Annotated in this window: 184 protein-coding genes, 1 tRNA gene and 1 riboswitch (1 of these 186 only partly in view); of the genes, 92 read left to right on the top strand and 93 right to left on the bottom strand. The window is 60.9% G+C overall.

What is annotated here, in order from left to right; translation table 11 throughout:
• From DDIC_RS02730 to DDIC_RS02745, 4 genes are all read left to right on the top strand, one after another.
• Positions 1-683: the 3' portion of a glycosyltransferase family 4 protein gene (locus tag DDIC_RS02730; RefSeq protein ID WP_136399029.1), read on the top strand. 664 nt of this gene lie to the left of the window's left edge; only the last 683 of its 1347 coding nucleotides appear in the window; its start codon lies beyond the left edge, outside the window; its stop codon occupies positions 681-683.
• Positions 683-1939, top strand: coding sequence for a glycoside hydrolase family 57 protein (locus tag DDIC_RS02735; protein WP_136399030.1), 1257 nt, complete (start codon positions 683-685; stop codon positions 1937-1939). Before DDIC_RS02730 ends, DDIC_RS02735 begins: the two co-directional genes overlap by 1 nt.
• 28 nt (positions 1940-1967) lie before the next feature.
• Positions 1968-6224 carry an alpha-glucan family phosphorylase gene (gene glgP / locus DDIC_RS02740; RefSeq protein ID WP_136399031.1) on the top strand — a complete coding sequence of 1419 codons (4257 nt, stop codon included), beginning with the start codon at positions 1968-1970 and terminating at the stop codon, positions 6222-6224.
• Positions 6225-6624: 400 nt separating this feature from the next.
• Positions 6625-7668: a serine hydrolase domain-containing protein gene (locus tag DDIC_RS02745; protein ID WP_168732456.1), complete on the top strand. Its 1044-nt coding sequence runs from the start codon at positions 6625-6627 to the stop codon at positions 7666-7668.
• A 96-nt stretch (positions 7669-7764) separates the two neighbouring features.
• Here the strand turns inward: DDIC_RS02745 and DDIC_RS02750 are convergent, their stop codons facing one another.
• From DDIC_RS02750 to DDIC_RS02760, 3 genes are all read right to left on the bottom strand, one after another.
• Positions 7765-10008 (bottom strand): sensor domain-containing diguanylate cyclase, encoded by a 2244-nt coding sequence (locus DDIC_RS02750; protein WP_136399033.1) that lies wholly within the window; start codon positions 10006-10008, stop codon positions 7765-7767.
• A 553-nt stretch (positions 10009-10561) separates the two neighbouring features.
• Positions 10562-11233: an adenylate kinase gene (locus DDIC_RS02755; protein WP_136399034.1), complete on the bottom strand. Its 672-nt coding sequence runs from the start codon at positions 11231-11233 to the stop codon at positions 10562-10564.
• Positions 11234-11364: 131 nt separating this feature from the next.
• The gene (locus DDIC_RS02760; protein WP_136399035.1) at positions 11365-14793 is read right to left on the bottom strand and encodes an AsmA family protein; all 3429 of its coding nucleotides are present in this window, start codon (positions 14791-14793) and stop codon (positions 11365-11367) included.
• Positions 14794-14936: 143 nt separating this feature from the next.
• Here DDIC_RS02760 and DDIC_RS02765 point away from each other — a divergent pair, with 143 nt between their 5' ends.
• Positions 14937-15989, top strand: coding sequence for a glycosyltransferase (locus DDIC_RS02765; protein WP_136399036.1), 1053 nt, complete (start codon positions 14937-14939; stop codon positions 15987-15989).
• Positions 15990-16077: 88 nt separating this feature from the next.
• Here the strand turns inward: DDIC_RS02765 and DDIC_RS02770 are convergent, their stop codons facing one another.
• Entirely contained in the window at positions 16078-16410 is a 333-nt protein-coding gene (locus tag DDIC_RS02770) for a hypothetical protein (RefSeq protein ID WP_136399037.1), read from the bottom strand.
• An 83-nt stretch (positions 16411-16493) separates the two neighbouring features.
• Between DDIC_RS02770 and DDIC_RS02775 the strand changes: the two genes are divergently transcribed.
• The 4 genes from DDIC_RS02775 (at position 16494) to DDIC_RS02790 (ending at position 21157) form a co-directional block, all read left to right on the top strand.
• Positions 16494-17975, top strand: coding sequence for a radical SAM protein (locus DDIC_RS02775; protein ID WP_136399038.1), 1482 nt, complete (start codon positions 16494-16496; stop codon positions 17973-17975).
• Positions 17976-18262: 287 nt separating this feature from the next.
• Positions 18263-18709, top strand: coding sequence for a flavodoxin (locus DDIC_RS02780; RefSeq protein ID WP_136399039.1), 447 nt, complete (start codon positions 18263-18265; stop codon positions 18707-18709).
• Positions 18710-18860: 151 nt separating this feature from the next.
• Positions 18861-19847: a UDP-glucose 4-epimerase GalE gene (galE, locus tag DDIC_RS02785; protein WP_136399040.1), complete on the top strand. Its 987-nt coding sequence runs from the start codon at positions 18861-18863 to the stop codon at positions 19845-19847.
• 281 nt (positions 19848-20128) lie between these two features.
• The gene (locus DDIC_RS02790; protein WP_136399041.1) at positions 20129-21157 is read left to right on the top strand and encodes a bifunctional methionine sulfoxide reductase B/A protein; all 1029 of its coding nucleotides are present in this window, start codon (positions 20129-20131) and stop codon (positions 21155-21157) included.
• Between the two features lie 113 nt (positions 21158-21270).
• Here the strand turns inward: DDIC_RS02790 and ald are convergent, their stop codons facing one another.
• Both ald and DDIC_RS02800 read right to left on the bottom strand, forming a co-directional pair.
• Positions 21271-22389 carry an alanine dehydrogenase gene (ald, locus tag DDIC_RS02795; protein ID WP_136399042.1) on the bottom strand — a complete coding sequence of 373 codons (1119 nt, stop codon included), beginning with the start codon at positions 22387-22389 and terminating at the stop codon, positions 21271-21273.
• A 180-nt stretch (positions 22390-22569) separates the two neighbouring features.
• Positions 22570-23643: a BMP family lipoprotein gene (locus DDIC_RS02800; protein WP_136399043.1), complete on the bottom strand. Its 1074-nt coding sequence runs from the start codon at positions 23641-23643 to the stop codon at positions 22570-22572.
• Between the two features lie 410 nt (positions 23644-24053).
• Here DDIC_RS02800 and DDIC_RS02805 point away from each other — a divergent pair, with 410 nt between their 5' ends.
• Positions 24054-25445, top strand: coding sequence for a radical SAM protein (locus DDIC_RS02805; protein WP_136399044.1), 1392 nt, complete (start codon positions 24054-24056; stop codon positions 25443-25445).
• A gap of 113 nt (positions 25446-25558) precedes the next feature.
• On the opposite strand, the gene DDIC_RS02810 is transcribed toward DDIC_RS02805, so the two are convergent.
• The gene (locus DDIC_RS02810) at positions 25559-27031 is read right to left on the bottom strand and encodes a sodium:proton antiporter (RefSeq protein WP_136399045.1); all 1473 of its coding nucleotides are present in this window, start codon (positions 27029-27031) and stop codon (positions 25559-25561) included.
• 182 nt (positions 27032-27213) lie between these two features.
• Here DDIC_RS02810 and DDIC_RS02815 point away from each other — a divergent pair, with 182 nt between their 5' ends.
• Together DDIC_RS02815 and DDIC_RS02820 are read left to right on the top strand one after the other, a co-directional pair.
• Complete coding sequence (locus DDIC_RS02815) at positions 27214-27804, top strand: TrmH family RNA methyltransferase (RefSeq protein WP_136399046.1); 591 nt, start codon at positions 27214-27216, stop codon at positions 27802-27804.
• Positions 27805-27915: 111 nt separating this feature from the next.
• Positions 27916-28812 carry a DMT family transporter gene (locus DDIC_RS02820; RefSeq protein ID WP_136399047.1) on the top strand — a complete coding sequence of 299 codons (897 nt, stop codon included), beginning with the start codon at positions 27916-27918 and terminating at the stop codon, positions 28810-28812.
• Between the two features lie 154 nt (positions 28813-28966).
• On the opposite strand, the gene DDIC_RS02825 is transcribed toward DDIC_RS02820, so the two are convergent.
• Complete coding sequence (locus DDIC_RS02825) at positions 28967-29578, bottom strand: hypothetical protein (protein ID WP_136399048.1); 612 nt, start codon at positions 29576-29578, stop codon at positions 28967-28969.
• A 234-nt stretch (positions 29579-29812) separates the two neighbouring features.
• Here DDIC_RS02825 and uvrA point away from each other — a divergent pair, with 234 nt between their 5' ends.
• The 3 genes from uvrA to DDIC_RS02840 all read left to right on the top strand — a co-directional run bounded on the left by uvrA (position 29813) and on the right by DDIC_RS02840 (position 34618).
• On the top strand, positions 29813-32791 hold the full coding sequence (gene uvrA / locus DDIC_RS02830) for an excinuclease ABC subunit UvrA (protein WP_136399049.1): 2979 nt from the start codon (positions 29813-29815) through the stop codon (positions 32789-32791).
• Positions 32792-32954: 163 nt separating this feature from the next.
• On the top strand, positions 32955-33428 hold the full coding sequence (locus tag DDIC_RS02835) for a MarR family transcriptional regulator (RefSeq protein WP_136399050.1): 474 nt from the start codon (positions 32955-32957) through the stop codon (positions 33426-33428).
• A 17-nt stretch (positions 33429-33445) separates the two neighbouring features.
• On the top strand, positions 33446-34618 hold the full coding sequence (locus DDIC_RS02840; RefSeq protein WP_136399051.1) for an MFS transporter: 1173 nt from the start codon (positions 33446-33448) through the stop codon (positions 34616-34618).
• Between the two features lie 167 nt (positions 34619-34785).
• Here DDIC_RS02840 and DDIC_RS02845 read toward each other — a convergent pair whose 3' ends face one another.
• Complete coding sequence (locus DDIC_RS02845; protein ID WP_136399052.1) at positions 34786-34998, bottom strand: FeoB-associated Cys-rich membrane protein; 213 nt, start codon at positions 34996-34998, stop codon at positions 34786-34788.
• A gap of 301 nt (positions 34999-35299) precedes the next feature.
• On the bottom strand, positions 35300-35761 hold the full coding sequence (locus tag DDIC_RS02850; RefSeq protein ID WP_136399053.1) for a Fur family transcriptional regulator: 462 nt from the start codon (positions 35759-35761) through the stop codon (positions 35300-35302).
• Between the two features lie 328 nt (positions 35762-36089).
• Between DDIC_RS02850 and ahpC the strand changes: the two genes are divergently transcribed.
• Positions 36090-36656, top strand: coding sequence for an alkyl hydroperoxide reductase subunit C (gene ahpC / locus DDIC_RS02855; RefSeq protein WP_136399054.1), 567 nt, complete (start codon positions 36090-36092; stop codon positions 36654-36656).
• 161 nt (positions 36657-36817) lie between these two features.
• On the opposite strand, the gene DDIC_RS02860 is transcribed toward ahpC, so the two are convergent.
• Complete coding sequence (locus DDIC_RS02860; RefSeq protein ID WP_136399055.1) at positions 36818-38029, bottom strand: iron-containing alcohol dehydrogenase; 1212 nt, start codon at positions 38027-38029, stop codon at positions 36818-36820.
• Positions 38030-38601: 572 nt separating this feature from the next.
• Positions 38602-39882 carry a phosphomethylpyrimidine synthase ThiC gene (thiC, locus tag DDIC_RS02865; RefSeq protein WP_136399056.1) on the bottom strand — a complete coding sequence of 427 codons (1281 nt, stop codon included), beginning with the start codon at positions 39880-39882 and terminating at the stop codon, positions 38602-38604.
• Between the two features lie 59 nt (positions 39883-39941).
• Positions 39942-40057: riboswitch (TPP riboswitch) on the bottom strand.
• Positions 40058-40141: 84 nt separating this feature from the next.
• On the opposite strand from thiC, the gene DDIC_RS02870 reads away from it, so the two are divergent.
• Together DDIC_RS02870 and DDIC_RS02875 are read left to right on the top strand one after the other, a co-directional pair.
• Positions 40142-41506, top strand: a complete 1365-nt coding sequence (locus DDIC_RS02870) for a TrkH family potassium uptake protein (RefSeq protein WP_136399057.1) — start codon at positions 40142-40144, stop codon at positions 41504-41506.
• A 26-nt stretch (positions 41507-41532) separates the two neighbouring features.
• Positions 41533-42192 carry a potassium channel family protein gene (locus DDIC_RS02875; protein ID WP_136399058.1) on the top strand — a complete coding sequence of 220 codons (660 nt, stop codon included), beginning with the start codon at positions 41533-41535 and terminating at the stop codon, positions 42190-42192.
• Positions 42193-42373: 181 nt separating this feature from the next.
• Here DDIC_RS02875 and DDIC_RS02880 read toward each other — a convergent pair whose 3' ends face one another.
• Positions 42374-43408, bottom strand: a complete 1035-nt coding sequence (locus DDIC_RS02880) for a M48 family metallopeptidase (RefSeq protein ID WP_136399059.1) — start codon at positions 43406-43408, stop codon at positions 42374-42376.
• 186 nt (positions 43409-43594) lie between these two features.
• Between DDIC_RS02880 and DDIC_RS02885 the strand changes: the two genes are divergently transcribed.
• From DDIC_RS02885 to DDIC_RS02915, 7 genes are all read left to right on the top strand, one after another.
• Positions 43595-44095, top strand: coding sequence for a FlxA-like family protein (locus DDIC_RS02885; RefSeq protein ID WP_168732457.1), 501 nt, complete (start codon positions 43595-43597; stop codon positions 44093-44095).
• 117 nt (positions 44096-44212) lie between these two features.
• A complete protein-coding gene (gene rbr / locus DDIC_RS02890; RefSeq protein WP_136399061.1) occupies positions 44213-44788 on the top strand; it encodes a rubrerythrin in 576 nt (191 codons plus the stop codon).
• Positions 44789-45301: 513 nt separating this feature from the next.
• Complete coding sequence (locus DDIC_RS02895; protein WP_432612326.1) at positions 45302-46693, top strand: TolC family outer membrane protein; 1392 nt, start codon at positions 45302-45304, stop codon at positions 46691-46693.
• Positions 46694-46948: 255 nt separating this feature from the next.
• Complete coding sequence (locus DDIC_RS02900; protein WP_211088888.1) at positions 46949-49300, top strand: type I secretion system permease/ATPase; 2352 nt, start codon at positions 46949-46951, stop codon at positions 49298-49300.
• Positions 49301-49381: 81 nt separating this feature from the next.
• Positions 49382-51427, top strand: a complete 2046-nt coding sequence (locus tag DDIC_RS02905; RefSeq protein WP_247647527.1) for an HlyD family type I secretion periplasmic adaptor subunit — start codon at positions 49382-49384, stop codon at positions 51425-51427.
• A 76-nt stretch (positions 51428-51503) separates the two neighbouring features.
• Entirely contained in the window at positions 51504-53645 is a 2142-nt protein-coding gene (locus tag DDIC_RS02910) for an HD domain-containing phosphohydrolase (RefSeq protein ID WP_136399063.1), read from the top strand.
• Positions 53646-53663: 18 nt separating this feature from the next.
• Positions 53664-54938, top strand: a complete 1275-nt coding sequence (locus DDIC_RS02915) for a glycosyltransferase (RefSeq protein ID WP_136399064.1) — start codon at positions 53664-53666, stop codon at positions 54936-54938.
• A gap of 59 nt (positions 54939-54997) precedes the next feature.
• Here the strand turns inward: DDIC_RS02915 and DDIC_RS02920 are convergent, their stop codons facing one another.
• Both DDIC_RS02920 and DDIC_RS02925 read right to left on the bottom strand, forming a co-directional pair.
• On the bottom strand, positions 54998-56548 hold the full coding sequence (locus tag DDIC_RS02920; protein WP_168732458.1) for a putative bifunctional diguanylate cyclase/phosphodiesterase: 1551 nt from the start codon (positions 56546-56548) through the stop codon (positions 54998-55000).
• Positions 56549-56935: 387 nt separating this feature from the next.
• Positions 56936-58042, bottom strand: a complete 1107-nt coding sequence (locus tag DDIC_RS02925) for a pyridoxal-phosphate-dependent aminotransferase family protein (protein WP_136399066.1) — start codon at positions 58040-58042, stop codon at positions 56936-56938.
• A gap of 278 nt (positions 58043-58320) precedes the next feature.
• Between DDIC_RS02925 and DDIC_RS02930 the strand changes: the two genes are divergently transcribed.
• The 5 genes from DDIC_RS02930 to DDIC_RS02950 all read left to right on the top strand — a co-directional run bounded on the left by DDIC_RS02930 (position 58321) and on the right by DDIC_RS02950 (position 65425).
• The gene (locus DDIC_RS02930) at positions 58321-59310 is read left to right on the top strand and encodes an ABC transporter substrate-binding protein (protein WP_136399067.1); all 990 of its coding nucleotides are present in this window, start codon (positions 58321-58323) and stop codon (positions 59308-59310) included.
• A 139-nt stretch (positions 59311-59449) separates the two neighbouring features.
• Positions 59450-60505 (top strand): ABC transporter ATP-binding protein, encoded by a 1056-nt coding sequence (locus tag DDIC_RS02935; protein WP_136399068.1) that lies wholly within the window; start codon positions 59450-59452, stop codon positions 60503-60505.
• A 129-nt stretch (positions 60506-60634) separates the two neighbouring features.
• A complete protein-coding gene (locus DDIC_RS02940) occupies positions 60635-62326 on the top strand; it encodes an ABC transporter permease (RefSeq protein WP_136399069.1) in 1692 nt (563 codons plus the stop codon).
• 2 nt (positions 62327-62328) lie between these two features.
• Positions 62329-63390, top strand: coding sequence for an ABC transporter ATP-binding protein (locus DDIC_RS02945; RefSeq protein WP_247647528.1), 1062 nt, complete (start codon positions 62329-62331; stop codon positions 63388-63390).
• A 466-nt stretch (positions 63391-63856) separates the two neighbouring features.
• Entirely contained in the window at positions 63857-65425 is a 1569-nt protein-coding gene (locus DDIC_RS02950) for an outer membrane homotrimeric porin (RefSeq protein WP_168732459.1), read from the top strand.
• Between the two features lie 772 nt (positions 65426-66197).
• On the opposite strand, the gene hcp is transcribed toward DDIC_RS02950, so the two are convergent.
• The 5 genes from hcp to DDIC_RS02975 all read right to left on the bottom strand — a co-directional run bounded on the left by hcp (position 66198) and on the right by DDIC_RS02975 (position 71494).
• Entirely contained in the window at positions 66198-67823 is a 1626-nt protein-coding gene (hcp, locus tag DDIC_RS02955; protein WP_211088908.1) for a hydroxylamine reductase, read from the bottom strand.
• 62 nt (positions 67824-67885) lie between these two features.
• On the bottom strand, positions 67886-68236 hold the full coding sequence (locus DDIC_RS02960; protein ID WP_136399071.1) for a cupin domain-containing protein: 351 nt from the start codon (positions 68234-68236) through the stop codon (positions 67886-67888).
• Positions 68237-68390: 154 nt separating this feature from the next.
• Positions 68391-69080, bottom strand: a complete 690-nt coding sequence (locus DDIC_RS02965; protein WP_136399072.1) for a Crp/Fnr family transcriptional regulator — start codon at positions 69078-69080, stop codon at positions 68391-68393.
• 139 nt (positions 69081-69219) lie between these two features.
• The gene (locus DDIC_RS02970) at positions 69220-70824 is read right to left on the bottom strand and encodes a polysaccharide biosynthesis/export family protein (protein WP_247647529.1); all 1605 of its coding nucleotides are present in this window, start codon (positions 70822-70824) and stop codon (positions 69220-69222) included.
• A gap of 283 nt (positions 70825-71107) precedes the next feature.
• The gene (locus DDIC_RS02975) at positions 71108-71494 is read right to left on the bottom strand and encodes a DVU3141 family protein (protein ID WP_136399073.1); all 387 of its coding nucleotides are present in this window, start codon (positions 71492-71494) and stop codon (positions 71108-71110) included.
• 291 nt (positions 71495-71785) lie between these two features.
• On the opposite strand from DDIC_RS02975, the gene DDIC_RS02980 reads away from it, so the two are divergent.
• The 10 genes from DDIC_RS02980 (at position 71786) to DDIC_RS03025 (ending at position 84442) form a co-directional block, all read left to right on the top strand.
• Positions 71786-72811, top strand: coding sequence for a molybdopterin-binding protein (locus DDIC_RS02980; protein ID WP_348769738.1), 1026 nt, complete (start codon positions 71786-71788; stop codon positions 72809-72811).
• Between the two features lie 80 nt (positions 72812-72891).
• Positions 72892-75615, top strand: a complete 2724-nt coding sequence (locus tag DDIC_RS02985) for a molybdopterin-dependent aldehyde oxidoreductase (RefSeq protein WP_136399075.1) — start codon at positions 72892-72894, stop codon at positions 75613-75615.
• A 253-nt stretch (positions 75616-75868) separates the two neighbouring features.
• Positions 75869-78451 carry a pyridine nucleotide-disulfide oxidoreductase/dicluster-binding protein gene (locus DDIC_RS02990; protein WP_247647530.1) on the top strand — a complete coding sequence of 861 codons (2583 nt, stop codon included), beginning with the start codon at positions 75869-75871 and terminating at the stop codon, positions 78449-78451.
• Positions 78448-78663, top strand: a complete 216-nt coding sequence (locus DDIC_RS02995; protein WP_136399076.1) for a DVU_1557 family redox protein — start codon at positions 78448-78450, stop codon at positions 78661-78663. Before DDIC_RS02990 ends, DDIC_RS02995 begins: the two co-directional genes overlap by 4 nt.
• The gene (gene trsM / locus DDIC_RS03000) at positions 78660-79475 is read left to right on the top strand and encodes a DVU_1556 family methyltransferase (protein ID WP_136399077.1); all 816 of its coding nucleotides are present in this window, start codon (positions 78660-78662) and stop codon (positions 79473-79475) included. Before DDIC_RS02995 ends, trsM begins: the two co-directional genes overlap by 4 nt.
• Positions 79472-79936: a DVU_1555 family C-GCAxxG-C-C protein gene (locus tag DDIC_RS03005; protein ID WP_136399078.1), complete on the top strand. Its 465-nt coding sequence runs from the start codon at positions 79472-79474 to the stop codon at positions 79934-79936. Before trsM ends, DDIC_RS03005 begins: the two co-directional genes overlap by 4 nt.
• Complete coding sequence (gene trsS, locus DDIC_RS03010) at positions 79933-81384, top strand: radical SAM (seleno)protein TrsS (protein WP_136399079.1); 1452 nt, start codon at positions 79933-79935, stop codon at positions 81382-81384. Before DDIC_RS03005 ends, trsS begins: the two co-directional genes overlap by 4 nt.
• 2 nt (positions 81385-81386) lie before the next feature.
• Positions 81387-82565: a DVU_1553 family AMP-dependent CoA ligase gene (locus tag DDIC_RS03015; RefSeq protein ID WP_136399080.1), complete on the top strand. Its 1179-nt coding sequence runs from the start codon at positions 81387-81389 to the stop codon at positions 82563-82565.
• A gap of 72 nt (positions 82566-82637) precedes the next feature.
• On the top strand, positions 82638-83870 hold the full coding sequence (locus DDIC_RS03020; protein ID WP_136399081.1) for a DVU_1551 family NTP transferase: 1233 nt from the start codon (positions 82638-82640) through the stop codon (positions 83868-83870).
• Positions 83867-84442, top strand: coding sequence for a histidine phosphatase family protein (locus tag DDIC_RS03025; RefSeq protein WP_136399082.1), 576 nt, complete (start codon positions 83867-83869; stop codon positions 84440-84442). Before DDIC_RS03020 ends, DDIC_RS03025 begins: the two co-directional genes overlap by 4 nt.
• A 54-nt stretch (positions 84443-84496) precedes the next feature.
• Here the strand turns inward: DDIC_RS03025 and DDIC_RS03030 are convergent, their stop codons facing one another.
• From DDIC_RS03030 to guaB, 10 genes are all read right to left on the bottom strand, one after another.
• On the bottom strand, positions 84497-85036 hold the full coding sequence (locus DDIC_RS03030; protein WP_136399083.1) for a hypothetical protein: 540 nt from the start codon (positions 85034-85036) through the stop codon (positions 84497-84499).
• Between the two features lie 29 nt (positions 85037-85065).
• Entirely contained in the window at positions 85066-85404 is a 339-nt protein-coding gene (locus DDIC_RS03035; protein ID WP_136399084.1) for an SMR family transporter, read from the bottom strand.
• Positions 85404-85889: a DMT family transporter gene (locus tag DDIC_RS03040; protein ID WP_136399085.1), complete on the bottom strand. Its 486-nt coding sequence runs from the start codon at positions 85887-85889 to the stop codon at positions 85404-85406. The genes DDIC_RS03035 and DDIC_RS03040 overlap by 1 nt, the downstream gene beginning before the upstream one ends.
• Before the next feature lie 435 nt (positions 85890-86324).
• Positions 86325-87056, bottom strand: coding sequence for a 1-(5-phosphoribosyl)-5-[(5-phosphoribosylamino)methylideneamino]imidazole-4-carboxamide isomerase (gene hisA, locus DDIC_RS03045; RefSeq protein ID WP_136399086.1), 732 nt, complete (start codon positions 87054-87056; stop codon positions 86325-86327).
• The gene (locus DDIC_RS03050) at positions 87053-87712 is read right to left on the bottom strand and encodes a hypothetical protein (RefSeq protein WP_136399087.1); all 660 of its coding nucleotides are present in this window, start codon (positions 87710-87712) and stop codon (positions 87053-87055) included. Before DDIC_RS03050 ends, hisA begins: the two co-directional genes overlap by 4 nt.
• Entirely contained in the window at positions 87712-88311 is a 600-nt protein-coding gene (locus tag DDIC_RS03055; RefSeq protein ID WP_136399088.1) for an imidazoleglycerol-phosphate dehydratase, read from the bottom strand. Before DDIC_RS03055 ends, DDIC_RS03050 begins: the two co-directional genes overlap by 1 nt.
• Positions 88308-89120, bottom strand: coding sequence for a twin-arginine translocase subunit TatC (gene tatC / locus DDIC_RS03060; RefSeq protein WP_136400996.1), 813 nt, complete (start codon positions 89118-89120; stop codon positions 88308-88310). Before tatC ends, DDIC_RS03055 begins: the two co-directional genes overlap by 4 nt.
• A 419-nt stretch (positions 89121-89539) precedes the next feature.
• Complete coding sequence (tatB, locus tag DDIC_RS03065; RefSeq protein WP_136399089.1) at positions 89540-90235, bottom strand: Sec-independent protein translocase protein TatB; 696 nt, start codon at positions 90233-90235, stop codon at positions 89540-89542.
• 9 nt (positions 90236-90244) lie between these two features.
• Complete coding sequence (gene guaA / locus DDIC_RS03070; RefSeq protein WP_136399090.1) at positions 90245-91780, bottom strand: glutamine-hydrolyzing GMP synthase; 1536 nt, start codon at positions 91778-91780, stop codon at positions 90245-90247.
• 291 nt (positions 91781-92071) lie between these two features.
• Positions 92072-93529, bottom strand: a complete 1458-nt coding sequence (gene guaB / locus DDIC_RS03075; RefSeq protein ID WP_136399091.1) for an IMP dehydrogenase — start codon at positions 93527-93529, stop codon at positions 92072-92074.
• 573 nt (positions 93530-94102) lie between these two features.
• Between guaB and ffh the strand changes: the two genes are divergently transcribed.
• From ffh to mutM, 5 genes are all read left to right on the top strand, one after another.
• Positions 94103-95647 (top strand): signal recognition particle protein, encoded by a 1545-nt coding sequence (ffh, locus tag DDIC_RS03080; RefSeq protein WP_136399092.1) that lies wholly within the window; start codon positions 94103-94105, stop codon positions 95645-95647.
• A 124-nt stretch (positions 95648-95771) separates the two neighbouring features.
• Positions 95772-96011, top strand: coding sequence for a 30S ribosomal protein S16 (rpsP, locus tag DDIC_RS03085; RefSeq protein WP_136399093.1), 240 nt, complete (start codon positions 95772-95774; stop codon positions 96009-96011).
• 218 nt (positions 96012-96229) lie between these two features.
• Positions 96230-96460, top strand: coding sequence for a KH domain-containing protein (locus DDIC_RS03090; protein WP_136399094.1), 231 nt, complete (start codon positions 96230-96232; stop codon positions 96458-96460).
• A 125-nt stretch (positions 96461-96585) separates the two neighbouring features.
• Positions 96586-97116 (top strand): ribosome maturation factor RimM, encoded by a 531-nt coding sequence (gene rimM / locus DDIC_RS03095; RefSeq protein ID WP_247647532.1) that lies wholly within the window; start codon positions 96586-96588, stop codon positions 97114-97116.
• Between the two features lie 257 nt (positions 97117-97373).
• Positions 97374-98234 carry a bifunctional DNA-formamidopyrimidine glycosylase/DNA-(apurinic or apyrimidinic site) lyase gene (gene mutM / locus DDIC_RS03100; RefSeq protein WP_136399095.1) on the top strand — a complete coding sequence of 287 codons (861 nt, stop codon included), beginning with the start codon at positions 97374-97376 and terminating at the stop codon, positions 98232-98234.
• A 63-nt stretch (positions 98235-98297) separates the two neighbouring features.
• Here mutM and pbpC read toward each other — a convergent pair whose 3' ends face one another.
• From pbpC to DDIC_RS03125, 5 genes are all read right to left on the bottom strand, one after another.
• Positions 98298-100619, bottom strand: a complete 2322-nt coding sequence (pbpC, locus tag DDIC_RS03105) for a penicillin-binding protein 1C (RefSeq protein ID WP_247647533.1) — start codon at positions 100617-100619, stop codon at positions 98298-98300.
• Positions 100620-100668: 49 nt separating this feature from the next.
• On the bottom strand, positions 100669-106410 hold the full coding sequence (locus DDIC_RS03110) for an alpha-2-macroglobulin family protein (RefSeq protein WP_136399097.1): 5742 nt from the start codon (positions 106408-106410) through the stop codon (positions 100669-100671).
• A gap of 309 nt (positions 106411-106719) precedes the next feature.
• Positions 106720-107640, bottom strand: coding sequence for a hypothetical protein (locus DDIC_RS03115; RefSeq protein WP_136399098.1), 921 nt, complete (start codon positions 107638-107640; stop codon positions 106720-106722).
• Between the two features lie 167 nt (positions 107641-107807).
• Positions 107808-109988: a polyphosphate kinase 1 gene (ppk1, locus tag DDIC_RS03120; RefSeq protein WP_211088889.1), complete on the bottom strand. Its 2181-nt coding sequence runs from the start codon at positions 109986-109988 to the stop codon at positions 107808-107810.
• Between the two features lie 273 nt (positions 109989-110261).
• Positions 110262-112352 carry a methyl-accepting chemotaxis protein gene (locus DDIC_RS03125; RefSeq protein ID WP_136399099.1) on the bottom strand — a complete coding sequence of 697 codons (2091 nt, stop codon included), beginning with the start codon at positions 112350-112352 and terminating at the stop codon, positions 110262-110264.
• 392 nt (positions 112353-112744) lie between these two features.
• On the opposite strand from DDIC_RS03125, the gene DDIC_RS03130 reads away from it, so the two are divergent.
• The 4 genes from DDIC_RS03130 to DDIC_RS03145 all read left to right on the top strand — a co-directional run bounded on the left by DDIC_RS03130 (position 112745) and on the right by DDIC_RS03145 (position 116673).
• Positions 112745-114010, top strand: a complete 1266-nt coding sequence (locus DDIC_RS03130; protein ID WP_136399100.1) for an Nramp family divalent metal transporter — start codon at positions 112745-112747, stop codon at positions 114008-114010.
• A gap of 173 nt (positions 114011-114183) precedes the next feature.
• On the top strand, positions 114184-115200 hold the full coding sequence (locus DDIC_RS03135; protein WP_136399101.1) for an ABC transporter substrate-binding protein: 1017 nt from the start codon (positions 114184-114186) through the stop codon (positions 115198-115200).
• Complete coding sequence (locus DDIC_RS03140) at positions 115188-115889, top strand: GTP-binding protein (RefSeq protein WP_136399102.1); 702 nt, start codon at positions 115188-115190, stop codon at positions 115887-115889. Before DDIC_RS03135 ends, DDIC_RS03140 begins: the two co-directional genes overlap by 13 nt.
• Positions 115879-116673, top strand: a complete 795-nt coding sequence (locus DDIC_RS03145) for an ATP-binding cassette domain-containing protein (protein WP_136399103.1) — start codon at positions 115879-115881, stop codon at positions 116671-116673. Before DDIC_RS03140 ends, DDIC_RS03145 begins: the two co-directional genes overlap by 11 nt.
• A gap of 120 nt (positions 116674-116793) precedes the next feature.
• Here the strand turns inward: DDIC_RS03145 and DDIC_RS03150 are convergent, their stop codons facing one another.
• The 11 genes from DDIC_RS03150 to nadC all read right to left on the bottom strand — a co-directional run bounded on the left by DDIC_RS03150 (position 116794) and on the right by nadC (position 128681).
• A complete protein-coding gene (locus DDIC_RS03150; RefSeq protein ID WP_136399104.1) occupies positions 116794-116985 on the bottom strand; it encodes a hypothetical protein in 192 nt (63 codons plus the stop codon).
• Between the two features lie 83 nt (positions 116986-117068).
• Positions 117069-118073 (bottom strand): hydrogenase expression/formation protein HypE, encoded by a 1005-nt coding sequence (gene hypE, locus DDIC_RS03155; protein WP_136399105.1) that lies wholly within the window; start codon positions 118071-118073, stop codon positions 117069-117071.
• Complete coding sequence (gene hypD, locus DDIC_RS03160; protein WP_136399106.1) at positions 118073-119164, bottom strand: hydrogenase formation protein HypD; 1092 nt, start codon at positions 119162-119164, stop codon at positions 118073-118075. Before hypD ends, hypE begins: the two co-directional genes overlap by 1 nt.
• A 201-nt stretch (positions 119165-119365) precedes the next feature.
• A complete protein-coding gene (gene argC / locus DDIC_RS03165; RefSeq protein ID WP_136399107.1) occupies positions 119366-120421 on the bottom strand; it encodes an N-acetyl-gamma-glutamyl-phosphate reductase in 1056 nt (351 codons plus the stop codon).
• Positions 120422-120518: 97 nt separating this feature from the next.
• Positions 120519-120833 carry a DUF1844 domain-containing protein gene (locus DDIC_RS03170; protein ID WP_136399108.1) on the bottom strand — a complete coding sequence of 105 codons (315 nt, stop codon included), beginning with the start codon at positions 120831-120833 and terminating at the stop codon, positions 120519-120521.
• Positions 120834-120943: 110 nt separating this feature from the next.
• Positions 120944-122128, bottom strand: a complete 1185-nt coding sequence (locus DDIC_RS03175) for a pyridoxal-phosphate-dependent aminotransferase family protein (RefSeq protein WP_136399109.1) — start codon at positions 122126-122128, stop codon at positions 120944-120946.
• 15 nt (positions 122129-122143) lie between these two features.
• Entirely contained in the window at positions 122144-123325 is a 1182-nt protein-coding gene (locus DDIC_RS03180) for a class I SAM-dependent rRNA methyltransferase (RefSeq protein ID WP_136399110.1), read from the bottom strand.
• Between the two features lie 3 nt (positions 123326-123328).
• The gene (locus DDIC_RS03185; protein ID WP_136399111.1) at positions 123329-124879 is read right to left on the bottom strand and encodes a hypothetical protein; all 1551 of its coding nucleotides are present in this window, start codon (positions 124877-124879) and stop codon (positions 123329-123331) included.
• A gap of 115 nt (positions 124880-124994) precedes the next feature.
• Positions 124995-126593 (bottom strand): L-aspartate oxidase, encoded by a 1599-nt coding sequence (gene nadB, locus DDIC_RS03190; RefSeq protein ID WP_136399112.1) that lies wholly within the window; start codon positions 126591-126593, stop codon positions 124995-124997.
• Between the two features lie 10 nt (positions 126594-126603).
• Positions 126604-127650: a quinolinate synthase NadA gene (nadA, locus tag DDIC_RS03195; RefSeq protein ID WP_136399113.1), complete on the bottom strand. Its 1047-nt coding sequence runs from the start codon at positions 127648-127650 to the stop codon at positions 126604-126606.
• A gap of 146 nt (positions 127651-127796) precedes the next feature.
• A complete protein-coding gene (gene nadC / locus DDIC_RS03200) occupies positions 127797-128681 on the bottom strand; it encodes a carboxylating nicotinate-nucleotide diphosphorylase (protein WP_136399114.1) in 885 nt (294 codons plus the stop codon).
• A gap of 410 nt (positions 128682-129091) precedes the next feature.
• On the opposite strand from nadC, the gene mgtE reads away from it, so the two are divergent.
• Together mgtE and DDIC_RS03210 are read left to right on the top strand one after the other, a co-directional pair.
• Positions 129092-130552 (top strand): magnesium transporter, encoded by a 1461-nt coding sequence (gene mgtE, locus DDIC_RS03205; protein ID WP_247647534.1) that lies wholly within the window; start codon positions 129092-129094, stop codon positions 130550-130552.
• A gap of 100 nt (positions 130553-130652) precedes the next feature.
• Positions 130653-131339, top strand: coding sequence for a response regulator (locus tag DDIC_RS03210; RefSeq protein ID WP_136399115.1), 687 nt, complete (start codon positions 130653-130655; stop codon positions 131337-131339).
• A gap of 133 nt (positions 131340-131472) precedes the next feature.
• Here the strand turns inward: DDIC_RS03210 and DDIC_RS03215 are convergent, their stop codons facing one another.
• Positions 131473-131928, bottom strand: coding sequence for a hypothetical protein (locus DDIC_RS03215; RefSeq protein ID WP_136399116.1), 456 nt, complete (start codon positions 131926-131928; stop codon positions 131473-131475).
• Between the two features lie 1544 nt (positions 131929-133472).
• Between DDIC_RS03215 and DDIC_RS03220 the strand changes: the two genes are divergently transcribed.
• Together DDIC_RS03220 and DDIC_RS03225 are read left to right on the top strand one after the other, a co-directional pair.
• Positions 133473-134405 carry a sulfite exporter TauE/SafE family protein gene (locus DDIC_RS03220; protein ID WP_432612327.1) on the top strand — a complete coding sequence of 311 codons (933 nt, stop codon included), beginning with the start codon at positions 133473-133475 and terminating at the stop codon, positions 134403-134405.
• 36 nt (positions 134406-134441) lie between these two features.
• Positions 134442-134870: a DUF1634 domain-containing protein gene (locus DDIC_RS03225; protein ID WP_136399117.1), complete on the top strand. Its 429-nt coding sequence runs from the start codon at positions 134442-134444 to the stop codon at positions 134868-134870.
• Here the strand turns inward: DDIC_RS03225 and DDIC_RS14035 are convergent.
• Positions 134867-134995 (bottom strand): hypothetical protein, encoded by a 129-nt coding sequence (locus DDIC_RS14035; protein ID WP_282097277.1) that lies wholly within the window; start codon positions 134993-134995, stop codon positions 134867-134869. The two genes, DDIC_RS03225 and DDIC_RS14035, sit on opposite strands and share 4 nt — an antisense overlap.
• On the opposite strand from DDIC_RS14035, the gene DDIC_RS03230 reads away from it, so the two are divergent.
• The 5 genes from DDIC_RS03230 to DDIC_RS03250 all read left to right on the top strand — a co-directional run bounded on the left by DDIC_RS03230 (position 134963) and on the right by DDIC_RS03250 (position 139634).
• Positions 134963-136723, top strand: a complete 1761-nt coding sequence (locus DDIC_RS03230; protein WP_136401001.1) for a sensor histidine kinase — start codon at positions 134963-134965, stop codon at positions 136721-136723. The two genes, DDIC_RS14035 and DDIC_RS03230, sit on opposite strands and share 33 nt — an antisense overlap.
• Before the next feature lies 1 nt (position 136724).
• Positions 136725-137120, top strand: coding sequence for a response regulator (locus tag DDIC_RS03235; protein ID WP_136399118.1), 396 nt, complete (start codon positions 136725-136727; stop codon positions 137118-137120).
• The gene (locus DDIC_RS03240) at positions 137117-137782 is read left to right on the top strand and encodes a sensor histidine kinase (protein WP_136399119.1); all 666 of its coding nucleotides are present in this window, start codon (positions 137117-137119) and stop codon (positions 137780-137782) included. Before DDIC_RS03235 ends, DDIC_RS03240 begins: the two co-directional genes overlap by 4 nt.
• A 39-nt stretch (positions 137783-137821) precedes the next feature.
• On the top strand, positions 137822-138295 hold the full coding sequence (locus DDIC_RS03245; RefSeq protein ID WP_136399120.1) for a response regulator: 474 nt from the start codon (positions 137822-137824) through the stop codon (positions 138293-138295).
• Between the two features lie 109 nt (positions 138296-138404).
• The gene (locus tag DDIC_RS03250) at positions 138405-139634 is read left to right on the top strand and encodes a hybrid sensor histidine kinase/response regulator (protein ID WP_136399121.1); all 1230 of its coding nucleotides are present in this window, start codon (positions 138405-138407) and stop codon (positions 139632-139634) included.
• Between the two features lie 198 nt (positions 139635-139832).
• On the opposite strand, the gene DDIC_RS03255 is transcribed toward DDIC_RS03250, so the two are convergent.
• The 9 genes from DDIC_RS03255 to DDIC_RS03295 all read right to left on the bottom strand — a co-directional run bounded on the left by DDIC_RS03255 (position 139833) and on the right by DDIC_RS03295 (position 149921).
• Positions 139833-140228 carry a PaaI family thioesterase gene (locus DDIC_RS03255; protein ID WP_136399122.1) on the bottom strand — a complete coding sequence of 132 codons (396 nt, stop codon included), beginning with the start codon at positions 140226-140228 and terminating at the stop codon, positions 139833-139835.
• Between the two features lie 82 nt (positions 140229-140310).
• Positions 140311-141240 (bottom strand): Tim44 domain-containing protein, encoded by a 930-nt coding sequence (locus DDIC_RS03260; protein ID WP_136399123.1) that lies wholly within the window; start codon positions 141238-141240, stop codon positions 140311-140313.
• Positions 141241-141454: 214 nt separating this feature from the next.
• On the bottom strand, positions 141455-142210 hold the full coding sequence (locus DDIC_RS03265; protein ID WP_136399124.1) for a 4Fe-4S dicluster domain-containing protein: 756 nt from the start codon (positions 142208-142210) through the stop codon (positions 141455-141457).
• Between the two features lie 9 nt (positions 142211-142219).
• Positions 142220-143767 carry an NADH-quinone oxidoreductase subunit C gene (locus DDIC_RS03270; RefSeq protein WP_136399125.1) on the bottom strand — a complete coding sequence of 516 codons (1548 nt, stop codon included), beginning with the start codon at positions 143765-143767 and terminating at the stop codon, positions 142220-142222.
• A 52-nt stretch (positions 143768-143819) separates the two neighbouring features.
• The gene (locus DDIC_RS03275; protein WP_136399126.1) at positions 143820-145316 is read right to left on the bottom strand and encodes a proton-conducting transporter membrane subunit; all 1497 of its coding nucleotides are present in this window, start codon (positions 145314-145316) and stop codon (positions 143820-143822) included.
• A 9-nt stretch (positions 145317-145325) separates the two neighbouring features.
• Positions 145326-145949: a hydrogenase-4 component E gene (locus tag DDIC_RS03280; RefSeq protein ID WP_136399127.1), complete on the bottom strand. Its 624-nt coding sequence runs from the start codon at positions 145947-145949 to the stop codon at positions 145326-145328.
• Positions 145950-145951: 2 nt separating this feature from the next.
• Positions 145952-146893: a respiratory chain complex I subunit 1 family protein gene (locus tag DDIC_RS03285; protein ID WP_136399128.1), complete on the bottom strand. Its 942-nt coding sequence runs from the start codon at positions 146891-146893 to the stop codon at positions 145952-145954.
• Positions 146890-148950 (bottom strand): proton-conducting transporter membrane subunit, encoded by a 2061-nt coding sequence (locus tag DDIC_RS03290; RefSeq protein WP_136399129.1) that lies wholly within the window; start codon positions 148948-148950, stop codon positions 146890-146892. Before DDIC_RS03290 ends, DDIC_RS03285 begins: the two co-directional genes overlap by 4 nt.
• Positions 148951-148964: 14 nt before the next feature.
• Positions 148965-149921 (bottom strand): UDP-glucuronic acid decarboxylase family protein, encoded by a 957-nt coding sequence (locus DDIC_RS03295; protein WP_136399130.1) that lies wholly within the window; start codon positions 149919-149921, stop codon positions 148965-148967.
• Between the two features lie 174 nt (positions 149922-150095).
• Between DDIC_RS03295 and DDIC_RS03300 the strand changes: the two genes are divergently transcribed.
• The 5 genes from DDIC_RS03300 to gcvPB all read left to right on the top strand — a co-directional run bounded on the left by DDIC_RS03300 (position 150096) and on the right by gcvPB (position 155833).
• Entirely contained in the window at positions 150096-150929 is an 834-nt protein-coding gene (locus DDIC_RS03300; protein WP_136399131.1) for a TatD family hydrolase, read from the top strand.
• A 237-nt stretch (positions 150930-151166) separates the two neighbouring features.
• On the top strand, positions 151167-152249 hold the full coding sequence (gene gcvT, locus DDIC_RS03305) for a glycine cleavage system aminomethyltransferase GcvT (protein ID WP_136399132.1): 1083 nt from the start codon (positions 151167-151169) through the stop codon (positions 152247-152249).
• 89 nt (positions 152250-152338) lie between these two features.
• Positions 152339-152725: a glycine cleavage system protein GcvH gene (gcvH, locus tag DDIC_RS03310; RefSeq protein ID WP_136399133.1), complete on the top strand. Its 387-nt coding sequence runs from the start codon at positions 152339-152341 to the stop codon at positions 152723-152725.
• A gap of 331 nt (positions 152726-153056) precedes the next feature.
• Positions 153057-154388, top strand: coding sequence for an aminomethyl-transferring glycine dehydrogenase subunit GcvPA (gene gcvPA, locus DDIC_RS03315; protein ID WP_136399134.1), 1332 nt, complete (start codon positions 153057-153059; stop codon positions 154386-154388).
• Positions 154385-155833, top strand: coding sequence for an aminomethyl-transferring glycine dehydrogenase subunit GcvPB (gene gcvPB, locus DDIC_RS03320; protein WP_136399135.1), 1449 nt, complete (start codon positions 154385-154387; stop codon positions 155831-155833). Before gcvPA ends, gcvPB begins: the two co-directional genes overlap by 4 nt.
• A gap of 474 nt (positions 155834-156307) precedes the next feature.
• Here the strand turns inward: gcvPB and DDIC_RS03325 are convergent, their stop codons facing one another.
• The 6 genes from DDIC_RS03325 to DDIC_RS03350 all read right to left on the bottom strand — a co-directional run bounded on the left by DDIC_RS03325 (position 156308) and on the right by DDIC_RS03350 (position 161828).
• Positions 156308-157459 (bottom strand): tRNA-specific 2-thiouridylase, encoded by a 1152-nt coding sequence (locus DDIC_RS03325; RefSeq protein ID WP_136399136.1) that lies wholly within the window; start codon positions 157457-157459, stop codon positions 156308-156310.
• Positions 157460-157587: 128 nt separating this feature from the next.
• Entirely contained in the window at positions 157588-158334 is a 747-nt protein-coding gene (locus DDIC_RS03330; RefSeq protein ID WP_136399137.1) for an amino acid ABC transporter ATP-binding protein, read from the bottom strand.
• Complete coding sequence (locus tag DDIC_RS03335) at positions 158321-159121, bottom strand: amino acid ABC transporter permease (protein ID WP_136399138.1); 801 nt, start codon at positions 159119-159121, stop codon at positions 158321-158323. Before DDIC_RS03335 ends, DDIC_RS03330 begins: the two co-directional genes overlap by 14 nt.
• A gap of 185 nt (positions 159122-159306) precedes the next feature.
• A complete protein-coding gene (locus tag DDIC_RS03340) occupies positions 159307-160050 on the bottom strand; it encodes a basic amino acid ABC transporter substrate-binding protein (RefSeq protein ID WP_136399139.1) in 744 nt (247 codons plus the stop codon).
• Between the two features lie 69 nt (positions 160051-160119).
• Positions 160120-160857: a basic amino acid ABC transporter substrate-binding protein gene (locus DDIC_RS03345; protein WP_136399140.1), complete on the bottom strand. Its 738-nt coding sequence runs from the start codon at positions 160855-160857 to the stop codon at positions 160120-160122.
• 245 nt (positions 160858-161102) lie between these two features.
• Positions 161103-161828: an NYN domain-containing protein gene (locus DDIC_RS03350; protein WP_136399141.1), complete on the bottom strand. Its 726-nt coding sequence runs from the start codon at positions 161826-161828 to the stop codon at positions 161103-161105.
• Between the two features lie 146 nt (positions 161829-161974).
• Between DDIC_RS03350 and DDIC_RS03355 the strand changes: the two genes are divergently transcribed.
• A complete protein-coding gene (locus DDIC_RS03355) occupies positions 161975-163327 on the top strand; it encodes an O-antigen ligase family protein (protein WP_247647537.1) in 1353 nt (450 codons plus the stop codon).
• A 79-nt stretch (positions 163328-163406) separates the two neighbouring features.
• On the opposite strand, the gene thyX is transcribed toward DDIC_RS03355, so the two are convergent.
• A complete protein-coding gene (thyX, locus tag DDIC_RS03360; RefSeq protein ID WP_136399143.1) occupies positions 163407-164201 on the bottom strand; it encodes an FAD-dependent thymidylate synthase in 795 nt (264 codons plus the stop codon).
• Between the two features lie 234 nt (positions 164202-164435).
• Between thyX and trpB the strand changes: the two genes are divergently transcribed.
• Positions 164436-165647, top strand: coding sequence for a tryptophan synthase subunit beta (gene trpB / locus DDIC_RS03365; RefSeq protein WP_136399144.1), 1212 nt, complete (start codon positions 164436-164438; stop codon positions 165645-165647).
• Positions 165648-165835: 188 nt separating this feature from the next.
• Positions 165836-167719 carry an excinuclease ABC subunit UvrC gene (uvrC, locus tag DDIC_RS03370; RefSeq protein ID WP_136399145.1) on the top strand — a complete coding sequence of 628 codons (1884 nt, stop codon included), beginning with the start codon at positions 165836-165838 and terminating at the stop codon, positions 167717-167719.
• 96 nt (positions 167720-167815) lie between these two features.
• Here the strand turns inward: uvrC and DDIC_RS03375 are convergent, their stop codons facing one another.
• Together DDIC_RS03375 and DDIC_RS03380 are read right to left on the bottom strand one after the other, a co-directional pair.
• Positions 167816-168904: a DUF3298 and DUF4163 domain-containing protein gene (locus DDIC_RS03375; protein WP_247647538.1), complete on the bottom strand. Its 1089-nt coding sequence runs from the start codon at positions 168902-168904 to the stop codon at positions 167816-167818.
• 103 nt (positions 168905-169007) lie between these two features.
• The gene (locus tag DDIC_RS03380) at positions 169008-170228 is read right to left on the bottom strand and encodes a sodium:calcium antiporter (RefSeq protein ID WP_136399146.1); all 1221 of its coding nucleotides are present in this window, start codon (positions 170226-170228) and stop codon (positions 169008-169010) included.
• Between the two features lie 324 nt (positions 170229-170552).
• On the opposite strand from DDIC_RS03380, the gene DDIC_RS03385 reads away from it, so the two are divergent.
• From DDIC_RS03385 to DDIC_RS03405, 5 genes are all read left to right on the top strand, one after another.
• Positions 170553-171845, top strand: a complete 1293-nt coding sequence (locus tag DDIC_RS03385) for a YIP1 family protein (RefSeq protein ID WP_136399147.1) — start codon at positions 170553-170555, stop codon at positions 171843-171845.
• 8 nt (positions 171846-171853) lie between these two features.
• Positions 171854-172198 (top strand): hypothetical protein, encoded by a 345-nt coding sequence (locus tag DDIC_RS03390; protein WP_136399148.1) that lies wholly within the window; start codon positions 171854-171856, stop codon positions 172196-172198.
• Positions 172195-172953, top strand: a complete 759-nt coding sequence (locus DDIC_RS03395) for a hypothetical protein (protein ID WP_247647539.1) — start codon at positions 172195-172197, stop codon at positions 172951-172953. Before DDIC_RS03390 ends, DDIC_RS03395 begins: the two co-directional genes overlap by 4 nt.
• Positions 172954-173382: 429 nt before the next feature.
• Positions 173383-176379, top strand: coding sequence for a hypothetical protein (locus DDIC_RS03400; RefSeq protein WP_247647540.1), 2997 nt, complete (start codon positions 173383-173385; stop codon positions 176377-176379).
• Positions 176380-176932: 553 nt separating this feature from the next.
• The gene (locus DDIC_RS03405) at positions 176933-178132 is read left to right on the top strand and encodes an iron-containing alcohol dehydrogenase (RefSeq protein ID WP_136399149.1); all 1200 of its coding nucleotides are present in this window, start codon (positions 176933-176935) and stop codon (positions 178130-178132) included.
• A 205-nt stretch (positions 178133-178337) separates the two neighbouring features.
• Here DDIC_RS03405 and yedF read toward each other — a convergent pair whose 3' ends face one another.
• Positions 178338-178940 (bottom strand): sulfurtransferase-like selenium metabolism protein YedF, encoded by a 603-nt coding sequence (gene yedF / locus DDIC_RS03410; protein WP_136399150.1) that lies wholly within the window; start codon positions 178938-178940, stop codon positions 178338-178340.
• 104 nt (positions 178941-179044) lie between these two features.
• Between yedF and DDIC_RS03415 the strand changes: the two genes are divergently transcribed.
• On the top strand, positions 179045-180706 hold the full coding sequence (locus DDIC_RS03415; protein ID WP_247647541.1) for a bacteriohemerythrin: 1662 nt from the start codon (positions 179045-179047) through the stop codon (positions 180704-180706).
• 195 nt (positions 180707-180901) lie between these two features.
• Here the strand turns inward: DDIC_RS03415 and DDIC_RS03420 are convergent, their stop codons facing one another.
• The 8 genes from DDIC_RS03420 to DDIC_RS13855 form a co-directional block, all read right to left on the bottom strand.
• Positions 180902-182656: a lysophospholipid acyltransferase family protein gene (locus DDIC_RS03420; protein ID WP_136399152.1), complete on the bottom strand. Its 1755-nt coding sequence runs from the start codon at positions 182654-182656 to the stop codon at positions 180902-180904.
• Between the two features lie 110 nt (positions 182657-182766).
• On the bottom strand, positions 182767-183162 hold the full coding sequence (locus DDIC_RS14075; protein ID WP_136399153.1) for a TraR/DksA family transcriptional regulator: 396 nt from the start codon (positions 183160-183162) through the stop codon (positions 182767-182769).
• Between the two features lie 252 nt (positions 183163-183414).
• Positions 183415-183993, bottom strand: a complete 579-nt coding sequence (pdxT, locus tag DDIC_RS03430; protein WP_136399154.1) for a pyridoxal 5'-phosphate synthase glutaminase subunit PdxT — start codon at positions 183991-183993, stop codon at positions 183415-183417.
• Entirely contained in the window at positions 183993-184874 is an 882-nt protein-coding gene (gene pdxS, locus DDIC_RS03435; protein ID WP_136399155.1) for a pyridoxal 5'-phosphate synthase lyase subunit PdxS, read from the bottom strand. Before pdxS ends, pdxT begins: the two co-directional genes overlap by 1 nt.
• 268 nt (positions 184875-185142) lie before the next feature.
• Complete coding sequence (locus DDIC_RS03440; protein ID WP_136399156.1) at positions 185143-186153, bottom strand: D-cysteine desulfhydrase; 1011 nt, start codon at positions 186151-186153, stop codon at positions 185143-185145.
• A gap of 35 nt (positions 186154-186188) precedes the next feature.
• Positions 186189-186917, bottom strand: a complete 729-nt coding sequence (locus tag DDIC_RS03445) for an aspartate/glutamate racemase family protein (RefSeq protein ID WP_136399157.1) — start codon at positions 186915-186917, stop codon at positions 186189-186191.
• Positions 186917-187924 carry a dicarboxylate/amino acid:cation symporter gene (locus tag DDIC_RS03450; protein ID WP_211088890.1) on the bottom strand — a complete coding sequence of 336 codons (1008 nt, stop codon included), beginning with the start codon at positions 187922-187924 and terminating at the stop codon, positions 186917-186919. Before DDIC_RS03450 ends, DDIC_RS03445 begins: the two co-directional genes overlap by 1 nt.
• Complete coding sequence (locus DDIC_RS13855; protein WP_211088891.1) at positions 187870-188160, bottom strand: cation:dicarboxylate symporter family transporter; 291 nt, start codon at positions 188158-188160, stop codon at positions 187870-187872. Before DDIC_RS13855 ends, DDIC_RS03450 begins: the two co-directional genes overlap by 55 nt.
• A gap of 477 nt (positions 188161-188637) precedes the next feature.
• Between DDIC_RS13855 and DDIC_RS03455 the strand changes: the two genes are divergently transcribed.
• The 9 genes from DDIC_RS03455 (at position 188638) to DDIC_RS03495 (ending at position 197827) form a co-directional block, all read left to right on the top strand.
• Complete coding sequence (locus tag DDIC_RS03455; protein WP_136399158.1) at positions 188638-189384, top strand: GntR family transcriptional regulator; 747 nt, start codon at positions 188638-188640, stop codon at positions 189382-189384.
• Between the two features lie 59 nt (positions 189385-189443).
• Entirely contained in the window at positions 189444-190355 is a 912-nt protein-coding gene (locus DDIC_RS03460; RefSeq protein ID WP_136399159.1) for a hypothetical protein, read from the top strand.
• The gene (locus DDIC_RS03465; protein WP_247647543.1) at positions 190328-191044 is read left to right on the top strand and encodes an HAD family hydrolase; all 717 of its coding nucleotides are present in this window, start codon (positions 190328-190330) and stop codon (positions 191042-191044) included. Before DDIC_RS03460 ends, DDIC_RS03465 begins: the two co-directional genes overlap by 28 nt.
• A gap of 47 nt (positions 191045-191091) precedes the next feature.
• Positions 191092-191394, top strand: a complete 303-nt coding sequence (locus DDIC_RS03470) for a YggT family protein (protein ID WP_136399160.1) — start codon at positions 191092-191094, stop codon at positions 191392-191394.
• Between the two features lie 227 nt (positions 191395-191621).
• Positions 191622-191849, top strand: a complete 228-nt coding sequence (locus DDIC_RS03475) for a DUF465 domain-containing protein (protein WP_136399161.1) — start codon at positions 191622-191624, stop codon at positions 191847-191849.
• Positions 191850-191875: 26 nt separating this feature from the next.
• Positions 191876-193567 (top strand): biosynthetic-type acetolactate synthase large subunit, encoded by a 1692-nt coding sequence (ilvB, locus tag DDIC_RS03480; RefSeq protein WP_136399162.1) that lies wholly within the window; start codon positions 191876-191878, stop codon positions 193565-193567.
• A gap of 11 nt (positions 193568-193578) precedes the next feature.
• A complete protein-coding gene (gene ilvN / locus DDIC_RS03485) occupies positions 193579-194067 on the top strand; it encodes an acetolactate synthase small subunit (protein WP_136399163.1) in 489 nt (162 codons plus the stop codon).
• Between the two features lie 342 nt (positions 194068-194409).
• On the top strand, positions 194410-195411 hold the full coding sequence (gene ilvC, locus DDIC_RS03490) for a ketol-acid reductoisomerase (RefSeq protein WP_136399164.1): 1002 nt from the start codon (positions 194410-194412) through the stop codon (positions 195409-195411).
• Positions 195412-196027: 616 nt separating this feature from the next.
• The gene (locus DDIC_RS03495) at positions 196028-197827 is read left to right on the top strand and encodes a methyl-accepting chemotaxis protein (protein WP_136399165.1); all 1800 of its coding nucleotides are present in this window, start codon (positions 196028-196030) and stop codon (positions 197825-197827) included.
• 102 nt (positions 197828-197929) lie between these two features.
• Here DDIC_RS03495 and DDIC_RS03500 read toward each other — a convergent pair whose 3' ends face one another.
• Positions 197930-199402 (bottom strand): PLP-dependent aminotransferase family protein, encoded by a 1473-nt coding sequence (locus DDIC_RS03500; protein ID WP_136399166.1) that lies wholly within the window; start codon positions 199400-199402, stop codon positions 197930-197932.
• A 109-nt stretch (positions 199403-199511) separates the two neighbouring features.
• Here DDIC_RS03500 and DDIC_RS03505 point away from each other — a divergent pair, with 109 nt between their 5' ends.
• Positions 199512-200504, top strand: coding sequence for a DMT family transporter (locus DDIC_RS03505; RefSeq protein WP_136399167.1), 993 nt, complete (start codon positions 199512-199514; stop codon positions 200502-200504).
• 130 nt (positions 200505-200634) lie between these two features.
• Here DDIC_RS03505 and DDIC_RS03510 read toward each other — a convergent pair whose 3' ends face one another.
• From DDIC_RS03510 to DDIC_RS03550, 9 genes are all read right to left on the bottom strand, one after another.
• A complete protein-coding gene (locus DDIC_RS03510) occupies positions 200635-202389 on the bottom strand; it encodes a methyl-accepting chemotaxis protein (RefSeq protein WP_136399168.1) in 1755 nt (584 codons plus the stop codon).
• A 232-nt stretch (positions 202390-202621) separates the two neighbouring features.
• Positions 202622-204379: a HAMP domain-containing methyl-accepting chemotaxis protein gene (locus DDIC_RS03515; RefSeq protein WP_136399169.1), complete on the bottom strand. Its 1758-nt coding sequence runs from the start codon at positions 204377-204379 to the stop codon at positions 202622-202624.
• A gap of 345 nt (positions 204380-204724) precedes the next feature.
• A complete protein-coding gene (locus DDIC_RS03520; protein WP_136399170.1) occupies positions 204725-205711 on the bottom strand; it encodes an ABC transporter ATP-binding protein in 987 nt (328 codons plus the stop codon).
• A 257-nt stretch (positions 205712-205968) separates the two neighbouring features.
• Positions 205969-206814, bottom strand: coding sequence for an MlaA family lipoprotein (locus DDIC_RS03525; protein WP_136399171.1), 846 nt, complete (start codon positions 206812-206814; stop codon positions 205969-205971).
• Positions 206804-207448, bottom strand: coding sequence for an ABC transporter substrate-binding protein (locus tag DDIC_RS03530; RefSeq protein WP_136399172.1), 645 nt, complete (start codon positions 207446-207448; stop codon positions 206804-206806). Before DDIC_RS03530 ends, DDIC_RS03525 begins: the two co-directional genes overlap by 11 nt.
• 2 nt (positions 207449-207450) lie before the next feature.
• The gene (gene mlaD / locus DDIC_RS03535) at positions 207451-207903 is read right to left on the bottom strand and encodes an outer membrane lipid asymmetry maintenance protein MlaD (protein WP_136399173.1); all 453 of its coding nucleotides are present in this window, start codon (positions 207901-207903) and stop codon (positions 207451-207453) included.
• Positions 207904-208109: 206 nt separating this feature from the next.
• A complete protein-coding gene (locus DDIC_RS03540) occupies positions 208110-208925 on the bottom strand; it encodes an ABC transporter ATP-binding protein (protein ID WP_136399174.1) in 816 nt (271 codons plus the stop codon).
• Positions 208926-209171: 246 nt separating this feature from the next.
• Positions 209172-209909 (bottom strand): YebC/PmpR family DNA-binding transcriptional regulator, encoded by a 738-nt coding sequence (locus DDIC_RS03545; protein WP_136399175.1) that lies wholly within the window; start codon positions 209907-209909, stop codon positions 209172-209174.
• Between the two features lie 32 nt (positions 209910-209941).
• Positions 209942-210622, bottom strand: coding sequence for an RlmE family RNA methyltransferase (locus tag DDIC_RS03550; RefSeq protein WP_136399176.1), 681 nt, complete (start codon positions 210620-210622; stop codon positions 209942-209944).
• 177 nt (positions 210623-210799) lie between these two features.
• On the opposite strand from DDIC_RS03550, the gene DDIC_RS03555 reads away from it, so the two are divergent.
• From DDIC_RS03555 to DDIC_RS03585, 7 genes are all read left to right on the top strand, one after another.
• On the top strand, positions 210800-211336 hold the full coding sequence (locus DDIC_RS03555; protein ID WP_136399177.1) for a superoxide dismutase family protein: 537 nt from the start codon (positions 210800-210802) through the stop codon (positions 211334-211336).
• A gap of 262 nt (positions 211337-211598) precedes the next feature.
• Positions 211599-213221, top strand: coding sequence for a glycosyltransferase family protein (locus DDIC_RS03560; protein WP_136399178.1), 1623 nt, complete (start codon positions 211599-211601; stop codon positions 213219-213221).
• An 87-nt stretch (positions 213222-213308) separates the two neighbouring features.
• A tRNA-Ala gene (locus DDIC_RS03565) sits at positions 213309-213384 on the top strand.
• A gap of 199 nt (positions 213385-213583) precedes the next feature.
• Complete coding sequence (locus DDIC_RS03570) at positions 213584-214261, top strand: HDIG domain-containing metalloprotein (protein ID WP_136399179.1); 678 nt, start codon at positions 213584-213586, stop codon at positions 214259-214261.
• Positions 214224-215138 (top strand): D-alanine--D-alanine ligase family protein, encoded by a 915-nt coding sequence (locus tag DDIC_RS03575; protein WP_136399180.1) that lies wholly within the window; start codon positions 214224-214226, stop codon positions 215136-215138. Before DDIC_RS03570 ends, DDIC_RS03575 begins: the two co-directional genes overlap by 38 nt.
• Positions 215139-215177: 39 nt before the next feature.
• Entirely contained in the window at positions 215178-215999 is an 822-nt protein-coding gene (locus DDIC_RS03580) for a CatA-like O-acetyltransferase (protein ID WP_247647544.1), read from the top strand.
• Positions 216000-216104: 105 nt separating this feature from the next.
• Complete coding sequence (locus DDIC_RS03585) at positions 216105-217022, top strand: DMT family transporter (protein WP_136399181.1); 918 nt, start codon at positions 216105-216107, stop codon at positions 217020-217022.
• A gap of 120 nt (positions 217023-217142) precedes the next feature.
• On the opposite strand, the gene DDIC_RS03590 is transcribed toward DDIC_RS03585, so the two are convergent.
• The 4 genes from DDIC_RS03590 to rfbF all read right to left on the bottom strand — a co-directional run bounded on the left by DDIC_RS03590 (position 217143) and on the right by rfbF (position 220623).
• Positions 217143-218120: a prenyltransferase gene (locus DDIC_RS03590; RefSeq protein ID WP_136399182.1), complete on the bottom strand. Its 978-nt coding sequence runs from the start codon at positions 218118-218120 to the stop codon at positions 217143-217145.
• Position 218121: 1 nt separating this feature from the next.
• Complete coding sequence (locus tag DDIC_RS03595) at positions 218122-218619, bottom strand: dTDP-4-dehydrorhamnose 3,5-epimerase family protein (RefSeq protein WP_247647545.1); 498 nt, start codon at positions 218617-218619, stop codon at positions 218122-218124.
• Positions 218619-219734 carry a CDP-glucose 4,6-dehydratase gene (rfbG, locus tag DDIC_RS03600; RefSeq protein ID WP_136399183.1) on the bottom strand — a complete coding sequence of 372 codons (1116 nt, stop codon included), beginning with the start codon at positions 219732-219734 and terminating at the stop codon, positions 218619-218621. Before rfbG ends, DDIC_RS03595 begins: the two co-directional genes overlap by 1 nt.
• 124 nt (positions 219735-219858) lie before the next feature.
• On the bottom strand, positions 219859-220623 hold the full coding sequence (gene rfbF, locus DDIC_RS03605; protein ID WP_136399184.1) for a glucose-1-phosphate cytidylyltransferase: 765 nt from the start codon (positions 220621-220623) through the stop codon (positions 219859-219861).
• A 315-nt stretch (positions 220624-220938) separates the two neighbouring features.
• Here rfbF and DDIC_RS03610 point away from each other — a divergent pair, with 315 nt between their 5' ends.
• The gene (locus DDIC_RS03610; RefSeq protein WP_136399185.1) at positions 220939-221613 is read left to right on the top strand and encodes a hypothetical protein; all 675 of its coding nucleotides are present in this window, start codon (positions 220939-220941) and stop codon (positions 221611-221613) included.
• A gap of 1716 nt (positions 221614-223329) precedes the next feature.
• Here the strand turns inward: DDIC_RS03610 and hflX are convergent.
• Both hflX and DDIC_RS03620 read right to left on the bottom strand, forming a co-directional pair.
• Positions 223330-224979 (bottom strand): GTPase HflX, encoded by a 1650-nt coding sequence (gene hflX, locus DDIC_RS03615; protein WP_136399186.1) that lies wholly within the window; start codon positions 224977-224979, stop codon positions 223330-223332.
• A gap of 128 nt (positions 224980-225107) precedes the next feature.
• The gene (locus DDIC_RS03620; protein ID WP_136399187.1) at positions 225108-225695 is read right to left on the bottom strand and encodes an IMP cyclohydrolase; all 588 of its coding nucleotides are present in this window, start codon (positions 225693-225695) and stop codon (positions 225108-225110) included.
• A gap of 161 nt (positions 225696-225856) precedes the next feature.
• Here DDIC_RS03620 and DDIC_RS03625 point away from each other — a divergent pair, with 161 nt between their 5' ends.
• On the top strand, positions 225857-226663 hold the full coding sequence (locus tag DDIC_RS03625) for an exodeoxyribonuclease III (protein WP_136399188.1): 807 nt from the start codon (positions 225857-225859) through the stop codon (positions 226661-226663).
• 122 nt (positions 226664-226785) lie between these two features.
• On the opposite strand, the gene DDIC_RS03630 is transcribed toward DDIC_RS03625, so the two are convergent.
• Positions 226786-227115: a pseudouridine synthase gene (locus DDIC_RS03630; RefSeq protein ID WP_136399189.1), complete on the bottom strand. Its 330-nt coding sequence runs from the start codon at positions 227113-227115 to the stop codon at positions 226786-226788.
• A 159-nt stretch (positions 227116-227274) separates the two neighbouring features.
• Complete coding sequence (locus tag DDIC_RS03635; RefSeq protein ID WP_136399190.1) at positions 227275-228369, bottom strand: efflux RND transporter periplasmic adaptor subunit; 1095 nt, start codon at positions 228367-228369, stop codon at positions 227275-227277.
• Between the two features lie 284 nt (positions 228370-228653).
• On the opposite strand from DDIC_RS03635, the gene speA reads away from it, so the two are divergent.
• Positions 228654-230570, top strand: coding sequence for a biosynthetic arginine decarboxylase (speA, locus tag DDIC_RS03640; RefSeq protein WP_136399191.1), 1917 nt, complete (start codon positions 228654-228656; stop codon positions 230568-230570).
• The last annotated feature ends 116 nt before the right edge of the window (positions 230571-230686 follow it).

Raw genomic sequence — 230686 nt, forward strand, 5'->3', positions numbered from 1 at the left:
ACGTGGTGGTGGCGGTCAGCCGCCTGACCCGCAAAACCGTGATAGACCGTTACGGCGTGCCCCCTGAAAAAGTCGTTGTGGTGCACAATGCCGTGGCGCGGCACGAGGCCCAGCGTCACTACCTTGTACCCCCGCGCATCAGGCACGAAAAACGCGTGCTTTTTCTGGGCCGCGTGACGTTTCAGAAAGGGCCGGAATATTTCATGGAAGCGGCCCGTCTTGTGCTGCAAAAAATTCCCAACGCACGGTTTTTTATGGCGGGCAGCGGCGACATGCTGCCAGAGCTTATCCGCAGGGCGGGGCAGCTGCGCATAGGCAACCGGTTTCATTTCGCCGGTTTTTTGCGGGGCGAGGATGTGGACCGCATGTTTGCCCTCAGTGATCTTTACGTCATGCCGTCGGTCTCCGAGCCTTTTGGCATTACGCCGCTCGAAGCCATGCTCTATGACGTGCCGGTTTTGCTCTCGCGCCAGTCGGGCGTTTCGGAAGTGCTGGAGCACGCCCTCAAGGCGGATTTTTGGGACACCCGCGACATGGCCGACAAAATCTGCGCCGTGCTGCGCTACCCCTGCCTTGCCGCCGAGCTGGTAAAAAATTGCCGTGAAGAAATGAAATCCATTCGCTGGGAAAACGCCGCCGACCAACTGTTGACCATTTACCGGGATGTCCTTGGAGGTCGCTAATGCCTGCGCTATGCCTGTGCTTCAGTATCCACGAACCGTATCAGCTGCGCCGTTACACTGTTTTCGACATGGGGCAGAGTTCGGTTTACGAAGATGACGACCGCAACTGCGATGCCCTGCTGCGTGCCGCGCGCCTGTGCTATCTGCCCGCCTGCGACCTGCTGCTCAAACTTGCGCGCCGTTATGAAGGGGCGTTTGCCGTATCACTGAGCATCTCTGGCACGGCGCTGGATCTTTTTGAGCAGTACACCCCTGAAGTGACGGAAAGCCTCTGCGCCCTGGCCGAAACCGGCTGCGTTGAATTTGTCGCCGAAACCTCGGCGCATTCGCTGGCCTTTCTGTATTCCCGCGAAGAATTCGATCGGCAGGTCAAGGCCCAGTGCGCACGGCTCAAGGGGCTTTTTGGCAAAAAGCCCACGGCCTTCATGCACACCGAGTGCGTGTACAACAACGACCTTGCGGCGGCGCTGCAGCAGCTGGGCTTCAAGACCGCCCTGGCCGAGGGCGCGGATCATGTGCTTGGCTGGCGCAGCCCCAACTGGGTTTACCGCCCGGTTTCCGGCCCCAAGATGAACCTGCTGCTGCGCAATGCCGGGCTTTCGGACGATCTGGGCCAGCGCTTCGGCGACAGGTCATGGAGCGGCTGGCCGCTTACGGCAGACAAGTTTGCCGCATGGGTGCACAGCCTGGCCGACAAGTCCGACGTTATCAATATCTTTACCGACTTCCACATGTTTGGCCTGCGGCATGCGCGCGAATCGGGCATTTTTGATTTTATGGAGGCGCTGCCCGAGGCGCTGCTGGCCGACAACCGTTTTCGTTTTGCCACGCCATGCTCCATTGCGGGCAAGTGCGCACCGGCGGGCGATGTGGACGTGCCGCAGTTCATGTCGTGGGAGGATCACGGGCACGACCTCACCTCGTGGCTTGGCAACGACATGCAAAAAGACGCCATCCATGCGCTTTACGGTCTTGCGGCCCGCGTGCGGGCCAGCGGCGACAAAATGCTGCTGCACGATTACGAGCGCCTGCAGACGGCCGACCACTTTCGCCATATGTCCACCAAGTGGTTTTCCGGCCCGCGCGCGGACAGGCCCAATCCCTTTGACAGTCCATATGACGCCTACATCACGTACATGAATGTGCTGGCCGACTTTGAGCTGCGCCTCGACGCAGCGGAGCTGTCCAGCAAGACCAGCAAATCGCGCAGGGCAAGCCGAAGCCACGTCAGTTCCGGCACTGGGGCCTCAGCCTGAGTATCCCGGCTCTTTGTAAGGAGAAAACATGAATTGTGAAAATTCCACGGTCACGCTGTTTGAGGTGAGCTGGGAAGTCTGCAACAAGGTGGGCGGTATTTTTTCGGTGGTCAGCAGCAAGGCGCTGCAGGCCGTAGAGCAGTTTGGCGAGGATTACTTTCTCCTTGGCCCGGCCCTTGCTGAAAACCCCGGCTTTGAAGAAACAGACGAAAGTGTGTGGGATTCCCTCAGAATGGCCTTTGCCACCAGGGATCTCAAATGCCGCATGGGCCGCTGGGATATTCCTGGCCGGCCAAAGGTGATTCTGGTTGATTTTTCCAAGCGTTATTCGAGCAACCAGCTTTTGTATGATCTGTGGAAGAGCTATGGGGTAGATTCCCTCTCCGGCGGCTGGGACTACATCGAACCGGTCATGTTTGCCACCGCCTGCGGCGCTGTCATCGAAGCCATACACGAAAGCCGCGTGGAGCCCATCGAAGGGCGCAGCGTGGCCCTGTTTCACGAGTGGATGTGCGGCGCGGGCCTGCTGTCGCTAAAAAAGCTTGCTCCCGGCGTGGGCACGGTCTTTACCACGCACGCCACCATGCTGGGGCGGGCCATGGCAGGGACCGGGCGCGACATTTATTCCAACCTGCGCAGCATAAACCCGGCCAACGAGGCCGCAGCCCTCAACATTACGGCCAAGTGGTCGCTTGAGGGGGCCAGTGCGCGCGAGGCCGACGTGTTTACCACGGTCAGCCCCATCACGGGGGAGGAATCTTCCGTGCTGCTGGGCCGCCAGCCCGATGTCATCACTACCAACGGTCTGGATATGCGGCTGATACCCGACTATTCCGTAGATCGCTCCCGCCCGGCCGAGCACCGGGAGCGCATTGTCGAGGCCGCCAACCGTTTTCTGCGTTGCCAGCTGCCCGGCAACACGCGCATTTTCGCCATTTCTGGCCGCTACGAAATGCACAACAAGGGCGTGGACATCTTTTTGGAAGCGCTGGCAAGGATGGAGCAAAGCCTGGCGGGCACCGACGCCTCCATTCTGGCGTTGTGCCTTGTAATGGGTGGGCACACGGGCGTCAACACGGCCGCTGTTTCCGGCGAGGCGGGCGCGGACGACAACGGTCTGCCCTTTATATGCACCCACTATGCCTGGAACGCGCCGCAAGACCCCATTATCAACGCCTGCCGCCGCCTCGGGCTCAACAACAGGGCGGAAAACAGGGTCAAGGTCATCTTTGTGCCCGCCATGCTCAATGGCGAAGACGGCTTTTTGAACATGTCCTACGACGACGTCATATCGGCCTGCGACGTGGGCTGTTTTCCCTCATGGTACGAGCCGTGGGGCTACACCCCGCAGGAGAGCGCAGCCTGGGCCGTGCCCACGCTCACCACGGATCTTTCCGGCTTTGGCATGTGGGCGCGCGGGCAATTGCAGGAACAGGCGGGCATACAAAACGGCGTGTGCGTCATGCCCCGGCGCGGCATGAATTTTGAGCAGAGCGCCACGGTGCTGCACGAGCATCTGATCAGGGCGGCCACCTGCGCAGTGGACGACCTGCCCAGGTGGCGGGCCGAAGCACGCTCCCTGGCCGAAAAAACATCCTGGCAGTTCTTTTTTGAAAATTACATGACGGCCTTTGCCATGGCGCTCAAAAAAGCCGCCAGCAGGGTAAATTGCGACGCCGGGCACGCTGCGCTGGCCCGCGTGCTCACCACCTCGTGCTCGGCCACGCCGTTTTTGCGGCCCATCATGGCCGTGGCCGAAGTTCCTGAAGCGCTGGGCAGGCTGCGCGATATTGCCCGCAACGTGTGGTGGTGCTGGCACGACAAGGCCAAGGCCCTGTTTATGGCGCTGAGCCCGTCGCAGTGGGAGAACTGGCGCAACCCCCTAAAAATTTTGGAGCAGGCCTCGCCCGAACGCTTCAAAGACCTGCAGGAAAACGAGGATTACATGAGCCTGTACCATGAGGTGGTCGCCAAGTTCGACGCCTACATGGCCGAGCCCCTCCGCTCGTTAAGCACCGACGTCACCCCGGATGCGCCCATTGCCTATTTTTCGACAGAATACGGCTTGAGTGAATCCATACCCATCTATTCAGGCGGCTTGGGCGTACTTTCGGGCGACCACCTCAAGTCGGCCTCCGACATGGCCATCCCCCTGGTGGGCGTGGGGCTTTTGTACAAAAACGGCTATTTCAGGCAGGACATCGACGCCGACGGGCGGCAGGTGGCGCAATATCCCGTAAACAATTTTGGTCTGCTGCCCATCTCAATGGTGTACGACGCCGACAAACAACCCGTGTTCGTGCAGCTTGAACTGCCGGGCCGCCTGCTGTTTGCCCGGGTGTGGAAGCTCTGCGTGGGGCGCATCACGCTGTATCTTATGGATACGGACACCCGCCGCAATACCGACGAAGACCGGCGCATCACCGACAAACTTTACGAGGCCAACCGCGAGGTGCGGTTGCTGCAGGAGATGCTGCTGGGCATGGGCGGCATGCGTCTGCTGCGCACGCTGCGCATAACGCCCAGCGTTTTTCACATGAACGAAGGGCACTCGGCCTTTATGGCCATGGAGCGCCTGCAGGAATGCCTGAGCATGGGCATGAACTATGCCGAGGCCACGGTGCGCGTGCGCTCCAACACGGTCTTTACCACCCACACGCCCGTGCCTGCCGGCAACGAATCGTTTTCGCTGGAGCTCATGGATCGCTATTTTGGCGGTATTGCGGCCAACCTGGGCATATCGTGGCAGCAGTTTGTGCAGCTTGGGCAAATTGAGGGCGGCAACAGCAACGCCTTTGAAATGACTGTGCTGGCGTTGCGGCATTCGTGCTGGGCAAACGGCGTCAGCCGCCTGCACGGCGTGGTGTCGCGGCATATGTGGAACAACCTGTGGAAGAGCCTGCCCGTGGCTGAGACCCCCATCGGCCACGTGACCAACGGCATCCATGTGCCCTCGTACGTGGGCAGCTGGATGAACGAACTGCTGCGTCAGTATCTTGGTTCGGGCTGGATGCAGTCTCCGCCAGGCTCCGGCGTGTGGGACAAGGTGGATCAGATCCCCGACGAGGCCTTCTGGACGGCCCGCATGCACCAGAAAGAAGCGCTGCTTGATGACCTGCGCCGCCGCATCCCCGAATTTATCCAGAAGTTTCATCTGGCGTCGGAAGACCGCAAGCGCATGGAGGCCATGCTCAAGCCGGATACCCTCATCATCGGTTTTGCACGGCGCTTCGCCCCCTACAAGCGGGCAACGCTCATATTTGCCGACCCCGACAGACTGGCGCGCATTCTTAACAACGCCAACCGCCCCGTGGTGCTGGTATTTTCCGGCAAGGCGCACCCCGCCGACGAGGCCGGCATCAATCTTATCCAGGAAGTGCTGCGCATGTGCCGCGACGAGCGCTTTTTGGGCCGCATATTCTTTATTGAAAACTACAGTCTGTCTGTTTCGCGCATTATGGCCCAGGGGTGCGACGTATGGCTCAATACGCCGCGCCGTCCGCATGAGGCATCAGGTACAAGCGGCATGAAGCTGCCCGTGAACGGCGGCATAAACCTGAGCATCTCGGACGGCTGGTGGTGCGAGGGCTACAACCGCCAGAACGGCTGGACCATCGGGCCGGTTGTATCCACCGAGCTGCCCAGCAGCGAGCAGAACGATTACGCCGATGCGGAATCGCTGTATTCCCTGTTGGAAAATGCCGTGGTTCCGCTGTATTTCGAGCGCGACGAGGCGGGCTTGCCGCAGGAATGGATCAGCACCTCCAAACGGTCGCTCAAAAGCCTCACCGCCATGTACAGCAGCAACCGCATGCTCAATGATTATATCCGTCAGTTTTATCTGCGGGCCGCGCGCAGGCGCAACATGCTGCGCGATAACAACTGGGCGGCCTGCCGCGCGCTGGCGGCCTGGCAAAACAGCTTGCCTGGCCGATTCGCCACGGTGAAGGTCGACGCGCTGACCATCAGCGGCATTGAAGACAATACCATGATCTGCGGCGAACCCGTAAGCGTGCAGCTGCGTATGCACCTTGGCGAGATGCAGGCGCAGGAAGTACTGGTGCAGCTGGTTATCGGGCAGGCCCTGCCCAACGGCAGCTTCCGCGACAAACCAGAAATCCTCCGCCTTGAACCGCGTAACGGCGAGGTCGAAACAGGCGGCATGCGCTACGTGGCGAGCTATATTCCCTCGTTCAGCGGCCACTACCGTTACGGCGTGCGTATCATGCCCGTGCACCCCGCGCAGGCGACGCCGCTCGAGACAGACCAGATCCTCTGGGCTTAACGCCCTGCGCTGTCGGCGCAAGCATATAATATAACCTGACGCGCTCCGTATCTCTCTGGTACGGGGCGCGGCTTTTTTGCAGGGCAGTGGGCAGGGTGGGGCAATGTGGTATGGGACAAGGGGAAATGATGGCGCATGGAGGTTGGCAAGGCGTAGTTGCATTGCCAATGCGTGACGTATTGTTTAAGCTTTATAATTGCATCCATCACAGGTGCGTCCTTTTTTGCGCGGGGCACCACAAACCTTGGGGGAAAATATGCCTTGTGGTTGCACGCTTTCAGCCCGGAGGCTTTTTGCGCCCAGATTCACCCGGCTGACGATCGCACTTTGTCTGGTCTGTCTGTTGCTCACGGCCTGTGCTGGCAAAAAAACTCACGAGGCAGACAGCATCCGCGGCATAGTGGCTGAACTGGCTGCCAAAAAGGCCGCTTTGCCCGAGGTGCCCGGTCTATCTGTAGCCGTGCTGCGCCATGGGCAGGATACCCCCGTGTGCGCTGCCTTTGGCAAGGCCGCTCTCGAAAACCCCACGCCCATGACCACAGCCTCGCGGTTTAAAATCGGTTCAATCACCAAGGTATTTACGGCAACGCTGGTCCATCGTCTCATTGAGGACGGCAAACTGAGCTACGAGACGCCCATCAGCGAGTTTTTCCCCGCATATCCTGGCGGCAAGGCCATCACGGTACGCAACCTGCTGGAGCATACTTCGGGTATTCCTGAAATGCTCGCTCTGGCGGAGGTACAGCAGAACCTTGCCCGATACTGGTCGCCGGAGGATCTTATTGCCATGACAGCAAAGCAGCCGCCGCTGTTTAGCCCCGGCACGCGGCAGATGTATTGCAATACTGGCTTCGTCATGCTTGCCGTGATTACCGAAAAAATTACGGGCCGTACCTATGCTGAACAGGTGCGCGAGGTTTTTGTGGACAAGCTGGGTATGAAGTCGTTGCTGGTGGGAGTAGACGGGGCGGTTGTTCCCCGTATGGCCAGTGGTTATTGCGGCAGTGGCGATGCCCTGCAGTTGCCCATCGCGGCCAGCGTTGCCATTGCTATGGGTACTGGCAATCTTGAAGCCTCGCCAAAGGATATGGTGCGCCTGGTCAACCTTGATAGCGTTCTGAAAGACAACGTCCTGGAATTACTGCCGCTCAGGCCGCTGGTTTTGCCTGATGGCAAGGAGGCGGCGGTAACCGCAAAGAGCAATCACTACCTCGGCAGCGAACTCGACGGTTGCACGCTTTTTTTGTTCAACGAACCCAAGATAGACCTGATCGGCAAGCTTGGCACGTTCCCAGGTTTCGGCAATGTATTTTTTTATGATCGGCAGACAGGATACGCGGCGGCAATCAGCGTCAACAACGAAAGAGCCGTTTCGCACGCCATCGCGCTCGGCGCGGAAATACTCAATGCCATAAGGCTGCGAGGCGTCAGCGGCATAAAGTAGTTTGCAGCGTTCGGCGATAATGCCGGGGGCGTTGCCACCAACACGCAAAAGGCGGCTGTTTTTTAACGGCCGCCTTTTGTCCGCACTGGCGCGCGGTTACTGCATTGGTGAGTTTTTGGGTTCCCCGCCGTTCAATTCCTTATAAAAAACACAGCGGTTGCGGCCCATTTTTTTTGCCGCATAGGTGGCTTTGTCGGCCTTGTTGAACAGTTCGGCGTAGGTTGTGCCGTCTCTGGGGCAGCAGGCCACGCCCACGCTGGCGGTGAGTGTAAGGCACGAGTGTTGGTCGCAGCACTGGGTGTGCAACTGCTCCACAAGCATGAGGGCGCGCTCGCGTATGGCATGCAGCGACATCCTTTCCGTGCAGAACACCAGAAATTCGTCGCCGCCAATGCGCCCCACAATATCAACGCCGCGAAAGTTGCGGCGAATGATCTGGGCCATGTCGTAGATGGCCTTGTCGCCCATGGCGTGGCCAAAACGGTCGTTGATGCCCTTGAAGTTGTCAAAGTCAATCATGAACATGGCGTACATCTGCGGCAGGGGGGATTCGTGCGTTTCCAGAAACTGCGAAACGGCTTTTTCGGTTGAGACCTTGTTGCGCATGCCCGTGCCGCCGTCGCGGGTCGCCTGGGTGCGCAGCTGCAGCTCCAGCGATTTTTGCTGGTCGATGTCGGTGATGATGCCGATGGCGTAGATGGGCGCGCCCTGGGTGTTGGCGATGCTTGACGCTTCAATGCGGAACCAGCGGTACTCGCCCCCCGCGTCGCGCAGGCGGGCCTCAAGCGTGCACTTGTGCTGGTGCGGCGCAAGCCTGACTTCGCGCTGAAAGGCAACGAGCTTCTCCTGATCGTCGGGAAACAGCGGAATAGCCGCGTCTGTCTCAAGTATGTTGAAAACCGTGCCAAATGTGCGCAGCCACTGGGGTGAACAGGAAAAATAGCCGCTGATCAGGTTCTGTTCAAAAATATTGATGTCGTGCTGCTCCAGAATAAACTGGTGCCGCTCGTCGGAGATACGCTTGGAGAGCGCGGCTTCCTTGCTTTGCGTGATATCAAAGACGATACTTTGTATGTAGGAGTGCCCGTGCTCGATATTGACCACAGCCCCCTTGTGGTACAGCCATACCAGTGCTCCTGACTTGGTGCGGGTTCGGTACTCCACATCAATGGGCTGGCCGTTTTTCATCTGCTTGCGCATGGCCCGCAGTACCGGATCGCGGTCTTTTTCGTAAATGGTCGCCGCAAAACTGTTGCCATAGGCTTTGTCAAATTCGGCTTCAGTAAAGCCAAGCATTTTTTTGTAGTTTGGGCTGACAAAAAGAAACGTGCCGTCAGGGCTGAAAAACTTCAGTACGCCGCCGGATATGCTGGCGATAATGGTGCGGTAGTCCTCCTGCTGGCGGCGCAGTTTGCGCGAAGCATTGCGCTCGAGCAGCAGGACAAAGGTAATGATAATGCCCGCAAGGATGGCCAGACGCCAGACAAGCTCGTTGGTAATGACAGACTGCTGCGAAACGGCGGCATTGCCAGCACCTTTTGGCATAAGCGAAACCATCTGCCAGCCAAAACGCTCAACGGGCGTCGTGGCCACAAACAGGTTCATGGGGTTGTCAAAATACGTGGTGGATTCTTGCGGAAAGTCAGCAAAAGTCTGCTTCAGCCGGTTTTCCACCTCGGAGGGCAAGCCTTCATTGCTGAAACGGGCAAAAAGGTCGTCCATGCTTTTGCCCGGCGGCGGCGATAAAAACAGGGCCCGGCCGGACGCGTCCATGACGAGGTTGTAGGTGTTGTTGCTGAACGCCCACGTTTCCATGCTGGTTTCGAGCGCAGCAGCGGGAAACTCGCTGATGACGACCGCTTTGATGCTGTCGCGCACCACCAGCGGGTTGGCGATGATCAGGAGCCTTTGCCTGTCGGCGCCGCAATGGGTTGTGATGTGGGTTTTGCCCTCGCGGGCGCTCAGAAAAACAGGGTCCCGGCTGACGTCAACCGCCGTGCCGCCGCCGTCAAACCCCTTGCCTTCCTCGTCCACAATGCTGAAACGGCGTACGCCATGAGCATAAAACAGGGGGGCGACCGCGAGTACTTCTGCCTTGTCCGCGCCGCAGTTCTGCTGGGCGAGATATTTTGTCATGGCGTTCATTTCCATCATGCTGGAACGAACGATCTGATAAAAGTTGTTGCCCGCGCGGGTATTTACTTCGGCCAGCCGGGTAAGGGTGGATGTCGAAATGTTCGATGAGGTATCGCTGGCATAATCATGGATAAAAAAAATGGGAGTAATAAAGAGAAATATTAATATAATAAAATAAATTAGTGGCTTGGCAATTTCTGGCATGTCTCATAATCCGTGGCGCTTTGTGAACCAGGGTTGGTAATTGAGACTCAAGCTGGCCTGACAATGTCAGGGGCGAACAAACGTAACCGTGCCGCCCAATGCAGCTGTCAAAAGCGGGGGGTATGCATCCGATTGAAATAGATGGGGGCTGTACTTCAACCGTAAACTGTCTATGAATGATTGCTTTTGCTTGCACTTGCTCTTTTGTATGGTGATATAGCGTGCAATCAAAAGCTATGAATATAAACTTTTCTAGTAGTTATGAATGATTTTCAGATATTGTCAATAGATATAGCTTGATTAATACTGTTGTTTGGTAAAAAAGTTTAACACAATGGTTTTATTAGTAAAAATTTTAGTTACGATGTGCGTTAGTCACAAATGCGGGTGTGCGGCGACTTTGTAAAACCTAGAAGCATGGTATAAATAACTGTCCGAACAGGCAACAAGAGGCCCTGCCAAAGCAGGGCCTCTTGCAATATGCGCTGCAGGCGGCATGCGCGCGGCCAGTGGTATTCAGGCCTGGGCGAAGCCGCAACTACGGTAACGCGGACTAGGCAAGCTTGGAGAGCAAGGTTTCCTTGATGGAGTCGATGCTGCCTTCGCCGTTCAGTTCGATGTACTTGGTCTTGCCCTTGCCAGCAAGGTCTTTGTAGAAATACGCGGCGGCCAGGGTGCCGTCGGTCGTATTGTAGTAAATATCGTGGCGCTTGTTGATGGCGGTTTCGTCCTGGTCGTCGGAACGGCAGGAGAGCGCACCGCCGCAGACGCGGCAGACATCGCCATTGGGCTTGATGGCGTCGATGAAAATATTGTTGGGGTGATTGTTGTTGTTCTTGCAAAGGCGACGGCCCATGATGCGGTTTTTGGCCATTTCGCGGGGCAGAAGAATTTCAATCACGTAGTCAAGCTGCATGCCTTCTTTCTGCAGCGCGTCCCACAGCTTCTGGGCCTGCACGGTGTTGCGGGGGAAGCCGTCGAGCAGCCAGCCCTGCTGACCCTTGGTCTTCAGGGTTTCCAGCACCATGGGGATGGTGATGTCGTCGGGCACGAGGTCGCCGCGATCAATGTACGCCTTGGCTTTTTTGCCCAGCTCGGTGCCGCCGCCGATGTGTTCACGGAAGATGGCCCCGGATTCGATATGGGCGAGGTTGTACTTCTGCTTGATCAGGTCGCCCTGAGTGCCTTTGCCGCTGCCGTTAGGGCCAAAAATAAGGATGTTCACTTGGTACTCTCCTTGCCGGAACCGAGTTAGTTTGTGCAAAAAAGAACACAACAGGCACCCTATCCCCTAAAATAGGCCCTGTCAACGGGTACAGGGAAGAATGCTCGACATGTTGCGTCTGGACAGGCGGGCTACCTGAAAAGCTTCCACGTTCCCTCGACCACGTTGCCCAGCACGTCTACAAAACCTTGGGTGATGCCGCCAATGGTGTTGAGCAGCAGTTTGCCGGCGCCAATGGAAGTTTTGCTGTTGTCCAGGCTGCCGTACAGGCGCATGGGAAACTCCGGCAGGTTCTTCATGTTTACTGTAAAGTTGCAGTCAAGGGTGTCGTTGTTAAGGTCAATCCAGCCGCCGCCGGTGACCGTGAGATCAGACCCCTTGAGATAAAAATCACCACTTTTTGCCATGCCATGGGTGATAACGCCTGAGCTGCCCGCAGCGTCAAAACGGGTGGGCTTGCCCTTGAGCTGCCCGTCTTTTTCGCGCGACTGATAATAGCCGTTGAGCACGCTGAAGCGCCATTTGCCGTTGAGGCGGGCCGGCAGCTGGTTTGAGCCGGTCACCTCGGCGTCCACCTCGGCGCTGATGGTGGCTCGGCCGCCAAGCGCGGCTTTGCCGCCCCTGTCCCTGCTGGCGGCGGCAAGGTCAAAGCTGTCGATGGTAAGGGCGTTGGCAAAGTTTACGCCCTTGTTAAAGTGCATTTCGCCATGCGCGGCAACGGCGGAGCCGTAAAACTTGCCGCCAAGGCTTTCATACCGCAGGTTGCCGTTTTCCATCCTGACCTTGAGGCGCAGGTCCTGGGTGTGCAGTTTCCATAGGGTGAACTGCCCCGCCTGGACTTCTCCCTCGGCGGAAAAAGCCCGCATAAAGCGCAGATCCCAGGGTTTGCTCTCAGCTGGTTTTTTGGCTTTTGCGCCTTCAGGCTGTCCCGTTGCGCCGGTTTTGTCGCCAAGGTAGCGGTCAAGGTCCAGGTGCGGCGTGGCCAGTTTGAAGCGCAGCGCAAGCTCTTTGCGCCAGTCGAGCCCCAGGGACCCTGAAACGTCGTTCTGGTCGACTTTGGCGTGAAAGTCGCTGAGCGAAAGCGATGTTGCGTCGCCCTTGAAGGCCGTGTCCAGTTCAATGCGCCGCAGGGGTTGCGGCACGTTGGGGTTGGCCGCGCCCAGCAGGCGCAGACTCTTGCTGGAATCGGGAATAAAAGCGGAAATTTTGCCCTGCCAGGCCAGACCGTCCTTGTTCATGCCGATCTGCGCCGCGCCAGATATATCCGCCCCAAGCGCGGTGGCGTGCGCCTCGGCAACGGAAAGCTGGTTGCGGGCCGCCTGACAGCTGAACTTGCCAGAGACCTGTGCCTGCAGGCCCTCTGGCTGAAAGGATTTTTCCGCGTTGATGCTGGCGGTGAGCGTGCCGGGCAGGTTCTGAAAGTCCATATTGCCGCCGCCCATGCCGTCGCCGCTGAACCACAGCCTGCCGTTAAGGGTCACATCGGCTTGCATGCCTTCGTCCGCAATGGTGGCGGCCCACTGGCCCTCAAGGCCAAGGCGACCCTGATCCCAGGCCGCTGTGCGGGCCTTGAGGCTGATATCAAGGGTTTTAAAGGGCACCGCGCCCGGCGAGGCCTTGGGCGATGCATTGCTCGGGGGGCGCAGCAGACCCCTTTCCGCCCGCGCGGTTACCGTGCCCCGCAGCTTGCCCAAAAAAACATCCAGCTCGCGGCCCTGGCTCATGATGTCCACATCGCCGCGCAGCTTGCCGCCGCTCAGGGGCATGACGGGCAGGTCTTTGGCCAGACCCTCGCCGTTGACGTCGCGCATGTGCAGGCGGATGGCGTAAGGCGTGTCGGGGCTGCCGCCAAGGATGGCGTCGCCCTTGACGCTGCCGCCGTAGAGCGTGGCGTCAACAATCAGCAGGGTGTCTTCGAGGCGGGTTGCCGGGTCGATCAGCCCTTGCTTGATGACGACCAGAGCCTCGTTGATGACGATGGGGCCGTAGTTGACGCGGGTGGCCCCAAGACGGATGTTGTAATCAAGCCCCACCTCGCCCGGCATGACCGGCTTGCCCGGCAGGGGGGTAAGGGGACCGTGCCCGTAGCGGGGTTCTGCAGGCTGTACGCCAACCGATTCGGGGATGGCGCGCCCAAGGTCGACGGTGTCGGTCTTGAGGTCAAGCACCAGCTCTGGCTTGTCCCAGCTGGCGACCCCGCCGGAACCGAGAAAACGGCTGCCTGCGGCGACAACGTCAATGTGGGGCACGCGCAGGCCTTTGCCGTCCAGCGAAAAATCAAGACTGCCCCGAGTCACGTCGTCCAGCGCCACCTGCAGGCCGGGCGCAAGATTGCGGGCAAAGCCCAGCCACTCCGTCAGGCTTGCCCGCTGCAGCTGCAACCTGCCTTCAACCAGAAACATGTCCGGCCCGCCCAGCTGCAGCGTGCCGTTGAGGTTCACATCGTCCGGGCCGAGGCGCAGCCGCAGGTTTTCAAGGCTGAGGGTCTGGTCGTCGCCCTTGCGTCCCCCCACTGCGCCGGTGAGGTGGGCGGGCAGCAGTATTTCGTCCTTGCGCAGGTCTCCCTCAAGGTCGCTTGCAAGGCTCCAGCCCCCCTCGTCCCCCTTGAGACCCAGGGCAAAATTGAGGCGCGCAAGCCATGTGGGCAACTGCAGTGTGCCCTTGGCCGCAAGCTGGGGTGTTTTTTCCAGAGGGGCGACGAGGTTTGTTTTGCCCTCTACGCTCAACTGGTCAAGCCGCGCCGGAGTCTGCCCTTCGGGCTGCAGCAGGGCGGTGGTGCACGAAAAATTGCCCTGCACGCGCGCCGCCGAAGCGGTTTCAATATCGCACAGCAGGCCGTTGGCGGTCAGGCGTGTTTTGTCCGCGCCTGTGATGTCCAGCTCGCCTTGCGAGACGGCCAGCCGGAACCTGCCGGGAATCACCGACGGGGTGTCGCCGTCGCCCGAGGCCAGCTGGGCTATCCATGCCTGCAGCGATAGCGGCTTTGGGTCTTGCGCGTCTGGGGCTGCGGCTGTGCCTTCTGTCGCTGCAGGGGCAGCGTCTGCGGCAGCGGCATTTGCAACGGGCGCGGCTGCGCCTGGAGTTGTTGTCGCCAGGGCGGCAGTCGTAGGGGCGGCAGTTGCCGGGGAGTTTGGGGGCGCAGTGGTCGGGGCGTCAGCCGGGTCGGAGGGAAACAAAAATGGCAGGGTCAGCGCCACGGGCAGCTCGCCTCTTAGGCGGGGCCGCAGCAGCGTGATATTGCGGGGCAGCAGTTCGCCACGCAGCAGCGCCAGAAAGTCAGGCCGCAGCGTGGCGTAGGCCACGGTAAAACTCAGGCCTTTGCCCTCCACGCTGGCGTTGCTGACAGCCAGCGACGGCAGGGGCAAAAGGGCCACATTAACCGACTCGACCTTGATGGAAAGGCCCGTGCTGGCGGCGAGCTGCTCAATATAATGCTCGGCCAAAGCCTGCGGATTGCGCTGCAAAAGCCAGAAGACCGCTGCCGACATCGCCGACAGGGTTAGCAGCAGCGCCAGAAAAATGCGCGTTATCAGGCGAAGTCGGCTGGGGTTAAGCGGCATGTGCATTCTCGCGTCTTGACGCCTTGGGGCGTCGAGGCTAGGTTTTGAACCTATTGCAAATCGGGCCTGTTGGCAACTGCCGACACAGGATGCCAAGCATTGGGCGCGGTTAGCGCGTAACCTCATTACAGATGGCGGGGCGCATGCAACGGCTATTGTGGATAGGCAGCCCTTTTTTCGGCGAAGCCCTTTCTTCCTGCGGCTGGGCGGCGGTGGCCCGCCATAATTTTGAGCATGCGGCGGTATTTGGCTGGCATGATCTGGTGGATATTGCCGGTTTTGAGCCGGACGTGCTGGTGGTAGCCGACAAAAGCCGCGCGCCGTTTGTGCTTGGGGTTGAGGATTTTCCCTGTCTCACCGTGTTCTACAGCGTGGATTCTCACATCCATTCGTGGCAACCGTATTACGCGCAGGCTTTTGATGCGTGTCTTGTGTCGCTGCGCGATCATCGAGGCCGGTTTGCCGGAGCGTACCTGCCAGAAGAGCGGGTGTGGTGGTCGCCCGCCTTTGCCTGGCCGCAGGATGCGCCGGAGCCGCAGACCGCCAAGGATATGGACTGCGTGTTTGTGGGTACGGTCAATACCGATCTGCCCCGTCGGGCGGCGTTTCTGGAGCGGGTCGGCAGGGGAGTGCCGGGGCTGCGGGTAGTGACCGGCCCCTACCGCCAGCTGTACGCGCGGGCACGGGTGGTGCTGAACCATTGCGAGCACGGCGACCTGAATTTTCGGGTTTTTGAGGCCATGGGGTGCGGCGGCTGCCTTGTGACGCCGCGTATCGGCCACGGGCTGACCGATCTTTTTGTCGAGGGCGAGCATTTGCGCTGCTACGCGGCGGACACCGACGACAACGGCGGCGGCGTTGCTGTTGAAGCGGCCGCCGACCAGGCCGTGGCCCAGATACGGTATCTGCTTGAGCACCCCGAGGCGGCGGAGCGCATGGGCCAGGCCGCGCTGGCATGTATTGACGGCGGGCACAGGGCGGTGCACCGTGCCGAGGCTTTTAGCCGCAGTGTACGCGAGCTGCTGGCCCGGGATCCGCAAATCGTGTCGCGCCGTCGCAGCAGGGCCGGGGCCATACGCAGGCAGTGCCTGCGGTTGCCCTATCTGCATTGGGCCGAAGAGCTGCGCAGCACCGGCCTTGGCGAGGCGTATCTGGCTGCGTCGAAAGGAGAATTTGGTCTGCCCGGTCAGTTGTAGCTGGCCGCATGGAGCCGGGGTGCGCAGCCAGGCGGGCTGTGATCAATTTCTGCCGGTGCGTGCGGCGACGGAAATACCCATCGCGGGGTCAAAAATGCAGATCCAGGGCGGGGTCTATCCCTGGGGTTGCTTTGCTGCTGCCCGGCGCGGGTTCGTCAAAACTCAGGTGCAGCAGCGGGTCCTCGGCCGGGGCAGGCGCCGGGCGGGGTGCGAGACGGGCGGCTCCCTTGCCTGCAAGGACGACGGGTTCGGCTACGTCCATGGCGTCGAGGCGTGATTCAAGCGAGCGCAGCAGCACGCGCATCTGGGCGTGTTCTTCGTGCAGCGACTTGCAAAGTTTTTCCTGGCTGCGCAGCATGTGGTACAGCACAGCCAGTATTCCGAAAAAGCACAAAAAGATAAAAAGCATGAAGGAAAACATGGCGGGCCTCCAAAAATACGGGCCGGGAAGGCCCGGCCGACAGTTTTTATATACGTTCAACACTTCTTGGGCAAGGAGCTTTTATGGCCGCGCAACACATTGAACCGCATCTTGTAATGGCAGACGAGCGCGGCAATATCTATGACGACCCAGACCTGCTGATGGTTTGCAGACGGGGAGCTCAGTGGGGTCTGCCACGGCCTGACGAGCTGATACCCCTGCCGGAAGAAAGCGAATTTTTTTTGCTGCCGGGCCGTCAGGCCGTAGGGCTTGATCCGGAGACCGGGAGCATCGCGCCGCCCGAGGGCGAAGCCCAGCTTGCCGTGGCGGCCTTTGCCGCTCCGGGGTATACGCTGTCGGCGCATCCCGCGTACGAAAGCGACGCCAAAGCGCCGCTGCTGCCCCTGTTTGCCTATGGCGCGGTGGGTTTTGCCCGGGGGCGTTTTTATATCTGTGCGCGCCGGGTGGATACCGAACCCCGGCAGATTTTCAGCAATATTCCCCGTGGTCGCATTGAGCAGGGGGCCCGCGCCCTGCTGCGGGATTACCCCAAGAACAGGCTTATTCGTCATATTATGGACAATTGCGTGGCCCGGTACGACTGCCCTGCGGGCCGCAACTTTGCCCTGGGCCGCTACGAGGCCCCGTTGCCGTCGTCGCGGTCCTGCAATGCCAGCTGTATCGGCTGCATCTCGGCGCAGGAAAAGGATTCGCCCGTGCAGACCACCCCGCAGTGCCGTCTGGCCTTTACGCCCAGCCCCGAGGAGCTGGCCGAGGTCATGCGCGTGCACGCCGGGCGCGAAACGCGCACACCCATCTATTCCTTTGGGCAGGGTTGCGAGGGCGATCCCCTTATGAATTCCGACCTGCTGGTCGAGAGCGTGCGCCAGTTTCGCGCTGGCGGCGGCTCAGGCACGGTAAACTGCAACACAAACGCCTCGCGGCCCGAAGCCGTCATCCGGCTGGCGGAGGCGGGGCTTACCAGCATGCGCGTGAGCCTCAACAGCGCCCGCGCGGGGCTTTACGAGCGTTATTACAGGCCGTCGGGCTATTCATTTGACGACGTGCGCGCCTCCATACGCGAGGGCCGCAGCCGTGGGCTTTGGGTCTCGCTCAATTTGCTGGTTTTTCCTGGTGTTACAGATACGGAGGAAGAGCTTGACGCCCTGGCCCGCCTTGTGGGCGAAAACGGCGTGAGCATGATTCAGTGGCGCAACCTCAATATTGATCCCGAGTGGTACTTCAGGCTGATGAGCGGCGGCGAAGGGCAGAACAGGCTGGAACTTTCGCCCAGCATGGGCCTGACCTCTTTTATGAAGCGCCTCAAAAAACTTTGCCCCTGGCTGCGCTACGGCTATTTCAACCCCTACCTTGGCGAAAAGGCCGAGGTAACCGCGCCCATGCCCGGCCAGTGGAGCATGCCCGCCCCACGTGCGCGCGAAGCTGCGAGCATTGACGATCTCGAATTGTCGGTGCGTGCGCCCGCCCCACGTGCGCGCGAAGCTGCCGAAGCAACAGCCGACGACATGGAAGCGGCTGCGACAGGGGAGAGTTCTGACATGTAAGACGCTCGCCTCACGCGTCGTTTTGATGAAGCCCCGTTTTTGTACAGCGGGGCTTCTTTTTTTGTGTTTTGTGATCGATGTCACAGATTTTTTATGCCGCCGGTGCGGTAGTGGTGTTGCGCAGAGCATCGACCCGCACTACGCGTTTGAATGTTTCGGCCGGGTCGCAGGGTGATTTGGCAAAACAGTCATGGCAAACGGTTTGCCTTGACAGCCGAAGTGAACACCATTATCCATTTAGAAAATGAATTTCAATTTTAAATAAAAGGGCAATCAAGGAGACTACCATGAGCAAGGTACTTATCGTATTCGGTTCCAGCACCGGCAATACGGAGAGCATCGCCCAGAAGCTGGCGGAACTTGTGACCGAGGGCGGGCACGAGGTCAAGCTGCTCAACGCCGCCGCCGCTTCGGCGGAGAACCTGGCAGACGGTTTTGACGCCGTGTTGTTTGGCTGCTCGGCATGGGGCATGGAGGACCTGGAAATGCAGGACGATTTTGCCTCCCTGTTTGAAGACTTTGACCGCATGGGGCTTGCCGGTCGCAAGGTGGCGGCCTTTGCCTCGGGCGATCCGGAGTACGAACATTTTTGCGGGGCAGTGCCGGCCATTGAAGAGCGCGCCAAGGAGCTGGGGGCGGTCATCATTGCTGACGGCCTCAAGATGGAAGGAGACGCCGCCAACGATCCCGAGGCCGTGGCCTCCTTTGCCGAGGATGTGCTCAAGCAGCTGTAAGCCATTTAACGGGAGGGACCCGCCTGTGAACATTTGCTGCCGTTGGGCGTCAGATGGGCGCAGGCGGGCCGTTTTGCGTCCCTCTTGCCAAACCGGTTGGTCAAGGGCAGAATTCGCTCCGCATAATTGAGGTGAAAGGAGCGGAACATTTATGGCTATTCTGGTTTGCGGCGGTGCGGGGTACATCGGCTCGCACAATGTGCGCGCGCTGCTTGAACGCGGCGAAACACCGGTGGTGCTCGACAATTTTCTCACCGGCCACCGTGCATCCGTGCCGCAGGGCGTGCGTCTGTACACTGGCGACATGCGCGATCCGGCGTTGCTCGACGCCGTTTTTGCGGAGCAGCCCATCGAGGCAGTGCTGCATTTTGCCGCCTGCTCGCTGGTGGGCGAAAGTATGGAACAGCCGCTCAGATATTTTCAAAACAACATGCACGGCATGATGGTGCTGCTTGAGGCCATGGTGCGCCACGGCGTGGACAAAATTGTTTTTTCGTCCACAGCTTCGGTGTACGGCGAGCCGGATGTCGTGCCCATCCCCGAAAGCGCGCCCCTGCGGCCTACCAATCCCTACGGAGAAAGCAAGCTTGCCATGGAGCGCATGATGCACTGGGTGGGCAGGGCGCACGGCATCAGGTCTGTGATTCTGCGGTATTTCAACGTGGCCGGGGCCTGGTCGCAGGGCGAAATTGGCGAAGACCACAGGCCAGAGAGCCATCTTATCCCCATTATTCTTCAGGTGCCGCTGGGCAAAAGGCCGCACATCACCATTTTTGGCGACGACTATCCCACGCCCGACGGTACGTGCATCCGCGACTATCTTGATGTGGTGGAACTGGCCGACGCCCATATGCGCGCGGTTGATTATCTGCGTGCGGGCGGCGAGAGCGAGATCTGCAATCTGGGCAACGGCACGGGTTTTTCCGTGCGGCAGATGGTGGAGGCAGCCCGGCGCGTCACAGGGCGCGACATTGCCGTCTCCATAGGGGCGCGGCGGCCCGGCGACCCGGCACGGCTCGTGGCCTCGGCCCAGCGCGCCAAAGAGGTGCTGGGCTGGACCGCCAAGGCGGATATAGACAGCATCATCGCCTCTGCCTGGACCTGGCACGAAAGCCATCCCGACGGCTTTGACGAATAGGTTTTTGTCGTATTTTGTATTGCCAACGCCTGTCCGCCTTGCGGGCGGGCGTTTTTTTGTTTGTGGCGGCGGGCGGATATTTTGCGCAGCCGCGCCGCCCCCTCGACATATGCAACCCTGTGCTTATGTAAAAGTACAGCCCATCGCTGCGCCGGGAGGAGCACATGCGCAAATTTGCACGGACGTTTTATCTCCTTCTTTGTACCCCATTGCTGTTAGCACTGTGGCCGGTTTTGCCTCTCGCAACGGGAGGAGCATTTGCCGCAGGTCAGGAGGTTCAGATGTACCAGACCTATCCCATGCCGCCGCTCTCCGGGCCGGAGGCGGATGTGCTGCTGCGCAAGGCCACAGAGCCGCCGTATACGGGAAAATACCTCGACAACCACGAGGCGGGCACCTACATCTGCAGGCAGTGCGGCATGCCGCTGTACCACTCAAAAGACAAATTTGAATCGGGCTGCGGCTGGCCGAGCTTTGATACTGAATTGCCCGGGGCAGTGCGGCGCGTGCCCGACGCAGACGGTCGCAGGGTTGAGATTGTCTGCGCCAACTGCGGCGGTCATCTGGGGCATGTTTTTGAGGGCGAAGGATTTACAGATAAAAACACCCGGCACTGCGTCAATTCGCTTTCCATGAGTTTTGCCCCGGCGGGCAGTGATGCGGAAAAGGCGGCGCTGGCCAGATTTGCCGCCAAGACGGGCAGCTCTGCAGCCGCGCCCACGGCAACCCCGGCTGCCGTCAAGGCTTCCGAAAGCCCCGCAGGGCAAAAAGCGGCGCCCGGCGGCTGCTCCGCGACAGCCATTATGGCGGGCGGCTGCTTTTGGGGCGTGGAGGATGCCTTTCAAAAACTGCCCGGCGTGTGCGAGGCTGTTTCGGGGTATACGGGCGGGCATACGGTCAACCCCAGCTATGAGGACGTGTGCCGCGGCGATACCGGACATGCCGAGGCGGTGCTGGTGCGCTATGATCCTGCGCGTGTGACGTATGAACAGATATTGCGGCGGTTTTTTGAAATTCACGACCCCACCCAGCTGAACCGGCAGGGGCCGGACTGGGGCGAGCAGTACCGCTCTGCAGTTTTTTATGAAAATGCGGCGCAAAGGGCTGTGGCCGAAAAGCTGGTGGCCCGTCTGCGCGCTCTTGGCTATGACGTGGTCACGCAGCTTGCGCCTGCCGGGCCTTTTTACGCGGCGGAGGCCTACCATCAGGACTTTGCCAGCCGCACCGGGCGGGGCGCGTGCCATATGTCTGTGGCCCGCTTTACGCAGCGGGCGGATGGAACCCCGGTAGAAGACAGCCCGACCAACTAACGTCAGAGTCGGGCCTGCGGCCCGCAGCAAGAAAACGGCCCGTTTCAGAACCTGGAGTCATGCTCCAGAATGCTGAAACGGGCCTTGTTGTTGCAGGGCTCCGGTACGGGAAGCTAGCGCAGTATCTGAGCGGTGGAAACGCAGGGCAGGCCCAAGGCCTCGGCCACGCCCGCAAAGGTGCACTGGCCATCAACCGTATTGAGGCCGCGCTCAAGGGCGATATTTTCGCGACAGGCGTTTTTCCAGCCCTTGTCGGCCAGCTCCACGGCAAAGGGCAGCGTGGCGTTGGTCAGGGCGTAGGTGGACGTGACCGGCACGGCGCCGGGGATGTTGGCCACGGAGTAGTGGATGACGCCGTGTTTTTCAAACGTGGGTTCGTGGTGGGTGGTGGGCCTGCCCGCCGTGGTCTCAAAAGAGCCGCCCTGGTCGATGGCCACGTCGACCACCACGCTGCCGGGGCGCATGGTTTTGATCATGGCTTCCGTCACCAGTTTGGGGGCCATTGCGCCGGGGATAAGCACCGAGCCGATAACAAGGTCTGATTCCTTGACCGCTCCGGCGATGTTGTATTCGTTGGAGGCGAGGGTCTGCACGCGCGAAGAAAAAATATCGCCCAGGTAACGCAGGCGATTCAGGTTGGTGTCGAGGATGGTCACCTCAGCGCCCAGGCCAATGGCCATCTTGGCTGCTTCTGTGCCCACCGTGCCGCCGCCCACAATGGTCACGCGGGCGCGTTGCACGCCTGCCACGCCGCCCAGCAGCATGCCTGCGCCGCCCGCCTGCTTGGTCAGAATGTACGAGCCCATCTGCACGGCCATGCGTCCGGCAACTTCAGACATGGGGGCCAGCAGGGGCAGGCTGCGGTCCGGAGGCTGCACGGTTTCGTAAGCAAGGCCCACAACGCCCGATTTGAGCAGCGCGTCGGTCAGTTCCTTGTCGGCCGCAAGGTGCAGGTAGGTAAACAGCAGCAGGCCGGGGCGGAAGTATTTGTATTCGCTGGGAAGGGGCTCTTTGACCTTCATGATCATTTCAGCCTTGGCCCATACGTCCGCCACCGGCAGCATGCTCGCCCCGGCCTTGGCAAATTCGTCATCGCCAATGCGGCTGCCAAGCCCGGCGCCGCTTTCTATCAAAACCTTGTGCCCGTGATCGGTCAGCACCTTGACGCCCGCCGGTGTGATGCCCACGCGGTATTCATCGGCTTTGATTTCCTTGGTAACGCCAATAATCATGGATAATCCTCGCAAGCTTATGGTTGCGCATGGCCGTTTTGCCGGTCATGCAGGGTGCATGCTTTGTCCATGGTCTGGGGCGCAGGGGGGATGACGCCTTGCCGGGGCAGCCTGACTGCCCTATGTGAAATCGTATATTTTTTCCTGTTTGTCAGCAATAAGATTGATTTTTCGTTGTGGTTACAGGCAGTCGCACAGGGTGCGCTCGCGCAGCGATTTGAGGTGCACGCCGCCGTTCAAAATTTCGCCCCGCAGCTCACGCAGGCGGCGATCCATATCCTGAGGGGCGTTTTTGCCGGCAGCGGCCTTGAAGGGCTCCATATCGGTAATGCCCACGCCGCCGTTCTGCAGGTCGCGCACAAGTATTTCCTTGCCCGCAAAATGGCCGGAAGCGGCTGAGGCCACGATGGCGTACACTGCCTTGTCGGGGTGCTTGAGTATGGATGTCAGCACATGCCCCGGCAGGTCGTTGTCCTTGCTGGTATTCAGTCCAACGGCGTAGGCGCTGCGGGCCTTTATCTCCTGCAGGGCCGGGCCGTTGCCCATGCCGCTGGCCAGCACCAGCACGTCAGCGCCCTGATCCATAAGGTTGCGCGCTGCGGCACGGCCTGCCTCGGCATTGGCAAACGAGCCGGTGACCACATTGACGACGCGCATCTCGGGGTCAACAACCCGCGCGCCCTCCGTAAACCCGCCCAGCAGCGAGCGCATGGCGGGGCAGTCCTCACCCGATATCCAGCCTATCATCTTGGCTCCGCGTATGCCGGGCAGGGTGGTCTGGCGGGCCAGCATGGCGGCCGCTGCTCCGGCCAGGTACGCCGCCTGCTCGTCGGCAAAGGTGACGGACATGATGTTGGGCGCGCGTACGCCAGCGTCTATGCAGCCAAACATGGTGCGCCGAAAATTGGCGGCATTGTTGCGCAGCACTTCGTGCAGACCGCTGGAAGCCACAAGTACAAGATCGTTGCTGGCTGCGGCAGTGCGAAACATCTCCTGAAGCGCCGCGTCGTTGTGCCCCGGCTGGGCGACGACAACAGAACCCCGCACGCCAAGCTCCCGTTCGGCCTGATGCAGGCCGTCTACAAGACTGTCGTTCCAGTCGTTGTCGCCGGTGGGCGTTTCGAGCAGCAGGGCCACGCGCAGCGGGCCCTGCTGCCCGGCGGCGGTGGCCTGCGTTGCCGCCGCCATCGGGGCCGCAAGGCAGATAACAAGCAGGAGAGTCATGACGTGAGGTATCAGGCGCTGTATATGCATGGTGTTTCCTTGATATGATCCTGTTGCCGTTTGTTGCGCGGCTGCGGCCCCTGGGCGGTGCCATGCGGCCTTGTTGCCATGCGCAATTTCGTCAGGGTTATATACCGCCGCGTAAAATATGGTGCAAGCGCTGGGCGCGTGGCAAAAAGTGGAGGAAAAAAACTTTTTTCGCTACCCAATTGGGGCCTGGTATCGCATCCTGATTGGTAATGGTTCAGTTTTATTTACTTTTCAGGAGTAAAATTATTTTCAAAACTAGATTGATTAATCAAACAATGGGGTGTACACGTGTTGACAGATGAATGTGAAATAAATAACGTGCAACTTGTGAACAAAAGAACATGATGCGCGGCTTGGATTTTTTCACAAGTCTGCTGAAAGTATTTAAAATATTTGCAAGGAAGGTTCCCATGTCGTTTGATGCACAACCCCGCTGGTTTGATTCTCAGGCCATTGGCAGAGCTTTGGAACGGGATGCCGCGCCCGACAGCGCAGAGCTTCGGGATATCCTTAACAAATCGCTGGAGCTGCAGCCGCTTTCGATTGAAGAAACGGTTGCCCTCATGCGCGTGCAGGACGGCGTGGGCATCGGGCGCATTATGGCGGCAGCCGATGAGGTAAAGCAAAAGGTTTACGGCGACCGCATCGTACTTTCCGCGCCGCTGCATATCTCCAACCACTGCGGCAGTGAATGTCTGTACTGCGCCAACCGCAAAAGCAACAAGGCCGTCGAGCGCAAGTACATGACCTCGCCCGAAATGCGCGAGGCCGCCCTCAAGCTCATCCGGCAGGGGCATAAGCGCATTTTTCTTGTCAGCGGGCAGCTGCCCAATGCGGACATCGAATATCTGGCCGAAGCCATCAGTATTCTGTACACGGCCTTTGACGGCGTGGGCGAGGTGCACAGCGTCAACGTGAACGTGGGCGCTCTGGCCTCCCACGAATATACGGCCCTGCTTGATTCGTACGTGGGTACGGTGCTGATCTATCAGGACACCTACTATGAACAAAGCTACCGCGCGGCGCACGTCTCGGGCCCCAAGAGCGATTATTACGCGCGACTCAACGCGGCGGACGTGGCCCTGCAGGCTGGCGTGCCCGACGTGGGCGGCGGCCTGATGCTGGGCCTTGGCCCGTGGCAGTTTGATCTGCTTGGTCTGGTGCAGCATCAAAACCACCTGTTGCGGGCCTATGACACAGGCTGTCGCACCCTGAGCCTGCACCGCATGCGTTGCGCGCCGGGTAGCCACATGCAGACCCCATACCCCGTGAGCGATTCGGATTACCTGCGTTGCGTAGCCATAGCGCGTCTGGCCGTGCCCTATGCCGGAATCATCCTGACTACCAAGGAGCCAGCGGGCCTGTGGCGCGACGGCTGCAGCGCCGGCGCTTCACAGCTGCTGACTGGCAGCGTGGCCAACCCCTACGGCAACTGGATTGACGAGCCGGACCAAAAGGTGGCCTTTCCCATTGGTGAAGACTGCCATGTGGACGAAGTTGTGCGCTTTTTGCTTGAAGAAGCCCGCCACCTGCCGTCCTTTTGCGCAGCCTGCCCGCGTCTGGGCCGCCGGGGCGAAGACTTTTTGTCCATGGTGCGCGAATGCGGCATGAAAAACCAGTGCGGCCCCAACTCTGCCGCATCCTTCCAGGAATTTTTGCTGCACTACGCCACCCCCTACACCCGCGTGCTGGGCGAACATCTGCTGGCCGAAAAGCTGGAAAAAATGCCCACTGCGGAACTTGGCGCGGCCAGGCGTTTGCTGGACAAGGTGCGCGCCGGTCGTATTGACGAATTCATCTAACTGGCGGCTTGCGCCCTGTACCCTCCTCCAGGGCTTAAGAACTGCGAGTTACGCAAAAAGGCGGGCTTCAAGCCCGCCTTTTTGTATTGCAGATCGGTTGTGCAAGCAGCAGGTTACACAAAAAAAATCCAGGTCAGCAGTGCGAACAGCGGCACAAGAATGGCGGCTGACCATGCGATGTAGCCAAAAAATCCCGGCATGCGCACGCCCTGGTCTTCGGCTATGGCGCGCACCATAAAGTTTGGCGCGTTGCCAATGTAGCTGCACGCGCCCATAAAGACCGCACCGGCAGATATGGCCGCCAGCGTCTCGGGCATCTGGTGCATGAGGCTTTGCGCGTCGCCGCCCGCCATGTTGAAAAAAACCATGTAGGTCGGGGCGTTGTCCAAAAAACTGGAGAGTATGCCCGTGAGCCAGAAGTACATGGCGTTGACCGGTTGCCCGTCGCGTGAAACCAGCTCCACCAGCGGGGCCAACGCCCCGGATGCGCCCGCCTTGAGGATGGCCATGGCCGGAATCATGCTGACAAAAATGCCAAAAAACAGCTGGGCCACTTCTTCAATGGGCCCCCACGAAAAGCCGTTGAGCTCGCGACATTTGCGGCTTGTGTGCCGTAGCGAAAGCCATGCCAGCGTCAGCAGGGCGGCGTCACGCAAAATGTTTTGCCCTTCAAGGGGTACGCCGCCCACAGTGGCGACCGTGCCCAGAGGGTACAGGCCGGAAAGCAGCACGGCAAGCACAACGCCCAGCAAAAACAGCAGGTTTATCTTGCCGTCCAGCCCCAGCTTTTCCTGGGGCTGACTCTTTCGCATCGGGGTTTGCTGCATGGGCCCGGCCTCAGGTTCGTCAGGCATGCTGGCGGGCGGCAGCGGGCGGCCTTCCCTGTTGTAGAGCACGGTGTCCAAAATAAAATAGAGGGTCAACAGAACCAGGGACAGGCTGAGGGTTTTGAAAAAAAGGTGCTCGGTCGTCCAGAAAAAGTCCACCCCTTTCAAAAAACCCAAAAAAAGCGGCGGGTCGCCCAGCGGCGAAAGTGAGCCGCCGATGTTGGCCACCAGAAAGATAAAAAAGACGACGGAATGCACACGGTATCGGCGGTGCGCGTTGGCCCGCAGCAGCGGCCGCACCAGCAGCATGGCAGCTCCCGTGGTGCCCATCCAGCTGGCCAGCAGGGTGCCGAGGGCCAGAATGCCCAGGTTGACCGGCGGAGTGCCTGTGAGCGAGCCGGTCAGGCGCACCCCGCCCGCGACCGTGTACAGTGAAAACAGCAGCACAAGAAATGGTATGTAATCCAGCAGGATGCTGTGGCAGAATTCATAAAAGGTCACGGAGGGGCCGTAGACGGCCAGGCAGGGCGCAAGAAAGGTCAGCGCCCAGAAAAGCGATATCTTGCCCCGGTGGTGCTCCCAAAAAACATGGGCGGCGAGGGGCATCACGGCGATGGAAAGCAGCATGCCCGCAAAAGGTATGATCCACCAGGCGGAGAGCGTGCCGGGTACGGAAAGATGGTGGGCTGCGGCGAGGGCAGCACCGGGGCTGAGCAGCAGGGCGCTCATGATAACGGCGGCAAATCGGAATACTGTCATGTTGCTCCTGAAAAAAGTGATGGGGTTGCGGGCCCATTGGGAATACAGGTCGACAGAGCCTGCCCTAACATAGCCCAAGGGGCGTGGACAGTCCATGCCCGTGCTGCGCGGCGCACTTGCCTGAACGGCTATTTTCTGCCACAGAAAGGCAGCAATCAATTATAAGGTATAAGGAATTCGTCATGCCAAAAGAACCTACGGCACGGCGCAAGGCGCGTTTTCTGGAAGTGCTGAGCCACCGCCAGCCGGACCTTACGCTGGTGCTTGCCAATATCCACGACCCGCACAACGTCTCGGCCATCTACCGGTCGTGCGATGCTTTTGGCGTAAGCCGCGTGCATCTGTATTACACCAATACGCCCTTTCCCGCGCTGGGGCGCAAAACATCCGCATCCGCCCGCAAGTGGGTGGAAAGCGTGCGCCACAAAACCAGCGCCGACATGCTGGCCGACCTGCGCGCGCAGAACATGCAGGTGCTTGCCACATCTTTTACGGAAAAAGCCCGCCCCATGCGCGAGTGGGACTTTACCCGCCCCACGGCTGTGATCATGGGCAACGAGCACAGCGGCGTGGAGCCGGAGCTGTTGGCCGCCGCCGACGGCGAGCTGTACATACCCATGTACGGCATGATCCAGAGTTTTAACGTGTCGGTTGCCTCGGCCATTATTCTGGCAGAAGCAGCCCGTCAGCGCGAGGCGGCAGGCATGTACGCAACCCCGCGCCTTGACGAAGCTACCCTTGCGGCACGCCTGGGAGAGTGGCTGGAAAAATAGCGATAGCCCGAATTGGCCGATATCCGGCCACGAAAGCCCGGGCCGCCCGCGCGGCGTACGCGGGCGATTTTCGGGTTTGCGCATTGTGTAACTGTTCGCCGACGAATAGTCATGAACAACCCCTCGCTGGTCTGTCAGGCCTATGCTTTTGCCACTGTTGTGTTGTGGTCCACAGCCTATGTGTACACCAAGGTGGCGCTGGCCTTTTTTACCCCCGGCCCATTGGGCCTCGTGCGTTGCGCGGTGGCCTCGATTGCCTTTCTGGTTGTCCTGCCAGCCATGGGCAGGGGGCACGGCGGCTTTTTTGTGCCTGCGGCGCGGCACCTGCCCCTGTTTGCGGCCTCCGGCCTGAGCGGCTTTACGCTTTATCTGCTGGCCTTCAACGAGGGGTCGATCAGTCTTAACCCTACCACCAACTGCATTGTCATTTCTACCGCCCCGATTTTGACGGCGGCGCTGGCCCGCATGTTTTTTGGCGAGCGGCTGCCCGTGCTGCGCTGGCTGGCGTTGGCGCTGGCCTTTGGCGGCGTGGTGGTGATGAACGGCGGCGGCAGCGGTTTTGTGCTTGCGCCCGGCATGGGCTGGGTACTGGCGGCGGCGGTGCTGCTGAGCCTGTACAATGTTGTGCAGCGCACCCTGGCGCGGCATTATGGAGCCGTGCAGATCGCCGCCTGGAGTTTTTTTGCAGGCACGCTGTTTTTGCTCTATTGCCTGCCGCAGGCTGTGGCCGAGATGCGGGCCGCGCCCGCCCATGCGTTGTGGCTGGTGCTGTTGCTGGGTATTTTTCCCAGTGCGGCGGCCTATCTGCTCTGGACCAGGGCGCTTTCGCTCGCGCCGCGCACAAGTCTGGTGACCAACTACATGTTTTTAACGCCCTTTTTGTCCATGCTGCTCGACTTTGCCGTGACGGGCGGGCTGCCGGGGGCCTCCACCTTTGCTGGCGGGGCCATTATTCTGGGGGCGCTATTGATGTTCAGCGTTGCCGGGCAGAGAGCGCGCAAGGCATAGGCAGAGCGGCCCCGTTTGAGCTTTGTGTTTTGGCAGACGGGGGCTGACGCGCCGGGGATGTCTGTGACAAGGCAAGGCCCGTTTCCGCAAAAAAACCAAGCGGAAACGGGCCTCTCCCTTGCGGGAACCCCAACCCGGAATGTTTTTTCAGGCGTTAGTCCGTATGCGTCTGCACCAGCTTGTCAAAGCTTTTGCCGTTCCATTGAAAGCTGACGTCGTTATCCACAGGCACATGGGCCATGCCCGTATTTGTCCAAAAAAGCGGCTGGGCCCTGAGGCCGCCGAGGCCCAGGCAGATCATCACGGTCGCCTGCACGTCGGGCGGCATTTTGCGCCCCGGGGCAAAAAAAGCGGTGATGTCCGGCTCGGGCGGCGTGTCCGCCGGCACGGCGCGGCCTGAGGCGTCCACTCGCCACAGCTCAAAGGTACATACCGAGCCGCCCAGGGTGCCCAGCGCGGCCAGTACCGAGCCGTCCGCAACATTGCGGAACAGGCGCAGGGCCACTGCGGTATCCCTGAAGGGCAGCGAGGCAAACACCATGACGTCTTCGGTTTCGCCCGCCACTTCCCAAAATTCCGAATGCCCGGCAGCGAGCAGTTTTTGCTTTTCCGGGGCGCTCAGACCTTCGGGCGTGTTTTCAAAAATACTTTCGGGCAGCAGGGCAAAAATTCCGCGTGCCGTCACGTCGCTTTCAGCGGCTCCGGCGGAGCCGGGCAATACGGCAAGCAGCAGGGTAAGCAATAAACACTGTATATGACGCGGCATACATCCTCCCGCAAGACAGAGGGTTGCAGAGAACAGACGAGCTGTAAAAATTTTTATACTGCTTTCGGCAAAACTTGTCCATGCAAGGCGGTGAATCAATTTGCGCAACGTCGCCGGACATGCGCCGGACTGGCCGTTGCCGGAGGCGGCCCCGCGTACTGCCGTTGCAACATGCCTAAAAATCCGCTCTTGCGGCCCTTGCCAATGCCCTTTGGGCCGCTTACATATGCTTTCATGAACACAAGCAAGCCCTGCATCCACATCGAAAAGGCCCGCCAGCATAATCTCAAAAACATCAGCCTGGACATCCCGCGTGACGAACTGGTGGTGATCTGCGGGCCTTCCGGCTCCGGCAAGTCAACACTGGCGTTCGACATTGTGTATGCCGAGGGCCAGCGCCGCTATGTGGAATCGCTCTCGGCCTATGCCCGCCAGTTTCTGCCCCAGATGGACAAGCCGGATGTGGAAAAGATCGAGGGGCTTTCGCCCGCCATATCCCTTGAGCAGCAGAGCGTTTCGCGCAATCCGCGTTCTACCGTGGGAACGGTAACAGAAATCTATGACTTTTTGCGCGTATTTTTCGCACGTCTTGGCCGCATGTACTGCCCGCAGTGCGGGCGGCCCATCGAGGCCCGCGCCGCCGACGAGATCATTGCCGACATCATGGCTCTGCCGCAGGGCGCCAAGTTTATGGTGCTGGCCCCGCTGGTGGAACTGCAAAAGGGCACGCATCAGGACAAGTTTAAAAAACTGAAGGCCGAGGGCTTTGCCCGCGTGCGCGTCAACGGCGAGTTTTATACCCTGGACGACGTGCCCGCTCTGGACAAAAACAAAAAGCACTCCATTGATCTGGTGGTTGACCGCCTGGTGAACAAGGAGGGCATTCGGGGCCGTCTGGCGGACTCTGTGGAGCTTGCGCTACGTTACGGCGAAGGTCGCCTTGTGCTGCACGAGCCGGACAAAGCGGCCGCTGGGCAGGATGCCGACACCGTACACTCCACCACCTCCGTTTGCGCGCACTGCCGTATTTCGCTGCCCGCGCCCAGCCCGCAACTGTTTTCATTCAACGGGCCGCAGGGGGCCTGCCCCCGCTGCGTGGGTCTTGGCGGGGTGGATTATTTTGAGCCGCGCCTCATCGCGCCCAACATGGGCCTTTCGCTGAACACGGGCGCGCTGCTGCCCTGGGCCACGGACAAGATGTTCAGCCGCTACGAGGACGCCCTCAAGGCTCTGGGCAAACGCTTCAAGTTTCAGCTTTCCACGTCGCTTGAGCAGTTTAGTGAAGACGCGCTTTCCGCCCTGTTTTATGGCGAGGACGAGCAGGGCCGCCCCGCGCGGGCCTCGCTTGGCCTGCGCCGCAACTGGATGGGCGGCAGCGTGGCCCTGGGCGCCGGCGGCGATTATCAGAGCGAGCATTTTTCTGATGCCTTACGGGCGCAGGGGCTGGTGAGCGTGAGTGAAAAGCGCTGGCCCGGCGTTATCCCCCTGCTTGAAAGCGGCATGCAGTATGGCGACGCCTGGCGCGAGGCGCTGGCGCGTTTTCGCCAGACCATGGACTGCCCCGACTGCCACGGCGCGCGGCTGAACGCCAACGCTCTCTCCGTGCGGGTGGACGACCTGAATATCGCGCAGTTTTGCAACCTCTCGGTGGAGCGTGCCCTTGAGTGGCTGGGCAAGCGCGAATTTACGGGGCGGCATGTGGTCATAGCCGAACCGCTGATGAAGGAGCTGACCCACCGCCTGTCGTTCATGCGCAGCGTGGGGCTTGAATACCTTTCGCTCGGGCGCTCCATGTCCACTCTCTCGGGCGGCGAGGCGCAGCGCATCCGCCTGGCTTCGCAGCTCGGCTCCGGCCTTGTGGGGGTTACCTATGTGCTCGACGAGCCTTCCATCGGCCTGCATCCCCGCGACAACGAACGGCTGCTGGGCACGTTGCGCTCGCTGCAGGCGCGCGGCAACACCGTGCTTGTGGTGGAGCACGACGAGGCCACCATCTGCGCTGCGGATACGGTCATCGAGCTTGGCCCCGGCTCCGGCTCGCAGGGCGGCGAAATCATGTTTCAGGGGCGGGTGGACGATCTGCTGGGCAAGGCTGATACGCTTACCGCCCGCTACCTGCGCGGCGACGACGTTATCGCCCTGCCGGACGGGCGGCGCGAAGGGCAGGGAGCGCTGGTCATGCACGGCATAACCACCAACAACCTGCGCAATATCGACTGCCGCATCCCTCTGGGCGTGCTGGCCTGCGTGACAGGGGTCTCCGGCTCGGGCAAAAGCTCGCTGGTGGTGGATACCCTTTATAAGCATCTGGCGCTCAACCTCGGCCTGCGCGTGGACCAGCCCGGCACCATCGCCGGTCTGGAATACGAAAAAGGCTCCGCACCCGTGGAGCGCATTGTGGCCATCGACCAAACCCCCATTGGCCGCACGCCGCGTTCAAACCCCGCCACCTATACCAAGATTTTTGACGAAATACGCAACATCTTTGCCATGACCCAGGACGCCCGCAAACGCGGCTACAAACCGGGGCGGTTCAGTTTTAACGTGCGCGGCGGGCGTTGCGAGGCCTGCGGCGGCGACGGGCAGATCAGGGTTGAAATGCACTTTTTGCCCGACGTGTACGTTACCTGCGACGTGTGCAAGGGCAAGCGCTACAACCACGAGACTCTCGAGGTGCGCTACAAGGGACTGAACATTGCCGAGGTGCTCGACCTCACCGTGCATCAGGCCCGCCAGCTTTTTGAAAGCTACCCCTCGCTGGAGCGCCGTCTTGCCGTGCTGGAAGAGGTGGGGCTAGAATACCTGCGCCTCGGGCAGCCCGCTACGACGCTCTCGGGCGGCGAGGCGCAGCGCATCAAGATTTCGCGCGAGCTTGGCAAGCGCTCCCTGCCGGGAACCATGTATATTCTCGACGAACCCACCACCGGCCTGCACATGCACGAGGTGGGCAAGCTTATCAAGGTGCTGCACGCCCTGGTTGACCGGGGGGCCAGCGTCGTGGTTATCGAGCACAATACCGACATGATCCTTGCCTCCGACTACGTGCTGGACATGGGCCCCGGCGGCGGCGAAAACGGCGGGCAAATCGTCTCTGCCGGTACGCCCGAAGCCATCGTGGCCGATCCTAGTTCCGTCACCGGGCGCTTCCTCATGCAGGAGCGGCTCGACAGGCTCAAACGTGGCGCTAGCGCAATTGCGGCTACCAACGTCTGACAGCCCCGCGCAGGACTGTCAGGCACGTTATGGGGCGCGTCCGGTTTGCCGGGCGCGCTTTTTGTTGTTCTGGCCAAAACTGCTGGCGGCCAAGACTATGATTTTTTGTTGACGCGGAAACAATCTCGTCATATTGTTTCCGCGTCAACAAAAAGGAGCGCATATGGACCAGCCGCACAAAATTGTAGCCGAGCTTATCAAAATTTCCGAGCATGCCGACGCCTTCAAGCACGGAAATGAAGATTTTTTTGATGAGCTGAACATTACAGAGGTTCATTGCATCCACTGGATAGGCTCCCTCGACCACGCCAATGTGACCAAGGTTTCCGTCGAGATGGGCATGACCCGGGGGGCAATAAGCAAAATATGCAAAAAGCTGCTGCAAAAGAATCTTATTGAAAGCTATCAGGAGCCTGAAAATAATAAAAATATTTATTTCAGGGTTGCAGAAGGCGGCAAAAAAATATTCGAGGCCCACAAAATAACGCACAACCGCGCGTTTGGCGAAAAGCTTAACATTGTAGGCAGATACGATGAAGACGAACAGGCGGTGATACTGCGTTTTCTTATGGATATTAATGGCTTGGTGGAAGCTAGCTTTGAAAAATTCTACGCAGATCACTGCGACAGAAAGTAAGGCTCAAGAGGTCTGACATGAGTGCAAGCGCTATCAGAAAAGATGTTGTCTATTCCATATCATTCGCGCATATGCTCAACGACTGGTATATGAATATCATTCCCATTCTTACGCCGTTTTTCATCGCGGCGGGTTTTGGCATTGGCGAGGTGTCGTTTGCCATCTCGGCCTTTACCATTACATCTTCACTTTCCCAGCCGCTCGTCGGCTATATGGTGGACAGAAAAAACCAGAGCTGGATGATTTACGTGGGCACGGCCTGGTTGGCTGTTTTGCTGAGCTGCATCGGCCTGACGCACAGCCCGGCCATGCTCATTGGCCTTGCGGCCCTGTCGGGGCTTGGCGCGGCGGCCTTTCACCCGCAGGCTTCGGCCATGGTCAGCGCGGCGGGAGGAGAGAAAAAAGGGCTGTATCAGGCGGTGTTTGGCGCGTGCGGCAATCTGGGCTGGGCCTTGACGCCCCTGTTTGTCATCCCGCTGGTAGAGCGCTACGGCCTGTCGGTAACGCCGTATTTTGTTGTGCCGGGCATTATTGTAACGGCATTGCTGGCCGTTAAGGCGCAAAAAACTTCGCCGAGAGAGCCGCAGGCGCAGGCCGTGCCGCTGCTGGAAGCCCTGCGGCCAGCCAGCCGGGAGCTGACCAAGCTTGTGCTGATTATCGCCGTCCGCACCCTGACCTATTCCGGCCTTGTGGCTTTTTTGCCTCTGTATTTGCAGCAGCGCGGCGTAAGCCTGGGCACCAGCGCGCATCTGCTGTTTATTTTGCTTTGCGCCGGAGCCGCAGGGGGCATCGCCGGAGGGTATCTGTCCGACAGATTTGGCAAAAATATCGTCATTTTCCTTTCTCTGGCCCTGTCGCCCCTGTTCTTTTATCTCTTTATGCATGTGGGCGCGGGCCTGCAGCCTGTGGTCTTCGCCCTGGCGGGCGCAACGCTGCTTTCGTCCTTTTCGCCCATTGTGGTGCTGGCGCAGGAGCTGCTTTGCCGGCAGGCCGCCATGGCGTCGGGTTTTACTCTGGGGTTTGGCATCGGCATCGGCGGTCTTGGGGTGGGCCTTGTGGGGCTTGTCATCCAGTACGCCGGACTTGGCTTTGCCATCAATATGCTGATCTGCCTGCCTTTTGCCGCCGCCGTGGTCGCCCTGACCCTCAAGGGCCGCAAAGCTGCGCAGCCAGTGCCCCAGACGCTTTAGAGCGCGTGCCCGGAGCCTGAACGACAGCAGCGGCGCGCCCCCAAAAACGCAGTCCAAAAAGCGCAGCTGAAAGCCAGAGATATCTGGCTTTCAGCTGCGCTTTGGGTTGAGCCGGTTCGTTTTCTGCCGCAAAAACGAACCGGAGGAGGGGCCGTATGCTTGCAGAACTATTTTTTGGGTTCAAATTTGAGCCGTCTGCTTTCAAGCCGTTGCGCTTCGGCATCGTTGGGCGTGCAGCCGCACGAGCTTTTTTTTGCACTGTCGCAACCGCCGTCGCAACCGCCGCACTTGCCCTTGCGTATGGATGTGTAGACGCGGCGGCCAAAGTAATAGGCAGCTGCCGCAATGCACAGCATGACGATTATAAGCTGGGTATCCATTGTTCACCTTCCTGTTGCCGTTGGGGGCGCGTCAGCCCCTTGGGCTTTACTTGACCATAGCTTGCGCCAGTAGAAAATGAATGTCAACTTCATTTATGCGCCGCGGCAAAAAAAATGTCGCCGTGCAGCACTCTGGCCGTGCTTGCGGCAGGCGGGTCCCAGGGCAGTGGTCGTCGGCCTTGGCAGCCGCATTATGGCGGGCACAGCACGCAAAAAAAGGCTGCCCTGAGGCAGCCTTAAAATCGTTTGTCCGTTTTGCCCCAATGAGGCAAGAACGTGAGTGCAGGGCTGGCAGCGTAAATCAGGCTTCCTGCGCGGCCTTGTCGCGGCATTCCTTGCAGATGCCGTACAGGTTGTGCACATGCCCGCGCAGTTTGAAGCCGTATTTTTCGGCCATTTCACGCTGCAGTTTTTCGATGCGGGGGTCGCAGATTTCGACAATTTTGCCGCAGTCAAGGCACACAAGATGGTCGTGGTGGCTGTCCGGCTTGGCAATTTCGTAGCGGGTGATGCCGTCGCTGAAGTGGATTTCCATGGCCAGACCGGCATCGCACAGCAGCTTGAGCGTGCGGTACACCGTGGTTTGCCCGATGCCCGAATCGCGCTTGATCACATGCTGATAAAATTCTTCAAGCGAGTGGTGTCCGGGCAGTTCAAAAAAAGCTTCGGCAATGATGCGCCGCTGGGATGTGGTGTTCAGCCCCTTGCGGTTCATGAAATCCAAAAAATCCGCCAGGCAGGCGTTATTTTGCTGCGTTGTCATATGGATGCCCACCCCTGATTGAACAAGTGTGCAATTGGTAAAAACGACGGCGCGCGCAGAGCTTGCAACCGTAACCATGAATGCCTCTTTTGGCCTAAAAAACAGCAAAAAGCAATGAGCGAAGCCAATTCCGACAGCATATGATTTTGTTTTTGGCACAAAAGAGTGCTATATTTGCTTTACTGCCGGGGGTATCATTTCAATAAATCCGGGGGAGCAATTTTTTTGGTTATTTGCTTGACAGTCAAATTAGGATTGAATACTGTTTTCAAAGAGCACGTGAAATAACCTTTGCCGAAGCAAGTTGCTTCGCTGTAAGGATCAAATCATGGGAAATCTCATCAATAAAGCGGTTGAGCCCTTCAGCGTAATGGCCTTTCACGCTGGTGAGTTGAAAACAGTGACGGAGGCGGACCTCAAGGGGCATTGGTCGGTATTCTTTTTTTATCCTGCCGACTTTACCTTTGTGTGCCCCACCGAGCTGGAAGACCTGGCCGAAAGCTATGAGCAGTTTAAAAAGCTCAATTGCGAAATATACTCTGTCTCCACAGACAGCGCGTTTGTGCATAAGGCCTGGGCAGACGCTTCGCCAAGTATCGCCAAGATACGTTACCCCATGCTGTCTGACTGCGCCGGTGCGCTGTCAAATGCGTTTGGCGTCATGATTGAAGGTGCCGGGCAGGCCCTGCGAGGCAGTTTTTTGGTCAACCCCGATGGGCTGATCAAGGCCTACGAAATTCATGACACGCCCATTGGCCGCAATGTTGAAGAATTGTTGCGCAAGCTTGAGGCCGCGCAGTTTGTGGCCCAACACGGCGATCAGGTTTGCCCTGCCCGCTGGAAGCCCGGCAGCGCCACCCTGAAGCCCGGTCTTGATCTGGTGGGCAAGCTGTAAGCAGATGCAGCGTGCACGCAGATACTGAACAATGTTTGATATCCCTTCCTAATGCCCTCCTCAGGCAACCCCGCTGAAATGGGGCCCGTACGCAAGTACGGGCCCCATTTTTATGACTGCTCAGCCCCAAAAAATTTCAGGGGCAAGATGTTTGCCCGCGGTCAGGCCAACGGCTTGAGCGAGTTGGCGTAGATGCGGGCCACGCGGTCGCGCGTGCCCTCCAGCGGCGCAACGGACAGCAACAGCCCAAGCGAGGGGGTCTGTTCCACAAGATCGCAAAAATTTTCTATGTCGGCGGCGGTAACGCCGATGTCCGCAAGTTTTTGCGTCACGCCCACGCTGGCGAGCCAGTTTTCCACCGCCTTGGCCGCCTTGGGGGCCTCCTCGGGCAGGCCCTTGAGGTCAGGGGCCATGGGTGCAAGAATGTGCGCAAGCACGCCCGGGCAGGCGGGGTAGCATTCAAGAATTACGGCGGGCAGCAGCACTGCCAGACCCAGACCGTGCGACAGGTCGGGGCTGACCGCGCTCAGGGGATGCTCAAGCGCGTGGGTGAAGTGCAGCAGCCCGTTGTCAAAGGCCACGCCAGCCTGCAGGGCCGCATAGCACAGCTGGTGGCGGGCCTTGAGGTCGGCGGGGTCTGCCAGGGCGGCGGGCAGCCACTGGTGCACAAGGCGGATGGTTTCTGCCGCCAGCCCGATGGCCAGGGGGTTGGTAACCGTGGTCGTGGCGGCCTCGATCACATGGTTTACAGCGTCAATGGACACATAGCGCGTCTGGTCGGGCGAAAGCCCGGTCATGAGCGCGGGGTCGTCGATGGCGTAGCGGGGGTAAATGCAGTCGTAGGCAATGGCGGGCTTGTAATTGAGCTTGGTGACCGTGGCCACGGCAAAGCGGTTGACCTCGCTGCCCGTGCCGTGGGTAAGGTTGACGGCAATAACCGGCAGGGCTGTTTGCGGAGTAAAGCGGTAGCAGTACAGGTCGTCGCCTGTTTTACCGGGGTTGGCCAGCAAAATGGCGGCGCTTTTGCCGCAGTCTATGGGGCTGCCGCCGCCTATGGCCAGCACGGCCCCCGCGTTGACGGCGCGGCCCATGGCCGCGGCCTCGTCCACGCTGTCGGTGGTGGGGTTGGGGGTGACGCGGTTGTAGAGCGCCAGCGTGATGCCGTGCTTTTGCGCTGCGGCTTCCACCTTTTCCCACGCTCCGGTTATTTTGTACGAGCGGCCGCCGCACACGCACAGCACCGCATGGATGCCCTCGCTTTTGAGCTGACCGAGGATGTCGTCAATTTTATTGATGGCCCCCACGCCCAGATAGGCCGTGGTTTTAACGCGTATTTCGCGCACGTTGGCGTAGTCGTCTGCCGGGTTCCACATGGTTTTCTCCTTTGTGCTATGATGGCTCCTGACCGTATGGCGGTCCGGACATTTGTTGTTATTTTTTTCACATGGATTATTTATAAGGAGAAACGAGCAGATAGTAAAGCTCTTTGAGCGCACAAACATTTTTCACGCTAATGGTGACAGCGTGAATTTTTTACTTGCCGCCCAAGCGGCATTGCGCTGCAGGAGCTGCGCATGGCGTCGCCCCCAAGCCTTGCGGCCAGTACCTGTTTTATGGATACGGATGTCCGGGGGTGTGCGTCGGGGCATGTCGCGCGGGCCATAAACCAGCGAGAGCGGGAATGGTAAACGGCCAAAAGGGTATGCCGGGTGTTGGACGGGCTATAGATATGGTGGGGCTTGCGCGCGATGACGGGTGAGTGGTCGCACGCGGTTTCAAGTGGCCTGGTGCCAGGGCGGGAGCTGGCCGCAGGCAGGAGCGGCGTCTGCGAGGTGCTGGCTGCATTGCGCGACCGCTCAACGCGCCGGGCCCGTGCCCCTAAAGCAAGGCGGGAGGCCCCGCAAGGAACCTCCCGCCTGTATGGCAGATGGATGTGCCGCAGGGTTTAGTGGCCGCGCAGCATTTTGACGGAGCAGAATTTGCCGCACATGGCGCAGACTTCTTCCGTCTTGTGATCCTCGCGGCGTTTTTCGAGCATCTGGGGGTCAAGAGCGGCCTTGGACATGGCGTCCCAGTCCAGAGCCTTACGGGCGGCGTTCATGGCGGCCTCGCGGGCAACGGCGGCGGGACGGCCCAGGGCTACCTCGCCCACGTGGGCTGCCACGCGCGAGGCCATAACGCCCGCCCGCACGTCCGCTTCATCGGGCAGGGTAAGGTGCTCGGCGGGGGTCAGGTAGCACAAAAAGTCCACGCCAGCCTCCACGCCCATGGCGCCGCCAATGGCTCCGGCAATGTGGTCGTAGCCGGGGGCGCTGTCGCAGCACAAGGGCCCGAGCACATACAGGGGCGCGTTGTTGGTCAGTCGCTTGATGCCCTGAATCTGCGTGCGCACCTGGTTGAGCGGCACATGGCCGGGGCCTTCGATCATGCATTGCACGCCGCGCGCAAGGGCGTACTTGGCCAGCTGGCCCAGATTGATGACTTCTTCCCACTGCGCGGCGTCGCCCGCGTCCACGCCAGCGCCGGGGCGCAGGCCGTCGCCCAGCGAAAGGGTGACGTTGTAAGGACGGCAGATTTCGAGCAGGCGGTCATAATACTCAAGCAGCGGGTTTTCGCGGTTGTTTTCGAGCATCCAGCGGGCGAGCATGGAGCCGCCGCGCGATACGATGCCCAGTACGCGGTTGTTTTTGACGGCCATTTCAGCGCCACGTTTGGAAAGCCCGCAGTGCACGGTGATAAAATCCACACCCTGCCGCGCCTGCTTGGCGATTTCGTCAAACAGGGCGTCGGGCTGCATGGTGGCGATATCGAGTTCCGCATCCAGAATCTGCTGGCCCACGGCATAGAGCGGCACAGTGCCGAGCGGCAGGGGGCAGGCCTTGAGCATACCCAGGCGCAGGGCGTCCAGGTCGCCCGCGATGGAGAGATCCATCACGGTATCAGCGCCTGCCTCAAGGGCGGCCTTGATTTTGCGTTCTTCGGTGGACGGGCAGTTGCACAGGGGCGATGTGCCGATGTTGGCGTTGACCTTGATGCGGGAGGGCTGGCCCACAAGGATGGGCTTGAGGTTGGGGTGGACGGGGTTGCCCAGCAATACCATGGTGCCTGCTTCAAGGGCATCGACAATGGTTTGCGGTGCGAGTTGTTCTTCCTCAGCAAGACTGGTGAGGTATTTGTCCAGCAGGCCGCTCAGGGCGGTGTTCTGCGCAAGGAGAGATGCAGACATGGTGTGTGCCTCGCGGGTTGCGACGCAGGGCGCAAAAAAAGCCACAAGCAGCGGTTACAGCGTCGTGGCCGCGGCTTCCCTACGGCAGTGCGAACTGCGTCAGGTTCATAGGGTCTGGGTTTTTCCCACTCTCAGCTGCCAGACCATATGGCCCGCAGCTCCCCTAGCACTGTTTGCATAAATAGCTCTTTAGCCAGCGGCTGTAAAGCCCGCGCGGCGGTATATTGCATTTGCGTGCACTGGCTGGCATAGATAACTCATGGCAAGAAAAAGATTTTTGAGCCCGTTTACCTGGCCAGTGTTGTCGTTTCTTGCGGTTATTGCCGCAGGGTCCATCCTGCTCGGCCTGCCCGCCAGCTGGCCCCAGGGGCAGAGCATAAGCCCCATCGACGCCTGCTTTCTGGCCACGTCCGCCGTTTGCGTTACCGGGCTGTCGCCGGTGGATATCAGCGCCGTGCTCAGCCCCTTTGGCAAGGGAGTGCTGCTGTGCCTCATCCAGACCGGCGGCCTTGGCGTGATGACCTATACCAGCATCATTTTTTTGCTCTGGCGCAACAACGTGCCCTTCAACAGCCGCGAGGCGGTGAGCCAGGCCCTGCTGTGGGGCGACTTTAGCCTGGCGGCCTTTTTACGGCAGGTACTGGGGCTGGTGTTTGGCATTGAGGCCCTGGCCGCCCTGCTGCTGTGGCTGCACGACCCGGTTTTTTTCTACCCGTTCAGCGCCGTGTTTCATGCGGTTTCCGCTTTTTGCAACGCGGGGTTTGCGCTCAGCACGACCAATCTTGCCCTGTTCAGGGACGATATCGCCGTCAACGCCATTATTGCGGGCAGCGTCATACTGGGGGGTATTGGTTTTGGCGTGCTGCGCGAGTTTCTGGGCATCTGCACCGGCGGGCGTCTTGGAGCGCCCGTGCGCCGGCTGAGCCGTTTTAGCCGTATGGTGGTAAAAACCAGCCTATTGCTCATTGTGGTGGGCTGGGCAGTCATGTTTGCCATCGAATTTTGCCGGGGCAGCGTGCCCAGAACGCCGGAGGGCTGCGCCGATCTGGCCATCACCATGTTTTTTCATTCTGTGGTGGCGCGCACTGCGGGCTTCAGCACCATTGATTTTGCGCTGCTGAGCGACGCGGCCCTGCTGGTGCTGATAGCCCTGATGTTTATAGGCGGCGCGCCGGGATCATGCGCGGGCGGCATAAAGGTGGTAACCTTCAGGGTGCTTGCGGGGTACATTGCGGCCCAGTTTCGGGGCGACTCCCAGATAGAACTGGAAGGGCGGGGCGTACCGACGGAAAATGTGCGCCGCGCGCTGACCCTGTTTTTTGCCTACACCCTGCTTGTAGTTTTTTCGCTGTTTTTGCTTACAGTTACCGAAAGCGACATCCTTGGCGCAAAGGATTCGCCCGGGCCATCGTTGCTGCGCCTGCTGTTTGAAGAGGTGTCGGCCCTGGGTACTGTGGGGCTTTCCGTCAATCTGACGCAAGACCTGAGCACAGCGGGCAAGGCCATTATCATTTTCAGTATGTTTGCGGGTCGGGTCGGCATTTTGAGCCTGTTGATGGCGGCGCAGAGCCTGCGGACCAAAAAGGCGTATAGCGTGGCAGAGGCCCAGCTACCCATTGGCTAGCGGCCTGTCGGGCAACGAGGTGCTACATGGCGGAAAAGAAAATGGAAATCGGCGTGATAGGTCTTGGCAAGTTTGGGCTGCGCATGGCCTCGACCCTGGTGTCGCTGGGGCATACCGTGCTTGGCATCGATATGTCGGAGGCCCGCGTGCAAAGGGCGGAGGAAGCCCTGGATACGGTGTACAAGGCCGACGCCACCAATATTGCCGTGCTGCGGTCGCTGCATGTGCAGGACCTGGACTGGGTGGTTATCAGCGTAGGGCAAAGCGTGGAGCAGTCGCTGAGCATAACCCTCAACGTGCAGGAACTGGGCGGCCCCAAGATATGGGTCAAGGCCTCCAACGAGGAACACAAAAAAATTCTGCAACGCCTGCACGTCACCCGCGCCATGGTGCCGGAAACCGAGGCGGCCGTCATGGCCGCCCACCAGCTGACCCACCCCGGCATGCTCGACCTCATCCCCAAGTACGGCGGCATCGCCATTCAGGAGCTGCGCGTGGAGCAGTGGGACGGCAAAACCCTGGTGGAGCTTAACCTCATGCAGAAATACGGCGTTATGGTCATGGGCATTCGCCCCGCCGGTAAAAACGAATTTGTGTTTGTGCCGCCTGCCATGACCGAGCTGCGCAAGGGCGATGCCCTTGTGGTGGCCGGAAAGGCCGATTCCATGAGCCAGCTCAACCCCTGACAACCGCCGCTGGTTTGCCCCAGTCCGGCGCCGTTTGGCGTAGGTCCGGCACCGTTTGGCGACGCCCTGCGGCTTTGACCCGAGCCTGATTTTACCCGTGCGGCCTTCTCCTCAATAGCAGGAGATGGCCGCACGGGTTTTTTGCGTCATGGGCGTCTGGTCTCTTTTATCTGGCTGCGGATCAGCCCTGGCCGCTGGCGTCGTCGCCGGGCAGGGCCCACCAGGGCAGCCCCCGCCATGCGGCATTGAGGGCTTTTTCCTGCTCGGGCCAGCGGGGAGAAAAGCGCGCAAGCTCCGCCCGGTAGGCAACGGAGTGGTTCATGTGGCGCAGATGGCACAGCTCGTGCCAGCACAAATGCTCCAACAGGGGGACCGGCAGCAGCAGGGCGCGCCAGTTGAGGCTGATGCGACCTTCCGGGCCGTTCGGGGCAGGGCCGGGCCTCTGGGCCACCATGTCGGCATCCTCCCTCCCTCCCATGCCAAGGGGCAGCGGGGCGGAAAAAAGATTGCGGATGCGTGCGGATATCTGGTGGAGCACCTTTGTGCGGTGGCCTCCCGGCCATTGCGTTGTCTGCGCGGGATGTTTTTGAAGACGTTGGCGCGAGCAGCTTCCCCAACGTGCGCGCTGGTCGCGCACGCTTACCCCGGCAAGGGCAAAGCCGCCGCTGACGGCCATATGCTCAAGAAAGGGCGGCAGCATGAGCGCCGCTTTTTTGCGGCTCCACTGGCGCAGGGCCTGCGCGCACAACGACAGGTCGTCCACGCTGCCAAAAAGGCTCAGCTGGTTTGCGTTCTCCACCAGCAACACCCGGCGCGCTCCCCTGGTCAGCTGCAGCGTGCCGGTCGCCGGGCTGGCTGTGGCTACCTTGCGGCCTGCGGCCATATCGCCCCCGGCAACCACCATGTAGCTTTCGCCCGTCAGGGGCAGGTCAACGCGCGCAGGCAGTTGCGGGGGCGGCAGCTTGCGCAGCTGGTTGCTTTTTGCCCGTTCGAGCCAGGGCACAAAGAGCTGCAGGCTTGCCTTGAGCTGTTGCGGCCCCATGCCCAGAGGTATGGCAAGCACAAGATCGCCTCGGGGAGAGAGCGAGAGCCTGGCTCGCCGGGCGCGTGGCGAAATGCGCACAGCCGCCGTCAGGCGCGTGCCGTCGGTCAGGGTAAATTCCACTGTTGAGGGAATGTCGTGCAGCGCGGCGGCAGGGACTTTTGAGGCTGGCATTGCGCAAGGCTGCCACAGCGGCCGGGGGCTGTAAAGACTGCCGTCGGCATGCTTGTTGCTTAACCTCCTGCGGAAAGATGCACCCGGCAGTTTTTGCCTGCGCGCGGCTTTGGCGGCGGACGTTCTGCCGAAACAGAGCAAATGCCGTGTGCGGCGTTGACAGAAACTCTGCCGCAGGAGGTTATCATGGGCGTATCAGGTATTGGCAGCCTGTTGGGAACAGGCAGCACTGACGCGGTGTACCAGGTGGGTTTGGGCGCAAACACCATCCGCACCCGCAGCGACGATTCCGACTCCGGCGATACTGTGGATATTTCGGATGAGGCCAAGAAGCTGTTTTCAGAAAAAATCCACATGTACGACAAGGGCTCGTCTACTCCCACATCCTCCGCTTCGGCCAAGAACACCGACGATGCTTCGTCCCAATCGGCCAGCGACGAATCCGGCGCGGGGGATGATACTTCAAAGGCCGGGGGCGACGTCGGCGGCGGCAGCAGCTCGTCGTCATCCAGCGAGGTCGAGCGCATCAAGAAGCAGATCGAAGCGCTGAAAAGCCAGCTTACCAGTGTGGCGGCACACGCCGGCAAGGGCAACGAAACGGCTGTGGAAAGCAAAATCCAGTCGCTCGAATCCCAGATAGCCTCGCTTGAGGCGCAGCTTGCCGAGGCGGAGAAGACTTCTGCTTGACATAGTAATTATTCCTAATTAGAGTGATTGAAGATTGAGCGCGCAATTGGCTGCCCGTTCCTCTCAAGTTGCGCCGGCAGGCGCTCAAGCCACCAATCATTCCAAGGAGAAACCGCTATGAAGTCGCTGAAAGGCTCCCAGACCGAAAAAAATGTTCTTACCGCCTTTGCCGGTGAATCTCAGGCGCGTAACCGCTATGACTACTTTGCCGGGCGGGCCAAGAATGACGGGTTTGTTCTGGTTCAGGAAATTTTTGTCGAAACCGCCCTGCAGGAAAAAGAGCACGCCAAGCGCCTGTTCAAGTTTCTTGAAGGCGGCGAGGTCGAGATTAACGCGGCGTTTCCTGCCGGAGTGATCGCTGGCAGCGAAGCCAACCTGATCGCGGCCGCCAGCGGTGAAAACCACGAGCACACCGTCATGTACCCCGAATTTGCCGCCACTGCGGACAAAGAGGGTTTTGGCGAGGTTGCCGCAGTGATGCGCAATATCGCCGTGGCCGAAGCCTACCACGAAAAGCGCTTTCTTGCGCTTGCCAAGGACATCAAGGAAGGGCGCATGTTTATGCGTACCAAGCCCACCGTGTGGCGTTGCCTCAACTGCGGCTGCCTTGTGGAGAGCGACCATGCCCCTGAAATGTGCCCCGCCTGTGCCCACCCCAAGGCCTACTTTGCCGAGCTTAACTACACGTTCTAGCTCCAGACCCGGCATGGTTGTTTTGCGCCCGGTTTTGTCCCCATGCGTAGCCGGGGGCCGCATGCGGCACAGAAGCTGATTTTTTGCGGGAGTCGCCAGCCCTGAAAGCAAGAGACTGCCGCCCCGCAAAAACAGATCCAACACAGTGACTTCAAAACGCCAGACCTGAGCGGGTCTGGCGTTTTTTTTTTGACGTTAAACCGCCATTATTCCGGATGATAATGATTGTCGATGTGGCGTGATATTTGCAATCATCAGCGAGCGTTACTGGTGTATCAAATTACTGACATGCCCAACGCGCGGCGCAGTACCGGTTTATCCCTGCCAAAAGGGATGGCAGCCAAATACCTTGCAGTATAAGGGCTAAGAAGTTATCAAGTATGGCAAGGCATGTCGTTGTGCGGAGGGAAAGGCTTTTACCCTCAGCAGAATGTGGTCCGTAATGGGCGGCATGCTGATTGCGGGAAAATGCGTACGTTGCATTTTTCATGCTCAGGAGTAACCGTGAGACATCTGTTTTTTGCAGCGGGGGTTTTCCTGCTTCTGGTCACAGTGGCCGCGGCGGCAGAAATTGGCTACCCACCTCCGCCGCCAGCTGGCAAAGCGCTTTCTGTTGAAGACACCATCTATGGCGTGCTGCGCAATCACCGCAATCTCCGTAGTATGATCGAAAACCGGGAGGTGCTTGATTATGAGGTGCAAAGGGCGCAGGCAGGCTTTGGCCCCCGTGTGGACCTGAACGGCCAGGCGGGCGGCAGTGTGCTGAGCGATTCGAGCACGCGCAGCGAGAACCTTGATTCGCAGATGTGGGGCAAGGTGAGCTACTCGGCTAAGCTTGTGCAGCCTATCTGGGATGGCTTTGCAACGCGCTCGCGCGTGCGCACGGCCAAGTCTACCCTTGAATCACAAAAATATCGCGTTTTTGATACGGCCACATCGCTGTCGCTGGATGCCGTCATTGCGCATATAGATCTTTTGCGCCGCAGAAAAATATTTGAATTGTCCGAAGAAAACGTGGCGCACCACAAGGGGCTTGTGGCGCAGGCTCAGGACCGGGCCAGCGTAGGCGCGGACACGGCGGCGGATGTTACCCAGGCGCAGTCGCGCCTGCAGCGGGCGCTTTCCAGCCTTTCCGAGGCCAAAGCCGCCTTGCGGGTGGCGGAAGAGACGTATGTTCGCCTTACAGGCCTGCCCGCAGCCAGCAGACTGCAGCCTGTAAGCATGCCGCCCCAGGTTTTTGCGGCTTCACAGGCTGTCATGGATCAGGCCCAAAAAAGCAATCCCAAGCTGGCCGCTTATCTGCAAGACATACGCGCATCTCGCGGTAACCGCGAGCTGGCCGACTCCGCCTTTGCACCTGCCGTCAACCTTGAGGCCGGGCCCGGATACTCCAATCTTGGCGGGGCCAGCGACCGGTGGGTTTACAGTTTTGACGTCATGGGCGTGGTGCGCTGGAATATTTTTAACAGCGGGGCCGATCTGGCCGAACAGCGGGCCGCTTCTGCCCGCGTGCGTCAGTCGCGGCAGGTAATGTACAACTTTGTTGACGACCTCAAGCTTGACGTGGAGAGCACCTGGATCAACTATCAGGCGGCTCAGGAGCAGTACAACCACTATTCAAAGGCCATCGAGTACAACAAATACACCCGCACTGCCTACCTTGAGCAGTTTCAGATCGGCAAGCGCAGCATTTTGGATGTGCTTGATACCGAAAGCGAACTGTACAATTCCGCAACCCAGGCAGAAACATCCAGGGGCAATATACTGGTGGGCGCGTACAGGCTCTCGGCTCTGACGGGCAACATGCTGCCGCAAATGTCCATCAACACTGGGCCATTGGGCCAGAGCGCACCAAAAGACCCGGGCGATCCCCGCGAGGAGTTCGCTCCTGGTTGGTTCAATTGACAATCATAGCCACATGCCCTCATGCCTGAGGGCATGTGCTTTTTTGGGGGCAGACGCATGATTGCGTCTGCAGCCAAACTGTCCGACAATTGTCGCAATCTGCACGCTATATGGTTTCACTCTGGCCGCAGACTTTTGCCGATACTTGGCCGTGCAGACCTCGCGTGCGGGCCGCAGGCTGCAGGTGAGCTGATTTTTTTGTAGTGCGTGTCGCGCCATGCGCCGCCGCTTCTGTTTTGCATCAACGGAAAATGCATGGATAAAATTACTTCCACGGGTTCAGACGAACAGGCCCGGCACGCTGTTTCCGGTCAGGAAACCGTCAGTCAGGATTCTGGTGACGCCGCTGCAGCCGCGCAGGCGCCACCGCCCGCGCAGCCGTCGGCCGCTCGCTCTGCGGCAGCCCCCACCATGGGGCCGTTGCGCCCTTCAGATGTGGATTTTATGCCCGGTTTGCTGCGCAGTCTTTCTGTGCTGTTGCGTTTGCGTGGCCGTACTGTTTCGCCGCATATGCTGATGGCTGGCATCTCGGGCAGCAAGGTGACGCCGCAGGCCTGCCTGCGGGCAGCCCGCAAGGCCGGTCTGGCCGGGCGCATCGCCTACCGGCCTGAAATCGCGGATATTCCCGGTCTGGTTTTGCCGTGCATTCTGCTGCTTACCCATGACCGCTCGTGCGTGCTCACTGCCCTCGACGGCGATATGGCCGAAGTGGTTTTTCCTGAAACCAGCGAAAGCGCCCAGCTTGTGACGGTGGACGCCCTGCAGGAAGAGTATTCTGGCTATGCGCTGTTTGCGGCAGTTGAGGCCGTGCCCGAAGACCGGGCGGAACGTCTCAGCATTGCCCGGGGCAAACGCTGGTTTTGGGACGTGCTGCGCTATTATGCGCCCATTTACAGGCATGTGGCCCTCGCCAGCGTGGTGATCAACCTCATCGCCGTGGGCAGCCCGCTGTTTACCATGAACGTCTATGACCGCGTGGTGCCCAACAATGCCATAGAAACGCTCTGGGTCCTGTCCAGCGGCATATGCATCATCTATTTTTTCAATTTTCTGCTCTCGGCGCTGCGCACGCATTTTGTGGATGTGGCGGGGCGCAACGCCGATATTGTGCTCTCGAGCGCTCTGGTCGAAAAGGTCCTGTCCATGCGCCTGGATTCCAAGCCCGAATCCACAGGCGCTCTGGTAAGCAATCTGCGCGAGTTTGAGCAGCTGCGCGAATTCTTTAGTTCTTCAAGTCTGCTTGCCTGCATTGACCTGCCTTTTTTGGTTATTTTTCTGCTGATTACGGCTTTTATAGGCGGCCCCATTGTTTTTTTGTCACTGGCGGCCATGCCCGTAATGATCGGTATCGGTCTGCTGCTGCAGCACCGCTCGCGCACGAGCGCCGAGGACAGCTACAAGCAGAGCATGCAAAAAAACGCCCTGCTGGTGGAAATTGTCAGCGGGCTTGAGACCCTTAAATCCTGCATGGCCGAAAGCCGCATGCAGAAATTGTGGGAATCCGTGGTGGGGCTTTCGGCAAAATCCACCAGTGAGTCACGCAGATACAGCAGCCTGGCGATCACGTCTTCCCTGCTCATCACCCAGCTGGTCACAGTGGCCATGGTGGTGTGGGGCGTGTACCGCATATCCGAAGGCCTCATGACCATGGGGGCGCTGATCGGCTGCAGCATCCTTGTGGGGCGCACCATGGCCCCCCTGTTGCAGATGGCCTCGCTGCTTACCCGCCTGCAGAATTCGCATGTGGCGCTCAAGGCCCTGGACATGCTTATGATGCTGCCCTCGGAAGACCAGGCGGAAAAGACCTGCATGGATTTTGGCATGTTGCGGCCTTCGTTTACCATTGAAGGGGTTTCGTTTGCCTACCCTCGGCAGGAGCGGCTGGCGTTGCAGCATGTTTCGCTGCGCATTGAACCGGGCGAGCGCGTGGGCATTATCGGCCCCATGGGATCGGGCAAAAGCACGCTTTCAAAGTTGCTCATCGGCCTGTATCAGCCCAAGGAAGGGGCCGTGAAGTTTGGCGATGTGGACATCCGCCAGATCCCCAGCATGGAGCTGCGCAGCCGCGTGGGCGTGCTGCCCCAGGACGTGGTGCTGTTTTACGGCAGCATCCGCGAAAATATCGCGCTGGGCGACCCCACCATCAACGACCATCTTATACTCCGCGCCGCGTCGCTGGCCGGGGTGACGGACTTTTTGCGCAACAATCCCGCAGGGTTTGCCGCGCAGGTGGGCGAGCAGGGCAAGGCCCTTTCTGGCGGGCAGCGGCAGGCTGTGGCCCTGGCGCGGGCTCTGGTGCGCGACCCCGAAGTGCTTATACTGGATGAACCCACAAGCAATATGGATACGGACTCGGAACTGCTGCTGCAAAAAAGGCTGCAGACGGTTATTGGCGGGCGCACGCTGGTGCTTGTAACGCACCGTCTGTCCATGCTGCGCATTGTTGACCGGCTTGTGGTGATGGAAGACGGCCAGATAAAAATGGACGGCCCGCGCGATGTGGTACTGCAGGGTTTGCGCGAGCGTTCGCAAAAAAATATGGGCAATGCGGAACGGGCCGCCCGGCAGGGACAGAATCGCCACGCCGACAACGCCGCCGGGGCCTGACGGTATTGCGGCCGTTTTTAGCCGCAAGCCGGCAAGCTGTTTTTAAATGACTGCCCAGTGGTTATTATTGGAGTAAGGCGAATGCAGTTGCCACAAAAAAAACAGGAAACGCCCGGTGCAGAAAACCGGCTGCAACCGGGGGGCGCGACGCCGTCCGGGGCTTCTGGCATCTCTTTGGCTGTCGCGGCCACCGAGCCGCAAAATACGGTTGTGACCATGGCGGCGGATATCGGCGGGACACCCCCCCCGGTCGAGGCGCAGGGCACTGCCGCGCCCGCAAAATCTGCCGCTGAATCTTCCCTTGCTTCTCCTCTTGCGCCTGCGCTGGGTTTGCCTTTTGGTTCGCAGTTTTCGCGGCCCGATGTTTCCGCGCCTCTGCCCGCCATGCCCGGCAGTGAGCGCATGGCAGGCGAGCCCTCCGCCGACGCCGACAACCCCGAGCGGCAGGAAACGCCCGACGCCGCACTGCGGAACCTGGCCACGCTGGTGAATGATCTGGCGCCCGACGCCGAGGCCATGCAGCCTCTGGCCACGCAAGCAGCCGAGGCCAGGCGCGAGCCGGGCAATCTTGAGCTTTTTTTGCGCCAGCTCTTGCTGGGCGGCGATAACGAACAGCGGCCGGACAAAAGTCTGCGTGAATCGCTGCGCGAGACTGCGGACAGGCTGCTGGGCAAAGCCACAGGCAAAGGCGCTGCGGGCGGCCCCCAGGGGGCGGCGCAGGCCAACCCCGGTCTGTTTGCCGCCATGGATGCCCCTCTGCGCGGTCTCACGCCCGAAGATATCCTGTACGCCAACGAGGTGGACGCGGCCCTGGCCAGACGGCCCGAATTCGGCATCCGCATGTTGTCCATCACCGTGGCGGCCTTTTTTTTGTGTCTGATTCTGTGGGCCGCCATTGCCAGCGTGGACGAGGTGACCCATGCGGAGGGGTCGGTGGTGGGCTCGCAGCGTACCCAGACCATTCAGAACCTGGAAGGCGGTATTTTGCGGGCCGTGCTTGTGCACGAAGGGCAAATTGTGGACAAGGGCGTCGTGCTGGCCCAGCTTGACAACGAGATGGCCGAGAGCGCTTACCGCGATGCCGTAAACAAGGCCATGGAAAACAGCCTGGCCATCATCCGCCTCGAGGCGGAAATGAAGGGCGAACAGCCCGTGTTTCCCCAGCAGATCGACGTGTGGGCCGAAAAGGTCATTGGGCGCAGGGTAGAGCCGGTTTTGCTGGGCCGGGTGCATCAGATAGTTCAGGATCAGGAAAATACCTGGACCAGCCGCCGGGACCAGCTCTCCTCCGAGGTAGACGTGCTGCAATCGCAGTATGTGCAGCGTCTGCACGATGTGGAAGAGCTTTCGGCCCGCAAGGTGCAGCTTGACCGCAGCCTTGAACTTTCTATCGAGCAGCGCAACACGGCCTACGCCCTTGTGCAGCGCAACAATTTTTCCAAGCTCGAATATCTGGGCATGCAGCAGCGGGTTGTGGAGCTGCAGGGGCAGATCGATTCGCTGGCGGCCACCATTCCCAAGGCCAAGGCTGCGGCGGACGAGTCAAAGCAGCGCATAGCCTCGCGCAAGGCCGAACAGATTGCCGGCGTGACAGAAGAGATCAACAAGCGCAGGCAAGAGCTCAACTCGCTGCGCGAAAGTCTTTCGGCGGGGCGCGACAGGGTCACCCGCACAGAGCTGCGCGCGCCAGTGCGCAGCACGGTAAGGCAGATATACATCACCACCGTCGGCGGCGTGGTCAAGCCTGGCGAGCCCATTATGGATCTTGTGCCGCTGGACGACACGCTGGTTGTTGAAGCCAAGGTCAAGCCGCAGGATGTAGCCTTTTTGCGCCCAGGGCAGGAGGTGATGGTCAAGGTCTCTGCCTACGACTTTTCCATTTACGGCGGGCTCGAGGGCAAGCTTGAGTCCATCAGCGCAGATACCATTGAAGACAAGCGGGGCGAGCATTTTTACCTTGTAAAGGTGCGCACCCAGAAAAACGCCATCGTCTACCACAACGAATTCTTGCCCATCATACCGGGCATGGTGGTGACGGCGGATATCCTGATAGGCAAAAAAACAGTGCTCGATTATCTGCTCAAGCCCATACTCAAGGCCAAGCAGAACGCCCTGCGCGAGCGTTGAGAACAGCAATGCGCGTAGCGCGACGACGGCTGCCGGAACCTCTGCGGCCTGCCGCTGCCCGATGAAGGAAAGACATATGGCACCCCAAGACCTGACGCTTCCAGGCGCGGCCCTGCGCAATCGCAAGGCCGCACTGACCATGTCGGCGCTGTTTGTGCTGGCGGTCTGCCTGATTTTTCTTTTTGCCCGTTGGTATCTGCAGGATTCACGCGAGCACCTGCTGCGCGAAATGGGGCAGGACATGAAATCGCAGGCCGCAAGCAAGGTGGCCCTGCTTACGGTATGGTCAGGCACGCTCGCCGGTCAGGTAAACGTGTTTGTCTCGCAGGACATGCTGCGTCTGTTTGCGGCAGAGGTCGCCAATGCCGGGGTGTCCGCTCAGGGCATACTGCTGCAGTCGCAGCGCAGCGCGGGCGACCCCGCTGCCGCCGACATGCTGTCCCCTCTGGGAGACAGCGGTTTGGCGAGCGACGACCCCCTGAAAAAGCTGGCGCCTCGCCTGCCGCTGATGAACAATTACCTGCGCGACTTTGCGGAAAAAAACAGTTTTATCGGCCTGTGCCTGGTCAACGAAGGTCTGCAGATATATCTGGCCCCCGACGGGCCGCAGCAGGTCGCCGAAGAGCAAAAGCCCTTTTTGCAGGCGGCGCTGGACAGCAAGCAGCCGGTGCTCATGCCTGTGCGCCGGGAAAGCGGCAAGCTTGTCATGGACATGGCCTTTCCTGTTTTTGCGCCCCTGTATGTGGATTCCACGGGCCAACGCGTGGTCTCGCTGCTCCTGGCCACTTACAACGTGCTGTCGGTAACGACCGCAACCACTGGCGAGTCGGGCAACGGCAGCCATTACGACACGTTTATCCTGCAGGCTTTTGACAAAAAACTGCAGCGCATTTCTCCCACAGAGGCTGATGGCGTGGTTGCTCTGCCCGGCTGGACGCTCAGGGACGGCAAGCTGCCCCTGGGAACGTACACCGACCCCGGGCTTCCTGAAAGCGAGCAGCAGGTCTACGGCCTTGCCCTGCCCGTGCCCAGCCTGCCCTGGCTTGTGGAGCAGACCGTGCCCATGAGCCGTATAGACGAAAAAATCACCGGCCTGCGCCAAAAGGTGCTGCTGGCCTCCGCCATTATGACCGTGCTTGCGGGCGTGCTGCTGGCCGCCCTGTGGTGGAGCCTCGTGAGCCGCAATGAGCGCGCCGTGGCGGTGCAGATGCACAGGCTCTATCTGGTGGTCAACCAGCAGAAGCAGATCATGGACGGCGTAAATTCCGCCCTCTCGGCCGGTATTGTGCTTAACGACCTGGACGGCGGCATCCACTACGCCAACCAGAGCTTTGCCCGCATGTGCGGCATGGAGGCGGCGGCGTTGCGCGGGCGCAGGCATTCCGACCTGGGCATGGAGCTGGCGCACAGCCTGGTGTCGCATACCCTTGCCCTGTACCGGTCTGGCGAGCCTTTCAGTTTTGCCGAGGCGCTGCTGGTTGGCGGCAGGCTGCGCTATTTTCTTACTTCGTGCACGCCCTTCAAGGATGAAAAGGGGCGGCTTTCGGGCATTGTTTCCGTTTACAGCGACATGACGGACATCGCCCTGGCCCAGCAGCGCTCGCAGCAGATGGTGGCCCAGACGGTCAATGCCTTCGTGCGGGCCATCGAGGCGGTGGACAGTTATCTGCGCGGGCAGTCGGCCTTTACCGCGCAGCTGGCGGTGGCGCTGGCAGGCAACCTTGGCCGTACCGATGCGGAAACCCTGGCAACCCTGCGTACTGCGGCCAACCTCTCGCATGTGGGCATGATTCAGCTGCCCAAGGAGCTGCTGACCAAGTCCGGGGCGTTGTCGCCCTCGGAGCGGGCACAGCTCGAAAAACACGTGGACTATGCCAGAGAGGCTCTGTCTGACATTGATTTTGGTCTGCCGGTGCTTGAGGCGATCACCCAGATGTATGAGCGGCTGGACGGCAGCGGGTATCCTGCCGGTCTTGCCGACGGCGCAATCTGCGCTAATGCCCGTATCCTGGCAGTGTCCAACACCTTTTGCGCTCTTGTGCGTCCGCGTTCCTACCGCGAGGCGCACGGCACGGACGACGCCCTGCGCATACTGGCCGAAATGCCGCCCAAGTACGACGCCGCCGTCGTCGCCGCGTTGCAAAGCTATCTGGCGACGGAGTCTGGCAAGGCCTTTATGATGCACCTGCTCGCTGACCAGCTGACGAACGACGCCTAACTGGACCAGGGGTGACTAATGCGCATACTTTTTTTGAATTCTGTGTTTCCTGGCCGCTTCAGGTCGCTTGCCCATGCTTTTGGGTCTGCGCAGCACAACACCGTGCTGTTTCTTGCAGAGACCGGGCAAAAAATCGCCATCCCCGGCGTGCGCCGGTTGCGTCTGGCCCCGCCAGCGCCCTATGAAAGCGACGACCCTGCGGAAAGAGAAATTGTAACCCGCCTGCGGCGCGGGGCGCGGGCGGGCAATGCCCTGCTTTCGCTGCGCCGCAACGGTTTTGCCCCTGATCTTATCTGCGCCGCAGCAAGCATGGGCGGCAGCTTTTATGTGCGCGACATCTTTCCCAAGGCTTTCTATGTGGCGCAGGGCGACTGGTTTTACAACAACGGCGAGAGCCACTGCTTTTTTACCAGGGGCACCCCCCGACCTCCCGCCGATTTTGCCCCGCTGCGCGTGAGCAACCTGTGGGAGTACAACGCCATGGGCGAGTGCCACCTGCCGGTCACATCCTCGCTGTGGCAGCGTGCCCAGTACCCCGCAGCGCTGCAGCGCGAAATCAAGGTTGTGCCAAGCGGCATCAATACGCGGTTTTTTGTGCCCGGCGACGAAAAAAAGGACGGCGACGCCCCGGCGGCTTGCGCTGCGGACCCCTGGGGCTGCGCAAGCCACGAACTGGTGACGTTTTGCGGCCCCATGCACGATCCCGCGCGCGGGTTTGACCAGTTTCGCCAGTGCCTGCCGCGCCTGCTGGAGCTCAGGCCCAACTGTCTTGTGGTGCTGGCATGGCTTGATATTGCCCAGACCGGGCGCAAGGACGGCACGGCGCCTCCCCTGCCGGAAAACTCCGAGACCGGCAAGGCCATGCGCCGCGCAGTGGACATCCTTGGCATCGACCAGAGTTTCAGATCTCGGGTGCACCTGCTGGGCGCGCGTTCGCTCAAGGAATACAGGGCCATGCTGCAACATTCCACAGCCCACGTGTATCTGGCCGCCCCGCACGTCTTTTCCACCGGCCTGCTCGAGGCAATGGCCTGCGGTTCGCTGGTGGTGGCCTCAGACACTCCCCCCGTGCGCGAGGTTGTGCAGGACGGTGTTAACGGCTTTTTGTGCGATTTTTGGGATCACGAAAAAATGGCGCAAAAACTGGCCGATGTGCTTGCGCACGCGCCGCAGTTTGGGCATGTGCGCCGTAACGCCCGACAGACAGTGCTGCGCTCGTACGACGCGGACGTGCAGACGCGCAGGTTTATGGATCTGATTGCCTCAAGCATGCAGAGCAGGGAGCAGGGCTAGCATCCCGCCTTTTTGTCTTTGCGGGCCGGGCAAGGGCGGGCGCAGCCTGTCTGCGTGGGCTACAAACCCTGCATGGCCAGCCTGGCCTCAAAGTCGTGCATGGGTTCGGGTTTGGCGTAAAAGAAACCCTGCGCCGTATAGCAGCCCAGCTTCACGATGATGGCGGCCTGCTCCGCAGTTTCCACCCCTTCGCAAATCACGTTCATGCCCAGATCCGAAGCCAGCCGGATGATGTTGCCAAGCACAATCTGCGCCCTCTGTCCCGGCAGGTCCCGCTGGATAAAGCTGCGGTCGATCTTGAGGCAGTCGGTGTTGAGCATCTGCACAATGCCAAGCGACGAATAACCCGCGCCAAAATCGTCAATGGCGGTTTTGAAGCCCGTGTCCTTGAGCTGAACAATCTGCAGCCAGACGGCTTCGGGGTTGTTCATGATGGCGCTTTCAGTGATTTCTATTTCCAGCAGATGGTGAGGAATCCCGTGACGGTCCGCGATGTCGGCCAGCCGCTGGCAAAAATTGGGGCGGTCAAAGTGCAGCCGTGAAAAATTGCAGGAAACAGTGTGCAGCGGGAGGTTGCGCCGCTTCCAGCTGCGCAGGCTGCGGCAGGTCTGCTCAAAGACAAAAAAATCGATGCCCGTCACCAGCCCGTTGCGCTCGAACATGGGGATAAAATTGTCCGGCAGCAACAGGCCCCGCGTGGGATGGTTCCAGCGCACCAGCGCCTCGCTGCCAGTAATGCCCCCGGTGCGCATGTCCACCTTGGCCTGATGCCACACTTCAATTTCGCCATTGGTCAGCGCTTCTTCCAGCTTGCCGTTGAGCTCCTGGCAGAGCAGGGCCTGCTGCCGCATGCGTTCGTTGTAAAGCACCATCGGTATGCCGGACGAGCGCTTGGCCTCAAGGCGGGCGTAGTTGGCCATGTCCAGCATGCGCTGCACGTCATAGGGTTGCGTTCTGGGCACATGAAACGCCCCGTAAACCGTGCGCACCGTATAGGGCAGATCCTGCTGCCGTCGCCATTCGTCGAGCTCCTTGTCCATTTCGCGTACGCGCGCCGCCAGCTGGTCCCAGTTTTCAAAGCGCAGCAGCAGCACAAACAGGTCGGAAGAAAGGCGCGCGCAGCATTCCTCAGGCAGCACGTTGCGCCGCAAAATCGCCGCATAGGCCTGCAGCAGCCTGTCGCCCATGCCAAAGCCAAACTGGTCGTTGATGGCCTTAAACTGGCAGATGTCGCCGGAAAGCAGCATGTAGTCGGCGGTAACCTGGGCGCTCAGCAGGGCCGGGCACAGGGTCTTGAGCTTTTCCATATTGGGCAGGCCGGTCAGTTCGTCCTTGTTCAGCTGATCTTCCATGCGGCAGATGCGGCTGCACTTGTTGCCCAGACAGACCAGCAACCCGGCGATGAGGGCCATAAAAAAAAGTATGATGCCGCCAAGCAGGCGCAGGGGGGGGGGCTGCAGGGTGTCGTCAAAGCGCTTGCCGGTGCGGGCCGCAAGGGTGTCGGGATCGTCGGGCGGGTAAACCGGCAGGTTTGCCTGCGTGTTGAACGGCGAGGCAATCGATGCTGCCTTGTGCTCATTTGGGGGAACAGCCGCCGCGCTGTTTGCCATGACAGGCAGCACTGCAACCCAAAGGCATCCGAGCAGGAGCAAAAGGGGAAAAAGGCGGAACCGAAACAACTGCATGGGGCGGATTCCTCGGTCTACCTGGCGGAGGGCGACGCTGCCATTTGTTATTGTTCGCGTATGGGACCGCAGGGCATGGGAATGCCGTAACCGGCAGATTCGCGCCTTACGTCATATTGGAATATTGAATATAGGGTTTTAGACGGCAGAAAGTCAAACGTCCTGGCCGTCAATGACATGGACAGACCAATACCTGTCAGGCGTGCGCCGGGCCGGAGGTTTGGATGCCGGCGGGGATGCGGTTTAGCGCCCCCCCCGACTGCCTGCGGCGCAGTGCCGGTCGGGCCGTCGGGGGGGCTTGCATCGGAGAGTTTACAGGCAGGCGGCTACAGCCGTCACAAGACTGTCTATGGCTTTTTCGCGGGCGCCTTCGCCCATGACGCCGACGCGCAGAACCTTTCCGCCCAGCGCGCCAAGGCCGCCAGCTACTTCAATCTTGTGTTCGCTGCGCAGGCGGGCGCGCAGGGCGTTGGCATCCACGCCGTCTGGCGGCACAAAAAGGTTTACCTGCGGGGCGGCCCCTTCTGTTACATAGGGTTTGAAGCCGAGTTTGCCCATGCCCCGCTTGAGACGCTCGTGCATGGCCTGATGCCGCGTAAACGAAGCTTCGAGACCCTCGGCCAGCAGATTGTCCAGAGCCTGATGCAGGCCGTAGTACATATTGATGGGCGCGGTATGATGATAGGTGCGGGGCGTGCCCTCCCAGTATTTGCGGATAAGGGTCACATCCAGATACCAGTTGGGAACTTTGGTTTTGCGCCGGGCCATGGCCTCCATGGCCGCTTCGGAAAACGAGGCGGGCGCAAGGCCGGGAGGGGTGGAAAGGCATTTTTGCGAGCCGCTGTAAAAAGCGTCGATGCCCCATTCGTCCACCCGTACGTCCACACCGCCAAGCCCCGCCACGCTGTCTACCAAAAACAGGGTGTCGCTGTTTTTAACCAGCGCGCCAAGCTCGCCCACTGGATTGTTTACACCAGTGGATGTTTCGGCATGTACTACGGCTAATATCTTGTAATTTTTTTGTTTCAGCTGTTTTTTTACGGCTTCTACAGAAATGGGAACGCCCCATGGGCAATCCACTGTATCCACCAGAGCGCCCAGGCGCGAGGCCACCTCGACCATGCGCGAGCAGAACAGGCCGTTGTTGACAATAAGTACCGGGTCGCCAGGTTCTACCAGGTTGACAAAGCAGGCTTCCATGCCGGCGGAGCCTGTGCCGGAAATGGGAAATGTTACGGCGTTGCGCGTTTTGCACACGGCGCGCAGCTGATCCTGCAATGCATCCATCACCTTGATGCAGTCGGGGTCAAGATGCCCCAGAGTCGGCAGGCTCATGGCTTCAAGCACGTTGGGGGCTACCGGGCTGGGGCCGGGGGCCATCAGAAGCACATGGTCCAGTTTTCCAAAAACCGTGGTCATGACAATCTCCTGGTTTACGTGAGGGAACCGCACGTAACAGCTCCTTGCCGGGCGCTTGCTGCAACGGCGGATAAAGCACCGTAGCACGCATATTACTGATCTGAAACAGTGCGGCAACTCGCTTGCCCGACAGCGTACTGGCGGTCGCGTGCACGGAACAAAACGCATTGTATTCATGGCGTGCATTCGCTACCTTTAAGAAAAATTCCGACAGCATGTGGCAGATAGCCGGAATTTGGCTGTGTTTTATGAATACTTTCAAACGGAGCGAGTGACAGATGAAACGCATTACCACTCTTATTTTTGCTGCCGTCTTTTTGGCGGCCTCGGCATTTTCGGCTTTTGCCGCTGAAAAGCTCGTGGTTTACACCTCCATGAAAGAATCGATCATTGGTTCTCTCAAAGAGGCCTTTGTCAAAAAATATCCTGATATAGCTATGGATTACCAGTCTGCTGGCGCGGGCAAGCTCATGGCCAAAATTGCCACCGAGCGTCAGTCGGGCAAGATTATGGCCGACATTATCTGGACCAGCGAAGTGCCGGACTTTTTTAACATGAAGGCTGAGGGGATTCTGGAAAAATACGAATCGCCCGAGTTGAAGAATGTCATCAATCCCTTCTCCGACTTTGACGGATCGTTTACCGCCATCCGGCTGGGCACGCTGGGCATTGCCTACAACAAGCGTCACGTCAAGGAGGCTCCCACCCAGTGGAGCGACATGATGAAGCCAGAATTCAAAAAGGCCTTTGGCATCGCCAACCCGGCGCTCTCCGGCACGTCGTACATGAGCATTCAGCTGCTGGTGGACAAGTTTGGCTGGCAATACATCGAAAACGTGCACAAAAACGGCGCGCGCATGGGCAAGGGCTCTGGTCAGGTCATCGACGACACCGCCTCTGGCGACCTTTTGGCCTGCATCGGCGTAGACTATATTGTGAACGATAAAATCAAGAAGGGCGCTGATCTTGCTCTGGTGTACCCGCCAGAGATGCTGGTTATCCCCAGCCCCGCAGCGATATTCAAGGGCACGCCCAACCTGGACGCCGCCAAAAAATTTGTGGATTTTTTGCTGTCTGAAGAAGGGCAGAAAATTCTGGCCGGTCAGGGAACCCTGCCTGTGCGCAAAGGTATCGTGCCCCCGGCGGAATTTGGCCTGCCCACCAGCGAGCAAGCCTTTGAACGCGGCATCAAAATTGATTACCAGCATATTTTGAGCGAAAAAGAATCCACTGTTAAAAAATTTACCGATATTATGATGTCGAAATAGCGACAGCAGTGTTGCAATTCTGCGTCTCTCTCCGGCTGACAGAAGGCGGAGGCGGCGGGGACAATTTTAGCGTCGCGCGGGCATGGCGGTTTGCGGCAGGCTGCCGACATGCCCGCGCACAGCGCAAGCGGGAAATTTCATGGCGGAAATACTTCTTGAGAGCATATCAAAATCGTTTGGCGACCATGCCGTGCTCAGGGATTTGTCCCTCGCGGTGCGAGACGGCGAATGTTTTACCCTCATCGGGCCCTCGGGGTGCGGCAAAACCGTGCTGTTGCGCATCATGGCTGGCTTTGAAACCCTTGATGCGGGCCGCATGAGCATTGGCGGCGAGTTGGTGGCCGACGCGCAGAGCGGCACGGCGTTGCCGCCGGAACAGCGCAGCCTTGGCGTGGTTTTTCAGGACTATGCCGTGTGGCCGCACATGACGGTGCGCGAAAATGTGGGCTACCCACTCAAGATAGCCCGGCGCAACCCTGCCGAAGCTGCGGCCCTGGTGCAGAAAAGCATAGACGACGTAAACCTCTCCGGCATGGAAGACCGCCTGCCCTCGCAGCTTTCTGGCGGGCAGCAGCAGCGGGTTGCCCTGGCGCGTGCGCTGGTGGCCCAACCCAGCCTGTTGCTGCTGGACGAACCGCTGAACAACCTTGATGCCAACCTGCGCGAAGAAATGCGCTTCGAAATCAAGGCGTTGCAAAAAAATCTCGGCGTCACCATCCTGTACGTCACCCACGATCAGGAAATAGCGCTGGCGATTTCTGACCGCATGGCCCTGCTGGACGAGCAGGGGGCCATACGCCAGGTGGGCACGCCGGAAGAGCTGTTTTCCGCCCCGGCGGACGAGTATGTTTTTTCTTTTTTGGGTATGAGCAATTTTTTGCGGGTGCGGGTAGACGGTGGGCTTGCGGATCTTGAGGGGCAGGGGTTCCCCCTGTCGCCCCCGGCCGGGCTGACGGGCGCGGCGCGCGTGGGCTTTCGTCCGTCTGACGTGATTCTGCGTCGCGGTGGCGATGGCTTGCGGGCTACGGTGCACCGCGCCAGCTTTTTGGGCGCGTTTACCGATTATCAGCTGGACGTATGCGGCCAGCGGGTGCGCACGGCGGTGGATACGCACGAGGCTCTGGCCCGTGATCTGCTGCTGGCGGAGGGCGATGACTGCGTCATCAGCCTGCGCGGCGCGCATTGGTTCAGTTAGCTGGTTATGCGGTTGCCGGACCGGGCATTGCCCGTTCGACGGTGCAGCGCCGGTGCAGCGCAGCCGCTGTGCAAGCTCTAGCCGCCTGGCAGGGCGGTGGGCGGTTTACTCCAAATTGGGCGGTCAGATATGCAAGCAGTAAAACAAAAGCGCTCCTGGGGCGTGGCGGAAGTTATTTTGCTTTTGTCCATCGCCATTCTTGTGATTGTGGTTGTTGTTCCGGTTGCGCTTATTTTTTTCAACGCCTTTTTTGTCAACGGACAGTTTAATGCGGCTGACCTGGTAAAAACCCTCAGCGAAGGGGAAACCTATCAGGCCCTGATGAACTCGCTGTTTATCGCCAGCGGCGTGACCCTGTGCGCCACGGCTGTGGGCACATTTTTTGCCTGGCTGGTGACCCGCACGGACATCCCCTACAAGGGATTCATGAAGAGCATGTTTCTTGTGCCCTTCATGCTGCCCTCGTTTATCGGCGCACTGGCCTGGAAGATGCTGCTCTCGCCGCGCGCGGGCTACATCAACAGGCTCTGGCGCGACATGACCGGCGCGGAAGACGCCCTGTTCAATATTTTTTCGTACGCGGGCATCATTTGCATCGAAACCATGTATCTTTTCCCCTTTGTGTTCATCCAGGTGTGCGGGGCGCTTGAGCGTATGGACCCCACGCTGGAGGAATCGGCCCGTATTTCGGGCGCGGGGCTGTTCACCATCACCCGCAAGATAACCCTGCCCCTGGTGCTGCCCAGCATCCTTTCGGGCGCGCTGCTCATCATGCTGTACTCCATGGCGCACTTTGGCACTGTGGCCGTGCTGGGCATAGAGGTGGGCATCTATAACATACCCACGCTCATTTACGAGCGTATTCACGAGAGCGCGGGCAGCTTTGCCTCCATACGCACAGGCACGGTGCTGGCTTCGGTGCTGGTGGTAACGGCTGCCCTGATCATCTGGCTGCAGCGCAAGGTGCTGGGCTCTGGCAAGTACCAGATCATCGGCGGCAAGAGTTTTCGCCCCATGGAGCTTAAGCTGCGCGGCCTGCGCACGCCGCTGTTTGCCTTTTGCCTGCTGTACATTGCCATTACCATTGTGCTGCCCACGGTGACGATCTTTCTTGTGGGCGGGCTCAAAACCTACGGCGTGCCCATTACCTGGGAGAACCTCTCGCTCGACAACTATAAATATGTGCTCTTTGAATGGGATCAAACCCAGCAGGCCATCAAAAACAGCATCGGACTGGGGCTGGCCGCAGCTACCATAACCATGTTCGCGGGCGTGATGATCTCGTACGTCATTGTAAAAATGCGGGTGCGGGGCAAGGGCATCCTGGAATTTCTGGGCATGCTGCCTTTTTCCGTCCCCGGTTCGGTCATCGCCCTGGGCGTTATCCTGGCCTGGAGCGGGCGCTTTGGGGTCAACCTTTACAACACCATATGGATTATCCTTATCGCCTACATCGCGCGGTACATGGCCTTTTCACTCAAGGCCAACTCGGCCGCGCTTGAGCAGGTGCACGACTCGCTGGTGGAGGCGGCCCGCGCCTGCGGCGCGAGCATGTGGCAGGCCCTGCGCGATATTGTGCTGCCCCTGGTGCGGCCCGGCATGGTGGCGGCATTTTTTCTCATCTTTTTGCCAGCCCTGCGCGAGCTGACTGTTTCGGTCATGCTGTACGGCACAACAAGCCGCACCATCGGCGTTGCCATCTATACGCTCAACGAAGACGGCGAAACCGTGACCTCGGCGGCGCTGGCAGGCGTTGCGCTTATCCTTATTGTTACCGGCCAGAGCATCATCAATCACTTTGCCAAGTCCAGGCAGGCCTGATCATGTCCATCTCACTGAGCAATGTTACCAAGTATTTTTGCAAGGTTAAGGCTGTTTCTTCCCTGAACCTCGAGATCGGCGACGGCGAATGCTTTTCCATGCTGGGCCCGTCTGGCTGCGGCAAAACCACTACGCTGCGCATGGTGGCTGGTTTTGAAGATCTGGACGAAGGCGAGATCAGCGTCAACGGCAAGCTGCTTTCGTCCGGCAGCAAAAAATATTATCTGCCGCCAGAAAAACGCGATTTCGGCATGGTTTTTCAGGCTTTTGCCGTGTGGCCGCACATGAGCGTGTACGAAAATGTGGCCTTTCCCCTGCGCATCAAAAAAGTCGGCGCGACAGAGCTGCACAAACGCACCACTGAGGCCCTGCAGCACACCAATCTGCTTGAGGTGGCGCAAAAAAGCCCGGCGGACCTCTCCGGCGGCGGCAAGCAGCGCGTGGCCCTGGCCAGGGCGCTGGCCATCAACCCCTCAGTCATGCTGCTGGACGAGCCGCTCTCAAGCCTTGACCCGCATCTGCGCGAAGAAATGCGCTTTGAAATCAAGGAACTGCAAAAGATTTACGGGTTTTCCATCATGTACGTCACCCACGACCAGTCGGAAGCCATGGCGCTTTCTGACCGCATTCTGGTGATGAAAAACGGCGTAGCGCAGCAGGTTGCCTCGCCGCTGGAGGTCTATACCCGGCCAGCCAACCGCTTTGTATTCAGCTTTATCGGGCTTTCAAATTTTACGGAAATGTCGGTTACGGCTACCCACATGCAGCTTGACGGCGTGAGCGCGATTTATCCTGCCGGGTGCGCGCCTGATGCTGCCATCGTGCAGGCCGGGCGGGGCATTGTTGCCAGCAGACCCAACGAAATTGACTTTACCGACGAGGGCGGAGTGCCGGGGGTCGTGGAGCGGCGTACGTTTTTGGGCGAGCAGCTTGACTATCAGGTGCGGGTGGGCGAGCAGAGCGTGCGCGTACAAAAGGGGCGCTATGACCGGGGCCCGCAGCAGGGTGAAAACTGCCGCCTGCATTTTTTGAAACCGTTGTGGTTCCCCGTGGGCGAGCAGTAGCCAACCAGGATGAAATGTTGACGTTTGCCACTAAGGCGGCCATGCGAAACATCCGGCGTTTCGCATGGCCATTTTATTTTGCGGCAGTGCATTCATCGCTTTTTTTACGCTGCCGGGTACCGTGTGGCTGGTACCCTTGGTGGGGGTGAAAAAAATTTTAACCAGCAGGCTCTCGACATGTTGTGCGCCAGCAGTGCGGAATTTAGGGCGTTAGGCGTGTATTTTGTGCTTGTGACAGCCATGTGACAAAAATTTTTTTTGAGTCTAAAGTTTTTTTAACCATCTATAATATAAGCATATACAATTTTGTAAGCCAAAATTGCCTGTTTTGGGTAAAAATTTTTGCACGATAGGGCTTGCATTGTGTTTAGGCCTTCCATATATTTGCCCCGAAGCGGGAAACCGCTCCACAGGCGTTTATATGAAACCATAGTCCCAAGCGGGGCAAAAGAAAGGAAGGATAACCATGAAAAAGATCGCTACTCTTCTGTTGGCGGCCGGACTTGTGTTCGGTGTTGCCACGGGCGCCAGCGCCATCGACTTCAAGGCCAAGGGCCAGTGGATCATGAGCTTTGACTACGGCCAGAACGGCGGCTTCACCGGCGGCGCCGGTACCACCGGTTTCGACGGTGCGCGTCGCACCCAGGGCTACCAGAGCGAAGACCAGTTTGAAGCCAAACAGCGCGTGCGCTTGCAGTTGGACGCCGTGGCTTCTGAAGCCCTGTCCGGCACCGTGTTCTTTGAAATGGGCGACCAGACCTGGGGCCGTTCCAGCCAGGGCGGCTCTCTCGGCACTGACGGCAACAACGTTGTCGAAGTGAAGAACGCCTACATCGACTGGATCGTTCCCCAGACCGACCTGAAGTTCCGCATGGGCATTCAGGGCGTGGCGCTGCCCAGCTTCACCACCAAGGCAAGCAGCATTCTTGAAGACGACGTCGCTGCCGTGACCGCCTCCTACCAGTTCAACGAAACCGTTGGCGTAACCGCCATGTGGGCTCGTCCTTACAACGACAACTACACCACCACCAACAACGTCCGCAACAACTACATGGATAATGTGGACCTGTTTGCCCTGCTGGTGCCCATGACCTTCGACGGCGTGAAAGTTACCCCCTGGGCCATGTACGGCGCCATGGGTCCCAACGCTTTCCGTAACAACAACGGTCAGTACTTTGGCAACACCGGTACCGTCGGCAACGCTGGTAACTGGATTGCTTCTGGCATGGTTCCCGTGGGCGGCGCCCTGCACAAGAACGGCACCTCTGACAACGCTCACCGTCTGACCGGCTACGGCAACGCCGTGTGGGCTGGCCTGACCGGCGAAGTGACCGCATTTGATCCCTTCCGCATCGCGTGGGATTTCAACTACGGTTCCGTTGCCTATGACAACAGCCGCCTGAACCGCGCTGGTTACCTCGGTTCTTTGCTGTTTGAATACAAGCTTGACTGGTCCATCCCCGGCTTGTACTTCTGGTACGGCTCTGGCGACGACAACAACCCGGCCAACGGTTCCGAGCGTCTGCCTTCGCTGCACGCCAACGGCAACAATGACTTCTCCAACTTTGCTTTCAACGGCAACCCCTACATCGCCCGTGAAGCCATGCTCAGCGAAACCATGGCTGGCACCTGGGGTATCGGCGCCCGCTTGAAGGACATGAGCTTCATTGAAAACCTGAAGCACACCCTGCGCTTGAATGTCATGGGCGGCACCAACAGCACCTCCATGGCTCGCTACTTCTCCGGCGGCAGCCGTTACCCCGCTGCTTCCAACTCCGGTATCGCTGGCCCCAACAGCTTCGGCTCTGCTGGTATGGATCCCCTGTACCTGACCACCAACGACACCGCCATGGAAGTTGGCCTGACCAACACCTACAAGATGTACGACAACTTCACCATCATGCTTGACGCTGCCTACATCGCCACCTGGCTTGACCAGTCCAAATCCGTGTGGGGTCACACCAACATGAACGGCCGTAACGACCAGGTTCGCGATCCTTGGAACGTCAACCTGAGCTTCGTGTACTCCTTCTAAGAGCACACCGGCCTAGTTTATCAAAGGGGGAGCCTTCGGGTTCCCCCTTTTTTTGTGCTCCACGAAATATCCTTTTGCCGGTGTCAGGGGCGGTGGCGCAGCCCGTCGACCGGAGGTTATACAGCGCGTTAAGCGGCTCCTGGCGTTTTTTGTCTCCAATGCGAGGTTCTCCCCGGGCGATGGAGCAATGCGGGCTGGGTCTGACCCATATTGCGTTGTGCTGATCGCGGCCTCGTGGTCTCTGCCGATTTTGGCCCTTGAACAACGCTGCCCCCTGCCCCCAGCATCCACAGCCGCAGCGCAGTTGCCGCTGTATTCTCTGCGCGTTTGGCCTGCCGCCTGTCGATGGCTACCTTGACCTAGCCGGGCAACTTGTTGTCCATAGTGTTGGCCGTAGTTGCCTTGCGCCCAAGTAGTTCGTACCTGCTGCGGCTTGCGGCGACACGCAGCGAAGACGGTTGGGTTTGTGTATTATCTCGCTCCTGCTGCGATTTGCGGCGACACTCCATTGCACAATCAAATATTTTCTTGCGGGTTGGGTCGGGCGCACGCCTGTACGGCGCGCAAACAGCCGATAGTGGATGTCAGTCCCCGCTCTCTCAAGTCACGGGGATGATTTCGCTCCGCCTGCACTTTTGCGGCCGAGGCCAGAGCGTTGCAATTTGGTTGTTGGCGCGCGGGCAAAGAAACGGCGCGCCCCGACACAGGGCACGCCGCAAATGCATTGCATGGGCGGCGTTGCTGCTCGCCCATGCGTTTTATCGGGTAGTGTTTAGCCAAAAAAGGCCTTGAGGTCGTCCTGCGGGTTGCTGATGCCGCCAATGCCGAACTGCTCCACCAGTACCTTGGCCACATTGGGCGAAAGAAAGGCGGGCAGCGTGGGGCCAAGGTGAATGTTTTTCACGCCAAGGGCAAGCAGGGCCAGCAGTACGATAACCGCCTTCTGCTCGTACCAGGCGATGTTGTAGACAATGGGCAGGTCGTTGATGTCGGCCAGACCAAACACTTCCTTAAGCTTGAGAGCGACCACTGCCAGCGAGTAGGAGTCGTTGCACTGGCCGGCGTCGAGCACGCGGGGGATGCCGCCGATGTCGCCGAGGTTAAGCTTGTTGTAGCGGTATTTGGCGCAACCGGCGGTGAGGATGACGGTGTCCTTCGGCAGGCCTTCGGCAAATTCGGTGTAGTACGAGCGGCCCTTGGCGCGACCGTCGCAACCGGCCATGACCACAAACTTTTTAATGGCGCCGGACTTCACGGCGTCGACAACCTTGTCGGCCAGGGCCAGCACCTGATTGTGCGCAAAGCCGCCCACAATTTCACCGCTCTCAATTTCCGTAGGCGCGGGGCAGGTCTTGGCATGGGCGATGATGGCCGAAAAATCCTTGTGCTCGCCGATTTCACCGGGGATATGCTTGCAACCCGGAAAACCCACAACGCCGGTGGTGTACACGCGGTCCTTGTAGCTGTCCTTGGGCGGCACAAGGCAGTTGGTGGTCAGCAGGATGGGGCCGTTGAACGTATCAAATTCTTCCTTCTGCTTCCACCACGCATTGCCGTAGTTGCCCTTGAAGTGGCTGAATTTTTTGAAAGCGGGGTAGTAGTGGGCGGGCAGCATTTCAGAGTGGGTGTAGACGTCCACGCCCGTGCCTTCGGTCTGTTCAAGCAGCATCTGCAGATCGCGCAGGTCGTGTCCCGAAATAAGGATGCCGGGGTTGGTTCCCACGCCGATGTTGACCCTGGTGATTTCGGGGTTGCCGTAGGTGCCGGTGTTGGCGGCGTCCAGCAGGGCCATGACGCTCACGCCCTTGTTGCCGGTTTCGAGGGTCAGGCCCACGAGGTCGGCAACAGTGAGGCTGTCGTCAAGGGTTTTGGCCAGGGCTTCCTGTAAAAAACCGTCCACGGCGGGATCGTGTTTGCCCAGCACGTCAGCGTGCTTGGCATAGGCGGCCATGCCCTTGAGGCCAAATGTGATGAGCCAGCGCAGGGAGCGCACGTCGTCGTCGCTGGTGGCAAGCACGCCCACCGTAGCGGCCTTGGCGAGCATGGCGGTTTTGTCGTCGGCTTCCCACAGGGCTGCGTCGGCCAGACCGTCGCTTGAGCCAAGCTCGGCAATCAGGGCTTTTTTGGCGGCACAGGTCTTGCGGACGCGCTCGGCGAGCATGTCGTCGTCAAAGTTGGCGTTGGTGATTGTGCAGAAAAGATTGCCGACAACCATGCGGTCAATATCGTGAGCCACAGCCTTGCCCTGTGCGCGCAACTTGGTGGCAACCTGGGCAAGGCCCTTGGTAACGTATACCAGCACATCCTGCAGGGCGGCTGTTTCGGGCTTTTTTCCGCACACGCCTATCTGGGTGCAGCCTTTGTTGCCCACGGTCTCCTGACACTGGTAGCAGAACATGGCGTTGCTCATAAAAATGTCTCCTGATGCTCCGCAAAGCGGAGGCTGCGCGGGTGATCCGCCTACGCGGCGGCCTTGGGGGGAAAAACAACGGTAAGCAGCATCTTGAAGCGCTCTTGCGCGCGTACTGCGTGAGGCTGACCAGCGGGCATGACGATAAATTCGCCTGCCTGCACCGTTTGTGACTGACCATTGATGGTCACCAGCGCCGAACCTTCAAGCACGAGCACCATGGCGTCGCCGGTGGAGGTATGGGAGCTGATTTCCTCGTTGGCATCAAAGGCAAACAGAGTGATGCCCAAAGAGGCGTTCTGGATAAGGGTCTTGCTGGCGATCTGGCCGGGTTGGCACTCAACCTGCGCGGCCAGGGGCAGCGCTGCGGCGTAGTCAAGGTTTTTGAGAATGCGTTCCATGAGGCCCTCCTTGTGTTGACGATTCCGTTCTATCAAGGCTGGGACAATGGTTCCGTACCAATTGTTACGGATGTGCAAAAAAAATAAAAAAATGGAACGGAGGTTGAATGGGTATGGAGAATAAAAACAGTACGCTAAATATTTTTCACCCGCATCAGGCAGAAAAATATTCGCAAAGAAAATTAAGTGCGGCCGGGTCGGGCACGCGTATGCTGCGCCCCTCGATGTGCAGCAGGCCTTCGTCGCGCATGGCGGCCAGCTCGCGCGAGAGAGAAGGGCGGGTTACGCCCAGATAATCCGCCATTTGTTCCCGGTTCATGGTCAGGGCAAGGCTGCCGTCCGCGCGGCGGTGCTCAAGCAGCAGGGCCGCAAGTTTACGCCGCAGGCTGCCCGAAGAAAGCAGCGAAACGCGCCGCGTCAAAAAAAATGCCTTGTGCGCAAAAATACCCAGCATGTTGCGTATCATGCGCGAATGAACCGAACAGGACTTTTCGCAGGTAGCGTAAAAAAAACGGGCTGGTATGCCCAGAACACGCACGGGCGTTTCCGCCAGTACGCTGCATCCGTAACTGGGGCGACCCAAAAAAACATGCACTTCGCCAAAAAGGTCGCCGGGGGCGTCAACGCGCGCCATAACGGCTCGCCGGCCTTCGGACGATTCGCGGCAGACGTTTACCACGCCCTCAAGCAGCACATAGAGCCTCTCAGGCGGGTCAGACTCGCCAAAAACCAGTGCCCCCTTGCCGTGCTGCTCTTCTACCGCGCCGCTGCACGCAAGGCACAGTCTGGCCTCGTGCCCGGTCATGCCCGAAAACAGGGGGGATGCTTCCAATGCTCGTTCCATGTACTCCTCAAGCGTGTGCGTATAGAATTGCTACAAGTATATCGTAAATCATATTTGTGATGCAACCGCACGTTTGTCATATTTGCGATAAAAATAAAAAAGGGGGCCGAAGCCCCCTCAATGGTTCATGTAGCCAAGCCTACAGCGACGGCATGCCCAGCAGCAGGCGGGCCGAAACCACCACCTGCATAATGACCTGCGTGATGTCCTTGACGGCCTGCATGTTTTTGGATTCTACCTTTGGCAGCACCATAACCTGATCGCCAGGCAGAATGTCGTCGCCGTTTTGCGAGACGGATCCATTCTGGTGCAGCACCAGCACCTTGTCGTGGTCCGCGCGGTTGGTGTAACCGCCAGCGCCCTTGATGTAGTCGTCCACATCCTTCTTTTTGCCCCACAGCATGGCCTGGGGCATCATAACCTCGCCGCTCACAAGCACAACGTCGCTCTTGGGCGGGATAACGATAATGTCGCCGTCTTCAAGCGACAGGTCGGCCTTGTCCGGTCCGCCGTCAAGCACCACAACGCCTTCGGGTTCCACCGTTTTGGCCCGCTCCACAAACTTGGAAACCATCTCGGCCTCTTTGGCGCGGATTGCCGCTTCGTCGGCACTGGCGGAGGAAGCCGTAAGGGCTGTTTCCTCCAGCCTGCGCAGCGAGTCGGCGATGGCCTTTTTTTGACGGGCGGCCACGCTCTTGCGCTTGATGTACATGGCCTGCAGGTTGGCCCGGCCGGGTTCGACCGCGATAAAGTTTTTCACTTCCTGCAGACGAGCTCCGCGCCGAACGGGGAAGCGCGACGCGCCGCGCACAGCGCCCTGCACCTCGACCATTATGGTGTTGCCGGGGGCGTCGGCGATAAACTGCACCTGGTCGCCGTCTTCAAGCATGAGGTTGCGCAGTTCCTTGAGCGGCAGGTAGGTGCTGTAGGGCGCACCGCTGCGCGTGCCCGAAAGGGCAATGTGCGAGGCGCTGTTCTGCGGCTCTGCAAGCTCTATCAGGGCCGCCCCCGTGGACTTGCCCTTGGGAAATTCAAATTTGGCCGGGGTGCGCACCGCGCCGATGGCGGTAACCGTGGGCCCCTTGTCGCCGACCACAAGGGTGTCGCCCTCCTGCACGCGCACGGCGGGCAAAACGCCCTTGCGTGCAAAGGGGTACAAATCAAGGTTGGCTACAGCCTTGCCGTCGCGCATAAGGCGGATATCACGGTAGCTGCCGCGCACGGGATCAAGCCCGCCAGCCTTGTCCAAAAAGCTCAGCAAAGGATCACCAGGCGTGCCGGTGTAGCGCCCTGGCCTGGTCACGCCGCCGGTAACAAAGATGGCGATGGGCCGCGCATCCAGAGGGGCCGCGTATATCTGCACATCGGCGTGGCCGTTGGCGGACAGCTTGCTGCGCAGGGCTTCGGCCAGTTTGTCGTAGCCAAGACCGGCCACGGGGATGGCCCCCACTTCGGGCACGTCCAGGTGCCCGTCGGCCGCTACGGTCAGGGTGCTGTCAACCTTGAGGTCGCCACCCCAGAGGCGCAGCACCACGCGATCGCCTGGAGCGATGATGGAGGTGTCCTTGGCGTCCTTGGCCGCGTCCTTGCTCTGCGAAAAATTGCCCTGAAACAGGTTGGCTGCATAGGGTTGCGGAGCGTTTTCAGCTCTGGCCGCGCTGGACAAGACCAGAAAAACCAGCAGAAAAGCAAATAATGTTCTGTGCGACATGGCAGTGATGATGCAATGGATTCGGGCTTGCATGGCCCCCAGAGGTGGTTCCGCAAACAGGCCGTAGCCCTTGGGTTCCGTATTCAGCCTCGCAAGGCTTTCTGTCCGTAGGCAAAGGGCAGTATGTCTGTGCTGCTCCTTGCCGAAAGGGCGGGTGGGCGCGAGGCCTGCGACCGTAACAAGTAAAGCGCACGGGCAAGGTAACCGCCGTGCGCTTCAATAAATAATCATATTTTCCCGGTTTAGCCAGAGGCAATACAGGCCCGGGCCTTTTTTGTCCGATCAAAGCCCGTTCAACACCGCGCCGCAAACCGGTTTATTGCGAGATGCCCTGGCCCCACACCCTGGGCGCCATGTTCCAGTGCCCCTTGGAATCGCGGCAGATCACAATAACCTCTGCCTCCCGCTGGCCCGAGAGCACTGTTCCGCGTTTGCAGTCTTCGCCCTTGGCGGAGGTGAACAGCTCGTCAAGGCTCACGTGCACGCCCTTGCCAAAGTCCGGGTCGTCAACAGTCGCGGTTTCACCCACGTTGGAAACAATCATGAATCCCGTAACCGGGCCGGGGGGAGTGGCTGGCTGCTCTGGCGCCCCGCCAAAGCCGCACCCGCCGAGCAGCATGATAGCTGTAACCGCGAGGCCAGAAAGACCGAGTCGCCCCTGTCTGAACAGCCCCTGCGGCAGATGTGCAAAAAGCGTTTGCATGGCATTTCCTCATAATGACCGCCGTATTCTGCTGAACACTGCGGCGTTTTCTTTCATCTCGCAAAGAAAAGGGCGTCTGTCAATGCTGCCTGAAGCTCGCCCGCTGGCCGCTTACAATAATCACGGTTTTTGTAAAAAGGAGGAATTTATGTTGTGATACCAAAACAAGTCGGCTAGTTAGCAAAATCACAATTACTAAATAATGAATTTTATTTTGCATTTTATTGCGGGCATGGTATTTTGTAGACAATCGAGAAGTAAACTTCGGGAGATGTCATGTCCAAATTGGCGATGAAAACCATCCAGGTGCATGACGCCGTGGGCAGCGTGCTGTGCCACGACATCACTAGAATTGTGCCGGGTGAAAGCAAAGGGCCAGTTTTTCGCAAAGGCCATGTGGTAAGGCAAGAAGACGTTGAAGTGCTTTTGCAGGTTGGCAAAGAGCATCTCTACGTTTTTGAATCGCTGCCCGGCATGGTGCACGAAAATGACGCCGCCGCGCGGGTTATTGCTGCCGTTGCAGGCAGCAACCTCGTGCGCACCGACCCCAAGGAAGGGCGCATTGATCTGCTGGCCGCCTGTGACGGCCTTCTGCGTATTGATGTGCCTGTTCTCAACCGCATTAACAGTCTGGGCGAAATCTCCGTCGCAACAATCCACAGCATGCAGCACGTCACCAAGGGCCGTCCTGTTGCGGGCTCGCGCGTAGTGCCGTTGATGATTGAGGATGAAAAGCTGCGGCAGCTCGAATCACTTGTAACCGGCCCGGTCATAGAAGTGCTGCCCCTGCGCCGCGCCAAGGTAGGCGTGGTCACCACCGGCAGCGAGGTGTTTTACGGGCGGATTCAGGATGCCTTTGGCCCGGTGCTGCGCAAAAAGTTTGCGGCTCTGGGCAGCGCGGTTGTGGGGCAAACCCTCACCAGCGACGAGGTCTCCATGACTGCCGGGGCCATCAGGGATTTTTTGGAACAGGGCGCTGACCTTATTGTGGTAACAGGCGGCATGTCTGTTGACCCCGACGACCGCACGCCAACGGCCATCCGCGCTTCCGGGGCGGAGGTGGCCAGTTACGGCGCGCCGGTGTACCCCGGGGCCATGTTTCTTCTGGCTTATGCCCAGGGCGCTGCGGGGCGGGTTCCCGTGCTGGGTTTGCCGGGCTGCGTCATGTACCACAAGGCCAGCATTTTTGACCTCATAGTGCCGCGCCTCTTGGCAGGCATAGAAGTAACCTCGGCCGATGTCGCGGCATTGGGGCACGGGGGCTTTTGCGCCCAGTGCGAAGTGTGCCGTTACCCCGTCTGTCCCTTTGGCAAGTAGGCGGCGGGCAAACAATTGACCCCGGGCGCGGATTCTCCGCGCAGGCATATACCTTTGTTCATCATTTAAAGGAGTCGCGCATGGAAACAAAGACCCTTGTGATTAACGGCATACCCCGGCGGTTGCTGGTTAAACCCGAAGACATGCTGGTGGATGTGCTGCGTGATCAGCTGCAGATTACCAGCGTTAAGGTTGGTTGCGGTAAAGGACAGTGTGGCGCCTGCACGGTCATTCTTGACGGCAAAGTGGTACGCGCCTGCGTGGTAAAAATGAGCCGCGTGGCCGAAAACGCCGCCGTCACCACCCTTGAGGGCGTGGGTACCCCAAGCAACCTGCACCCCCTGCAGCACTCGTGGATTTACCACGGTGCGGCGCAGTGCGGTTTCTGCACCCCTGGTTTTATTGTTTCGGCCAAGGCCCTGCTTGATTCCAATCCCAACCCCAGCCGCGAAGACGTGCGCGACTGGTTCCAGAAAAATCACAACGTGTGCCGCTGCACGGGCTACAAGCCCCTGGTGGACGCGGTTATGGACGCAGCCGCCCTCATGCGCGGCGAAAAAACGCTGGACGACGTTACCTTCAAGATGCCTGCCGACGGCCGCATCTGGGGTTCCACCATGCCCCGCCCCTCGGCGGTAGCCAAGGTTACCGGCACTGCCGAGTTTGGCGCTGACGCCGCCCACCGCCTGCCCCAAAACACCCTGCACCTCGCCATTGCGCAGGCCAAAGTATCACACGCCAACATCAAGGGCATCGACACCTCCGAAGCCGAAAAAATGCCCGGCGTGTACAAGGTGCTGACCCACAAGGACGTGAAGGGCAAGAACCGCATTACCGGTCTCATCACCTTCCCCACCAACAAGGGCGACGGCTGGGAACGTCCCATCCTTAACGACAAAAAGATCTTCCAGTACGGCGACGCGCTGGCCATCGTCTGCGCCGATTCGGAATGCAACGCCCGCGCCGCGGCGGAAAAGGTCAAGTTTGACCTTGAGCTGCTGCCCGAATACATGAGCGCTCCCGAGGCCATGGCCCCGGACGCCATCGAGATTCACCCCGGCACCCCCAACATCTATTACGATCAGCTTGAAGAAAAAGGCGCGGATACCGCTCCCTTCTTCAAGGACCCCGCCAACGTGGTGGCCGAAGGCGATTATTACACCCAGCGCCAGCCCCACCTGCCCATCGAACCCGATGTGGGCTATGGCTACATCAACGACAAGGGCCAGGTGGTTCTCCACTCCAAGTCCGTAGCCATCCACCTGCACGCGATGATGATCGCCCCCGGCCTTGGTCTGGAATTTCCCAAAGATCTCGTGCTGGTGCAAAACACCACCGGCGGCACCTTTGGCTACAAGTTCAGCCCCACCATGGAAGCCCTGGTGGGCGTGGCCGTCATGGCCACCGGCCGTCCCTGCCACCTGCGTTACAACTACGAACAGCAGCAAAACTACACCGGCAAGCGCTCGCCCTTCTGGACCACCGTGCGTATGGCCGCCACCAAGCAGGGTAAAATCCTCGCCATGGAAACGGATTGGAGCGTCGACCACGGCCCCTATTCCGAATTCGGCGATCTGCTCACCCTGCGCGGCGCGCAGTACATCGGCGCTGGCTACGGCATAGCCAACATCCGCGGCAAGGGCCGCACTGTTGCCACCAACCACTGCTGGGGCGCGGCTTTCCGCGGCTATGGCGCGCCTGAAACCGAGTTCCCCTCTGAAGTGCTCATGGACGAACTGGCTGAAAAGCTGGGCATGGATCCCTTTGATCTGCGCGAAATGAACTGCTACCGCGAGGGCGACACCAACCCCTCCGGTCAGGTTCCCGAAGTCATGAGCCTGCCCGAAATGTTTGCAAAAATGCGCCCCTACTACGAGGAGGCCAAAAAGACCGTCAAGGCCAAGTCCACCGCTGAAGTAAAACGCGGCGTGGGCATCGCTTTGGGCATATACGGCGCCGGTCTTGACGGGCCTGACACCTCCGAGGCCTGGGCCGAACTGAACCCCGACGGCAGCGTAACCGTTGGCAACTCGTGGGAAGACCACGGCCAGGGCGCTGACTCCGGCACGCTGGGCACCGCCCACGAAGCCCTGCGTCCTTTGGGCGTCAAGGCCGAAAACATCCACCTGGTCATGAACGACACCAGCAAGACCCCCAATTCCGGTCCTGCCGGCGGTTCGCGTTCGCAGGTTGTTACCGGCAACGCCACCCGCGTGGCCTGCGAAATGCTTATTGAAGGCATGCGCAAGCCCAGCGGCGGCTTCTTTACCTATGACGAAATGAAGGCCGAGGGACGCCCCGTCCACTACGACGGCAAGTGGTCCGCTCCGGCCAAGGACTGCGACCTCAAGGGCCAGGGCGAACCCTTTGCCTGCTACATGTACGGCCTGTTCCTGGCCGAAGTGGCTGTGGAAGTGGCCACCGGCAAAACCACGGTTGAAAAGCTCGTGTGCGTGGCCGACATCGGCACGCTGTGCAACAAGCTTGTGGTCGACGGCCAGATCTACGGCGGCTTGGCGCAGGGCGTGGGCCTTGCCCTGACCGAAGACTACGAAGACCTCAAAAAGCACAGCACCCTTGCTGGCGCGGGCGTGCCCACCATCAAGATGATTCCTGACGACATGGAAATCGTCTATGTGCAGACCCCCCGCAAAGCCGGTCCCTTCGGCGCGTCCGGCGTGGGCGAAATGCCCCTCTCCGCGCCGCATCCGGCCATCATCAACGCCATCTACAACGCCTGCGGCGCGCGCGTGCGTCATCTGCCCGCGCGTCCCGAAAAGGTGTTGGCGGCCATGCCCAAGTAGGGTAGGGTTTAGCTAACCTTCTGGAGAAGCAGGGGAGATTCCTTTTGCAAAAAAGGTTTCTCCCCTGAATCCCAGCCCCAGGTTCATCTGTTATCCACACCGCGCGTCAGGTCGGTTGGGCCGTACGGCGCGCAATGTTTGCGGCGGGGCTTTCAGGGGGTTCTCTGAAAGCCCCGCTCAGCATTGGAGCAGCGGTTCGCGCCGACATGCCCTTTGCCAATCATACCCGTACCAAGCCAGCGAGAACGCCGCCATGATGGATCAACAACGTCTGCACGAAATAGAGTCGCACTGCACGCAGGAGAGCCCGCCACGCTGCCGGGTGGCCTGCCCCTTTGGTCTGGATGTGCGCGCCTTTATGGCCCGTCTGGCCGAGGGCAAACCGGGCGAGGCCCGCAAGGTGCTTGAGCGGCATCTGCCCCTGCCCGGCATTTTGGCCAGTATTTGCGACCACCCCTGCGAAAATGCCTGCCTGCGGCAGGATCTGGGTGGCAGCGTGGCCATGCACGGGCTTGAGCTGTCGTGCATGCTGGCCGTGGGCGCGCAAGGCCGTCCGCTGCCCCTGCCGCCCAAAAAATACCGCATGGCGATCATGGGCGCCGGTTTTGCCGGTCTGGTGGCCGCCTGGGATCTGTCGCGCAAGGCCTACCCTGTCACGGTTTTTCACACAGGTACTGCGGCGGAGTTTTTGCTGGCCCGCTATCCGGCGCTGGCCCGAGGTCCTGCGTCGGGCATAAGCAAGGATTTTGCGGCAGAGGACATGGAGCTGCTTGCCCGGCAAAAGGTCAGCTTTGTGCAGACGACGCTGGACGCTGCCTTGCTGGAAAAGCTGGCGGCGGAATACGACGCCGTGCTGGTGGATGCCGACGCCGTGCAGAAGGCTGCGAGCGGGCTTGTTCCTGAAGAATCGCAGGTTGATGCCGAAACCCTGCTCTGGCGCGACAATATCTGTTGCGCGGGTTGGCCCAGCAGCACGCCCACCGGGCATGCTTTTGCCTCGCCATCGCGGCAGGGCGGGCAGGGGCGGCACGCCGCCCAGACCATGGAGCGCGTGACCAGCGGCGTATCGCTGACGGCGGCGCGCGAAAAATCGCAGGGATCGCTGCACACCGATGTAACTGGTATAGCGCCCGTGCCGAGGATAGAACCGGCCCTGCGGACGGGCGACAGCCTGGCAGAACCGCTGTTTTCAGAGCAGGAATCAGTGCAGGAGGCGGAGCGCTGCCTGCAGTGCCAGTGCATGATCTGCGTGCGCGAATGCGTGTTTTTGCAAAAGTTCAAGGGCTACCCGCGCCTGTACGCCCGGCAGGTCAACAACAACGCCTCCATCGTCAAGGGCCTGCATACGGCCAACGCCATCATCAACGGCTGCGCCCTGTGCGGCCAGTGCGAAGAACTGTGCCCGGAGAATTTTTCCATGGCCGAGCTGTGCCTCTCCGCGCGGGAGGACATGGTCGAACGCGGCTTTATGCCGCCCACGGCGCACGAATTTGCCCTTGAAGACATGGAGAGCGCCTCCGGGCCGGAATGCGCGCTTACGCTGCCGGCCGTACCCCCAGCCGCTGCCGGAGCCCAAGGCAACGCCCCGGCTCAAAGTACGGACAGCCAGTGGCTGTTTTTCCCCGGCTGCCAGCTGGCCGCGTCGCGGGTGGAGCAGACCGCCGCGTTGTACGATCTGCTGCGCCGTCGTTTGGGGCCTGAGGCCGGGGCGGGCGCTGGGGCCGGCGTTGGCATCATGCTTTCCTGTTGCGGCATCCCCGCCCGCTGGGCAGGCAGAACAGCCCTGTTCAACGAGCACACGGCAAAATTGCGGCAGGCCTGGCAAGACATGGGCAAGCCGCGCATCATGGCGGCCTGCTCGTCGTGCCTTGCCGCCCTGCGCGAAGGCCTGCCGGAAGCGCAGTGCGTCTCCGTGTGGGAGGTGCTGGACGGTCTGTCTTTCAATTGGCCCGACAGCCAGTCCCGCCATCTGCCTTCATCCAGGGACAATGCCCCGGCTGGACCGCTGCCCCAGGTTTTTTCGGTGCAGGACCCCTGCACGGCTAGGCACGACAAGGCCTGGCTGGCCGCTGTGCGCAGCCTGGCTGGCAAATGCGGGGTTACGGTTGAGGAGCCGCGCCTCAGCGGCGCATCAACCGCCTGTTGCGGCTACGGCGGCCTTGTATGGTGCGCCCAGCCGCAAACCGCCAGGGCCATGAGCGACAACAGGGCCGCGCAGCTTGAGCACCCCGGCCTGGCCTCGTGCATCATGTGCCGCGACCGTCTGGCTGCCAGCGGCAAGGAATGCTGGCATCTGCTCGACCTGCTGTTCCCGGCGGCGGAGGTCGCGTCCGGCCTTGCCCCTGGCCCCGGCCTGTCGGCCCGCCGCGCCAACAGGGCAGCGCTGCGCAGCAGGCTGCTTGAAACATACGGCCCCAATGCCGGGCTGCCTGCCGCGTCTGTTGCCGCGCCTGTTGCCGCGCCCGTGCACGCGGGCAAGGGGCTTGCGCTGGTAGCGCCGGAGGCCTTGGCGCGGCTTGAGGAGCGGCACATCCTGCTGTCTGACGTGGAAGGGGCCGTTGTGGGGGCCGAAGCCAGCGGTCACTGGTTTGAAAATTTGGAGAACGGTCATCGCCTTGGCTCGTGGCGGCCCAGAAAGGTGACCTTTTGGGTGGAGTACGAAAAACAGGGCCAGGGTTTTGTGCTGCATGATGCGTGGTGCCACCGCATGGTGGTTCCGGGGTCTGGCGGTCAGGAAGCGGCGGACGTCATCAGCAGCCACCAGTGCTGCACCGACGGGCAGCGCGCGGCGCACGAGACCGGGCAACCTGGCTCGCAGGGAGGTGAGCGGTCATGAGTATGGGGCCAAACTACGGGCCTGACAGCGGCAAGTGGGTATGCGGTCGTTGTCATGTCGCCCTTGAGCAGGTGAAAGTTCCGGTTTTTTACCTCAACAGCGCCTTTGACGTGTTTTTACCGCGCTGCCCGCAGTGCGGGCTGACGCAGGTGCCCAAATCACTGGCCGAAGGCAAGATGCTTGAGGTGGAAGCTCTGCTGGAAGACAAGTGAACGCTCTTTGGGAACGGCCCGATTTCCGCCGTGCGGCGGGCGACGCCTGGCGGCCCGGCGGCGTGGAGCTGACAGGGCGGGCGCTTGATGCGTGCGCGTCTCTGGGCCTGCTGGCTCCAGGGGGCACGGTGCTTGATCTGGGCAGCGGGGCGGGGGCCACGTTGCGCCTGCTGGCTCAGCGGGGCTACCGGGCCGTGGGGCTGGACAAGCATGCGGAATGCGCATCGCCTGCAGGCGTTCCGCTGCCCTGTGACGCTTGCAGCCTTGTGCGGGCCGACCTTGCCCGCCCGCCGCTGGCTGCCGGTTGTTGCGACGGGGTACTGTGCGAATGCGTGCTCTCGCTGCTGGACAACCCCCAGGCGGTCCTAGGCGCGGTCTTTCGCGCTTTGCGCCCCGGCGGGGCGCTGGTGGTCAGCGACCTCATGCTGCGCCCCGGCCATGACCTTGCGTCAGCAGCCTGCAGCTATGGCCCAGACGGGGCGGAAGCCGTATGCGGCTCAGCACCCGCAGGTGCGCAAAGCAGGGTTGCAGTCGGGTCTGATGGCAGCGTTGAGGATGCTCTTAAAAATTCGTGTTTTGCTGGCGCTCGGCCAGAATCCGCATGGCGGGGGCTGATTACGTCGGCGGGGTTTGCGTTGCAGCGCTACGAGGACAACAGCCGGGCGCTGGTGGAGCTGGCGGCGCGTATGGTCTGGTATGGCGACGGCGATTCGCGGCCCTCTGGCTCCTGCGCCTGTCGCGGCGCGGGCGCGGGCCGCCCCTGGCGGGCTTATGGATACGGCCTGTGGATTGCCCGTAAGGAGGCTTTATGAATCCCATGATGATGGAATTGCTGCCCCTGGTGCATCAGGGCTACTGCTGCAGCCAGCTGCTGCTTTTGTTGATGCTGCAGGCCCAGGACAGGCAGAACCCCGGTGTGGTGCGGGCGGCGCAGGGGCTGTGCCACGGCATAGGGCAGTCTGACGGCCCGTGCGGCCTTTTGACCGGCGGGGCGTGCGCGCTGGCGCTGGTTGCTGGCAAGGGGGCGGATGACGAAACCGCCCACCATCTGCTGACGCCCTTGCTCAACGATTACGCCACATGGTTTTACGACCGCACCGCCGCTTACGGCGGGCAGCGCTGCGGGCAGATCGCGGCGGGGCTTGGCGCTGCTTCGGGGGTTGCGGGCGAGCAGCCCAACCCTGTGGCCTGCGGCGATCTGCTGGCCGAATGCTGGGGAAAAATTATGGAACTGGTTCAGAGCTACGAGCTGGATCTTACGGAAAAAGCATGACCCTGCGCCGTACCCAGAGTCTGTGCCCCGTATGCCTGCGGCGGATCGAGGCCACGTACGAGCAGTCGGGCACTGACCCACGGGCCGTGGTGCTGCGCAAAACCTGCCCCGATCACGGCACGTTCAGCGTGCCGGTATGGCGACAGTCCGATGCTGGCGCACTGGCCGCGCCGTCCTTTACCGCATGGTCGCGTCCCAAAAGTCCCTCCTATCCGGCCAACCCGCACACGCCTATCAGCGACGGCTGCCCCTTTGACTGCGGCCTGTGCCCGGCCCACGCCCAGCATACCTGTACGGGCCTGTTTGAAGTCACCAAACGCTGCGACATGGCTTGTCCCGTATGTTATGCGCAGGCTGGTTCGTCATCGAACCCTCGCGGTGAGGCCGACGACCTGCCGCTGAGCGTTGTGACCATGCAGATGGACACCCTCAAGGAGGCATCCGGCCCTTGCAACGTGCAGATATCGGGCGGCGAACCCACCGTGCGCGACGACTTGCCGCAAATTATCGGCATGGCCCGGCAGCGCGGGTTTGGCTTGGTGCAGATCAACACAAACGGACTCAGGCTGTCGCGTCAGCAGGGCTATGCCCGCATGTTGCGCGCTGCCGGGCTTGATTCCGTCTACCTGCAGTGGGACGGCGTGCGCGAAAGCACGTTTACCGTTCTGCGTGGTCGGCATTGTCTTGATTTCAAGCGCGCGGCGGTGCGCAACTGCGCCGACGCCGGGCTTGGGGTGGTGCTGGTGGCCACGGTTGTGCGCGGCGTCAACGACGGCGAGCTGGGCGACCTTTTGCGGCTGGCGCTGGAAATGGGCCCCGCGGTGCGCGGGCTGCACATCCAGCCAGCGGCGTTTTTTGGCCGTTACCCCTGGCGGCTCGAGGATGCCCCGCGCCTTACCCTGCCCGAGGTCATGACCGAGCTGTCCCGGCAGGCTCCGGAAATGGTCAGCCCGAGCCAGCTGCACCCGCCCGGCTGCGAAAACGAACTGTGCTCGTTCAGCGCAGTTTATCGCCGGGTGCAAAAAAACGGTCAGCCGGGGCTTGAGTGGTTGCCCGATGCCGGGCAGTCGTGCTGTTCGCCCACGCCGCAGCCCGGCGTTGCGGCTGCGCCGCCATCCGCCGGGGAGGGGGCGCGCAAGGCCAAGCAGTTTGTGGCTCTGCACTGGAAGCGCGACAGCGCGGCGGTGGGCGGCGATCATGTTGCAGACAGCTCTGGCGGCGGGCCTGACCATAATGTCGCTGCAGACGGCTTCAGCCGCTTTTTGGCGCAGGCCGGGGCGGAGCAGCGGTTTACCCTGTCGTCCATGGCGTTTCAGGATGCCCTGAGCCTGGACCTTGACCGTGTGCGCGGCTGCTGCATCCACGTGGTGCGGCCCGACGGGCGCATGATTCCGTTTTGCCTGCACAATCTGACCGCCAGTAACGGCGCGCGCCTGTATGGTGAATGAGCATGGATGCCGCCCAATCCGTCGGCCTTGCCCCTTGCCCGCTTGACGGCTGGCTTGCCGCGCAGTGCGGCGCAACCGGCAGTCACGACCTTCCCGGCTGTCTGGCGCAGGCCCGGCTTGCCCGTTTGCGCGAGACCTTGCAGCATGCAGCGCGCGGTTTTTTTTACGCCACGCGTTTGCAGTGCTGCAATCTTGACCTTGCGCGGGTGGAAGACCTGGAGAGCCTGCCCTTTACCACCGCTGAGGATCTGAGCAACTGGGGCGATTTTTTGTGCGTCTCGCAGGGGGATGTACAGCGCATGGTCACGTTGCACACGTCGGGAACCACAGGCCAGCCCAAGCGTCTTGCTTTTACGGATGCCGACCTTGCCCGTACGCGAGATTTTTTTGCCGTGGGCATGAGCCAGCTGGTGCGGGCCGGGCAGCGTCTGGCCGTGCTGCTGCCGGGCGCGGAGCGCCCGGACGGCGTGGCCGATCTGTTGCGTCAGGCTCTGGGGGGCGTCGGGGTGGATGTTGTGGCCCCGCCGTCAGACATACATAAGGCCAGTGAGGCAGGCAGCGCGGCAAACAGTCAGGTTGCCGGGCAAGCGCGCGGGCCGGAAGTTTTTTGCCAGAGCGGCGGGCAGCCGGGCGCGGCGCTGGCCTGCTGGCTCAGCGAGGTCGCGCCACATTGCCTTGTGGTGGCCCCGGCGCAGCTGGCCATGCTGCTGGCGCATTTTCCCCGTTGCGCGCCGCGGAACCTGGCGGGGGTGCTCTCCAGCGCCGAGCCGCTGGACGCGGAGCTTGGGCAAAACCTGAGGCGCGTGTGGCAGTGCGAGGTGCTGGATCACTACGGGCTTACAGAAACAGCCTACGGTTGCGCTGTTGAATGCCCGCGCCACGACGGTTTTCATATCCGTGAGCTGGACGTCCTTATAGAAATAGTAGATATTTCGGGGAGTAAAGTTTTGCCCGTCGGCCAGGCGGGCGAGGTTGTCATTACCACCCTGCAGCGCGAGGCCATGCCGCTGGTACGGTACCGCACCGGCGATGTCGCCCGTCTGCTGCCCGGCCCGTGCGCCTGCGGCAGCCCGTTGCGCAGGCTTGGCCCGGTACTTGGACGCATAGAGCGCCGGGCCGGATGCTGCCCCCGCATTGTCTGCCCTCCCAAGGGGGGAGGCAGGCAGGCTCCCTGCCTGTAACGGGCCGCAAAATTGCCATCCTGCATCTGCCGCAAATGTGGTGTCCGTATCGCGACGAAGGAAAGGAAGCTCATGAACCCAGCAGTTATCATTCTTGCCGCAGGCATGGCCTCGCGCATGGGCGAGGCCAAGGCTCTGCTTCCCTTGCCCTTGCTGCCCCGTGGCGGTCTCTGCTCGGCCCTGCGGGGTCTGGTCGCGCTGTACAGCGCGGCAGGGGTGGAGAACGTGGTCATCGTCAGCGGTTTTCATGCCGGGGTGGTGGAAGGCGAGGCTGAAACGCTCGGAATCACCGTGGCGCGTAATCCTGATCCGCAGCAGGGCATGTTTTCTTCGGTGCAGGCCGGGGTGGCGGCGTTGGCGCAGAGCGGTTTTGGCGGATATTTTTTTGTGCAGCCGGTAGATGTGCCGCTGGTGCGGCCCCTGACCCTGCTGGCGCTGCGCGACGCTGCCATGCAGGATGAGGCCGACCGCGCGGCCGCGCTGGCCGTGAGCGGCAAGGCTGACCCCTTGCCGGTGCTTGTGCCGGTCTTTGACGCGCAGGAGGGCCACCCCCCGCTTGTTCCCATGGCCTTGGCGGGGCGCATCATGGCGCACGATGGGGGCAACGGTTTGCGCGGGGCGCTTCAAGGGGCTCCCCTGCGTCATGTGCCCGTGCCCGACGCCATGATTCTGGAAGACATGGATACCCCTGACGACTACGCCCGCTTGCGTGTGCTGGCCCCTGAGCGCCCCATGCTCTCACCCGTCGAGGCGGATTTTTTGCTCCATCTGCACGGCGTGCCCGAAAAAGGCCTGCGCCACGCGCGGGCCGTGGGCACTGTGGCCTGCTGTCTGGCCGAAGCCCTGGCGCACGCGCGGGAGGCCGCCGGGTATGACGCCGGGGTCGACCCTCGCTGGGCGCTGGCTGGCGGCCTGCTGCACGATATCTGCAAAGGCCAGCCCCGGCACGAAGCGGCGGCGGGGCAGTTGCTGCGTCAGCTGGAGCTACCGCAAATGGCGCGTCTGGTGCAGGATCACCGCGATCTTTCCCTGCCGTGCGACGAGCCGGTAACCGAGCGCGAGCTGGTGTATCTGGCCGACAAATACTGCTATGGCGGCAGCTTTGTGCCCTTGCAGCGCCGCTTTGACCTCAAGCTCGAGGCTTACGCCCAGGACTCGCAGGCCTGCGAGGCCATATTGGGACGCCTTGCCCGCGCCAAAGAGCTGGAAGAACGCATCGCCCGCGAAATTGGCAGGACGCCCGCCCATGTGGCGGAAAAAGCCCTCGTGCGCAATTGCGGCGCAATGCGGGGACACGCCGCATGAGCGGAATGTGGCTGGTGCGGCACGGTTCTTTGCCGCCCAACCCCGAGCGCCGCATGGTCGGCGCGCGCGATATCCCCTTGAGCGACGCTGGCCGCGACCAGATACGCGCCATGGCCCGGCAGTTTATGCCCGAGCTGGGGCCGGGGCCGATTGTCGCGATCTGCTCTGATCTTGATCGCTGTCGCGAAACTGCGGCCCTTCTGCTGCAGTCCTTGCCGCCAGCGACCGTCCCCTTGCATGCGGAGCCCGGCTTGCGCGAGATATGCCTTGGACTGTGGCAGGGCTTGACCAAGGCGGAAATTGAAGACCACTGGCCCGGCGCATACGCTGACAGAGGGCATGATATGGCCCACTTTTGCCCCCCGCAGGGCGAGAGCTTTATGCAGACCCAGCGCAGGGCGCTGGCGGCGCTTGGCCGCTGGCGCGGGCGGTATCCTGCGGCCACGCTGCTGGTGGTTTCGCACGCGGGCGTCATCGGCACTCTGCTGGCCCACTATCTGGCGCTGCCGCTCAAGGATGTGCTGCGCATCCCACAGTACTACGGCTGCCGGGCCTTTGTGCCCGAGTGGTAGCGGCCTGCCTGCGCTGTTGCTTCCCCTTGCCCAGACTGCGCCCGCATTTGGGCGTCAGACCCAGGCCGTCGGATTGTACACGCTGATGTGCAGCTTGATGTAGCGGTCTTCAAGCACGTCGGCGGGCAGGTTCAGCGCAATATGTTCCTGCTCCAGTTGGCTGAATTTGGCCAGCCATGCGGCGGCCTCGCGCCCCAGGTCGGCCATGCGCGACAGCGGCGTAAACAGGCTGGCCGGGCATATCTGGTAGAGGTACAGCTCGCCCGCGTTGAGCACAAAGGGAAACAGCCCGCAGGCCACGGGTCTGTTGGGTCTGGGCAGACGGCAGCCGTGGCTGGTGCACGAGCGGCAGCCCCTGCCGTCCATGAAGGCCGTATCCTTGCTGAGCAAAAAAAAGTCGTTGGCGAGCCCGGGCCGCAACTGGTCGGGCAGCAACCCCATGGGAAACAGTTCGTTGGAATCCTGCGGACCGCAGCAGTAGCGACAATCGCGGCAGTAGCCGTTTTGCAGCCATCCGTCGCGCCAGCTGACGGTACGCCGACGCGGAAAAACTTTTTGCCAGTGTTCCAGATAGTCCCAAAAACCTTTGCTCATAAACTCTCCCGAAAGCCCCGGTCCAAACCTCAGCTCGAATGCAGCAGAACCATGCCGCACACAAGCAGGGCTATGCCCGCAAATGCGCTGGCCTTGAGTTTTTGGCGCAGCAGCAGCCATCCGCACAGCGATGTGCCCAGTATGCCAAAACCGCCCCACATGGCGTAGGCCACGGCTAAATCCATATGCCGAACTGCCAGTGAAAGGCAATAGAAAGCCAGCCCCACCAGCACCAGGGCCAGAGCGCCCATGCCGCGTCGGCGAAAGCTGTCGGACCGCACAAGCAGCATGTTGGCGGTAACATCCAGCGCCGCAGCCAGCATAACCAGCGGCAACGCCGCGCTGTCTACCAGATTGGTCACGTCCATTACCGGCCCCCTCTCAGCGTCGCATTGCTGCGTTCAGGGGCTGCGGGCCAATGGGCGGCAGCGGCATCGGTGTTTGCGGGCAGCGCCGCATCCCGCCGATTTGCCTTCGGTGGGGCAGCAGGCCCGGTTTGCGGCCCGTGCCCTGTGCCTGCATTGACGAGCAGGGCGCCGGCCAGCACGCAGGCAAGCCCCAGCATCCGGCGCGGGGTCAGGGATTCATCCAGAAAAAACACGCTGCCAAGGGTAATGCAGGTGAGGCCAAGGCCTTCCCAAAAGGCAAAGGTCACCCCTACAGGGATGCCCGTAATCGCGTGAGACAAAAAAATATACGACAGGCCGATGGCCAGCCACATGACGGTCAGCCCCAGGGCTGGCGCATGTGCAAAGCTCCAGCCCTGAGCCAGCTTCATGGTGAGCGTGCCGCCTGTTTCCAGAGCTATGGCGGCGAGCAGGCAGTACCAGTGGTGTGGTTTTGTTGCAAACATAAAAATATCTCGCTGAGAACAATGATGTGCCTTTGCAAAGCAAAGGACAATAATGATGATGATTTGAGATAACAGCGAGAAATGCTATAGCAGGCAACGCCAGCAGCGTTCTTCAGTAAAGCCGCAAAAGCACAAGCGTAAAAGTGCTGTTAAGGTACATATAAATAGTAACATAAGTTCAGTATAAGGCTGAATAGCCTTGAGTCAATACCGCAGCGGCAGTGGTGGGCGCGGTATATGGCTGGTGAGTATGAGGCATGGACTTGTTGCATTGCTCCTGGGCAGCCATCGCTGCTGAAGCAAATGGAAAAGGCGGGTCCTGCGACCCGCCTTTTTATGAACTGCAACAGTGCGGAACTGAACAATGCATTGGCGTGGTTCAACGCCAAAGGGCATCCTGGTATCTTTGAAAACCAAGGTTTCAAAGGCGGGATGCTACTGGGCGGCAATCCAGGCGTTGGCTTCCTCAAGGTTGAGGGTGCCCTCGTACAGGGCCCTGCCGCTTACAGCGCCCACCAGGCTGGTGCTGAGGGTGAGGGGGTAGAGTTTCTGCACGTCGGCTAGCGTCGCCACCCCGCCCGCCGCAATGACCGGCACGGTGGAAAGGCGCGACAGATGCTCAAGCGCGGCCACGTTTACGCCGCACTGCATGCCGTCGCGTTCAATATCGGTATAGATGATAAAGGCCGCGCCGTCCGCCAGCAGACGGGGTAGCGCCCCGTCTACGGTCAAACCCGTATCGGCCACCCAGCCGCGCGTTTTAAGCTTGCCGCCGTCCGCATCCAGCGAGACGCCGATGCGTCCGGGAAAGGCCCGGCACATCTCGGCAAACAGGTCGGGCTGTTCCAGCGCCAGCGTGCCTATGATCAGGCGAGAAACGCCCGCATCAAGGTAGGCGCGGGCCGTATCCATATCGCGGATACCGCCGCCAAGCTGCACGGGGATGGAAAGCTCGGTGCAGATACGGCGTACGATTTTGCGGCTTTTGGCCGCCCCGTCAAAGGCCCCGTCAAGGTCAACCACATGCAGCCAGCGCGCGCCGCGTGCCTCCCAGGCTTTGGCGGCGTCGGTTGGGTCTTCGGCAAAGACGGTGCTTTCGTGAGCGCGCCCCTGCTTGAGACGTACGGCCTTGCCGTCCTGAATGTCCACGGCGGGAAACAGAATCATAAATTCATGTCCTTAACTGCTTTGTGCATGCCGTCCACGGACATCTCTTCAGCGGTAACCCACTGGCCGTGCCGCTTAAAGAACGTGCCCACGTTGAGCAGATTGTCGGCCAGACCCTCCTGCCGCTCTTCAAAGACCGAGCGCGACATCACATAGCCGTTGGCAATGTTGATGAGGAAAAATTCCACGCGCACATGGGCAGGTTCGGTAACGCCGGCTGTGGAGCCTTCGCGTTCGTGCCAGTCGAGCACCTGGGGCACCAGCAAGAGCTGTGCGCCCTGTTTTTTGCCGTAGGCTATCCACAGGGGCAGGGCCTGCGGCTGCTCGGAGCTGTGAAAGCGCGTGAGGTCCTTGGGCAGGTCAATGGAGTTGATAAACTTGTACTGCCGTTTGGTGTCGGCGGTGAGCACGCTCTGCAACCGGCGGTCAAGCGAGGGCAGCATCTCGTCGGCAATACGCCCCTGATTTTCGGGTATATGCCCGGTAATCAGCTGGCTTGCGTTGATCGGTTGGGTAAAGGGCGCAACCGATATGACATACGAAGGCGAAATGACGCGGGGAACATCCGCCGTGCTGGTGGGACGACGGCTGCACGCGCAGGCGATCACCAGCAGGCAGAGCGCGGGCAGCAACAGTATACGAAGTCGGGATTGCATCAATCAAGACCTCCCTTGGTGCTTCTGATAGTTGTGCCGTTTCGGCGTACCGCCTGGGCCAAGGCAAGCCCCAGCCCTTTGGCGGCCGATTCCAGCAAGTGATGGCCATTCTGGCCATAGCGGAATTCTACATGCAGGTTGCAGCGGGCGCTGCTGGCAAAGGCCTTGTAAAACTCGCGCCAGAGGTCTTTTTCCTCCCCGGCCAGAACCGGGGGCAACAGCTCGCCGCCGCGCCATTCAAGCCAGGGGCGGCCCGAAAGATCGACGGTTGTTTCTGCAAGGGCTTCATCCATAGGTACACGGCCATACCCCACCCTGGCAATGCCTGCTTTGTCGCCAAGGGCCTCAAGCAGCGCCTTGCCAAGCAGCAGACCTACATCTTCGGTGGTGTGGTGGGCGTCCACTTCCATATCGCCTTCGCAGACCAGCCGCAGATCCATACCGGCCCAAAAGGCGGTGAGGGTCAGCATGTGGTCAAGCAGGCCAAAACCGGTTTTCACGTCTGTGATGCCCTGACCGTCGAGGTTCAGTTCAAGCCGGATGTCAGTTTCGGCGCTTTTGCGTGCCTGGGTGGAAGTTCTTATTGCCGTGTTGCTCATGCGTCCTCCGCAGAGTGTTCGCCCTTGCCCGGTTTTTTGTCCGCGCCAGCCGTAGCGGCTTCGCCTGCTTCGGCGTCGGATTTTTCTTCTGATTCTTCATCCTTGGCGGTCTTTTTGCCAAAGGCCGAGGCCACATAGATGCTTATTTCGTACAGCACAAGCATGGGCGCGGCCATAAGCAGCTGCGAAACCACGTCAGGCGGCGAAAGAATGGCCGCAACAATAAAGATGCCAAGGATGGCGTAGCGGCGTACCCGGCGCATAAGCGCGGCTGTGATAATGCCCATGCGCGCCAGAAAAAAGGCGAACAGGGGCATTTCAAACACCAGACCAAAGGCGAGAATGAGCTTGAGCACAAAGCTCAAATAATCGCTGATCTTGGGCATGGCCACAATGGTGTCGGTGGCGTAACTCACAAAAAAGGCAAAGGCATTGGGAAAGACCACAAAGTAGCAAAACGCGCCGCCGCTGATGAAGAAAAATGCCGACATAAAGGCCACAGGCAGAATGTGCCGTTTTTCTTCTTCATACAGGCCGGGGGCTATGAAGGACCATATCTGGTAAAAAATGACCGGGCTGCTCACAAACACGCCTGCCACAAAAGAAATGTGCATGCGTGTAAAAAAGCCTTCGGGCAGGGTGGTGTAGATGGCGTGCGAGCCTTCGGGCAACACCTTGAGCAGCGGGTCGACCAGTGCGTCAAAAATGGGGTCTACAATGGCCCAGCAGGCCATAAAGCCCACCATGACGGCCAGGCAGCAGCGCACAAGGCGGCCGCGCAGTTCCGAAAGGTGGTCCATAAGGCCCATGGGGCGGTCATCGCCTTCCGCCTCTTCCTCTTCGCCTTCCGGTGCGGCGGGAGGGGCGCTTTCGCTCTGGGCGGGCAGGTTTTCCGGCTCTGCCGCAGGGCTCAGCGTTTCGCCCACGGGCGGAACAGGGGGCAGGGGAGGCTGACCGTCGGCCTGCGTTGGCGGCGCGGCCTCGGCAGCCGCGTCAGGGGCGGCTTCCGATCCGGTCTGAGGATCTGCCGTCGCTGCCTCTTGCGCAAGGTCGGCAGCCTGTGCGGGGGCAGCCTCGACCGACGGCGTTTGCGCCGCCGCAGTCGCATCTGCCGCCGGGTCTACCGGGGCCGTTGCAGTATCGTTTACGTTATTAAGGGAAGCATCCCCTGCGGTCTCAGGGGCAGACGTAGCAGCGGCCACCTCAGGGCTCAAGGGTTTGTCTGTGCTCATGCCTTGCCGCCGTTGTCAGTGGCTGCGGCAACCTGCGCTGCGCCTGAGGCGGCTGGCTGCTTTACTTCGGCTGCCTCAGCCTCGGCCCTGGTTTTGGCAAGGGCCTCGGCCAGCGGGCTGCCCGCGGGGGGCGTTGCCGGGGCGGCGTCTGCCTTGGCGTTTGCGGGGCTTTCCACAACCTGAGCGTCCACAACCTTTGCCTCGGCAACCGGCTCAGCGGTGGGGGCCCCGGTTGCGGCGGCCTCCTGCGAGTTCTCGGCTGCATGGGCTTCGGCGGCAACAGGCTGGACGGTCTGGGCCGCCTCCTGCTGGGCTGCTGGCGCGGCCTGCCCGGCCTGCGCCGTGGAGCTGGTTGCGGAAGCGTCAATGACAGCCTCGGAGGCAGGTATGTTTTCGCCCTGCGCTGTTGCTGTCGCCGTGCCAGCCGCTTCAGCGCCTTCCTTGGCCGCGCGCGCTTCCTTGGCCGCTGCTGCGGCTTCCTTGGCTGCGCGGGCAGCCTCCTGCTTGCGTTTGCGTTGTTCTTCCTCCTCGGCCTCAGCATTCAGCGTGCGCTGAAAATCTGTGGAAACCCGGCGGAATTCACCCATGGCCTTGCCCAGCGTGCGCGACACGTTGGCGAGGCTTTTGGGGCCAAGAACAATGAGGGCCACCACCAGGATGACCAGAAGTTCAGAGCTTCCTATCCCAAACATGCTGCCCCCCTATTCCCACTCAATGGTGCTCGGCGGTTTGGACGAAACGTCGTACACCACGCGGTTGACGCCCTTGACCTCGTTGATGATGCGGCTCGACATGCGCTCGATGAGCTCTGCGGGCAGCCGCGCCCAGTCGGCGGTCATGGCGTCCACGCTGTCTACCACGCGCAGGGCGATCACATGCTCGTAAGTGCGGCCATCGCCCATGACGCCCACGGTCTTGAGCGGCAGCAGCACGGCAAAGCCCTGCCACACCTTGCGGTACCAGCCGGATTCGCGCAGCTCCTGCTGCACGATCTTGTCGGCCAGACGCAGTATCTGCAGGCGTTCTTCGGTAATTTCACCAAGCACGCGGATGGCCAGACCGGGACCGGGGAAGGGATGCCGCCACACGATGGAGTCGGGCATGCCAAGCTCTGCGGCAACCTTGCGCACTTCGTCCTTGAACAGTTCGCGCAGGGGCTCAATGAGCTTGAGTTTCATGGAGTCGGGCAGACCGCCTACGTTGTGGTGGCTCTTGATGACGGCGCTGGGGCCCTTGTGCGACACCGATTCGATAACGTCGGGGTACAGCGTGCCCTGCGCCAGAAACTCCACCTCGGGCAGCTTTTTGGCTTCTTCGTCAAAAATTTCAATAAAGGTGTGGCCGATGATCTTGCGCTTTTTTTCCGGATCGTCCACGCCAGCAAGCTTGGAGAGAAAACGCTCCTGCGCCTGCACAAAATTGAGGTTGAGGTCAAAGTGCTCGCGCAGGTAGCTGACAACCTCGTCGCCTTCGCCAAGGCGCAGCAGTCCGTTATCCACAAAGATGCAGTGCAGGCGCTTGCCGATGGCCTTGTTGAGCAGCACGGCCACCACGGTGGAATCAATGCCGCCCGAAAGCGCGCAGACCACATGGCGGTCGCCCACCTGCTCGGCCATTTCGGCAACCACGCGCTCCACAAATGAAGACATGGTCCAGTCAGGCTTGATGGCGGCAACCTTGAACAGGAAGTTGCGCAGCATGCGCTCGCCGTCTACGCTGTGGTGCACCTCGGGATGGAACTGCACGGCGTATATCTTGCGGGTTTCGTCGGCCATGGCAGCCACGTCAAGGGTGGGGGTGCGGCCCGTGATGGTAAAGCCTGGCGGAGGCGCAAGCACCTTGTCGCCGTGGCTCATCCACACGCGGCTGGTCGACGCGATGCCATCCCACAAGGGGCAGGCCGCGGTGAGGGTGAGGTCGGAAGGGCCGTACTCGCGCGTGAGCGACTGGGCAAGCTGGCCACCGAGATTCTGGGCCAGCAGCTGCATGCCGTAGCAGATGCCAAGCACCGGCACGCCGAGATCAAGAAAACCGGGGTCAAGCACCGGGGCGTCGGCTTCGCCCACGCTGGCGGGCCCGCCTGAGAGAATGATGGCGGAGGGCTTCATGGCCGCCACCTGGGCGGCTGTGGTAATGCAGGAATGTATTTCGGAGTAAACCCCGGCTTCGCGCACGCGGCGCGCGATGAGCTGGGTAACCTGTGAGCCGTAGTCAATAATGATGACTTTGCTGGGCATGTGTGTCCTCGCCTGGTGCTGGCCGTGGCCTGTTGCTGTGCGCCGCTTCCGTGCGCCCGGTTGATCGTTTGCCCGATCTTGCGCCTGATCGCTCGTCCGATCGGCTCGATGCCGGGGCTTGTGGGGAAGCGCAACCGCCTTGCCGCCGTCGCGCTTCCCGCAGATGTCGCCGCGAGATGGGGTTTGCCCCCGTCAGGGAACTCCTGCCCTGGGTGCGCTTGTGCAGCGCGGTGCCAAAAAGCAGGCTCAGTCAATACCGTCGGGGGCTGCAGCCGCTTGTCGCGGTCTGGCCTAGTTCTCGATGCGGTAGTTGGGAGCTTCCTTGGTGATGACAACGTCGTGCACGTGGCTTTCGCGCAGGCCCGCCGGTGAAATCTCGCAGAAGGTAGTGTTTTCAAAAAGGTCGTTCAGGTTATGCGCGCCCACGTACCCCATGCCCGAGCGCAGGCCGCCCATGAGCTGGTACACGGCTTCCATGACCGGGCCACGGTAGGGCACGCGGCCAACGATGCCTTCGGGCACGAGCTTTTTGCTCTTTTCCTGGAAGTAGCGGTCGGAGCTGCCTTCCTTCATGGCGTCGATGGAGCCCATGCCGCGATATATCTTGTAGGTGCGGCCCTGATACAGAATTGTTTCGCCGGGGCTTTCTTCGGTACCGGCAAAGAGGGAGCCGATCATTACCGAATGCGCACCTACCACGAGGGCCTTGACGATGTCTCCCGAAAACTTGATGCCGCCGTCGGCGACGCAGCAACGGTCCATTTCGCGCGCGGCGCGGCTGCCTTCCATAACGGCGGTAACCTGCGGCACGCCCACGCCTGCCACGATACGGGTGGTGCAGATGGAGCCGGGTCCGATGCCGACCTTGACGGCGTCGGCACCTGCTTCAAGGATGGCCTTTGCGCCTTCGTAGGTCGCCACGTTGCCTGCCACCAGCTGGCAGTTGGGAAACGCGGTCTTGACCATGCGGATGGCCTTGAGCACGTTGAGCGAGTGGCCGTGCGCCGAGTCGAGCACCAGCACGTCCACGCCTGCCTCGAGCAGCTGCTCGGAGCGTGATTCGCAGTCGCGGCCAATGCCGATGGCAGCGCCCACGCGCAAGCGGCCGTTGGAGTCTTTGCAGGCGTTGGGGTATTTTTGGACCTTGTCGATGTCCTTCATGGTGATGAGCCCGCGCAGGAGACCCTGGTCGTCAACCACCAGCAGTTTTTCGATGCGGTGCTCGTGCAGGTGACGCTTGGATTCTTCAAGCGAGGTGCCCATGGGCACGGTCACAAGGTTGGTGCTGGTCATCACTTCTGAAACGCGCACCGCTGCGCCGTCCTGCACAAACCGCACGTCGCGGTTTGTCAGAATGCCCACCAGACGGCCATCTTCCACCACCGGCAAACCCGAAACGCGAAAGTCGGACATGAGGTCCATGGCTTCCTGCACGGTGTTGTTGGGCGAGATGGTCACGGGGTCAAGAATCATGCCGCTTTCGCTCTTCTTGACTTTTTCCACTTCAAGACGTTGGCGGGCAACGGGCATGTTTTTGTGGATAATGCCAATACCGCCCATGCGGGCCATGGAGATGGCCATGGCCGATTCCGTCACGGTGTCCATGGCGGCAGAAAGCAGGGGGATGCGCAGGGGAATTTCGGGGGTGAGCCAGGTGGAGATGTCTACGGCGTCAGGAGTGATGTCCGAAAAGCCGGGGACTAGCAAAATGTCGTCAAAGGTCAGCGCCTTACCGCGATTGGTGAACATGACGTCCTCGTAATTGGCTGTAATAATTCTGAAAATTATAATCCAAAAGACTATCCCCTTGTGCCTCATATGTCAATGAGGGCAGCGCTCGCCAGCCCTTGGGCCACAAGGGGTTGCGGGTGCGCAGGATATCCGTGCCGGTGGCTGTTTCAGCGTAAAAAAACATGGGCGGTCTGTGTACCGCCGGGGCGCAAACTCCGCAGGGCGGGGTTTGTCATCGTATTCAAGCGTGGTTTCGCGCCCTGGCGCGCGCGGCATGCGCGGCGGGTTGCACCCGTACGGCAGGCGCGGTGCGCGTTTATGCCGTTCGAGGGGGTGCTGGCGACCTACAGCTTTTAGCCGATTTTTGCAAGGGGGCTGGCAGCCCTTGAGCGGTGGAGCTTTGCGGGCGGGCCTGCAAAAAGCCTCTCGTGCGCGGGCATTCTGCGCGTAAGGCTTGACGTGCTGCCCCAAACAGCCTATGAATCAGCACTTCGACCAACGCGCGGCCCTATTGCGAGTAGCGGCTGCGCCAGGGCGGGCGCTACAGCGCCGATTTTTTCGCCGCAGAGGCTGCGGTGCAATGGGGTCTTCATGTTCGAGAGCCTTTCCGACAGACTTTCAGGCGTATTCCGCTCATTCAGCGGGCGCGGCCAGCTTACCGAAGAAAACGTGCAGGCAGGCCTGCGCGAGGTGCGCCTTGCCCTGCTTGAAGCGGACGTCAACTTCAAGGTCGTTAAAGACTTTGTGGAAAGCGTGCGCGAAAAGTGTCTGGGGCAGGAGGTGCTCAAGGGCGTCAGCCCGGCCCAGCAGGTGGTCAAGATTGTTCACGACGAGCTTGTGCAGCTGCTTGGCGGCGAAACCGCCGGGCTCAACCTGCAGGGGCGCGAGCCTGCGGTCATCATGCTGGTGGGCCTGCAGGGCTCGGGTAAAACCACCTCTGCGGGCAAGATTGCCAATATTCTGCGCAAGCAGAAAATGCGGCCCTATCTTGTGCCCGCCGACGTGTACCGCCCGGCCGCCATTGATCAGCTGACCGTGCTGGCAAAGCAGCTCGACATACCCTGCTACCCCTCCACGGTGGACATGAACCCCGTGGAAATCGCCAAGGCCGCGCTTGAAAAGGCCCGCGAAGATCAGGCAACCGTGCTGCTGCTTGATACCGCTGGCCGCCTGCACGTGGACGAGCTGCTCATGCAGGAGCTGGTTGCCATAAAGCAGGCCGTGCAGCCGCAGGAAATTCTGTTTGTGGCCGACGCCATGACCGGTCAGGACGCCGTGACCGTGGCCGAAAGCTTTAACGAGCAGCTTGGCATTACCGGCGTGGTGCTCACCAAGATGGACGGCGATGCGCGCGGCGGCGCTGCTCTCTCCATCCGCTCGGTTACCGGCGCGCCCGTCAAGTTTGTGGGCATGGGCGAAAAGCTGTCCGAGATGGAGGTCTTCCATCCCGACCGCATCGCCGGGCGCATACTTGGCATGGGCGACGTGCTCACGTTGGTGGAAAAGGCGCAGAGCACCATCAACGCCGAAGAAGCCGAAGAACTGGCCCTCAAGATGAAGAAGGCCAGCTTTGACCTTGAAGATTTCCGCACCCAGATGCGCCGCATCAAAAAGCTTGGTTCGCTCGACAGCATCCTTAAGATGATTCCTGGTATGGGGGGCCTGCGCGAAAAGCTGGCCGAAGCCAGCGGCGCCATGCCTGAAAAGGAAATGGAGCGCACCGAGGCCATCATCAATTCCATGACCATGGCCGAACGTCGCAACCCCGACATCCTCAACGGCAGCCGCAGGGCGCGTATTGCCAAGGGCTCGGGCGTTACCGTAGCTCAGGTAAACCAGCTTGTGCGCCAGTTTGAGCAGATGCGCCAGATGATGAAAGGCATGATGGGCGGCAAGGGCGCCAAAATGCCCTCCATGCCCCGCATGCGCGGCATGCCCCCCGGCATGAACCTGCCCAAGGGGCTTGGCGGTATGGGCGGTATGCCCAACATGGGCGGCATGGGTGGAATGCCCGGCATGCCGGGGATGGGTGGAATGCCCGGAATGGAAGGCATGACCGGAGCGCGCGCTGGCGCGACCAAGGCCGCGCCCAAAAAACGCAAGAAAAAAGAGCGCCCCAAGCGCAAAAAAAAGTAAACAAATTTACGGGGCAAGGAGCGCCGCCACGCGCGGCAGTAAATCTCTTTGCGCCAGGGCTTCCCGCCCTTGCCCTTTCCCGGGCGCAACGCTAACATAACATCAATCAAAGGGAGTTGGACTCATGGCAGTAAAGTTGAAATTGACCCGCCTTGGCAGCAAGAAGCACCCCTTCTACCGTGTGGTGGCCGCTACCGACGAAACCCGCCGCGATGGCCGTCCGCTGGAATTCCTGGGCTACTACAACCCCATGGTCAATCCGGCTGAAGTGAAGCTTGACGCTGGCAAGATTCAGGAATGGCTGGGTCGCGGCGCTGAGCCCACCGACACAGTGCGCGCTCTGATCAAAGAGCACCTGGCCTAGTTTTCGGGCTTTTCTTTGCGGCGGCGCAAGGCCCACGGCAAATCTCTTTCAGGCAAGGCCTGAAGGAGAATTTTGCTGCGGGCTGTTCTTTGGGAAAGCTCAGGCAATATTTTTCCCGGTTCCAACGGACCGGCGGCGGCCTGCTTGCAGGCCCCGTTTGAGTCGTGGACGTGCATGCGCGCCCTGGCTCTCAGGCTGACCCCCCACTGGAGGTACTTATGAAAGCCCTGATAGAATACATTGCCCGGTCCCTGGTGGACAACCCCGAAGATGTGCAGGTCAGCGAGGTTGAAGGCGAACAGACCACGGTTCTTGAGCTCAAGGTCGCCAAAGAGGACCTTGGCAAGGTTATCGGCAAACAGGGGCGCACGGCGAGAGCCATGCGCACCATCCTGAGCGCCGCATCCATCAAGTGCAAAAAACGCACAGTGCTGGAAATTATGGAGTAGCGCCGCGTTTTTTCCCGCTCGTTGCCGCCTTGCGGCGGCAGTGAAGGGAAAAACCGGTTCCGCCTGTTGCACTGTCTGTCGGTGCGGCAACAATCAGCCAGCCGCTCTGCGGCAAAACTGGAAATATGACGGAATCCTGGATTCACATGGGTACGCTGGCGCGGCCCCACGGCATCAAAGGGGAGATCTGCATCGACTGGTATGCGGACTCCCCCTTGCTTTTGGGCATGCCTCTCTGGTTGCAGCGGGGCAAGGATGAACCCCGCAAGGTCAAAATAGCGGCGGTGCGTAGCCACAAGGAGCGCCCCCTGCTGCAGATCGAGGGGGTTGCCGACCGCACGGCGGCCGAGGCCCTGCGCGGCTGCCAGCTGCTCATGCGGCGCGAAGACCTGCCCGAAACCGATGACGACGAGATGTATCTGGAAGACCTGCTTGGCTGCGACGTGCTCTTGCCCGACGGCAGTCGCATAGGCAGGCTCGACCATTTTGAATACCCGGCTGACCTTGAAATGTGGGTCATCATGACCGACGACGACAAGGAAGTGCTCTTTCCCGCCCGGCCGGAGTTTATCGCGGGCTTTGACATGGACGGCCCTGCTGTGGTCATTGACCCGCCAGAGGGGCTGCTGGACATCTACCTTGCCGAGGGCAAGTAAGGCCCGGCTGACCTACAGGCCTGGCTGATCCGCCTGGCAGGTCCGTCTGGCTGGCCCACATGGCTGGTTAGGCCAGGCAACCACAAATTTTGCCCGCCCCTGGCGGCTGGCGAGACAGTACACGCGGTTTGCGCGCGTGGCGGATATGGGGAGAAGCTTTCAGCCGAAGGTTTCTCCCCTGAAACTATTGCGCGGTCCACTGGCGCAAACCGTCGCCGGTACAGACCGGAACAATCGCACAACAGACAGGACAAACCATGCCGGAATTGCCGGAAGTAGAAACCGTTGCCCGCACCCTGCTGCCTCATGTGCAGGGCTGCGTCATCACCGGGGCGCGGCTGCTGCGCGATTCGAGCCTGCATCCCCTGAGCTTGCGGCCAGAGGATTTGCAGGGCTGCGTCATTACCGGCGTGGGCAGGCGGGGCAAGCTGCTGCTGCTTGAGCTGGACGCCGCGCAGGCGGTGAATGAAGGCGTGCGGGGCGCGACCGGCCTGAGGCTGGCGGTGCATCTGCGCATGACTGGCAGGCTCATGACCCACGAGGCCCATGCCGAGCCGGGGCCGCACACGCGTTGCGTGTTTGCGCTGCAAAGCGCCGGGGGCGAGGCTCGCTGTCTGTTTTTTGATGATGTGCGGGCTTTTGGCGTGTTGCTGGCGGGTACGCCGCAAACCATGCAGCGTTGGGACTTCTGGCGCGAGCTTGGGCCAGAGCCGCTGGAACTGACCGAAGCGGCCTTCAGCGCCCGCCTCGACGGTAAAAATTCGGCCATCAAGGCCGTGTTGCTGGACCAGAAAGTGCTGGCGGGCGTGGGCAATATTTATGCGGACGAAAGCCTGTTTGCCGCAGGCATTGACCCGCGCCGCAAGGCGGCCTCCCTCTCGACGGCGCAGCGAGGCCGTCTGTTGCGCAGCCTCAAGGATGTCTTGCTGCTGTCCATCTCGCAGTGCGGCAGCTCCATACGCGATTACCGCGACGCCAACGGCAATGTGGGGGCGTTTCAGAACTGCTTTGCCGTGTACGGCAGGGGCGGGCAGGCCTGCCGCGCCTGCGGCCGCAGCCTGGAAAAATGCAAGGTGGCGGGCCGGGCCACTGTCTACTGCCCGCACTGCCAGAAGTAGTTTACTGTTCCTGCGGGGCATCCCGCCCCCGCACTATTCCTCCATGCACCATCCCCGACCTTTTCAGGGCGCGGGCCGTACGCGGATGCTGCGCCGCGCGGCGCGTCCCGCGTCGTCCACCACCCGTACCGTCACATCGCCCAGACCCGTCTGCCACAGCAGCGGCTCGCCCGGCGCGGTGCTGCCCACATAACTGTCATTGGCAAACCAGTAGAGCTCGCGCACGCCAGCCTCGGCATGGGCCATAAAGACCATGCTGTCGTTCTGCGCCTCCGCCGTACGGCGGTAGATCAGGCCGCTTTTGGGCTGAATAATGGCGGGCGGCTGGCCTGCAACCTTCTGCTCACGCCGGCACTGCTCTTCAAAGGGCGGCGGGGGCGGTTTGGGCATGCCCGCGCGGGCAAACATGCGGGCCAGATCGCTGGGCCAGAACTCCCATATGCGCTGCTCCGTGCGGCCCTCCTGCGGAATGCAGGCCCGCAGGCCGCTGGCTTTGTCGATGAGTATGGGCCGAAATACGCCCGACGGGGCCACCGGCGAAACACCGGGGATAAACCAGGCGAGCGTGGTTTCCGGGCACAGGGATGTATCAAGGTCGCCCGTTGCGGCGCACACGCGCATTTTTTCCACATTGAGGCCGGGGGCCGGATCGCGGAAGGGATCCGTCATGGGTTCTGCGGCCGTCAGCTCGCGGGCCATATCCATAAACAGCGGCGCTGCCACCATGCCGCCCACCAGTAGCGGATTGGCGGCATTGTTGAAATTGCCCACCCATACGGCCAGCACGTAGGGGCCAAACTGCCCCACGGCCCAGGCATCGCGAAAGCCGTTGGACGTGCCGGTTTTGAGGCGCACGGGCAGCACCACGCCGCCCTGCGAGCGCGCCATCCTGTCCGGGTCCTGCGCTTCAAGCATGGACAGCGTTACAAAGGCCGCCTCGGGCGTCAGCAGGGGCAGGGCAGGGGCCGAAGGGGCCTCGTCGGCAAGAAAGCGCAGGGGCCGCCACACTCCCTTGTTGGCCAGCATGGCGTACAGGCCCGCCAGTTCGCGCATGCTTACCTCAGCCCCTCCAAGCACCAGAGACAGCCCGTAGTGGTCGGCGCCGTCGGCAAATTCCACCCCGGCGCGGCGCAAAAATTCGTAGAGCGTGGGCCGGGTAAGCCTGGCCGTCAGCGTTATGGCGGGTACGTTGCGGCTGGCGCGCAGGGCTTCAGCGGCGGAAAGCGGGCCGCGAAATGCGCCGTCGTAGTTTTCCGGATCATAGCCGGCAAAACTGTGCGGCGTGTCGGCCAGCAGGGTTTGGGGATGGATGAGGCCCTGCTCCAGCGCGAGGGCGTAGATCATGGGCTTGAGGGTTGAGCCGGGCGACCGGCGCGCCCGCGTGCCGTCAACCTGGCCTTCGATGGCGCGGTTAAAAAAGTCGGCGGACCCTGCCAACGCGCGCACCTCCATGCTGGGCCAGTGCAGCAGCAGGGCGGCGCAGTTGGTGAGCCCGTAGGCGCTGTGGCGGGCGGCAAAGCGCGCCAGCTGGCGCTCCATGCGGCGTTGGGCGGTTGTGTCGAGGGTCGTGCGCAGGGTGTCCACGCCGGGGCGCTGCAAAAGTTCGGTGCTGAGATGGGGCGCGACAAAGGGCATGTCCTGCGGGCTGTAAACGCGCAGGGGGGCAGATTCCTTTTTGCCAAACCATGTTTCGTTGAGCCTGTGCACGGCCTGGGTAAAGGCCTTGTTGTCGGGGGCGGGCCTGCGCCGGGCAGGGTTTTGCGGCACAAGCATGAGGGCGGCACTCTCCGCCGGGGCCAGCTGGGCGGCGGTTTTGTGAAAATAGCACACCGCCGCCGCGCCCAGCCCTTCCACATTGCCGCCGTAGGGGGCCAGGTTGAAGTAGGCTTCGAGAATTTCTTGCTTGCTGTAGTGCCATTCAAGTTGCAGGGCCAGCAGCATCTGTTGCAGTTTGGCCCGCATCCTGCCGGTTTCAAGCCCGGCGGAGAGCCGCGCCACCTGCATGGTGATGGTCGAGCCGCCCATGCGGCGGCCGCCCGCGACAATACCGGCTGCGGCCCGGAAGAGCGAAAGGGGGTTGATGCCGGGGTGATGCCAGAAGTACCTGTCTTCGTACCGCAGCACGGTGTCCACCGCAGCCGGGGGAATATCGGCAAGACGGGTGCGGATGCGGTATTTTTGGTCGGCGGCAAGGCTCACGCGCATGATGCCGCCGCGTTTGTCCAGCACCATGCGCGAAAAGGGCACGCCTTCCAGCGGATGGGGGCAAGGGGCAAGAGCCAGCCAGACGAGCAGCGCCGCCAGCGGCAGGGCCGCAAGGCCAACAGCGGCAGCAACGCGCCGTCTGCGCCGCAGGGCGGCGCAGACGGCATGAATTGCAAGCAAGGCCCGGTTGCGCGCTAGCGGCAAGGCCAGACAAAGCCGGGCGAGAGGGCTATTCGACCGAGACATTTCCGCCGCCCGTGCGGGCGTTGACTGCCGGGTTGTACATGGCCTCCGCCGTGGCGGCGGGCAGCGCAAAGCGCCCGCGCGAGGCCGCCCGCACCTTGTAGGTAAAGGTTTGGCGGTCGCCGTTCAGGTCCACAAAGAAGATGCCCCTGTCCTCGCGGCGTTCGTAGCGCACCAATCCATCCTGCGGCTGGCTCTGGCCGGTCTTTTCCAGCACAGGCTCAAAGCCGCCGGGCAGCAGATCCACCAGCACCACGTTGCTGATCTCGCTGGCCGCCTGCACGGCCAGCTCAACCGTGATCACGTCGCCGAGTTTTGCCGTGGTCACGGCTTCGCCCCTGGAATCAACGTAACGCCGCTGCAGACTGATGCCGCTGGCGGATTCGCTCATGGGCGTACGGTCAAACCCCTCGGTTGTGGTCAGCAGACTGAGCAGGGGCTCGCCCTGCGGCATTTCCACCCGGTAGCGGGTGCAACCCGGCGCATCCAGCACCAGTGCGCCGCCAAGGGGCTGGGCCGGGGCCTCCGCCGGGGTAAAGCCCTGCGCATATTGCTGGCAGGTCAGCCGCAGGCTGTCTGTCTTGACGGCGGCGGCATCCCCCATGGCCAGCAGGGTTCTGGCTGCAAGGCCCATGTCCACAGTGGTGGCATCGGTGCTGAAGGCGCTGTCGAGCAGGTCGTCCATACGCAACTGTTTTTTCTTTTCGGGGAAGTGCCGCACCACCATGAGAGCATGCAGCGCCCTGGCGGCGCCGTTGCTCATGAAGCTGTCGTCGCAGCGGGCAATGGTTGCGGGCATACGCTGCTCGGCCCGGCGGCGCAGGCGCAGCATGTCAAAGCTGTCGGCAAGAAAGGCCGCGGCTATGTCGGTTTCCCACCCACGGGTATTGTCCTTGAGCCATTGCTCGAGGCGCTCCAGGTCCTGGGTCATGATGCGGCCATCGCGTTGCAGAATCCACGCCGCGTACAGTTTGACGCGGGCGTCGGCTATGTCGGTTGGCGAGCGGCCCACCATGGATTCGAGCGTATCAAGCAGATGCTGCGAGAGGCCCTCGGGCGTGACGGTTCCGCTGTCGCGCAGGGTGAGCAAAAAGTCAGCCGCGTAGGCGGTGACAAAGTCGTTGGCCGTGCTGCCGGGCCACAGGCTTACCCCTTCGTATTGGGTAAAGTTGCCCATGATGGCCGAGAGCGCGGCGCTGACAACCGCGTTGCCCTGCTTGAGCAGGGTCTCGGGGCTGAGGTTGGGGTTGCGCAGCACCTCGTGCCGCGCCTCGGGCGCGCCCAGCAGGGCCGCATAGGGCATGGCGCGGCTGATGAGCTGCTCTGTGCAGCCGTAAGGATATGTGTTGAGGCGGGCAAGCAGCGAGCGCAGGGCAAGCACGGGCATGGCCCCCGCGCTGGCCTGACCCTTGGCTTCGTAGGGGTACAGCGTGCGCTGCACGTCCACGGTCGCGGGCCCGCGCAGGGGGGTGACGGTCTCTGTGCGCAGCCAGGGTACTGGCGGACGGATGGAAACCGTCTGGGTGCGGACGACAGGTTTGTCCGCGCCGGGTTTTACCGCCCCGGTCTTGACATCCTTGGGTTCTTCAAGGCTAGCGGTAAAGCGCACCGCAGCCTCGCCCAGCGTATCCTGCGCCCGCATGCGGAAGTTGACGGTCGCCTCGCCGTTTTCGTCCACAGCGACGGTTTGCGGGGCGGGCTGCTGCACAAAGGCCAGCCCGCCGGAGGCGCTCTCCATACTCACGCGTATGCGCGTGCCGGGGCCGCTGCCCTCCACCGTATTGGCCACCACCAGCGCCCCGTCAAATTCGTCGCCGGGGGCTGCGGCCAGGGGCAGCAGAGGTTTGAGAATAAGCGTGCCGCGCACTTCCATGGATGCTTCGGTTCTGCCAGCCTGGGCATTACCCTGTTTGGGAACCGTGCTGCCCACGGCCATGATGCGTATTTTGCCGCTGGCGTATTGCGGTACGGTAAAGCGTACTTCCGTCCCGTTGGCGTCCACGGGCACGATTTCCTGCCACAGGGCAAAGGGCGGCTCGCCCCGGCGTTTGAAGGGGTTGAGAAAGCGCCCGCCGGGGCCGGACATGTCGCCGCCAAAACCGGGGATACGGCCCCGCAGGCGAGCATGGTCGGGCATGAGCAGGTCAAAGATCTGCATGGTTTCCACATCCAGCGCCCTGTCGCCCAGCAGGTCGCGCAGCGGATCTGGAGTGGTAAAGCCGGTGAGCTGCAGCACGCCTTCGTCCACGGCAAAGATCAGCGCCCGCCCCGGTACGCGGGAGGTCAGGCGCACCGTGACGGCATCGCCCGGCAGGGCGCGGGCTGGCGCGGTAAGGGCAAGGCCCATGTCGCGCTGGTCCATGCCCGACATGAACGGGGCCACGGCCACCACATGGGGTTTCATGTAAATAACGTCCGAATCCAGCGAGCGGGCGTATGACACGTTGACGTAGCCGCGCCCCTGAAAATCGTCGGGAATGCGTATCTCCTGCACGCTTTCGCCTGCCTGGGCCGTAAACCATGCCTGCGTCAGGACGTTCTCGCGCTCGATGGTGATGAGGCCCGCGCCCGCATAGGGGGTGGAAAGGCGCATCTTGATGGTTTCGCCGGGGGCGTACTGCTGTTTTTCAAGCTTGAGGCGCAGATCGCCCCTGGCCAGCGATTCGGCGGAGAGAGCCGAAGGCTGGGCCAGCCGGTTGCCCGCCACGGTATAGGGAATAATCGCCAGCACGGCTCCGTCGGGCTGCCGCACGGTAAGCAGAAAATCACCGGCGTCGGTCGTGGGCAGCGGCAGGGAGAGACCCTGCGCGCCAAGATCAAGGCTTGTGCGGGCCAGCTCCGTATCCACGGGCGTGGCGTCGTAGCGGTATTCGCCGCGCGAGTCGGTGACCAGGCTGTTGACGTAGCGCCGGGCGGAGAACACGGCTTCGGCCGTGGACAGCGTGACGGGCGCAAGGTCGTTGTTCAGCACCAGCAGGTGCAACGATGCCCTGGCGTTTTGCGGGATGTAGTCGAGGTTGTTGACCTCGCCCTCGGGCTTGTAGCCAAGGGCCATCGTCAGCGGCGAAAACAGCGCGTCAAGCTGGCGCGTCACGGCTCTGCCGCCCGCGGGTTCAAAGCCTTCGATCTGCACGGCCCCGCGCAGCGTGCCTGCCTGCAGCCTGCCCAGCGGCAGCGCAAACGAGGCTATGCCCTTGCTGTCGGTAAAGGCGGCGGGCAGGTCCTGCGACTGGCCTTCGCCCTCAAATCCCGCAGGTTCGTAAAAAGTGTAGTCTTCAAATCCCGCAAAGTGCAGGCGGCTTTTTTCCGTGCGCAGGGTCGCCTGCACGCGGTGGTTGCCTGCCGGTTCGCCATACAGGTTGTCGAGCCGCGCCTGGGCCACCACAGCCGGGGCGTCCTGCCCTGTGCGTATCCAGCCCTTGGGTGCGGCGGGGCTGAAGGAGGCCGCGAGGGCCAGCGTATCGGGCTGAAATTCCTCCACGCGCACGCGGGCGTTGCCCAGCACGGGCGAAGCGCCGGAGCGGGCGTTGCCGCCGGGCAGGCGCACGTCAAGCTGGTATGAACCTACGGGCGCGTCGACAGGGCAAGACCAGTCAAAGGAATTGAGCCCGTCGTCGCCCACGGTGAAGGCCCGGCGCATGACCTCCGCGCCGGTGGGGCTGACCAGCACGGCCTCAAGCGGCAGACCGGCGGGCATGGGCTGCCAGTCAAAGCGCCGTACAATGCAGCCAAAGTGCAGGGTTTCGCCCGGCAGATAGATGCCGCGCTGGCTGAAAACCGAGGAGCTGAGGCCGTCGGCTGAGGTGTGGCGGCCAGAAATGGCAAAGTTGCTGTAATCCACCATGCGGGCGGCGTCGTCGAGCGAAAGCCACGCCAGATCCTGCGGGGCTGCATCCTTGCCAGCCTCGGCGGTTTTACCTGCGGCGGGGGCCAGGGCCACCACGGCCACGGGGCGTTTTTCGCGTTCAAGGCCGTTGGCGGGCGGCAGATCGGCGCGGCCCTGGGCGTTGGTGACGGCGCTTTGCAGCGGCAGGCCGTTTGCGCCCAGCAGGCGCACCTCGGCGCCCTGTACGGGCTTGCCCGTGCCAAGGTGCTGCACAAAAACCGTGCGCGCGCCGTCGCCGGCCGTTTTAACGGTCAGGCCCATATCTGTAATCAGCAGCATGCGCGAGGCATAGGCAACGGATTTGTCTCCGTCGTAGCCGGTCAGCTCCATACGCATGAGGCCGTGCATGGGCTCCTTGCCGCCGCGCAGCAGCGGGGCCAGATCCAGCACGGGAAAGGCCGACGTGCCGGGCTGCTCCTTGCGTACCTCCAGTCGGCCCTCCACAGCGTCGCTCATGACGTCCATGTCTGTGGGAGGCGTTTGAAAGCCAGATTCCCTGGCCGCGAGGGCAAGAAAAGGATCGCGTACGCGTTCGGCCCGCCAGACCACGGATGTGAGGCCGGTGGCGTAAATATCCAGTTTTTTTTGCCCGCTCAGGGTCAGCACGTTGCCGGGCTGCAAAAAGTCCACTTCCCTGCCCAGCGAGGGCACGGTCATGATAAAACGGCGTACCTGCGCCGTCTGCGGCCCGGCGGTGGAGGGCAGGCCCTTGTCCACGGCGGCCAGCAGACCCCGGCCAGACTCGGCGGGGATGCGCAGCAGAAGCCGGTCGGCTGGTTCGTCGGCGGCCTGCATAAGCTCCGGCTTGAGGCGCGTGCCGTTTTTGACATCCTCGGCGCTGACGGCGGGCATCTTGGACCAGTCGGCGTCTTTGCCCGCCTCGGCGGTGAGCTTGCGGGGCAACTGGATAAGTTCAAGCTTGCGCAGCAGTTCGGTGGGCAGCACACGCAGGGATGTCTTGACCTCCAGCTGAAATTTTTTGTCCAGCTTGTCGTCGTACACGGGGCTGATGGTGATTTTGACCACATCCATCAGGCGGGCGCGGCCAGTGATGGAAAACATGGCTTCCACATTCTGCGGAGCTTTGGCGTCCTTTTTGGGCGCGGCAACCACGCACTTGCCCGAAGCTTCGGTAAAGGCGGGCAGGCCCTTGATGCTGATGCGCGCTGCGGCGTTGTTTTCCGGCAGGGCCGTAACGGGTGCGGTAACCACCACCTCGTCGCGGCGCTCGTTCCACACCAGACGGGGCTCGCCCAGAGCCAGCCCGCTCTTGGGGTCGCTGGGGGCAATGGATATGCGGCCATCCATGTCTTGCGCGGCCACCGGCCAGAGAAAGCGCAAGGGCACTGATACGGCGTGCGCGCCCTTGGGCGAGGGGTCGATCCAAAATGTCTCTTTGCCCACGCGTACTGCCTGGGGCTGCGTGGCGTACACCGCCTGCCGCTTGAGCGAAAAACGCCCCGGCAGGGCCATTTTTTCGAGCGAGATGGCGTAACGCGTGTCAGGAGCGAGGCGCTCCTTGGGCGTAAACTCCATGGTAGCATCGTCCATCCAGCGCCATACGCCAGCCACCGGCGGGGTCATGCGCACGCCTTCCACCACGCGGCCCTCCTCCCCGGCAGGGGCGGAGGCGCACTGGCGCGACCAGTCCGCGCCGTATTCCTTTTTGCAGCGGGCTTCATCCACCTGAAAGGTTATGGAAAACCCCTCGCGGCGCAGCCAGTTGTCTTCCTGGGGCGAGCTGGGCGCAGCCACCCTGTAGGCTGGCCCGGCCATGGCGGGGGCCGCGTACAGAAAAACAGCCAGAACGGTAAGCAGGAAGCGCAGTTGCGTAGACGGCATGATTCCTCCGCGGTGCGGTGAAAGGGCAGTGTCGGACACCCCGGCATTGGTGCCGGTACGCTGCAAAACACGTGGGAATATGGGCTGATAAGCGGAAGGGCAGCCAGCGCTGGGCGGTGACAAGCCTTTAGGCTATGAATGCCGGATTCGGCAGTATTTGTCTACGGCAGGGACCCGGCGAGCGGCAAACTGGTGCAGGCGGGGAGCAACGCGGGGGATTAGTGCCAGCTTGCGCCGGGGGGAGGCGCAAACCGTAAAAGAAAGAGAGCAAAAGCTGGCCGCTGCTGGCAGGCAAAGCCCGCAGGACGGCTAATGGGGCGCTTTGGGGCAGGCCCGGTCAGCGAGATTGTCGGCATTGAGCCACATGTGACGGATGATGCCGTCCACAAGGCCAATCTTGGGGATGACCATCTGCTTTGCGCCCGACATGTCCACAACGCCCAAAAATATGTCCAGCGCAGGTACGATGACGTCTGCTCTGTAGGCGTTGAGGCCGTATTTTTCCATGCGTTCTTCAAGCGCAAGGCCCAGCAGGTCTTTGTAGAGGGCGCGCAGCTCGGGCGCGCCCACGGGCTTGCCGTCGCGTTTTTCGAGCAGCTTTGAAACCTTGTTGATATTGCCGCCCGAGGCGATGACGCATTCCGGCGCGTAGGTCTGGCCCAATCTGCGCATCTCGGTGCGAAACCGTTCTTTTTCTGCGGGGTCTACGGCATTGGCGAGGATGCGCACCGTGCCGAGCTGAAATGAAAAAGCCTCTTGCAGTTTGCCGTCGCGCAGGGCCACAACCTCTGTGCTGCCCCCGCCCACATCCACGTACAGGGCGCTGTTTACATCGGTATATCTTGCGAGGGCGTTGGCGTTAAAGAGAATCTGCGCTTCTTCAAGCCCGGTGATGATATCGATGCGCAGGCCTGTTTTTTCGCGCACCAGATTCATGATGTCCTGTCCGTTGGCGGCATCGCGCATGGCGCTGGTGGCGCATATGCGGTAGTGGTCCACCCCGTAGGCCCGCATGATGTGGGCAACGCCTGTCATGGCGTCGAGAAAGGCGGTCTGCTTTTGCTCAGAGATTGCCCCGTAGAGAAAAACATCTGTGCCCAGACGGATGGGAATGCGAAGATAGGCGTTTTTTTTGACGGGCTTGTCCGGGGTCAGCTCTTCAACATTGCTGATGAGAAAGCGGATGGCGTTTGAGCCCACATCAACGGCGGCAAGCATGCTGGGTTTCACTCTGTCTCCTCATGCGGCAGTTGGTGAAATTGCCTGGCGGTAATAACGGCGCGCGTTCAGGCGCCATTCAGCAACCCTACACCAAGACCGCGTGAATATACACTGATTTTTGCGGGAGGGGACAGCAAAAAACCTGCGCCCCAGGGCGGCTATATTCGCGGGCAGCGCTACGGTTCCGCAACCTGCGCCGCCTGGGCCTGCGCCTTCGGCAGGGCTTTGGGGGCCGAGGGGCGCTTTCTTTTGACCGGCTTGGGCTTTGGCTCGGCTGCCGCCTGGGCCTGTATGCCCTGCAAAGCCTTGCGGCTGTAGTAGTCGTGCAGCACTGTCTGCGAGCGGCAGGGAACCGCAGATTCGCCCTTGCTGTACCTGTTGGCGCCCGAACCGTCGAGTATGCGGGCCTTGACGTTGTCGGCCCACTGGATGTCAAAAATATCCCGCAGGGTCTGCCGTATGGCCGGACAATGGATGGGAGCGGCCACCTCAAGCCTGCGGTCGAGGTTGCGGGGCATCCAGTCGGCGCTTGAAATATAGGCCAGCTCGTTGCCGCCGTTGCAAAACAGCATGATGCGCGCATGCTCAAGAAATTTATCCACAATGCTGATGGCGCGGATATTTTCGCTGAGCCCCTGCACCTGCGGGTTGAGGCAGCAGGCGCTGCGCACGATAAGCCGTATGTCCACCCCGGCCTTGCTGGCCCGGTAGAGCAGCCGGATCATGGATTCGTCGGTCAGGCTGTTGAGCTTGGCGTGGATAAAGGCCTTTTTGCCCGCGCGGGCGTTGCGTATCTCACGCTCGATGCAGTGGGTAAAAAAGGACCGCATGCACTGGGGCGCAGCCACCAGCTCGCGGCACGAAACAGGCTTGTGCGAGGCATTGAGAAAATTGAAAATGGTGCGCGCGTCTTCGGCGCAACCGGGGTTTGCGGTCAGCAGCCCCATGTCGCTGTAAAGTCTGGCGGTGTCCTCGTTAAAGTTGCCGGTTCCTATGTAGACGTAGCCCGCTTTTTTGCCGCCGTCGGCCCGCTCCACGAGTATCAGCTTGCTGTGCACCTTGAGGTCCTTGAGCCCGTGGATAACGCGCACGCCGCCCTGGTGCAGCATGTCGATGCTTTTGACGTTGCGCTCCTCGTCAAAACGGGCCATCAGCTCTACGCAGGCGGTGACGTTTTTGCCGTTTTGCGCGGCGTTGATCAGGGCGTTGATGATGCGCGAGTGGTCAGCCGTGCGATACAGGGTTATGGAAATATCCGTAACCTTGGGGTCGATGGCCGCCTCGCACAAAAATTCCACCACGTGGTTGAAGGTGTGGTAGGGAAAGTGCAGCAAAATATCCTTGGTGCGCACGACCTTGAGTATGCTGGAAAAAGGCTTGATGTCCGGGTGCTGCAGGGCGGGCATGACGGCGTTTTCGAGGTCGGGACGCACGCGTGGAAAATTCATGAGGCTGCGCATCATGTGGTAGCGCGCGCCGGGGTCAAGCTCGCCCGGTTTGAGGTTGAGCTTTGAGGCAAGCAAAAACAGCAGATCCTCGGGCATGGCCCTGTCGTAGATGAGGCGCACAGGGCGGCCGCGCAGGCGGTGCTCCAGGCCTTCTTCCATTTTTTCGATCAGGCTTTTGGACACGTCGTCGTCGAGGCTCAGCTCCGCGTCGCGCATGACCTTGAAGGTATAGGCCGTTATGCGGTCGTAATTGAACATGAAAAAAATGTTGTTCAGGCACAGCCTGATAATGTCGTCCACAAAAATGATGTCGTGACAGCCGGGCGACGAGGGCATTTTTACAAAGCGCGGGCAGGCCGCGTTGACGGGGATGCGCAGCACGGCGTAGCGGCATTTGCCGGGCGCGGCGGTGGATTCCATCTTGACGGCATGGTATATCTGGCTGTCCTGCAAAAAAGGCAGTCTGGCGGATTTGTTGAGAATCAGCGGCACAAGCTGCGGGTAGACCACATCGCCGAAATACCCCCGGCAAAACGCATCCTGCCCCTCGCTGAGCTGGGTTTCGTCGCGCACGCGTATGCCCTCGTGCTCCAGGGCGTCCAGCACTTCCTCGTAGGTTTCGCGAAAGGCCCTCTGCGCGGCGGCGGCCTTGTCGTTGACGCGCTGCAGCGCCTCGTCCGGCGTCAGGCCGCCCATGAGCAGCGGCTTGATTCTGCTTTTTGAGCGGGTAAGGCGCACCAGCGAAGCCACGCGAACCTTGATGAACTCATCCTGATTGCTGGAAAAAATACCGAGAAAGCGCAGCCGCTGGACGAGCGGGGTGGAATGGTCGCGGGCTTCCTGCAAGATGCGCTCGTTGAAGCTGAGCCAGCTCAGTTCCCTGTTATTCATAATAGCCGAAGGCTTCATGGTGTGCTCCCAATGGCATGTACGTGAGGCCGCAGGGCAATAATTGCCAATGCTTACAGTTGATATGTAAAATGTAATTGTTACAGTTATGTGCCGTGGCGCAGCCTTTGCGCCCCTGCGTGGCCGGGTATGCGGCAGAAGTGCGCCCTGAAATGAGCCCTGAAATGCGGCAGATATGGGGCAGACATGCCGCACGGCAGCGGCTGACAGCGCAAAAAAAAGGGCGTCCGCCTTGCACAAGCGGACGCCCTGACAGGCAAAAGAGGTGCGGGCCTAGCCGCGCTTCATGTCGGCCACAAGGTTGCCGAGGTTTTTGGTTTGCTCGGCAAGGTCGGCCACAGCGCCTGAGGCGGCGTTCATGGCGTGCGCGGTCTGCTCGGCCCGGTCGTTGACCTCGACGATGGACTTGTTGATCTCTTCGCTGGTGGCGGACTGTTCCTCGCTGGCCGTGGCAATGGCCCTCACCTGGTCGGCTGTGGAGAGGGCGTTGTTGACGATTTCGCGCAGGGCTTCGCCGGATTTGTTGGCAAATGTCGTGGCTGTTTCAACCTGCTCGAGCGCGTTGTCCATGCTGCCCACGCTCTTGGCCGTGCTCTGCTGGATGGCCGTGATGGCGTTGCCCACGTCGTTGGTGGACGCCATGGTTTTTTCGGCCAGTTTGCGCACTTCGTCGGCCACCACGGCAAAACCGCGCCCGGCCTCGCCAGCGCGCGCGGCCTCAATGGCGGCATTGAGGGCCAGCAGGTTGGTCTGGTCTGCTATGTCCGAAATGACGTTCATGATGCGGCTGATTGCCTGGGCATGCTCATTGAGCGTGCCCATGTCGTCCTTGAGCGCCAGAGAGACGGAGTGTACGCGGCCGATGCTCTCCAGGGCCTGCCGCACAATTTTTTCGCCGTTTTCGGCATTGGCCCTGGTCTGGTCGGACATGCCCGAGGTGGCGGAAGCGTTGCTTGCCACTTCGCGCACGGTGGCGTTCATCTGGTTCATGGCGGTGGCGGCGTCGCCCAGCCGCAGGGCGGACTCGCCCGAAAGGTGGTTGGCCTGACCTATGTGCGCCTCAAGCTCGTTGGAGGCCGAGGCAATAACCTTGACCACCTCCTCAAGCTGTTCGGCGGCGGCGAGCATGCCTTCGCGGCGGGCGTTTTCTGCCTGCCGACGTGCTTCTTCGGCCTGCTCGGTGGCGGTTTTTGCCAGCGCGGCCTGATGCTGCGCTTCCTCGCCCTGCTGGCGCGAGGTGGTGATCATTTCCTGCAGGTTGCCGACCATGTTGAGCAGGGCGGCGTACAGCTCGGCCAGTTCGCCATAAAACAGCCGGGCGTCAAGGTTGACGTCAAGATCTCCGGTGGCGATCTTGTCGGCTTCCCTGACAATAAGGTTCAGGGGCCGATTGATGGAACGCGCAATGCCCCAGGCAATGCACAGCATGACCAGAGCCACGCTCAGGGATATGACCACGCTGGCGCGTATGGCCGAATTGGTTGCCGCAAAAATTTCATCCTCGGTCTGCAGCATGAGGATCTTCCAGCCGTGGGGCGTTGTGCGCACGCTGGCACGAACCTCCTGGCCGTTGACCTGCGTGCTTGCCGAGCCTTCTTTCATGCCGAACAGTCTGACCAGGCCTGGATCCTGAATATCTTTGCCGATGATTTTACCGGTCAGATTTTTGTCGCGCGGGTCGCAGAGGATGCGCCCCGTGTTTTCAAGCAGCATGAAGTAACCGGTTTTGCCAAAGTTGAGCTCGGTAAAGCGCTGGGAAAGACCGTTGAGCGACACGTCTATGCCAAGCACGCCCGTAAAGTCGCCCTTGCGCGAAAACATTTTGTGCGTGATGGCCACGACCAGCTCGCCGGTGATGGAAAGGTAGCTGTCGGCCAGACCGACCTTTTGCGCGGAGGCAGCGCGCTGCGTGTACCATGGGCGCTTGCTGGTATTGTACCCGGCGGGAACCTTGGTATTGTCGGCTGAAGTTGCGTAGCTGCCGTCGGTATAGCCGGCGTAGACTTCCACATAGTCTTCAGAGCCTTCGTCCAGGCGCACAAGAGGCTGCACGGTTTTAAACGCGTCTACCGAAAGATCGGCGCGTGAAAAAACATCGGCTTCCTTGGTGCTGGAAAAATTGGGAAAAAGCCCGACAGCTTCGGCAATGTAGGGCTCCTGGGCCAGAAGGGCCACATCGCGTTCCGCCCCGCTGATGAATGTTTCCACATAGTTGCTCATAAGCAGCAGCTGGGTGGAGGCATTGGCAAGGTAGCTTTCCTCCGCGTTGTCGCGCATGGTTTTGACCATGACCGGCAGGGTTCCTGCAGCCATGACGACAATGGTAAGAAGAAAACCAAGGATAACCCGCAGTCTGATAGTCATAATCGCTCCTGCGCAATCTAAAGATGGACGGGCGACGGTCTGGCGGACCCGACTCATAGCTGAGCTATCGGTCAGTTTTTCGGAAACTTAATATATGAAACACAAATGTAACCAGCTGACCATGTAGGGGGGAGGCGGCTTACATAAATAATTTGCATATCCCTTGCAAGCGTTGCCGCACGCCGATTGCAAGGGTCTCTTGCCTGCGTGCGCCACTGCATATACCTTTGGGCAAGATGCTGCATAGCCGGTTACGGCAGCTGCAGCCAGCGGCTCATGCCCTGCGCGGTTTGCCCCTGAGCTGGCGCGGCCTGCGGGGCTTGGCGGCGTAGTGTAGAAACAAGGTCGATACAGCAACTGGGTATCCAAAATAATATATCTGGAAGGTAGGCATGGGCGTAAAGAATTTTTGGAGCGCGTGCACGGTGTCGGGCATTGCACGCAGCGGCGAGGAGTTTTTAAAATTTGTCGGGCCGGGTCTGCTGGTGACAGTGGGCTTTATCGACCCCGGAAACTGGGCGGCCAATCTGGCGGCGGGGGCCGAATACGGCTACTCGCTGCTGTGGATGGTGACCCTGTCAACCCTCATGCTTATTGTACTGCAGCACAATGCCGCGCATCTGGGCATTGTGACAGGCAGGTGCATGGCCGAGGCCATAACCGAGTATTTTCCCTGCAGCATCGGGCGGCTGGTGCTGCTCTCCGCCTTTGGCGCTTCGGTCATGACCAGCATGGCCGAGATACTTGGCGGGGCCATTGCCCTACGCATGCTGTTTTCCATCCCCCTGCCCATTGGGGCTACCCTCACCGCTGTGCTGGCGGCAGGTCTGCTGCTGCTCAATTCGTACAACAAGGTGGAAAAGTGGATTATCGGCTTTGTATCGCTGATCGGTATCGCCTTTTTGTACGAATTGTGGCTTGTGCCCGCCGGGTGGGTTCCGCAGGCCGCCGTGGGCTGGGTTACACCCAGTTTTCCCCATGGCTCCATGCTGGTGATCATGAGCGTGCTGGGCGCGGTGGTGATGCCGCACAATCTTTTTTTGCATTCCGAGATCATTCAGAGTCGACAGTGGCACCTTGAGGGCGAAGCCTTTATCAAAAAAAGGCTTGATTACGAGTTTTTTGACACGCTGTTTGCCATGCTGGTGGGCTGGGCCATCAACAGCGCCATGATCATTCTTGCCGCTGCGGTTTTTTGGGTGGCGGGCCAGCAGGTCACCGAGCTGGAACAGGCCAGGGACCTGCTGCGCCCATTGCTGGGCGACGGTGCCTCCGGGGTTTTTGCCGTGGCCCTGCTGTTTGCGGGCGTGGCCTCCTCTGTCACCTCGGGCATGGCCGGGGGCATCATGACCTCTGGCATGGCTGGGGAACCCTACAATACCAAGGATAAACACAGTATCACGGGGATTGTGGGCTCGTTGGGCTGCGGCCTGGTGCTCATCTGGCTGACCAGCGATCCTTTCAAGGGGCTGTTGCTTTCGCAGATGGCGCTTTCGGTGCAGTTGCCCATCACCATGGTTTCGCTTGTGGCGCTGACCTCCTCCCCCAAGGTTATGGGCAAATACGCCAACGGCAAGGGCACAAAACTGCTGCTCTACGTGCTGACCGGCATTGTAACGGCGCTCAATCTTATGCTGCTTGCCAGCGCGCTTGGGTAGGCAACACTGTTTTGCGGGTGAACAATATTGTGTCGTAGTACAATATTGTTCACCCATGCGGCGTGCCTGTTCTGTAAAATATCTTTAAATCAAGCTTGTTATAAATGTTAACAGACGGCATGCTCTTTGCTGCTTCTTAACCGGCCCCCAAACTTTTTGCGGAAAGAGGCACTATGAAAAGGCTCGAGCATCTCATGCAGTCGTTGCAGCAGGCAGACGAAACCCCAGCCCCCGGCAAGGCGGATCTGCTGCTCTACGCTCCCTGCCCGGTCAAGCTGGTGGTCAAGGAGCGCATAGAAGCCATTGCGCAGACGCAAAGCCCTGCGCTGGCAACTCACATTCCCATGGGCTGCACCTCGGTGGACCCCTACGACCCCCTGTATATGGAGACGGATGTCGCCAGATTGCCTGCAGTTATTGCTTCCATCGGCTATGGCGACTTTTGGCGCGGCGAATTTGTGCGGCGTTTTGTGCGCACAGGCGTTTTTGAAAGCGTGCAGCCCCGGGTGCTCAACCCCCTGTATGCCGAGGCCGGTCTGGTCGACCCGGCGGGGGCCTATACCATCTACGGCGTGACTCCCTATATCTTTCTGGTGGATCATAAAAAGCTGGATGGTCTGCCCGCGCCCAAAAACTGGGCCGACCTGACCAACCCGCGCTACCGTGGGCAAATCGTCATGTGCGGCGACGGCGACGATATGGCCGACGCCGTGCTGCTCAACCAGTACAAGGACTATGGCGAGCCTGGCGTCACAGGGTTGGCCGCAAATATCAAAAGCTTCATGCACTCCTCGCGCATGGCAAAGGTATGCGGCAGCGCCGCGCCCGATGCCGGGGGCATATTCATTATCCCGCTGTTTTTTGCCGAGAGCACCAAACTGCCCGAACATGTGGAAGTCGTCTGGCCCGAGGACGGCGCAGCGGCAAGCCCCCTCTACCTGCTGGCCAAAAAGACGGAAAGACAGCGCCTGGCCCCGATGCTGGACTTTTTTGCCAACGGCTTTGGCGATATTGACAGCGCGGCCTGGTTTATCCCCATGGACGGCTCGCGTCCGTCGCGCCTGCCGCGCCACGCGCGTCTCAAATGGGTGGGCTGGGATTTTGTGGAAAACAACGACGTCAACAGCCTGCGCGACATCCTGGCCCTCAAGTTCCGCCGGTTGCAGGCGGGTGCGGCATGCGGCTCATAACCGTGGCGGGGCCGCCCTCGTGCGGTAAGACCTCGCTGGTGGTCAAGGCGGGCGCGAGCCTCAAAAGCCGTGGCGTCAGCTGTGCGGTCATCAAGTTTGACTGCCTGCAAAGCCGCGACGACGAGCTGTACGGGGCGGCGGGCATCCCCGTTTCCGTGGCGCTTTCCGGCGGCCTGTGCCCTGACCATTTTTTTGCCACCAACCTGGAAGAGGCCTTTGCCTGGGCTGTGGAAACCGGGGCGCACATCTGCATCATCGAAACCGCAGGCCTGTGCAACCGCTGCTCGCCGCATCTGCGCGGGGCTCTGGCCCTGTGCGTCATCGACAACCTTATGGGCATAGATGCGCCAGAAAAAATCGGCCCCATGCTGCGGCTGGCAGACGTGGTGGCTGTCACCAAGGGCGACCTGGTTTCGCAGGCCGAGCGCGAGGTGTACCGCTACCGCATCCGGCAGATGAACCAGCGGGCCGTGATCAGGCACGTGAACGGCCTGACCGGGCAGGGCTGCGCCGAGCTGGCCTCCATCATGGCCGTTGCGCCCGATATTGCCTCTGTAACCGACATGCGGCTGCGTTTTGCCATGCCTGCCGCCATCTGCTCGTATTGCCTGAGCGAAATGCGCATTGGCGCGCGTTACCAGAAGGGCAACGTTAAAAAGGCGGACTTTGGAGGCGGCCATGGAGCGTGAAAATATCGAGCTTGCCCTGAACAGCCTGAGCCTGACCCCAGGGCGCGACAAGAGGGGCCAGCCGGAAAAAATGCAGATACAATTTTGCCCCGGTGAAATTACGGCTCTGTTGGGCCCCACCGGTGCGGGCAAAAGCCGTTTTTTGGGAGATATCGAATCGCTGGCCGCTGGCGACACCCCCACAGGCCGTACCGTGCTGCTCAACGGCGTCGCGCCGGACGAGGATACGCGTTTTGACCTGCAGGGACGGCTGGTGGCCCAGCTGACCCAGAACATGAATTTTGTGCTTGATATGGGCGTGATGGATTTTTTGCGCGCGCATGCCCTGAGCCGCGAGGTGGCAGACCCGGAGGGCGCAGCGCTACGGGTCTTTGAGGCTGCCAACGAGCTTGCTGGCGAGCCATTTTATGCCCGTACCCAGCTCACCCAGCTTTCGGGCGGGCAATCGCGCGCCCTGATGATAGCCGATACGGCCCTGCTAAGCTGGTCGCCCGTGCTGCTCATCGACGAAATAGAAAACGCCGGGGTCGACAAGCGCAAGGCCCTTGAGCTGCTGCTGGCCTCGGACAAAATTATCGTCATGGCCACCCACGACCCTGTTCTGGCCCTGGCGGCGGACCGGCGGCTGGTGTTCAAGCGGGGGGCTGTGGCCGCAGTGCTGGCCCGCACCCCGGCGGAGGACGCCCTGCTGGCCCGGCTGGAAGCCATGGAACGCCAGTGGTCGGAGGTGCGCAACGCCCTGCGCGTCGGGGCGGATATGTCGCCCTGGGCGGACGGCTGGTGAGACTTTGGACGGGGCGCCAATGGCGCACAAACTGCTTTCGCCTGCAACAGGTCAGAATTGCAAAGGCAGAGGCCGTCCCCTGGGACGGCCTCTGCCTTTGCATATGCTGTGAAAACTCGTTTAGTTTTTTTCAAACATTTCTATCTGCGCGACCACCATACGCTTGAACACGGCGGCAATGCCGTCGGCATCCGCGCTGGGCGAGCCGGAACCGGCAAAAGCTTCGGCCACCTTTTGCGCATTGCTGACCATGGTGGAAAAGATCTGCGGGGTAACTCCTGCGGTCATGGCGCGCTGGTAGGTGGAATCCATGCTTTTTCCTTTCAGGCAGGCGGCTGCCTGCAATGGTTTGAGCCAGGGACAAGGGTAAAGGCCCTTCCCCGTAAAAAGCTGCGCTAACAGATGCGCGGCAGCTGCGCACCTTCCAGCATGCCCAGCAGGCGGCGGCCGCCTATGCTGGTCTGCAGCGCTACCTGCGCCTTGCCTTCGGCCACGGAGCCGATGCGCGCGGCCTCCTTGCCGTAGGGCGAGCGGCGCATGGCTGCAAGGGCCGCCTCGGCGTGGGCCTCGGGCACGATGCAGATGCACTTGCCTTCATTGGCCAGATACAGGGGGTCCATGCCAAGAAAGGAGCAGCCGTTGCGCACGGCCTCGTGCACGGGCACGCTGACCTCGTCAAGCACGATGGACACCTGCGACTGCTCGGCAATTTCGTTGAGGGTGGTTGCAAGGCCGCCGCGGGTGGGGTCGCGCAGCACGTGCACCTCGCCCACAGTGTTGATGATGTCTTCAATCATATGGTTGAGCGGGGCGGAGTCGGAGGCCACGTCGGTGAGAAACGAGAGCCCCTCGCGGCTGCCCATGACGGTGAGGCCGTGGTCGCCCATGGCCCCGCTGACCAGTACCGCGTCGCCGGGCCGGGCATTGTGCCCAGAAGGCGCGGGCGAGGCAAAAACCTGGCCTATGCCGGTGGTATTGATAAATATTTTGTCGCACGCGCCGCGCGGTACAACCTTGGTGTCGCCTGTCACAATGCTCACCCCGGCCTCGCGGGCGGCTGCGCCCATGTCGGCCACCACCCGCTCCAGGGTTTCGAGGGACAGGCCTTCTTCAAGAATAAAGCCGCAGCTCAGGTAGCGTGGGCGTGCGCCCAGCATGGCCACGTCGTTTACCGTGCCGTGCACGGCAAGGCTGCCGATGCTGCCGCCGGCAAAAAACAGCGGCGTGACCGTGTAGGAGTCGGTACTCATGGCCAGCGGCCCCGTGAGGTCGGTCAAAAGCGCCGCGTCGTCCATGCGTTCCAGCAGCGGATTGGCAAAATGGCGCATGAAGCACTGGGTAATGAGGCGCTGGGAGGCCCTGCCGCCGCTGCCCGCATCAAGAAGAAGGCAATCGTCCATTATCGCTCCGAATATTTGAAGTATGCGGCGCAGCTGCCCTCGGTGGAAACCATGCAGGGCCCCACCGGGTTTGCGGGCGTGCATTTTTTGCCAAAGAGCGGGCATTGCGGCGGGGTGATGCGCCCCTTGAGCACATCGCCGCAACGACAGCCGCGCAGGGGGGGAACGTCCGGCAGGGTGAGGTCAAGGCGCTTCATGGCGTCCATGCTCTCATATTCCGGGCGCAGGGTCAGGCCGCTCTGCGGTATGCAGCCGATGCCGCGCCACAGGGCGTCCGCCGGTTGAAAAAACTGCTCCAGCAGGGCGCGGGCGCGGGGGTTGCCCGTGTCGTCCACCGCGCGGGGGTAGGCGTTGACCACCGCAGGGGCCTTGTCGCGCATCTGCTCGGCCATAAGGCAGAGCGCCAGCAGAATATCGGCGGGCTGAAAGCCGCCCACAACGCCGGGAACGTGAAAATCGCGCGCCAGAAAGGCGTAAGGCTCCAGCCCGAGAATAGTGGAGACGTGCCCCGGCAGCAAAAAGGCCTCTACGCCGCACTGGCTGTCTTCAAGCAATATGCGCAGGGCGGGCGGCACAAGCTTGTGCAGCGAGAGCACGCAAAAGTTCTTCAGCTTGCGCTGCTGGGCGGTCAACAGTGTGGCCGCCACCGTGGGGGCCGTGGTCTCAAAGCCTATGCCCAGAAAAACCACCGTATCGCCGGGGTTGGCTGCGGCAAGGGCAAGGGCGTCCAGAGGCGAATAGACAATTTCTACCCGCGCGCCCTGCGCTTGGGCGTGCTTGAGGGTGAGGCCGCCGGGGCCGGGTACGCGCAAAAGGTCGCCAAAGGTGGCCACAATAACGCGGTCGCGCCCGGCAAGATCAAGAAAAGCCGCCACTTCGGCATCGTGGGTGACGCACACCGGGCAGCCGGGGCCGGAGAGATGGGTTACCGCAGCGGGCAGCAGCGAGCGCAGGCCGCTTTGAAAAATGGCGACGGTATGCGTACCGCACACTTCCATAAAGCGCATGCTGCGGTCATCAAGGGCACGGTTGAGGCGGTCCAGAAGACTGTGGCACAACTGCGGGTTCTGAAAGGCGGTTTCCAGCTGCATGGGCATTCCTTTTTTTGCAGCCCGCCTGGGGGCGGGCAAAACTGCTGCTGCATGTTAGGCTCAATGTCCGGGCCAGTTGGGCCAGTCAGGCCCCCGTTGGGCGCTTGCCGCATGGCGAAAGGCTTTTTACCGCTGCTGCGCATGAGCTGCATCATGCAGGAATAAAAAGCCTTTCTGCCGTGCCCTGAATGCAAAACGTTTCTATGCCAGCGGCGCGAGCATATCGAGGCCTGCGCCCACCGGCAGCCCGCACATGAGGTTGGCGTTGGCCATGGCCTGCCCCGAAGCTCCTCTGCACAGGTTGTCGATGGCCGAAATAATAATGAGCCGCCCTGTACGGGGGTCTACCACAAGGCCGAGGTCGCAGAACATGCTCCCGCGCACAAAACGCGTTTCGGGCAGCGAGCCCTTGGGCAGTATGCGTATCCAGGGGCTGTGCGCCCAGGTGCCCGTAAAGGCCTCGCGCACCTCGTCCAGGCTGGTCGCGGGGTTTTTGAGCTTGGTGTAAATAGTGGACAGGATGCCCCTGTTGGTGGGCAAAATGTGCGTGTTGAACGAAATGCGGATGTCATGCCCGGCCAGCAGCGACACTTCCTGCTCGATTTCGGGCGTATGGCGGTGCGTGGGCAGGCCGTACGCGCGGAAGTTGTCGGAGACCTCGCAAAACAGCGTGGGCACAACAGCCTTGCGCCCAGCCCCGGTGGCTCCTGATTTGGCGTCCACCACGATGTCGTCGGTGTAAACAAGGTCGTTCTTGATGGCGGCGTACAGCCCCAGAATCACCGACGTGGGGTAGCAGCCGGGGTTGGCGATCAGTTTGGCCTTGGCGACTTCAGCCGCGTACAGCTCGGGCAGGCCGTAAACGGCCTTGTGCAGCAGGTCGCTGCACACGTGCTCGCGCTTGTACCACGCGGCGTAGGTCTCGGGATCGCGCAGGCGAAAGTCCGCCGACAGGTCAACAACCTTGACCCCGGCGCGCAGCAGCGGCTCGGCCATGTCCATGGCTGTTCCCGCCGGTACGGCAAGAAAGACTATTTCGCACTGGCGGGCGGCTTCTTGCGGGTCAAAAACGCTGATAACCACATCCGCGCCGGGCAGGTGGTTGAGAAAAGGATAAAAATCGCCCAGCCGCTTGCCCGATTCGGCCCGCGAACAGGCCATGGCAAGGCGCATGCACGGGTGGCTGACTAGGAGCCGCGTCAGTTCCATGCCCGCGTAGCCGGTAATACCCACCAGACCCACATTGATTGTCTTCATGCCGCTGATCCTTTGAAACTGTATGGTCAATGGTAGTGACGGGGCCGCGCGGCGCATGGCGGTAATGCCGCGCCGGGCAGGGCCGCCCCGTGGTGCCTCAGGCTTTTTTTGACTGGCAGGCGCAGTCCGGGCCGCACTTCATTACAAACTTCATGCGCAGTTCGTAAAGGATGCTTTCCAGCAGCTGACGCTCCTGTTCTTCCAGCCCGTTTTCGGTCTTGGCCCGCAGCATTTCCAGCACGTCGATGCTGTGCTTTGCCAGGGGCAGGTTTGTTTCTGTGCCGCCGGTTTCGGGGTTCGGCACTTCGCCCAGATGCACCAGGGCCGACGACGCCAGTGAAATGACAAAGGTTGAAAACGTCACTTCGGGCATGGGGCCATCGGCCTTGCAACCGCAATTGTTGTCACTCATGGCGACCTCGTGGCTCGTAAATCGGTTACGCTACCAGCAGCTTGCGCCGCGTGCTTCTGTCAAACATACAAGCTTTTGCCGCCAGCGCAAGGGCTGGCGGGCCGCAATGCCTAGCTGTGGATCAGGTTCAGGGGTTGCCCCGGTTTGCCGGCAAGCGCCGCGCGGTAGGCGGCCAGCGCTTCTTCAAGATAGTCACGCGAGCCGCAGTGTCCACCGGCTTCAATGATGCCCCGGTTAAGGGCGTGCAGGCCTGCCGCCAGGTCGGCCCAGTCAACCCAGCCCATGTGGCCTATGCGCACCATGCGGCCCTTCATGTGATCCTGCCCGCCAGCCATGCACACGCCGTATTTGTCCATGGCGATGCGCAGCACCTCGGTGCCGTCCACGCCAGCGGGCAGCATCACGCTGGTGATGCCCCAGGCAAAGTGGGTTTTGGCGTACAGGTCAAGGCCCATGGCGGCAACGCCGGTACGGGCCAGCATGGTCAGCGCCCACTGCTTGGCGTAGATGGCTTCAAGGCCGTTTTCGAGCAGCATTTCAAGGCTCTCGTCCAGGCCGACGACAAGGTTTACCGCCGAGGTAAACAGGGTCTGGCCTTGCGCGATCTTGACCCTTTCCTTGGGCAGGTTAAAATAGAAGCAGCCGGGCGTGACGCTTTCGGCCCGCTTCCAGCCGCGAGGCGAAAGGGCCAGCAGCGCCAGACCGGGGGGCAGCATCAGGCCCTTTTGCGAGCCGGTGACCAGACAGTCGATGCCCCATTCGTCCATGGGGCAGGGGGCCAGGCTCACGGCGGAGATGCCGTCCACCAGCAGCAGGGTGTCGGTGTCCCTCGTGATGCGCGCTATCTCTTCAACCGGGTGCAGCACGCCGGTGGATGTTTCGGAATGCTGGACAAGCACGCCCGCAATGCCGGGGTCGGCCTTGAGGGCCGCCGCCACTGCCTGCGGGTCAACGGCTTCGCCCCACGGCACTTCGATGGTTGTGGTTTCGAGGCCGCGCGAGACGGCAATTTCGCGCCAGCGCTGGCCAAACTTGCCGCCCTCGACCACCAGCACGCGCTGGCCGGGGGTAAACAGGCTGTACACCGCCGCCGTCATGGCTCCGGTGCCGGAACAGGAGAGGGGCAGCACCACATCGCTCGTGCCGAACAGCACGCGCAGGCGTTCCTGAACCCTGCCCATCACGGCTTTGAATTCACTTTTGCGGTGGTGGATCATATCTTTGGCGAGCACAAGCCGCACGCGCTCCGGCAGAGGCGTGGGGCCGGGGGTGAGCAGGCGAACTTTGTTCAGCATGGCAAATCCTTGTGGTTAAGCGCCCACCTGGGCGATAAAACACTTCAAATAGGCCGTTTCGGGCATGGCGGCGTGGATGGGATGATCCGGCCCCTGCCCCCCGGCAAATAAAATACGGGCATGCAGTTTGCGCTTGGCGGCGGCCTGCGTCAAGCAGCCGCGCAGGGCCTGGGCCTCAAGATGGTGCGAGCAGGAGGATGTGGCAAGTATGCCCCCCGGTGCAAGCAGCTGCACGGCCAGATCGTTGGCCTGACGATAGGCGGCCAGCCCCAGTGCGGCGTCTTTGCGGCGTTTGATAAAGGCTGGCGGGTCGAGACTGATCACCTCAAAGCGGCGGCCCTCGTCGCGCAGCTGGCGCAGCAGGTCAAAGGCGTCGCCGCACAGTATCTGGGCCTCGCAGCCGGGGGCGTTGGCCCTGGCGTTTTCTTCCGCAAAGGCAAGGGCCTGGGCCGAGGCGTCCACAAAGGTGACGGAGCGGGCGCCTGCCGCAGCCGCGCTGACGCCAAAACCGCCAACATAGCTGAAAATATCCAGCACGTCGGCGTCGGCGGCGTAGCGGGCAAGCTCCGTCCGGTTGGCCCGCTGGTCGTAAAACCAGCCTGTTTTTTGCCCTGTGGCGCACGGGGCGTAAAAGCGGCAGGTGTTTTCGGGCACTTCAAGCCTTTCGGGCAGCGGGCCTTCGCTCTGCTGCTCGCGCGAGAGGTTTTCGAGCCCGCGCGCTGCAAGGTCGTTGGCCCAGAGTATGGACGTTGGCTGCACAAGCGTGCGCAGGGCCTCCGTCAGCGCCTCTCGGCGTTGTTCCATACCTGCCGTGGTGACCTGCACGGTGAGGTGATCGCCGTAACGGTCAATGACCAGGCCGGGCAAAAAATCGCCCTCGCCGTGGCACAGCCGGTACCAGGGGCCGGGGTAGAGGCGCTGGCGCAGATTCAGGGCGGACTGGAGCCTCTGGGCAAGCAGGGGTTCGTCCAGCTCGGTATCGGGCCTGCGGCTGTGCAGGCGGGCGCAGATAAGCGAGGCCGGGTTGACGCACACGCTGCCAAGCGGTGCGCCGCGCCAGTCGCACAGGGTTGCGGCCTCGCCGGGGGTAAAGTCGGTAAGCGGGCTTTGCTTGACGTCCACCTCGTTGGCAAAAATCCACAGGTGTCCAGCGCGCACGCGCCGGTCTTCATTTTTTTTGAGCCAGAGTTTGCGCATAGGTTACTTTCCCGCTGCTTCGGCGGGGGCAGATGTTTGGGCGGCCTGGGCCGCAAGGGCGTTGATCTGTTCTTCAAGCGTCTGCTTGCCGGGAACGGCGCTGCATGAAAAGAGGGTGCCGGGGTCGTTGAGGGCGGCCAGCAGCTGCAAAATGCCGATGCGCTGGCCGCGCGCGCTTGTAACCTCGAGCTGGCCGGGGCGCTGCGCAAAGGTCAGCAGGGCCTCGCGGATGGCCTTGTTTTGCGGGGTAGGGTTCAACTCCAGCCCAGTGTCGAGGCTGTGGTGCAGGCTTGCCGCAGCCGCGCGCCCGTTGGGCGAAAGGTTGAGACCCAGCCAGGCAAGCGCGCCCCGGTCTTTCACCGTAAGCTGCAGATCGCTGAAGCTCTGCAGCAGCAGGGCCTGCTCGCTGCCGCTCATGGCGCCTGCGTCGTACAGCGTGAGCGAGCAGTTCACGTCGGTAAGGCTGTCGGCCTTGATGGAAATGGTCTTTTTGTGCGAGGCCGTGCTCAGGGCCAGACTTTCAAAGGACATGTCGGCCTTGAGGTCGGGCATGACAAGGCCAGACAGCTCCTGCAGCAGCTGACGGGGGGCCGCCAGATCGCGGATATAGCTTGTGGTGTGGCGCGGCGTGTTGGAAAGCCAGTCAAACCCCGCGCCGCTCACTGTCGCGACGCCGTTTTCCACGGCAAAGGCCATGCCCTCGGCACGTACCTGCCTGACAAGGGGCGGCTCGGCAGCAAGGATTTCTTCCACAATAGGGCCAAGGGTTTTGACGGCTGCGTCCATGTCGTCCTCGCCCATGGCGGCGGCGTCCATGAGGCGGTGCAGCAGGCCAATATCGGGCAGGGTAAGACCGTTTGCCTCAAAACTTGCCATGCGCATGCTTTCGCGGCCATTGAGGCGGCTCTGCATGTCGTCGATGCGCATCTGCTCGATGGCGGGGCCGTTCCATCCCGCAACCAGCGATTCCTTGACGGTCAGCTGGGCCAGACCGTCCTTGCCGGGCATGTTTACGCTCAGAAAATAGCTCTGCGCCCTGTCCGCGCCCATGAGGTACGAGGCAGCCAGCGCGTCGATGGGCGCGCCGTCAAGAAAACGGCCCACCAGCTCGCTCTCGCTGCGCAGCTCGTTTATTTCCTCCCGCTGCACCGAGGCGCGAACCTCGGGCGTACGCAGGGCGAGGTTGCGCAGCACGATGTTTTCGGCCACGGGCATCATGCCTGCATCCTTGAGGGCCACGGGCCGCAGCGGCGTGTAGGCTATCAGCATACGCAGCGGAATGCGCAGGGAGACCTCGGCCACTTCGTACGAAATGGGCCCCTGGGGCGTTTCGCCGCGCAGGCGCAGGCCATACAGCTTGAGCGTACGCGAAAGGGGCGAGAATTCCACCCTGTCCACCCCCGCCTGCGTGGATATGCCGTCGCCGGAGATGCCGATGCTCTGGATGCCCCGCTGCACCTGTCCTTCCACCAGCGGGCTCAGGCCCAAAATGAGCCCCACGACGCCCGCTGCAACCAGAATAACAACAGCGGCGGCCAGATATGCTTTTTTCATTCAGAATTCTCCAGCTTGGGAACTTTGCGATCAAACCGCGCGCCACGGCTTAGCAGCCGTGGCGACAGATGTTCAGAGTTTGCGCCGTGGCGCAGGGGGCGGCTTTGCCGCGACTTTATTCCGCCCGGTGGTGGCAGCCGATGCTCTCTTTGTTGCGCAGGGCCGCCTGCGTGATAATGTACGATGTTTGCGACCCGTGGAAAAGATCCACCAAACGCCGCGAAATACGCGTGCGCTTGTAAAAGTCGTGGATGTGCCGCACAAGGTCGCGCATGTCCTCAAAGGCGCGGCGCAGTCGCGCCTCCGTGCGGGCGATGCCCACGTAGTTCCACATGGTGTTGCGGATATTGGTCCAGTCCTGGGCCACCAGGGCTGGGTCGTCCCTGCGTTCGTCGCCCTCGTGCTGCCAGTCGGGTATGGATGCGGCCAGCGCCTTGGGCAGGCCGCTTTCGGCCACGACGCGGTGGGCCAGATCCTTGCCGCTGCTGACGCCCCATACCAATGCCTCAAGCAGGGAGGTGCTGGCAAGTCTGTTGGCCCCGTGCAATCCGGTGCAGGCGCATTCGCCAATGGCGTACAGGCCGTGCAGCGAGGTGCGGCCATGCACGTCGGTGAGCACGCCGCCGCAAAAATAATGGGCCGCCGGAACCACGGGGATGGGCTCCTTGAGAATATCGATGCCCGCCTCGCGGCATTTTTCGTACACAGTGGGAAAGCGCGTGGGCAGATCCTGCTCGACGCCGCTCACGTCCAGATACAGGCAGGGCGCGCCGTTGTGCAGCATTTCGTCCATCATGGCCAGGGCGACCACGTCGCGCGGGGCGAGGTCGCCCCTGGGGTCGTGGTCGCGCATAAAGGAGCGGCCCTTGTGGTCCAGCAGGCGCGCGCCTTCGCCGCGCATGGCCTCGGTGATCAGCGAGCGGCGGGTGCTGCGTTCCTCATACAGCGCCGTGGGGTGAAACTGCATGAACTCAAGGTTGGCAAGGTCGACGCCGGCGCGAAAGGCCATGGCCACGCCCGTGCCGACGCAGCCTGGGGAGTTGGTCGAGTGCAAAAAGACCTGCCCCACGCCGCCGGTGGCCAGCACTGTCCAGTCGGCCAGGATGGTTTCCGTCTCGCCGGTTTCTTCGTTGAGCACGTAGGCTCCAAGGCAGCGGTTGCGCACTTCGTAGCGGTATTGCGAAGCCCTGGCGTGGTGGTGACTGGTCAAAAGGTCGATGGCGGCGCGGCGGTGCAGGCGCGTGATGCGCGGGTGAGCCAGCACCTGCGCGGTCAGGCCGTCCATGATGGCGCGGCCCGAATAATCGGCGCAGTGCAGGATGCGCGGCAGGGAGTGCCCGCCCTCGCGCGTGAGGTTAAAGGTGCCGTCTTCGTTGCGGTCAAAGGGAACCTTGGCGCGCTTGATCAGCACCTCGTCAACGCATACCGGCCCCTGGACGCACAGGTAATTGACGGCCTTGTTGTAGTTGTAATTGTGGCCAGCAACCAGAATGTCTTTTTCGAGCGCGGGCGCGTCAGACAGGTGCTCCGGCGTTGGCGTCGCCTGATAGATGATGCCGCCCTGGGCAAGCTCGGAATTGCCGTCGGCCAGCCTGTCGCCAGCGTTGAGCAGTAGAACGTCGCAGCCGGAATCGGCCAGCGTTAGCGCAGCGGTGCACCCGGCAACGCCGGAGCCGATGATGAGGACGGGCACATGACGGCGGATAGAATTCACGGCGCAAACCTCAGTTTCCGCATGCTTCAAGCATGCGGGTTAGGGAGAGACGGGCGGGGGGGCAGAGTTTCTCCTCTATGTGCAGAGGCGAGGCTGCTCCGGCAGCAACACTTTGCAGGGTGGCCAGCAGCTTTTTTTCTGTGACTTTGGCCATGTTGCCGCAAACAGCGTGACCAAGGGGCAAAATGCGGCACTGCGCCGCATGGCGCTGGGCCAGACGATATACGAGGTTGTTTTCCGTGCCGACAACAAGGGTCGAGCCCGGAGCTTCGGCGGCAACGCGGGCCGCTTCCTTGATGATGTACGAGGTGGAACCGGCGCCGTCGCAGGCTTCGATGACCTCCTGCCTGCATTCGGGGTGGGCGATGACGCGGCAGCCGGGGTATTGGGCGCGCATGTCCGCCACGTCTTCGGGCTCAAAACGCGCGTGGATGGCGCAGCAGCCGGGCCAGAGCAGCAGTTTGCGGTCAAGGGGCTGGCTTTCGGGCTGCACCAGCCCGCCCGCGCCTATGCGCAGCACGTGGCGCTCATGCCGCCCGATGCCCAGAGCCTCGGCGGTATTGTTGCCAAGGTGTCTGTCGGGTAAAAAGAGCACGCCGTCGCCCTGATCCAGCGCCCAGCGCAGCATGGTCTTGGCATTGGCCGAGGTGCAGACCGCGCCGCCAAACTCGCCCACCACGGCCTTGAGGGCCAGGTCTGTGTTGACGTAGGCCAGCGGAACAACCTTGCGACCGGCGGCTGCCAGCTGCTCCAGCACCTTGCGGGCCAGCGGCGCGGGCGTCATGCGCGACATGAGGCAGTCGGCGTCAAGGCTCGGCAGGTGCACGCTCTGGCCGGGTTTGGCCAGCAGCGCCGCCGATTCGCCCATAAAGTACACGCCGCAAAAAACAATATGACCCGCGGCAATGCCGGGAACGCGCCTGGCAAGCTCCAGCGAATCGCCGGTGATGTCGCAGTGGCGCACCACCGCGTCGTTTTGATAGTGGTGGCCCATAATGCACAAATCCGCGCCCAGCTGTTTTTTCAGGGATGTGATGGCTGCGCTTGTGTCTTGCATATGTGTGGTTCCTCAGCAGGCAATGGAAAATATGTGGCGGAAGCGGAATTTTGTTCCGGGGATGTCACGGTGCTGTCGCAATGCCGCCGTACTGTTGCCATGGTTTGGCGTCGTGCGCGAGGCAACCGGGCGGCGGAGCACGGAAATTACGCGTCCGCCTGCACGGCCAGCAGCGTCATGCTAAAATCAGCCGATACTGCAGAGTGGGTCAGCCGCCCTACCGAAATAAAGTCGGGCCTGCGCGGCTTTGTCAGCGCCAGCGCGCGTATGGTATCCAACCGCACGCCGCCGCTGACTTCGGTTTCGATGGACTGGGGCACAAGGGCAAGCGCCTGCGACAGACGTTCGCCGTCCATGTTGTCCATCATGATGCGGTCGGCCCTGGCTGCAACGGCCTCGCGCACATGGTCGAGCGTACGGCACTCCACCTCGATGGGCGGGCAGGGCGTATACTGCGCCCTGAGCGTGGCCACAGCAGCGGTAATGGAACCGGCGGCATCAATGTGGTTGTCCTTGAGCATAAGCATTTCGGTCAGGTTTTTGCGGTGGTTGTGCCCGCCGCCCGCCTGAACTGCGTATTTTTCGGGCCAGCGCAGACCGGGGGTCGTTTTGCGGGTGTCGAGCAGCCGCACGCCCGTGCCCTCAAGCTCGCGCACGTAGCGGGCCGTGAGGTTGGCGATGCCCGAAAGATGGGTGATGAAATTCAGGATAACGCGTTCGGCCTTGAGCATGGCCGTGGCAGGTGCGGTGATGCGGGCAACCTCGGTCATGGACGGAACCGCCGAGGCTTCCTTAACCATGGCACGCCACGCAAAGGGTGCGCCAAGGCTTTGGAATACAGCGCCGATAACGGGCAGGCCCACCACAAGGGTGTCTTCCTTGGCGCGGATGACGGCGTTCATGGAGGCATCGGGGGCAAAAAGACCCAGAGCTGTCAATTCGGGGCCGTCTTCCTCCAGGGCGAGGTCGATGGATTTTTGAAGCAGCCGCTGACCTTCCGGAGAGAAAAATGCGGCCCAGGGCGTGAACATTGCGCTTGTCCCCATTTCTTGCGCGTGCTAAGTGAAAACTCGCCCGTCAGGGCGCATGCTGCGCACGTTGCAAGACTGTAAATATGACCCGATTGCGGCTGTCGCCCGATACGGGGGTGCTGTAATAGATAGAATGCCCCGTGTTTCGCGTCAAGCTGCTGGGACATCATGAGTTTTTTCACAAGCCTGTAAGGCTGGCGACATTCTGCCACGTTGTGCAGTACAGTCGGCCTTGCCGCACGGCGGCGCAAGCGGGGCGCAAGGCTCCGCCGCTGGGACAGCGCAATGCTGCCGGCGGTTTTTGCAGCTGCCAGAACGGCCTCAGGTTGGGCGGAACCGCTCGGTTCCCTTTTGTCATGTTGCGCCCTGCGCGACGATATTCATGGATACAGACTGGATAAAGGCGCGCCATGGCTGACCTGCACAACGATGATTTACGTTCCAAGCCAGTGGAACAGCCCGGCGGCGTTCAGCCCCAAGCGGAGCCCCCGTCTCTTTCTCCCGCCAAAAGCACCCCCTCTCTCCATGCCGCCTCCCCTGCATTGTCTGGCGCGCCTGAAAACGTCGATGCCCCTGATGTCGGCGGCACGGCGGAATTCGCCGATGGGGAATTTGTGCATCCGGCCGACATGGCCGACCACCTTGAGAATCTGAGTCTTGAAAAGCAGGTCAGCACCCTGAGCCGCATGTCCAAGGAGGACGCCGCCGAGGCGTTGGCCGAGCTGGACGAAAACATGGCTGTGGACGTGCTGGAAAATCTGGACGACGACGTTGCCGCCCAGATTATTGCCGAGATGTCGCCCGACGATGCCGCCGACGTGCTGGACGAGCTGGAAGAGGACCACCGCGACGCCCTGCTGGAAAAGCTGGACCGCGAAGATTCCGAAGAATTGCGCAGCCTGCTCAATTTTGATCCGGATTCCGCAGGCGGCGTCATGAACACCGAGCTTATCCTGCTGGAAAAAAATTTTACGGCGGACGAGGCCATAGCCCATATCCGCAGCGAAATGGCCGACAAGGAAAGCCCGTACTACGCCTACGTGGTGGACGCGCAGCAGGTGCTTGTGGGCGTACTATCCCTGCGCGATCTCATGCTTGCACGGCCCGGCACCTTTGTGGGCGACGCAGTGGCGGGGCAGAGCGTTGTCAGCGTCACCTACGACACGGACGAGCGCGAGGTGGCCAGCCTGCTCTCGCACTACAACTTTCTGGCCATGCCCGTCGTGGACAACGAGGGGCATATTCTCGGCGTGGTGACCTATGACGACATCATGGACATCATGCACGAAGAAGCCAGCGCCGACATGCTGGGCATGGTGGGCGCGGACCCGGAAGAAAGCGTGGATACGCCCTGGCTTGAAAGCGTGTGCAAACGCCTGCCCTGGCTGTTTGTAAACATGATCAATTCTGCCCTGTCGGCCTCGGTGGTGTACATGTTCGAGGGCTCCATCGCCCAGATGGCCGTGCTGGCCGTGCTCATGCCCATGGTGGCAAACCAGGCGGGCAATACCGGGCAGCAAGCGCTGGCGGTTATGATCCGCCAGTTGGCCACGGACCGCTTTGACCATAAAAAAGCCTGGATGGCCGTGGTGCGCGAGGGCAAAATCGGCATCGTCACGGGCATGGCCATGGCTCTGGTGGCCTTTTTCGCGGCCTGGTGGTTTACCGGCATGGCTGTCGTAGGTGGGGTCATGGGCGGGGCGCTTCTGTGCGACATGCTTTTGGGCGCGGTGGCTGGCGGCTCTATCCCGCTTATATTTCGGGCGCTTGGGCGTGATCCTGCGCAGGCGTCGAGCATTTTTCTCACGACAATCACTGACGGCGCAGGTTTTTTTATCTTTTTAGGCCTGGCCTCTCTGTTCATTTTATAAAAAATTTGTCACCCTTGGCCCGTTTGGTGGGGCATCTGCCCCGGCCACTGCTTTATAAGCTGGCCGAAACATTTGTCGCGTCTGTCGCGGGGCCGTGTCTATGGGTGATATTCCGGGTGAAATCTGCCGTATCTTGCTGGTGGACGACCATAAGCTGCTTATGGAGGGCGTGCGCAGTTTGCTTGCGCCCTATGGGCATCTGCGGGTTGTGGGCATGGCCCAGAACGGCGGCGAGGCCGTGGCGCTGGCCGCCTCGCTACAGCCTCATCTGCTGGTGCTCGACCTTGGCATGCCCGGTATGAACGGTCTTGAAACTGGGCGGGCCGTGCTTGAGGTGCGGCCGCAGACCCGCATTTTGGTGTACACCGGGCATGAGGATCAGCGCTGGCTGCCGGAGCTCATCGACCTGGGCATTATGGGGCATGTGCGCAAGTCTGAGTCGCCCGGCGTGCTGCTGCGCGCCATTGAACGCGTGCGCGCAGGCGAGATTTATCTGAGTTTTCCCGATCCGGGCGGGCGAGTTGCCGCCATGCTGCGCCAGCGGCGCGAGGCCGCCGACACCGCCAATGCCGATGGCGGGGCTGATTTGGGGGCGCTTTCGCCGCGCGAAAAAGAGATTTTTCGTCTGCTGGCTGACGGCAAGAGCGTCAAGACCATTGCGGCAGAGCTGTATATCAGCCCCAAGACTGTCGAGACCCACAAGTACAATCTGCTCACCAAGCTGCAGGCAGGCTCGTTGGGCGATCTGGTCAAGATCGCCATCCGGCATGGACTGGTGAAGGTCTAGGCAAAAGCATGTAAGAGGTTAGCGGCGGCGGGGGTGGGTGAGCCCGTCGGACTGATTTACGCAAACCCGTCTTTTTCGTCCTGACGGCGTCAACGTCGCGTTTTTGATGCTCACGTACACGAGTACGCTGCGCTCAAAAACGCGACGTTTCCTTGTCAGGCCGGAAAATACGTATTTTGCAAATAGCCCAACACCAACCATCGCCTCCGCGTTGCTCCAGCGAGTTTAAGGAAGGTGACTCGACGACCTGCTTCTGATGGTGAAAGGATTTTTTGACGCGTACGCTATCTGCCTGATTCTGGCTGCTGCGATCAAGGATGTCAGCAAAGGCAAAATGCAGCCCGGGGCTGGCTGGGTGGTGAGGTAGAAAAGGCAAGAGAGCAAGAAAGGCAAAAGCATGTAAGAGGTTTGCGGCGGGGGGGTGGGAGAGCCCGTCGGACTGATTTACGCAAACCCGTCTTTTTCGTCCTGACGGCGTCAACGTCGCGTTTTTGATGCTCACGTACACGAGTACGCTGCGCTCAAAAACACGACGTTTCCTTGTCAGGCCGGAAAATACGTATTTTGCAAATAGTCCAACACCAGCCATCGCCTTCGCGTTGCTCCGGCGAGTTTAAGGAAGGCGACGCCACGACCTGCTTTTGATGGTGGCGAGACGGAAAAGACAAGTGAACGATAGGTACGTTGGGCGCCATGGCGGGCGAGGTAGAAAAGGCAAGAGAGCAAGAAAGGCAAAAGCATGTAAGAGGTTAGCGGCGGCGGGGGTGGGTGAGCCCGTCGGGCTGATTTACGCAAACCCGTCTTTTTCGCTCTGACGGCGTCAACGTCGCATTTTTGATGCTCACGTACGAGTACGCTGCGCTCAAAAACGCGACGTTTCCTTGTCAGGCCGGAAAATACATATTTTGCAAATAGCCCAACACCAGCCATCGCCTTCGCGTTGCTCCGGCGAGTTTAAGGAAGGCGACTCGACGACCTGCTTCTGATGGGGAAAGGATTTTCTGACTTCTGGTCGGGCCGTTTGATCGTGACTGCACGGAGCGCTGAATTGCCGTAAACATGACGTTACAACTATACTTATTTTGTACTTTTAGTGAAATTTATCAGGTATTTGAAATATTTTCTGCAGGAGCGGGTACAAAGCTCACTTGCAGTAATCAAACCGATCAACGGTATCCGGCTGAAGTGGAATCTGATTCGAAGTGAAAGCGTACTCTGGCATTTACGCGTCGCGGAGGGAGATCGCCTGAGCGAGCAAAGCGAGGGAAGGAAGCTCCCGCAGCACAGGACGCGTGCCCTCGTCAAGCTATGGTAATTGAAAACCTCAAGGGGGTGGTTCGGGGGGGATGCAAGGGGGGCCGCGCAGGGGGCGCAGCCCCATAACCGGCCCCGCCTTGCCGTGCGCCGCGCAGGCGTCCAAACTTCGCCGGAGGGCGAAATAGTGTGCCCGCAGGGCAGAAGGAACGAAACATCCCCCGCCACGCAGGCGAAAACAGCGCGCCGCGCAGGCGTCCAAACTTCGCCGGAGGGCGAAATAGCGTGCCCGCAGGGCAGAAGGAACGAAACATCCCCGCCACGCAGGCGAAAACAGCGCGCCGCGCAGGCGTCCAAACTTCGCCGGAGGGCGAAATAGCGTGCCCGCAGGGCAGAAGGAACGAAACATCCCCGCCACGCAGGCGAAAACCGCTCGCCACGCAGGCGTCCCAAACTTCGCCGGAGGGCGAAACCCTGTGCCCGCAGGGCAGCAAACTCAAATAACGGCCCGCCGCGCAGGCGAAAACAGCTCACCCCGCAGGCGAAATACCCCCCTTACCCCTCTGGGGAAATCCCTTAGGCATTATTTCACAAATCAGGATTCTCCTGATAGCGCCTCGGGGCGTTGCGACCTAACGTGAGCCAACCGTAAATAAACTTGCGTCGGCAAAAGGCCGCAAGGGGGAAACAATGGCTTTTGATTTCCAAAGAACCCCGAACAGCGGGGCTGAGAATTTTGTGGTGAAGTTCATTCTGCTGCCCATGGCGCTGTGTCTGTGGCTTGTTTGCCCGGCATCGGCCCAGGCCGACAAGGCCCCAGCGCCTGCTGCGGCCGCCGTAACGGCGCAGGCTGAAAATGCCGCTCAGCAGGCCCCGGCCATGCTGACGGTGGCCAGCGCCGACACCTCGGTGCAGGCTGCTCCCGCCGCCCCGGCTGCTTCGCAAGGGGACGATGGGGCGGCCATAGACAACCACCCCTGGTGGTACTGGCCTGTGGCGCTGCTGTTTTTCTGCTTCATCCTCGGCGTGATCGCCGTTATGGCCGGTGTGGGCGGCGGCGTGCTGTTTGTTCCGCTGGTGAGCGGGTTTTTCCCCTTTCACCTCGATTTTGTGCGAGGCGCTGGCCTGCTGGTGGCCCTCGCGGGTGCGCTGGCCGCTGGCCCCGGTCTGCTGCGGCGTAACTTCGCCAACCTGCGCCTCGCCCTGCCTGTGGCGCTGATCGCCTCTGCCTGCGCCATCGTTGGCGCCATGCTCGGCCTGGCGCTGCCCACCAACATCATTCAGACCTGCCTCGGCGCGACCATTCTCGGCATTGCCGTGTTGTTGCTGCTTTCCAAAAATTCCGTGCGCCCGGTGGTCACCACTCAGGACGCCTTGGGTATGGCTCTTGGCATGAACGGCGTTTTTCTCGAGCCCAGCACCGGTGAAGTGGTGCAATGGAAAACCCACCGCACCCTGGCCGGGCTGCTGCTGTTCATCGCCATCGGCATTATGGCCGGCATGTTCGGCCTTGGCGCTGGCTGGGCCAACGTGCCCGTGCTCAACCTGCTCATGGGCGCGCCCCTCAAGGTGGCCGTGGGCACTTCCAAATTCCTGCTTTCCATTACTGACACGTCTGCCGCCTGGGTGTATCTGAATCAGGGCTGCGTTATCCCGCTCATGGCTGTGCCTTCCATTGTCGGCCTCATGCTGGGTTCTGTGGTTGGCGTGCGGCTGCTGGCCAAGGCCAAGCCCAAGTTCATCCGCTACATGGTTATTGGCGTGCTCTTCTTCTCCGGGGCCAAGGCCCTCATGAAGGGTCTCGGCTGGTAATAGCACCGGATACGCTTGAACAGAAGGGAGAAAAAAATGACCACTGATCTGAAAAACGACATAAAGGCCTCCCCCGCGCAACTGCGCTATGCCGACACCTTGTTTTACGGCGCGCTGCTGGGCTTTGTAGCAATGCTGGTTACCTATGCGCTCTACGTCTTTGGCGTGATGACGCCGCAGATTCCCCTGGATGAAATGCCGCGCCTGTGGACCCATAGCGCCGCCTCGTACCGCGCTGCGGGCAATATCCCCCAGGGTTGGGGCTGGCTTGCCCTTGTGGGCAAGGGCGATCTATGCAATTTCATTGGTATCGCTTTTCTTGCGGCGCTCACCATCTTCTGCTTTGTGCAGCTGGCGATTGGGCTTGCGCGGCAAAAGCAGTGGATTATGATGATCATTGCCGTGCTTGAAGTGCTGGTGCTCAGCCTTGCGGCTTCGGGCGTACTGGTGGCTGGCGCCCATTAATCGTGGTTTTGCCTTGCGGGGCCGGGGAACGTGCCGCCGTGGAGCTTGACCGCACCAGCGGGCTTGACGGCGGCGCAGACCTTGGAGGGCACATGTTTGCCAAGATAAAAAACTACTTCGCGCATCTTCTGGAAGTTCCTGAAGCCGTGTCGCCGGCCCGGTACCGCTCTCTGCGGAGGCTGATGACCGTGCTCATGGTGGCTGTTTCGGTTACGCCGCTACTGCTGCTTGCAGGCATAAGCCACGTGCAGTACATGCGAACCCTTGAGCGTGAAATGGAAAGCCCGGTGTACGCTCTGGCCCGCAAATCGCAGGCGGCACTGGAGCTTTATCTTGGCGAGCGCATCTCGACGGTGAGCTTTTTGGCCCACGCCTACACCTTTAAAGACCTGATGGACGAGCGTACTCTCAACCGCGTGTTTCTGGCCCTGAAGAGCGAGTTCCAGGGCTTTGTGGACATGGGGCTTGTGGATGCCGACGGCCAGCAGGTGGGGTATGTGGGGCCGTACAAGCTTAAGGGCGTCGATTACGCAGGCAAACCCTGGTTGCGCGATACAGAGATCAAGGGCCGTTACCTCAGCAACGCCTTTTTGGGTTACCGGGGGTATCCGCACCTGGTTGTGGCCGTGCACCGGCTTGAAGAAAACGGCGTTTCGTGGACCCTGCGCGTGGCAACCGACACCCTGCGCATCCAGCAGGTGGTTTCTACGGTAGGGCCGGAGCACGATACCGATGTTTTTTTGGTCGATACCGAGGGCGTGTTGCAGACAGATTCAAACCTGTTTGGCAAGGCGCTGGAAAAGCTGTCCCTCGATCTGCCCCCTGCCGCGCACGAAACAGTGGTGCGCCGGGTGACGGACGCCAAGGGCAGGCAGCTCATGGTCGCCTCGTGCTCGCTGGCTGGCACAGACTTTATGCTGCTGGCCGTCAAACCGACAGAAGATGCCATCCGTCCCTGGCGGTCGCTGAGTACGGAACTTCTGCTGGTGCTGTGCGGCGGTATCGCCCTGATTTTTATGGTTTCAAACCTGCTCATGCAGCAGCTGGTCAACCGGCTGCAGGCCAGCGACGAGCGGCGGGTGGCTGTTTTTGCCCAGATGGAACACAACCAGAAGCTTTCGTCCATCGGGCGGCTGGCGGCTGGCGTGGCCCACGAGGTCAATAACCCCCTGGCGGTCATTTATGAAAAGGCCGGGCTTGCGCAGGATCTGTTGAACATGGGCAAGGTGTGCGGCGACGGCAAGGACAAGGATCGGCTGAGCGCCTTGCTCGAAGGCATAGAGAGCACAGTTGAACGGGCACGCGGCATTACGCACCGTCTGCTGGGTTTTGCCCGGCGCATGGAGGCCAACCGTCAGGCCCTGCATATTGAAGAAGTCATCACGGAAACTCTGGGCTTCCTTGAACGCGAGGCCAAGAACCGTGGCGTGAAACTGGAGACGGATCTGCCGCCCAACCTGCCGGAAATTATTTCTGACAGGGGGCAGCTGCAGCAGGTATTTCTCAATATCGTGGGCAACGCGCTTGATGCGCTGGCAGGCGGCGAAGGCGCAGCGCAACGGCCCAAGGGCGAAGAGCGTTTTGTCAAAATACGCTGTCAGGGTCAGGGCAGGTATATGCTTGTGAGCGTGGAGGACAACGGCAAGGGCATGTCGCCCGACGTGCTCAAGCACATTTTCGAGCCGTTTTACTCTACCAAAAAAGACAAGGGAACCGGGCTTGGCATGTTTATCACCTACGGCATAGTGCGTAAGCTTGGCGGCGAAATACACGTGCAAAGCGAAGAAGGACGGGGCAGCACCATCAGCATAACCCTGCCGCTTACTCCGCCCGATGTGGCTGTGGAGGTGTAGAATGGCGTTGCGCATCCTTCTGGCTGACGACGAAAAAGAATTTGTGGATACCCTGGCCGAGCGCCTTTCGCTACGCGGATACGCGCCCTATGTGGTCTATGACGGCATCAGCGCCCTGCAGGCGGCCACGCCTGAAAAACCCGATGTCGTCGTGCTTGATCTTTTCATGCCCGGTTTGGCGGGCGACGAGGTGCTGCGCCGCCTCAAGGTGCTGTATCCTGATTTGCCGGTTATCCTGCTCACTGGGCACGAGGCGGTGGATGACAATGGCATCAGCCCCGTGGCGCAGGCCTTTGCCTGCCTGACCAAACCGCTGAGCTTCAATGTTTTTTTGGAAACGCTGCAGGCAGCGGCGCGTGAAGGCAAGGAATGCGCAACCGAGGGAGGCAGGCCATGAATGAAAGTCAGTGCATGGCACGACTGCTGGCCTCAGCCGTTCACGACATGCGCAACGTGCTGGCCGTAATACGCGAATCAGCCGGTCTGGCGCAGGATCTTGCCTCTCTCGCGGGCAGCAAGGCAGTTTCGGCACCGGGGGCAGAGCGTCTTTCGTCGGCCTTGAGCGAGGTGCAGCGTTCCATCATTCAGGGCGCGGCGCTTTCGGAGGCCATGGACTATATGGCGCAGGCAGGCGGTATGGAGCCGGGCGGAGCCGGGCCGTGCGATCTTGCGCGGGTATGCCGCAGTTTTTGCCTGCTGGCGGCGCGACAGGCTCGCGCGGCGCAGATATGCCTGACCTGCGGCGAAACCGGCGAACCCGTGTGGGCCAACGTGCCGCCGCTGGCCGTACTGCGCTCTCTGCTGGAAGTGTTTGACCTCTGCGCCTCGGTAGGCGGGCAGGTAAACCTGCGCCTCACCGCTGGCCGGCGGCAAAAAGATGAAGGCATCATTGTCGAAGCGCTGGAGGGCGCCAACCGGGAGATGGCCCTTGCGGCCATGACCGGCAGCCCCATGCTCGACGGCCTGCACCCTGGCTGGCGGGCGGTGCTAATGCCCTGGCGTGACGCCGGGCCAAGATTTTTCCTTTCCATTTCGGCCTGCGATAGCGAAGGCGAATAACTGGCGCCGGCATGTTGCCGGGCCTTCAAGGAGTATTCCATGACCAAGGAAGACATCAAAATCCTGCTGGTGGACGACGAAAAGCAGTTTGTGGACACGCTGTCGGAGCGCCTGGCCATGCGCGGCTTTGAAGCGCGGGTTGCCTACGATGGCCCCGAAGCACTCAAGGCTGTCGAAAAGCCCACCGACGTTATCGTGCTTGACCTGCGCATGCCCGGCATGGACGGTTTTGAAGTGCTGCGCAATGTCAAAAAAAGCAATCCGCAGGTGCAGGTCATCATTCTTACCGGTCATGGCGGCGATGCCGAAGAGCAGACCGCTTACCGCATGGGCGCGTACAACTTCCTCAGAAAGCCCATGGACATTGACGAACTGCTCAACAGCATCCGCATGGCCTACCGTGACAAGCTCGAAAACGCCATGGTGGCCGTTTCGCTGGCCGAATGCGGCGACTTTGACTCTGCCAGAGATGTCTTGAATGAAAAAGACGTGATGGAAGAACACGGTAAATAGATTGTGATGCAATATGGCCGTACAGGCCGGATGTCGTATCCGGCCTGCGGCTTGTGAGGTGCGGCCCAGCGGCCCGCGCCTCGGCAGTGGTTCGCCCTGGGAGTTCGCCATGCGTGTACTTGTTGTGGATGACGAACCTGCCTTTTCGGAACCTTTGGCAGAGCGTCTTGCCTTGCGCGGTTATGAAACAGCAACCGCACTGGATGCCGATGCCGCGCTGGCAGAGCTGGCCTGCGGCCCCCGCGACCTCATCTTTCTTGATGTGGGGCTGCCTGGCATGGACGGCGTGGATCTGCTGAAGATCTTGCGCGAGCGTTACCCGCAAAGCGACGTGGTGATGCTGTCGGGCGCTGGCGACATGGGCAAGGCCGTGCAGGCCATGCGCCGCGGGGCGTTGAACTGGCTTTCAAAACCCGTTGGCATGGACGGCATACTGGACGAGTGTCGCAAGGCCGCGGAGCGCGCGGGCGCGCGGCAGGAGGCGGCCCGGCTGGCTGAGGCGGCACGCTGGCGCAGCTTTGGGCGCGTGGCCGAGGGCGTGGCCCACGAGGTCAACAATCCGTTGAACATCATCGTGCAGGCTGCTGGCCTCATACGCGACTGCCTTGAAGAGCCCGACGCCCAGTCTCTGCCCGATATCGGCGAAGTGCGCGACGCGGTGGACACCATCCGGGCGCAGGGCCTGCGAGTGCGCGAAATAACGCGCAAGCTGCTGATGGTCGGGCACGGGCTTGACCCCCGTGTGGGTGCGCTGGATGTGGCCGCCGAGGTGGGGCAGGTGCTGCGGCTTTTGCGCGAGCGTATGGAAAACGCCCATGTGCGTTGCGACGTTGTTATCCCTCAGGGCGAGGATGCGCCGCGCCCTCTGGGTTCCGCTCCGGAATTGCAGCAGATATGTCTGCACCTGCTGGAGAATGCCCTGGACGCGCTGAGCGATGACGACGCCACGGCACGAGCCGCTTTCGCCGACGGCGCGGCGGCCGCGCAGGACAGGCTTGTTGTTCTTGCAGCTTCCACGCGGCGCGACACGCAGGGGCGCGACTGGTATGATCTTGTGGTGCGCGACAACGGCCCCGGCATCGCGCCCGACATCATGCCGCACATATTTGAACCTTTTTTTAGCACGCGCGCGCTGCAAAGCCCTTCAGCCGGTCATGCCGCAGGCGGCAAAACGCTAGGCCGCTACGTGGGGCTGGGTCTTGCCGTAGCCCGCTCGCTGGCCCACGCACGCGGCGGCGAGTTGACAGCGGCCAACGGGCCGCACGGCGGGGCGGAATTCTGCCTCAGCCTGCCGCTGGCGGAGCCTCTGGGCCTGCCGAACCCGACGGCAGAAGCATAGCCGTACGAATTACCATATTACGTGCACAGGTTCAGCGACTGAACCGCTGCGCCAGCCATCACCTCCAATCGCCCCAAGCGCTTACGGTGGACGCCCCTCGCCATGGGTTCGGCGGGGGGCAATGTCTTTTGGCCGCTGGCCGCAAAAAAGCCCCCTGCCGCAAACAGCAGGGGGCTTGAATCATTTGTCTGGTTTGTCCTAATCGGGCAACAGCACTTCTGTCTGAAATCCAGAGGCCACGCATTTGGCTACAAGGTCGCCTGAACCGTCGTAAATCTTGACGTCGTAGTTGAGAATATGCTTGCCGTTGCGCACTACGGCGGCCTCGGCCGTGAGGGGCGAAACCCTGCCGGGGCGCAGGTATTCAATGGTGGTGTTCAGGCTGACCACGCCGTAGTCTTTGCCTGCATTGGCCGCCGCGCCAAAGGCCACATCGGCCAGGGCAAAAATGGCGCCGCCGTGGGCCATGCCCATGCCGTTTTTGTGATTGTCGGTAATGGGCATGGTAACCTTGGCATATTCCGGAGTGGCGTTTTCAATGTTCATGCCGAGAAAACGCATCAATTTGTCGTGTTTTTTTACGTAATTTTTCATACCGTCTCCACACTATCAAAAAAGGGCTGAAAGCCGAAACTCTCAGCCCGTGCCTGTTTTGCAATGAGCGTCCGGGGCAGGGTTATTCAACCTGCTGGATGCCGTCCAGTTTCCAGTTGCCCCCTGAGACCGGTCGCAGGAAGTGCCAGACTTCCCGCACGGACGAGGGCGTCTCCTGCGCCGGGGTTTCGCGCAGCAGCACGTCAAAGAACACCTGGGCGTACTGTTCGTCGCCTTCATCGTGCACGCCCAGCAGTTGGGCGTTGACCAGCAAAATTTCTGTAGTGCTGGGCTTGGGGTCGGCGGCCATCTGCTCGCGTACCGATTGCTGCACTGCCTCGGTGGCAAACTGCGAGATGTCGTTCATGTCGCGTTTGTCCCACGCGGCCTGCAGGCGGGTGTAGGCCATCTTGGCCCCGCGCAGAAATTCTTCGGCGTCAAAGCCGGGGGGCATGGGAATCTGCGGGCCGGGCACGTCTGCCTGGGCAGCGCCCTGATTACGCAGCGCCTCCCAGCCGTTGCCGGAGGCGTCCTCGCGCATCATGCCCGCTTCGGGCTGCGCGGACGAGTTTTGCATGCCTTGCGCACCTGCACCCGCTTGCGCGGGCCTTTGCGAACCCCGAAAGGCCGCAAACAGCTTGAGCCCGATGAAGATCATCAGGCCAAAAAGCAGAATATCCATAAAGCCGCCGCCAGCAAAGCCGTGTCCGCCCAGTAGCGAGCCTATGAGCGTGCCCGCCAGCAGACCGCCCATAAGGCCGCCCATGCCGCCAAAAAGACCGCCAGGTCTGCTGGGCGCGGGAGCCTGCTGGGGTTGGGCCTGGGTCTGGCCGGGGTTGGGTTTGCTTTGGAACGCGGGCTGCGGAGGACGCGGCGCGGGCGTACTCATAAAGGGTTTGCTGCCAAAAGAGCTGCCGCCGCCAAGGCGGGCAGCAAGTGCGTCATCCGACATGGCGAGCATGAGCGAACAGCAAAGCAGAACCAGAATAGAAGAAAAAGCTTTTATTTGCATAAACATCTCCCATAAGGGCGGTGTTGGTCATTTTCCTGAATATCAGACATGACCGGGAAGGACTTTCTGTACGTGCCTTATTTACTATAATCATTATGCCGATTAAGGCAAGTTGGCCCGCAACACGCCAAAAGCGCGGGTAACAGCGCTCCGTCGCGGGATTTTTATTGCGCGGCAGGGGCAAGGACAACTGGCGGGTCAGCCGGAGGGGTTGCTATTTTTGCAGCGAAATCAGCCCGTCCAGAATTGTCCACGGGTTGGGCGGACAGCCGGGGATAAAAAGATCCACAGGCAGCAGATCGGTGACGCCCTTGTTGCACTGGTCACTGTCGCGAAACAGCCCGCCCGAAATGGCGCACGCGCCCACAGCCACCACAAGGCGAGGTTGCGGAACGGCGTTAAAGGTGTCCAGCAGGGCCAGACGCATGTTTTCCGAAACAGGGCCGGTAACGGCAATGCCGTCGGCATGCCGGGGCGAGGCCACAAAGTCGATGCCAAACCGGCCCAGATCATACACCAGCGTGGTCAGAACATTGCTGTCGGCCTCGCAGGCGTTGCAGCCCCCAGCGCTGACCTGGCGCAGCTTGAGCGAGCGGCGGAATAGTGCACACCGGGGCGGCGTGGGCTGCTCTGCATGGGGCTGACCGGGAACAACCAGCAGACCCTCGCGGGTAAACGAAGCCATGCGGTGCTGCCCGGTAAAGGTAAAGGCCCCCTTGGGGCAGGCCGCGCGGCACGCGCCGCAAAAGGTGCAGCGTCCCATGTCGAGGGTAGGCGTGCCGTCTTCACGCCCTGCCGTGGGCAGCAAAGCGCCTGCGGGGCAGGCCTGAAAGCAGGCGCGGCACGCGCCGCACGCAACCGGGGCAAGCTCTGGCCTGCCCAGAAACCGGGGCGAGAGCGCGGGCTGACGGTTGGGGTAATCCAGCGTGCGGTATTGCTGGTGCAGGCGTTCCTTGATGATGCGCAGCATGTCAAAGCCTCACAGATCGTACCCGCAGTACGAGAGGTTGAAGCTCTTGTTGCAGAGCGGAAAGTCTGAAATCTGGTTGTCGCGTAAGGCCATGGCAAGACCCGTCCAGTTGTGGAACGAGGGGTCGATGACCTTGTAGGCCAAAAAACGGCTGTCAGGCCCGGTAACTGCCACGTGGCATATTTCGCCGCGCCAGCCTTCCACCTGCGACACCGCCAGGGTATCGGGCGGCAGAGAGGCCGCATCCAGCGCAGGGGCCTGGTCTGCCAGCGGGGGAATGGCCGCCAGCGTGTCGAGGTCCGCCTCGATCAGCCGCAGCGAGTCGTCCAGCTCGTTGCTGCGCACAAGGGTGCGGGCCAGCACGTCGCCGCTGGTCTCCACGCGCGGGGCGCAGTCCCTGTTGGGCAGGTCGGCAAGAGGAAAGTGAAACCGGGCGTCAATTTTAAGCCCGCAGGCGCGAGCGGCCATACCTACCATGCCAAGGTTCTGGGCGATCTCCCTGCTGACGTATCCCGTGCCGGTAAGCCGCTCAAGCACGCTCTGGCTGTGCAGCATCACGTCCACAGCGCCGCGCACGTCGCGCCCGGCGTCCCTGATGCGATGCAGCATGTCGGCGCATTCGTCGGCGTTCAGGTCGCAGGCCGTGCCGCCAAATCGCAGCAGGCCCCGGCCAAACCGGTTGCCGCACAGGCAGGCCGTGGTATTGAGAAAATCACCGCGTATGCGGCCATTCCACGAGGCGGTCGGCAAAAAGCCCGTATCGCCCGCTATGGCCCCAAGGTCTCCCGTGTGGTTGGCAAGGCGCTCAAGCTCCAGCCCGACCCGACGCAAACGGTGGGCGCGCGGCGCGACCACGCAACCGGCAAGGCGCTCGAGCAGCACGCAGTGCGCCGTGGCGTGCCCGACCGTGGTGTCGCCTGCGGCGCATTCCAGCAGGGGCAGGCAGCGGGCCAGCGGACCGCGCGTGAGCATGCGCTCCAGCCCCCGGTGTTGATAGCCCAGGGCAATCTCGAGATGCAGCACGTTTTCACCGTAGCACTGAAAGCGAAAATGCCCAGGTTCGATAACCCCGGCGTGCACCGGGCCCACGGCTACTTCATGAATTTCTTCGCCCTCAACCCGAAAAAAAGCAAAGGGTGCAGCCGCAGGTTGCGGCGCAGAGGCCAACGAGCCGCCTTCGGCCAGGGTGCGGGCATGGGCCTCGGCGGCGTCGGGGATGCGCCTTACGCTCTTGAGCCAGGGATGCCCCACGGGCTCAATGCCCCACTGCTCGAAAATTTCGCGTTCAAATAGATGGGCCTGCGGCGCGGACGGCGTCATGGAGGCAAAGGATTGCAGGGGAACGGTGCGCAGGGCCGCAAGATAGTGCGAGCTGTCCTGCGCCAGCACGCAGCACAGGCCTGCAGGGGCAGCATGGTCCTGCGATTCCGGCAGACCAAACAGGGCAAGCAGCCGCCAGCCTTCCGCAAGGTAGCGACGCAAAAAATCACCCATTTCTTCTGCGGAAACCGGGGGCATGCCCGCAAGCGGCACGGTATCGCGGTAATCGAATAGCATGGGTCCTCTCACCAAATGCGGTTTCGCGTTTGTAATGCGTCAGGTCTGGCGCTTATGCGCCGATAAGCGCGGCGGCGCGGGTAAGAAAATTCCACAGCCAGTCTGGTATCCACAGCCCCAGGGTCAGCACGGCAAGCCCCAGAGCCAGCGGCGGCAGCACGCTCAAAGCCGGTTCGGTGTTTGACGGCGGCAGATCCACGGGCCGGTTGCCCTGCACCATGCGCAGCACAGAGACGGAAAGCCCCACAAAGATGATGGCCAGCAATACCAGATACCCTGCGGAAAGCCACGGCAGCCCCGCAGCCAGCATGCCCTTGAAAATCAGCAGTTCGCTGACAAAAAGCCCGAACGGCGGCGAACCCGCCACAGCCAGAAAGCCCGCAGTCCACAGCGCCGCCGTGGCGGGCATGGTCCAGCGCATGCCGTGCACGTCGTAGCTGGAATACGTGTGGTAGCGGGCCAAAATATTGCCCGAAAGCAAAAACAGCATGCACTTGGTGAGCGAATGGCAGACCGCGTGCAGCATCGCGCCGGGCACGGCCACGCCGCCCACGCCGATGCCAAGGGCCAGAATGCCCATGTGCTCGACGCTCGAATAGGCCAGCATGCGCTTGTAGTGCCCCTGACCCACGATAAAGATGGCGGCGGTCATGAGCGACAGCAGACCAAAAAACATGAGCATGCCGCCCGAAAGATCGCCCAGACCGGCGGCCAGCATTATCTGGTGGCCGCGCAGCATGCCGAGCATGGCGCAGTTGAGCAGCGCCCCCGAAAGCAGGGCCGAAACCAGCGACGGAGCCTGACTGTGGGCGTCGGGCAGCCAGTTGTGCAGGGGGGCAAGGCCCATCTTGGTGCCATAGCCCACCAGCAGAAACACAAAGGCCGCCTTGAGCCACGTGGGCTCGGCCAGCTGCGCGTTGCGTACAAACCAGCCTACCTGGTCCATGCCGTCTGCCGCGCCCATTGTGCCCTCCGCTCCGTGAAAGGCGACCGCGAGCAGAATATTGCCCAGCAGCGCAAGCGCAATGCCCACCGAGCAGATGATCAGATATTTCCAGGTGGCCTCAAGCGAGCGCTTGTGACGGTGAAAATAAATAAGCTGTGCGCTGGCAAGCGTGGTGCCTTCAATGCCCACCCATTGCGCGCCCATGTGCGGCGTAATGGTGACCAGCGTCATGGCTCCGAGAAAAAAGCACAGGCAGGCGGTAAAGCGACGCTCCGGCGCATTGGTGAAGCGTCCGTGGTCGAGAATATTGGTATGCACGCCGATGCGTTCTTCTTCGCGCAGGTAGTGCATGGCATAAAAGGACGCGGCCAGAAACAGCAGGCTGGCCAGCAGCAAAAAAAGCACCCCCAGCGCGTCCGGGGCCAGCAAACCGTCAAGTTCCGACGGGGTTTCGCCTCTGGCGACCCGCGCGGCGGTCATGACGGCAATGACGGTGTGCGCCAGCGCCGTCAGGGGCAGGCCCACGCGGCAGATCACGGCGCGGCCCCACAGCAGCATCATGCAGCCGGCGCAGAGGGGGATAAAAAGAAGAGCTGTCAGCATGCGCGCGTCCTAATCTCTGAGGCTGCGGAACCGGGCCACGTCAATGGAAGCAAAAGAGTCGCTGATGTGGTTGATGGCTATGCCCATGACAAACACCGCCACAAAAACGTCCAGCAGCAGGGCCAGTTCAAACCACACCGTACCAGTAGTCATCAGCGGCACGCCCAGCAAAAAGATGCCGTTTTCCGCCACCAGATAGCCAATGACCTGAGTGATGGCCTTGATGCGGCCCACAATGAGGATCAGCCCGCAAAACAGCGTGGCCAGCCCCGTGGGCAGCAGCAACGGCGGAAACAGCCCCAGCGGCATGACCAGTTTGCCGTCCAGCCAGATGGAAAACACCAGCCCGGCCATACCGGCCAGCACGCCCAGACCCACGCGGCGGGCGGGGCAGACGAGAGCGTCGGCGGGCAGCCTTTTTTGCGTGCGCCACAGCATGCCGGGCAGCAGAGCGCCCTTGATCAGCAACACCGCGCCTGCCAGCAGGGCATGCTCAAGACTCACCAGCAGGGCCGCCAGCAGCAGCCCCTGCAGGGCCGTGAGCCTGGTCATGCCGGGTACGCGGCGCGTGCCCAGCAGAAAAAAATTGCTCAGCACAAGCAAAAAAAGGCAGGATTGCAAGAGCGTGGTCATGGCTACCTCGCCTGGGTAAGAATAAGCGCCAGCGTGCCCATGGCCCCCGCCGCGCCAAGCAGATACGGAACCCGCTCCATGCGCAGCCGCGCCATGACCGATTCCACAATGCCCACAACAACTGCCAGCAGCAGCACAATGCCCACGCGCAAGCCCATCTGCTGCCACAGGGGCAGGGCGGGCGTAAGCAGGCCCGCAATCAGCGCCGCGAAAAACCAGAGTTTGAGGGCCCCGCCATACAGTATCATGGCCAGATTGGGGCCGGAGTGGTCAAGCACCATGACTTCATGTATCATGGTCAGTTCAAGGTGCGTGTTGGGGTCGTCCACCGGGATGCGGCAGTTTTCCACCAGCAGCAGCACAAAAAATATCACGGGCAGCAACAGCAGCTCGCCCCTGCCGGTCAGCCACGCCCCGGCGGTCTGCCCGCTGAACAGGGTTGAAAGGCTGAAGGCCGTATCCGCGCTGTGCCCGAGCCCCAGGCACAGGCTGGTGAGCACCATGAGCGCAAGAAAAAACACCGGTTCCGCAAGGGCGGAGAACGTGGCCTCGCGGCTTGCGCCCATGCCTTCAAAGGCCGAGCCGGTATCCAGCGCGCCAAGCATGACGGCAAAGCGCCCCATGCCAAGCAGGTAGGCCGCCAGCACAAAGTCGCCCGCAAAGGCCAGCGGCGAAGCCGCGCCGCCAAGTGGCAACAGGGCCAGGGCGCACAGCGTGCCCGCCAGGGCTATGGAAGGCGCGGCCGCAAACGTCCAGGTGGAGGTGCGGCTGATAACCTCGCCCTTGCGCAGCAGTTTGGCGATGTCGTAGTAGGTCTGCAGCACGGGCTTGCCGTGCCTGCCCGCGTATTTGGCCTTGACCCGGTTGATGATGCCGGGCAGCAGCGGTGCCAGGACCAGCGCCAGGGCAAACTGCGTCAGATACACTGCAAGGTTGGCGTTCATGAGCGCAGCCCCCACACCAGCAGCCCCACCACGGTGGCCAGAATATAAAGGATGTACAGGTGGATTTTGCCGTGCTGGATCACCTTGCAGGCATTGCAGATGCTCTCCACCGCCGAAAACAGCGGGGTAAACAGGCCGCTGCGCAGGCGGTCGGGCGCGGTGACGCTCAGCTCGCCGTGCTTGGGAAAAATTCCGTCATCCATATGCAGCTGGGTTTTGAGACCCATGGCCGGGGCAAATATCTTTGCCGTGGGTTCCGAAAAACCGGCGTCCGTGTACTGGATACGCGCGGAACCTGCCTGAAAGCCGCAACCCCAGGTGGGCATGGCCTCGACGGCGCGTTTTTTGAGCAGGCATTTGCGGACAAGCAGAAATACCAGCGCCAGGGCAAGCCCCGCGCCGCCGATCGCGGCTGCCGCGCCAAGGCTTGCGTGGGCCCTGGCCAGCCCGCTCAGCCCGGCCTGCTGCAGGTGCGGGGGCAAGGGCAGCGCGCTGTGCGCGGCCCCGGCGGCCAGATCAAAAAAACACGGCGCGGCCAGACCGCCAGCCAGACAGGCGGCGGCGGGCAGGGCCAGGGGCCAGAGCGTGCGCCACGAAAGGGGGTGAACATTGGCGGCCATTTCTGAACGGGGTTCGCCCAAAAAGGCGATGCCGTATGCCTTGGCGTACAGGGCCGCCGCAAGGCCGCTGATGCAGGCAAGGCCCGCCAGCGCCAGCAGCAGCCCCACCTGACGCTCCACGCCGGACAGGGCGGGGCCGTCCAGCAGCGAAAGCCCCAGCACCAGCTCGCCCGCAAATCCGTTAAACGGCGGCAGGCAGGCTATGGCCGCAGCGCCTACGGCAAAGGCCGCGCCCAGCAGGGGCAGGCGTTTTTGCAGGCCGCCCAGATGCTGCATGCGCACGGTGCCCGTGGCGTGCAGCACTTCGCCCGCGCACAAAAAAAGCAGTCCCTTGAATGCGGAGTGGTTGAGCATGTGCAAAAGCGCGCCCGAAAATCCCAGCACGGCAATCCAGGCGTTGCCGCAGCTTTGACCGATGAGCCCCGCGCCCAGACCCATGACCATCAGGCCCATGTTTTCTACGCTCGAATAGGCGAGCAGACGCTTGAGGTTGCTCTGGGCCGTGGCTTTTAAAATGCCCATCAGGGCGGTGCCAAGCCCCAGAAGCAGCAGGGCCCAACCCCACCATTCAGGCGTTGCGCCCGCAGGGGCCAGCATGCCCACGCTGCGGAGTATTCCGTAAAAACCGGCGTTGATCATCGCGCCCGACAGCAGGGCAGAGATGTGGCTGGGCGCGGCGGGGTGCGCCTCGGGCAGCCAGATGTGCAGGGGCGCCAGTCCGGCTTTGGCCCCAAAACCAAGCACAGCCAGCACAAACAGTGTGGTGAGCAGGCCGGGGCCAGAGTATGCCGATGTCTGTTCCATGGCGCGGGCCAGCGCCGCGCCGCCCTGCAGGGCCTCAAGCGAGGTGTCGCCCGTGATCTGCCACAGCAGGGTAAAAAAGGCCATCAGGGCCACAGCGCCAAGGTGGGCGGCCACCAGGTAGACCCACGAGGCGTCGCGCACCTTGCTGTCGCCGTCGTTAAAATCAATGAGAAAGAACGGCGCGAGCGACATGATCTCCCACGCCAGCATGAACAGCACGGCGTCGCGGGCGGTCATCACCAGGGCAAGGCCGATGAGCAGCATATGAAAAAAGAACCAGTGCGCGGCAAGGTTGTGGCGCTCCGGTTCTTCATGCCGCAGGGCAATGCCCCCGGCGGCGGCGCAGGTCAGGCCCAGGCCAAAGACGGGCAGCAGAAACAGGCGGCTCAGGGCATCCATGCCCAGTGCGCACGTCCCCACGGGCAGCGCCAGCGGCAACAGCAGGCTTTCGTGCCCGTCCCAGGGGCCGGAGGCGACGGCGTACAGGCCCGCAGCGCAACCCGCAAAGGCGCCCAGAACACCAACCACGCTGGCCGTGCGTCCGGTGGCCTTTGAGGGCGGGCGCACAGCCAGAAGAGCGCACAGTACGGCAGACGCCGCCAGTATGCCGATGGCAGTGATAAACAAAAACATGGCTGCCGGAAAACCTACGCCATGCCGTTTTTCAGCTGCGTGTCAAAGTAGGCGATGGTTTTGGCCAGGCCTTCTGCAAGCGCGACCTTTGGTTCCCAGCCCAGCTTTTCGCGGGCCAGGGTGATGTCGGGCTTGCGCTGCTTGGGGTCGTCGCCGGGCAGCGGTTCGTAGGTGATCACCGATTTGCTGCCGGTCATTTCCACAACTTTTTCGGCCAGCTCACGGATGGTGAATTCACCGGGGTTGCCCATGTTCATGGGGCCGATAAAGTCAATGGGCGAGGCCATGAAGCGGATCATGCCCTCCACCAGATCGTCCACATAGCAGAACGAGCGGGTCTGCGAGCCGTCGCCGTAGATGGTGATTGGCTGGCCCTTGAGCGCCTGAATGATAAAGTTGGACACCACGCGGCCATCGTTGGGATGCATCTTGGGCCCGTATGTGTTGAAGATGCGGCCCACCTTGATGGGCAGGTCGCCCTGACGCCAGTAGGCAAAAAACAGCGCCTCGGCGCAGCGTTTGCCTTCGTCGTAGCAGGAGCGGATGCCGTTGGGGTTCACATGGCCCCAGTAGCTCTCGGGCTGCGGATGAATGTCGGGGTCGCCGTACACTTCGCTGGTGGAAGCCTGATATATGCGCGCGCCGAGCCTTTTGGCCAGGCCCAGCATGTTGATGGCGCCGTGCACGCAGGTCTTGATGGTCTGCACCGGGTCGTGCTGGTAATGTATGGGCGAGGCCGGGCAGGCCAGATTGTAGATTTCATCCACCTCTACAAAGAGGGGAAAGGTCACGTCGTGGCGGATCAGCTCAAACCTGCGGTTGTCCATGAGCGCTTCCACGTTGGCGCGGGCGCTGGAAAAGAAATTGTCCACGCAGAGCACTTCGTGCCCTTCGTTGAGCAGGCGTTCGCACAGGTGTGAACCCAAAAAACCGGAACCGCCGGTGACCAGAATGCGTTTGCGGAGATGCATGATTCCCCCTGAAAAAAGTATAAGAAGCCAGCATAAAACCGGCAAATCCAGTAAAGCATAGCCCCATTGTCCGGGCTTTGCAATGGTGACTCCGCGCAGCGAACATCCGGGGCCTCAAGTTGTCTCTTGCATTACAGCAGTGCCGATTGCTATGTATCGGCCGCGAGGTAAATCATGTCAAAAAAATCTGTGGACCGCATTGATCCTCTCTCCCTGGCTTTGCCCCTTGCAGGGGTGGACAGCCACGCCCATCTGGACGGGCAGGAATTTGATGCGGACAGAGACGCCGTGCTGGAGAGGGCCCATGCGGCGGGCGTGGCGCAGGTGGGCAACGTCTTTTTGGGGCCGGACGAATACCATGCGGGACGGGGGCTGTTTGAGGCCCGCCCCGAGGTGTTTTTTCTCATGGGTATACACCCCTGCGACGGGCAAAAGTGCACGCAGCAACGTCTGGAGGCCATGCGGGCCGCCTTTGCCGCCGATGCGCGGCTTAAGGCCGTGGGCGAAATCGGCCTCGATTTTTATTGGCCCGACTGCCCCAGAGAAATACAGTATGAGGCCCTGCGCACGCAGCTGGCGCTCGCCCGCGCTGTGGAGCGCCCGGTGGTCATCCACTGCCGCGAGGCCGAGGAGGAAACCCTCATGACCCTTGAGGCCGAGGGCTTTGCCGGGTACCCGCTGCTGTGGCACTGTTTTGGTCAGGGGCCGGATACCGCCCGCCGCATCCTGCGCAACGGCTGGCATATTTCCATTCCCGGCCCGGTTACCTACAAGGCCAACGACGCCCTGCGCGAGGCTGTAGCGCTGATACCCGCCGACCGCCTGCTGCTTGAAACAGACGCTCCCTACCTTGCGCCGCTGCCCTGGCGCGGCAAGCGCAACGAGCCAGCCTTTACCGTGTTTACCGTGCGGGCCATGGCCGAAGCGCGGGGAGAAAACGCCGCAGACCTCTGGCGCGCCTGCGGCGACAACGCCCGCCGGTTTTTCGGGCTGACAGCGGCTGTCTGAGCGGGTTTACGGCGATTGGCAGGCTGTCTGGGCAGGGTCTGTTCTTGTGTCCACATGCCGGAAGTGATACCATGCTCAAAGCCACTCGGAACGGTGGCCGAGAGTTGTTTTTACAGATATTCCCCCTGGCGGTCCGTGTCCGTCCGCTTTGCCGCAGCGCCTTGCAGCGGCGGGGCCGTCCCGGTGCGTCCTCTATAGTGTCAGCGAAAGCTGTTTACCCAACTTCAAGGAGATTCCATGTCGGATCTGCGTACACCCCTCACGGCCTGGCACGAGGCGCACGGCGCAAAAATGGCCCCTTTTGCCGGGTGGCTCATGCCCATCCAGTATGAGGGCATCATTGTAGAACATCAGCACACCCGCCAGCATGCGGGGCTTTTTGACATCTGCCACATGGGCGAATTTCTTATCGCGGGTCCCGGCGCGGACGAAGCCCTGAGCAAGGCCGTCAGCCACAACCTGCAGACCCTCGCGCCCGGCAAGTGCCGCTACGGCTTTTTGCTTAACGAAAAGGGCGGCGTGCTGGACGACGGCATCATCTACCGCTTCGGCTCCGACTCCTTCATGGCCGTAGTCAACGCGGCCTGCGCCGCCAACGACTTTGCCGTGCTGCGCTCGCGCCTGCCCGAAAGCGTCAAGATGACCGACATCTCGGCCGATACGGGCAAGATTGACCTGCAAGGGCCGGAATCGCTGGATGTGCTTGAAAAACTGCTGGGCCAGAATTTTCACGATCTCGGCTACTTCGGCTTTCGCGAAACCACCTGGCAGGGCTCGCCCCTGCTTGTAAGCCGCACCGGCTACACCGGCGAGCTGGGTTACGAACTGTACATCGCCTCGTCTGAAACCGAGGCTTTCTGGAATGCCCTGCTGGCCGACGAACGCGTCAAGCCCGTGGGCCTGGGCGCGCGCGACACCCTGCGCCTTGAGGCCGGTCTGCCCCTGTACGGCCATGATCTGGACGAAAATCACAGCCCTGCCGAAGCCGGCATGGGACGCATGATGACCAGCACCGCCGAGTATGTGGGCCGCGAAGGCGCGCAGAAGATCGCCAGCGTGCTGGTGCCCCTGCGCATTGACGGCCGCCGCGCCGCCCGCCACGGCGACGTTGTGGCCGCCGCCGACGGCACGGAAGTAGGCCATGTTACCAGCGGTTCGTTTGCGCCCTCGCTGGGCTATGTCATTGCCTTTGCCTGGGTGGACGCCGCCCATGCCGGGGCGGAAAATTTTGTCGTACGCGCCGCCAGAACGGAGCTGCCCGCCGCGCGGGTTGAAGCGCCGTTTTATACCCAGGGCACTGCGCGCAAAAAGTTTGCCTGATACGGTCGTCGCTTTGTGCGGGTCACCATCCGCAGCTGGTCGGCGTAATTTTTATAACGATTGAACCCAATTTTTTCAGGAGTTTGCACATGGCTACCAATCCTGCCGATATTCTGTACAGCACCAGTCACGAATGGGCCCGCATTGAAGGCGATGAAGCCGTCATCGGCATCACCAGCTTTGCCCAGGAATCCCTTGGCGACATCACCTATGTGGAACTGCCCGCCGTGGGCGACCAGCTTTCTGAAGACAAGGAATTTGGCTCGGTGGAATCGGTCAAGGCGGCCAGCGATCTGATCTCGCCCGTGGCTGGCGAGGTGGTGGCCGTGAACGAAGCCCTGGAAAACACCCCCGAGCTCTGCAACAGCGATCCCTTTGGCGAGGGCTGGATTGTGCGCGTCAAACTGACCCACAAGCCCGGCGGCCTTATGGATGCGGCGGCTTACGAGGCGCATTGCGCCACCGAAAAACACTAGACAGGGCAACGCGGAGTTCCGGCCTTTTTGTCCCCTGCCTGTGTCTGGCTTGTTTGGTGCGGCGTTCATGTATGTTTGTATACACTTCGCGCCGCCCAAACGCGCCATCCTAGGCAGAAAACAAAAATTTCCGGAACTCCGCGTCACCCATGTATGATTTCTTTCGGGCTGACTGCGCTGCTGCAACATTCTGCACGGCAAACACAGTCTGAAATTTTTCTTTCGCCCCGGCTGGAGCCGCGTCGTACAACGACGGGCTCCAGCCGGAGTCCCTTTCACAGCGGCTGCCGCCGCTCAAGCGATATAACGCGTCCGGCGGCAAGGAGCTAATATGCCATACATTCCTCATACGCCGGAAGAGTTGCATGAAATGCTCTCCGTGGTTGGCGTGCGTTGTCTGGATGAGCTTTTTTCCGACATTCCATCCAGCATGCGCCCCAAAAGCTTTGATCTGCCCAAGGGGCAGGGCGAGGCCGCCGTCTGCGGGCATTTTGAAGAACTGGCAGCCAAAAACTGCCCCGGACACGTGTCTTTTTTGGGCGCGGGGTTTTACAACCACGACATACCCAAGGCTGTGGACGCCCTCTCTGGCCGCAGCGAATTTTATACCGCCTACACCCCCTATCAGGCCGAGTGCTCGCAGGGCACGCTGCAGGCCATCTTTGAGTTTCAGACGGCCGTCAGCCGCCTGATGGAGATGGATTGCGGCAACGCCTCCGTCTATGACGGCGGCACGGCGATTTTTGAAGCCGCCATGATGGCCGCGCGCTCGGCGCGGCGGCGTCTGCTAGTGGTGGACGAGGCCGTCAACCCCATCTGGCGCGCCATGCTCGCCTCGTACACCTCGAGCCTTGACCTCGAAATAAGGACAGTACCCCAGCACAACGGCTGCAGCGACATGGACGCCCTCATGGCCGCCGTCGACAACACCTGCGCCGCCGTTATTGTGCAGAATCCCAACTTTTTCGGCGCGGTGGCCGACTACACGGCCCTTTTTGCCAAGGCCCGCTCGGTCAAGGCCTTTGGCGTCATATCCGTGTATCCGGTCATGCAGTCTGTGCTCAAAACTCCCGGCGAAATGGGCGCTGACGTTGCCGTGGCGGAAGGCCAGAGCCTGGGCATGAACCTCTCGTTCGGCGGCCCCTACCTCGGCCTCATGACCTGCCGCAAGGAGCACATCCGCCAGTTCCCCGGCCGCATTGTGGGCCGCACCACCGATGTGGACGGCAAAACCGGCTATGTGCTCACCCTTCAGGCCCGCGAGCAGCACATCCGCCGCGCCAAGGCAACCTCAAACATCTGCTCCAACCAGGCCCTCTGCGCCCTGCGCTCGCTCATCCACATGAGCCTGCTGGGCCCCGAAGGCCTCACCCGCGTGGCGGAAAACAACATGGCCCTTGCCCGCTACGCCGTTGAGCGTCTTACCGCCCTCAAGGGGGTGGAGCTGCTCAACAGCGCCCCCTACGGGTCGGAAGTAGCCCTGCGCCTGCCCGTAAACGCTGCTGGCGTGGTCAAGGCCATGACGCCCAAGGGCGTTGTGCCCGGCTATCCGCTTGGTCGGCATTATCCCGGCATGGAAAACGTGCTGCTGCTCTCGTGCACCGAGGCCAACAGCCGCAGTCAGATAGACAAGCTGGCCGAAATCATGGGAGGTCTGCTGTGAAAACCATTTTCGCCAAATCCGTACCCGGGCGTACTGCGTACTGCCTGAACAGCGAGGCCCCCAAGGCTTCGGCCATGCTGCCCGCAGGGCTTCTGCGTAAAAGCGCCCCCCGTCTGCCCGAATGCTCCGAGCTTGACGTGGTGCGCCATTTTACCCAGCTCTCGCAACTCAATTACAGCGTGGACGCCAATTTTTATCCCCTTGGCTCCTGCACCATGAAGTACAACCCCAAGTTTATGGAATACGTGGCGTCGCTGCCGGGCTTTACCCGGCTGCATCCCATGATGGCCCAGCTTGAGGGCGGCGCCGATTGCGCGCAGGGCGCGTTGCAGTGCCTGTACGAAGCCGAAAACCTCCTCTGCGAACTCACCGGCATGAAGGCCTTTACCTTCCAGCCCATGGCCGGAGCCAACGGCGAATTCACCGGGGTCAAGCTCATTGCCGCCTACCATGCGGCCAAGGGCCGCCATCGCAAAAAGATGCTCATTCCCGACGCGGCCCACGGCACCAACCCCGCCTCAGCCGCTCTTGCCGGGTTTGATGCCGTCAACATCGAGTCGCGCGACGGCATGGTCGACCCCGAAGCCATAGTGGCCGCCATCGCCGAACACGGCGAAGACGTGGCGGGCCTCATGATGACCTGCCCCAACACCCTGGGCCTCATGGAAGTGCATCTGCCCCGCATCGTGGCCGAGCTGCGCAAGGTCGACGCCCTGCTGTACTACGACGGCGCCAACATGAACGCCATCATGGGCAAGATGCGCATGGGCGATGCGGGCTTTGACGTGGTGCACCTCAATGTGCACAAGACGCTGGCCACGCCTCACGGCGGCGGCGGCCCCGGCGCTGGCCCCGTGGGCGTTACCGACCGCCTGTTGCCCTTCCTGCCCGTTCCGCGCGTGGGCAAGCACCCCGACGGACGGTTTTTCCTCGACTACAATCTGCCGCAGACCATCGGGCACATCGGTCCCTTCTACGGCAGCTTTGGCGTGGTTATCAAAGCCCTGGCCTACATGCTGCGCCTCGGCGGCGAGGGGCTTGCCCGCGCCGCCGAATACGCCGTGCTCAACGCCAACTACCTCAAGAAAAAGCTTGAGAACGTGCTCGATATCCCCTTCAAGGACCGCTTCTGCGCGCACGAATTCGTGGCCTCCGCACCTCAGGGCCTGCGCGCCCTGGATATCGCCAAGGGCCTGCTGCAGCGCGGCATCCACGCGCCGACCATCTACTTTCCGCTCATCGTGCACGAGTGCCTTATGGCCGAACCCACCGAAACGGAAAGTAAGCAAACCCTGGACGAATATATTGAAGCCCTTCAGGAAGTTATCCTTACCGGCAAGGCCGACCCGCAGGCCCTGCAGGATATGCCCACCAATCTGCCGGTGCGCCGCCTGGATGAAACCGCTGCTGCGCGTCAGATGGTGCTGACCGAAGATATGGGGTAAAAATGCTTGGGGGCGGGAAGCTTTTTGAAAAAAGCTCCCCGCCCCCAAACCCCCACCCCGCAAAAACTTTTATTACAGGCCCCGGCTGATGCCGGGGCCTGTCTTTTGATTGCTGCTTGCGGCAAAGGCGGGGGGCATTTTCTGTCGTTTTTTTTATATTGTGACTTCAATATGTTAAGCGACAGAATAAGCAGACTTTATTCAGTCATGATCTGGTGAGAACATACGAGTGAGGAAAATTCGTTCGTCATCAGAAGCGTGGCGTGGCGTCGCCTTCCTTAAACTCGCCGAGCAACGCGGAGGTGTTGGGCGAATTTTTATGGCCTGACAAGGAAAAATCCAGCTTTTAAGCACAGCGTACTCGTGTACGTGAGCAATAAAAACTGGATTTTGACGCCGTCAGTCCCAAAAAGCCGGGTTTGTGTAAATCAGTCTGACAGGCGCATCTATCCCAAGAGATATGCAGCTGTAATCTTAGGCCATCTCTTCCACCACGCCAGCAGCCAGCACATGTCCATCCGCATCATACACCGCTGCCACCTGACCGGGAGCCGTGGGAAACTGCGGTTCATCCAGCACTATGCGCAGGCGGTCGCCTTCAACCTGCACACAGGCAGGGCAGGGGCGCTGCCTGTGACGCAGGCGCACAAGCAGCTTCGCAGGCCATAGCTGCTGGGGCAGGGCGATGTTGGCCGCTCCGGTAAGGCAGGTGCGTATGCCGAGCAAGGCGCGGGCCCCCACCACAAGAGTATTGGCTGCGCTGTCCTTGGCAAGCACAAAAAGCGGCTCCGTGTGGGCAATGCCAAGACCCTTGCGCTGCCCCTCTGTGTAACGCCACAGCCCCTTGTGCCGGGCGATTTCGCGCTGGTTGCCCTGAGCGTCGCGCAGCAGCACCGGCCCCGGCCCCGGCGCTTTCGTGCCCGCCGCCTGCCAGTGCCGTTCAAGAAAAGGCCTGTACGCTTCGGCGGCGGACATCCCCGGCTGGGCTACGGGCGGGGCAAAGCAGATGTCCTGACTCTCCGACGGCAGGGGCACAATCAGCCCTGCGGCGGCCACAATGGCGCGGGTCTGCTCCTTGGTTTGTCCGTAAAGCGGAAAAATGGCCCGGGCAAGCCGCTGACGCGGTACAAGACTGAGAAAATAGCTCTGATCCTTGGCCGCGTCTGCCGCCGCTGCAAGCAGGGGCGGGTAGTTGGCGTCGCCAGCGTCTGAGGAAGCGCTCGGGGGCGCATCCGGGCCGGGAACAAGGCGGGCGTAATGCCCGGTAGCCAGCTTGGCCGCACCCAGGGCAAGAGCCGCATCAAGCAGAACGCCAAACTTGATGGCCCGGTTGCAGTAGGCGCAGGGATTGGGCGTGCGGCCCTGGGCATAGGCGGCGGCAAAGGGCGTGAGTACCTCGCGCTCAAACTCGGCGCGCAGATCGACCACGTGCAGGGGTACATCCAGCTCGGCGCAGGCCTCGGCCAGGCCCGCAGGAGCGTCATTGGCTCCGTCGGGCAAAAAAAGACCGTGCAGGGCCATAACGTTAAAGCCTGCCTTGCGCAGCATGACCATGGCGCAAAGGCTGTCCACGCCGCCGCTCACGGCCACGGCTACAGTGGTTGAAGAGGGAGTGTACGTGTTCATATCTGGTCGGGCGGTTGTAATGGATGCCGTGTTGCGGCCGGTACGCGGGTATCGCGGAGGTGCGGAGAGAAGTCTGGCAGACAGGGAGCCTCGTGTCAAAAGCCTCCCTGCCTGCCGCAAAAGCGGAATTACAGAATCTGGTTCAGGAACTGGCGCAGGCGGGGATGCCGGGGAGCGGTAAAGAGGGTTTCGGGCTTGCCCATCTCCACTATCTGGCCCTGGTCCATAAAGATGAGGCGGTCGGCCACCGTGCGCGCGAAGCCCATTTCGTGGGTAACGCAGACCATGGTCATGCCTTCTTCGGCCAGCTTTACCATAACGTCCAGCACTTCGCCGACCATTTCGGGGTCGAGAGCCGAGGTGGGCTCGTCAAACAGCATGATTGAAGGCTGCATGGCCAGGGCGCGGGCAATGGCCACGCGCTGTTGCTGCCCGCCCGAAAGCATGGCCGGGTACATGTTGGCCTTGTCGCTGATGCCCACTTTTTTCAGCAGCGTCAGAGCGCGGGAGTCGGCCTCTTCACGCGAGAGCTTGCGCAGGTGGCGCGGGGCGAGGGTAAGGTTGTCCAGCACCGACTTGTGCGGAAACAGGTTGAACTGCTGAAAAACCATGCCCAGGTTCTGACGCATCTCGTTGATGTTGTTCTCGTCGCTCTGGATGTCCTGACCCTGAACTATGATGCTGCCCTGGTCTATCTGCTCCAGCCTGTTGATGGAGCGCAGCAGCGTGGACTTGCCGGACCCGGAGGGGCCGATGATGACCACGCGTTCGCCGGGCGCAATCTCCAGACACACATCCTGCAGGGCAGGCAGCGAACCAAAGTACTTCCAGACGTGATTGATGGCGATAATGGGAGCGGAGCTATTTTCCGTCATAGTAGTTCAGCCTGGATTCCATGATGCTCACGGCCTTGGAGAGCACGAGAGTGATGATGAGGTAAAGAATAGCCACCATGGTGTAGGTTTCAAAATACAGGTAGGTGGTTCCCACAAAGCTGCGTGCGCGCTGCATGATGTCCGGCACGGCCATGATGGACACAAGCGAGGTGTCCTTGAGCATGGCTATGCATTCGTTGCCAACAGGCGGCAGAATGGTGCGCATGGCTTGGGGCAGCACCACAAGGCGCATGGTCTGATAGCTGTTGAAGCCCAGCGAGCGCGCGGCTTCCGTCTGCCCTTTGTTGATGGCGGTGATGCCTGCGCGAAAAACTTCGCCCATGTACGCGCCGTAGCAAAAACTGATGGCCACAACCGCCGAGGTTACGCCGCTGACCTGCACAAAACGCGAAAGCGCGTAGTAGATATAAAATATCTGCACAAGCAGGGGTATGCCGCGTATGACTTCCACATAGGTGGACGCCAACAGGTTGATCAGGCGGTTGCTTGAAATCCGGCCAAGACCAGTAAGCAGGCCCAGCGGCACAGCGCAGCAGATGGAAAGCAGGGTGATTCTGAATGTGATCAGCACACCATCCGGCAGGTAAAGCAAAATGCGCAGGTAGGGCTCGGGCCAAAGCGTACAAAGGGCAAACAGGGTTCCGAGCGCACCCACCAGAGCGATCGACCAGGCATTGATCAGGCGCCATTCGCGCGGGTCGGGGATGGACGCTCCATCCGTGACCATAATGATGTTGCCTTTGCTTCCATCTTTTTTATCGTGCATCGCAGTCCTTCATGACAACGCGTTTGAGGCTGGCGGCATTGCTGCCGGCCTGTGGGCCGGGCGTGCGCATGTCGCCCACTGGTGCGGGCAAGGCCGTTTGCGGTGCGGCTGTTGCCCTGGTTTACGCTCACGGCTTCCCGGCGGTGCGCCCGGAAGCCGTGAGCAGCAAAATGCCAAAAAACAAATTACTTGGAGGCGCCCATCCACTTTTGCAGCAGCTGAGCTTCCACGCCGGAAGCCTTGACTTCCTTGATGCCCTTGTTCAGCTTTTCCACCAGGTCCTTGCGGTCCTTGCGCACGGTAAAGCCGTAGAATTCCTTTTCGTCGGTCTTGAAAGAAATATTGAGCTTGCCGGCGGTGTCGGCCTTCTTGTTTACATAGTACAGCGCAACCGGGTCGTCGCAGATGACGGCGTCAAGGCGGCCGCCCAGCATGTCCTGAATAGCCAGGCCCACGTCGTCGTATTCCTTGAGGTCAACGGCAACGCCAGCCTTGCGGATGACAAACACGCCGGTGGTGCCGATCTGGCCGCCCACCTTTTTGCCCTTGAGGTCGGCAAGGGTCTTGATGGCCTTGCCCGTGGGCAGCACAACGGCCTGGGCTACTTCATAATAAGGGTCGGAGAAGTCAAACTGCTTCTGGCGTTCTTCGGTAATGGTGGTGGCGGAGGCCACAATATCGTACTGGCCGGTGGCCACGCCGCCGAAGATGCCGTCCCAGGCGATGTTGCGCACATCGACCTCAAAACCGGCTGCCTTGGCAACGGCCTTGATGAAGTCCACATCAAAACCTTCAGGCTGCTTGTTGGCGTCCAGCATTTCCATGGGGGGCCAGGTGCAGTCTGTGGCCACAACAAATTTTTCCGCAGCCATAGCCTGGCTGCACAGCAGGGAGACGGCAACCAGGGCCAGCATCAAGCGACGAATCATGTCCACTCCTTAAAATACGGCGGGGCGCTCAGGACAATGCCCGAACGCCCCGCGAAAACGGAACGTTAGTTATTTACCAAGCCATTTTTCAGCAATCTTGCGGTCTTCGCCAGAAGCCTTCACAGCGGCAATGCCCTTGTTCAGCTTTTCCACCAGGTCCTTGCGGCCCTTGCGAACGGTGAAGCCATAGTATTCCTTTTCGTCGGCCTTGAACGAGATGTTCAGCTTGCCGGCGGTGTCAGGCTTTTTGTTGACATAGTACATGGCAACGGGGTCGTCGCAGATAACGGCGTCAAGACGGCCGCCCACGAGGTCCTGGATGGCCAGACCTACATCGTCGTATTCCTTGATGTCGGAGCCAGCATTGGCCTTGCGCATAACAAAAATACCGGTGGTGCCGATCTGGCCGCCCACCTTTTTGCCCTTGAGGTCGGCCAGGGTCTTGATGCTCTTGCCAGCGGGCAGCACCACGGCCTGAACCACTTCATAGTAAGGAGCGGAGAAATCAAACTGCTTTTCGCGTTCGGGGGTGATGGTCACCGAGGAGGCCACTATGTCGTACTGGCCGGTGGCCACGCCGCCAAAGATGCCGTCCCACGCGATGTTGCGCACTTCTACCTCAAAGCCGGCGGCTTTGCCCATGGCGCGGAGGTAGTCGGTGGAGAAGCCTTCGGGCTGCTTGTTGGCGTCAAGCATTTCCATGGGGGGCCAGGTGCAGTCGCTGGCCACAATGAACTTTTCGGCGGCAGCCGCCGGCCCGCAGAGCAGGGCGAGGGTGAGCAGGGCAAGAGTTACACGGCGAAACATAGGACCTCCTAACCAGGTTTTTATTATTCAGGCCCGCCGCTGTTGCGTCATGGGGGACGCTACGCAGCACCCGCCTCCGAATTCACTGAAAACGGCGGCATGGTGCGTCGGTCCGTGATTCGCCGGAAAGCGCGGTGTGCACCAGTAGAGCGGGCTACCAACCAGAAAAGAGCGTCTCACTTTTTAGCGTCGGCGGCTCCCGGCGTCAAGCGCTTCTGGCCGTTGCAGCGACAGTTTGCAGGTATTTACCACGCATTGCCCGGCGCGGGGCCGTCCTCTTCGTCATCCACGTTGCCCTCGGGCGCGTGCGGGGCCAGCTGGGGCGTGTGCGGGGCCATCTGGGGCGCGCGGGGCACGGGCGGCACGGGCGGCTGGATTGCGGTAGGCATCACCGGGGGAACGGGCTGGTCGTCCACATCGTCGGCGCGCTCATCGCGCAGGGCCTGCTGCAAAAACCAGTCTTCGCGGATGCGCCACGAGGCCGCCGCCGTGTACGCGGGCGACGAATAGCCCACCGAGAGCACCAGCGTGCGCCGGGCGTGCTCCTGCAGGCGGATGAGCAGGGGGGTGAAATCGGCGTCGCCGGAAAGGATGATGAACTCGTCAAAATGCGTGGAATGCGAGAGGTCGTCCATGCAGTCCATAACGAGGTGGATATCGGTGCTCGTTTTGCCGCGCGTTGTCAGCGGGGGGCAGTCAACCACCTGAAAGGCGCTGCGGATAAAGGGGTTGCGGTATTCCTGATAACGCTGGGGGTTCAGATAGCACATGCGTTTGAGAATGCGGCGGCGTACGCCCTCGCCGTAAAGAATGCGCAGCGCGTGGTTTTCAATCCAGCGCACCCAGCGGTACGGCACGGAGCCAAAAGCGCGTGCCGCCTCAGGGTCAATTTCAAGAAAACGTGTGTAGATATTGTCAAAATCAACGTAAAGCGCACTGAATACTTCGTCAAAACCGGTAAATCTTGCCATATGTACCTCAAGGGTGAAATAATTTATCTGAAAAGTATATTTTGCCTGTTCCACTAATGCAAGGAATTTACCGCCACTTGAATTTATGCCCGCCAACGGATACATCTTGCGCCGTAGTCTACACCCAACCAGAGGCGACACGTACAGTGCAAAATATACTTGCCGAGGCAAAAAATCAGTGGCAGAAGGCGCGGCAGAGTCTGCTTGAGGCGGAGCGCAATCCGTCAGGCGCGCCGTGGGACAGATGGCTGTTCTGGTCGTTCTGGCTTTCGCTGGCGACCTTTCCTGTCGGCTATGGCGCACGCGAAGTCTTGCCTGTTGTCTGCTTCATATTCCTTTTATTTTACTATCGATACAACTGGTCAAAAAGCGTACTGCGCAGGCTTGATGCACGCCCGCTTTTTTACTGCCTGTGGGCCATGATCGCTATTGGGGTTGTCTTTTCAGAGCATGTCTGGGTTTCTGTGCTGCACGCGGGCACAGGCATCAACAAGGGTTTTATCCTGCCATTTATCGCCATGGAGTGCGTGCACGGCGAAAAAGACCTGCGACGCCTTGTGTGGGCCTGCGTTCTGGCCTGTTTTTGGGAGGGGCTCGACGGTCTGCACCAGGCGCTTACCGGTGCGGATTTTATCTTTGGCTACGCCTGCAACGCCGGTCGCCTCACCGGCAGCCTCGGCGACTACACGGTGGGCAATTACATAGCGCTGGCGCTGATTCCCGCTTTTGCCCTGTGGTTTGTGTTGCGCCGCGCGTTGTCCCCTCTGGTTTCGGGGCTGTTGTGTTTTGCACTGCTGTGGCCCGCATTTTTTCTGCTGATCGGGGCGGCCAGCCGCAGCGGGGCGCTGGCCGTGGCCGCGGCCTTTGGCTTGTGGATACTGCTGCGCGGCGGGCGTGGCCGCTGGAAATTTGCCGTCATGTCGCTGGTCATCCTGCTGGGCGTGCTTGTGCTGCAAGGGCGCGCGGGGGTCGGCGCTGTGGAGCGCGATGGCCGCTGGAGCTTGTGGGATCTCGCCTGGCGCGTCTTTTGCGAGCATCCCTGGCTGGGAGCTGGCGCGGGGCGGTACAATGAGGCCTTTCGCGCTTTGGGGCTCACCCCCGAAAAAGACCTTATCACCATCAGTCATCCGCACAATCTTTATCTGGATATGCTTTATGCCCACGGTATTATTGGTTTTACACTGGGCATGATTTTTTTGCTGGGCTTTGTCTGGTGGGGATACCGGCGCATCCGCCCCCGCCTGCTGGCTGAGATGGCGGGCAAAAGCCCCAGTATCTACTGGCGCATGACGGCCTGGTTCTGGATCGGCTTTGGCGGCTGGCTGGTAAACGGCATATTTGGGCATGACTTTTACCGCATATGGTGGCTGGCCCTTGCCATGAGCCACCTTGGCGTCATGATCGGCGCGGTGGTAAACGGCCTCGGGGCCGCCCCGGACGATTTGGCTGCGCAGGCCCGTCGAGACGAGGCTTCTGCCGTGGAGTCTTCCACCCCGTAACCTGCCTGTCCCATAAGATAAAAAAACGGTTCCACGCGCCACCCGCACGGAACCGTTTTTTTATCTGGTCAACCAGTTGCTACTGGTCGGTAAAGTCCTCGGCGCTGGCCTGCTGCCCGCCGTGGGCGCGCAACATCTCCATGGCCTGCTCCTTGGTGAGCACGCGGCCCACGCAGCGCGAATGCTGGCGCTTGTTTTCGGGGCAATAGCCCATCTGCACGCAGCTCGGGCCAGCACCGGCAAAGAGATCGGGCGCGGCCTTGCGGCAGAGGCGCAGCATCTGCCATGCCAGATGGCGTATCTCGTGCTGGGCGTTGCGGCAGCAGCGGATGGCAAACCAGTCGAGCAGGGCGTGGGCGTTCATGCCGATGATGGCCTTGAATTCCGTAGCCTGCGGTTTCAGGTAGCGCAGGTCTTCTTCGGGCAGGCCCGCATTGAGACCTGCATCGTACCACTGGTGCGAAATTTCGGCCAGGTCGTGCCCGCTCAGGCTGGCGACATGCCCGTCGGGCAGGGTCACCTGCGCGGCAAATTGCGCCACGCTGCGCGGATACACCACAGAGTAGCTGCGCTTGCCGTTCAGCTCGGCCCGGCCAGACTTGATCAGATACGAGGCCAGGCGCTTGCGCACCAGCTGGGTTTCGGTAACGCGCGAGTATCCCTCGACGCCAAAAAGAAAAAAGTCGAATTCAAGCGCCGCCCTGTGGCCGGAATCGAGAATGTTCTGCACGATCTGGCGCGAGTAGGGCGAGGCCGCAATTTCTTCGAGACTGCGCTCGCTGCGCACAAAGCGGGCGGCAATATCCGTATAGATTTTTCCGCCACCTGCCAGCAGCACTACTTTGCCGTTGCCGGTGAATTTTTCGTCAAGCATGGTACTCCGCCTGTTTTATTGAGAGGCGACTATAGGGCAAAGCGGCTTTGCGGGCAAGGCGGGCGCAACGGGCTGGCGACCTGGCATGGCTGGCTAAAATGCGCGGCCTGCGCGGGTTTTTGGCCGGCGTCTTGACATGGGACAGGCAAAGCGACAGAGTTACAGAGTTTTTTTACGCAGCAGGCAGAGCAGGCTGCGGACCCAGCAGAACCCCAGCATCACCAAGGAGATAGCATGAGCCAGCATTCCGCCCCTTACGGCAAACCCGACAGCAACGGCTTTTTTGGGGCCTACGGCGGGCAGTTTGTACCAGAGCCTCTCAAGGCTCGTCTGGACGAAGTGGCCGAAGCCATGAAGGCCGCCGAGGCAGACCCCTCCTTTCAGAAAGAACTGGATTATCTGTGCTCGCACTACACAGGGCGTCCCAACCCCGTGTTCCACTGCGCCAACCTGAGCCGCAGCCTTGGCGGCGCGCAGATATGGCTCAAGCGCGAAGACCTCAACCACCTGGGCGCGCACAAGATCAACAATACCCTTGGGCAGTGCCTGCTGGCCAAGCGCATGGGCAAAAAGCGCGTTATTGCCGAAACCGGCGCGGGGCAGCACGGCGTGGCCACAGCCGCCACGGCGGCCCTGATGGGGCTTGAGTGCACCATCTGCATGGGCGAGGTGGATATGGAGCGTCAGCACCTCAACGTGATCCGTATGGAGATGCTGGGCTCGCGCGTTGTGGCCGCCAAATTCGGCCAGCGCACCCTCAAGGAAGCCGTGGACGAAGCCCTGGGCATGTGGATTGAAGACCCGGAGATGTTCTACGTGCTGGGCTCCGCCGTGGGGCCGCACCCCTACCCGTATATGGTGCGCGTATTTCAGTCTGTGGTGGGGCGCGAGGCCCGCGCCCAGATGCTGGCGGAAACGGGGCGTCTGCCCAGCGCCTGCCTGGCCTGCGTGGGCGGCGGCTCCAACGCCATCGGCCTGTTTGCGGGTTTTCTTGACGATGCCGGCGTGCGCCTGCTGGGCGTGGAGCCCGGCGGTCGCGGCAACAGCTACGGCCAGCACGCGGCTTCGCTGTGCCTGGGCGAACCCGGCGTCATGCACGGCTTTAATTCTTACATGATCAAAGACCCTGCGGGCGAGGCGGGCGAGGTGTACTCCATCTCCGCCGGGCTGGATTACCCCTCGGTGGGGCCGGAACACGCCCTGCTCAAGGATATGGGCCGCGCCGAATACGTCAGCGTGACCGACAGGGAAGCTCTGGACGCGTTTTTTGCACTTTCGCGCCACGAGGGCATCATCCCGGCTCTGGAATCGTCGCACGCGGTGGCCCACGCCATGAAGATGGCCCCCGCCATGCCCAGGGACGCCATGCTGCTGGTGAACCTCTCCGGCCGTGGCGACAAGGACGTGGCGCAGGTTGCCGAAATGATGCAGAAATGGCAGATATAGGGCCGTTGGCCCTGCCCGGAAATGTCTGCGTAACCTGACCGGTTTTGGTCGGGATATGCCGGATGTCCGGCTGCTGCGCGGCGGGCGTGGCGTGCGCCCGCATGGGCGCAAGGTGTTTTGCATAAGAGCGCGGGGGGTGAGAGCCCTGGGGCTTTCTCCCCCGCATTGTCCTTTTTCCCCAATCGGCCATGCAGAAGCCAGAACCTTCCAGCATTCCCCTCACGCCCGGCGTGTACCTGTACAAGGACGCCAAGGGGCGCATCATCTACGTGGGCAAGGCGCGCGTGCTGCGCCGCCGCGTGCTCTCGTACTTTCGCCCCGAGGGGCTGCCCGCCAAGACGCGGGCCATGCTCTCGCACGCCGAAAGTATCGAATATCTGACCACCACCACCGAAAAAGAAGCCCTGCTGCTCGAAGCCAGCTGCATCAAAAAGCACCGGCCCCACTACAATATCGTGCTGCGCGACGACAAGCAGTACGTGCTCTTTCGCATCAACCCCAAACATCCTTTTCCCCGGCTGGAAATTGTGCGCCAGGCCCGGCGCGACGGAGCACGTTACTTTGGCCCCTTTACCTCGGCGCTTGCCGCGCGCGAAACCTGGAAGCTCATCCACAGGGCCTTTGCCCTGCGCCGCTGCACCGACAGGGCCATGAAAAACCGCGTGCGGCCCTGCCTGTACCATTTTATGGGCCAGTGCCCCGCGCCCTGCATGGGCATTGTCACCTCGCAGGAATACAACGAAAACGTGCGCAAGGTTACGGAACTGCTGCAGGGGCGCTCGGCCGAACTGCTGGGCGGGCTGCGGGCAGCCATGGAGCAGGCGTCTGAAGAGCTGGAATTTGAAAAGGCGGCCAGTCTGCGCGACCAGATACGCGCGGTGGAAAGCACCGTGGAGCGGCAGGCGGCAGTGCTGCCCGGCGGCGGCGACATGGATGCCGTGGGGCTGTTTGCCGCAGACAGGGGGTTGGCCCTGGGGCTGCTGTTCGTGCGCAACGGGGCGGTAACGGATGGTCGCGCCTTTTACTGGTCGGGGCTGACCTTTGAGGATGCGCCGGAACTTTTGTGGTCGTTTATGGGGCAGTATTACAGCCAGGCCACGCCGCCCCCGCGCGTATTGCTGCCGTGGATTCCCGCTGACCAGGACGATGCGGCGGGAGAGGACGGCGAGCAGGCCTCAGGCGGCGCTGCCGACGCCAGCGGCGTTTCGACCCGCGACACGCTGGAGCAGACCCTGGCCGACCGTCGGGGCGGGGCCGTGCGCATCGTGCCGCCGCAAAACGCGGGCGACAATCAGCTCATTGACCTTGCGCAGTCCAATGCGCGCGAGGAGGCCCGCAGGCAGGAGCAGAAGCCGGAGCAGAATATACTGGAGCGTCTGGCAAAAGCCCTGCACCTGCCGGGGCCGCCCATGCGCATTGAATGCGTGGACGTGTCCCACACCGGAGGGCAGCAGACCCGCGTGGGCATGGTGGTTTTTGAGGACGGCAAGCCGGAGCGCTCGCAGTACCGCGCCTACGCCATGCCCGACAGCGGCGACGACTACGCCACACTGTACGCCTGGGTGGCGCGCAGGCTTGAGAGCGGGCCTCCGTGGCCCGATCTGCTGCTTATCGACGGCGGGCGCGGGCAGTTGGGCACTGTGCAGCGGGCGCTGCGCGAGGCGGGCAACGAAGACCTGTTTGCCCTTGCCGCCATTGCCAAGGCCAGAGACGAGGAGGGCCACGCCGACCGCCGCGCGGGCAATGTGGCCGACAGAATTTTTGTGCCCAACAGGGCCAACCCCTTGCCGCTGCGCGAGGGCGGGCCGGAGCTGCTGTTTTTGCAGAACGTGCGCGACAATACCCACCGCTTTGCCATCGGGCGTCACCGCAGGGCGCGTCAGGGCGCGGCCCTGTCGGGAGAGCTTATGCGTCTGCCGGGCATAGGCCCGGCCACGGCGCGTCTGCTGTGGGACCATTTTGGCAGCGTTGAGGCCATGCGGGCCGCCGGGGTGGACGACCTGTGTAAAATTCCGGGCATAGGTCCGGCCAAGGCCGCCCTGCTGCGCGAAAAACTGCGCGGCCTGAGCTGAGCGCTGCAGCGCAAGGCGCATTTTGTCCATAAAAAAAGCCCCGCGAGGGGCTTTTTTGTCGCAACAACCGGGGGATCCTGCACAGCCGTTTCGGGGCTATTTGCCCCAGAGCAAAATCAGGGGATGGGCGGGCAGCAGTTCGTCCAGGGGAATGTCCACTTTTTGCGCGCCCGCCATGCCGGGGGCAACCTGATAGGGCTGAAAATTGATGCGTATGCCCGAGGGGATCAGGGTCAGGCTGGCAAAGTTTTCGGGCACGGGGTTAAGGCCCGTGCGCAGGTACTGCTCATGCCGCATGCCGCCAAGACGCGGGGTCAGCTCCTTGCGCGACCATGAGGACATAATGGCCAGAGCCGCGTCAGGGTCTTCAAAAATATCCACAAGTCCCAGGCGCTGGCCTGTCAGCAGGCTGTAGTTCAGGGTTATGACGTCCAGGTTGCCCTGCGCCCCGCCCGTGTATGTCCAGACCTCAAAGGTAATGCTCAGCGCCTTGTCCGAAGGGTGGCTGAGAGCGTACGAACACCACAGCTCCGGCCTCGGGCGGTTTTCGTCCGGGTACAGCCCCGGCGAAGCAAATGTCTCTTCAAAGGCGTCGGCAATGCCGGTGGCCCAGTTGCGGATGTTGGCGTCAATGGCCCGTATGCCCACCGAGGGGTAGCTCAGGTTGATGTCCGGCTTGTCCCCACGGTTGGCGCGCACGATCTGGTGCTCAATGATGCCGGGGCGGCGCGAACCAGAGATGATGGCTGCGGCGGTATCCTGGCCGGTTTTGCCCCGACCTGGGGTTTCGTCCTGGGCATCGCCCACGCCTTCGCCCAAGCTTACTTTCTTGATTGCATCCTGGGTCGGGCTGGTCTGATCTGTAGGGTTCTGTACCGTTGCCCCCTGAGCCGGGCTTGCGGCGATTTCGCGCGCCGGAGGCGTGCCCGCCATGTTGGCGCGCGGCGCGGGTTCTCCCCGTTGTTCCCCGCCTGTGGCCGCACCGGCGGTCTCAGCCTGACCGGCGCTGGCGGCACGGGGCAGGGCGGACGCGTCCCCTGATGGGGGCGCAATGTCCCCGTTGCTCTGGACGGCGGTTTCAGCCTTCAGTGGTCCCGCGGTCTGCATTTCAGGCAGACGGGCGGCAAGGGCGGTCTGCACGAGACACAGCAGGGTCAAAAGTAAAAAAGATACAAGGCTGGGCATAGCTATCCAGTGCTGCGGCCATACAGGCAGGCCGACGGGGTTTTGCGGCAAAGCCCGCATGCGAGCCGCAGGGCAGGGCATGCGGGCGACAAATACAACAGTGTTAAACCTTGAACCCTTCGCGCAGACGCAGCAGACCCCGCCAGTTGCGGAGCAGCAGCGCCGCCGCCAACACCAGATACACCTGCGCAAAAAAGTAGTGCAGGCGCAGCGGGTCGTGGGCAAGTCCCAGCAGGGCCTCCAACTGGGCGTCATACAGGGGCGAAAGCAGCTGGGCTGCAAAAAGGACGAGCAGCCACACCGCCTCGCGCACCTGCAGGCGCAAATCCACCAGCAGGGCCACGGCAAACAGGGATTGCCCGGCCGTCAGTAGTATTTCCTGAAACTGGTGGGTGTCAAGGTTTATAGAGGGAGAAAGCGAACCAAATGACGCGGCGTAGACGCCGGGGATCATGCCCACGAGCAGGGTCCACTGGTTGAGCTTGGACGAAAGCAGGCTGCCCAGGGCCAGAGAGGCGTTGCCGCGCGAGGCGAACATGAGCGCAATGATGAATTCGGGCGACTCGGAGGCAATGGGCGCGAGCCATTGCACCAGCAAAAACTCGTTGATGCCAAGCAGCTTGCCGCTGGCCACCAGACTTTCGCTGAAGGGTTCGGCATTGCACAGGATGACCAGTGCCGAAAAAATAAAAATGAGCACCACGCTGCGCAGCCGTACTTTTTTGGCAAATTGCGCCAGCAGGGCTGCGGGGCCTTCGGGTTCTTCTTCCTCCACCGGTCTGCGCGCGATGATGCAGATGTACCAGATGTAGATGCCCAGCAGGGCCACGCCGTCAATCCACGTCAACGAACCCTTGAGCGGGATGAATAGCGCATAAAGAGTCGCCAGACCAAGAAAAAGCACGTCAGTACGCTTGTCGTCGGGCAGTGAAACCCCGGTATGGAACCTGCCCGCAAACACCAGCACGATGGCCGACCAGCCCACGCCGATCAGCAGCCGGTTTGCGCCTGTCATGTTGGCGATGGCGTAATGGGAGTACGCGCTCTCTGGGTGCTGCCCCGCCATCCAGGTAAAGTACATGTCCACGGCGTATTCGGGCAGCACGGCGATAAATGCCACCACTGCCACCGCCACTGCCTGGGGAATGTCCATCTGGGCCACTTCGCACGCCCAGGTGAGCAAAAACGACGCGCCAAGTATGGCCATGCCCGAGAGCAGGGCCACAACCAGCGGTGAAATGTCGGGATGAATAAAACGCAGGCAAAGGCCGGGCAGGGTCAGGCCAACGGCAATGATGTAGGGGCGCAAAGCACGGACTGTCATATGCTCTCCTTAAAAAAATAAAAAAAAGACCCTGGCGTTAACGCCAAGGTCTCACTAATCGGCGGAACCGACGGCGACACCAGGTCAATGACCATGCTGTTGATGTCGCCCGGGTTTCATGAACCCAGTTACTCCCCTTGAAAATCAAATATAGGCTCCAGCAGCGCGGCTGTCAATATCGCCGCCGGGCGATAACCGCTCCCGTGGCCGGTTTTACGGTTGTTTGCATAATGTCGCGGCGGCGGCACTTGCCAGCACTGTGGGCTGCGGCTAAAGTAACCGGGAATCGTGCGCCGGTTTTACCGGCCAGCCTAGGAGTTTTGTGTGAATATTACCTGTCCGCGTTGCGGCTTTAGCCGCGAATTGCCCGCCGATCGTGCGCCTTCCAAGGCCGTTATTGCTACCTGCCCCCATTGCGCCTGCCGGTTTCGCCTTGTACCCGGCACGGGAGTAACCGATGTTCTGAGCGAGCCGGAAGAACCCGTCGACAGCGGGGCGCACGGCAACGACGCTGCGCAGCCCTCGGGGACGGCCCATGCCGGGCCGGATCGCCTGGAGCAGCCCGAACCGCCTCAGGGCAGCTGGCATGACGGCGGCGACGACCCCCTGCCTCCCGGAGCCATTGTGCCCGGCAGCCAGGCGAGCCGCTCCCCATCTGACAGCGAGCCGCGCCGTGAGGCCGCTTCAGGCGACCGGCGGCAGCCATCTGGCAAAAATGCGCCAGACGAGGGCGAAGAACAAAAAAACTTTGGCAACCTTTGGGGGCTGCTGGGCGGAAAAAATATTTTTGGGCAACTCGGCGGGCAGGACGATGACCGCGCGGGCGGCCGTGCGGATGAGCGCCCTGACGAACGCGACGACCAAAGGCCTCAGGACGGCAAGTCCCGGCGCGGCCTGTTTGGCGACGATGCCGGACAAGGCGACGACAACCGCGCCGCCAGCGAGGCCTACGCACGCGAGGCAGCCAGGTATGACGACAACCCCGCCGACGAAAACTCCGGCCCGGCCAACCCTTGGGAGACCGCGCCCGAGCCGGACGGCTGGATCTCCGCCTTTTATCATACCTGCATGCGGGTCATGTTTGGCGCACACAATTTTTTTGAGCACATGCGGGCTGATTCTTCTCAGGTGCGGCCCCTGGTGTTTTATCTGGTCATCAGCGTTATTCAGGTGGTCATTGAAAGGGTGTGGTCGGGCATTTTTCTTTCGCTCATGTCGCCCAGCGCCGCCTCTGACCCAGAGCTGGAAAAAATGCTCATTCTGCTTTCGCCCCAGCTCAGCCTGCCCATGACCATACTGCTCAAAACGGGCGTTTCGGTGGTGCAGCTGTATGTGCTGACCGCGCTGATGCATTTTACCTACGGGTTTATTTCGGGCAGGCGGTCCGAGTTCTCCCTGGTGTTTCAGGTGGCGGCCTATGCAGCCGCGCCTTCGCTGCTATGCGTTGTGCCGCTTTTGGGTTCCATTGTGGGCTTTATCTGGATGATCGCCTGCGTGCTTGTGGGCTGTCGCACGGTTCTCAACCTTACGTGGCCTCAGGCGCTTATGGGCTTTGCCCCTGTGGCGCTGCTGCTTGCGCCGCTGCTCTTGCAGGTGATGAAGGCCGCCCAATTCTGAGGATTGCCATGCCCCGCTTTTGGCGAAGGATTGCGCAGTTCTGGCACGAATTTCGCAACCGTCGTAAATATGGCGCAGCCATCAGGCCCGACAGCATCCGTGCCCAGGCAGAAGACCTTGGGCATCTGGCAGAGCTGGCCGGTCGCAGCGGTGCGCTGGCGGAAGCGGAATCGCGCCATCTGGCGCAGCTAGGGCGGGAAATGCGCAGCCTTGCGCTCATGACCCGACAGACCTCGTTTTGCAGCATCCCGGCGGATAAACGCCGCAATCTGTACGAAAGTCTGGCGCAGGCCAGGGCAACGCTGCTCGATTCCATGCAAAAGGCAAGTCTGGCCTCGGAGAAAACTCAATGATTCTTCACAATGTTCGGGCAGACAATGCCTGGGGCCTGCGCACATGCAGGCGAGGGGCATTGATGGCGGCGCTGGCGGTGGTGATGCTTTTGGGCGGCTGCTCCGCCCCGACGGACGACAGCAACAGAACCGTCAACGTCACCGGTGATTTTGGCACGCCTTTTCAGGTGCAGATAAACAACTTTGTGCGCCGTCAGCCGCCAGCCGTATATGTGGCCCCCCAGACCGTGCTGGGGCGCAGGCCGCGCGCCCTGTTTGTGCCGTTGCGGGCCACCCAGCAGATCGCCAATCCCGTGAGCTTTAGCGAAATGCTCTCGCGGCAGGTCTGGCAGGTCTGGTTGTCGCTCAACGCCTTTCAGACGCTGGAGTACGCCCCCCAGGGGGCGCCGTACGAACCCTCGCGCGCCATTGCGCTTGCACGCCAGCGCGGGGCCGAGATGGTCGTGGGCGGTTACATCAACCATTATATGGACGGCGGCAGCGGCGGCTCAAGCTCTCTTTCGCTGGCCATGGAAGTGTACGACGCCCGCTCGGGCACCTTGCTGTGGTCAATGGCCCAGGGCGGGCTTATGGAAGCGCGTCAGGTGCACGATTTTTATCTTTTCTCCATCCGCGAGCGTAACCCCGGCGATCCTTCGGGCTTCATCGCCCGCTCGCTGGCCTGGGACATGGGGCGGGAGGTTCTGGCCTGGGTTGACCCCTCCTCCAGGGAAAAATCCTTTTTTGACACCGTCTTTGGCAGCAAGGCTTTTTAGGACGCCTGCCCGTCGGCTTAACGCCTGCCCGGCCTGCTCTCGCAAGCCGCTTGCAGGGACAGCCTGAAGTAGAATGCCCGTTTTGGCCGAGGTTGTGCTTTTTGTAGCAACATGGCTAAGGCGGGCATTTTGTTATATCTTACGGTGCAGTGCGCGTCTGGCCGTAGTCCCGGCCGCAGTCCTGGCCACTGTCCTGGCCGGGCATGGAGCCGGGGCGGGATACCCCTTTTTTTGACGTGCTGTAAGCGAAGAAAAAGCCCTGTTTGACGAAGCCCTTGCCACAGGATAAGTAGCAAGAAATACTAGGGCTGTTCACTTCATCACAAGCTGCTTTGCGCGCAGGCCTTGCAGGCGGCTCGATGACGCGGCTGGGGAGCCTTGCCGGATCTTTCCTGTAATATGTGGAAAGCGGCAGAAAGGAGTTTTGCCGTGTGCGCTAAGATGCATGGTATTTATTTTGACAGGCAGGACAGAGACATTCTGGCCCTGGTCAACCGTATTTTGGAATCCGACGGCAAACAGTCGGACACATTTCTTTTTGACCCAAGCCTGCATCCCCATGGCATCAAGGAGCTGGTGGCAACGCCCGTTTCACGCATGGCGTACGCCGTCATAAACCTGCTGCGCAACCTGCAGGCGGGGCGCACCCAGGCCAGGGACCGTCTGCTTGCCCTCAAGACGCTGTACGACGAGGTGCTCAACAGCGCGCACTCCGCCCTGCGGCGCAATACGGCGCGTGCGCTCATGCAGATCATGAAGAGCATGGTGCGCGCCCACGGCGACCACCTTGAGCAGCTCAAGCTGGCCCATGATTTCAGGCGCACCGTGCAGGGCACGCCCCGCGTGGTGCGGCGCATGCTGGCCCGCTATCACCTGCCTGAAATGCCCGAAAGCTGGAACCAGCTGGCATTTGACGACCACGTATACGACGCCAACACCAAGGGGCGCAAAACCCCCACGCACCTGATCATGGACGCCTGGATCAAGGGCATGCGCTCCCTCACCGTGGCCTACGAATACTGGGTGCAGCCCGAGGCCGCGCGGGAGATACTGCGCGCTGCGGAAATAACCGGCATTGCCGTGCGTATCGGCCTGGAATTTCAGCTGCCGTTTTACGGGCGCTTTATCAGCCTGTTCTGGATTCCTCGCGGGTTCAGCTCCAACGAGGATTTTCTGGAATTTTTGCACAGCCCAAAGATGGCGGAGCTCATGAAGCGCGGGCGCGAGGTGCTGCGCTGGCGGCGTGAGCGCGTGCTGGAAAGTCTGGCGCTGTGGAACGAGCATCAGCGCCCGAAGCTGGAAGCCCAGTGGGAAGTGCCCGTGCCGGAGATGACCGGCGAGGCGTTTTTGCGGCATGTGGGCCGGGGGCAGGCTTCTGCCCTGCACCTTGCCGAGGCCCTGCACCTCCATGTGCTGCCCTCGTTGCGCGAGCGTGCGGCCCTGCTGCGCGAGAGCGAGGGCGACGAAGTCGCCGCCGAGCTGGTGTTTCTGGAAAATCTGGGGGCGGAATACATTGCCGACCACTGGCTTTCGCCGCAGGAACACCCCGAAATGCCCGACCTCAACAACCCCTGCGCGCGCGGCCAGTTGCCGCCGCTCATGCAGCTCTCTGTGGGCGAGCTCACCCGCGAGCTGTCGGAGCTCAACCCCGGCTACCGCCTTGTGCTCACCACCAAGGGCCTGAGCGTTGAAGACGTGGCCGAGCTGTTGTGGGACAGCCAGGGCAGCATAAGCCACCTCGAAATTTTCAACATGCGCGGCTGGATGGAAGGCAAGCATGCCAGCCTCAAGGCCATCAGCGAACTGCAGCAGGCGCTCAACGAAGGGCTTGGCCCGCGCGTCAAGCAGATGATCCGGCTCATGGCGCGGCGTATGTGCAGTCAGGACGAGGAGCGCGCGGCCAAGTTCAGGCACATCCTGCACAACGTGCCAAAATTGTGGGAGCATTACCGCAACAAGCCCCTTGGCTCGCGTCTGGGCACAAGCTCCGTGAGCCGCGATTCGTACGGCATGGGCTTTGTGCTGCGCGAGACCCTGCCCGCGCGGAGCCGCAAGTTTTACGCCCGTGACGAAAAGCAACCTGATATCCCCGTGTGTTCGCCGGTGGAGGAATGCGTGCGGTACACCATCCCGCGCAATCCCTCGCCCTGGCAGCGGGCCTTGAGCGTGCTGAGCCCCCTGCCGGGCTGTCGGCATCTGGGCATGAAGCGGCACACGGTATGGAAGACCGCCAGCGTTGATTTCAAGGTATGCGGCAAGGGCAACGTGCTCAATCTGGGCGGGCTCAGCCTGACCAGCGGCAACGGCCTGCTGGGCAAGCCCAGCGTCAAGGGAAGCGAGCCGCTGGGGGCTGCCTACCTCAACAGCACCTTCTGCAACTGCCTCAAGGTGCTGCTGGGCTTCTGCCCGGCGTTTTTCTCCTTTATGTACACCCAGAACTGGTGGTTTCTGGCCTGGTTCGGCACGGTTATCTGGTTTGGCATCACTGGCGTGCGCAATGTGGTGCAGATGGTCATGGCCGCCAAGGGGGCCACGCGGTCAACGCTTATCCACTGGAAAGACCAGGTAAATGTAAGCCGCCTGTGTGATTCGCTCATGTTTACGGGTTTTTCCGTTTTGCTGCTCGAAATGCTGGTGCGTGTGCTGCTGCTTGACAGAACCCTCGGCATTACGGCGGCCCAGACGCCATGGGTGGTCTTTGGCGTGCTCAGTCTGGTCAACGGCATCTACCTGTGCGCGCACAATGTTTTTCGCGGTTTTCCCAAAGAGGCGGCCATTGGCAACCTTTTTCGCAGCATACTGGCTATCCCCGTGTCTTCGCTGTACAACTGGGCGCTGTACCAGATGGCCTTTTTTATGGGCGTGGACAACCCCACCATATATCTGGTGCCCAGTGCCGCGGTTATTTCCAAAATGGCGTCAGACACGGTTGCCGCGATTATCGAAGGCTATGCCGACAGCCAGGTCAACCTGCGCATGCGCAGGTGGGACTACCGCAGCAAGCTGGCCAACGTTTTTGACTGCTATACGCGCCTTGAGCTGCTGTTTCCCGACGAGGACGCGCTGATCAAGCTGGCCAAGACGGGCGGCATGCAGGGCAGCGGCGGCGTGATGGGCAAGGAGCTTGAACGGGCCTTTATCATCAACGCGCTGGATCTTATGTATATATGGTTTTACCAGCCGCGTGCCCAGGATGCCTTCAGGCAGATAGCCCGAGTCATGCCCGAGGCCGACCGCAACGTGCTTGCCAGGGCGCAGCTTGTGCTCACGCGCGAGCGCGAGGTCAGCCAGATGCTGGTGGACGGCCTGCTTGGGCGTAATTTTTCCCGGCCGCTGGCGTTTTATCTGGACAAACGCAAGGAATACCTGCGTCGCTTGAGCCGCCTGTGCCGACCCGGAAAAATGCGCGAGCCGGGCAGTTTTTGATCCGCAGGCTCCTTATTGCGGCGTACAATGGCTAAAAACTGATACTAAGCTAATTAATTGGCATGGTTGCTAGCCATGCCGCAGGTATTGATACCTGGAGCGCGGCTGCACACTTTCGTGCCGCATGTGCGGCGCATGCCGCCGTAACTGGGCCTGCCCCATCCACAAGCGAAGTATGGGGACGACGCGGTTCCCGTCTTCACGCCACCGATGAGAGATACTTTCATCGGTGGTTTTTTGTTTTTTTGGGGGGGGAGAAAAGATGGGCGCGGGGCAAAACTTGCGTATCATATCACGGTTTTGTTTCAAGCGTGCATGTTGTGTGGTCAACCAATCAATGGTGTGATTGTGCAAAAAAGAACCACTGAAAGCAATAATATGTGCAAAAAAGAACTTGAGACTGCAAAAAAAAGAGAAAAAAAGAACTAGACAAATGCGACGATATGCTTGCATTGCCATTTTATATGGTCTATTTTTATCCACAGGAGTAATTCATACCTATGACAGAGCTATTATGTATTGTTGTAGCCCTGTATAACAAAAGGAGTCACGGATGAGCACAGATCTTAAGAGCATGCATATGGGTCAGATCACCTCGTTCTTTATCCCCAACGTCACTCTGGTTGGCGAGGGTTGTTCCAAAGAGATTCCTGCTCGCCTGAAAAGCATTGGCGGGGCCAAACCACTGGTTGTTACCGACCAGGGCATTGTGAGCGTCGGCATTCTCAAGCAGATTACCGACATCCTTGACGCCGCCAAGATGAAGTACGCCATATACGACAAAACAATCCCCAACCCCACCGACAACAACGTCGCTGAAGCTTTTGAAGTATACAAAAAAGAAAAGTGCGACAGCATCATTACCCTTGGCGGCGGCAGCTCCCACGACTGCGGCAAGGGCGTGGGCTTTCTGGCCGGCAACGGCGGCAAAATCCACGACTATGAAGGCGTGGACAAGTCCAAAAAGCCCTTCCCCCCGTATGTTGCGGTAAACACCACCGCTGGCACGGCCTCGGAAATGACGCGTTTCTGCATCATCACAGACACCTCGCGCAAGGTTAAGATGGCCATCGTCGACTGGCGCTGCACCCCCAGCGTGGCCATTGACGATCCCATCCTGATGATGGGCATGCCCCCGGCGCTTACCGCCGCCACCGGCATGGACGCTCTGACCCATGCCGTGGAAGCCTACGTATCCACCGCTGCCACGCCCATGACCGACGCCTGTGCTGAAAAAGCCATGGAATACATCAACCGCTACCTGCGCCGCGCCGTTGCCAACGGCCGCGACAAGGAAGCCCGCGAAGGCATGTGCTACGCCCAGTACCTCGCCGGTATGGCCTTCAACAACGCCAGCCTCGGCCACGTGCACGCCATGGCTCACCAGCTTGGCGGCTTCTACGACCTGCCCCATGGCGAATGCAACGCCATCCTTCTGCCGCATGTGAGCGAATACAACCGTATCTCCAGCCGCCGCCGCTTTGGCCGCATCGCCCAGCTGCTGGGCGAGCTCACCCAGGGCATCAGCTCGGACGAAGCCTCGCGCAAGGCCATCACCGCCATCAACATCCTGTCCAAGGATGTGGGTATCCCTGAAGGCCTGATCGCCCTGGGCAAAAAGTATGGCAAGGAAGTGCGCGAAGCCGACATCCCCACCATGACCGCCAATGCCCAGAAAGACGCCTGCGGTCTTACCAACCCCCGCTCCATGACCGATGCGGCCGTGGCTGCCATCTACAAGGCTGCCCTGTAACCGCCGGTCGGCATGACGGTAGACTGAACTGTCCTGCGGCGCAGGCTGACTGCCCGACAGGAACGCACAAATAAAAGAACGGCGCGGAATATCCGCGCCGTTCTTTTGCTGGCGGGCACGCAGTCACCCAGAAAACAAAAAAAGCGGCATGGAGTCCATGCCGCTTTTTGCATATCCGGGCAGCCCATGCCCGTCGGCCTGCGCCTCAGGGCCGGATGACCTTGCCGGCCAGATCAAGGCTCGTGACTATATCAAGCATGTTTGAGGTGTCACCCACCGTCTTTGCTTCCAGCAGGCCAAAATGCGCGAGGCATGTGCCGCATACCAGCACCGACACGCCTTCCGCCTCCAGCTTTTTCAGCGCATCCAGTGCAGGGCCGGGGCACGACGCCAGTTTGACGCCGCCGTTGATCAGTATAACACGCCACAACCTCTGACCCAGTTCCGGCAACGTCGCCAAAAAGTTGCCCATAAGTTTGGCGCCCAAGGCGTCGTCGCCACGGCCTATGGTTTCGGTGGTTATGAGCACAAGGGTGCGGTTGCCGCAGACGGTGGCCGGGGCTTCCTGCGCAGCCGGTTGCGGGGCGGGGGCTTCTGCGCCCGCAGCTGCGCTGACGCGCCAGCAATCTGGGCCTTCCTGGGTCACGGCGACTGTAAAACCACGCCCTTCCAAAAAACGCTTCACGTTTTCGCGTGCGGGCTCGTTGTCCACCAGAACTTCAAGCGCGTCGGCTCCGCCGCTCAGGGCGTCGCGGCTGCGCATGACAGGCTGGGGGCAGGCAAGCCCCCTGCAATCAAGCAGTTCCATGAGCATTCTCCAGCAGTATTATGTGAGATTTACAACTATTAAGGCTAAGCGTAGTGAGAAACAAGCCGATAGGCAAGTCAAACGAAGGTAGGCATCTCATGGGCATGGCTCTTCAAATTATAATTATTGCCGCACTGGGCGGTTTGACAGTATTGGGCGGCGTGCAGGGCATGGGCTGGCTTGCAGTCGCCATTGCTGCTGCGTGCGCGGCTGCCGACGCGTGGCTGTGGCAGGCCCGGCGAGGCCGGTGCGCACGGCTGGGCCAATGCCTCGACGACGCTTCTGCTGCATCCGCCGCCGAGGGAGATGTGGAACTGCGGGCCGTGCAGTGCATCGATGCCCTGCGCGAAACGCTGAAAACCAGGGTTGATGCGCAGGTGGTGGATTCGCTGCAAGCGCATAACCGCGAGCTTGAGGCCAGGCTCAAGGAAGCCGTCGAGCTGGCGGAAACACTGCGCAAACGGCGCGGGCGCGGCGTCGTCGCCCTGAACAAGGCCCACGACGTGTGCAAAAGGCTTTCTGGCGACATGCGCAAGCTTGCCAGCCTTATCAAGGACGTTAACGGCGCGGTTGCCGTGCAGCGCGACAGGCTTGAAGACACGAGCTCCGCCATGGAACACGTGGCCGATTCCGCCAGTCAGGCGTCCATACGCGTGCGCGAGCTTTCGGAGTCCGCGCAGAGCTCCAGCGCCAGCGCGGCCACGGGCGAGCAGGAGGTCGAGGGCGCTGTAGGATCCATAGACAGCGCGCGCGACACCATTGTTCTGCTCAAGGAGGCCATGGCCGGCCTGGGCGAAAAAGCCAGCAACATCGGTCAGGTCATGAACGTTATCAATGAGGTGGCGGACCAGACCAACCTGCTGGCCCTTAACGCCGCCATTGAGGCGGCTCGCGCGGGCGAAGCCGGACGCGGCTTTGCCGTGGTGGCCGACGAGGTGCGCAAGCTGGCGGAAAAAACCATGGGCGCCACCAAGGAAGTGGAAGAGGCCGTCAAGGCTATTCAGGATGAAACCCGGCGAAATGTGCTGACCGTGGACAAGGCCGCCCAGCTGAGCGTTGACGCGGCCGACAAGGCCAACAACGCCGGTGACGTGATGCGCGCCATTCTGCAAAGCATGGCCGATACCGCCGGGCATTTGACCACCATTGCGGCTGGCGCGGCGGAGCAGTCGGAGCACAGCGCGGGAACCAACGGCGCACTGGAAGAAATTCGCGGTGCAGCGGAAAACACGTCCAGAAATATGGAAGTGTTTACGGCATCGCTGCTGACGTTCCAGAGCGGCATGGAAGAGCTGGACATGATTGTCAACGCGCTGGTGGCGGGCGATTATGATCAGGCCACCTCAGACAATTTTGTGGACTGGACGCCCAGGCTGGCGCTGCATGTGCCGCTGGTGGACAGGGAGCACAGGCTGCTGATCGACTACATCAACGAGCTGTACCAAACCATGACGCACAACAAGCCGGTTTCCGACCTTGCAGCGGTGCTCAAAAAGCTGCGCGATTACACGGCCACGCACTTCAGCGATGAAGAAAAGCTGTTTAACGTGCCCGCGTACAAGGCGGCAGCCGAGCATATGCAGATACACAAAAAGTTTGTCGCCAAGCTGGACGAGGTGGAAGAACAGCTGCGCATGGGCACGGCCACGGTGAGCATGGATTTGCTGACATTTCTCAAGGACTGGCTCGTGCAGCACATCATGGGGACAGACCCTACCTATCTGCCCTTCCTCAGGCCGGAGGACAAGGAACCCGCATCGGTGTAGCGGCACGTCGGCTCAGGCGGTTTGCCGTCAGTTTCAGGAGGCCCACACGGGCCTCCTTTTTTGTTGCAGGCCGCAAATAAGGGCGTCGCCATGGGGCAGCGGCGACGCCCTGCGCGCCTGCTGGCGCAAATTGCCGTGAGGGACGGCTGATGGCAGGTTGCGGGCGTGCCCTGGGGTGCACCCGCAACCTGAATGTTACAGCGGCCCGGCTCCGTTGCGCAGCTGGCGCATGCCTTCTTCGCCCACATAGCGGCGCAGCTGCTTGTCGGGCGCATTGAGCAGATCTACCACCAGCAGAGCGTCCAGCGTGCCGAAGGTTCTGTCCTCGTGGAAGGCGGCAATACGCCCGCCCAGCTGCAGGTAGTGTTTAAAAAGTATGGGCAGGGTGCGCCCGCCTTCCATCTGCCGTACCAGGCTGTTTACGGCCTTGTAGTCCAGGTGTTGGGCAAAGGGCAGCTCTTCGCGCAGCTTGCGGGGCTGTTTGCCGCGCACAAGGCTTGCCAGGGGGGCGTCCCAGTGGCGCAGGCGCAGATGCCGCCACAGCAGGTCCACAGACTGCTGCCGGTAGTTCAGCCCAATGCTCGCGGGGCCAAAGAGGGTGCGCACGCTGTTGCGCAGGGCCAGCTGGCCAATGCCCTTCCACAGCAGCAGCAGGGGGGTGTAGTCGCGCTGGTATTCGGGGCAGACAAAGGCGCGGCCCAGTTCCAGCGCATTGCCGCAATGATCGAAAAATTCCGGATCATATGCAAACAGCGAGGCCGTGTAGAGGTGCTTTTTGGTGCAGAGGCTGGCGTCGTCGGGGCGCACCACGCGCGCCCTGTACGAACCGGCAATGGCCTTGGCCTGTTCGTCCAGCAGTAAAAGGTGCGAGTACTGGGGGTCGTAACGGTCTGTATCGCGCTCCTGCCCAGAGCCCTCGCCCAGTGCGCGAAAGGCCTCCTCGCGTTTTCTGGTCAGCTCGTCCAGCAGCAGGGGCGATTCGTTGCCTTCAAGCAGATAAACGCAGTAGCGTCCTTCGCGGGCCAGCAGTCGGTTTTCCGGCAGGGCCGCCAGGCAGACCATGATGTCCATCTTGGCGGCCGCAGGGGCCAGGGGGACGCACTGCTCGCCGCGTATGCCCGCATGCCCTTCCGATCCCAGCGCCGAGCGGCACAGGGCAAGGCAGTGGGTGCGCTGCTCGTGGTTCAGACCGGTCAGAACCTCCGCCGGGATGGCCTCGCCAACAATCATGCGGGCGCGGCTGCCGCGCTGCCGTACCAGCGTGTGGGGCAACAGTGCCTCGCCCATGTCTTCGCGCAGGGTCGTGGCGGCAATAAACAGCGGATTGCAGCGCACAGACATGTGCAGGGGCACAAAGTTCAGGCCGTGGATGTCGGCTTTGCGGCCAGCCAGTCTGCTGAGCAGGCGCGACCACGGTTGCTCGGCGATGCCTCGACCCGGCTGCCAGCGGGCCACGCGCCCGGCGGGAAAAATGCCCAGCGCGCCGCCGTTGCGCAGGTGGGTCATGGCTGTGCGCAATACCGCCGCGTTGGCCGCCGCGCCACCCGAGAGATTCAGCGGCAGCAACATGGGAGCCAGCTGGGCCAGCTGCGGAATACGCAGCAGCGCTTCACTGGCGAGGATTTTGAGGTCGGGCCGGGCTCTGCCGCACAGGGCGGCCATCATCAGGCCTTCAAGCGCTCCGGAGGGGTGGTTGGCAAACAGCACCACCGGCCCCTCGGCGGGGATGCGGCCGAGGTCGCCGCGCAGGCAGTCGGGGCTCACATCCAGCGCGGTGAGGCAGGCTGTGGCAAAGGTTTGAGGGTTGCCGCACTGGGGCAGCGTGTCGGCCATCTTTTCCAGCCGGGCAAAACCCGAAAATTGACGGGCCATAGCGCGGGCCAGCCGCCCGACGCTTCTGACCAACGGGCGGCCAGGTGCAAGGGGTAAAATATCTGCATTGCCGGGCATGGGGATTCTCCTGTTCTTGGGCCAGGCTGCGCGTGGCGGTCTGGCTGGCGTCGTTCCGATTCCTCAGTGATCTTACGTTGGCGAGTGTACTTGTTGCGGATTTTTGCTTGTTAACAGTATTCGGTGCAGGTCTCTTGGAAGACCGGCCCCTGTCTCATCTGAATCATGCCTACGCGCATGTCGTTTTCGAAATTTTGCTGGCATTCGCAGCAGCGGGTGGCGCCTGGCGCCGCCATGAGGCGGGCGAGGGGTATCTCCTCCCCGCATTCTTCGCAGCGGCGCGGGCCGCCGTGGCGCAGCAGGGTCACAAGGCTCTGCAGCTCCTGAATGCGCTGCGAGCTGCGTCGCGCGCTGCAATGAGCGATATGGGCGGCCTCAAGCTGGCTTGCCGCGTCAAGTTCGTCCGCGCAGTGCTGGGCCTGAAAAACATCGCGCAGCTGGGTAAGTCGGTGCATTTCGTCTTTCAGTTCACCCTGTAGACTTTGCAATGTGTGCACGTTGTCCATGGTCTGCCTCCTTCGGAGTGTCTCCGATGGTTGAACTGTTGCTCTTGGGGCAGCATGAACGCGCAGGTAGGCGTTACCGTGACGCGCAGGTGAATTTGTGCGTCATGTTGGCAACAAAACCGTGGAGGCAAGGCTGGAACTGCGAAAGGGAAGGGAGCGGCGCGGGGTGCGGAAAATGAAAAACCCGCCCCGCAGGTGCGGGACGGGCTGATGGATGCATGACCCGCAGGGCGGGCCGGTATCTGCCTGCTGTTATTGGCCGCAGAAAGACAGAAAGTAGCTATGCATGCGCGTATCGGGCGTAAGCTCAGGGTGGAAGGATGTGGCCAGAATGTTGCCCTGGCGCACGGCCACGGCCTGGCCGTCAACCTTTGCCAGCACTTTTACATCCGCGCCCACGCCAATGATGACAGGCGCGCGGATAAAAACCGCCGGAATCGGGTCGGCTCCCAGCTCGGGAATGCTCAGGCTGGTTTCAAAACTGTCCACCTGCCGTCCAAAGGCGTTGCGGCGCACCGTGGCGTCAAGTACGCCCAGGCGGGGCTGGTCCGAGTTTTCTATGTCGCGGCACAGCAGGATCAAACCGGCGCAGCTGCCGTAAACGGGCATGCCGTCGAGTATGCGCTTGCGCAGAGGCTCAAGCATGTTCCATTCGTTGAGCAGCTTGCCGATGGTGGTGCTCTCGCCGCCGGGGATGATCAGGGCGTCGATGCCGTCTATATCCTTAAGCTGGCGCACTTCGCGGGCCGTCGCGCCCAGGCGGGCAACGGCGGCCACATGCTCGCGAAAGGCTCCCTGAAGAGCCAGAACGCCTACGCAAAGCTTGGACATTACCAACCCCGTTCCTGCATGCGCTCGGAGGCAGGAATGGTGGAAATTTCAATGCCCACCATGGGTTCGCCCAGATCGCGGGAGATTTCGGCCAGCATGGCAAAATCGTTGTAGTTGGTCACGGCCTGCACAATGGCCTTGGCGCGCTTGGCCGGGTCGCCGGATTTGAAAATGCCGGAGCCGACAAACACGCCGTCGCAGCCGAGGTGCATCATCATGGCGGCGTCGGCGGGGGTGGCGATGCCGCCGGCGGCAAAGTTCACCACGGGCAGGTGGCCCTCTTTGCGCACTGCGTAGCACACTTCAAGGGGAGCGCCGATTTCTTTGGCGTAGTTGGCGACTTCGGCTTCGGGCAGGCTGCAAAGCTTGCGCACGTCGTCCATAACCTGACGGCAGTGGCGCACGGCTTCGATAACGTTGCCGGTGCCGGGCTCGCCCTTGGTGCGGATCATGGCCGCGCCTTCGGCGATGCGGCGCAGGGCTTCGCCCAGGTTGCGGCAGCCGCAGACAAAGGGCACGGTAAAGTCGCGCTTGTCGATATGGTACTTGTCGTCGGCGGGGGTGAGCACTTCGCTTTCGTCGATGTAGTCCACGCCCATGGCTTCAAGAATACGGGCTTCAACAAAGTGGCCGATGCGGGCCTTGGCCATGACCGGGATGCTCACCACTTCCATGATGCGCTTGACGATGGTGGGGTCGGCCATGCGGGCTACGCCGCCAGCGGCACGAATGTCGGCAGGTACGCGTTCCAGGGCCATGACTGCGCAGGCTCCCGCTGTTTCGGCGATTTTGGCCTGTTCGGGAGTGGTGACGTCCATGATCACGCCGCCTTTGAGCATTTCAGCGAGGCCTGTCTTCAGGCGGATGGTGCCCTGTTCCATATCTTTCTACTCCTTCTGAGCCGTGGAACGGCTTGTGATAAATGTCAGCCCGCCGCCCATTCGGCGGCTTTGCTGGCGTGGTTATATGCGAATACGCCGGGCCTGACAATATGATGCTGCATGCGCGGCGTGGGCGGCGCGGCGCGTGCGCGCCAGGGCCTCGGCCGCAGCCGGGGGGCTTCGCAAAAAATACGTGGCGCCCCGGCTGCGGCGGCAAGGCCGCATGGCTGCGTGGTTGTGGAACAGCGCGGTTGCGTGGCCGCCGGGCTTAGGCCCAGCTTTTGCGGAAGGTGTCCTCGTAGGCGTACAGAGCCGGGGACCCCCCCGTGTGCAGGAAAAGGACATTGCTGCCAGCGGGGAGTACGCCCTTGCGGACAAGATCAATGAGGCCAGACATCGCCTTGCCCGAATACACGGGGTCAAGCAGGATGCTCTCGGTGCGGGCCAGAAGTGTTACCGCTTCGGCCATGGCGGCCGTGGGCAGCGAGTAGCCGGGGCCGACGTAATCGTCATAGGCCACCACTGCCTCGCGCGGAATGTTGACGGCCGCGCCGATGAGGTCGGCGGTCTGGTGCATGAGGTCGAACACGGCCTGCTCCTGCACCGGTTTTTTGCGGTTAACGCCGATGCCCGTCACAGGGATGTTCATATTGCAGGCCAGCATGCCCAGCAAAAAGCCCGCGTGCGTGCCGGCGCTGCCGCTGGGAACAATAACATGGTCAAAGTTGCAGCCCTGTTCAAACATCTGCTGCTGTAGTTCCTGGGCGCATTGCACATAGCCCAGGGCCCCAATGCTGTTGGAGGCTCCCCCGGGTATTATGTACGGTTTGCGGCCAGCGGCGGCCAGTTTGTCGGCGAGTTTCTGCATTTCCTGCAGCATGGGGCTGCCGCCGGGAACAACAGTGACCGACGACACCCCAAGCATCTGGAACAGAAAGTTGTTGCCCGAAGACTGGGGGTTGTAACTGCCTGGCACGCGTTCCTCGAGCACAAGGTGGCAGTCGAGCCCTTCTTTTACCGCCCAGGCCAGGGTAAGGCGGCAGTGGTTGGACTGCACCGCGCCGCAGGTAATGATGGTGTCGGCTCCCCTGGCCAGCGCGTCGGCGATGCAGAAGTCGAGCTTGCGGGTTTTATTGCCGCCGCCGGTGCCGGGCAGGGTGTCGTCCCGCTTTATCCATATGTTGACCTTTCCGCCCAGAGCTTTGCTGAATGACGGAAGGGGCTCCACTGGCGTGGGCTGTTTGACGTAACCGCGGCGGGGAAACTGTGCAAGGTTCATAGTAATACTCCTTGGTTGCAGGCTCATGCGGCCTGTTAGCTATGTGAAGGCCAGAGGGGGCTGACACCTTTGGCTGTATCCACGATGGTTTTTGCCAGAACGTCGGCGGCATCCACTGTGGGCAGGTCGCTGTGCCCGCTGATGATGCCAAGCTCGGTGCAGGCAACGGCAAGCGCCTGCGCCCCCCGGCTTTTGACGTGCGCGGCTATCTGCGACAGGGCGGCGCGCGCTTCGGCTCCGGTGTTGCCTGCCTTGACGGCTTTGATGACGTTGAGGAGCTTCTGTTCCTCCTCTGGCGAGGCAAAGACCGGCTTGATGCCGCGCGCGGCGCATGGGCCGTCATACAGGTGCGTCAGCCGTACAGCCGGGGACGCCAGAATGCCGAGCTCGGTTACCTGGGGGTACTGCCGCGCCGCAGCCTCCACGGTCAGCTCGATCATGTTCAAGACCGGAATACGCACGGCATCGCGCACCGCGCCGTAGTAGTTGTGGGCCGTGTTGCAGGCGATGCACAAAAAATCCGCTCCCCAGGCCTCAAGCCTGCGCGCCATATCGGCCATGCACGGGGCGGGGTCTTCGCCGCCGCCTTCAAGCAGGGCCTTGATGCGCGAGGGAACCTTGGGGTTGATGTCCACGATGCAGCGCACGTGGTCTATATCGTCCCGCGCATCGGTGCTGGCGATAATGCGGTGCAGAAGATCCACGGTCGCCTCTGGCCCCATGCCGCCCAGAATGCCGACGATTTTTTCCTGTCCGGTGCTCATCAGGCGCTCTCCATGTTTTCGCGGGTATTGCTGTCGGCAAGATGGCCGCCGCCAAACTTGTTAAGAACAATGCAGGCGACCGTATTGCCGTAGACGTTGATGAATGTTCTGCCCATGTCCATAAAGCGGTCCACACCCGTGATGATGCCGATGGCCTCAACAGGCAGCCCCAGCGTCTGGCAAAGAACTGCTATGACCACCAGAGCGGCGGCGGGTACGTTGGCCGCGCCCTTGTTGGCGATGAGGGTTGTTATGAGAATGGTCAGCAGCTGCGGGCCGTCCAGGTGCAGCCCGTACAGCTCGGCCAGAAAGGTGATGGCCAGCGACTGGTACAGGGCGGCGCCGTCCAGGTTAAAACTGTAGCCAAGCGGGATGACGAATGAAACAACTCGTTTGGGAATGCCGCTGCGCTCCAGTATCTCCATGTGTACGGGGAGGGTTACTTCTGAGGAGCAGGTGGTGAAGCCCAGCAACAACGGCTCAAGGATCTTTTTTGTCGTCTGTATGGGCGAGACGCCCAGAAGCTTGAGAATGACCATAAATACGCAGACGAGAATGACAATGCCGATGTAAAATACCCCGATAAGCTTGCCCATGGCCAGCAGCAGAACCGTGCCCTGCGAGGCGACGGCCCAGGCGATGATGGCTGCCACGGCCAGAGGCGACGTTGCAACGACGCCCTTGGTCATCTTGAACATGGCTTCAAGAATGCCCTCCATGCCCGCAATGACGCATTCGCCTTTTTTACCGACCATGCCTATGCACAGTCCGAAGCATATGGCGAAAAAGAGTACCGGGATAAGTTTTTGATTGGCCGCAGCCATGATGATGTTGTCGGGGATGATATCGAGGAAAAATTTTGTCCAGTCGATGTGCGAGGCCAGATTGGCGGGCACAGTGCCCGTAAATTCAAGCGCCACGCCCTGCGCAGGGTGGAAAAAGTGGTTGAGGGTTATGCCGATGACGATGGCGAATCCTGTTGCCGTGTAAAACCAGAGAAAGGCCAACCCGCCGAGCCTGCCCAGCTTTTTATGTCCTTGCTCATCTTGCTTATGCCAAGGCTGATGGCGCAGAACACCAGAGGGATGACGATCATCTTGATCGCCTTGATAAAGGCAGTGCCGATGGGCTGAAGGTTTTTGCCGAAATCCGGCCAGGCAAAGCCGATGACGGCTCCGACGACAAGCCCCGTCAAAATCTGTGCATACAATGGAAATGACCGTTTTGCGCGTGTTGTGGCCATATGCGCCCCAGTGGTTAAGATGTTCGGATCAATCTTTTCCTTGCCGCCTTATCTGTTCTTGACCTGCAGTCAGCAGGTCGTTTGCTCAATAACCAGGGGGAAGGCTGCTGTACGTCTGCGCGTCTGCAGCGGTCTTTTTGCTTTCAGTTTTTATTAAATGTTAAATGTTAACATTTTTTGAAACTGTGATGAGTTTTGCGGGAACCGTCAAGGGTAAAATTTCATAATTTGCATAACAGGCTAAATATTAACAAATTAATTTTTTATATGCGGGGGATGGTGCAGGCAGGCAAGAGGACTGGGCGTCGGGCTGCACGGGGCGGTGATGGCGGCTCTTCGGCGGTTTGCGGCCTCTTGCCCCTCGACCCGGGTCCGCAACTCTGCTAATTGAACAGGACGGCAGGGCTTTGTGCCCGCATCGCCCTTACGCCTGGCGCAGCAGGCGTTTCCCTTTTTGAAACCATGTTCAGTCAACACATGAAACCCAATCTCTGCACAACATACAGCGCCCAGGTTATTGCGCATATCAAGGAATGCCTGCTCAGCGGGGCGCTCAGGCTCGGCGACCCTGTCCGGGAGGCCGCGATCGCCGAAAAGCTGGGCATCAGCCGCGGCCCAGTGCGCGAGGCTGTCCAGGCGCTGGCGCTTGAGGGTCTCGTGAGCAACCTGCCGCAAAAGGCAAAGTACATACGGCGCATGAGCGCCAAAGAAATTGAAGACAGCTATTGCATGGGCGGAACACTCGAAGGCGCGTGCATTGTGCGCTCGTTGCCCTTTATGGATGATGCCGCCATGCGCGAGCTGCGCGAACGGTTTCGGCAGATAGAAGAGCAGTGCCGCCATGCCTCAGGCCTGTCTGCCCTGAGCGATGTGGACGACGCCTTTCACAACGCGTTGATGTCCCGGTGCGACAACAAGCTGATGGTGGACACGGCGCGCAAGTCGTGCTGGCATATCTCAAAATTTCTGTACTACAAGATATGGGACAAAATTTTTACGCCAGCCGAATTTTTAAAGCGTCACCTTCTTATTCTCGAGGCTGTGGAAAGCCGGGATGCCCAGCGCATTGAAACCGTGCTGCGCGAGCACTACGCGGAGTCGGGACGGCGTTTTGGGGCTGTGGTGGCGGCGGATGACGCGGTGGTTATGTCCAGGGGAAAAAAAGGCGCGACGTCCCGGCAGCGGCAAAAGCGATCCGATGTCTATAGTGAAGAAACCGCTTGAAGCGTGGCTTGCGCATCGGGCTTCCTCTGGCTATGCTTGGGGACTCAAAAGGAAGTATGATGACAGAAAGTTTCCCTGTTTTTTTGCCATTGCTTCGGGGTCCACTGCCTTCGCAAGCGTTTGAAGCGTCCGCGCAACCCGACCTGGCCTCTGCGCCCCAGCAAGGGGCAGCTCCCAGCTGGAGCGGCGTAGCGCGTCTGTGGCCCGGTCTGCCCGATGCCCCCGCCGGTTTTTTTTGCCCGCAAGAGTACCCTTTTTCGCCACGCGAGGCCCAGGCCTGTCTGGACGATCTGCAGCAACTGGGCGATGCAGCTCTTTCCGGCATGCCGGTAGGAGCTGCCGCCGCCGGTAACGCCCGCGCCGCAAGCCGTTCCTCCGAGATGGCGCTGATCAAGGGGCTGAGCAGCTTCGACGGCGATACCGCCGCCGCACTTGCGGCCGAGGCCGCGCGCAAGGATCTGCTGGCGCGCCGTCAGGCGCAAAAAATGTTGCTGTGGGCCCGGCTGCAGGAGGATCGCCTTGCCGATCTTGCCGAGCTGGCGGCCAGTTTTGCCCATAATGCCGGCGGGCTCACGGCGGCGTTGGGCGTAGACCCCGACGAAGACCTCGCCGGTCTTGCCCCCGAAGCCCTCACGGGCGATCTGGTGCGTCTTGGCTCGCCCATCGCCCTGGATGCAGGCCTTGTGCCGTCCTGGCGGCTGGTAACGGCCAACGCGCTCTATTTTTTGCCTGCGGATACTCCCCTTGTGGTTGAAGGCCCCATGCGGGACGACCTGCTCGATATGCTGCCCTTCAGCCCCGCCCCCCGCTGGCAGAGCCTGCTTGGCGATGCGCCCGATCAGGGCGCTCCCTCAGCCGTTGCCGTTGAAACCCGCGCGCCGGGCTGGCAGGTGCTGGGGCACACCCGGCCCACCGGTCAACCCCCGCTGGACGCGGAGCGCGTGTGGATAACCTGGAGGGCCGGTGCATGACGGCGCAGCAGACGCGGCCGCTGGGCGTTCATGCCTTGTTTCCTCAAGGCATCGGCGGTGTGATCTTTGACTGCGACGGCGTGATGATCGACTCACGCGCGGCCAACAACGTTTTTTACAACCGCGTGCTGGCCTATTTTGGGCTGCCGCCCATGAACCTGGAGCAGGAAAACTACTGTTTTATGGCCACATCGCGGCAGGCCCTGCTGCATATTGTGCCGCCGCACCTGCATCATGAAATCGATTATGTGATACGAAACGAAGTTGTCTATCAGCGCGATATTGTCCCCATGCTGCGCCTGCAGCCTGGATTTAAAGGCTTTATCGACAATTTGCGCAGTCGGGGCGTGCGCATGGCCGTGCACACCAACCGCAAGCTCGATGGAATACAAACGGTTCTGGACATTTTTTCCCTGCCCTCCTATTTTAATCCTGTGGTTGCGGCGGATACCGCCGCGCCAAAGCCTTCGGCAGAGGGCACGCGGCACATATGCGCCGTATGGCAATGCCCTCCGCAACATGTGCTTTTTGTTGGCGACAGCGAGCACGACAAAGAGGCTGCCAGGGGGGCGGGGGTGATATTTGCCGCATTTAACGGCGGCCAGTTACGGGGAGAGATTACGGCGGCAGACTATACAGCTCTGCACAATACGCTTGATGCGGTGTTGCCGCCGGTTTCCGGCCAGTAGGCCGGGTTGCCCGTACGAATACATAAGACAGCCACGCTGGAGGGCTCATGATTGTTCTTGCCAATACCCTGAGCGCCGTTGCCCTGGTGTTTGGGTCGCTGCTCAGTCTTTATTTTTGGATTGTCGTCATCGCGGCCGTGCTCACCTGGGTGCGCCCCGATCCGTACAATCCCATTGTGCGCGCGTTGCGCACCATGACAGAACCCGTGTTTTACCGTGTACGCAAATGGTTGCCGTTTACCTATTCAAACGGCATGGATTTTTCGCCTGTGGTGGTGCTGCTGGCCATTGAGCTCTTTAACCGGATCGTCGTCGCCTCGCTGGCCCAGTATGCGATGACCCTCCACTAGAGCTGGCGCACCTGTAAAACGAAACAACGCGCTGCAACCGCGCCGTGGATTTTTCAGCTGCTCCAAGCGGATATTCTGAGAATCCGCGCCAAGGGGAACGCAAATGCTGCAGCCGCGCTGCACTGGCCGGTGGTCAGGCGGGCTCGGACAGGGCGATTCCATCAGGGTAAAAGCCTCAGTTGATGCGCAGGCAAATGCCTATGAACATCTAACACTGGAGATTTCTTATGGATCAGCAAGAACTAAAACTTCTGGAAACCTATGCTGCCACTGATCCGGAGCTGAAATCCCTTTGGGAAGATCATGTGCTCTACGAAAAGCAGGTCGAAAAGCTTGAACACAAGGCTTTTCGGTCGCCTACTGAAGAGCAGACGCTCAAACAACTGAAAAAGCAAAAGCTCGAAGGCAAAACCCAGCTCATGGCTGTTCTTGACCGTCTGAAAAAACAAGGATAGCCGGGCTTTTTTTTAAGGAGTCGGACATGGAATGTACTGGTGCGCAGATTCTCCTTGAGTCCATGAAGCGAGAGGGCGTGGATGTGCTGTTCGGGTATCCGGGCGGTGCGGTCATTGACATTTACGACGAACTACCGCGCCATCCGGAGCTACGCCACGTGCTTGTACGGCATGAGCAAGGAGCTGTGCACGCGGCTGACGGCTATGCCCGTGCCTCTGGTAAAGCCGGCGTCTGCCTGGTTACCTCTGGCCCGGGAGCCACAAATACGGTCACGGGCATAGCCACGGCCTATTCCGATTCTATTCCCCTGGTGATTTTTACCGGCCAGGTTCCTACCCAGCTGATCGGCAACGACGCCTTTCAGGAAGTGGATATCGTGGGTATCACCCGGCCCTGCACCAAACACAACTTTTTGGTCAAAGATATCAACAAGCTGGCGCTTACCATCCGCCAGGCCTTTTATCTTGCGCGGTCGGGTCGCCCCGGCCCGGTACTTATCGACCTGCCCAAGGACGTCATGCAGGCCCGGGCGGAGTTTGTCTGGCCTGAAGACATCTACATGCGCAGCTACAACCCCACCTACAAGCCCAACCTCAACCAGTTGCGCCGCTCGGTGGAAGAGCTGGCCAAGGCTGAGCGCCCGGTTATTCTGGCGGGCGGCGGGGTTATTCTGTCCAACGGGGCGGAGGCCCTCACGGACCTTGCCCGCAAGCTGAGCATACCCGTAACCTGCACGCTCATGGGGCTGGGGGGCTTTCCCGCCACCGATCCCCTGTGGCTGGGCATGGTGGGCATGCACGGCACCTACGCGGCCAACCTGGCCATCAACAACTGCGATGTGCTGATGTGCGTGGGCGCGCGCTTTGACGACCGCGTTACCGGCAAGCTGGCGGCCTTTGCGCCCAAGGCCCGTATTGTGCACATTGATATCGACCCCACCTCCATCCGCAAAAATGTGGAGGTGCAGGTGCCGGTGGTGGGTGATTGCCGCCTGGCGCTTGAGGGCATTGCCGAAATATGCGACGCCAAGCTGCAGAACAAGGACTGGGCAGGCGAGCACGCCGCATGGCTTGCCGCCGTGGCCGAGTGGAAGTCGAGCAAGCCCCTGTGCTACCAGTGCAACGGCAATATCAAGCCGCAGTCGGTTATTGAGGCCCTGTACGACATCACCGGCGGCGACGCCATTATTGCCACCGAGGTGGGCCAGCACCAGATGTGGGTGGCCCAGTTTTATTCGTTTACCAAACCGCGTACCCTGCTGACCAGCGGGGGGCTCGGCACAATGGGTTACGGTTTTCCTGCTTCGGTGGGGGCGCAGTTTGCCTTTCCCGACAAAAAGGTCATTGCCGTGGCTGGCGATGCCTCGCTGCAGATGAACATTCAGGAACTGGCGACGGTGGTGGCCAACAGGCTGCCCATCAAGGTCGTCATTCTGAACAACCGGTATCTGGGCATGGTGCGGCAGTGGCAGGAGCTCTTTTACAACAACAACTACAGTTCCACCAACATGGAAGCCCAGCCCGACTTTGTGAAGCTGGCCGAAGCCTACGGGGCCGAGGGCTATCGCATTGAAAAGGCTGAGGACATGCGGGCCGTGCTCGAAAAGGCCCTGGCTTCGCCCAACCCTGCCTTTATCGATGTGGTGGTGGAGCGCGAAGAAAACGTGTACCCCATCGTGCCCGCCGGTGCGGCGCTTGATGAAATGTTGCTGGTGTAAGGGAGATGGCTATGCAACGACATGTGCTTTCCGTGCTGGTGGAAAACGAACCCGGCGTGCTCTCGCGCGTGGCCGGGCTGTTCAGCGGGCGCGGCTTCAATATCCATTCGCTCAATGTGGCTCCCGCTCTCGAAGAGGGCGTTTCGCACATGACTATCACTACCGAAGGCGACAGTTTTATTCTGGAGCAGATCATGAAGCAGCTCCACAAGATTGTGTCGGTCATCAAGGTGGTGGATTTTGCGGATATTCCCGCCGTGTCGCGTGAAATGATGTTTGTCAAAGTGCAGGCGGAAGGCCCCATGCGGGGCGAAATTCTGCGTACTGTTGAAATATTCCGCTGCAAGGTGGTGGATGTGAGCCCCAATGAAATGACCATTGAGGCCACCGGCGACCAAAACAAACTGGACGCCATCATCAGCCTGCTGCAACGGTTTGGAATCAAGGAACTGGCGCGCACAGGCGCGGTGGCCATGCGCCGTTCCAAGAAAACGGATTAGGGTTTCGGGACGCGAAGAACGGCCATCCGCCGGGCAAGTGCACAGCACCCCCGCACGGCATGGTCGGGCTGCGCGTAAGAAATCCGGTCGCGCGGCGGTAAGCCGCTGCGGCTACAGGAGCGTTAAGCCCGTGCGCGGGTCAATGGCCCACAAGGTCTCCTTGACAGCACGCATGAGGTCGGGGTGGTGAGTATATCCATTCAATCCACCCTGGGTATTGGCAAAACGTCCCACAGGCGGCCTTGCCCGCCATATCCAGTGGCCCCCCTCTGTCCTTGCCGCAAGGGCGGGAAGGAATGTATTTTTTTTGTCTAACCGTGAGTGATCTCAGAGGATGTTCAGATGAAAGTTTACTACGATCAGGATGCAGACCTTAATTGTTTGAAAAACAAGACCGTGGCCATCATCGGTTATGGCAGTCAGGGCCATGCCCACGCCCAGAATCTGCGTGATTCCGGCGTCAAGGTTGTGGTGGGTCAGCGCCCCGGCGGTGCCAATTACGAGCTGGCCAAGGAGCATGGCTTTACGCCTGTTTCCGCTTCTGAAGCTGCCGCTCAGGCCGACCTGATCATGATTCTGCTGCCCGACGAAGTGCAGGCCGCAGTGTACGAAAACGACATTAAGCCCCATCTGACCAAGGGCAAGGCCCTGTTGTTCGCCCACGGCTTCAACATCCATTTCAGCCAGATCCAGCCGCCCAAGAATGTGGACGTTTTCCTCATTGCCCCCAAGGGCCCCGGCCATCTGGTGCGTCGCACCTTTACCGAAGGCGGCGGCGTGCCCTGCCTCGTGGGCATTCATCAGGACGCCACCGGCGAAGCCCTCAAGATCGCCCTGGCCTATGCCAAGGGCATCGGCGGCACCCGCTCCGGCGTTATTGAAACCTCCTTCCGCGAAGAGACCGAAACCGACCTCTTTGGCGAACAGGCCGTGCTTTGCGGCGGCGTTTCCGCGCTGATCAAGGCCGGTTTTGAAACCCTGGTGGAAGCTGGCTACCAGCCCGAAATGGCGTACTTTGAATGCATGCACGAAATGAAGCTTATCGTCGACCTCATGTATGAGGGCGGTCTTTCCCGCATGCGCTACTCCATCAGCAACACTGCCGAATACGGCGACTACGTCACCGGTCCCCGCCTGATCACCGAAACGGTGAAAAAGGAAATGAAGGGCGTGCTCAAGGACATCCAGAGCGGCGTGTTTGCGCGCAACTTCATTCTTGAAGCCCGCGCCAAGTACCCCATGTTCCTTACCACCCGCCGCAACGAATCTGAACACCAGATCGAAAAGGTGGGCAAGGAACTGCGCGGCATGATGTCGTGGCTCAAGAAGGACAAGAAAGACTAGTTTTGGCCTGATATCTGTCAAGCCGTAAGAACCTTGAGTTCTTCGGGGCCTTTTGCGCGGATGCGCGAAAGGCCCTTTTTTTTTATACGTGCGCAATCTGGTTGCGGAAACAGCGTATGCCGTTGGGGCTGTAAGGGGTGCAGCGGCAGGACAACCGGCGGGCATGTCTGGCGACCGTGTTTACACAGTAAATTGGTTGATTTTATCGGATTGTGTATGTTGCCAAAATGATTACTCTTTGCCACAGTGCTGCAACGCAGTTCTTGCACACAATTAGGTCTACGATCCATGCGCCCGGCTGCTCTGCGTAGCGGACAGGTGTGCCGTATTTTACGGGCATGGCCTTCCTAGTGGCCTCCGGTTTATGCATGCGTGTATTTTTGCCTGCCTTCAGTCCAGCCCTTTCGCACCTTCGTGCGTTTTTGCCCCGCTATCTGCCCTGCAGCACTGCCTGTGCAGCGCGGCAGGGGTCTTCCGGTCATCTGGTTTGCGCAACAGTTGCAGGCCAATGCGGCGAGCCTGCGGAGCCTGACATCTGACTTTTACACCCGCACGGCATCTGACGCATGCGTTTGATTGGGTAGACTGCAACGTGTTTTATTGAGGAGATCCCGACGTGCTCAGAAATTTCAGCATCAGCCAGCGCATTGTATGCTTCGTTGTTATCATGATCGCCATGATCATTTCCACAGCGACGGTGTCGGTGTTTATGACCGAGGGCATCATTGGCGACGGTACAGCACTGGCCAAGGAAATGCTGCTCGATGCCCAACGGGGGCGCATCAAGGATATAACCCACTCGCAGGCGCTGGGGTTGGCCGCCATGGCGGCTGGCAAGGCTGAGGACGAGCAGCTGCAGGTCATCATGCAGTATGTGGACAAGGCGCGCTTTGAGGACGACAGCTCCGGATATTTTTACGTCTACAAAGGCACGGTCAACGCCGTGCACCCAACGCAAAAACAGCTTGAAGGCAAGGATCTGGGCAGCACCGCAGACAGCCGGGGCGTGCTCTATGTCAAGGAGCTGTACAAGGCTGCGCAGCAGGGCGGCGGGTTTGTGGATTTTGTTTTTCCCAAACCCGGAGCGGGCGATGTCTTTAAGCTCGGCTATGCTGAACAGATCGGGGGCACGCACTTCTGGATAGGGACCGGCGTGTACATCGACAACGTGGACAAGGCGGAAAACCACCTCATCAGCACCATGCGGGCCATGTTTCACAGCAGGCTGACCCTGTACGGCGGCATCTTTATGGCAGCGCTGCTTCTGGTAATCTGCCCGCTTTCGTATGTCATGGTCGTCTCCATCACCAAACCTCTGGCGGGCATAACCCGCCATGCCCGCGCCGTGGCCCAGGGCAACCTTGACGAGGAGTTTGAAACCTCCGGGCGGGATGAAGTGGCCACCCTGCAGCAGGCCCTGAGCGCCATGGTGATCAAGCTCAAGGAATTTATCGGCCAGGCGGAAGAGCAGAGCCGTCTGGCCAGCGAAGCCGCCAGCGAGGCCAAACTGGCGCAGGCAGAGGCCCTAGAGGCCGAGCACGAGGCAAAGAACAAGACTACCGCCATGCTGCAGGCCGCAGAAAGGCTCGAGCAGGTCGCCCAGGCCGTCAGCACCGCCTCCACCCAGCTTTCGGCCCAGATCGAACAGTCGGACAAAGGGGCCGTGCACTCCGCCCAGCTGCTTACCGAGGCCGCCACGGCCATGAACCAGATGAACGCCAGCGTGCAGGAGGTGGCCTTCAGCGCATCCAGCGCTTCCGACGCCGCAACCCGCACGCGCGAGCGGGCGCTGGCCGGCGCGGAAATTGTGGAAAAAGCCGTGCAGAGCATCGGCAGCGTGCACGAGGTCTCACTGCGGCTCAAGGTCGGCATGACCGAGCTCAACGACCACTCCCAGGCCATTACGCGCATCATGAATGTTATTTCAGACATTGCCGACCAGACCAACCTGCTGGCGCTCAACGCGGCCATCGAGGCGGCGCGGGCTGGCGACGCCGGGCGCGGTTTTGCCGTGGTTGCCGACGAGGTGCGCAAACTGGCGGAAAAAACCCTTGCCTCAACCCAGGACGTGGGCAATGCCATCGCGGCCATTCAGGACAGCACGTCAAAAAGCGTCGGGGATATGGACAAGGCCGTGGAGCAGGTGGAGCTGGCTACGGATTTTGCCAACCAGTCCGGCAAAGCGCTGGAAGAAATTGTCTCCACTGTCGAGGCCACGGCCGATCAGGTTAACGCCATAGCCGAGGCCAGCGGCCAGCAGTCCGCCGCCAGTGAAGAGATCAACCATTCCATCGACAACGTCACGCAGGTTGCCCGCCAGACTGCGGACGCCATGGGCGAAGCGCAAAAGGCCGTGGCGGATCTGGCGCAGCAGGCCAGAGGGCTGGCAGAACTGATAGTGGATATGAAAAACTAGAGCGCACCCATTGCCTGAAATGTTGAGGGGCCTCTGTGCGGCGCATGCCGTGCGGGGGCTCCTTTGTTCATGGCGCAGCCATCCCGCCGCAGCTGTTTCAGCTTACAGCAGCCATTCCGCCCAGGCGGCCCTGAGGCGGGCCACGCAGTCTGGTATGTCCTCAAGCCGGATTTTTCCAAAACCCAAAAAAAGCGTGTGCGGCGGGCACTCGGCCTTGTCCTGCCAAAACTGCATGGTAGGGTAAACGCGCACGCCGTGCCGCAGGGCCCTGCTGATGAGCTGCTGCTGATCCGCGCCTGCCGCAAAGCGCAGCAAAAAGTACTGGCCCGTGCCGTTGCCGGTTATGCTGATTTTGGGCCCCAGGCACAAAAGCTCGCGGACAAACAGCTCCAGCCGGTTTTTGAACACATGCCCCAGGCGGCGGATGTGTCTGTCGTACTGGCCGGTCTCAAGCAGACGGCCTATGATATACTGGTTGAGCACCGGCACGGTGCTGTTGTATTCCGCAAACATTTCGCCAAACAGGGCCGCCAGGTGCGGGGGCAGAATCATGTACCCCATGCGGATGGATGGCGATATCCCCTTGGAGAACGTGCCGAGGTAGATGACGCGGTTTTCTGTATCTATGGATTGCAGCGAGGGGATGGGCTTGGAATAGTAGCGCAGCTCGCTGTCAAAGTCGTCTTCGAGGATGTAGACGTTGTTTTCTTGCGCCCAGCGCAGCAGGGCGTGTCTGCGACCGATGGGCAGGGTTGCGCCGGTGGGAAACTGGTGCGAGGGCGTGGAGTACAGGGCAAAGGCGTTGGGGCTTGGGGGCAGGCTTGCGACCACAAGGCCGTTTTGGTCCACCGGCACTGTCTGGATGGCTATGTGGTTGTTGCGAAAAACAGCGGCCGCCTTGTTGAAGCCGGGCTCTTCCATCAGGATGATCTGGTCGCGGCGGGCGGCCATTTTGCACACGTATTCCAGAGACTGCTGCAGGCCGCAGGTGATGACGATCTGGTCTTCGGTGCAGGTTACGCCACGGATGCGCTTGAGGTAAGCCAGCAGGTGCCTGCGTAGGTACGCCTCGCCCTGCATTGCCTGCAGCGAGGAGATTTTTTCTTCGCGCTCCAGCAGTTCCAGACATTCGAGCGTATATTTTTTCCATAGACTTTTTGGAAAAAGATCAACGGTGTGGCTGCTGTTTGTCAGGTCGTAGGCCACAGCCTGTGCGTCCGTTTGCGCATCAGCCAGAGTGGCGGCCCTTGTGCCCGCCAGACCGTCAGCATGAGCGGCGGCCGGGCGGGTTGACGCGAGGCCGGTCTGGCAGTGTGACCCCTCGGGGCCGCCAATGCCGGGCACATGCAGCACCGCAAAGCCCACCCCCTTGCGAGGGGCAATATACCCCTCGGCCACAAGCTGGCCGTAGGCATTGTCCACGGTATTGCGGCTGACCCGCAGCATGCTGGCAAGCAGCCTGCTGCCGGGCAGAACGGTGTTTTCCGCCAGAGCGCCGCTGGTTATGTCCTGCTTCAGCTGGTTGTATATCCGCAAATACAGGGGGCCGGAACCGTCTTTGCCGAGGCTGATCATGGCTTCTCCTGAGTGGCCCCATAAAATATATGTCATGTGGCACTTTTGATGGGGCCATTGGCACTATATCAAAGGGGGCAACAAACACAATACGAGGAGCGGAGGCTCTATGTCCATCCAAGGCAAGGCAGTTCAGCAGGGCGGCACAAGGCGGCGCGACAATGCGACAAAATATGTTTTGCTGGCGGTGGTGGCGGTGGCCTTTTTGGCCACGGGGGGCATATTTGTGCGCCAAAGCGGGTTGTCGCCCATCAACACGGGTTTTTACCGCATGCTGTTTTCCATACCGCTGCTCTGGCCGCTGACGTACGGCAGGCTGGGGCGGCTCGGCCGCAGGGATGTGGCATTGCTGCTTTTGTCCGGGCTGTTTCTGGCGGGTGATGTGGCCTTGTGGAACACGTCCTTCAGTTACACAACCGTTGCCAATGCCAATCTGCTCACCAACCTGACGCCGTTTACAGTGATACCTGTCTCGTATTTTATCTTTCGCGAGCGGTTGCCCCGGCTGTTCATACCTGGGGCGGCGGTGACGCTGGCCGGGGTGGTGCTACTGCTTGGGGGCAAGGCCAGCCCGTCGGCGGGCAATTATTTTGGCGATATGCTGGCCTTGGCCGCGGCTTTTTTTTACGCGGGATTTTTACTCATTGCCTACCGCCTGCGCGATACGATCGAAAGCAGCGTGATCATGTTTGTGAGCGCCTTTGGCGGCCTGGCCGGGCTGTTTGCGGCCTCGTGGGCTGTAGAGGGCCTGCAGATACCGCAAGGTTGGGACGACTTGTGGCCCATCCTTGCCCTCACGCTGTGCGTGCAGGTGGTGGGGCACAACCTGCTTACGCATTGCCAGGGCAAGCTCAGCGTCAATCTGTCTTCGGTGATCTGTCTTTCGCAACCGGCCATTGCCGCCGTGTATTCGTGGGCGGTGTTCTCGGAGCGGCTTACGTGGATGGAAATACTGGGAATAGTGGTCGTGATGGCAGGGGTGTATATTGTCAAAAGGCAGTACGCGCCCACTGCCGGACAGCGTGGCGGGGGACTCCTTGCCCGTATGGCCGCCCATCTGCCGGGCAGGCGAAGCAGCAAACCGGCTGTGGTGGAAGACTAGCGCTGGCGATGTGCCCACAGCGACGCGGGCGCACGGCAGGCGGGACGATCAACCAGACTTGAGCCGCAACAGGTAGGGCCGTTTCAGCCGCAGACACGCACTGCTCCGGCTGAACGGCCCCCGGCATGGCTTACTGCTGCATGCTGGACATGAGATCCATAAGGTTTTGGGTCTGGTCCGCCAGCTCCGCCACAGCGTGCGCGGCTTCGCGCATGGCTGCCGAGGTTTGCTGCGACATGGCGCTTATCTGGGTGATGGCGCGGTTTACTTCTTCGCTGGCGGCGGACTGCTCCTCGCTGGCGGTAGCAATGGCGTTGACCTGATCGGCCGTGGCCTCGACCGTGGAGACAATATCGGCCAGAGCCGCGCCGGACTGGCTGGCGTAGGTGTTGGCCTCTTCAACCTGCCGCGCTGCCCTGTCCACAGATTCCATGCTCTGGGCTGCGCTTGACTGGATGGCCTCAATGGCCTTGGCCACGTCGTGGGTGGAGGCCATGGTTTTCTCCGCCAGTTTGCGCACCTCGTCGGCAACCACGGCAAAACCGCGCCCAGCGTCGCCAGCCCGCGCTGCTTCGATGGCCGCGTTGAGCGCCAGCAGGTTGGTCTGGTCGGCTATGTCTGAGATAACGCCCATGATGCGGTTGATGTTTTGCGTATGCCCGTGCAGTTGGGCCATATCGGCCTTGAGCTCCATGGAGGCCTGATGCACCAGGTCAATACTGTGCAGGGAGCGCCTGACGATCTCCGAGCCATTTTCTGCCTTGGCGCGGGTCTCGGTGGAGGCCTGCGAGGCGACTGACGCGTTGCGGGCCACCTCCTGCACGGTGGCATTCATCTGCTGCATGGCAGAGGCCGCCTCGGCCAGCCGGCCCGAAGTTTCGCGCGAGCCGGAGTCGGACTGCTCGATCTGCGCGGCAAGGCGGGTAGTGGCGGCGCTTACCACCTGCGCGACCTCCTGCAGTCTGGCGGCGGCAAGCCGCAGGGCCTCGGTTTTGCTCTGGGCCTGAATTCCGGCTTCTTCCGCCTGCCGTAGGGCTTCCGTCGCCTTGGCGGATTGCTCCCGCGCAACAAGCGACTCGCGCTGGGCGCTTTCGATATGGGTTTTCAGCGCCTGCACCATGGCTACTATGGAAGCGTACACGCCGCGCTTTTCAGTATTGTCGTCAATGTCGTAGTCTCCTTGAACCACGCGTCCGGCGATACTGTCCAGCTCCCCTGGGTCCTTGCCGAGTTGCCGGTTGATTAGCCGGAGCAGGAACAGGATGACGGCCATGCTGATAAGCACCGCAGCTGCGGAAAAGCCTATGGAAAAAATGATGGATTGGTCGCTGACGCCTCTGGCGCTCGCGCTGGCAATGTTTGCCCCTTCGTTGCTCAGGCTAATGATCTGGTCGTACAGATCGGCCAACCTGAGAAAGGGGGTGCGGCTGTCGGCAAGCAATCGTGCGGCTTCTTCGTTTTTTCCGGCCTTGATAAAGGCAAGCAGTTCTTTACGCATGCCTGCAAACTGGACAGACTGCGCGTTGATCTGGTCGTTTATGTCCTCAATTGCCCGCTTGCGGTCTGACGGAGGCATGCCCTCCAGGGCAGCGGTAAAAAGCTTTTTGCTTTCGCCTATGCGCCGCAGCAGCCCTGCCATATGCGCATTGTAGCTTTCTATCTCTTTGAGGTCGTGCAGCGTCGTGATGGCCGAAAGATCCCCCCTGGCTGAAAACAGCAGAGCGTTGGTGTTCTGGATGGATGTGGCCACAGGAATCCAGGTGCAGTCTATGGACGCAACTTCGGCATTGATACGCGTAAGGTTCCTGATGGTCAGGCCGGACGTTATCAACATGATGATAATTATGCTTCCGAATGACAGAATCAGGCGTGCTTTCAGGCTCATGGCAGTCGGTATCCCACAAGTTGTGTTGAATGCTGTGTCAAATGACTGATGCTCAGATTCCCAGAATGGTATTAAGTTTTTGATATGAGGCGTGTTGCAATGGGAACATTCAAGGCTGTTTTTATTGTAAAGTTGATATTATTTGCCGGTGCCCGTAAACAAAAAACGCCGACCCAAGGGTCGGCGTTTCCTGCAACAGATGTTGCAGACTGATAGCTTGCGCCAGAAAAAGCTAGTGGGCGCGCATCTGCGTGATAAGGCCTGAAAGATCGTTGGCCTGTGCCGTCAGGTCTTCCACAGCTTCTGCGGCCGCGCGCATCGCGGAGGCTGTTTGTCGGGACATATCGTGAATCTGGGCAATGACGCTTGCGACCTGATCGCTGGCGGCGGACTGTTGCTCGCTGGCTGTGGCAATGGCGTTGACCTGGTCTGCCGTGCTCTCGACCGTGGTTACAATATCCGCCAGCGCAGCGCCGGACTGGTTGGCGTAGGTGTTGGCCTCTTCAATCTGCCGCGCGGCCCTGTCCACAGATTCCATGCTTTGGGTTGCGCTTGACTGGATGGCCTCAATGGCATTGGCCACGTCGTGGGTGGAGGCCATGGTTTTTTCCGCCAGTTTGCGCACCTCGTCGGCCACCACGGCAAAGCCCCGCCCGGCTTCACCCGCGCGGGCGGCCTCAATGGCGGCGTTGAGCGCCAGCAGGTTGGTCTGGTCGGCAATGTCGGAGATAACGCCCATGATGCGGTTGATGTTTTGCGTCTGCTCGTGCAGCTGGGCCATATCGGCCTTGAGCTCCAGCGAGACGGCATGCACCTCGTCAATACTGTGCAGCGAGCGTTTGACGATTTTCGCGCCGTTTTCAGCTTTGGCGCGGGTGTCGGTGGAGGCCTGCGACGCTACTGACGCGTTGCGGGCTACATCCTGCACTGTGGCGTTCATCTGCTGCATGGCGGCCCCGGCTTCCGCCAGCTTGTCCGTGGTGTGCTGCGAGCTTTTGTCCGACTGCTCGATCTGCGCGGCCAGCCGGGTCGTTGCCGCGTTCACCACCTGCGCCACATCCTGCAGGCTGGCGGCAGCCGCGCGCATGGCCGTGGTCCGGTCCTGGGCCTCGACCCCGGCCTGTTCCGCCTTACGCAGGGCCTCCTCGGCGCGCTTTGCGCTTTGCCGGGCGTTTTCCGATTCCTGCCGGGTTTTGGCCATATTTTCTTTCAGCGTCTGGGCCATGGAAACCATGTCGGCGTAAACACCAGTTTTGGGGCCGCCGTCGTCAATGTCATAGTCGCCGCTGGCGACACGGCGGGCGATAACCGCCAGCTCGCCGGGGTCTTTGCCCAGTTGGCGTCCCACAGAGCGGGTAAGCGCCCAGGTGATGCAGATGCTGATGATAACGGCTGCCAGGGTGACGGCAATGGACATGTTGCTGGTTTTTTGGCCCGCATCCGCAGCGCTTTGCGCGGCAGCCTTGCTGCCGGTGACGTTTATGTGCACCACCTGGCCGTAAGTGTCGCCGAGCTGCTGAAAAACAGGGCGATATTTTTTGTCGTAGGCCACGTTGGCCACGCCGCGCCGGCCGTCCAGCACGCCCTTGATGATGCCCTCGCGCGCCGTGCTCTCCTGCGCGGAGAGGTCGGCAATGCGGCCCATGAGTTCTTTGCCCTCGGGGGTCTCCATGCCGGGGGTGGCGCTGCGCAGCTGCATGTAGGCCGCGTGGTCGCGCTGGATGGAATCCATGGAATCCTGAAGATTCTTTTCGTACTTGCGGATTTCTTCCGCATAATTTTGCGACATGATTGACGCAAGGTCTGCGCGGAGGGAATTGAGCCGCACATTCATCGACTGAATGGCAATCACGGACGGCAGCCACGCCTCGTCAATCTCGCGCACCTTGCCGTTCATTTCGCCCACATTGCGGATGGTAATGGCGGAAGACACCAGAATGACCGCAATAAGGCAGCCGAAGGAGAGCACAAGTTTTGCGCCAAGTTTCATGTAAGGCTTTCCTCCACGTTCAGCTGAATACTGGCCCGTGTGGCGGGTCAGCATTACATTAGCAGCATAAAAGGGGGGCCGCAGGGGGGGGACGGCCTTGAAACTGACAATCTGGCGGAGTAGGGAAGCGCCGCATGCATGGTGTGCCCTGACCGGAGCCGCCGCAAGTCGGGCGGTGATTGGTCGGCAGACGGCTTTGGCCCGCCGGGAGACGTAGACCAAGCCGATGTTCCATTACATAAATTACGACGATTCGAAAAAAGAGTTTATAGCAGAGGCAATATTTTAGCGCAAGGCGATCCTTGCATCTGACCATGCGATACTGGGCAGGCGTGGAATGGGAGGCTAGACACTGCCGGCAAGCCAGCAGGCCGTGGAGTGCGCGCCGTCGGCAAACGTGGGCGGCATCTCTGTTTTGCAGCGGTCGAGGGCCGCAGTGCAGCGGGGATGAAACGGGCAGCCCGCAGGCATGTTTTGCAGCGAGGGAACCGTGCCGGGGATGGTGGGCAGGCGGTTGAGCCCGCGCGAACGTGCGTTGGGTGCGGCGTGCAGCAATCCCTGCGTGTAGGGGTGACGGGCGTCGGCAAACAGGTCTTGCGCCGGGGCGCTCTCGACCAGCCGCCCCGCATACATAACGCCCACCGTGTCGGCCATCTGGGCCGCAATGCCCAGATCGTGGGTAATCAGCAATACCCCCATGCGGCGCTCGCGGCAACGGGCCGCAAGCAGGCGCAGTATCTGCCCCTGAATGGTGGCGTCCAGCGCTGTAGTGGGCTCGTCCGCCAGCAGCAGCTCCGGTCTGCACGACAGGGCCATGGCAATCATGACGCGCTGGCGCATGCCGCCCGACAGCTGGTGCGGGTAATCGTCGTAGCGGCTTTGCGGCGCGGGAATACCCACATCGGCCAGCAGATCAATGGCCGCGTCGCGGGCCTGCGCCCGGCTCATATGTTCGTGCAGCCGCAGAGGTTCGGCCACCTGATCGCCGACTTTGAGCACCGGATTGAGCGAGGTCATGGGTTCCTGAAATATCATGCCTATCTGACGCCCGCGCACTGAGCGCATGGCCTTTTCCGGCAATTGCAGCAGGTCTTGTCCGTGCAGCCGTATATGGCCGCCAATAACGGCATTTGGCGGGTCAAGCCGCAAGATGGCCCTGGCCGTCAGGCTTTTGCCGCAGCCCGACTCGCCCACAAGGCAGACGGTTTCGCCCGCATTGAGGCAAAACTGCACATCGCGCACGGCAGGCAGCGGCCCCGCTGCCGTGGTAAATGTGACGGAAAGGGTATCCAGATGCAGCAGGGGAGCGGTGGTGGCTTGAGGCTCGTTCATGGTTTGAGCGTAACAGAAGGTAGTGGCAAAAAAAAGCCTTGTTGGGTGGGCTTGCTGCGGCTGGCGCAGCGGACAGCTCAATGGCAGATGGAAGCAACGCGGTACCCTGCGCCGAGCAGGCGTAGCAGCTTCGACGGGGGGGCTAAACCATGTGCCCGCCAGGCGGTATAGATGAATTTGAAGGAGCAAAAAAGCCCCCGGCGTAAAACTGTACTGTTTCATGCCGGGGGCTTGCATTCAGATTGCCGTGCAGCGGTCTAGTGCATGACCTGCGCTTTGCGGAAGTTTACATAGGCCTCGCGCATGGCGATATAGGGGTCGACCGCCACAGTGTTGAGATCCTCGTAGAGGGGCAGCACGTCGCCCAGAGCGTTAAAGCGCAATCCACCTGCAACGCCGAGGCTCAGCTCCGTGGGCTGCAGGTAAAACATGGGGTCGGCAAAAAGATCGCCCACGCGTCCGACGGTATCGCGTGCGGAACTGGGGCCGATGATGGGCCATACGATGTAAAATCCGTGTCCAAGGCCCCAGCGCCCCAGAGTCTGACCAAGGTCTTCGCCTGTGGGGTCGACAGGTACAATGGTTTTATGCCCCTTGGCCACATCGGCAAAGCCCGCGCTGGACGTAGTGTTGATGACAAAGCGCCCAAATTCAACGCCCGCTTCAAAAAAGCGGAACTGCAAAATATTGTTCACAAACCGCACAGGAAACAGCAGGTTGGAAAAAAAGTTTTTCAACCCTGCGCGCAACTGGTACGGCGTGACGGTTTCCCATGCGCTATAGGCTGGCCTGGCAACGTAGAGAAAGAAAATATCGTTAAAATGGAACCAGAACCGGTTCCAGGGTTCAATGGGGTCAGAAACGCTCTGGGCTGGCTCGTTGTCGTAGTCGTCCAGGGTATTGTCCGAGCGCATTGTGCCGTAGGGGGTCACGATGATCGCCCCCGGCTGGAACTGCGGGGTGTTGCCGTACACTGTGGACGGTGCGGCGGGCTGGCTCGTGGCGGCCCCGGCAGGGGCATGCCACATGCACAGCAGCGCCGCCAGCAGGATGCCGGTAACACACAGCTGACCCGGCAAGATTGATGAAAAGTTACTGGCCATTACCCTGTCGAACCTCCTGCGCCTTGGCCTTGACCCTGGCTATAAGCTGGTCAGGGTTGCCGTTGTTCAGAATGTCCTGAAATTGGGTGCGATAGTTTTTGACCAGGCTGATATTTTCAATCAGTACGTCATAAACAAACCATGTGCCATCCTTGGGCAGCATGCGGTAGGCCACAGGAACTTTTTTGGAGTCCTTCATGGTAATGATCGTGCGTACTTCGCTGCGGTCGCCCTTGGGCGAAGTAACCTCGCCCGTGTAAACAACCTGCTCGCCGTTGTAGCCATCAATCTTGCTCAGGTAGGTATTCATGAGCAGTTCCGCAAAAGCGTCGCTGAACTGCTGCTGTTGCTTGGGGCTGAACGTTGACCAGCGCGGACCCACCGTGCGCGAAGAAAATTCTTTAAAATCAAAGATGTGCAAAACTTCATCTTCGATTTGCTGACGCAGCGGGCCGCGCGTTGCAGGGTTGACGTAGTCCGGGTTTTTAATGGACCCGAGGATGCGGTTAATGGAGGTTTCCAGCGTCAGCTGCGCTGGCGAGGCCGCCTGCGCGGGAGCGCACTGCAATGCCGCCGTAAGCAGAACAAGCAGAAACCCCAAAACTATATGGCGTGTAATCGCTTGAATGGACATTGTTATTTGACTCCTCCGAAGGCGTATTTGCCGATGAGGGTACCAAGATCAACGGCAGATTCCGTTTCAGTGATGGTGTCGCCGGCGGCAAGTACGCTTGCGGAGCCGCCCCGCGAGAGGCTGACAAACTTGTCGCCAATGAGGCCGCTGGTGCGGATGGAGGCGATGCTGTCGTCGGAAAGTTTCAGGTCTTTGTCGAGGCGCAGGCGCACCAGGGCCTGGTTGCGCACAGGGTCTGGGTCAAGCACGATGCTGATGACGCGGCCCACGGGCACGCCTGCCATTTCAACATCCGCTCCCACCCGCAGGCCGGAGACTGAGTCGAAATTGGCGGACAGTTCAAATCCCTGCTGGCTGAAAACTTCCATCTTGCCCAGCTTGATGGTCAGATATGCGACGCACAAGAGGCCGAGCAAAACAAAAAGGCCTACAGCGGTTTCACGAACAGTGCTCATAAGATTTTGGCTGCTCCACAAATAAATCGGCAATAAGATCCAATGACAGTATATGTGCGCCATGGCAAAGTTTCAAGTCCCGCGACGGGGCCGGTTACCTGCACGACCCCATGGGGCTGCACGGCAACTCTGCCGCAGAGACGCACACATAGCAATTATTCTGTTGTGGCCCTGATCGTCCACTGTTTTATTGCAGGTCGGGCAAATTATGATGCCAGCCAGCGGTCAAGCGCCTGCCGCACCGTCGGGTCGGGGGCGTCGTGCATGGCGGACGTGGTGTCGCCCGCTTCGCGCCGCAAAAATTGTTTGAGGTACGGGTCGTCGCTCGCTTCAAGCTGGGCCAGCGTGCCGGAAAAAATCGCCCGCCCGTCGCCAAGCACAAGCACATGGTCGGCTATGGCCCGCAGGCTGTCGAGGTCGTGGCTGACCACAACCACCGACATGTCGGCATATTGCTTGCGCATGGAGAGCAGCAGCTCGTCCATGCGGGCCGCGGTAATGGGGTCAAGGCCCGATGTAGGCTCGTCGCACAGCAAGATGCGCGGCTCGGCCACGATGGCCCGCGCAAGCCCTGCGCGTTTGCGCATGCCGCCTGAGAGCTGGTTGGGGTAAAAATCGGCAAAATCCTCAAGCCCCACCATGCGCAGCACCCTCAGGCCCGCCTCGCGCACAAGGTCTTTGGAAATGTTGAGGTGCTCCGTAAGGGGCAAGGTGACGTTTTGCACCAGCGAGAGAGCCCCCAACAGCGCGCCGTCCTGAAACAGCACGCCCATGTGGCGGCGCATGCGGCGAAATTCTTTTTGCGGCAGGCCAAAAAGGTCATGGTTGCCTATAAGCACCTGCCCGGCCTGCGGGCGCGAGAGGCCGATAATGTGGCGCAGCAGGGTTGATTTGCCGCAGCCGGAGCCGCCAAGAATCACGGAAACCTTGCCGCCGGGGAGCACGGCGTTAACGTCGCGCAGCACCACGTGCTCGCCGTAGCCTACGTTGAGAGCCCGAAATTCAATGTCCCATGCCTGCATGAATACCGCCCGTGCCTCGGTGTTGTGTCTGTTGCAATAAGAAGCGCCGCATCTGCCGTGTGACCGCGTCTGTGGCGTAAGGCAGCTTAACGCAAGGGGACAGGAGGAACAAGTGCTGCTGAGCCGTGCGGCAGGCTGTACCCGCCGCACGGCTGTATCCGTTTTGCTGGATGGCTGCGCCGCGCAATGCCCAGCATGATTTGCGCCAACATGTAAGGCAGGGCGCGCCCCGCCTGCAATATGGGTTTAGTCGGTGGGCATATCGTCGGGGAAGTCGGCGTTGGCGTAGACGTTCTGGACGTCGTCGTTGTCGTCCAGGGCGTCCATGAGACGCAGCACCTTCATGCCCATGTCGGCGTTAACAGCCACAAGATTTTGCGGAATCATGGCCAGCTCGGCCTCCAGCATGGCTATGCCCGCGGCTTCGAGCGCGTCGCGCACCGAAGTAAAATCGGCCATGGCGGTGTGGATGGTCCACACGTCTTCGTCGTCAATGACGTCGTCGGCGCCGGCTTCGAGGGCGGCTTCCATAATTTTGTCTTCGGGGTAGGCGTTTTTGTCCACCTCAATGACGCCCTTGCGGTCAAACATCCAGCCCACGCTGCCGTTTTCGCCCATGGCGCCGCCGTGCTTGGTGAACAGGTGGCGAACTTCGGCCACGGTGCGGTTTTTGTTGTCAGTGGCCACTTCCACCATGATGGCAATGCCGCCGGGGCCGTAGCCTTCGTAGAAGGTTTCGGTCAGGTCGCCGCCCGCGTCTTCGCCCGTACCCTTGCGGATGGCCGCCTCAATCTTGTCCTTGGGCAGGTTGACGGCCTTGGCCGCGGCAATGGCCGCGCGCAGACGCGAGTTGCCCACCGGGTCACTGCCGCCCTTGGCAGCGATGATGATTTCCTTGGCGGCCTTGGTAAAAATCTTGCCGCGCTTGGCGTCCTGGCGACCCTTACGGTGCTGGATATTGGCCCATTTACTGTGACCTGACATAAAACCTCCGAAACCTTGTATAGAGTATAAGTTTATATGCCCGGCGGAGCATCGTCGGCTACGTCCAGAGAGGACGCGTCGTCTGCTCCGCCCGGTATGAGCGCCGGTTGGGCAACGCCCGCCTGACCGCGAAAACCAAGGCCTACAAAAAAAGTTTCCTTGCTTTCGGCCCGCGAGCTTTTGGGCTTGAATGACTTGACCGCGTCAAAAGCCTTGCGCATGGGCGCAAGCAGCTCCTGAATATCTGGCCCCATAAAAATTTTGACCACAAAGCTGCCGCCCTTTTTAAGGTGCAGGCAGGCCACGGCCAGAGCCTCGACGGTAAGGTCAAGCGAGCGGGCCTGGTCGGTAAATCGTGTGCCTGTGGTACGCGGAGCCATGTCGCTGATGACAATGTCAAAGGGCCCCATTTGCGCGAGCCGTGCTTCAAACGCCGCAGAGCGGTTGAACACGTCTTCCTGCATAAAGGTAACCTGCTGTGGAAAATCCGTATCGGTGCTCTGGATGTCGCAGGCAAGCACAAGTCCTCGCGGCCCTACCTTTTCCGCCGCGCCCAACGACCACGAGCCGGGAGCAGCGCCAAGATCAAGAACCCGCTGGCCGGGGCGCAGCAGGTGAAACTTGGAGTCAAGCTCTTTAAGCTTGTAGACCGAGCGCGCGGGGTAGTTTTCGCGCTTGGCCTTGAGGAAATAATGGTCTCTGTATTCTTTCATGGTAAATTCCAACAGGTAACCGTATCCTTTTTTCTTGCGTTCGCCAAGTGCGCAATGTGGCCAATATTGGCGGGACATAAATATTGCTGGAGCGGTTGACCTGGGGGATTTATCAGGATAGTTTATTAATAAGTTTTAAGTTCTTTGATGTTGCACTGTCACTTTTAAGGAGTCGTTATGAAACGGATTCTGTTGGCAGCTTGTCTTGCGGGGTGCGCGCTTGGCCTTGGCGCGCAGACAGTATTGGCAGAGAGTATTAAGGTCCCGGTAAATAAAATCAGTGCCGAAGGGGTGGGCGAGGCCATAGGCGCTGTTGTTTTTGACGACGACGGCAAGGGCGGCATGGATATTACGGTAGACATCGTCGGTATCGCGCCTGGCGAGCACGGCATGCATGTGCACGAAAACCCTTCGTGCGCCCCGGCGGCCAAGGACGGCAGTAATGTGGCGGGTCTTGCCGCCGGCGGTCACTACGACCCCATGCACACAGGTAAGCACGAAGGCCCCGGCAAACATGGACATAAGGGCGATTTGCCCCTTATCTCCGCCGATGCCCAGCAAAACGTCAAGGCCAGGCTGCATGTGGCTGACCTGACCACCGCCGACATCAAGGGCCGCTCGCTCATGATCCACGCCGGGGGCGACAATTATGCCGACCAGCCCGCTCCTCTGGGCGGCGGCGGAGCGCGCATCGCCTGCGGGGTTATCCAGTAGCGTAGAGCGTGGCATTGCCACGCTGCGGCGTATCAGCGTGGGCTACCTGAACATCTGAGCGCATACCCCGCAGCAGCATGGGCTTGCGATTCTACCCGTAGCAGGCCAATATGCGGTTGTCCCTAAAGGATGTCATGCGGCGGGCCTAACCTGCATAAACATAGACCTTTTATAAAATGGCCCCGTCAGCTTGCCGCGGCGGGGCTTTTTCGTTGTCCGCAGGCGACGGGCTTGCAAAAGTACCATAGTAGTTGGGGGATTCATGCTTGAGCAACCTACGCGTCCCAAACGGATCAGCCTGCCTGATTTTTCCGGGCGAAGCCTCAGTCTGCCCGATGCCCCCGAGGCCTGGAGCTGTCAGGGCCTGGGAAATTCCATATTACTGCTGGGCCTGGGGCCGGGGCAACCGCAGAATCTACCCTTTCTTGCGGGGGCAGTGGCAGTATACTGGCTGGAATCTCCCCGCATTGCCAGCGCATTGCAGGCTGCGCGGGAACAGGCGGGCCTTGCGCCCCGCGAGGCGCTGCCTGAGGGATGGTGCGAGGTAACGGCTGCACAGGCGGTGGAACTGGCTGCAGGCTGTCGCTGCTGCTTTTACGCGCCGGGGATGCGCCTTGATCCCCATTTTTGGGGGGCTTTGCTGGGCAGGGTGGAGGCCGCGCAAGGCGGGGGGAGTGTTGCCCCGGCTGGTCGGGTGCCCGGCGCTGACCCTGCTGCCCCGGCACGCGGCCCCGTACTGCTGCCCGGCAATAGCGGGCAACTGCTGCATCAGGAGTTGCGCAGCGCGCTTGAACAGTGTGGATTTGGCCCGGTGATGGAAGCTCTGCCGCAACCTGCAGGTTCTGCCAGCTATGCAGAGTCTGCAGGGCAGACCGGTTTTGCCGCCCGTTGGGCCGCGTTTTTGACGGAAGCCAAACCTGCGTTTTTGCTTTCGGTAAATCTGCGGGGTCTGGATGCGGAAGGGCGAATTTTTCATCTCTGCCGCGCCCTTGGCATTCCCGTGGCGCTGTGGTTTGTGGACAATCCCTGGCATGTGCTGTCGGGCTTGCGGCTGCCCTGGTGGCAAGATGCCCATATCTATGTGACAGACGCCAGCTTTGCGGATGGTCTCAAAACCCAGGGGGCGGGCCGGGTTCATTATCTGCCTCTGGCTGTGGCCCCGCATATGTGGCGCGAGCTCAATGGGCTGCCAGCACGGCTTGAGCCCCCGCTGTTTGTGGGGCGGTCGGCCTTTCCTGAAAAAGAGCGTTTTTTTGCGGCAGCCAGCGTACCGCCAGAGATGGAGGCTGAGGCAGCCAGCGTGCTTGCGCGCAGCACGGGCCCGCAGGACGCGCCGCATTTTTTCTGGTGGCTGGACAAACTTGGCGCGAGCCTGTGGCCGGGCTACGACGTGCGGCGGCCCGGTCTTGGGGCGGAGCGCTGCGCGCAGGCTAACCGGCGGCGCTGGCTGCTGGCGGCGGGAGCGGGCAAACCTCAGGGGCTGCGCGTGATCGGCGACGAAGGCTGGAAGGCCTTGCTGCCCGGTGCGGAGATACTGCCGCCGGTGGATTATTACACGGCATTGCCCACCTGCTACGCGCATGCGCAGGCCGTGCTCAACGTGACCAGTCTGCTGTTGCCGCATAGCCTGAGCCAGCGCCCTTTTGACGTTTGGGCCAGCGGCGGTCTGCTGCTCAGTGACGCGACCAGGGGACTCGATATATTTCCGGATGATCTGACCAGCCCCATACGGCTGCGGGGGCCGGAGGACTTTGTGGAAAGATGCGCCTGGTTCAAGGCGCATCCCCATGCCGCGCTGGAGCTGCGCCGGGCCTGGCGCGAGCATCTGCGGGCCAGTCACGGTTATGAGCACCGCATCATGCGGATACTGGAGACGCTGGACTGAACGGCGGGCAGGGGTTGTAAGCGGAACTGCTTGACAAACCGGGCTGTTTTGCCTATTGGTCATTTCCTGCGTTACGCTTTCCATTGTGGGGAAGTAGCTCAGCTGGGAGAGCATCGCCTTCGCAAGGCGGGGGTCGAGGGTTCAAATCCCTTCTTCTCCACCACAATATCAAGGGGTTACGGGTTATTCCGTGACCCCTTAATTTTTGTACACATCATCTTGTACACATATTGGGCTCTACACCAAAGACGGGGACAAGCCCCCCTGGCAGGCAGTGCCGATTTTTTTGCGCCGGGCGCGGTCGTATCGCATGAGGGCAGGGTAATCTTGCCATCCTGATAGTGCGGTGGCATACTTACGGGATGAACATCACCTCCGCCGCGCAGCCCCGCCTACCGCAGCCTCCCCTGGCAGAGAGCAATCGTCCTCTGGCCGATCTGCCCCCTTTGCCGTCGCTCTGCCGTACCTGCGCTCCGCGGCCGGTACCCGGCGATGCCGCCTGCTTTGCCCTGTGGGACAAATACGCCATGCTGCCCAATATCCGGCGGCATTCGCTGCTGGTGGCGCATGTGGCTACGGTTCTTGCACAGCGCGCAGCCGACATGGGCCTTGCCGTGCACGTGCCCGAGGTGCGGGCTGGTGGGCTGCTGCACGACATCGCCAAAACCTACTGCGTCAAACACGGCGGCAGCCATGCGCAGGTAGGCGCGGCCTGGGCGGTGGCCGAAACCGGCAACTACGCCATTGCCCAAGGAGTAATGATGCACGTCTGGTGGCCGTGGGCCCTGCCCCAAGGGCCGGACATCTGCTCCCTGCCGTTTTTTGTCATCTATGCGGACAAGCGCGTCAGGCACGACGTCTGCGTTACGCTTGAAGAACGTTATGAAGACCTGCTTGAGCGCTATGGCCGCACTGAGGCCGCACGCGAGGGCATCGGCGTGGCCTACAGACAGGGAAAAAATATTGAAAGCGCCCTTGAGGCGCAGCTGGGATGGACCCTACATGAAAATTCTTTTGATTGCGGGCGGGTGGTCGACTGAGCGCGAGGTTTCGCTCAACGGCGCGCGCGCCATGCAGCAGGCGCTTGCGGAGCGCGGCCACGCGGTAACGTTTTTTGACCTGCTTTCAGGCTTTGACAGCCTGCTTTCCACTGCGGAAGGGCACGATTTTGCGCTTATCAACCTGCACGGCGCGCCCGGCGAGGACGGTCTGGTGCAGGCCATGCTTGAACGCGTGGGCTGCCCCTATCAGGGGTCCGGCCCTGCGGGGTCTTTTCTTGCGCTTAACAAAAGCGCCGCCAAGCAGATTTTTCGGCACGCCGGGCTGCCCACGGCAGACTGGGAGTTTTTGCCCTGCCCGCCCGCCGAGGGCTGGCAGCCTGCGCTGGCTTACCCGCTGTTTGTCAAAAGCAATACGGGCGGCTCGTCGTTGCGCATGGGCCGCGCCACCAACAGGGCAGAACTTGACGCCGTGCTGCGGGGCATTTTTGCGGCGGGCGATGAAGTGATCATGGAGCCTGTGCTGGCCGGACGCGAGGTGACCTGCGGCATCCTGGGCGACACGGCCCTGCCGCCTATCCTGATTGAACCCGTGGCTGGCGACTTTTTTGACTACGAGAGCAAGTACGCCAAAGACGGCGCGCGTGAAATATGCCCCGCGCCCATCAGCTCCGAGTTGACCGCCCGCGTGCAGGAGCTTGCGCTGGCCGCTCACAGGGCGCTTGGCCTGCGCGGCTACAGCCGGGCAGATTTTATTCTGGGGCCGGACGACAGCCTGACCATCCTTGAGGTCAACACGCTGCCGGGCATGACAGCCACAAGCCTTGTGCCTCGCGAGGCCCGCACGGTGGGCATGGATTTTGGCCAGCTGCTCGAGCGCCTTATAGAGCTGGGCATGGCCGGGCAGGCTCGCGGCTGACAGCCTGGATTGCCGATGCCGGAGGGCAAGGGAGTTTCAATGTCTGAAGCGTTGTCCCATCCAGCCGGTTTGGGCGACCAGCCGCATAACCGTCATGCGCGTTTTGTGCCCATTGATTTGGGCACATGGCCAAGACGCCAGTACTTTGACTACTATTTTAATAAAATAAAGTGCCGCTATTCCATTACGGCGCAGGTGGACATAACCGGCTTGATGCAGGCGCGCGAGGGACGCAGGTTTTTTCCCTGCCTGCTTTATCTGCTCATGGCCGCTGTCAACGGAGAGCCGACGCCCGCAGAGAGCTGCTCCGACGCCACGGCGGCGAAGGGCGAACACAGCCGGGGCAGCGTGCAGATGCCCTTGCCATTGCCGGAAGGCGGCTGGCCGGGCAAGGACGTGAGCCGTACCTTTCGTTTGTCGATGGACGCGGAGGGCAATCTTGGCTGGTGGACGTTCTGCAACCCGGTGTATACGCTGTTTCATCAGAGCGATTGCAGCTTCTCTGATGTATGGAGCGAATGGACTGCGGATTTTTGCACATTTTATTGCCGCGTGCTTGAAGACATGGCACGTTATGGCGACGCAACCGGGGTAACGGCACGCCCGGACAAGCCCGGCAACTTTTGTTCCATATCCTCGTTGCCCTGGCTTTCATTTACTTCTTTTGCACAGGATACGTACGCCGAATCCCGTATGCTTTTTCCTCTGCTGCGCGCAGGCAAACACTATGAGCAGAGCGGCAGAACGCTGCTGCCGCTGTCTGTCTGCGTACACCATGCCGTGGCTGACGGGTATCACACCTCGTGGCTGTTCTCCCGCGTGCAACAGCTCGCCAACGCGGCCAGGCTCTGGCTGCGCTGAGCGCTGACGCTGCTGATACTCCGCATGGGCCAACCAATTTGCGGAATTTTTGTCACCAGCCGCCCCTGGCTCAGTGATAAACCACCTTTTTATCCGGTTGGGTTCATGACGCACAGCAAAACTCTGACAGGGCATTTGGCGGCCCTGATCTGTATTCTCGTATGGGGAACAACGTTTGTTTCGACCAAGGTCTTGTTGCGTGCGTTTTTGCCTGTAGAAATACTGCTATTTCGCTTTTTGCTAGGATACGCGGCCCTTTGGCTGGCCTGCCCGCGTTTTTTGCGCATTGCCGACAGGCGGCAGGAGGTTCTGTTTGCCTGCGCGGGCCTGTGCGGGGTGACGCTCTATTTTTTGCTTGAAAATGTGGCGCTTACCTACACGTTTGCCTCAAACGTGGGCGTGATTGTGGCTGTCTCGCCGTTTTTTGCCGGTCTGCTGGCTTTTTGGCTGCTGCGGGCAGAGCGCCCCGGTCTGAATTTCTTTCTGGGGTTTGCGGCGGCAATGCTGGGCATCGGCCTGATCAGCTTCAGCGGCAGCACGCAGCTGCGGCTCAATCCTGCGGGCGATGTGCTGGCTGTGCTGGCGGGGCTTTCGTGGGCGGGGTATTCCATTATTACCCGCAAGTTGATGTCCTTTGGCTACAACAGCCTGCTGGTCACGCGGCGCTGCTTTTTTTACGGTTTGCTGTTCATGCTGCCAGCGCTTCCATTCATGGGTTTTCAGTGGCGGCTGGAGCGGCTGGCGGATGTGACCAACAGCGCCAACCTGCTGTTTTTGGGGCTTGGGGCGTCGGCCCTGTGCTTTGTCACCTGGACATTCGCCATCAAGCGTCTGGGGGCGGTAAAAAGCTGTGCGTACATCTATCTTGTGCCTGTGGTGACGGTGGTTACCGCGGTTCTGGTGCTGCACGAGCGCATTACGCTTATGGCCGCCGCAGGCATTGCCCTGACCATGCTGGGGCTGGGGATATCTGAAATGCGCGGTTTTTCCGCGCTCAAAAAGGCCAATACCCTGCGGGGCTAGCCCCAACCGTGCAAGGGGCAGGGCAACAGAGCATACGGCAGGGCCGGTTCCGCAGCCGACATCCGCGTCAGCTCCAAAACCGGCCTCTCATCAGCCACTCTAGATTTTGACTGGCGTACGCTACAGCAACACGCCCAGTATCAGGGCCGCGCCGCTGATCAGATAGCATTTGCGCACCAGATGCCCGTGCGCGTCCAGCGGCAGCCAGTCGCCTTGGCCAGCGGCGCGGATGCGCCCGCAGGCCGCAAGATAAAAGGGCGCACCCAGCAGGCACAGGGCCACAGGCCAGCCAGCCAGACCCGCCGCCCACAGATTGCCCAACAGTACCCACACCGCAGGCCACCAGAGACGAAAAATCAAAAATGCGCCCGCCTTGCCAAGCGTGTTGGCCAGGGTATGCTTGCCCGCCTCAAGGTCGGTTTCGATCTCCGGCAGGCTTTGATAGTACAGCACCCCAGCCACCATCAGGCCCACCGGCAGAGCCAGCGCCAGGCTGCGCGGGTCGAACCGCCCAAGCAGCAGGGTGGCGCTGGCGCTCACCATGATAAAGCCCATGTTCAGGCAGACAAAGACTTCGCCCAGGGCGCGGTGTCCGTAACGGATGGGCGGGGCTACGTAAAATACGGCCGAGCCCACGGCAAACACGCTCAAAGCCCACAGGGCGGGCCGCAGGGCGGCTGGCAGGCCCATGATCAGCACGCCGCCCACAGCCAGCGTGGCCGGGGTGAGCAGCAGCAGAACCACGCTCAGCTGCCGGGGGCTGATAAGGCCTGACTGGATGACGCGCGAGCCGCCTATGTTGTCGCCGCCGTCCACGCCAAGGATGTGGTCAAAAAGGTCGTTGGCCAGATTGGCGATGGTCAGCCCCATAAAGCAGCCGACCAGCAGCAGGGCGTAGGTTGCCCATTGCCCGGCTGCAACGCCGCCCTGCAGGCGAAAGGTCAAGGCCAGCGCCAGCGTCACTGGGATGGCCGCCGTAATGAAAAAGGGCGGGCGGCAGGCCTGCCACCACGCCCGTACCTGTTGGCGTAAGGAAAGCTTTGGCGCATCGGCAGGGCGTGGAACCCAGGCCTCGCGCAAAAGGTCGCCGCAGCGCATGTTATACGCCTCCTTCGCTCCATTGGTAGGGGATGGACGGATCATTGGGGGGCAGCTTTTGCCCTTCGGTAGGGTCGTGGGGAATATCGGCGCAGTTGCAGATAAGCGCCGGGGCGTCGCCCATGGCCGTAAAGCCGTACCACACGTTTACGGGGATGCGCAGCAGCCCGTAGTGTTCGGGCCTGCCCAGGGCCAGCTCGCACAGCACCCCGCGAGTGGCGGAGTCGGGCCTGTCGTCGTACAGCACTATCTTTAGCAGGCCGCTGGGCACGGCAAAATGCTGCGTCTGGCAAGTGTGGCGCTTCCAGGCCTTGACGTGGCCGGGCAACACCTCTGAAAAGTAAATTTCGCCAAATCCCTTGCTAAAGTCGGGCAACAGGGGCGAGCCGGGCCGCAGCATGTGCAGCACCGGCCCCCCGTCTGTGGAAATAACGCCCAGAGGCTGCAACAACGCGCCTGCAATGCCAACATCCTGCGCGGTCATTTCTGTCTTGTTCATTACTTTACCCAAATCTGATTGCGCTGCTCTGCAGCGTTGACGTAGGCCGCTATCTGCCCAAGGGTGAAGTCGAGCATGTTCTGGGGCTGCTTGTCGCTCTGACCTTTGTAGAAACGGTGGTACCACTCGGCGGTGTAGCGGATGGTTTCCTCAAAGGTGAGGGTCGCCTTCCAGCCCAGATGCGCCAGCGCCTTGTCGCAGCAGAGTTTCAGCAGGGTGCATTCCTTCATGCCTGCCTGGCCGTTTTTGTCCATCTCGCTGGTAAAGCCCGGCCAGTGCAGGGCCAGGGCATCCACCACCTCGGCCACGGTATTGTTGACATCCGCCGCAGGGCCAAAGTTGTAGGCCTGACCGCGCAGGTTGAAGGGCTCGTTGAGGCCCAGCAGCAGGCGCGCGCCCAGCCACAGGTAGCCGGAAAGGGGTTCGAGCACCAGCTGCCAGGGGCGGGTGGACCACGGGCTGCGTATCTGCACCGGCTGGCCGGCGGCCCAGGCCCGTGCGCAGTCGGGCACTATGCGGTCAAGCGCCCAGTCGCCGCCGCCAATGACGTTGCCCGCGCGTACCGTGGCGCAGGCGGGGCCTTGTTTGAAAAAGCTTTCAAAATACGAGTGGGCGATGATTTCGGCGCAGCCCTTGGATGCGGAATACGGGTCGTGCCCGCCGAGGTGGTCGGTTTCGCGGTAGCCCCAGACCCACTCGTCGTTGCGGTAGCATTTGTCAGAGGTGATCATGACCACGGCCTGCACGTTGGGGCAGGCGCGCACGGCCTCAAGCACGTTGAGGGTGCCCATCATGTTGGCCTCAAAGGTCATGGCGGGGTCGTCGTACGACTTGCGCACCAGGGCCTGCGCCGCAAGGTGAAAGACCACGTCGGGCTGGAACTGGCGCATGGCCTTGATCATGCCCTCGCGGTCGCGGATATCGCCGCGCATGTCGGCTTCGAGGTGCGCGCCGAGATCCATGGCCGCATAGTGCGAGGGGGTGGTGGGCACGCAGTCTGAAAAACCGCCGACCACAGCGCCCATCTGGGTCAGCCATGCCGCAAGCCATGAGCCTTTGAATCCCGTGTGCCCGGTTACAAAGACCCGGCGTCCTTTATATGCGTTGGCAAACATGTCGGTTCCTTATGGTGTTTTTGGCGCGCTGGCTGACGCGGAAAGGGGGCAGCCGGTAAGGAGTGCTTCGGCCACGGGCGCGCCGCAGCCGAAGCTTTGTCGTTTTGTGCCGGCCAAGAGCCGGTTAGATCCAAAAGGCCTTGCCTGCGTCCCACATTTCGTTGAGCTTGATGGAGTCGCGCAGGGTGTCCATGCACTGCCACTGTCCGGGGTGCGGGTACATGGAAAGCTGCCCCTCCGCCGCCAGACGCTGCATGGGTTCTTTTTCCAGATCGCAGGCTTCGTCTTCTGTGAGGTAATCAAGAAATTCGCGCTTGAAGACGAAAAATCCGCAGTTGATAAATTCGTTCAGCACGGGTTTTTCTTCCCACGAAAGGATCTTGCCGTCCTCATCAGTGCGCACCGTGCCAAAGCGCGAGGGCATGCGTACGCCCGTAAACGTACCCATGCTGCCCGACTGCTTGTGAAATTCGATGAGCTTGTTGAGGTCGATATCGGCGACGCCGTCGCCGTAGGTAACCATAAAGCGGTCGGTGTCAATGTGTTTGGCCACGCGCTTGAGGCGGCCGCCCTTCTGCGTTTCCTGCCCGGTGTCGCACAGGGTCACGCGCCAGTCCTCAATGGGATTGGGGTAGGTGGTAATGTTGCCGCTCTTGAGGTCGACGGTAAAATCCGTGTTGCGGATGTTGTAGTCGTGGAAGTACTGTTTGATGACTTCGCCCTTGTAGCCCAGGGGCAGGATAAAATCCTTGAAGCCAAAACGCGCATAGATTGACATGATGTGCCAGAGCACGGGCCGTCCGCCGATCTCAACCATGGGCTTGGGTTTGACCGAGGTTTCTTCGCGCAGGCGCGTGCCCTTGCCGCCGCACATGATGATGACTTTCATTATAAGCCTCCTGCCGCCGCGTTTCATGGCCTATTCCGTTCGCGGCGTGTGGCCCATGTGTAGCAGAAGGCCGCAAGGAAAAAAAGCCCCGGTCGGGGGCTTGCAGCGGCAGGGGCAACACTTTGCATTTGCCGCCGTGCAGGATAGGATAAACAGGTAGCATGCCTGACTGACGGCAACCGCGCTGCGGGGGTACCCCCGCTGTGGGCTGGCCGCAGTGTGGGACCTGAGTTGCGGTCGAGCTGATTATGCCATTACTGTGGGACGCGTATTGCGCATCCCGCCCGAACTTTTTTGTGTGCAAGCGAGGTATTTATGAAGTTGTTCCGCCGTGTTTTTCTGTTGCCGCTGGTGCTGTTGCTGGGCGGGCTGGGTGCCGCCTGCGTTACCTCCGGCCCGCAGAAGGCCCTCAACGATGTGGCTGACGCCCTCAGTAAAAATGACGGCGCGGCTTTTTTGGCGCAACTGGACATGAAGCCTTTTGCAACCAACCAGATTAAAAACATGACTCATGAAGATCAGGCCCTTAATGCGCTGGATTCCATGGGGCGCATGCTTGGGCTGGGCGGTATGGAAGATCTGCTGGGCAGCGTGGTGGATATGCAGGCCCGGCTGCAGAAGCAGTATATGCGCGGCGTGAGCACTGGCGAGCTGGTGGCGCAGTGCTCCAAGGCTGATACCCCCGATTGCCCGTGGGTTCCCGAAAGCCTGAAAAACGCCCAAATTACCGAGCTTGGCGACGATGCCGCCGTGGCGCAGGTTACTACGCCTGCCCGCATGACAAGCTGGCTTGCCCTGCGCAAGACGGGCGAAAAGTGGCTTGTGGTGGGCCAGGCTGTGATGGAGAGCACGGCCCGCGAGTATGCGGTGCAGAAGGCTCCTGCGGTGCCGGCCAAGCCTGCGCCGGTGACGCCCACGCCGAGGGAAGCGCCGGAAACGACCCCCGTGCCGGGAAATCGCGCCGACAATCAGGGTGTAAGCAAGATATAGGGCGTGCAGCAAGAGGTCTCTGGAAAATATTTCGTTTTGTCGGGGTGGGTGAGCCCGTCGGGCTGATTTACGCAAACCCGACTTTTTCGGCCTGAGCTGCGTTAAAATCCTGTTTTTGATGCTCACGTACATGAGTACGCTGCGCTCAAAGACAGGATTTTTCCTTGTCAGGCCGAAAAATGCGTATTTTGCAAATAACCCAACACCAGCCATCGCCTTCGCATTCGCTCCGGCGAGTATAAGGAAGGCGGCGCGACGACCTGCTTTTGATGGCGAGTATCTTTCTTAACTTGCCAGCTATACGCCTCATTTTGTTTGGACTGGGTGCAGGCCGGGGTAAATATCCGTGGGCAGAGGGTAGAAAAAGACTGCGGAAGGCAGGGGAGCGGCGTCAGCGGGGTGGGTGAGCCCGTCGGGCCGATTTACGCAAACCCGACTTTTTGGGCCTGAGCTGCGTTAAAATCCTGTTTTTGATGCTCACGTACACGAGTACGCTGCGCTCAAAAACAGGATTTTTCCTTGTCAGACCGAAAAATGCGTATTTTGCAAATAGCCCAACAGCAGCCATCGCCTTCGCATTCGCTGCGGCGAGTATAAGGAAGGCGGCGCGACGACCTGCTTTTGATAGCGAATGAATTTTTCTAACTTGCCAGCTATACGCCTCATTTTGTTTGGCCTGGGTGCAGGTCGGAGCAAATATCTGTGGGCAGAGGGTAGAAAAAGACTGAGGAAGGCTGGGGAGCGGCGTCAGCGGGGTGTGTAAGCCCGTCGGGCCGATTTACGCAAACCCGACTTTTTGGGCCTGAGCTGCGTTAAAATCCTGTTTTTGATGCTCACGTACACGAGTACGCTGCGCTCAAAAACAGGATTTTTCCTTGTCAGGCCGAAAAATGCGTATTTTGCAAATAGCCCAACACCAGCCATCGCCTTCGCATTCGCTCCGGCGAGTATAAGGAAGGCGACCCGACGACCTGCTTTTGATGGCGAATGAATTTTTCTAACTTGCCAGCTATACGCCTCATTTTGTTTGGACTGGGTGCAGGCCGGGGCAAATATCCGTGGGCAGATGGTAGAAAAAGACTGAGGAAGGCAGGGGAGCGGCGTCAGCGGCGGGGTGCTATGCCAGTGCCGAAATTATTTACGCAATGTTAGTTGTAGGTACGCAGATAAAACTCCAACACAAGACCATGAGTGTCAGGTGAGGGTACAAACCGCCCCATCCTCAAGTATTTTGTTTATCGTTGGTATTCGGCTGAAGCGGACGTTGACCAGAGCGAAAGCAGGGTATGGCATTACGCGTCGCGGAGGGAGATCACCCGATGGAGCGTGGCGAGAGAGGGAAGCTCCCGCAGCAGAAGACGCGTGCCCTCGTCGTTTGGCGGCAATTGAAAACGCTCTTTAGGGGGTGCTTCGGGGGGGATGCAAGGGGGGCCGCGCAGGGGGCGCAGCCCCATAACCGGCCCCGCCTTGCCGCGCGCCGCGCAGGCGTCCCAAACTTTGCCGGAGGGCGAAAAATTCGTGCCCGGAGGGCGGCAAAAATTAATCAGTCCGCGCCGCGCAGGCGTCCCAACTTCGCCGGAAGGCGAAAAATCCGTGCCCGAAGGGCGGCAAAAGTTAATCAGTCCGCGCCGCGCAGGCGTCCCAACTTCGCCGGAGGGCGAAACACCGTGCCCGAAGGGCGGCAAAAGTTAATCAGCCCGCGCCGCGCAGGCGTCCCTAATTCAACACTGTCGGCGTATCCGTCGCCACCAGACTGGCCGGATGCCGCAGCAGCAACAGTTCAAGCTCGTCCAGCAGGGCCTTGCAGCCGTCGCCCGTCCTGGCGGAGATGGTCAGCGCGTGTGGAAACGCGTCCGCAAGCTCCGCGCGGGCCGGGGCTTCCAGCTGATCCCACTTGTTCAGAATCATCAGCCGGGGCATGCGGTCCAGTTCCATTTCGGCCAGAATGGTCTCCACAGCGCTTATCTGCTGCAGCAGATCCGGGTGCGACGCGTCGGCCACATGCAGCAAAAGGTCCGCCGCCTCCAGTTCTTCAAGTGTGGCGCGGAAGGCGTCCATGAGTTCCTTGGGCAGATTGCGGATAAAGCCGACCGTATCGGCCATGATGATTTCTTTTTCCGCAGGAAAGCGCAGCCGCCGTGTGGTGGGGTCGAGTGTGGCAAAAAGTTTGTTTTCGGCCAGCACTTCGGAGCGGGTAAGCGTGTTGAGCAGAGTAGATTTGCCCGCATTGGTGTAGCCCACAAGCGCGGCCAGCGGTATGCCCTGGCGTGACCGGCGCGCGCGGGTGAACGAGCGCTGGCGGCGCAGCTGGTCGAGCTCTTTGCGAATACGGGCCATGCGCTCGCGTATTTTGCGGCGGTCGGTTTCGAGCTTTGTTTCGCCGGGGCCACGCCCGCCGATGCCGCCCATAAGACGGTCCATGGCGCGGTTTTTTCCCACCAGGCGCGGCTGGGTGTAGCGCAGCTGGGCCAGCTCGACCTGCAGCTTGCCCGCGCGGCTCACCGCATGCTGGGCAAAAATATCAAGAATCAACTGGGTGCGGTCAATGACCTTGCGCTCGGTGATGTCGGCGAGGTTGTGCAGCTGTGCGGGCGAAAGCTCGCCGTCAAACACCATCATGCCCGCGCGGCCTTGCAGGGCCAGCACTTCAAGCTCGGCCACCTTGCCCTTGCCCATGATCAGGCGCGGGTTGATCTGCGCCACGCGCTGCACCATGCGTCCGGCAATGGTCAGACCAGCGGTGCGGGCCAGCTCCGCCAGTTCGTCCAGATTGCGCTCCTGAATGATGCGCGGCTGCGTGCTTACCGAGACGAGCATGGCGCGCGGCGTGTCGTCGGCCTCGCGGGCGTCCTCGGCCTTGCGGGCCAGCTCTTCTTCCAGGGCTTCAGCCGTGGCGACAAACTGCGATTCTGTGCGGTCCCAGGGTTGCGGGGCGTCCATGTGATAGGGCTGCCCGCCGGAGGGCGACGGCAGCAAGTGGGCGGCCTGCCATTGCACTGGTTCGCCCACCGGGTTGACGGTGAGCGCAACCACTGCGTCCAGCCGCAAAAAGAGCATGTCCATCAGGTCTTCCTGACTGATGCCGCCAGGCGAGAGGTGGGTGTGCAACAGACGCAGACCGCGCAGGCGTTCCTGCCCGCTGCGGCCGCGCGGCAACTCGGGTATCATGATGCTGCCTGCTTCGCCCACAATAACCATCTGCACCCGGCCTTTGCGGTCGATAAGCAGCCCTAGCTGCCTGCCCAGTGCGCGTGAAAGCAGCGAGAGTTCCCGCGCCTGATCGACTGTATAGACTTCTGCCGCCGGAAAACGGCGGTTGAACAACCGGGTGAGTGCTGCAAGCTGGCTCGGTTTGAGCCCTTGCACGTTGCCTTCTGGTTTTGGGATGGGATGCTCCTGAAGGAAAAGAAAAGTTGAGTCGCACCCGCAGCCATGGCTCCCCAAGGGGGCGGCTGCGGGTGCGCAAATGGTATGGTCAGCGGGGGCCGCGCAGCCTAGGGCCGCAGATACGAGGTGATCAGGGCGTCGTAGCGCGAGGTGGCCTCGAAGGCGCGCGATGCCATGATCTGGCGGAATTCAAGCCCCACGGTGGTGTCTTTTTCCAGCTCTTCCATGGCGGCGGTGTACCACTGCGGCGAGGGCAGCACCAAAACGCTGTGGAAGTTTTTGGCCGCGGCGCGCAGCATGCAGGGGCCGCCGATGTCAATTTCTTCCACGGCCTGCTCAAGCGACAGGTGGCGTTCCACCGCGCCGGCAAAGTCGTAAAGATTGACGCAGACAAGGTCAAAGGGGCGGATGCCCTTTTCCGTCAGGGTCTGCATGTGTTGGGGCTCGTCCTTGTTGGCCAGAATGCCCGCGTGAATTTTGGGGTGCAGGGTTTTGACCCGGCCGCCCAGAATTTCGGGAAATCCCGTTACGGTGCTCACTGCGGTGACGGGCAGACCGGCCGCCTCAAGGGCCTTCTGTGTGCCGCCGGTAGAGATCAGCTCTACCCCCCGCGAGGTAAGAAACGTGGCAAACTCCACAAGGCCGCTCTTGTCCGTAACGCTCAAGATGGCGCGACGAATGGGCAAAATATCCATAAGCGACTCCTTGAAAAATGTCCAAAATAGGGTTTGGCGGCGTACATACGCCGTATTTCTTATAACGCAAAAAGCCCGTTCTGGCAATGCGTTGCGGGCAAAACAGTCCCGCGCCCCTTGCCCGCGTCAAAATGCAAGGCTATGCTGCGCCAGGAGGCACTATGCAGCTCAAGCTTGTTTCATGGAATGTCAATGGCCTGCGCGCTGTGGCGGGCAAGCCCGAATGGCAGTGGTTTGCGCAAACCGACGCGCAGGTTGTAGCCCTGCAGGAAACCAAGGCCCACCCCGACCAGTTGAGCGAAGACGTGCGCGAGCCTGAAGGCTGGGAATCGCACTGGTCGTGGAGCACGGTAAAAAAGGGCTATTCGGGCGTGGCGGTATTCAGCAAGGTTCCGTCGCTGAACGCCAGCATAGAGCTGCCGCAGCCGGAATATCAGGGCGAGGGGCGTCTGCTGCATCTGGAGTATCCGCAGTTTCACTTTTTCAACGGATACTTTCCCAACGGCGGCGCAGAAGAGCTGGATGATAATGGCAAGCCCACGGGCCGGTTCAAGCGCGTGCCGTACAAGATGGGATTTTTCGAGGCCTTTTTGGCCTATGCGGAAGAATGCCGCAAAAGCAAACCCATTGTGGTCTGCGGCGACTTTAACATCGCTCACCGTCCCATTGACCTTGCCCGGCCCAAGCAGAACGAAAAATATACGGGCTTTTTGCCCGAAGAGCGGGCCTTTCTGGACCGGTTTACGGCTATGGGCTATGTGGATACCTTTCGTCATGTGCACGGCGAGGCCGAGGGCAACTACTCGTGGTGGTCGTACAAAAGCCGCGCGCGCGAAAAAAATATCGGGTGGCGCATAGACTATTTTTTTGTATCACAAGAGCTTGTGCCTGCGGTGCGCGACGCCTGGATTGAAAATAACGTCTTTGGCTCCGACCACTGCCCTGTGGGGCTGTGCCTGGAGTTTTAGCGGGTGCGACGGCAACCGCCCTTGCAGACAGAAAAAACCCGCTTTGTCCCCGCAGGCGACGCATGAACGCCTGGGGGTAAAGCGGGTTTTTATACTGCGCAGACCGCAATATGGAAAAGCGACTAATCGAGCAGGCCGAGCAGACGCGCGACGCGCTGTTCATTCAGGCCGGTATGTACCTGAATGAGATCCTGACTGTGCTGCACGGCCTCCTGCTCGACCTGGGCGAGCGCCTGGCGCATTTCGTCAGAGTTGAGCATGTGCGGGGTTCCGGGGACTGTCTGCTCCAGAACCGGCGCAGCCGAAGTGCCGGCCTCGTCGTCGGCGGGAGCCGCCGGTGCCGCAGGCGTGCTCTCCGCCCGGTTTACGGGCAGCATTGCGTTGACCCTTTCCTGAAATGTGGGAAAAACCGGCCCCAGATCATTATTGCGAAAACGGAATTCCAGTTCCATCGGGCATCTCCTCGGGCTTGACGCATCGGGGCGTCATTACACTCGCGCCAAGCGCGCTTCGGTCATGTGGAAAAATTGACCGCCTGTTGGTATTGCCCGAAAATATGCAAAAAGCAGACCGTTCGTTATGTGCCGTCTGTGGCTACACGTGCCGCAGCGCTATTCCATCACCTTGACCAGCAGGCCCGGCGCAAGGCGCACCTGGCCGTCCACCACAATGTGTTCGCCCTCGGCCACTTCGCCGTCCAGCACTGTGCGGTCGGCATGTTCAAACAGGGGTCTGACCTTGCGGTAGCTGGCGCGGCTGTCTTTATCAACCACGTAAACGTAAGATTCTTCGCGGCCAGACTGCACGGCTCTGGTCGGCACGGTCAAAGCGCCCACGGCCACGCCCAGGGGCAGCTCGACCTGCACAAATTGCCCCGGCCACAGGCGGCGCAGCTCGTTGGTAAAGGTGGCGCGCAGGCGGATGGTGCCGGTGCGGGTGTCTACCGTGTTGTCCACCAGGGTGAGGAGGCCTTTTTCGGGTTTGCCGCCCGCCGGGGTAGCGGAAACCTGCACATTGCCCTGGCCCATCTGCTCGATGATCACGGGCAGATGCGACTCTGGCACAGAAAAGCTCACATAAATGGGCGAAAGCGTATCGATGGTGACGATAACCGTGGCGTCGCCCGATTTAACCATGTTGCCCCTATCCACGCTCAGCGCGCCCACGCGCCCGCTGATGGGGGCCACTACCTTGCAGTAGCTGAGGTCAAGGGCGGCGCTCTCGACGCTGGCCTTGTCAGATTGCACCGTAGCCCGCAAGGCTGCGGCGTCGGTAACTGTTTTTTCATAGGCGTCGCGGCTTACGTAGCCGTTGCCCACAAGCTTGCCGTAGCGGTTCATGTCGTCCAGAGCCTTGGCAAGCTGCGCCTGCGACTTGGCCAGCTGGCCCTTTTTTTCGCGCAGGGCGGCTTCAAAGGGGCGGGGGTCGATGGTGATAAGGGGGTCGCCCTCGTGCACGTCCTGACCTTCAGTAAAGTGCACCTGCTGTATCTCGCCGGTAACACGCGGCTTTACGCCAACAGAACCAGAGGCGCGCACGTTGCCCACGGCGTGCAGCAGGCGGGGCACGTCGGCGCGCGTGATGGATTCCACCCGCACTGGCGCGGGTGGAGGGGTATTTTTTTTGCTGTCGTCTTGTGAACATGCGGCCAGCAAGAGCAGCAGAACCAGCGGGACGAGGGGCAATGCGTTGTGGATTGGCTTCATGGGACTCCCCACAAGATAGAAACGGCCTTGGCGCGACATTGAATGCAAGTGCGACCGTGAATCAAGCCCCACGCCGCGTCAAGCAGATTGTTAGCTATGCACTTATATCTGCGTTTATCCCCCCTTTGGCAACGATTGACATTCGGCACGGTCACGGCATAATTACGCCGCATTTTTCGGGCAATCCTCTGTTGTCGTTTTTTTGAACGGCGGCAGCTTCAGCGGCCTGTCTCAGGCCCGGATCAACCATATATATGCGCCAGCGGCGCTTACAGGAGCAGGAATTGGCAAAAAACCGCGCATTACAGCAGTGGCGGGTGGAGGATTCCATCGAGCTTTACGGCATCCGTAATTGGGGCGCCGGGTATTTTGACGTGTCGGATGCGGGCGAGGTCGTGATTTGCCCGCAGGGGCCCAAGGGGCCGCAGGTTTCGATACCAGACGTTATCGCCGGGCTGAAAGAGCGCGGGTATGATATGCCCGTGCTCTTGCGCGTGGAGAATATTCTGGATTCGCGCATTGCCAATATTCACGAATCGTTCCGCAAGGCCATCAAAAGCCTCAACTACACCGGTTCGTACCGGGGTGTTTTTCCCATCAAGGTCAACCAGCAGCAGCAGGTTGTGGAAAAAATAGCCCAGTTCGGCTCCACATACCACCACGGGCTTGAGGTCGGCTCCAAGGCCGAGCTCATCGCGGCAGTGTCGCTCATGCGCGACCGCGAGGCCTGCATCGTCTGCAACGGCTACAAGGACGAAGAATTTATCGATCTTGGCCTGCAGGCCCTGCGCCTTGGCTTTAACGTGCTGTTTGTTCTTGAAATGCCCAGCGAGCTGGAAGTGGTGCTCGCGCGCAGCAAGGCCCTGGGCGTACGCCCCAACATTGGCGTGCGCGCCAAGCTGGCCGTGAAGGCCAGCGGCCACTGGACCGATTCTGGCGGCGAGCGCTCCACCTTTGGCCTGTCGCCCGCCCAGATTGTGGACGTGGTGGACACGCTCAAGGCCAACGACATGCTCGACTGCTTCAAGCTGCTGCACTACCACCTTGGTTCGCAGGTTTCCAACATTCGCGACATCCGTACAGGCGTCATGGAAGGCGCGCGCCTTTACGTGGGTCTGGTGCAGGAAGGCGCGCCCATGGGGTATCTTGACCTTGGCGGCGGTCTGGCGGTGGACTACGACGGCTCGCACACCAACTATGTTTCGTCGCGCAACTATACGCTCGACGAATACAGCGCCGACATTGTCGAAGCCATCATGAGCATCCTTGACGAGCAGAATGTGGCGCATCCGCACATCATCACCGAATCGGGCCGCGCCACTGTGGCCTATTATTCCGTGCTGCTCTTCAACGTGCTTGACGTCAGCATGGTGGAAGAAGTGCAACTGCCCGACAACCTGCCCGAGGGCACGCCCGAGCCTGTGCTGAACCTGCGCGAAACTCTTGCCAACATTACCCTGCGCAATCTGCAGGAATGTTATAACGACGCCATCTACTACCGCGACGAAATGCGTCAGCTCTTTTCCACCGGGCGCGTAAATCTGCGCCAGCGTACCCTGGCCGAGCGGTTTTTCTGGGCCATCATCATGCGCATTGCACAGGAAAAGACGCGCCTCAAGACGATACCCCGCGACCTCGCCGATATTGATGTGAGCCTTGCGGATATTTATTACGGCAATTTCAGCGTGTTCCAGTCGTTGCCCGACTCGTGGGCCATTGACCAGCTGTTCCCGGTTATGCCCGTGCACCGGCTTAAGGAATTTCCTTCGCGGCAGGGCATCATCTCTGACATCACCTGCGACTCTGATGGCCGCATCGACCATTTTATCGATCCTCAGGGCATGAAGCCCACGCTTGATCTGCACCCCGTGCGCGACGGCGAAGAGTATTATCTTGGCGTGTTTCTTGTCGGCGCGTATCAGGAAACGCTGGGCGATCTGCACAACCTTATGGGCGACACCAACGTGGTGTCCATCAGGGTGCGCGACGACGGCAATTACGAGTATGTGCGCGAAATCAGGGGCGACTCTGTGGCGGATATACTGAGTTATGTGGAATACGAGCCGCGTCGCATCCTCGAAGATCTGCGCAGCACAGCGGAGCAGGCCGTGAGGCAGGGGCGTATTTCGCCCAGCGACCGGTTTGCCATTATGCAGGTATTTGAAGACGGCCTGCGCGGGTACACCTATTTTGAACGGTAGGGCTGCGCGGCGTAGCTAGTTTGGTAGAATATGGCAGGCACGGCTGAGAAAAGGCCGGGGAGCGTCATCGGCGGGTGGGTGAGCCCGTCGGGCTGATTTACGCAAACCCGACTTTT

The organism is Desulfovibrio desulfuricans (assembly GCF_004801255.1).
Lineage (GTDB): Bacteria > Desulfobacterota > Desulfovibrionia > Desulfovibrionales > Desulfovibrionaceae > Desulfovibrio > Desulfovibrio desulfuricans_C.

What these genes read in the sequence shown, in the direction of transcription:
- DDIC_RS02735 (WP_136399030.1), top strand. Translation starts at nt 683, where the DNA reads ATGCCTGCGCTATGCCTGTGCTTCAGTATCCACGAACCGTATCAGCTG.
- glgP (WP_136399031.1), top strand. Translation starts at nt 1,968, where the DNA reads ATGAATTGTGAAAATTCCACGGTCACGCTGTTTGAGGTGAGCTGGGAA.
- DDIC_RS02750 (WP_136399033.1), bottom strand. Translation starts at nt 10,008, where the DNA reads ATGCCAGAAATTGCCAAGCCACTAATTTATTTTATTATATTAATATTT.
- DDIC_RS02760 (WP_136399035.1), bottom strand. Translation starts at nt 14,793, where the DNA reads ATGCCGCTTAACCCCAGCCGACTTCGCCTGATAACGCGCATTTTTCTG.
- DDIC_RS02765 (WP_136399036.1), top strand. Translation starts at nt 14,937, where the DNA reads ATGCAACGGCTATTGTGGATAGGCAGCCCTTTTTTCGGCGAAGCCCTT.
- DDIC_RS02770 (WP_136399037.1), bottom strand. Translation starts at nt 16,410, where the DNA reads ATGTTTTCCTTCATGCTTTTTATCTTTTTGTGCTTTTTCGGAATACTG.
- DDIC_RS02775 (WP_136399038.1), top strand. Translation starts at nt 16,494, where the DNA reads ATGGCCGCGCAACACATTGAACCGCATCTTGTAATGGCAGACGAGCGC.
- DDIC_RS02780 (WP_136399039.1), top strand. Translation starts at nt 18,263, where the DNA reads ATGAGCAAGGTACTTATCGTATTCGGTTCCAGCACCGGCAATACGGAG.
- galE (WP_136399040.1), top strand. Translation starts at nt 18,861, where the DNA reads ATGGCTATTCTGGTTTGCGGCGGTGCGGGGTACATCGGCTCGCACAAT.
- DDIC_RS02790 (WP_136399041.1), top strand. Translation starts at nt 20,129, where the DNA reads ATGTACCAGACCTATCCCATGCCGCCGCTCTCCGGGCCGGAGGCGGAT.
- ald (WP_136399042.1), bottom strand. Translation starts at nt 22,389, where the DNA reads ATGATTATTGGCGTTACCAAGGAAATCAAAGCCGATGAATACCGCGTG.
- DDIC_RS02800 (WP_136399043.1), bottom strand. Translation starts at nt 23,643, where the DNA reads ATGCATATACAGCGCCTGATACCTCACGTCATGACTCTCCTGCTTGTT.
- DDIC_RS02805 (WP_136399044.1), top strand. Translation starts at nt 24,054, where the DNA reads ATGTCGTTTGATGCACAACCCCGCTGGTTTGATTCTCAGGCCATTGGC.
- DDIC_RS02810 (WP_136399045.1), bottom strand. Translation starts at nt 27,031, where the DNA reads ATGACAGTATTCCGATTTGCCGCCGTTATCATGAGCGCCCTGCTGCTC.
- DDIC_RS02815 (WP_136399046.1), top strand. Translation starts at nt 27,214, where the DNA reads ATGCCAAAAGAACCTACGGCACGGCGCAAGGCGCGTTTTCTGGAAGTG.
- DDIC_RS02820 (WP_136399047.1), top strand. Translation starts at nt 27,916, where the DNA reads ATGAACAACCCCTCGCTGGTCTGTCAGGCCTATGCTTTTGCCACTGTT.
- DDIC_RS02825 (WP_136399048.1), bottom strand. Translation starts at nt 29,578, where the DNA reads ATGCCGCGTCATATACAGTGTTTATTGCTTACCCTGCTGCTTGCCGTA.
- uvrA (WP_136399049.1), top strand. Translation starts at nt 29,813, where the DNA reads ATGAACACAAGCAAGCCCTGCATCCACATCGAAAAGGCCCGCCAGCAT.
- DDIC_RS02835 (WP_136399050.1), top strand. Translation starts at nt 32,955, where the DNA reads ATGGACCAGCCGCACAAAATTGTAGCCGAGCTTATCAAAATTTCCGAG.
- DDIC_RS02840 (WP_136399051.1), top strand. Translation starts at nt 33,446, where the DNA reads ATGAGTGCAAGCGCTATCAGAAAAGATGTTGTCTATTCCATATCATTC.
- DDIC_RS02845 (WP_136399052.1), bottom strand. Translation starts at nt 34,998, where the DNA reads ATGGATACCCAGCTTATAATCGTCATGCTGTGCATTGCGGCAGCTGCC.
- DDIC_RS02850 (WP_136399053.1), bottom strand. Translation starts at nt 35,761, where the DNA reads ATGACAACGCAGCAAAATAACGCCTGCCTGGCGGATTTTTTGGATTTC.
- ahpC (WP_136399054.1), top strand. Translation starts at nt 36,090, where the DNA reads ATGGGAAATCTCATCAATAAAGCGGTTGAGCCCTTCAGCGTAATGGCC.
- DDIC_RS02860 (WP_136399055.1), bottom strand. Translation starts at nt 38,029, where the DNA reads ATGTGGAACCCGGCAGACGACTACGCCAACGTGCGCGAAATACGCGTT.
- thiC (WP_136399056.1), bottom strand. Translation starts at nt 39,882, where the DNA reads ATGTCTGCATCTCTCCTTGCGCAGAACACCGCCCTGAGCGGCCTGCTG.
- DDIC_RS02870 (WP_136399057.1), top strand. Translation starts at nt 40,142, where the DNA reads ATGGCAAGAAAAAGATTTTTGAGCCCGTTTACCTGGCCAGTGTTGTCG.
- DDIC_RS02875 (WP_136399058.1), top strand. Translation starts at nt 41,533, where the DNA reads ATGGCGGAAAAGAAAATGGAAATCGGCGTGATAGGTCTTGGCAAGTTT.
- DDIC_RS02880 (WP_136399059.1), bottom strand. Translation starts at nt 43,408, where the DNA reads ATGCCAGCCTCAAAAGTCCCTGCCGCCGCGCTGCACGACATTCCCTCA.
- DDIC_RS02885 (WP_168732457.1), top strand. Translation starts at nt 43,595, where the DNA reads ATGGGCGTATCAGGTATTGGCAGCCTGTTGGGAACAGGCAGCACTGAC.
- rbr (WP_136399061.1), top strand. Translation starts at nt 44,213, where the DNA reads ATGAAGTCGCTGAAAGGCTCCCAGACCGAAAAAAATGTTCTTACCGCC.
- DDIC_RS02900 (WP_211088888.1), top strand. Translation starts at nt 46,949, where the DNA reads ATGGATAAAATTACTTCCACGGGTTCAGACGAACAGGCCCGGCACGCT.
- DDIC_RS02905 (WP_247647527.1), top strand. Translation starts at nt 49,382, where the DNA reads ATGCAGTTGCCACAAAAAAAACAGGAAACGCCCGGTGCAGAAAACCGG.
- DDIC_RS02910 (WP_136399063.1), top strand. Translation starts at nt 51,504, where the DNA reads ATGGCACCCCAAGACCTGACGCTTCCAGGCGCGGCCCTGCGCAATCGC.
- DDIC_RS02915 (WP_136399064.1), top strand. Translation starts at nt 53,664, where the DNA reads ATGCGCATACTTTTTTTGAATTCTGTGTTTCCTGGCCGCTTCAGGTCG.
- DDIC_RS02920 (WP_168732458.1), bottom strand. Translation starts at nt 56,548, where the DNA reads ATGGCAAACAGCGCGGCGGCTGTTCCCCCAAATGAGCACAAGGCAGCA.
- DDIC_RS02925 (WP_136399066.1), bottom strand. Translation starts at nt 58,042, where the DNA reads ATGACCACGGTTTTTGGAAAACTGGACCATGTGCTTCTGATGGCCCCC.
- DDIC_RS02930 (WP_136399067.1), top strand. Translation starts at nt 58,321, where the DNA reads ATGAAACGCATTACCACTCTTATTTTTGCTGCCGTCTTTTTGGCGGCC.
- DDIC_RS02935 (WP_136399068.1), top strand. Translation starts at nt 59,450, where the DNA reads ATGGCGGAAATACTTCTTGAGAGCATATCAAAATCGTTTGGCGACCAT.
- DDIC_RS02940 (WP_136399069.1), top strand. Translation starts at nt 60,635, where the DNA reads ATGCAAGCAGTAAAACAAAAGCGCTCCTGGGGCGTGGCGGAAGTTATT.
- DDIC_RS02945 (WP_247647528.1), top strand. Translation starts at nt 62,329, where the DNA reads ATGTCCATCTCACTGAGCAATGTTACCAAGTATTTTTGCAAGGTTAAG.
- DDIC_RS02950 (WP_168732459.1), top strand. Translation starts at nt 63,857, where the DNA reads ATGAAAAAGATCGCTACTCTTCTGTTGGCGGCCGGACTTGTGTTCGGT.
- hcp (WP_211088908.1), bottom strand. Translation starts at nt 67,823, where the DNA reads ATGTTCTGCTACCAGTGTCAGGAGACCGTGGGCAACAAAGGCTGCACC.
- DDIC_RS02960 (WP_136399071.1), bottom strand. Translation starts at nt 68,236, where the DNA reads ATGGAACGCATTCTCAAAAACCTTGACTACGCCGCAGCGCTGCCCCTG.
- DDIC_RS02965 (WP_136399072.1), bottom strand. Translation starts at nt 69,080, where the DNA reads ATGGAACGAGCATTGGAAGCATCCCCCCTGTTTTCGGGCATGACCGGG.
- DDIC_RS02970 (WP_247647529.1), bottom strand. Translation starts at nt 70,824, where the DNA reads ATGCAAGCCCGAATCCATTGCATCATCACTGCCATGTCGCACAGAACA.
- DDIC_RS02975 (WP_136399073.1), bottom strand. Translation starts at nt 71,494, where the DNA reads ATGCAAACGCTTTTTGCACATCTGCCGCAGGGGCTGTTCAGACAGGGG.
- DDIC_RS02980 (WP_348769738.1), top strand. Translation starts at nt 71,786, where the DNA reads ATGAAAACCATCCAGGTGCATGACGCCGTGGGCAGCGTGCTGTGCCAC.
- DDIC_RS02985 (WP_136399075.1), top strand. Translation starts at nt 72,892, where the DNA reads ATGGAAACAAAGACCCTTGTGATTAACGGCATACCCCGGCGGTTGCTG.
- DDIC_RS02990 (WP_247647530.1), top strand. Translation starts at nt 75,869, where the DNA reads ATGATGGATCAACAACGTCTGCACGAAATAGAGTCGCACTGCACGCAG.
- DDIC_RS02995 (WP_136399076.1), top strand. Translation starts at nt 78,448, where the DNA reads ATGAGTATGGGGCCAAACTACGGGCCTGACAGCGGCAAGTGGGTATGC.
- DDIC_RS03005 (WP_136399078.1), top strand. Translation starts at nt 79,472, where the DNA reads ATGAATCCCATGATGATGGAATTGCTGCCCCTGGTGCATCAGGGCTAC.
- trsS (WP_136399079.1), top strand. Translation starts at nt 79,933, where the DNA reads ATGACCCTGCGCCGTACCCAGAGTCTGTGCCCCGTATGCCTGCGGCGG.
- DDIC_RS03015 (WP_136399080.1), top strand. Translation starts at nt 81,387, where the DNA reads ATGGATGCCGCCCAATCCGTCGGCCTTGCCCCTTGCCCGCTTGACGGC.
- DDIC_RS03020 (WP_136399081.1), top strand. Translation starts at nt 82,638, where the DNA reads ATGAACCCAGCAGTTATCATTCTTGCCGCAGGCATGGCCTCGCGCATG.
- DDIC_RS03025 (WP_136399082.1), top strand. Translation starts at nt 83,867, where the DNA reads ATGAGCGGAATGTGGCTGGTGCGGCACGGTTCTTTGCCGCCCAACCCC.
- DDIC_RS03030 (WP_136399083.1), bottom strand. Translation starts at nt 85,036, where the DNA reads ATGAGCAAAGGTTTTTGGGACTATCTGGAACACTGGCAAAAAGTTTTT.
- DDIC_RS03035 (WP_136399084.1), bottom strand. Translation starts at nt 85,404, where the DNA reads ATGGACGTGACCAATCTGGTAGACAGCGCGGCGTTGCCGCTGGTTATG.
- DDIC_RS03040 (WP_136399085.1), bottom strand. Translation starts at nt 85,889, where the DNA reads ATGTTTGCAACAAAACCACACCACTGGTACTGCCTGCTCGCCGCCATA.
- hisA (WP_136399086.1), bottom strand. Translation starts at nt 87,056, where the DNA reads ATGATTCTGTTTCCCGCCGTGGACATTCAGGACGGCAAGGCCGTACGT.
- DDIC_RS03050 (WP_136399087.1), bottom strand. Translation starts at nt 87,712, where the DNA reads ATGCAATCCCGACTTCGTATACTGTTGCTGCCCGCGCTCTGCCTGCTG.
- DDIC_RS03055 (WP_136399088.1), bottom strand. Translation starts at nt 88,311, where the DNA reads ATGAGCAACACGGCAATAAGAACTTCCACCCAGGCACGCAAAAGCGCC.
- tatC (WP_136400996.1), bottom strand. Translation starts at nt 89,120, where the DNA reads ATGGGCCTTATGGACCACCTTTCGGAACTGCGCGGCCGCCTTGTGCGC.
- tatB (WP_136399089.1), bottom strand. Translation starts at nt 90,235, where the DNA reads ATGTTTGGGATAGGAAGCTCTGAACTTCTGGTCATCCTGGTGGTGGCC.
- guaA (WP_136399090.1), bottom strand. Translation starts at nt 91,780, where the DNA reads ATGCCCAGCAAAGTCATCATTATTGACTACGGCTCACAGGTTACCCAG.
- guaB (WP_136399091.1), bottom strand. Translation starts at nt 93,529, where the DNA reads ATGTTCACCAATCGCGGTAAGGCGCTGACCTTTGACGACATTTTGCTA.
- ffh (WP_136399092.1), top strand. Translation starts at nt 94,103, where the DNA reads ATGTTCGAGAGCCTTTCCGACAGACTTTCAGGCGTATTCCGCTCATTC.
- rpsP (WP_136399093.1), top strand. Translation starts at nt 95,772, where the DNA reads ATGGCAGTAAAGTTGAAATTGACCCGCCTTGGCAGCAAGAAGCACCCC.
- DDIC_RS03090 (WP_136399094.1), top strand. Translation starts at nt 96,230, where the DNA reads ATGAAAGCCCTGATAGAATACATTGCCCGGTCCCTGGTGGACAACCCC.
- rimM (WP_247647532.1), top strand. Translation starts at nt 96,586, where the DNA reads ATGACGGAATCCTGGATTCACATGGGTACGCTGGCGCGGCCCCACGGC.
- mutM (WP_136399095.1), top strand. Translation starts at nt 97,374, where the DNA reads ATGCCGGAATTGCCGGAAGTAGAAACCGTTGCCCGCACCCTGCTGCCT.
- DDIC_RS03110 (WP_136399097.1), bottom strand. Translation starts at nt 106,410, where the DNA reads ATGCCGTCTACGCAACTGCGCTTCCTGCTTACCGTTCTGGCTGTTTTT.
- ppk1 (WP_211088889.1), bottom strand. Translation starts at nt 109,988, where the DNA reads ATGAAGCCTTCGGCTATTATGAATAACAGGGAACTGAGCTGGCTCAGC.
- DDIC_RS03125 (WP_136399099.1), bottom strand. Translation starts at nt 112,352, where the DNA reads ATGACTATCAGACTGCGGGTTATCCTTGGTTTTCTTCTTACCATTGTC.
- DDIC_RS03130 (WP_136399100.1), top strand. Translation starts at nt 112,745, where the DNA reads ATGGGCGTAAAGAATTTTTGGAGCGCGTGCACGGTGTCGGGCATTGCA.
- DDIC_RS03135 (WP_136399101.1), top strand. Translation starts at nt 114,184, where the DNA reads ATGAAAAGGCTCGAGCATCTCATGCAGTCGTTGCAGCAGGCAGACGAA.
- DDIC_RS03140 (WP_136399102.1), top strand. Translation starts at nt 115,188, where the DNA reads ATGCGGCTCATAACCGTGGCGGGGCCGCCCTCGTGCGGTAAGACCTCG.
- DDIC_RS03145 (WP_136399103.1), top strand. Translation starts at nt 115,879, where the DNA reads ATGGAGCGTGAAAATATCGAGCTTGCCCTGAACAGCCTGAGCCTGACC.
- DDIC_RS03150 (WP_136399104.1), bottom strand. Translation starts at nt 116,985, where the DNA reads ATGGATTCCACCTACCAGCGCGCCATGACCGCAGGAGTTACCCCGCAG.
- hypE (WP_136399105.1), bottom strand. Translation starts at nt 118,073, where the DNA reads ATGGACGATTGCCTTCTTCTTGATGCGGGCAGCGGCGGCAGGGCCTCC.
- hypD (WP_136399106.1), bottom strand. Translation starts at nt 119,164, where the DNA reads ATGCAGCTGGAAACCGCCTTTCAGAACCCGCAGTTGTGCCACAGTCTT.
- argC (WP_136399107.1), bottom strand. Translation starts at nt 120,421, where the DNA reads ATGAAGACAATCAATGTGGGTCTGGTGGGTATTACCGGCTACGCGGGC.
- DDIC_RS03170 (WP_136399108.1), bottom strand. Translation starts at nt 120,833, where the DNA reads ATGAGTGACAACAATTGCGGTTGCAAGGCCGATGGCCCCATGCCCGAA.
- DDIC_RS03175 (WP_136399109.1), bottom strand. Translation starts at nt 122,128, where the DNA reads ATGCTGAACAAAGTTCGCCTGCTCACCCCCGGCCCCACGCCTCTGCCG.
- DDIC_RS03180 (WP_136399110.1), bottom strand. Translation starts at nt 123,325, where the DNA reads ATGCGCAAACTCTGGCTCAAAAAAAATGAAGACCGGCGCGTGCGCGCT.
- DDIC_RS03185 (WP_136399111.1), bottom strand. Translation starts at nt 124,879, where the DNA reads ATGAAAAAAGCATATCTGGCCGCCGCTGTTGTTATTCTGGTTGCAGCG.
- nadA (WP_136399113.1), bottom strand. Translation starts at nt 127,650, where the DNA reads ATGCAAGACACAAGCGCAGCCATCACATCCCTGAAAAAACAGCTGGGC.
- nadC (WP_136399114.1), bottom strand. Translation starts at nt 128,681, where the DNA reads ATGTTCACGCCCTGGGCCGCATTTTTCTCTCCGGAAGGTCAGCGGCTG.
- mgtE (WP_247647534.1), top strand. Translation starts at nt 129,092, where the DNA reads ATGGCTGACCTGCACAACGATGATTTACGTTCCAAGCCAGTGGAACAG.
- DDIC_RS03210 (WP_136399115.1), top strand. Translation starts at nt 130,653, where the DNA reads ATGGGTGATATTCCGGGTGAAATCTGCCGTATCTTGCTGGTGGACGAC.
- DDIC_RS03215 (WP_136399116.1), bottom strand. Translation starts at nt 131,928, where the DNA reads ATGGCTGGTGTTGGACTATTTGCAAAATACGTATTTTCCGGCCTGACA.
- DDIC_RS03220 (WP_432612327.1), top strand. Translation starts at nt 133,473, where the DNA reads ATGCTGACGGTGGCCAGCGCCGACACCTCGGTGCAGGCTGCTCCCGCC.
- DDIC_RS03225 (WP_136399117.1), top strand. Translation starts at nt 134,442, where the DNA reads ATGACCACTGATCTGAAAAACGACATAAAGGCCTCCCCCGCGCAACTG.
- DDIC_RS03230 (WP_136401001.1), top strand. Translation starts at nt 134,963, where the DNA reads ATGTTTGCCAAGATAAAAAACTACTTCGCGCATCTTCTGGAAGTTCCT.
- DDIC_RS14035 (WP_282097277.1), bottom strand. Translation starts at nt 134,995, where the DNA reads ATGCGCGAAGTAGTTTTTTATCTTGGCAAACATGTGCCCTCCAAGGTC.
- DDIC_RS03235 (WP_136399118.1), top strand. Translation starts at nt 136,725, where the DNA reads ATGGCGTTGCGCATCCTTCTGGCTGACGACGAAAAAGAATTTGTGGAT.
- DDIC_RS03240 (WP_136399119.1), top strand. Translation starts at nt 137,117, where the DNA reads ATGAATGAAAGTCAGTGCATGGCACGACTGCTGGCCTCAGCCGTTCAC.
- DDIC_RS03245 (WP_136399120.1), top strand. Translation starts at nt 137,822, where the DNA reads ATGACCAAGGAAGACATCAAAATCCTGCTGGTGGACGACGAAAAGCAG.
- DDIC_RS03250 (WP_136399121.1), top strand. Translation starts at nt 138,405, where the DNA reads ATGCGTGTACTTGTTGTGGATGACGAACCTGCCTTTTCGGAACCTTTG.
- DDIC_RS03255 (WP_136399122.1), bottom strand. Translation starts at nt 140,228, where the DNA reads ATGAAAAATTACGTAAAAAAACACGACAAATTGATGCGTTTTCTCGGC.
- DDIC_RS03260 (WP_136399123.1), bottom strand. Translation starts at nt 141,240, where the DNA reads ATGCAAATAAAAGCTTTTTCTTCTATTCTGGTTCTGCTTTGCTGTTCG.
- DDIC_RS03265 (WP_136399124.1), bottom strand. Translation starts at nt 142,210, where the DNA reads ATGCTGCGCATCATCAAGGAACGCCTGCACCAGCAATACCGCACGCTG.
- DDIC_RS03270 (WP_136399125.1), bottom strand. Translation starts at nt 143,767, where the DNA reads ATGCTATTCGATTACCGCGATACCGTGCCGCTTGCGGGCATGCCCCCG.
- DDIC_RS03275 (WP_136399126.1), bottom strand. Translation starts at nt 145,316, where the DNA reads ATGCTGACAGCTCTTCTTTTTATCCCCCTCTGCGCCGGCTGCATGATG.
- DDIC_RS03280 (WP_136399127.1), bottom strand. Translation starts at nt 145,949, where the DNA reads ATGACCACGCTCTTGCAATCCTGCCTTTTTTTGCTTGTGCTGAGCAAT.
- DDIC_RS03285 (WP_136399128.1), bottom strand. Translation starts at nt 146,893, where the DNA reads ATGAACGCCAACCTTGCAGTGTATCTGACGCAGTTTGCCCTGGCGCTG.
- DDIC_RS03290 (WP_136399129.1), bottom strand. Translation starts at nt 148,950, where the DNA reads ATGTTTTTGTTTATCACTGCCATCGGCATACTGGCGGCGTCTGCCGTA.
- DDIC_RS03295 (WP_136399130.1), bottom strand. Translation starts at nt 149,921, where the DNA reads ATGCATCTCCGCAAACGCATTCTGGTCACCGGCGGTTCCGGTTTTTTG.
- DDIC_RS03300 (WP_136399131.1), top strand. Translation starts at nt 150,096, where the DNA reads ATGTCAAAAAAATCTGTGGACCGCATTGATCCTCTCTCCCTGGCTTTG.
- gcvT (WP_136399132.1), top strand. Translation starts at nt 151,167, where the DNA reads ATGTCGGATCTGCGTACACCCCTCACGGCCTGGCACGAGGCGCACGGC.
- gcvH (WP_136399133.1), top strand. Translation starts at nt 152,339, where the DNA reads ATGGCTACCAATCCTGCCGATATTCTGTACAGCACCAGTCACGAATGG.
- gcvPA (WP_136399134.1), top strand. Translation starts at nt 153,057, where the DNA reads ATGCCATACATTCCTCATACGCCGGAAGAGTTGCATGAAATGCTCTCC.
- DDIC_RS03325 (WP_136399136.1), bottom strand. Translation starts at nt 157,459, where the DNA reads ATGAACACGTACACTCCCTCTTCAACCACTGTAGCCGTGGCCGTGAGC.
- DDIC_RS03330 (WP_136399137.1), bottom strand. Translation starts at nt 158,334, where the DNA reads ATGACGGAAAATAGCTCCGCTCCCATTATCGCCATCAATCACGTCTGG.
- DDIC_RS03335 (WP_136399138.1), bottom strand. Translation starts at nt 159,121, where the DNA reads ATGCACGATAAAAAAGATGGAAGCAAAGGCAACATCATTATGGTCACG.
- DDIC_RS03340 (WP_136399139.1), bottom strand. Translation starts at nt 160,050, where the DNA reads ATGATTCGTCGCTTGATGCTGGCCCTGGTTGCCGTCTCCCTGCTGTGC.
- DDIC_RS03345 (WP_136399140.1), bottom strand. Translation starts at nt 160,857, where the DNA reads ATGTTTCGCCGTGTAACTCTTGCCCTGCTCACCCTCGCCCTGCTCTGC.
- DDIC_RS03350 (WP_136399141.1), bottom strand. Translation starts at nt 161,828, where the DNA reads ATGGCAAGATTTACCGGTTTTGACGAAGTATTCAGTGCGCTTTACGTT.
- thyX (WP_136399143.1), bottom strand. Translation starts at nt 164,201, where the DNA reads ATGCTTGACGAAAAATTCACCGGCAACGGCAAAGTAGTGCTGCTGGCA.
- trpB (WP_136399144.1), top strand. Translation starts at nt 164,436, where the DNA reads ATGAGCCAGCATTCCGCCCCTTACGGCAAACCCGACAGCAACGGCTTT.
- uvrC (WP_136399145.1), top strand. Translation starts at nt 165,836, where the DNA reads ATGCAGAAGCCAGAACCTTCCAGCATTCCCCTCACGCCCGGCGTGTAC.
- DDIC_RS03375 (WP_247647538.1), bottom strand. Translation starts at nt 168,904, where the DNA reads ATGCCCAGCCTTGTATCTTTTTTACTTTTGACCCTGCTGTGTCTCGTG.
- DDIC_RS03380 (WP_136399146.1), bottom strand. Translation starts at nt 170,228, where the DNA reads ATGACAGTCCGTGCTTTGCGCCCCTACATCATTGCCGTTGGCCTGACC.
- DDIC_RS03390 (WP_136399148.1), top strand. Translation starts at nt 171,854, where the DNA reads ATGCCCCGCTTTTGGCGAAGGATTGCGCAGTTCTGGCACGAATTTCGC.
- DDIC_RS03395 (WP_247647539.1), top strand. Translation starts at nt 172,195, where the DNA reads ATGATTCTTCACAATGTTCGGGCAGACAATGCCTGGGGCCTGCGCACA.
- DDIC_RS03405 (WP_136399149.1), top strand. Translation starts at nt 176,933, where the DNA reads ATGAGCACAGATCTTAAGAGCATGCATATGGGTCAGATCACCTCGTTC.
- yedF (WP_136399150.1), bottom strand. Translation starts at nt 178,940, where the DNA reads ATGGAACTGCTTGATTGCAGGGGGCTTGCCTGCCCCCAGCCTGTCATG.
- DDIC_RS03415 (WP_247647541.1), top strand. Translation starts at nt 179,045, where the DNA reads ATGGCTCTTCAAATTATAATTATTGCCGCACTGGGCGGTTTGACAGTA.
- DDIC_RS03420 (WP_136399152.1), bottom strand. Translation starts at nt 182,656, where the DNA reads ATGCCCGGCAATGCAGATATTTTACCCCTTGCACCTGGCCGCCCGTTG.
- DDIC_RS14075 (WP_136399153.1), bottom strand. Translation starts at nt 183,162, where the DNA reads ATGGACAACGTGCACACATTGCAAAGTCTACAGGGTGAACTGAAAGAC.
- pdxT (WP_136399154.1), bottom strand. Translation starts at nt 183,993, where the DNA reads ATGTCCAAGCTTTGCGTAGGCGTTCTGGCTCTTCAGGGAGCCTTTCGC.
- pdxS (WP_136399155.1), bottom strand. Translation starts at nt 184,874, where the DNA reads ATGGAACAGGGCACCATCCGCCTGAAGACAGGCCTCGCTGAAATGCTC.
- DDIC_RS03440 (WP_136399156.1), bottom strand. Translation starts at nt 186,153, where the DNA reads ATGAACCTTGCACAGTTTCCCCGCCGCGGTTACGTCAAACAGCCCACG.
- DDIC_RS03445 (WP_136399157.1), bottom strand. Translation starts at nt 186,917, where the DNA reads ATGAGCACCGGACAGGAAAAAATCGTCGGCATTCTGGGCGGCATGGGG.
- DDIC_RS13855 (WP_211088891.1), bottom strand. Translation starts at nt 188,160, where the DNA reads ATGGCCACAACACGCGCAAAACGGTCATTTCCATTGTATGCACAGATT.
- DDIC_RS03455 (WP_136399158.1), top strand. Translation starts at nt 188,638, where the DNA reads ATGAAACCCAATCTCTGCACAACATACAGCGCCCAGGTTATTGCGCAT.
- DDIC_RS03460 (WP_136399159.1), top strand. Translation starts at nt 189,444, where the DNA reads ATGACAGAAAGTTTCCCTGTTTTTTTGCCATTGCTTCGGGGTCCACTG.
- DDIC_RS03470 (WP_136399160.1), top strand. Translation starts at nt 191,092, where the DNA reads ATGATTGTTCTTGCCAATACCCTGAGCGCCGTTGCCCTGGTGTTTGGG.
- DDIC_RS03475 (WP_136399161.1), top strand. Translation starts at nt 191,622, where the DNA reads ATGGATCAGCAAGAACTAAAACTTCTGGAAACCTATGCTGCCACTGAT.
- ilvB (WP_136399162.1), top strand. Translation starts at nt 191,876, where the DNA reads ATGGAATGTACTGGTGCGCAGATTCTCCTTGAGTCCATGAAGCGAGAG.
- ilvN (WP_136399163.1), top strand. Translation starts at nt 193,579, where the DNA reads ATGCAACGACATGTGCTTTCCGTGCTGGTGGAAAACGAACCCGGCGTG.
- ilvC (WP_136399164.1), top strand. Translation starts at nt 194,410, where the DNA reads ATGAAAGTTTACTACGATCAGGATGCAGACCTTAATTGTTTGAAAAAC.
- DDIC_RS03500 (WP_136399166.1), bottom strand. Translation starts at nt 199,402, where the DNA reads ATGATCAGCCTCGGCAAAGACGGTTCCGGCCCCCTGTATTTGCGGATA.
- DDIC_RS03505 (WP_136399167.1), top strand. Translation starts at nt 199,512, where the DNA reads ATGTCCATCCAAGGCAAGGCAGTTCAGCAGGGCGGCACAAGGCGGCGC.
- DDIC_RS03510 (WP_136399168.1), bottom strand. Translation starts at nt 202,389, where the DNA reads ATGAGCCTGAAAGCACGCCTGATTCTGTCATTCGGAAGCATAATTATC.
- DDIC_RS03515 (WP_136399169.1), bottom strand. Translation starts at nt 204,379, where the DNA reads ATGAAACTTGGCGCAAAACTTGTGCTCTCCTTCGGCTGCCTTATTGCG.
- DDIC_RS03520 (WP_136399170.1), bottom strand. Translation starts at nt 205,711, where the DNA reads ATGAACGAGCCTCAAGCCACCACCGCTCCCCTGCTGCATCTGGATACC.
- DDIC_RS03525 (WP_136399171.1), bottom strand. Translation starts at nt 206,814, where the DNA reads ATGGCCAGTAACTTTTCATCAATCTTGCCGGGTCAGCTGTGTGTTACC.
- DDIC_RS03530 (WP_136399172.1), bottom strand. Translation starts at nt 207,448, where the DNA reads ATGTCCATTCAAGCGATTACACGCCATATAGTTTTGGGGTTTCTGCTT.
- mlaD (WP_136399173.1), bottom strand. Translation starts at nt 207,903, where the DNA reads ATGAGCACTGTTCGTGAAACCGCTGTAGGCCTTTTTGTTTTGCTCGGC.
- DDIC_RS03540 (WP_136399174.1), bottom strand. Translation starts at nt 208,925, where the DNA reads ATGCAGGCATGGGACATTGAATTTCGGGCTCTCAACGTAGGCTACGGC.
- DDIC_RS03545 (WP_136399175.1), bottom strand. Translation starts at nt 209,909, where the DNA reads ATGTCAGGTCACAGTAAATGGGCCAATATCCAGCACCGTAAGGGTCGC.
- DDIC_RS03550 (WP_136399176.1), bottom strand. Translation starts at nt 210,622, where the DNA reads ATGAAAGAATACAGAGACCATTATTTCCTCAAGGCCAAGCGCGAAAAC.
- DDIC_RS03555 (WP_136399177.1), top strand. Translation starts at nt 210,800, where the DNA reads ATGAAACGGATTCTGTTGGCAGCTTGTCTTGCGGGGTGCGCGCTTGGC.
- DDIC_RS03560 (WP_136399178.1), top strand. Translation starts at nt 211,599, where the DNA reads ATGCTTGAGCAACCTACGCGTCCCAAACGGATCAGCCTGCCTGATTTT.
- DDIC_RS03570 (WP_136399179.1), top strand. Translation starts at nt 213,584, where the DNA reads ATGAACATCACCTCCGCCGCGCAGCCCCGCCTACCGCAGCCTCCCCTG.
- DDIC_RS03575 (WP_136399180.1), top strand. Translation starts at nt 214,224, where the DNA reads ATGAAAATTCTTTTGATTGCGGGCGGGTGGTCGACTGAGCGCGAGGTT.
- DDIC_RS03580 (WP_247647544.1), top strand. Translation starts at nt 215,178, where the DNA reads ATGTCTGAAGCGTTGTCCCATCCAGCCGGTTTGGGCGACCAGCCGCAT.
- DDIC_RS03585 (WP_136399181.1), top strand. Translation starts at nt 216,105, where the DNA reads ATGACGCACAGCAAAACTCTGACAGGGCATTTGGCGGCCCTGATCTGT.
- DDIC_RS03590 (WP_136399182.1), bottom strand. Translation starts at nt 218,120, where the DNA reads ATGCGCTGCGGCGACCTTTTGCGCGAGGCCTGGGTTCCACGCCCTGCC.
- DDIC_RS03595 (WP_247647545.1), bottom strand. Translation starts at nt 218,619, where the DNA reads ATGAACAAGACAGAAATGACCGCGCAGGATGTTGGCATTGCAGGCGCG.
- rfbG (WP_136399183.1), bottom strand. Translation starts at nt 219,734, where the DNA reads ATGTTTGCCAACGCATATAAAGGACGCCGGGTCTTTGTAACCGGGCAC.
- rfbF (WP_136399184.1), bottom strand. Translation starts at nt 220,623, where the DNA reads ATGAAAGTCATCATCATGTGCGGCGGCAAGGGCACGCGCCTGCGCGAA.
- DDIC_RS03610 (WP_136399185.1), top strand. Translation starts at nt 220,939, where the DNA reads ATGAAGTTGTTCCGCCGTGTTTTTCTGTTGCCGCTGGTGCTGTTGCTG.
- DDIC_RS03620 (WP_136399187.1), bottom strand. Translation starts at nt 225,695, where the DNA reads ATGGATATTTTGCCCATTCGTCGCGCCATCTTGAGCGTTACGGACAAG.
- DDIC_RS03625 (WP_136399188.1), top strand. Translation starts at nt 225,857, where the DNA reads ATGCAGCTCAAGCTTGTTTCATGGAATGTCAATGGCCTGCGCGCTGTG.
- DDIC_RS03630 (WP_136399189.1), bottom strand. Translation starts at nt 227,115, where the DNA reads ATGGAACTGGAATTCCGTTTTCGCAATAATGATCTGGGGCCGGTTTTT.
- DDIC_RS03635 (WP_136399190.1), bottom strand. Translation starts at nt 228,369, where the DNA reads ATGAAGCCAATCCACAACGCATTGCCCCTCGTCCCGCTGGTTCTGCTG.